Raw genomic sequence first — 228271 nt, 5'->3', positions numbered from 1 at the left:
GCGGCACCTGCTCGGTCTTGTAGGCGCGACAGGAGTAGCGTGACGCCAGAAGGGTTTCGAGCGTGTCGATGGGAGCAGTCATTGCAAACCTTACCGTCCCTTGGTCGGGACCTTGTTGAACGGCACGTCCTTGTCGACGCGGATGTCGCCCGGCAAACCGAGCACACGCTCGGCGATGATGTTGCGCAGGATCTCGTCGGTGCCGCCGGCGATACGCATGGACGGCGAGCCCAGAATGGTCGCCTGGAATTCGCCGGCTGCTTCCGCATCGGCTCCGACCAGCGCGCCGGAAGCGCCCTGCAGGTCGGCCGCGAACATCGCGATGTCCTGCATCATCATGCCCGAGACCAGCTTGCCGATGGAGTTTTCCGGACCCGGACGCTCGCCCTTCGACAGCGCCGAAATCGAGCGATAGCTGGTGTATTTCAGACCGGAATTCTTCACCGCCCAGCTTGCGAGTTTCGAGCGCACATTGGGATCGTCGATGGCGAGGCCGTCTTCCAGCATCAGGTTGCTGCAGAACTCGAACAATTCCGGGAACCCCGTGGCGACGCGGGAGCCGATCGACATGCGCTCGTTCATCAGCGTGGTCAGCGACACGTTCCAGCCGTCACCGACGGCGCCGAGCCGCTGTGCATCCGGAATCCGCACATCGGTGAAGAACACCTCGTTGAATTCCTGCATGCCATTGGCCTGCTTGATCGGCTTCACCTCGACGCCTTCGCTCTTCATGTCCAGGAAGAACATGGTGAGACCCTTGTGCTTGAGCACATTCGGGTCGGTGCGAGTGATCAGGATGCCATAATCCGAGTAGTGCGCGCCGGAGGTCCAGATCTTCTGGCCGTTGACGATCCAGTTGTCACCATCCTTCTCCGCGCGGGTGCGAAGGCCAGCGACGTCGGAGCCACCGGCGGGTTCGGAGAACAGCTGACACCAGACCTTCTCGCCGGAGGCCAGTGGCGGCAGATATTTGCGCTTCTGGTCTTCGGAGGCATAGGCCATCACAGTTGGGCCGCACATGCCCTGCCCGATGGCGAAGGGCCGCGCGAGCTTGTCATAGACGCCCTCTTCCTGCTGCCAGATCACGCGCTCGATCGGCGTCGACCCACGGCCGCCATATTCCTTCGGCCAGTGCAGACAGGCCCAGCCTGCATCGGCCTTCTTCTTCTGCCACGCCTTGGCGACATCGAGCATCGCGTCGCGCTTCTCAGAGGCGCGCTTCGCCGATGGCTTGGTCAGCTCGGCTTCCAGCTCTTTCGGCGCGTTGGCATCGATCCACTTGCGCGCGACGGCGCGGAATTCGGCTTCCTGCGGCGTGTCATCGAAATTCATGGCAGTCGTCCTTAATGAGAAAAGAAAGCGTAGGATGGGTAGAGCCCTTGCGAAACCCATCGATGGGCTTGCGCGGACATTGATGGGTTTCGCTGCGCTCTACCCATCCTACAGGCTGACTTATCGTCCCTTGGTCGGGATCTTGTTGAATGGCACGTCCTTGTCGACGCGGATGTCGCCCGGCAGGCCGAGCACACGTTCCGCGATGATGTTGCGCAGAATCTCGTCGGTGCCGCCCTCGACGCGCGTCGCAGGCGAGCGCAGCAGCATCGCCTGGAACTTGCCGGCGACCTCCGCATCCTCCGGCCCGTTCAGCACGCCGGCCGCGCCCTGCAGATCGAGCGCATAGGTCGCGACATCCTGCAGCATGGCGCCGGCAACGAGCTTACCGATAGAGTTTTCCGGACCCGGACGTTCACCGCGCGACAGCGCCGAGATCGAACGGAATGCCGTATAACGCAGTCCGCTGGCACGCACCGCCCAGTTGGCAAGCTTGGAGCGCACGGCGGGGTCGTCGATGGCCGGACCGTCATCCAGCATCAGGCTGCTGCAGAACTCGAACAATTCCGGGAAGCCGGTGGCGACATTGGCGCCGATCGCCATGCGTTCGTTCATCAGCGTGGTGAGCGAGACGTTCCAGCCGTCACCCACAGCGCCGAGGCGCTGCGCATCGGGTATCCGTACGTCGGTGAAATACACCTCGTTGAACTCGGCCTGACCGTTGGCCTGCTTGATCGGCTTCACCTCCACGCCCGGGCTCTTCATGTCCAGGAAGAACATGGTGAGACCCTTGTGCTTCGGCACAGTCGGGTCGGTGCGGGTGATCAGGATGCCGTAATCCGAGTAGTGCGCGCCGGAAGTCCAGATCTTCTGGCCGTTGATGACCCAGTCGTCACCGTCCTTCTCCGCACGGGTGCGGAGACCCGCGACGTCGGATCCGCCGGCGGGTTCAGAGAACAACTGGCACCAGATCTTCTCGCCGGACGCCAGCGGCGGCAGATACTGCCGCTTATGCTTTTCGGCGGCGTAGGCCATCATGGTCGGGCCGCACATGCCGTGACCGATGATAAACAGCGCGCCGAGCTTGCCGAACACGCCCTCTTCCTGCTGCCAGATCACCCGCTCGATGGGCGATGCGCCGCGGCCGCCATACTCCTTCGGCCAGTGCGGTACGGCCCAGCCGGCATCGGCCTTCTTCTTCTGCCAGGCTTTCGCGACTTCCAGAATATTCGCACTCTTGAGCTGAATGCGGCCGAGCGCGGCCTTTTTCAGCTCGTCTTCATATTGCTTCGGCGCATTGGCCGCGATCCAGGTTTTAGCCTCGGCGCGGAACGCGGCCTCCTGCGGGGTGTCATCGAAATTCATCTCGATTGATCCTTACGCCGCATTCTTCTGGCGCATGCGCTCGATCAACTGGTCTTCCCAATAAGACAGTGAGCCGAGCCCGACCGCGACGGCATTCGAGCGACGGTAATACAGATGGCAGTCGAACTCCCAGGTGAAGCCCATGCCGCCATGGACCTGGATGTTGTTCTTCGAACAATGCTGGAATGCCTGCGTGGCGCTGATGCGCGCAGCTGCGGCGGCTTCCGGCAGTTCGGACGCGTTGGTCGAAAGCGCCCATGCGCCGTAATAGCAATTCGAGCGTGCCAGCGTCGCCGAGACATACATGTCGGCGAGCATGTGCTTGACCGCCTGGAACGAACCGATCTGACGACCGAAGGCAATGCGGTCGAGCGCGTAGTCGCGACCCATTTCCAGCGCGCGGTCGGAACCGCCAACCTGTTCAAAGCCGATCAGCACGGCCGCACGGTCGAGCACCTGGGAGAGGATGCTCCAGCCTTCGTTCGCGGCGCCGAGCAGCTCGGCCTTGACGTTCTTGAAGGTAATCTCGGCCTGGTTGCGCGACGGATCGATGGAGGTCAGCGCCTTGGCCTCGACACCTTCGCTGGTGAGATCCACGAGATACAGTGCAATGTCGCTGTCGCGGCCGGTCGAACCGGTACGTGCGGCGACGATGGCGAAATCGGCGATGGCACCATCGGCCACCGGCTTCTTGGTGCCGTTCAGTACGCCGTTGGCCGCGGTGAGCTTGATCGCTTTTGGCGACGGATTACCAGAGCCTTCGAACAGGGCCAGCGTACCGATGGCATTGCCCTGCGCAATCGCCGGCAGCCACTTCTGCTTCTGCGCATCGGAGCCGGCCAGAAGCAGCGCTTCGGCGGCAAGATACACGGTGGACGAGAACGGCACCGGCGCCAGCGCGCGGCCCATTTCCTCGGCGATCACGCAGAGTTCGAGATGACCGGCACCCGAGCCGCCAAAGGCTTCCGGGATGGCGACGCCGAGGAAGCCCATGTCAGCCAAGCCCTTCCAGAGCTCGCGATCATAGGGCGCCTTGCCGTCGATCACGGCGCGCACAGCCTTCGGCGGGCACTTCTCGGTGAGAAAACGCCGGGCCTCATCGCGGAGCTGCTTCTGGTCGTCGGAGAAATCGAAGTTCATGGCGGTGTACTCTGTTCTGATCGATGAAAGTCTAGTTGAGGATGATGACGTCTTCGCCGGGGTGCTCGGCGTAAAGCTGGGCGACCAGTGCCGCGCGGCGTTCGAGGCCGGCGCGCTGGTTGATGTAGCCCTTGTCAGTGAGTTCGTTGCCGTCGATGGACGCCGGCTCGACCATGAACATCGCGCGCGCAATGCGCCTGCTGCTGGCGCCTTCGCACGACGCATTATGTGCCTGCAGCCCCTTCTTCAGACAGGCAAGAACCGCAGGATGTTTCACCACATCGGCAAATGTCGCCTCGGGCTCGCCGATCATGATGCGGCAGGCCGGCAGGTTGGGCCAGGCGAGCACGCCGATATAGGGGCGATCCTGTCCCGTGATCAGCGCGTCCTGCACCACCGGCGTCGCCGCAGCGATCACATCGGTGCGCAACGAGCCGACATGCACGAAGGTGCCGGTCGTCAGCTTGAAGTCCTCCACCACGCGGCCGGAGAAGATCAGGCCCTGCACGGGGTCATTGTCGTCGACGAAAATGCCAGCGTCGCCGATCTTGTAGAAGCCTTCCTCGTCGAAGGCCGCTTTGGTGAGGTCCGGCTGGCGATAGTAGCCCGGCATCACGTTGACGCCGCGCAAGCGCAATTCGTATTTCGAATCCACCGGCACCATCTTGAGTTCGACGCCGGGGAACGGCAGGCCGATCAGGCCGACGCGCTCGGTGTCCCAATAGGTGCCGGTCGAGGTCGGCGAGGTCTCGGTGCAGCCCCAGCCGGTGTAGAACACGATGCGCTCGCCCGTGGCGCGCACGGCCAGCGCCTGCATGCGGTCATAAAGATCGTCAGGGAGACGCGCGCCGCCATAGGCCATCAGATTCAGATTCTTGAAGAAGGAGCGCGCCAGCGCATCGTCCTTCTCCATTGCGCTGGCGATGGCGGCATAGCCTGCGGGGACATTGGCGTAATAGGTCGGCGAGATTTCGCGCAGATTGCGCAATGTCTCGTCGATCATGCCCGGCATTGGACGGCCATCGTCGATATAGAGCGTGCCGCCATCGATCAGCAGCGGGTTGAACAAAGCGTTGCCGCCCATGGTGTGATTCCACGGCATCCAGTCGAGATAGACCGGCGGCTGCGCGTTCGGATCGCGCGGGCGCGTCTGCATCATCATCGCGGCATTCGCCGTCATCATCCGCTGCGTGTTGATGACCGCCTTGGGCATGCCGGTGGAGCCCGAGGTGAACAGCAGCTTGCCGACCGTATCGGGCATGATCTGGGCGAGCGATGCGTCGACCGTGGGCGTAACCATGGTCGCGACCATGTCGGCATAGGCGGTGCTGGCGATCCCCGTCGGCGGGCGCGCCACATGGATGATCTTGATGTCGGTGAGATCGAGCGCATCCAGCGCCTTCTGGAAGGTCGGCCCGTCCTGCACCATGACCGCGACAGGCTTGATCAGGTCGAACAGATATTTGAGCTTGGCGTGATCCTGGCTCATCAGCGAATAGGCCGGCGACACCGGCGCTGCCGGATGCCGCGCCTGCATCGCCGCCATGGTCATTAGTGCATGCTCGATGGAATTGCCCGAAAGGATCGCAACCGGTCCATCGGCCGCGAGCTTCATGTCGAGTAGCGCCTGGGTCAGCGCATCGGCGGTCCGCTTCGCCTCGCCATAGCTGAGCCGACGCCATTGCCGGTCATCGCCGGCGCGCTGGGCCAGCCAGGTGTGATCGGGACGCTCTTTGGCCCACTTCGCCAGAGACGCCGGCAGATGCGTCTCATAGGGCATCAACGGTATCAGCGACTTCATGACGATGACGCCGTCCGGCCGGCGCTCGACATCGATGTCGCGCTCCATCCAGTGGATCTTGCGGAAGGCGGGCTTTGTCAGCACCGCGGCAGCCTGGGCGTTCATGTGGTTTCTCCCAAAACCGTTCTTGTCGAACCATGGTCTCGTTTGTCGGACCTTGTATTCGGTGCGTGAGATCACGCTTCAACGTGTGACGTAAACCGGCTTTCGTTTCTCGATGAATGCGCGAATGCCTTCCTCGAAATCTTCCGAGCGGCTGCACAGCACCTGATTGCGATCTTCCATGGCGATGACGGCCTCGATCGAGCCGGCATCGACGGACATGTTGATGCATTCCTTCGACAGCCGCAGCCCTACCGGCGACGCGGTCATCATCGCATCGACATAGGGCGCAGCGGCGGCTTCGAGTTGACCGTCGTCGACAACTTCCGACACCAACCCAACAGCCAGCGCGCGATCGGCATGGATGAAGCGGCCGGTGAGGATCAGTTCAGAGGCGACGGAGACACCGACGAGACGCGGCAGGAAATAGCTTGAGCCGATGTCGCAGCCGCCGAGGCCGAGCTTGATGAAGGCGCAGTTCATGCGCGCCGACTTGGCGGCGATGCGGATATCTGCGGCGAGCGCCAGCGCGAAACCGCCGCCGGCGGCAGCACCCTGCACCAGCGCGATGATCGGCTGCGGACAGCGGCGCATCAGCATCACGATATCCGCGATGCGGCGCTGGGAATCCAGCGACTCGGTGACGGTGCGCGGCGCATTCTGCCCGGAGCGCACGGCCATTGCGTGTTTGAGATCGAGCCCGGCGCAGAAATTGGCGCCGGCACCCTTGAGGACGACCACGCGTGTCTTGCGATTGCGCTGCAGGCTTTCGAAATAGTCGTTTAGTGCGTCGATCAGAGCAGGATCGAGCGCGTTGAGACTGTCCGGACGATTAAGCGTCACCCGGTCCACGCCATCGTCGTGTTCGATCAGCAGTGGATTAGACACACGCGCTCTCCCGTTTCACTCGTTGGCGCCTTGCCGACGCTCATTGCCGCGCCCTCTCCCCTTGCGGGAGAGGGCAGCGCAGGAGTTAGAAACAAACTCACGAGAGGGGTGCCACAACGAGCCCTCTCCCGCCTTCGCTTGCTCAGGCACCCTCTCCCGCGGCGCGCGGCTACGCCGCGCTGGGGGAGAGGGGAAGACAAGTACTACCGCGGCGCCATACGGATGGCGCCGTCGAGGCGAATGGTTTCGCCGTTCAGCATCGGGTTCTCGACGATGTGGACCGCGAGGTTGCCGTATTCAGAGGCGTCGCCGAGGCGGGCCGGATGCGGCACCTGCGCGCCCAGGCTAGCGCGGGCTTCCTCGTTGAGGCCCATCAGCAGCGGCGTCAGGAACAGGCCCGGCGCGATGGTATTGACGCGGATCTTGCTGGAGGCGAGATCGCGGGCAGCCGGCAGCGTGAGGCCGACAACGCCCCCCTTCGAGGCGGAGTAGGCGATCTGACCGATCTGGCCTTCATAGGCGGCGACGCTGGCTGTGTTGATGATGACGCCGCGCTCCTCGCCGATCGGTTCGGCGGTGGCAAGCTGCTCGGCGAACAGACGCAGGCAGTTGAAGGTACCGATCAGGTTCACCATGATGACATTGGTGAACTTCTCGAGCGGATAAACGCCCTGCTTGCCGACGATGCGCTGTGAACCGCCGATACCGGCGCAGTTCATCAGCACGCGCGCGGTACCATGCGCAGCCGCTGCCTTGGCGAGCGCCGCCTTGACGTCATTTTCGCTGGTGACGTCGCCGACGGTAGCGATGCCCTTCACTTCGGCAGCGACTTTCTCGGCATTCTCCGCCGCACGATCGAACACGGCGACCTTGGCGCCCTTGGCGGCCATCGCGCGTGCGGTCGCGGCACCGAGGCCCGAGCCACCGCCGGTGATGAATACGGCTACGTCTTTCAACTGCATCGATAATGCCTTTCCTTGGGCGTTTCTGATCGTTTCTTGAATTCTTGGGTCGCGACGAAGAAGAAAAAGAAGAAGTGGTCCTTGGGCGTTTTCTTGGTTGTTGTTCTTGGAACTGGTCCTTGGGCGTTTCTTATTTTTTGGTTCTTGAATTTAGTTCCTTGGGCGTTTCCCGACGTTTTTGAATTTTCTTGGCAGTTTTCCTTGGGCCGTTTCTTCTGAGTTCGTGATGTCAGGCCTTGGCGGCCTTCTTGTTTGTGAGGATTCCGCCGAGCAGCATCGCTTCCATATGGGCGACGTAGTCGCGGCAGACTTCATCGGTCACCGGGCCGACGCCAATGGCGCGCGACATGGCATGACGGCTGAAGAACAGGTTGTCGCAGGCGCCGATCAGGCTGGTGTAGAACAACACCGGATCGACCTTGCGAAATTCGCCGGATTCAAGTCCCTCGGCCAGCAGGCGGCGATGGAAGCCGAGTAGCGGCCCCACAAAGAACTTCGAGACTTCATCGGCCGCCTCGTTGCTGCTCTCATGCAGCAAGTAGTGGATCAGCCGGTTCATGTAGGGGAACTGATAATAGGCCTTGATGATGCCGGCGATGTGCAACCGCAGTTTTGCGGTGGCCGAGATCGGCTGCGCCAGCAGATATTCCAGATTGGTCATCTCGGTGGCGGCGTCGCGCGCAAGCAGCGCCAGCAGCAGGCCGTCCTTGTTGCCGAAATGATATTTCACCAGCGCCGCATTGACCCCGGACTGCTGCGCAATCTCGCTCAGCGACACCTCGATGGAGTTGCTGGCAATCATCAGCTCGCTCGCCGCGAGCAACAGCTTGTCGGCCGTCGGATTACGGGCAGCGGCGGTTTTCACAGAGGTGCTGGGGTTCAAAGTCGGTGCCATTCAGAGCGCAGATAATACGAACAATCGGCCGCACTCAAGAGTTAATTGACCGATTGACTAAACTCTCCGCGGACACTTAAATCCCGCGCATTCAACGCCACGAAAAACGCCGCCAAACAAGGCAAAAAAGGGAGATCACGCATGGCCGAGGCCTATATCGTCGCCGCTGCACGCACCGCTGGTGGCCGCAAGGGCGGGCGTTTAGCCGGCTGGCACCCGGCCGACCTCGCAGCCTCGGTTTTGAACACGCTGGTTGAACGCACCGGCGCAGATCCCGCCTCGGTTGAGGACGTCATCATGGGCTGCGTCGGCCAGGGCGGCGAGCAGGCGGTCAACGTCGCGCGCAACGCGGTGCTGGCCTCGAAGCTTCCGGAAAGCGTGCCGGGCACCTCCATCGACCGCCAGTGCGGTTCATCGCAGCAGGCGCTGCATTTCGCCGCCCAGGCCGTGATGGCCGGCTCCATGGATATCGTGATCGCCGCCGGCGTCGAGAGCATGACCCGCGTGCCAATGGGCTCGCCAAGCATTCTCGCGTCCAAGGCCGGCATGGGCCACTACAAGAGCCCCGGCATGGAAGCGCGCTATCCCAACATCCAGTTCAGCCAGTTCACCGGCGCCGAGATGGTCGCCGAGAAATACGGACTGTCGAAGGATGACCTCGACACATACGCCTTCGAGAGCCACCGGCGCGCCATCGCAGCAACCGAAGCCGGTCGGTTCAAGGACGAGATAATCCCGCTGCAGATCACCCGCGCCGATGGCACCACGGATACGCATCACATCGACGAAGGCATCCGTTTCGATGCGACGCTCGATGGCATCCGCGGCGTCAAGCTGATCGCCGAGAACGGCAAGCTCACCGCTGCCTCGGCCAGCCAGATCTGCGACGGCGCGTCGGGTGTGATGGTTGTCAACGAGAAGGGCCTCAAGCAACTCGGCATCAAGCCGCTGGCGCGCATCCACCATATGACCATGATGGGCGGCGATCCCGTGATCATGCTGGAAGCGCCCCTGCCCGCCACCAAGCGCGCGCTGGAGAAGGCCGGGATGAAGATCGACGACATCGACCTGTTCGAAGTCAACGAAGCCTTCGCCTCGATCCCGACCGCTTGGCTGAAAGCCACCGGCGCCGATCCGAAGCGCCTCAACGTCAATGGCGGCGCCATCGCGCTCGGCCATCCGCTCGGCGGCTCCGGCACCAAGCTGATGACCACGCTGGTGCACGCACTGCAGCAGAACAAGAAGCGCTATGGCCTGCAGACCATGTGCGAAGGCGGCGGCATGGCCAATGTGACGATCGTGGAGCGATTGTAATTTTCTTCCCCTCTCCCCTAGCGCTGCGTAGCAGCGCTAGGGGAGAGGGTGGATCGAACACGCGAAGCGGGTTCGAGACGGAGAGGGCCCGCGACTAGCCATACCCCTCTCCCGCCTTCGCTTCGCTCAGGCACCCTCTCCCACAAGGGGAGAGGGGACGTAAGAAAACTAAACCACACCACGAGCGGAAAAATCCGCCGGTCTTCGAGGAAACACCAAGGAACTCTCCATGACGCATCCGTCGATTCACGCGAAGACCAGTCCCGACAAGATTGCCTACCGCATGGCCGGCTCCGGCCAGGCGCTCACCTATCGCGAACTCGACGAACGCTCGAACCGCGGCGCGCAGTTGTTCCGCTCGCTGGGCTTGAAGGCGGGCGATCACATCGCGCTCTTGATGGAGAATCGCCTCGACTTCATGGAGATCTGCTGGGCTGCACAGCGCAGCGGGCTGTATTACACGGCGATCAGCCGCTACCTGACGCAAGACGAAATCGCCTATATCGTGAAAGACTGCGGCGCGCGCGTCGTCATCACCTCCGAGAAATGCGCCGATGTGGTTGCACCGCTGATCACCAACACGGCGGAGCCGATGTTCTATATCGTCGACGGTTCGCGCACCGGTTTCCGCGACTGGAATAGTGCCCTCGCCGCTCAGCCCGCTACGCCGATTGCCGACGAGGTTGCCGGCTACGACATGCTGTATTCGTCGGGCACGACGGGCCGCCCCAAGGGCATCAAGCGCGCCTCGGAGAACAATCCGATCGACGTGCCGAATCCGTTCCTGAAGCTGCTCTGCGCGAACATGTGCGGCATGACATCGGACTCGATCTATCTATCGCCGGCGCCGCTGTATCACGCAGCTCCGCTGCGCTTCAACATGATGGCGATCACGCTCGGCGGCACGTCGGTGATCATGGAGCATTTCGACGCCGAGGAATTCCTCAAGCTTGTCGAAAAGTACAAGATCACCCAGTCGCAGCTGGTGCCGACCATGTTCGTGCGCATGCTGAAGCTGCCGGATGAAGTCCGTTTGAAATACAATGTCTCTTCATTGAACGGCGCGATCCATGCCGCAGCCCCCTGCCCCGTCGACGTCAAGGCGCGCATGATCGACTGGTGGGGACCGATCCTGATCGAATATTACGCCGGCTCCGAAGGCAACGGCGTCACCGTCTCGAACTCGCAGCAGTGGCTGTCGCATCGCGGCACCGTCGGCAAGGCTGTGGTCGGTAGCGTCAAGATCGTCAATGAAGAAGACCAAGAAGCGCCGACCGGCGAAATCGGCACGGTGTATTTCGCCGACACGCCGCAGTTCAGCTATCACAACGATCCCGAGAAGACGAAGCGCGCCTATAACGCGCGCGGCTGGTCCACCCTCGGCGATGTCGGCTATCTCGATGACGAAGGCTTCCTATACCTCACCGACCGCAAGTCCTACATGATCATTTCCGGCGGTGTGAACATCTACCCGCAGGAGACCGAAGACATTCTCATCACCCATCCGGATATCGCCGATGTTGCGGTGTTCGGCGTGCCGAACGAGGAGATGGGCGAAGAGGTCAAGGCCGTGGTGCAGCCGCACGACATGAGCCGCGCCGGCAAGGCGCTGGAGGCCGAATTGATCTTGTACTGCCGCAAGCATCTGTCCCCGATCAAATGCCCCAAGAGCGTCGACTTCGAGGCCGAACTGCCACGCACGCCGACCGGCAAACTGGTGAAGCGCCATTTGCGGGACAAGTACTGGCCGAAGAGCGAAAAGGCGTCGGCCTAGACCTCGCCCTTGCGGCATCGCAGTCGCCGCGGTAATCCGCCGCGATGTCGCAAGTTCATCCATCATGACCGCCGGCCTGCTGGTCTCCGCAGCGCGATCCGGCGCGGGCAAGACCACGGTCACGCTCGGCCTGCTCGCCGCACTGGCGCGGCGCGGCATGGTACTGCGCGCGGCCAAGGCCGGGCCCGATTATATCGATCCTGCCTTTCATGCGATCGCCACCGGCGCGCCCTGCATCAATCTCGATAGCTGGACCATGCCGCCCTCGCTGCTGCAGGCGCTGATGGCTGGCGTCAGCGATGCCGCCGATCTGCTGGTGGTCGAAGGCGTCATGGGCCTGTTCGACGGCGTGCCCGGCGTCGCCGACCGCGACGGCAGCAGTGCCAGCATCGCCGCGCGGTTCAAGTTGCCGGTGCTGCTGGTGCTCGACGTGACCGCGCAATCGCAATCAGCAGCCGCTATGGTGCGCGGCTTTGCCAGTCATCGTCCTGACGTCCGCGTCGCCGGTGTGATCCTGAACCGCGTCGGCAGCGACCGACATCGCCGCCTCATCACGGATGCCATCGCGCCACTCGGCATCCCCGTCGTCGGCGCCATTCCGCGGGATGCCGCACTGGCGCTGCCAGAGCGTCATCTCGGCCTCATCCAGGCTGGCGAACACGGCGACCTTGCCACACGGATGGACGTACTCGCCGACATGGCGGAGAAGCACCTCGATCTCCATACCATCATCGCGCTGGCTGCGCCGATCGACGGACAGCTGGCCCGCAATGCCGCGCCGGCCTTACCGCCGCCGGGTCAGCGCATTGCATTGGCCGCTGATGCTGCCTTCACCTTCATCTATCCGCACCTGATTGACGGCTGGCGCAATGCCGGCGCGGAGGTCGTCCGCTTCTCACCGCTGGCCAATGAAGCTCCGCCGGATGATTGTGATGCATGCTGGCTGCCAGGCGGCTATCCCGAACTTCACGTGGCAACGCTTGCCTCGGCGCAAAAATTCCGCGACGGGCTGGTGCGCTTCGCACAGACACGTTCGGTCCATGGCGAGTGCGGCGGCTATATGGTGCTCGGTGAAGGCCTGGAGGATGCCGACGGCAACCGGCATGCGATGACGGGGCTGCTCAGCCACACGACGAGTTTCCACAAGCGGCACTTGCATCTCGGCTATCGCGAGGCGCGATTGCTATCCGACAGTCCGATCGGACCAAAGGGATCGCTCATCCGCGGCCATGAATTTCACTATGCGTCGCTGATTGATCCGGGCAGCGACGACCCGCTGGTCGATCTCCGCAACGCGCAGGCCGAACCCATGGCAGAGCGCGGCGGACGGCGCGGCCATGTCACCGGCACGTTTTTCCACGCGATTGCGCGGGTCGATGGCTAACGGGAACTAACGCCCCCAGCGATCCTGCCAGATCTTCTCGCCGATCAGGCAGTTGACGCGGGGCTCCTTCGTCGTGTTGGCGACAGGAATCGCGCGCGGCTCGGGCATCAATCCTGCGACTTCCAACACCAGTTTGGTGCGGATCGCTTCCTTGAACTTGTCGCGCTCCTTGATCGGCACCACGAAGGAACCCGCGCCGCCGATCACGCAGTCCTCGTAATAGAGATCAAGGTTTTCGATATCCATGGTCGAGTAGGACAGTTCCTTGGCCATGATCGGCAGGCCGTTGATGACGATACCTTTCGCGACTGCCTCGTCGCGCGCGACCGTCACCGGTCCTCCATTGTTGTTCGGCCCATCGCCCGAAATATCGATGACCCGGCGCAGACCATGCAGCGCATTTTCATCGAACAGCGGCATGGCGTAGTAGATCGCGCCCGAGATCGACGTCCGCGACGCCCGGCGGATCGGCGTCTTCATGATTTCGGATGCCACCGCGTCGGCGGATTCAGGACCATCGATGACACGCCAGGGAATGATCAGCTTCTGGTCTGACGATGCCGCCCATTCGAAATAAGTGACCGCAATCTTGCCTGTCGGGCCACTCTTGAGCGCGGTAAGGAATTCCTTGGAAACGATGGCTTGGGCATAGCCTTCGCGCTGGATCGCCAGCTCGTCCATATCCATCGAATAGGAAACGTCGACCGCCAGCACCAGTTCGACATCGACCACGGGGTCCTGCTTGCTCTGGACAAACTGCGCTTTCGGGCCTGTCGCAGCCATGCTCGCGACGTCGCCGCCGGCCATCGCTCCCGCGACGAGTACCGCTCCAATCGAGACACACCAGCGCATAGCGGCCCTCCCGTTGAGAATCGAATGGTGACATGCAAATGACGAGCCGCAAAGCAGGAACCTGCAGGCATGTTCACAATCCGGTCATGGCGGCTCTGCCGCTGCGGCAGAGTTAACGGGCGGCTGCCCCGGATTTGAACGGTTTGCACGTTCGCGCGACAAAGCTAACGCAGGATGTCGCCAACGCCACATCCACCATTGCCGACCGGAATGGCCGAGATGAGTGCCGCCTTGAACGCGCCGATGAACGGTGGCCGCCAGCCCGCAGCGCGGCACGCAATCGTGTTGGCCGTACTGCTCGCTTGCATCGGCGCAGCGATCGCTTTGTTCGTTTCAGCACCTGCCGAACAGCGCAAGACAGGGGCCGCCGAACAGGACGAACCTATTCAGCCGTTCGGCGCCAACGCAGCCAACGAATGCCGCCGTCTTTTGCGGAACGCCACCGAATACCTCCCCGAGCAACAAGAGAAGCTGCGTTACCGGATGCGCCAGACCGCCTGCAGCGAAGCATTCGCTGCAGCTCCGGACGATGTCCGCAACAAGGTGGCCTTCGCTCAATCGCTGCCGCATGAACGGCGCGCCGAGGCGGTCGCACTGTTGCGCGAGGCCGCAGCCCGGAACGATAGCGAGGCAAATTACGCAATCTATGAGTCGCATAATTCATGGGACTATCATCTTGATCGCCCGCAACTGATTGCGCGCGACGAGGCACAGCACGCGCTGATCAAGGCAGCCGAACTGGAGAACCCGTCAGCGGTAAACAGGCTCGCCATCCTCTATGGCCGTGGCGGCATCGTGAAGCGGGACGCCTCGGCCGAACGATACTGGACCGAGCGCGCGCTTCGGTTGCCGCTGCCGGAGAACGTCACCCGTGCGGACCAGCAGATCAGGCTTGCCCGGCTTCTCGCGCGATCCCCGCAGCCGGACGAGCAGACCCTCGGCCGGGATTTACTCGCACGTCTCGCCCAAGGCGGCTCGTTTGGCGCCAAGGCGGCGCTGGCTGAAGCCACGCGTCCCAACGATCCCGTGCGCGCCCGCAAACTATTTGAAGAGGCTGCGCGCGATCATCTGGGAGGCGATACCGAGCTGGCGCAGATGCTGCTCGATGGCGAAGGCGGCCCGGCCGATCCGAAGCGCGCATTATCGATCTTGCAAAGCCAGCGCCATCAAGCGAGCGCGAGTGGCCTGCTCGGCGAGCTTTATCTCGATGGAAAGCTGGTGCCACGCGACGTGTCAAAGGGGATCGACTTGCTGATCACTGCCGGGGTTTGGGACTACGACTCCCGGCTAAAGGCCCTGCGGTTGCTGGCCGGCCATCCGCAGGTTCAGATCTCTTCGCTCAACATCGTTCTGTATGAGGCAATTCAGGCTGCGGAACTTGGCGAGCCTGACGCACTTGCCGCATTGGTCGATCTCAAACTATCGCAGAACCCGCGGTTTCGCGACGTCCCCGGAGCCTGTAAACTGAAACCAATGGCCGTGCAGCGCGGCGATCAGGATGCCGTGCAACGCCTCAAGGATTGCGCGGCCGAGTGATCATCGTCGCGTCGCCGCCACAGAGCGCGATCGTCCGGATGAGTGTGCATGCCCGAGAGTGTCACCGCCCCGCAGACCAAGACTAAGACCAAGCCGAAGGTCGAGCGGCCGAAATTGTACAAGGTTATCCTCGTCAATGATGACTTCACGCCGCGGGAGTTCGTCGTGCGGGTGCTGAAGGCGGAATTTCGCATGTCCGAGGATCAAGCCGCCAAGGTAATGATGACGGCGCATCAACGCGGCGTCTGCGTCGTCGCCGTGTTCACCCGTGACGTCGCCGAGACCAAGGCGACCCGCGCGACAGATGCCGGCCGCGCCAAGGGCTATCCGCTTCTGTTCACGACCGAGCCGGAAGAATAGGACGTGGCGCTTCTGCTTTGGCCACCAAGACGATAAAAATTTAACGATCGGCTCAATCCGAGGTTGGGCGGCATGTGGCAAGCTCGCCAGATGTCGATTGCACTCCGCAAGCAATATGTATCCCGGCCGGAATTGTCGTTCGGGCCTTTGCGCTTCATCGAATGCCTGCCTTGGCTCGTGCTGGCAGCGGGAATGCGCGTGATCGCATTCAGCGGTGGCGTTATCGCCTTGCCGGCCATCTTCGTCGCCACGGTTGCCGTTCTTCTCGCTTTTCTGGTGACCGCACGGCGGTCGATCGAGCTTGCCGACGGCGAGACCCATCTCGGAGCGATGACGTTCGAGGATGAATTCCGACTATCGCTGCGCATTCTGGTGCGTATCGGCGCGCTGATGCTTGTAGCAAGCATGATCTCTGTATCGCTCGGGATCTCGCCGCTGGACCTGAACTTCATGGGCGGCATCGATGGCATGGCGTTCGATCAGCCGACGGCGGCCGGAAAGATCTGGAATGCCTCCATCGCCACGCTGATCTTGCTGATGATCGTCGGCGTCGAACGCCATGACAACAGGGTTCGTTTCTTCGCGGCTTGCCGTGAATTCGCCAGGCGAAGCGCGTGGCTCGGCGTGGGCCTTCTGGTCCTGACCGCCGCCTATTTCGGCCTCGGTTTTGTCCAGGGTCTCGTTCGCAACGCGATTGCGATCTACGGGCAGGCGCCAACGACGAACACCTTCATCCGAAACCTGATCTTCTTCGTCTTTATCTTCAGCTTCGCGATGCTGCGGCTTTGGGTGACCCTGATGATCCTGACCGCGGCCCTCAAGCAATCCCATCTGCGCGGCGACTGACCTCAGCCAGCGACCGCGGTTTCATCGCCCAATCCATAGACCTGCTCGGCCTTGGCGAAGCCAGCGATGGGAAATTCACCGAGATCGGCCCAGTCGGCGCGTGTCACATCAGCAAAAGCGGTCGACGCGACCACCGTCCGGTGCAGCCTGCCCGCGATCTTCTCCAGACGTGCGGCGAGGTTCACCGCCGGGCCGATACAGGTGAAATCGAGCCGGTTGCCGCCACCGATATTGCCGTAAAGTACCTTGCCGACATGCAGTGCCAGACCGAAGCGAAAGCGCTCTTCAGCACCTGCCGCATCCGACCAGCGCAGCGCTTCAACGGCAGCGCTAGCTTCACGCGCGGCCTCCAGCGCGTGGCCGCACACCGTGGAACGATCCGCATCGTCCTCGGCAATGGGAAACACGGCCAGCAGGCCATCGCCCATGAATTTGAGCACTTCGCCGCCATGCTTGAGGATCGCAGGCACCTGACAATCGAAGTAGTGGTTGAGAATCTCGACGACGCTTTCCGGCGGCAATCGGTCCGACAGCGCCGTAAATCCGCGCAGATCCGACAACCAGATCGCTGCGCGCATGGTCTCGGTGTGGCCGCGTCGGATCTGACCACCGAGAATACGTCCGCCAGCGCGATTGCCCACATAGGTATCGAGCAGTGTCACCGTCACTCGTCGTATGCCGATGACCTCGATCAACCGCGCCAATGTCGGCAGCACCGCTTTCAAGGCAGCAAGCTGCTCGTCCGTAAAACCGCCAGGCTGCTTCGTCGTCCAGCTTGATGCGTGGAGCATGTTGTCGACGAAGGTGAGCGGGATCGCGATATAGTCGGTAACGCCTTCGGCGCGCATGTCGTCGAAAAAAGGAAAGGGTGTGGTTGATGGCTCATGAAGTCGGCTGCGGACCTCGACACCTTCACGGAAGACCAGCGCAAGCGGACTGCTGAGGAATTCAGGCGCCTCCTGAATGTCGAAATCAACCGAGCTGAGGACCACCCCGGTCTCCGGACGCCAGATGAAATTTCGGCCGAAGATTTCCGGATGCAGGGTGCGGATGAAGATGCCCACGCGGTACAGCGGCAGCCCCGCAGCGACAAGCCGTTCGCAACATTCCGCCATCATGCGCGATGGCGTCGGCGCGGATCGCGCACCGTCACTGAGCCAGTCGATGATCTCTCTGAGCTTGTCGGGCAACACGGCTGGCACTTTCAAACTCGCGCGAACGCGGGCTTCGGTCAGTCACTTACTCTAGCCGACCTGTCCGCGATGCCGAATGAAATGATCGGCGAGCACACAAGCGGCCATGGCTTCCGCCACCGGCACGGCGCGGATGCCGACGCAGGGATCATGACGCCCCTTGGTCAGGATGTCCGTATCGGCGCCATTGCGATCGACGGTCTTGCGCGGCGACAGGATCGACGAAGTCGGCTTCACTGCAAAACGTGCCACGACCGGCTGGCCTGTGGAAATGCCGCCGAGGATGCCGCCAGCATGGTTTGAGAGAAATGACGGGCCGTGATTGGTCATGCGCATCTCGTCGGCATTGTCCTCGCCAGACAATTCCGCAGCACCGAAACCGTCGCCGATCTCGACACCCTTCACCGCATTGATGCTCATCAGCGCCGCTGCCAGATCGCCATCGAGCTTGGCGTAAATGGGCGCGCCCAAACCTGCGGGCACGCCGTCGGCGACCACCTCGATCACCGCGCCGATCGACGAGCCGGATTTCCGGATACCATCGAGATAGCTTTCGAAGAAGGCGGCCTTGTCCTTGTCCGGGCAGAAGAATGGATTGCGGGCGACCTCGTCCCAGTCCCAGTTGCCGCGGTCGATCTTGTGCGGTCCCATCTGCACCAGCGCAGCACGCACCGTCATTCCGGGCACGATCTTGCGCGCGATCGCGCCGGCCGCAACACGCGTCGCCGTCTCGCGGGCAGATGAACGGCCACCGCCGCGATAGTCGCGCAACCCGTATTTGGCCTCATAGGTGAAGTCGGCATGGCCCGGCCGAAACTTGTTCTTGATGTCCGAATAATCCTTCGAGCGCTGGTCGGTATTCTCGATCAAGAGCGCGATCGGCGTCCCCGTCGTGACCTGCACACCCGTTTCCGGATGCGCCATGACCCCGGACAGGATCTTGACCGCGTCAGCTTCCTGCCGCTGCGTGGTAAAGCGCGACTGGCCGGGACGGCGGCGATCGAGATCGGCCTGGATCTCGGCAACATCGAGCGGGATCAGCGGCGGACAGCCATCGACCACGCAGCCGATCGCCACCCCGTGGCTCTCGCCAAAGGTGGTGACGCGGAACATATGGCCGAAGGTGTTGTGGGACATGGGGCGCTCGCTGCTTGAGCAGATGTCGTAACGCGGGCCGTCCGAGGGGTCAAATCGCCCGGTCAGCCGCAATGCTTAACTAAACTTGTCCATCCTGTCGGCGTTGAACACGTAGACCGCGCCCTGCTGGATCGGCAGCTCACTGACCCCGTCCGGCGTCTCAAAGCCCAGCGCCACCATTAGCGCCCGCGCCGTACCGCCATGGGCAACGGCAACGGTATCGCCCGTCAGGCCCTCAACCCATTCGCGCATCCGGAGTTGCACCTCAGCGTAGCTCTCGCCGCCCGGCGCCGGCAGGCTCCATTTGTCGCGCAAGCGCGCCGCAAATATCTCGGGATGTGCGGCTTCCTGCTCGGCCAGCGTAAAGCCTTCCCAGTGGCCGAAGCCGATCTCACGCAGACGATCGTCGAGGCCGTAGTCGTCATGCGGCAGATCGAGCTTGCCGCGCACCAGTTCCATGGTGTTGCGCGCGCGGCCGAGCGGACTGGAGACGAATGCGACATCGCCGTTGGTGCGCCCGTCGCGCGCCAGCAGATCTTTAAGGACACCACCGGCATGCGCCGCCTGCTCACGACCGAGATCGTTGAGCGGAATGTCCTTCGAGCCCTGAAAGCGACCGGCGGCATTCCATTCGGTCTGACCGTGGCGAATATAATAGATCGTTGGTTTCGGCATGGACTAAGCGATCAGTCCTTGCCGCCCATCGAGATATCCGGCGCATCCGGCACCTTGGTGCCGAGCACGTGATAGCCAGCATCGACGTGATGCACTTCGCCGGTGACGCCAGAGGACAGGTCAGACAGGAAATACATCGAGCTCTGGCCAACTTCGTCGATCGAGACGTTCTTGCGCAGCGGCGCATTGACCTCGTTGTATTTCAGCAGATAGCGGGAGTCGGCAATCCCTGCGAAGGCCAGCGTCTTGATCGGGCCGGCGGAGATCGCATTGACGCGGATGCCCTTCTCGCCCAGGTCAGCCGCCAGATAGCGCACGCTGGCTTCGAGCGCGGCCTTGGCGACGCCCATCACGTTGTAGTTCGGCATCCACTTCTCGGCGCCGTAATAAGTCAGCGTGATGATCGAACCACCGTCGGTCATTAGTTTCTCGGCGCGCTGCGCAACCGCGGTCAGCGAATAGCAGGAGATGAGCATGCTCTTGCTGAAGTTCTCCGCCGTGGTGTCGACATAGCGGCCCTCGAGCTCGTTCTTGTCGGAAAACGCAATGGCATGGACGACGAAGTCGATCTTGCCCCACTTCGCCTTGAGCTCGTCGAACACCGCATCGATGGTCGCGGCATCCGTGACGTCGCAATGACCAAGCACGAGCGCGCCCAGTTCCGCCGCCAGCGGCTCCACGCGCTTCTTCAGTGCATCGCCCTGATAGGTCAGCGCGATCTCGGCGCCCTGCGCCTGGCACGCCTTGGCAATGCCCCAGGCGATGGAGCGGTTGTTGGCGACGCCGAGAATAACGCCGCGCTTGCCCTTCATCAGGCCTGAAACTTCACTCATATCACATCCTATTTGCTTGGCTGATAACTTGGCAGTCCATGCCGATCTAGCCTTGGGGGTACACCAGCACTTGCGTCCGGTACAGCCCAAAAGCCCGGTTATGTGGCTGTTTACCGTCCGGGCTTAACGCCGGAATAGACGGTCCGCCAAGGTGTTATGATAGATGCGGCGCAATTGCGGACCGCCCAAGATACCGTCAGGATTGCAACGGATGGCACGAGCCCCATGAGCGCCTTTCGCGATAGCGTTGAGAGCATGATTCCGGCGCTGCGCCGCTATGCGCGAGCGCTGGCGCGTGACACCGACATTGCCGACGACCTGGTGCAGGACACGCTGGTGCGCGCGCTGCGCTCGGAGAAGTTGTTCATCGGCGGTGACCTCAGAAGCTGGCTCTACACGATCCTGACCAACCTGAACCGCAACCGCCGCCGGTCGCTGGCACGCAAGCCCATCTTCACCGAGCTGTTCGACAACAATCCGGATGCCAGCGGGACCGAAGCCGAAGGGCGCGACATCTCGCGCGCCCTTGCCGCCCTCGTCGAAGAGCAGCGCTCGGTGCTGCTGCTCGTGATGCTCGAGGGCCTGAGCTACCGCGAAGTCGCCGACATCCAGGGCGTGCCGATCGGCACCGTGATGTCGCGCCTCGCCCGCGCCCGCGCCCATGTCAAAGCCTATCTCGACGGCGAGCGCCCGGCGCTGCGCGCGGTCAAATGATTTAAAGGGAAGATGATAATGACCGGACCGAACATTCCCGTGACCGAAGACGAATTGCACGCCTTCATCGACAATGAATTGCCGGCCGAGCGCCGCACCGATGTCGAGGCCTGGCTCGCGACACATCCTGACGATGCCGAGCGCGTCGCATCATGGCGCGCGATGGCCGAGTTGCTGCATGCCCGTTACGATGCGATCGCCGACGAGGCCGTGCCGAAGCGGCTGGAAATCGAGCGATTGGTTCAGCAGCCGCGGCGCTGGATCTATGGCGCAGTCGCCGCAACGCTTGTCGCCTTCGTTGCAGGTGGCAGCGCGGGCTGGGTCGCACGCGGCGCAGCGACCACGCCGTCGATATTCCGGAGTTTCACGGTGGACGCACTCGGTGCGCACCGGACCTATGTGGTCGAAGTCCGTCATCCGGTCGAAGTCGCAGCCAATGAACGTGCACACCTGCAGCAGTGGCTGTCGAAGCGCGTCGGCTACGAGATCAAGGCGCCCGAACTCGATGCGGCCGGATTGAAGCTGGTCGGCGGACGCTTGCTGCCCGGCCCCGAAGCGCCTGCGGCCTTCTTCATGTATGAGAGCCCGTCGGGCGAGCGCTACACGCTCTACACTTCGCGTGCGGCGAAAGCCGACGCCACCCAGATGCGCTATGCCGCGCAGGACAAGGACGGCGCCATGTTCTGGGCTGACAAGGGCGTCGGCTATGTCGTGTCAGGCCCCACCGACAAGGACCGGCTCAACCAGGTCGCGCGCCAGATCTACGATCAAACGGAGAAGGTGGGGGGATGAGACAGCGAGCTGATCGCTGCTCACTTCACCCCAGATCGCTGCGCGGATGATACGGGTGCCCGTCGCGCCACTTTTCCATCAGGGCTTCCAGCTCGGCATCGTTGCCATCCGGCAGCATGATCCTGGTGGTGAAGTAGAGATCGCCCGCGGCGCCGCCGGCCAGCGGCAGGCCCTTGCCCTTCAGGCGAAACACCCGTCCGCTCGAGGTGTTCTTCGGAATTGAAAGCTCCACGGCACCGGTGAGTGTCGGCGCGCGCACCTTGGCCCCCAGCACGGCTTCGTAGAGCGTGATGGGCAGATCGACGCGCAGGTCGTTGCCATCCACCTTGAAGTGGGCGTGGGGAGCGATAGTAACGGTGATCATCAGATCGCCGGGACGATGTCCTGGTGCGCTTTCGCCCTGCCCGCGGAGCCGGATCTGCTGGCCCGACGTGACGCCGGCCGGTATCTTGACGTTCAATTCCTTGCCGGATGGCAGACGTACGCGCTTCTCGGCGCCCTTCACGGATTCTTCCAGCGTCACCGTCATGGCGACGTTCAAATCCAGATCGGGCATCCCGCCGGCATAGCCGCCGGTATCGAACTCAAAGCCCTGCGCGCCCGGCCGCGCGCCGCGCGGGCTGGCGCCACCGAACATGCTGTTGAGGATATCCTCGAAACCGCCACCGGCGGCACCGCCGGGAAAGCCCTGCTGCGCACCGGGACCGCCGCGGAAAGCATGCTCGAAGCCGCGCTGCGACGCGCCGGCGCGGCCGCCGCCCGGAAATCCCTGGAAGCGTGCTTTACCCTCGGCATCGATCTCGCCGCGGTCGAACTGCTTGCGCTTGTCCTCGTCGCCGATGATCTCGTTGGCCGCATTCAATTCCGAAAACCGGTCGGCGGCTTTCGGATCGTCCTTGTTGCTGTCGGGATGATGCTTCTTGGCGAGCTTGCGATAGGCACTCTTGATCGCCGCAGCGCTGGCGCCCCGCTGCACCCCCAAGACCTCATAGGGGTCGCGCATCCGTCGTCTCTCCTTCAGGTAACTAAAAGGCGGGCAATCGGCCCGCATGTTGGGTTTGCGGGCCAGGGCCCGCCTGCTTCTTCATCTGGTGACTTCGTGTCATTTTTGCAACTCGGCCGCAAGCGGCCCGCCGGTGAAAACTAGCTCCGTTTCCACGGCTTCAGCGTATGCACGTCCCAGCTGCCGCGCTCACCCTTACAGGCCGCACCTTGCATCCAGCTTTCGCTGGTGCCGTTGACATAGCTGGCCAGAAAATCCCTGCAGGTGCGACCTTCCGCGACATAGGCACTGGACAGAGGCGTCACCGATCCGCGCGCGCCGGTCGACGGGTTTTCCCACGGCTGGCTGGAATCCTTGCTGCCCTTGGTGAGGACATCGGAGGCCGCAGTGCGCGTCAGGACCAGATCGGCTTCGGTGGGCTCGTAATTGGCGGCCTGGACCGATGCCGGCGAAATCGAGCCGGTGACATCGCCGCCCTCCATCCTGGCCAGCGCGGACTCGTTTCGGCCCATACTGCAACCACCGAGGGTGCTGCCGATAAGAATTGCTGTCAAAGCCGCACCGAGCGGGCAGATGGCCGATAGGCCAATGCGTTGCCGTATCCTATATAGGTCTTGCCTATGCAGGGGCAGCAGCGAGCTCTCTACAACAGGCCAACGCAAGCGGAACTCCGGACATGACCGACACGACCTCCCCCATCAAAGACTCAACTCCGTTAACGTCAGGTGATTTTACGGCCGCTGCGGAACCATTTGCGCTGTTTTCCGAGTGGTTTACCGAGGCGAAGGCGTCCGAACCCAACGATCCGAACGCGATGGCGCTGGCCACCGTCGATGCCGACGGCCTGCCGGACGTCCGCATGGTGCTGATGAAGGGCTATGACACCGACGGCTTCGTGTTCTACAGCCACATCGCCAGCCAGAAGGGCCAGGAGCTTGCCGCCAATCCCAAGGCCGCGCTGCTGTTTCACTGGAAGTCGCTGCGCCGGCAGGTCCGCATTCGCGGTCCGGTCACCCGCGTGACCGAAGCCGAGGCCGACGAGTATTTTGCGACCCGCCCCAAACAGGCGCAGATCGGCGCCTGGGCGAGCAAACAGTCGCAGCCGCTGGAAAGCCGCTTTGCGTTCGAACAGGCCATCGCCAAGGAAGGCGCCAAACACCTGATCGGCAGCGTGCCGCGTCCGCCAGGTTGGAGCGGATGGCGCATTACGCCACAGCGGTTCGAGTTCTGGCACGACCGCCCGTATCGCCTGCACGACCGCATCGAATTCCGCCGCGACACCGCGGCACCAGATACGTCCTGGACCAAGGTGAGACTGTATCCGTGAACGCCGACAACGAGACGAGAACCAGACCCGTGAGCCATCCAGGATCGAACGCGCCCAAGCGCACCATGCTGCTCACCGGCGCAAGCCGCGGCATCGGTCATGCCACCGTGATGCGCTTTTCAAGCGCCGGCTGGCGTGTGCTGACCTGTTCGCGGCATCCGTTTCCGGAAGTCTGCCCATGGGATGCCGGCCCCGAAGATCACATCCAGGTCGACCTCGCCGACCATGACGACACCGTCCGCGCCATCGACGACATCAAGGAACGGCTGAACGGCGGCGCGCTGCATGCGCTGGTGAACAATGCCGCCATCTCGCCGAAGGCCGAAGGCGGCGCGCGCATGGGCTCGATCGACACCGACGTTGCGACCTGGAGCCACGTCTTCAACGTCAACTTCTTCGCGCCGATCATGATGGCCCGCGGGCTGATCGAACAGTTGAAGGCGGCCAAAGGCTCGGTGGTGAACGTCACCTCGATCGCCGGCTCGCGCGTGCATCCGTTTGCCGGTGCGGCCTATGCCACATCGAAAGCGGCGCTGGCGTCGCTGACCCGCGAAATGGCGTCGGATTTCGGTCGCCTCGGCATCCGCGTCAACGCCATCGCGCCGGGCGAGATCGACACCTCGATCCTCTCGCCGGGCACGCAGACCATCGTCGATCAGCAGATCCCGCTGCATCGGCTCGGCACGCCCGACGAAGTCGCCAAGATCATCTATGTGCTGTGTACGGAAACGAGTTCATACGTGAACGGCGCCGAGATCCACATCAATGGCGGCCAGCACGTCTGATCAGCGGTAACGGGTGGGGAATAGTCATGCTGAGGACCGCGCCATTCTGGCGCTCCTCGAAAAGCGCGGGATTTTCTAGTCCGCGTAAAATTTCCGCGGCATCGGCGCAGCCGCGCTGATCCCCGCGCTGGAACAATCGTCTTCGGATTCGCCGTCCATCAACCCGGCACCACAATGCCGGCAGGTACGCGCAGACATCGCCTGCGCCCGACCGTTGGCCATGCGCGCCTGTTGATAGGACCTGAGATCGACGACGTTCCGTCCCGATGTTTCTGTTTTGTCAACCATTGCTGTCCTCATCGCTTCTGACAGCGTTATGACAGCAACCATTAGCGCAACCGTTCAGCGGAACGCTCGAATTTTACCGGATAAATTGTGGCGGGAATCGCGCGAAGCCTATGATCATTGGGCTTTTCGAACACGCATCATGAATGCGTTTTGATAGTTGGAAAAAGATTCAGACACCCGCGCCTTTATGATCCCGCGAGCGCATGCTCGGGGTTGTCTAAGCGGTGTCCCCTCCTGAAACATGAGGGGTGGCAGCGCGCCTGACGACGCGAAATGGTGGTAATTTTCGCGATCCGCTCCGCCGGAACGCCGGCAAGCTGCAACCGCGCAACGCCATCCGGCGCGCCACCGCGGCGATTTCTGTCCCCGGGACCGTTCTTCCGGGCAAAGGCGCAGAGCTCCGCACTCCGCTGATCCCGACGGTTTCCCGCCGTTCACCAATGCCACGTCCAGCCAGCATGAGTGGCAGACCCCCGTAGTGGGGTCGGACGGTGACCCAAGGCCTCCCGAGTGCGCGGGGTACGTCACCCCACACCCGCAGGCGCCGCATCCCTGTCCCACTTCAAGACGCCTCATGAAGCGCCCCTCGCGAACCGGATGAGCGGAGGATAATCCTTATAGGCATATTGTCAAGAGATGCAGGAAAAATGTTTGGGCGCTGCTATCCCTCATTTGTCATTCCGGGGCGCGCCCTTGCGCGAACCCGGAATCCATAACCACGATCGAACTTATGGATTCCGGGCCTGCACCCCACCGGCTTCGCCGGCGTGACGCATCCCGGAATGACAAATGAGAGGTTAGTGCCGCCCTACGTGCCCTACAGCCACTTCTTCCACTTGAAGAACATATAAGGCAGCACCGCGGCGAACAGCATCATGATCAGCGCCATGGGGTAACCGACATCCCATTGCAGTTCCGGCATCGCCTTGAAATTCATGCCATAGACCGAGGCGATCAATGTCGGCGGCATCAGCACGACGGCCATGACCGAGAACAGCTTGATGATGTTGTTCTGTTCGAGATTGACGACACCGAGCATCGCATCGAGCGTGAAGGTGATCTTGTTCGACAGATAGGAGGCGTGATCGGTCAGGGACACCACGTCGCGCTGCATGGTCTTGAGCTGCGCGCGCATGTCCTTCGACCACTTCACGCCTTCGGCTTCCGCCGTGATGAAGGTGACGACGCGGCCGATCGAGACGAGGCTTTCACGCACTTTCGAGGTCAGGTCGCCCTTGCGACCGATGGTGATGAGAATTTCGGAATAACGCTTGGCATGGCCGGTCCGCAGCGACTCATCCGGCTCGAAGATGTCGTGGCTGACCTGATCGACGTCGGCGCCGACGCGCTCGAGAATGTCGGCGCAGCGATCGATCACCGCGTCGAGCAGTTCAAGCAGGGTGGTTTCGCCATTGGCGCCGGCGGGCGCATTGCGGCCAAGCTTCAGTTCGACGGACGCGAACGGACGCGGTGTGTCGTAGCGCACCGTCACCAGCCGCTGCCGGGTGAGAATGAAGGTCACCGCCGTGATCCGCGGCGACTCCGTGTCGGAGCCGCACATCAAGCTGGCGGTCATGTAGCGGGCGCCGTTCTCGATATAGAGACGGCTGGAGATTTCGATCTCCTGCATGTCTTCGCGGGTCGGAATTTCCACCCCCGCCAGTTTCTCCACCGCCTTGTCTTCGGCCGGCGACGGCTTCACCATGTCGATCCACACCGCATTGTCCGGCAACGCTTCGAGATCGGTTGGCTCGGATTTTCTCAAGGCGTGGTCGGCAGGGGTGAAGACAGCGAGCATGGCAACTCCGGGACATTGAAAAGGCGGGACACTGCAATACGGACGATCCGGACAGAATCGGCAGGGGCGACCGACCATGACCGATGCGGATGCAGCCGTCATGACAGCCTTTGTGCGGCGCGCCAACCCCACCCGAACCCGGGAATTTTTCCCGCAAGATCGCGCGTTCCATGGTCTCGATCTGACAAAATTGTCACGCGCGCATCACGGCTTCGCGAGGCGTTGCGGTTCTGCACAGGATTTGGCCGGAGGGTCGAAAATTCTGCGGCAAATATGACACAGGTTGTGCGCTGCATGATGCGCAGCGCATCTAACCGCTGGAATTGCAGCGGATTTCAGCGATAGTAGCTTTAACGGAATCGTGGCGTTCGCAGGCTATTTTGGGTGCGTTTCCTTGCACCAGCCTGTTTCTTCGGACCTCACGCAATTGGAACAATGACATGTCGCCGCTCAAGATTAAGCTTGGTTTGATTGTCGCCGCCGGCCTGATGCTGTCGGGCTGCATGCAGACCGCCACGCAATTCCAGGCCGCTCCGGAAGCCAGCCTCAAGCCGAATGACAAGGCACAGCTCGCCAAGGCACGTTACGCCAAGGTTGCCGTCGCCGAGCCGTTCCGCCGCGCCATCGTCGACTTCCACCGCAAGGAAGCGCCGGGCTCGATCGTGGTCGATTCCGACAACCACTATCTCTATTTCGTCCAGGACGGCGGCAAGGCGATCCGCTACGGCGTGACCGTCGGCGAAGAAGCGCTGGCCTTCTCGGGCGTCGCGCGCGTCGGCAACATGGCCGAATGGCCGAAGTGGACCCCGACCAAGGACATTCACGCCCGCATCGAAGGCCTGCCGGCCCAGGTGCCCGGCGGCGTCGATAATCCGCTCGGTGCCCGCGCCCTCTATCTCTATCAGGGCAACAAGGACACGCTGTTCCGCATTCACGGCACCAATCAGCCGGAATATATCGGCGCCTCGATCTCGTCGGGCTGCATCCGCATGACCAACGAAGACGTCATCGACCTCTATAGCCGCGTCAAGCCCGGCGCTGTGGTCGTCGTGCTCGAGCCGAAGGCCGGCGACTCGCCGTATAATTCGAAGCTGGCCCTGCAGGGCGGCGGCGGAACGCCATACTGAGCTGAGGTTTTATGAGATTGGAAAAAGCGCCGGTTGATCCGGCGCTTTTTTTGTTGGGTGGATAGATTCTCTGTTGAGCGCAAATGTTTCGCGCCGCGGCTGACGGTCTCCCTCCCCCTTGCGGGGTCTGGCGGACGAAGTCGTCCGCTGTAGTCGGCCGAGCGAAGCGATGCGCAGCATCGACGAAGCGGAGGCCGGGGTGGGGGTGCCACAAGCGACGCTCTCACGTGGGGCACCCCCACCCGACCGGCCTTCGGCCGGCCCCCTCCCCGCAAGGGGGAGGGATAAACAAAATCACCGCAAAAAGCTGAACGGCGATGGCGGCGCGCGGCGCTTCTTCGGCTTGGGTTTTGGCTTCGGCTTGGGCTGTTCTTGTGGAGGCGCGGCTTCTGCTTCGGGCTCCGGTTCGGGCTCTGTCGCAGCCGGTCGAGCCGCCGCAGGCTCTGCAGGCTTTGCCGTCTCAGGCTTCGCCTCCCCTGGTTTGCCTTCCGCCACTTCGCGCGGCGGTGCTTCGTCCGGGCGCACGGCCGGCATCAGCGGCGCGATGCGCGGCCACTCGTCCCAGACGTCCCATTGGCAGATGCGGTAGTTGCCGCGCCGCTCGGCGATATCGAGATGGATATGATCCTCGTGATAGCCGTCGGAGCCCGGCCCCAGCACGGTGGTGAACCGCGTACAGACCGAATGCAGCACGGCCTCGCGCTGCTCGCGCGGCGTGTTGCGCTCGGTCAGTGCGATCGAGCGGCCATTGGCGAGTTTCAGCCCGCGCACATCCAGCGCATTGGCGCGGCCATGCTCTGACAGTTTCGCCCCGACGACACGGTTGCGACCACGGCAATCGAAGGAGTCGAAATTATCGAGCTCAAGAAGCTTGGTGCCGAGGCTGGTCGCGAGCGGTGCCATGTCGGCGCGGATCCATTCGGCCACCGCCGTTGCCATGGCGCAGCGCATAGTTCCCGCCGGCTTCAGCGGCACGCGCGTCTTGTCCGGCAGCACGACCGCTTCCAGCCGCACCATGTCGGGTCCGCCGCAGGCGCCCGGCCCCTTGATGTCGGGAATACTCGGCGCAACAGCGATGGCATCCGTGAGCGCCAAGCGGCAGGCTGAAGGCGGCGGCGGCTCCGGCGGACGCGCTTCCGCAGCAGGCTTCTCAGGCTCAGCGGGTTGCTCCGATCTCGCAGGCTCCTCACCGGGCTTTTGCGCCGGCTCGATCGCCGGCGCTTCTGCCGGGCGGGGCTTTGGCAGCGGCACACGCGATGTCGTCAGATAGGCCTGCGCCGGCGCGGCAACCAGCAGCAACGCCAGAACCACCCCAATTGTCCTTTGGTCGCAGCCGGATAGGCCAAAAGTCCATTTCCGGGCCGCTTTCCCCGCGCTAAACTTCATGCCAAGACCTAAAGCAAGAAGAGGGTCGAAGTTCCCCGGCAACGATCGGGGAGCCGGCGCGCCAATCACAAGACGGAGGAACGATCAAATGCGTGGCTTGATGCAAGACTGGCCTTTGCTGTGTCATCGGATCATCGATCATGCGGCCCAAGTCCACGGCGAGCGCGAGGTCGTGACCAGATCAGTCGAAGGTCCCATCCACCGCACTAATTACGCCGAAATTCGTACCCGTGCCCTGAAGGTCGCGCAGCGTCTCGACCGCGAGGGCATCAAGATGGGCGACCGCGTCGCCACCATCGCGTGGAACACGTGGCGGCACCTGGAAACGTGGTACGGCATCATGGGCATCGGCGCCATCTGCCACACCGTCAATCCACGTCTATTCCCGGATCAGATCGCGTGGATCATCAACCATGCGCAAGATCGCATCGTGATGACCGACCTCACCTTCGTCCCGATCCTCGAGAAACTCGCCGACCAGCTGCCATCAGTCGAGCGCTACATCATCTACACCGACAAGGCGCACATGCCGCAGACCACGCTGAAAAACGCCGTGGCCTATGAGGACTGGATCGCGGAGGTCGACGGCAACTTCAAATGGAAGGAGTTCGACGAGAACACCGCAGCGGCGATGTGCTACACATCGGGAACGACAGGCGATCCGAAGGGCGTGCTGTATTCGCACCGCTCCAACGTGATGCATGCGCTGATGGCCAATACCGGTGACTCGCTCGGTGCCAATGCCGCGGACACCATGCTGCCGGTAGTCCCGCTATTCCATGCCAATAGCTGGGGCATCGCGTTTTCCGCGCCGTCGATGGGCACCAAGCTCGTACTGCCGGGCGCCAAGATGGACGGCGCCTCGATCTACGAATTGCTCTCGACCGAGAAGGTGACGCATACCGCCGGCGTGCCGACGGTATGGCTGATGCTCCTCAACTACATGTCGCAGAACAATCTGAAACTGCCTGACCTGCGCATGGTGGTGTGCGGCGGCTCGGCGATGCCGCGCTCGATGATCAAGGCCTTCGTCGATATGGGCATCAGTGCACGTCATGCATGGGGCATGACCGAAATGAGCCCGATCGGCACGCTGGCTGCGTTGAAGCCGCCCTTCGACCAACTCGAAGGCGACGAGCGGCTGGATATCCTGCAGACCCAGGGCTATCCGCCATTCGGCGTCGAGATGAAAATCACCGACGACGCCGGCAAGAGCCTGCCCTGGGACGGCAAGACCTTCGGCCGTCTCAAGGTGCGCGGCCCGTCAGTGTCGCGCGCCTATTTCCGTGTCGAGGACGAGATCCTCGACGATGAAGGCTATTTCGACACCGGCGACGTCGCGACCATCGACGCCCATGGCTATATGCGGATCACCGACCGCTCCAAGGACGTCATCAAGTCCGGCGGCGAATGGATCTCGTCGATCGATCTGGAAAACCTTGCCGTCGGTCATCCGCAGGTGGCGGAAGCCGCGGTCATCGGCGTCTATCATCCGAAGTGGGACGAGCGCCCGCTGCTGATCGTGCAGCTCAAGCAGGACCAGACCGCAACGCGCGAAGACATCCTGAAATACATGGATGGCAAGATCGCCAAGTGGTGGATGCCGGACGACGTCGTGTTCGTCGATGCGATCCCGCACACGGCCACCGGCAAGATCCTGAAGACCGCGCTGCGCGATCAGTTCAAGACCTACAGCCTACCGACGGCGGCGGCTTAGCTGACAAGAGCGACAGCGTTCCTAACCTCTCCCCGCCCTTCGCGGGGAGAGGTCGACCGGCGAAGCCGGTCGGGTGAGGGGCATGGCACATGCGTGGCCACATTCGCATCACCAACAGATCGCGCGAATTACGCGCCAACTCCACCGACGCCGAAACGAAACTGTGGAATCGTCTGCGCAACAGGCAGATTGCCGGCTGCAAATTCATTCGCCAAGAGCCGATCGGGCGATATATCTGCGACTTCGTTTGTCGGGAGAAGATGATCGTTATCGAGGTCGATGGCGGGCAGCATCTGGAGTCGCAACGGGACGCCATGCGCGATCGATATCTGCGCGAGCAAGGTTATTGCGTGCTTCGCTTCTGGAACAACGATGTGCTGTCAAATATCGAAGGCGTGCTGTCGCTCATCGATGAGGAATTGCGCAAGACCTCGGATTGATCCGAACCGATAGACTGCGTGCGTTGAAGCAGCGTGCTTGGCCCCTCACCCGCGCGCCAGGTGCGCGCGACCTCTCCCCGCAAAGGGCGGGGAGAGGTTAAAGAGAGCCTCAGCCGTTCAGTGCGGCCTTGACCAGACCGCTGGCCTTGCCGAAGTCCATCTGGCCGGCATATTTGGCTTTCAGCGCAGCGATCACCTTGCCCATGTCTTTCATGCCGGCCGCACCCGTCGCTGCGATCTCGGCTGCGATGGCGGACTTGGTCTCGTCCTCCGACATCTGCTGCGGCAGATAGGCGGAGATGATCGCGATTTCCTCGCGCTCCTGGGCCGCGAGTTCGCCGCGGCCGCCCTTGTCATAGAGCTCGACGGATTCCTGGCGTTGCTTGATCATCTTCTGCAGTAGGCTCAACAGGTCGGCATCCGACAGCGGCGGCTTGCTCTGGCCGCGCGCTTCGATATCGGCATTCTTGATGGTCGAATTGACCATGCGAAGCGTCGAAAGCTTGCGCTCGTCCTTGGCCCGCATGGCGTCCTTGACGGCGTTGTTGATGTCATCGCGCAGCATCTGCGTCTCCTCTTGCGGCCGCCAATCGCAGCGCCGGAACTCGGTTGGCCCCGATCTAAGCGTTTTAAGGGGTATGCACAACTGCACCCGCCAATTCTCGGGGACGCCGCCCAGAGCTGTTGCCCGAACCTACTGCCCAAACCTATTGCCGATGGCTGGAGCTGAAATCCTCCACGCCTGCGGACAGCGGCCCGGGCGCATTGGCCCCAGCGACGTAGGGCAGAACCATCAACGCCGATATGGTGGCCGGAATACCGGCCTGGCCCCATAGCCGGGGCTGAACCTCGAAATCAAACCTGACGTGCCGCGGCTCGAGCATCGCGACCTTGCCCATCCACATCAGGCAATCGCTATCTGTCGCAAAGCACATCGAAGCCCACCCCTTCTGCAGCGTCGTCGCGCGCGGCATGCCCCAAGTGTACTGGAACTGGAACGGGCGGCTGTAGACGGGATGGTCAGGGCTGTAAAAGGCCGTCGCGAATGCCAGCCCGTCGTCGCCACTGATCCGCGGCATCGGCCGGCCTGTCATCTGGTGCCACCGGTCCGTCAGCTCTTGAGCGGCCAGCCGATAGTAAGTCCGCTCGTTAGGATTGATGCTATTGCGGTAAATCGCATGGATCGGAGCAGCCACAATGGTTGCGATGATGGCGATGCCGGCGACGAACACCACCATATTGACCACATACAGGCGTTCGAGCGTGAAGCGGGCGCCGCAAACGATCAAAACGGCAGGCAGGAACAAACCCTGGAGCGCCCATAGCGAAGGCATGTCGGTGCCAAGCGTGACGGTAGTCATAACGGGCAGCAGCACCGTGCCGATGAACACCCAGAACAGCAGCAACAACCCCGGACCCATGGCACGGAAATCGGCCGAAAAGTACTTCAGGCGCAGCTCGGCCGATAAAACCCAGACAATGGCCGGGAGCGCCAGCGTCGCCGCGAGACCGAGCAAAAACATGCTGGCTTCGATGAGTGACTGACCAAAGTCGATGCCGCCGTGAACCTGTATGGCATAGGCGAACGGCGCAGCACCGGTCATCACGAGCCAATGGATGTGCGGCCCAAGGGCAATGAGCCCGGCAAGTGTCGAGACCCACGGTGCCCAGGACCTGAAATAGACCGCCCGCTGCGGATGCACGATCGCTGCCAGCGCGAAGCTGGCGATCAGGAAGATCGAATAATATTTGCCGAGCATCGCCAGCGCGGACAGGACGCCGGCGGCGGCAGCCCAGCCGATAGCGCGCGTTTCAAAGGAGCGCAGGAAGCAATAGGTCGCCAGCGGCCAGACCGCGAGCAGCACCGTGTTCGCGTTGAAGCGCTGGGCATGGAACTGGTAGGCCGGAAGCAGCATCAGCAGCAGCAGCACGACGGCTCGCGAATCGCCGCGCACGAAGCGGCGTGCAATCAGATCGACAGCCCAGAGCGCCACCGCGGCATTGGTCATCGACAGCAACTGGAACGACCAGTCGGTCAGCGGGAAAATCAGCGTCCACAGCCGCGCGACCCAGCCCATCAAGGGCGGATGTTTGGGATTACCCCATGCGAATTCGCGCCCAAGCGTCCAGGTTTCCAGCGCATCCGCATGTAGATCGCCGCTCTGATAGGCGATCACCAGAAACAGCAGCCAGATTCCCGCGAAGCCGACGATCAGCACAGGAATCGTCCAGCCCTTCTCGATCCCATCGAGGAAGGTCAGAAAAGGCCTGCGCCATCGCGCAGGCGCGACGGCCGAGCGCGCGGCCATCTTGGCGAAATAGTCCAACTGCACTGAAATATCCGGAAATACGGGAAGTCGTAGCTTGCTACCGGCGAAAGTGAGTTCCGGCAAGCATCCGTAATTATAATTAGTTGATTTTACATCTCATTCTGCAAATTACGCGCTATCGGCGTGCAGGTTTCGCCGGACAACCGGAACACCACAATTCTGCCAGATAAGATGTTATTCCTTAATGAAGCTCTGTCCGGGCCCGTTGATCGGGCAAAGCGCCGATTGCTAACCCTGCCAGGCCATGGTTGACGTGTGAATCCGGCCTTTCCGGCTTTGACGGCGGCGGATGCGCGGACTATGTAGTCCCCTCATGACCCCCTCAGAAACATCTTCAGCCTGGCCGGACCACAAACCGACCGCGCTCCTCGTGCTCGCCGATGGCACCGTGCTGGAGGGCTTCGGCCTCGGCGCGGAAGGCCAGGCCGTGGGCGAAGTCTGCTTCAACACGGCGATGACCGGATATGAGGAAATCCTCACCGATCCATCCTATGCCGGGCAGCTGATCACCTTCACCTTCCCGCATATCGGCAATGTCGGCACCAACGACGAGGATATCGAGACGGTGAACATGGCGGCGACGCCAGGCGCCCGCGGCGTGATCCTGCGCTCGGCGATCACCGACCCGTCGAATTACCGCTCTTCCCGGCATCTCGACGCCTGGCTGAAGGCGCGCGGCATCATCGGCATTTCCGGCATCGACACCCGCGCCCTGACCGCGCTGATCCGTAACAAGGGCATGCCCAATGCGGTGCTTGTGCACGCGAAGGACGGCCAATTCGATCTGCACGGCCTGAAGGAAGAAGCGCGCGAATGGCCCGGCCTCGAAGGCATGGACCTGGTGCCGATGGTGACATCCGCCCAGCGCTTCACCTGGGACGAGACTCCCTGGGAATGGGAAAAGGGCTTCGGCCGCCAGACCAATCCTGAATTCAACGTTGTCGCCATCGATTACGGCATCAAGCGCAACATTCTACGCCTGCTGGCAGGCGAAGGCTGCAAGGTCACGGTCGTTCCGGCCACGACCTCGGCAGAAGAGATCATGGCGCTGAAGCCGGACGGCGTGTTCCTGTCGAATGGTCCCGGCGATCCCGCCGAGACCGGCAAATATGCCGTGCCCGTCATCAAGCAGGTGATCAATTCCGGCGTGCCCACATTTGGCATCTGCCTCGGTCACCAGATGCTCGGCCTTGCCGTGGGCGCCAAGACCAAGAAGATGCATCAGGGCCATCACGGTGCCAATCATCCGGTCAAGGACGAGACCACCGGCAAGGTGGAAATTACCTCGATGAACCACGGCTTTGCGGTGGATGAAGCGACATTGCCCAAGGGCGCAACGCAGACCCACATCTCGCTGTTCGACGGATCCAATTGCGGCATCCAGCTCGACGGCAAGCCGGTGTTCTCGGTGCAGTATCACCCGGAGGCTTCCCCCGGTCCGCGCGACTCGCATTATTTGTTCAAGCGGTTCGCGGATCTGATGCGGGCGAACAAGGCGTCGTAGCTCTCATTTCAGTTTGCGGAATCAAGACGCCATGGCCGGGATCATCCCGGCCATTTTCGTCCTGGACGCAGAGAAGATGACACACGGCGCCACCTTTTGTATGATGATCATCATCAAAATTGCCGGGAATGATCCATGACCGACGCACCCACACCCCGTTACGACGTCGTGCCCACCAGCCTGATGGCCTCGATGCCCGGGCTCGATTTCGTGCGCAAGATCTTCTCCGGCGAGTTGCCGCAACCGCCGATCATGGAGAATGTCGAGCCGTTCGACTCGACCGCAAAACCTGGCGTTGTCGTGTTTCACAGCGTCCCCGGCTTCCGGCACTACAATCCGATCGGCTCGGTACATGGCGGCTACGCGGCGATCCTGCTGGATTCGGCGATGGGCCTCGCCGTGCACACCATGTTGCCTGTCGGCACCGGCTACACCACTCTGGAATTCAAGATCAGCTTCATCCGCGGGATGAGCAAGGATTCTGGCGCCGTTCGCACCGAAGGCAAGACGCTGAATGTCGGCCGCCGCGCGGCAACAGCGGAAGCGCGCATCACGGATTCCAAGGGCCGACTCATCGCCCATGCCACCACGACGTGTCTGGTGTTCGAGATACCGAAGGAAACGACCTGACCTGGAGCCCGCGGGCACCCTTACAGACATTCGATACGTCACGGCCTGACAGCGGGAGTTTCGCTTGCCATGCCGCGCGCGCGCGACATCAGATAGAGTTCAAGCTCGACCATCTCAGGCGCGTCGGCGCTGTAAGGCTGCGCCCGCACGCCGATCATGCAATTGCGCAGGCGGCGCTTGAGAGAGCCAAGCCCCTGCCACTCCAGCCGATAGACGGGATAGCCCGTTGGATGGGCCTGCGTGATCGCGGAGCCGGCGAGACGTTTGTCCCAGTTGTCGTCGTGACAGTTCGTGCATGCCAGATTCAACTGCCCCTGACGCCGCATGAAGGCATCGCGGCCTTTGTCGATGAATGCCTGCAGACGTGAATCGGCACCCGTCTCGATCGGCATCCCCTGGGACTGCCGGCCGATCAATGCGGTCAGCGCCAGCAGATCGCGGCTTTCATCGGCGAGCGGCGGCAACTGCTGATGATCGACACGGCAGAGATTGACGCGCTGTTCGAGATCGACCGGGCGATTGAGCTTGTCGTCGAATACCGGGTACCGCACGGCGACGCCGCGCATGCTGCTGGCATCACCGTGGCAATCCGCGCAAGCACGGCCGGCAACGGGCTTCCGGATCCACAGCGCCTCGCCATCCAGCACCCCCAGCATGCCGGGATTGGCCGTGGCGTCGTTCTGCATGGCCTGGGTTTCGACGGACATGAAACTGGCACCGGAGCGTCGCTCGCCCGGCGCGATCTCCGCCGCCTCGATGAGCGACGTGAAGGCGACGGCTGCCAGCAACGACAGGCTGATATTTCGCAGTCGCCTCATGTGACCGTGATGCTGGCCGACGCGGTTTCCTGAAATCCGTTGTCGCCGATCCATTGGAATTCGAATTTTCCGCTCTCGGTGGCGACCGTAAAGAAGGAGATGAAGGGATTGGCCGAGAACGCGGGAAACAGATCGGCCCGGAACACTTCATCGCCATTATAACGGCAGGTGAAATTGGTGATGATGTTGCGCGGGATGGCCTCGCCGGTCACGGTATGGCGAAAGCCGGTCTCCATGATGTGGGACATCAGCGTCTTGACCTCGATGATATCGCCACGCCTGGCCGTGGCGGGAACGTTGATCAGCGCGGATGCCATCAGGTTGCCTCCTCGGTGCACGCCGCGAGCGTGACCACGACATCGGCGGTCGTCGACCAGAACGAGCCATCGGAGAGTTTCGCAATGGCCGTCAGTGTTTGCGTATCGGCAAGCCGGATGCGCGTCGATATCTGCGCACGGCCTGCGCGCGGAGAGATATAGAAATTGCCGACATTGGGCTGCGGATTCTTCTCGTTGAAAATGTGGATACTGACCACGTGATTCGCATCACTCATCGGACTCGTCACCGTGACCGTGAGCGGCACCGTGTTGCCGTTCTCGACCAGCGGCGGGACGTCGAGCTTTACCTTGCCGGGGCGCACCGCCGCGCCTTTGACGACATCGCGGATAGCCGCCTTCATAGCGTCCGGCGTCGCACGCGCCGGGCTGACATGCACGAGTGATACCGCGCCGAGCGCAGCGCCACCGGCCGTCGCCAGAAACTGGCGGCGAGTCGATCGATCGAGCTCAGCCATGGATTGCTTTCGTCATGATGGGTTCTGCAGCGTTGTCAGGTAAGCGACGACGTCCTCGATTTGTTGCGCCGACAGGATCGGCTTGCCAAGCCATGCATCCCCGACACGCTGTAACCCATCTGCACGATAATAGGACGGCATGATGGTCGCGGCATTGAGGCGTGAGGCATCCACCAGCCGCAACCGCAACTGGCCTTCCGACCACCGGCTGCCGGCGCCGGCAAGGCTTGGCGCAAGATCGCCCTGGAATCTCTGTTCGGTAAATGGACCGCTGTGACAGAGCAGGCACGTATAGGTCCGGTTGACGACGATCGCTCTGCCCGCCGACGCGTCGCCGACCGCGCCCGCCAGGGGCAGCGGAATCGCATTGCCAATCACCGCATAAGGGACAAGTTCACTCGCACGGACCGGAGCAGTCAGCAGCAGCGTCGCCACGCTCGCCGACAACAGTGTCGATGCGCGGCGGCGACTAACCAAAGACCTCTGCTCCGATCGTCTCGAACCAGGACCGTGCATAGATCGCTTCGCGGGCCCGGACATCACGTGGCGCATCCAGCGGACTCGTACCGCCCGCGCCTTCGATATCTGCAAACAGGCCGTTGCGGGGCTGGTAGACGCCCGCGATGGAAATGCCGTAGTCGGGCGCGACCAGACTGTAGCAAGTGTTGATCAGCTTCGGCGACGTCGGCGTCGCCCCCGCCAGCAACGCCACGATCGCGCCGGCACAGGTCTTCGCCTGCGCATTCGCCGAGAATGCGGATTTGGGCATGGCACCGGCAATGCAGGCATCGCCGATCACATGGATGTTCGGCACCTGTGTGGACTCGAGGCTGACGGGATTGATCGGACACCAGCCGGATTTATCGGTGACGCCGGCAATCTCCGCGATGCGTCCGGCGCGCTGCGGTGGAATGACATTGGCCACCTGAACGTGATGTGTCGCGAAATCGGTCACCAGCGTATTGGTCGCCGGATCGACCGACGTGACCTTGCCGCCCTGCGACAGCGCGACCCATTCGATCAATCCCGGATACAGCTCCTGCCATGCAGCCTGAAACAGCCGCTGTTTCGAGAACGCGTCTTTCGAGTCGAGAATGATCAGCTTCGACCGCGGCTTTCGGGTCTTGAGGTAGTGCGCGATCAGGCTCGCGCGCTCATAGGGGCCCGGAGGACACCTAAAGGGGTTGGCGGGAACGACGATGGCAACCACGCCGCCATCGTCCATCGCTTCCAACTGGCGTCGCAGCAGCAGCGTCTGCTCACCGGCCTTCCAGGCATGCGGCATGCGCGATGCTGCAGCTTCGTCATAGCCCGGCAGCGCATCGAAGCGCAGATCGATTCCGGGAGACAGAACCAGCCGGTCGTAGCGCAACGTCGATCCATCGGCGAGACCGATCGTGCGCGCCTGCGGGTCGATCGTCTGCACCATTTGCACGACGACTTTGATGCCGGCGGCAGCGGTTTTCTCGTAGGTGAATTGCTGGGCCTCGATGGCGCGGTCACCGGCAATGACCTCGTTGCTGAACGGGCACGCGACATATTGGCGATCGGCCGTCACCAGCGTGACATCCAGCGACGGATCGAGCTGCCGAAGCGCGCGGGCGCAACTGGCGCCACCGAAGCCGCCGCCGATCACGACGACCCGCGCAGGCGATTGCGCCAGGCTTGGCGATGCCAGCGCAAGGGATGCCGTCGCGGCAGCGGCAGTGCGAAGAAACTCCCGTCGTGAGGTATGATTTTTGTGGGTCATGCTATTTCTGCGTTGCCAGCCAGGCCGCAATCGACCCGATTTCGTCTTCGGAGAAGCCCTTGGCGATCCGCGTCATCACTGTGGCCGGCATCGACCCATTGCGAAAGGCCAGCAATGTGGAGCGCGTCGCATCGGCATCGCGCCCATAGATGTTCGGGATGGCCTGCGATGTCGCCGCATGGCAGCCGGAGCACGAGGCCGCTCCAGGCGGCGGCGCCGATGCCGCCCGGACCGGCGCCGCCGAGGTGACCATCAGCCCGATCGCAAGTGAGGTACGCAACGTCTTCATGAGTGAAATCCAGTGATGGGCAGCAAGCATGGCGACGCGTCAGTTACGCAAAGATGATGTCGTAATTCTTCAGCGGCACGGAACGGATGCGCTTGCCGGTCGCGGCAAAATAGGCATTCAACACGGCCGGCGCCGCCACGCAGATCGTCGGTTCGCCGACGCCGCCCCAGAAGCCGCCCGATGGCATCAGGATCGACTCGACCTTCGGCATCTCCTTCATGGTCATCGACTGATAGGTGTCGAAGTTTTCCTGCTCGATGCGACCACCCTTCACAGTGCATTCGCCATAGAACAGTGCCGAGAGACCATAGACGAACGAGCCGGCGATCTGTCGATCGATCTGCCAAGGATTCACCGCGTAACCGGGATCCGTAGCGGCAACGATGCGATGGATCTTGATCTTGTTGCCGCCCGTCACCGAAATCTCCGTAGCAGCCGCAACATAGCTGCCGAAGCCCATGTGCTGGCAGATGCCGCGGAACACGCCTTGCGGCGCCGGCGTCGTCCAGCCGATCCTCTCCGCAACCGCATTGAGCACCGCGAGATGCTTCGGATGCTTGGTCATCAGCTTGCGGCGAAATTCGAGCGGATCCTGACCGACCGAATGCGCGAGCTCGTCCATGAAGCTTTCGAGATAGATCGCATTCTGGTTGACGTTGACGCCGCGCCAGAAGCCCGGCGGCACATGCGGGTTGCGCATGGAATGGTCGATAAGCAAATTCGGAACAGTGTAACCGATCGCTGCCTCACCGCTGGCATTCAGACCCTGGAAAGTGACGGGATCCATCCCATTCTGCATTCCCTCGGGACGCACACTGGCCAGGATCGACTGGCCTGAGATCCGCATGTGCAAACCGATCAGATTGTTATCGGCATCAAAGGCGCCGACCAGCTTGCTTTGCGTAATGGGATGATAGCGGCCGTGCAGCATGTCCTCTTCGCGCGACCACATCAGCTTGATCGGCGTGCCGGGCATCTGCTTGGCGATGGCCACCGCCTGACGGACGTAATCGGTCATGCCGCGCCGGCCGAAGCCGCCGCCCGGCATGATCTTGTAGACCTCGCATTTGTCGCTCGGCAGGCCTGACGCTTCGACTGCGGCCGCAAACACGGCTTCGCCGTTCTGCGTCCCGGTCCAGACCTCGCACTTCTCCGCCGTATAGAGCACCGTCGCGTTCATCGGCTCCATGGTGGCGTGGTTCTGATAGGGATAGGCGTAGACCGCTTCCACCGTCTTCGCAGCACCCGCAAACGCTGCTTTGACATCGCCAGCCTTGTTGCCGACAAAAGCGGGCTGCGCAGCGTCCAGGCCTTCCTGCAGCCACTTGCCGATGGACTCGCTGGACACGCTGGCGTTCTTGCCATCGTCCCAGACGACTGGCATCGCCTCCAGCGCCGACTTGGCGTGCCACCACGTATCGGCGACCACAGCCACGGCACTCTCGCCGACGCGCACGACCTTCTTGACGCCTTTCATGCCAAGGATCTTGCTGTCGTCGAAGCTCTTCAGCGTGCCGCCGAACACCGGGCAATCCTTGATCGCGGCATTGAGCATTCCCGGCAGCTTGATATCGGCGCCGTAGACCATCTTGCCGTTGGTTTTCTCGACCGTATCGAGCCGCTTCAGCGGTTTGCCGGCGATGGTCCAGTCCTTGGGATCCTTCAGCTTGACGTCGGCCGGCGGCTGCAGCTTAGCAGCCGCTTCCGCGACCTTGCCGTAAGTGATGGTGCGCCCCGACGGGACGTGGGTGATAACGCCCTTGCTCGTGGCGCATTCCGACACGGGCGCGGCCCACTCATTGGCTGCCGCCTGGATCAGCATCAGGCGCGCAGCCGCGCCGCCTTTGCGGACGTAATCATGCGAAGTGCGAACGCCGCGGCTGCCGCCGGTGGAAAAGTCCCCCCAGACGCGCTTGCGTGCGACACTTTGCCCGGGCGTGGGATATTCCGTCGTCACCCTGGACCAGTCGCATTCGAGTTCTTCTGCGACCAATTGCGCCAGACCCGTGAGCGTTCCCTGCCCCATCTCGGACCGCGCGATACGCACGACAACGGTCTCATCCGGCCGGATCACCACCCAGGCATTGACCTCAGGCGTACCATCGGCCGCATAGACTGCGGTCGGCCCGCCAAAGGGAATACCGAGCGCGAGGCCACTGCCGATAGCAGCAGTTCCCAGGACAAACGAACGGCGATTGAGTTGCGGAGCATGACCCATGACCATCTTCCTCAAGCGCTTGCAGCGGCGTGAATCGCTTCACGGACCTGCTGGAACGTGCCGCAACGGCAGATATTGGTGATGGCGAGGTCGATATCCTCATCGGTCGGCTGCGGCACTGTCTCCAGCAGCGCTGCAACTGCCATGATCATGCCGCTCTGGCAGTAACCACATTGCGGCACATCATGATCGATCCAGGCCTGCTGCACCTTGTGCACGGCCCCCTCGGACGCAAGGCCCTCGATCGTCGTGATCTGCTTTCCGATCGCCTCACTGAGCGCCATGCTGCAGGAACGGACCTGCTGGCCATCGACATGAACGGTGCAGGCGCCGCATTGGGCGACGCCACATCCGTATTTTGTCCCTGTCAGCCCGGCATTTTCGCGGATCGCCCATAGCAACGGCGTGTCCGGTTCTGCATCGATCTCGTAGGTTCGTCCATTGATCGTGAGGCTTGCCATCGCATTTCCCCGGGTCGTGGCGCATATCGCCGTTGCAGCAACCCTCCCCTGAAACTGGAAGAATTCCAAATCAAATGTTTGGTGACTGCGGCGCCCGAAGATTCCAGCGATGTCCCTGCCTTGCGGACGTCACGGCAACGTCACGCGGGATTTGCTGTCTACACATGTTTCGCCGCGGATCGAACACAATCCGATCGCGCAAGGATTCGATCACCGCGAGATAGGCGGCCCTGGCATCGGCGAACCGATAGATTGCATGCGGCAAGATCGGAAACGGCTTGAGATCGTCACTGGCGAAGCCGGGCTGCGCCGTACGCAGGACAATCGCCGATTCGCTGTCGCGATTTACTTGGTGAGAGTTGCGCGGAACACGGGATGATAGCCGTGCGCCGCTCGACGCGCTGTGGCCGGGTTGGTAAGCCCTCTCTACAAGGAGACCTGAGTCGAGACATGACCGTTGCGATCGAGATGGGGCATACGACGTCAGGCGCCCCGGCGGCTCTGGACCTTGAGGAACTGCTGGCGACGCGTCTGCTCGTACAGGGCAATTCGGGTTCCGGAAAATCGCATCTGCTGCGCCGCCTGCTCGAACAGAGCGCCCCATGGGTGCAACAAACCATCATCGACCCTGAAGGCGATTTCGTCTCGCTGGCGGAGCGATTCGGTCATCTGGTGATCGATGCCGAGGCGCATACCGAACGCGGGTTGCAGGTCGCCGGCGAGCGCGCGCGCATGCACCGCGTCTCCACAGTGCTCAATCTCGAAGGGCTGGATGCCGAGAATCAAATGCGCCGCGCCGCCGCCTTTCTGGGCGGGCTGTTCGACGCGCCTCGCGACCATTGGTATCCGATGCTCGTGGTGGTGGACGAGGCACAGCTGTTCGCCCCGGCCGTTGCCGGCGAGGTGTCCGACGAAGCCCGCAAGCTATCGCTCGGCGCCATGACCAACCTGATGTGCCGCGGCCGCAAACGCGGCCTTGCCGGCGTCATCGCGACACAGCGACTGGCGAAGCTCGCCAAGAACGTCGCGGCCGAAGCGTCGAATTTCCTGATGGGTCGCACCTTCCTCGATATCGATATGGCACGCGCCGCCGATCTTCTCGGCATGGAGCGACGGCAGGCCGAATCCTTCCGCGACCTCGAGCGCGGCCAGTTCATGGCGTTGGGTCCCGCCCTCTCCCGTCGTCCGCTGGGCCTGCGCATCGGCGTCACCGAAACAAGTCCGCGCAATGCGACCCCACGCCTGATGCCGCTGCCGGAAGCGACACTCGACGACGTCCGCGCCACGATTCTCGCAGCGCCCCCGCCGGAGCCGGTGCGGCCGCAGCGCCGCGCACCGTCATCGCCGGATCTGCTTGGCCAGCTCATGGCGGCGAAGTCCGCAGCGCTGGAAATTCGGCCGGACGTGGCGGAGACGCCGATCAGCGCCGAGGAACTGGCGGAGCGGCGCATGCGCGTCGACCGCGTGTTGCAGGCCCTGATGGCGGAGCCCGATGCAGGCTTCCGGGTGGTCGGCGTGCTCTATCAGGAATTCGTGGTCCGCTGCCGCATCGAGGGTCTCGGTGCCGCCGTGCCGGACCTCGACGACTTCCGCCGCATGCTGACACGCGCCCGCGCCGGGCTCGACTCCGACATGACCAACGATGACGGCTGGCAAGACGTCTCGGTCCGCGCCTCGATTCTGCCGGAGGATATGCAGGGCGTTTTCATGATGATCGCCCGCGCCGCCAAGGAAGGCTGGCCCTGCCCGAGCAATGCCGCGATCGCCCGCGCCTACGGCTCGCATTCGCTGCGCCGTGCACAGCGCCTGCTGAACTATATCGAGGAGCAGGGCCTCATCGTGTGCCAGCTTGATGGCGCCGGTCGGCGCATCGTGACGCTGGTCGAACTGGCGTGGGCTACGGCGCCCGGCGATCCCAATGCCGAGGAAGCTGCGGCCGAGCAGGCCTGAGCCGTTTCAGTCCGCCGAGAAGCCAAACGGAACGTTCAGCGTCCTGAAATCATCGGGCAACAACTCGCGCCCGATCGGAAGCGCCGAACGCGCGGCGCAGCGCGGACGGTGACAGACACGGCATGCGACGCCGATCGGCGTGGGCGCATCGGCGCGCGGCGCCGCCGCGTCGCGCGTATAGATCAACTGGCCCGCATATTCGGCTGCGCAACCGATCGCGATGGCGCGCTCGACGCGTTGTGCGCCGTAACCACCACCGCCAGCCGTGACGGTGCGGGCGATCGAAAAGAAGCGCTGCCCATCCGGCAATTCCAGCCACTGCGTGACGATCTGGCGCGGCGTTTTGAAAACGTCATGCACTGACCACAGCGGGCACGCGCCGCCGTGCTTGGCAAATGGAAAGCCGGCGCCGTCGAGCAGCTTTGAGATGTTGCCAGCGGGGTCGACGCGGATGAGAAAGAACGGGACTTTCTCGGCGCCCGGCCGCTGCAAGGTCGTGATGCGATGCGCGGTCTGTTCGAAGCTGGCACCGAATTGGCGCGCCAGTGCTTCGAGATCGTAGCGACGGGTCTCGGCGGCGCGCGCGAAAGCCGCATAGGGCATGATGAGCGCCGCAGCGGCGTAACCCGCGAGCGCCCGGCGCGCCAGCAGTTCGGCACTCTTGGTGGTGAACTGGCCGTCTTCGAGCGCGGTGCCGATCTCGTTTTCCATTTCGAGATAGGCGAGTTGCTGCGCCAGCTGGAAATTGAGACTTGCGGTGTCGAGCGAGTCCTCAAGTAGTAATTGTTTCCGATGCAGATCCAATCGTCGCACCGAGCCGAGCATGACGTCCGGCGGCAGATAGCGCACTTGCAGCCTGTGTCGGGTCTTGAGACGCTCGACGAAACCGCTCGGGCCCGACGTCGCCTGCACGAGACGCTCGGCCGCGTCGTCGAGACCCGCGAAATTGTTGCGACGTGCGGCGAGAAAACGCCGGACCTCGGCGACGGGATCGTTGGCATCATAGCCCTCGCTCCCCGCTTGCAATGCACCGCCCGCGAGCGCCGGCGCGCGCCTGTCCGCCAGCGCGAGTTGCTCCTCGCGATAGGCCGTGTAGAGGCGCAGAAAAGCCTCGGCCATGCCGGGATAGCTCACCGCGAGATCGCTGATTTCGAGCGCCGGGATATCGATGTCCGAGAACATCGGCTCTTTCAGGATCGACTGCATCCGCGCCGTATTGTCGGCGCCGCCATCGCCGGCGAGATCGGCCAGATCGATGGTGTAGGTGCGCGCCAGGCGCAGCAGCATGTCCGCCGTCATCGGCCGCTGGTTGCGCTCCAGCAGCGCGACGTAAGGCGCGGAAATCTCGAGATCGGCCGCCATATCGGCCTGAGTCAGGCCCAAATCGCGCCGAAGCCGCCGGATTCGCGGTCCCATGAACACCGATCGACCTGCCGAGGCGGCCATTGCGCACTCCAATACTTTGTAATTATCTTACAGAATTACACGCGATATTTGTAAAGTATGACAAGTTATCTGCGTTCCGTCTAGCGGCTGACAATCCCGCGCTTACAACCAAGGACAGGTTTTTCGTCAGCCAAAGGGATCGAGACAATGAACTTCCAGCCACGCGGGATCAGCAACCAGACCATCCTCGGCACAGGCTCCTATCGGAGCGAAGTCGAGGCGGCGTCGGCGCTGCTCAAGACCAAGGACACCTGGAACGGCGTGACCGCCGAGGCCGTCGCACGCATGCGCCTGCAGAACCGCTTCAAGACCGGTCTCGACGTTGCACGCTACACGGCATCGCTGATGCGTGCCGACATGGCCGCCTATGATGCAGACACCACCAAGTACACCCAGTCGCTCGGCTGCTGGCACGGCTTTATCGCGCAGCAGAAGCTGATCTCGGTCAAGAAGCATTTCGGCACCACCGATCGCACCTACCTGTACCTCTCGGGCTGGATGATCGCGGCGCTGCGCTCGGAATTCGGCCCGCTGCCGGATCAGTCGATGCACGAGAAGACTTCGGTCCCGGCTCTGATCGAGGAGCTCTACACCTTCCTGCGTCAGGCTGACTCCCGCGAGCTCAACGACATCTTCCGCAGCCTCGACGCGGCCCGCAAGGCTGGCGACAAGGCGAAGGAAGAAGAACTGATCAACAAGATCGACAACTTCCAGACCCACGTCGTTCCCGTCATCGCCGATATCGATGCTGGCTTCGGCAATGCTGAAGCGACCTATCTGCTCGCCAAGAAGATGATCGAAGCCGGCGCCTGTGCGCTGCAGATCGAGAACCAGGTCTCGGACGAGAAGCAGTGCGGCCATCAGGACGGCAAGGTTACCGTGCCGCACGAAGTCTTCCTCGCGAAGATCCGCGCCTGTCGCCACGCCTTCCTCGAAATGGGCGTCGAAGACGGCATCATCGTCACCCGCACCGACTCGCTCGGCGCTGGCCTGACCCAGCAGATCGCCGTCAGCCACAAGCCGGGTGACATCGGCGACCAGTACAACAGCTTCCTTGATTGCGAGGAAATCGACGCCTCAAAGATCGGCAACGGCGACGTCGTCATTACGCGTAATGGCAAGCTGATGCGCCCGAAGCGTCTGGCCAGCAATCTCTACCAGTTCCGTGAAGGCACGGGTCAGGACCGCTGCGTGCTCGACTGCATCACCTCGCTGCAGAATGGCGCCGATCTGCTGTGGATCGAAACCGAGAAGCCGAACATCGAACAGATCGCCAAGATGGTTGATCGCGTTCGTGAGGTGATCCCGAATGCGAAGCTGGCCTACAACAACTCGCCGTCGTTCAACTGGACGCTGAACTTCCGTTGGCAGGTCTATGACGCGATGAAGGAAGCCGGCAAGGATGTCAGCAAGTACAACCGGGCCGAACTGATGAAGGTGGAGTACGACAGCACGCCGCTGGCGGTCGAAGCCGACGAGCTGATCCGGACATTCCAGGCTGATTCAGCCAAGCGTGCCGGCATCTTCCATCACCTGATCACGCTGCCGACCTATCACACGGCTGCGCTGTCCACCGACAACCTCGCCAAGGAGTATTTTGGCGAACAGGGCATGCTGGGCTACGTCAAGAACGTCCAGCGCGCGGAAATCCGTCAAGGCATCGCCTGCGCGAAGCATCAGAACATGGCTGGTTCGGACATCGGCGACGAGCACAAGGAATACTTCGCCGGTGAAGCAGCCCTGAAGGCGGGCGGCGCGCACAACACGATGAACCAGTTCGGCTAATCGTTACGGTTCAGCTCATCGTAAAACCAGCCCGGGGTCCCATCAGACCCCGGGCTGATGTCGTTGTCGGTGTACAAATGCCGAACGACTGCCTCACCGACAGGCAGGGCGCCGGCCTCCATTCCGGTTATCCCTGTCGGCGCAGGAAGCCGGTAATCGTGACCGTCTGCCAGATGCCGGCGGCAAAGAACGGATCGGCGTGATGAAATCTTTCGACCGCCGCGCGGTCGGCGGCCTCGACGAGAAACAGACTGCCAATCATGGTCTGGCCGTCATCGGCTGTCAGCGGACCAGACATGACGATCGTCACGTCATCGGCCGAGGTGTCGGACAAAAAGGCCTTGTGAGCCTCGTAGTGAGACAAGCGTTTGTCGAGCGCCCCGGCATGATCGACGGCATGGATGGCAAACAGCATGCGTAGCTCCTGAAAGACAGAAGACGGCCGCCGTTCCGCGGCGACCGTCCTGGTGGCACAGATGTTATTTAGTGCCGAGCTTCGCAGCCTCGTCCCAGCTCGGACAGGTGCGCGATTCCAGCGGCACGTCGTAGGGCTGAAAGTTCTCCTTGCCGATCACCGTTGGCTTGAGAACGATCTCAGTGATCACCGGCTCGTTGCGCAGCGAACGAATGGCGATCATCATGCCGAGACATCCCTGCATGAAGCCATTGTAGTCGCCGCTCGCCAGTAGCTTCCCGGACTTGATCGCGTCGATCGCCTCCTTGGTGCCATTGACCCCGATGACCTGGGCCTTGCGATTGGCACCGTCGAGCGCCTCGATCGCACCGATCGCCATCGCATCATTGGCAGCCAACACACCGTCGATCTGAGTATTCGACTGCATGAGATTCTCCATGACCTGAAGCGCCTGCAGCCGCTGATAGTTGCCCGGCTGCGACGCAAGCAGCTTGGCGCCCGGGTTTTCCTTCAGGGCGTCGTTGAAGCCGCGGACGCGGTCGATGCTCGTCAAGGATCCCTTGACGCCCTCAATGATCACAAAGTTGCCCTTGCCGCCCAGCGTCTTCAGCAGATAGCGCCCGGTCTCCAGACCCAGACTGTAGTCATCGGCGCCGACAAAGGCGACAAACTTGCCGCCGGCGGAACGATCGGTCACGTTGACCACCGGGATCTTTGCATCATTGATTTTCTCGACACCGGGGACCATCGCCTTGTAGTCGACCGGGATGAAGACGATCGCCGACGGCTTCTTCACCACCACGTCCTCAATCTGGCTGAGCTGCTCCGGGATGCTGTCCGGCTTGGTCGGGATATAATGCAGCGTCTTTGCCTTCATCGCCTTGGCGGCTGCGTCGGACCCGACTCGCACGGTCTGGAAGTACGGATTGGTCTGGTTTTTCGTAAACACCGCGATCGTCTCGCCATCAGCGAACGCGTGAGATGAGAGTGATGTCGTCAGAAGCAATGCAGCAAGCGCGCCATAGGCTTTCTTCATAGTCGTTCCCTCCGTTTTGTTTTTAAGATCGAACACTTACGCCGCACGGCGCCGTGTTTTCATATCCAGCCATACTGCCAGAATGACGATGACGCCGGTTACCAGTGGCTGCCAACTCGCGTTGACCGACAAAAGGTTCATACCATTGAGGACCAGGGTCAAAATGAGTGCACCGACGAACGTGCCAAACACCGTTCCGAGACCACCAAACAGCGAGGTGCCCCCGATCAGAACCGCCGCGATCGCCGGCAGTGTCAGGCTTTCTCCGATGTCGGCTTCGGCAGAGTTCAGTCGTGCAAGAAAGATGATCGAGGCGAGCCCGGCCATTGCGCCCGACACTGTGTAGACCAGCAGAAGCCGGCGAGCGACGGGAATGCCTGACAGCCGCGCGGCGACCGGGTTGGCGCCGATGGCGTAGATTTCCTGTCCCCACGTGGTGCGCTGCGCGAAAATGGTTCCGATCGCGAGGAAAACCAGCAGCAGATAGACCGGGATCGGAAGGCCGAGAAAATAGCCGCTGCCGATCTGACGAAAGCCAGCCGGGAAGCCGTGCATGGTCTCTCCGCCCATGTACCAGTAAGTGATGCCGTGCAGCACCCACAGCATCCCGTAGGTCGCAATGAAGGATGGGATTCGAAGCGCCGTCACCATCACGCCGTTGAGCATCCCGACCGCGCCACCGACGCCGATGCCTGTCAGTACCCCCAAGGTCGGTGAGCCCGTCTGATGAATCACCGTCCCGGCAATACAGGCGGAAATAGCGACATTGGCACCAATCGAAAGGTCGAGGCCACCTGTCAGCACCACCAGCGTCAGGCCCGACGCAATGAAGAACAGCAGACTCGCCTGACGCAGGACGTTGAGGATGTTGCCGAGACTGAAGAACGAGTTGGTCAGGATGGTCAGCGCCGCACAGATCAGAAACGCGGCGAGCAGGCGATAGAACACCTGGATCATCTCGTCGGAAAGCAACATTCGCCCGCCCGTGATCGGCTTTGAGATATCGGTCATGATCGGCTCCGCAATCCATCGACGAACAGTGCTGCAATCACCAGCAAGCCGACGCTTGCCACCTGAATGGAAGACGGCAGCGCCAGCAGATTCAATCCGTTGCGCAACACACCCACGGTGACCACCCCGAGCAAGGTGCCGAGCAGCCAACCATTGCCGCGTTCGAACGACGTGCCGCCGACGGCAACCGCTGCAATGGCATCGAACTCAAGACCGAGGCCAGCGGTTGGATGCCCGGAGTTCATGCGCGCGGTCATCAGGAGACCGGCCAGGCCGACCATGGCGCCGCCGAGCGCGTAGACGAGGATCAGCAAGCGTCGGGCCGAGATGCCGGCGAATTTCAGCGCCTCACGGTTGCCGCCGAGCGCAAAAATGTAAGTCCCGAAACGCGTGTGGTAGAGCAATCCATGGAAGGCAAGGTAGCTTCCCAGCGCCAGTACGATCGGAAGCGGAACGCCGGCAAGCGTTCCGGAATAGACGCCCCGAACGGCGGCCGGCATGCCGACGACGCTCTGGCCATCGCTGACGATCAGCGAGAGTCCCTGCGCCATGCCAAGTGTTCCCAGCGTGGCGACAAAGGGTGGAATACCGACAACGGCCACCAGCCAGCCGTTGACCGTCCCGAACAAGATTCCAACGGCCATTGCCGCAAGCAGACCGAGCAGCAGCGAGCCAGTGGCCAAAGCGACGATGGCGACGATCAGCGAGGTCAGCGTCAAGACCGCGCCCATCGACAGGTCGAGACCTTCAGTCATGATGATCAGCGTCATCGGCAGCGCCAGCATCAGCAGGATCGTCGATTGGACGAGCACGTTGGAAATATTCGGCACCGTCAGGAAGCCGGGCGTCATCAGGCTGAAGACAGCACATAGCAGCACCAGCATGACGGCAACGCCGGGAATCCGCTGAAGCGGATTGGTGTTCAATACCATCGCTTGTTCACGCATGATGCATCCCCAACTTCACGATGTTTTCCTCACTCAGTTCGTGGCGAGCCAGTTCACCTGCGATCCGTCCGTCGCACATGACATAGGCGCGATCACAGACGTGGCAGATTTCCGCCTGCTCCGACGAGATCATCAGCGCAGCGGCACCATCCGCGACCAGTCGGTCGATGAGCGCGAAGATCTCGGCTTTGGCTCCGACGTCGATGCCGCGTGTCGGTTCGTCGAAGATGAACAGCTTGGCGCCGGCGGCCAGCCATTTGCCGATGACGACCTTCTGCTGGTTGCCGCCGGACAGAAGACCGACGGCCTGCTTGTCCGATGGGGTCACGATCCTCAACTGCCGGATCAGATCATTGGCAACCTGCCTGGATTTCCCATGATCAAAGAAGCCACGCGGAAAAATCTTGCGTAGCGCGGAAACGACCAGGTTGTCTCCGACGGAGCGGATCAGAGCCAGACCTTCGGCCTTGCGGCTTTCCGGAATCAGCGCGAGCCCCAGTCTGGCTGCTTCGTCCGGACCGCCGGATTTCTCCCGGCCGTCGAACAGGATCTGTCCCGCGGTCGCCCTGTCGGCTCCGAAAATGGCCCGCACCACTTCGGTGCGCCCCGAGCCGACCAGCCCGCACAGCCCGACGATCTCGCCTTGCCGCACCACCAGATCGATGCCCGCAATGCCCGAGGCAGAGGAGAGACCCTTCACCTCAAGCATGACCTTGCCAGGGGCCTGGGCGAAGGTCCGTGGATAGCTCATATCGACACTGCGACCGACCATCATCCGGACCAGATCGTCCGATGACACGGCACCGGGTTTCACTTCATCGATACGACGCCCATCGCGCAGCACCGTGATGCGGTCACCGAGCGAGAACACCTCCGCCATGCGGTGCGAAATGTAGATGATGGCGACGCCGTCTGCCTTGAGCCGCGCGATCAGTGCGAACAGCAATTCCGTCTCGCGATCGGACAGCGCCGCCGTCGGCTCATCCATCACGAGAATTCGCGCGTTCTGGCTGATGGCCTTTGCAATCTCCACCATCTGCTGCTGGGCGACGCCCAGCTTCTCGATCCGGATCGCCGGATCGATGTCGAATCCAATCGAATCCAGCACACGCCTGGCATCGGCCAGAATTTTCTTGCGATCGATCGTGCCGGGAACACGTCCTGCTGGCTCGCGTCCGAGAAAGATGTTCTGCGCGATGTCGAGATAGGGGACGAGCGAGAATTCCTGGAAGATGACGGCGATGCCGAGCTTCTGCGCATCGGCCGGCGACGCGATCTCGACTGTCTCGCCGTTGTAGTGGAACGAGCCGTGATCGGCGCGATAGGCCCCGCACAGCACTTTCATCAGGCTCGATTTGCCTGCTCCGTTCTCGCCGAGCAGCATGTGCACCTCGCCTGGCCAGACCGAGAACGACACATCATCGAGTGCCTTCACTCCCGGGAATTCCTTGGAGATGCCGCGCAGTTCGAACAGCGGCGGCGCTGCTTGAACGATCGACACGGCAGCCTTGGACTGAGCGAGCTGCGTCATGCCAGCACCGGTGCATTGGGCAAGAAGATCTTGCCGGGGTTCATCATGCCTTTCGGATCGATCGACGCCTTAATGCCACGCATGATATCGACGGCGGCGCCGAGCTCGTCCCGGAGGAAGTCGATCTTGCCGGTACCGATGCCGTGTTCGCCGGTGCAGGTGCCCTCCATCGCGATCGCCCGCGCCACCAACCGCGCGTGCAGCGCCTTGGCGCGCGCGACTTCATCGGCATTGTCCTGATCGATCAGGATCAGCAGATGGAAATTCCCGTCGCCGACATGGCCCACCACAGGCGCGATCAGTCCGTTGGCATCGATGTCCCGGCGCGTTTCGGTCAGACATTCCGTCAGCCGTGAGATCGGCACGCAGACATCCGTAATCATGGCCTTGGCGCCCGGCTTCAGGCTGAGACCCGCATAAAGCGTGTTATCGCGGGCATGCCACAGCTTCGTCCGGTCTTCCGCCGCACGCGCCCATTGGAAGCCCAGGCCGTCATGTTCGGCGGCGATCGCCTCCGCCAGTTCGGCCTGCTCCGCGACACTCGCCTCGGTGCCGTGGAATTCAAAGAACAGCGTCGGCGCCTCGCGATAGCCAAGTTTGGAATAACCATTGATGCCGCGCATCATGACTTCATCCAGCAGTTCCATCCGCGCGACGGGAATGCCCGACTGGATCACTTCGATCGCGGCATCGATGGCTTGATCGAGCCGCCCGAAACTGCAGACCGCGGACGAGATCGCCTGCGGCCAGGGATGAAGTTTCAGCGTGATTTCGGTGATCACGCCGAGGGTACCCTCGGAGCCGACGAACAGCCGGGTGAGATCGTAGCCGGCTGACGATTTGCGGGCGCGCTGGCTGGTACGGATCACCCGCCCATCCGGCAGCACGACTTCGAGCGCAAGCACGTTGTCCTTCATGGTGCCGTAGCGGACGGCCATAGTCCCGGACGCGCGCGTCGAGGTCATGCCGCCGATCGACGCATCGGCGCCGGGATCGATCGGAAAGAACAATCCGGTGTCGCGCAGATGCGCGTTGAGCTGCTTGCGGGTGATGCCAGGCTGCACGACGACGTCGAGGTCCTTGTCATGCACCCGGAGCACGCGGTTCATCCGCGCAAAATCGATACAGACGCCGCCAGCCACCGATGCTGCATTGCCTTCGAGTGAAGTACCCGCGCCGAATGGAACGACCGGCATGCCTAGTTCGCCGCAGAGCTTCACGATCTCAGCGATTTCCTGCGTGGTCTCCGGAAACACCACGACATCCGGTGGACGACTGGCGTGATAGGCCTCGCTGCGGCCGTGATCATCGAGCACGCCGCGCGCGATCGTCGCGCGCGCCCCAATGATCTCGTTCAGACGGACCACGGCCGTCTCGGCGCTCACTGGCGCTCCCATAGCATCCTCCCCTTCCATATCAGCGCTCAGGCTCTGCGGCCCTTGATGCGCATTGTTAGCTAGACAGCATGCGCCTTGTTGGCGTCTGGCTTCAAACCGAAATCGTAATTCAAATGATAGTAAGGCGTGTTCTGCATGCGCCCGTCGGGAGCTTCGCCGGCATCTTTGCGGGCGAATTCGCGAATGAGCGTATCTTTGACGCCGAAGACGACGTCGGAGTCGAGATACTTGTCGCCCGCGACGAACACATGCGTCACCAGTTGCTCGAAGCCAGGCGCCGAGATCATGAAGTGAACATGGGCGGGCCGCCACGGATGACGCCCCTGAGCCGTGAGCATATCGCCGACCGGCCCGTCATGCGGGATCGGATAGGCCGCTGGCTTGATCGACCAGAACCGGAAACGGCCCTCGGCATCGGCATGAAACCGCGCACGCATCGCCAGATCGCCGATCTTGTCGAGCTGCTGAACATCGTAATACCCGTCGTCGTCGGAGTGCCAGACGTCGATTGTCGCATTTGCGATCGGCTTGCCATCCGGCGTCGAGACCGATCCCGTCACAATCATCGGATCGCCCTCCATGCCCCCAGAGATGTCTTCGCCAAGCTTCTTCTCCGGGGCCGCCTGGACGAAGAACGGCCCGAGCACGGTCGTGTCCGTCACACCTTTTTCGGCACCATGATTGATAGCATCGACCAACATCGACACTCCGAGCGTATCCGAAAGCAGGATGAACTCCTGGCGCTTATCGTCGCACATGTGACCGGTGCGCGTGAGGAATTCGATACCCTGCTCCCATTCCCTCTGGGTCGGCCGAACCTCCCGGACGAAGGCATGCAGATGGCGCACCAGCGCCTCGCTGATCTGCCTGATCCGCGGCTGGCCAGCATCCGTGATGCGATCGAGCACGGCGTCGGTGATGGTGTTCGCGTTGAAATTCCGCATGGCCTTCCCTCACCCAAGCTTCGGCTCGCCGAGACCCGACAGTCGCTCGACATGGCGCACGGTGGCGATGAAGTCGGATTCGCCATCTCCCTGTGCAACAAGCGATCCGTAGATTTCCCGCACCTGCGCTGCAAGTTGCAGTGGTACGCCGACGTGATGGCCGGCCCCGATGATGAGGTCGAGATCCTTGGCCATCTGCCGGCACGAGAAAGTGGACTCGAAGTTGCGCGTGGCCAGTGGCGGCGTCTTGTACTTGACCATCGGCGAGGCGACCGCGCTATCGTCCAGGACCTTGAGGATATCCGGCCAGGAGATTCCGCCCTTGCGCGCCAGCGCGAGGCTTTCGGCCATCATTCCGGCAGACACCGCGATCATCAGGTTAACCGCGAGCTTGGCAAATCGCGCCTCTTCAGCCACGCCGAGATAGGTTTGCGCGCGGGTGAACGTCGCCAGCAACGGCTGAACCGCATCGAACGCATCGCGGGGTCCCGACACGAAGCAGGTCAGCGCGCCGGTATGCGCGATCGCTGCATTGCCGGACACTGGCGCCCGCAGATAGGCCACGCCGCTCGCCTCCGCCGCAACACCAACTTCAGCCGATATTTCGGCGCTGACCGTGCTCGTCTCGATCAGAACCGCACCATGTGTCAGCTTGTTCAGCAGGCCGTCTGGTCCGAGCACCACGGAACGCAGCGCCGCATCGTCGGGCAGCGATGTGAAGATGATGGCGTGGTTTGCAGCGGCGTCTGCGGCCGAGTTGGCCGTCTGAAGCCCAAGCTGCTGTGCCAACACCATGCGCTGCTGGCCCGGGTCGTAACCGGTGACGCGGATACCGGCCTCCACCATACGGCCTGCAATCGGCAAGCCCATCTTGCCAACACCGATCCAGGCGACGGCCTGTGCTTGATCTCTCGACGGGGTTGTCATGCCGCTTTCTCCTGACGTTCGATCTCGGAGACGATGCGCATGCCTGATCGCTCGAGTTCATTCTTTTTGTGGTCGAGGTTCTCCGCCAGCAGGTATCCGCCTCGCTTGCGCCAGATGCCGTCGATCATGACCGCCTCGACATTGGCGATGCTGGACTGCATCAGGACCGTAGAAACCGGATCATGGACCGGCCAGAGGTTGAGGTCGGTGGCATTGATGACGACCAGATCCGCCTTCTTGCCCGGTGTGAGCGAACCGATGGTGTCTTCACGCCCGAGCATGCGAGCGCCCTCGATGGTGATCCAGCGCAAGGCCTCACGCGTCGTGATCGTCGTGGCAGCCGGGATGGCGCCCGTGGCCCGCCGGCTCTCGGCGTTGTCTAGCGCACGCTGCATCGACAGTGCGATGCGGCCAACGTTGAACATGTCGCCGGGCAGCACCGATTCCAGATCGACCCCGAGCGATGGCCGCGATCCCAGCTTCAACAGCCGCCCGGTGATCGGGTAGCCGTGGCCCTGATTCATTTCATTTTCCGGCGTGACTGAGAACGACACGCCCAGATCGACAAGCTGACGCAGCAAATCGTCTGGAAGATCGTTGCCGTGCACGATGTTGACGCCGGGACCGACCAGACCGGCTGCAATCAGCTTCGCCCAGCCACCCGGCGTCTTGGCCGGGCCTCCGCCCTGATGCATCGAGGCAATCAGATCGAACTCACGCGCCAGTTCGAAATCATGGATGGCAACATCCATGGTCGAATAATGCGGGCCGAGAATCGCGAGCCCGAGCGTGACGCGATCACTGCGGCTAGACAGTGCCCCTGCCAGAAAGCGCTCGACCTCATGGCGCGGATGCGGAACCTCGGAGAAGTGCGGCTGCCCCGGCGCCGCCTCCGGTTTCGGCGAGCCGTGAAAGAAGGCGGCACGGATGCCGCTCTCTTTCAGCGCCGCGACGGCGCTATCACTATGCGCAGGCGTTGGGTTGTTGTGACACCAGTCAACCAGCGTGGTGGTGCCGCAATTGATCTGGTTCAGCGCGCCCATCAGCGTGCCGATATGGATATCCTGGGGACGAAAGACCGTGGCCAGTCCCGCATGCATCCGGCGGAAATATTCAGGAAGCGTCCAGTTCGCGGAGAAGCCGCGCAAGGCGGTCTGCCACGTATGCATATGCGCGTTGACAAGGCCCGGAATGACGATGCGGCCACGACCATCGACGATCTCCGCATCACCGGCATCGAGGCCCGGCCGGATGTCGACGATGCGATCGCCATCAACCAGCAGGTCGGCTTGTGCGAGATCGCCGATCGTGTCGTCCATTGTCAGGATCGTGGCTGACTTGATGAGCGTGCGTGTCGCCGTCATCGCAACGCCTCCGCTACGACCGGAGGTTCGCCCGCCCAGGCCTGCGCGATCAGATCGCGGATGGCATCGCGTTCCAGCGGCCGCGGGTTCCAGTAGGCATTGCTGACGGCAAGGTCGGCGGCGCGTTCTATGCCGTCCTTCGGCATTCCCAGATCGCGCAGCGCGACTTTGGCGCCAAGTCCCTGCGTAAGATCGAACAGTCCCTGCGCGGCCTGTCCGGCGCCAAGCGCGCGCGCGACGCGAGCCGCCGCAACCGGCACGGCGGGAGTATTATAGGCCATCGCATGCGGCAGGATCACCGTGTGGGTTTCGGCATGTGGCAAATTGAACGTGCCGCCCAGCGTATGGCAGAGCTTGTGGTGCAGCCCCATGCCGACGGCGCCGAGACAGGCGCCGCACAACCAGGCAGCGCGCAGGGCATCATCGCGTGCCGCCGCGTTGTCCTCGCCAGCCGCAAGCTTCGGCAGCGCGCCGGCGAACAGGCGAATGCCCTCTTCCGCCATCAACGACACGACCGGATTGGCATCGCGCGCATAGAGCGCTTCGACAGCGTGAGCGATTGCATTGACGCCCGATGTCACGGCAAATGCAGGCGGCAATGTGCGTGTCAGGTCGACGTCGTAGATGACCGTTTCGGGGAGTATCTTCGGGCTCGATTGCGTGGTCTTCAGTCCCTCGCGGGTCTCACCCAGGATCGGCGTCATTTCGGACCCGGCATAGCTGGTCGGTACGACGATTTGCGGCAGGTCGGTCCGTAGCGCGATCGCCTTGCCTAGCCCGATGGTCGAACCACCGCCCACCGCGACGATGCCGTCGGCCTGTAGAGCCTTGACCTGCTGCATCGCAAGTTCGGTCACATCAACCGGCGTATGCATCACCGCACCGGCATAGACGCCCGCCGCTCTGTCACCGATCAGGGCGGCAATCTGCTCGCCGTGAGATTTCTGCTGGTCTGTCGTCAGAACGAGTGCGCGTTTAACGCCGAGTCGGTCGAGCTCGGCGGCCAGATCTGCCAGCCGTCCCGAGCCGAAGACGACCCGCATGGGCGCCGCCTGATAGACGAAGCTCTCCATCATTCCATCCCTGATCGTCGACGCCGTTAGGGCGCTTCTGCTGCACTGCACCAAGGCATGCAGCGGATTTTCGCTACCATCATTCCCGTGCACACGTTTGTCAAGAAACTCTGCACACGTTTGTCAATTTGTGCAAGATAAGGCATTCTCACGTGATCGTTAGCGGATACGACGACGCGCGCGAGCAGGCTGGATGGCGATGCCCAAAAAAATCAAGAACACCAAGAAGACGTCACCCGCGCTTCAGGAGCGGTCGTCGCGTAAGACAATCATTGATGTCGCGAAGTGTGCTGGCGTCCATTGGTCAACGGTGTCGCGCGGGCTCAATCCCGAGAAGCGCCACCTGATCTCCCCAGAAATGATCGAGCGCGTCGAAGCTTGCGCAAAGAAGCTGGGATATCGGGCCAACGCCATGGCATCGGCGCTTCGGACCCAGCGATCTCGCACCGTCGGCGTTATTATTTCGAACCTTGGTGACCCCGTCCATCCCCCCATAGTGCGGGCGATTGAGGACCGGTTCGCCGAGATTGGATACGTCACCATCGTCGGCAATACCGACAACCATCCGCTCAGGCAGGCCGCGCTGATCGATCGTTTCATCCAGCAAGGCGTCGAGGGGCTGATCGTCGCGACCTTCGAGCGAAACGATCCCGGCATCGCAGCCTGCGTCGAGGCGAATATTCCAGTCGTCGCGGTGTTTCGCGATCCTGAAAGCGAATTCATTCCGAGCGTCCGGGTCGACGACGCGAAGGCAATGGAACTGGCGGTTCATCATCTCGCCGAGTGTGGGCACAGGCAAATTGCTCATGTCGGCGGCCCGCAAAATGTGTCGACGGGTTACCACCGCTATCGCGGCTTCCGGCGCGCTTGCAAAGCCCTGGCTCAAGACGGAGTTGCGCCCACTGCCGTCTTCGGTGAGGCCTTTACGGTCGAGGAAGGCGAGTTCGCTTGCGAGCGTTTGCTGACGGAGAACCCCAATATTACGGCGATTGTGGCTGGCAACGACATGCTGGCCGTAGGCTGCCTTCGACACCTGAGAAACAGGGGCATTTCATGTCCCGGCAACATCTCGCTGGTCGGCATGAACGACATGCTGTTCATGGATGCGATAGCACCGGCGCTGACGACCATCAGTACACCGACTGCGGAACTGGGAACGCAGGCGTCTCACATCCTTATTGCGATGATCAAGGGAACGCCGGTTCAAAACGATCGGATCGTACTGAAGCCGGTTTTGCTTGCGCGCGATTCTGTCGCCGCGATCAAGCTGCCGACCAGGACACGTTCATCAGATCTTTCTGACACCGCCAAAAGAGAAGTCAGAATACGGCACCGACAAAGCTAAGCCGAACCTGACGCGCGCTGCGGCGGTGGCATGGAAAGGTGCCAACGACCAATCCGAATTTGCTGACAGCGGGGCGTTCAAAGCGATCCGTTACAGATCTGGCTTCTCGACCGAAATCAGAAGTTTCCGCAGCAGCCGCGTGAGCGTTTGACGTTCGTTGGCCGTCAGTACCTCGTCGACCGAACGGGACAGCTTGAAGTGCTGGGCAATCGCCTTGTCGACGGAATTTCGCCCCTTGGCCGTAAGCGTGATCCGCGCACCGCGGCCATCTTCAGGATCCTGGCGCCTGACGATGAAGCCGTCCTGCTCGGCACGCCGCAGCCGCGCGGTGAGCCCGCCCGACGACAGCAGGCACTCCGCATAGAGGTCAGTCGGTCGAACACCGATACTGCTATCGGCCTCGCGGCGGTAAATCGTCAGGAGCAGGTCGAACAATTCCCAATTGAAGCCCTGCTCCTCGAGTGCGGGCTCGATGGCGCTGCGCATATGCACGGACAGCCGGACAATCCGGCCGACGACGTCGAGGTGGCCGGCGTCGAGGTCGGGCCGCCGCCGGCCCCAGCCAGCAATGATCTTGTCAATCGAATCGGTGGTCATGATGATCAGCATATAGGCACGGGGCACCGAATATATGCAAATTCATCTATCTTTCTGCAAAGATATTTTATCTTGACTCAAAGATAGTTTGACCTCACGCTTCGTGACGGGTTGATCGGATGCCCCCCTCGCGAGAAGGTCACGAGGTTATCAACGCCCGCCATCGAGGAAATGATCATGACAGCCAAGCCGGCCTTTGCGACCTCGCCATCCAATCCGCACGTCAAGGAAATCCAGACGATGCCGGAACGGAAGCCGGACATGCCTTATGCGCCAGCGATCCGGGTCGAAGTGCCCTGCGGCATGCTTTTCATTTCCGGAGCAACACCCTCGCCGCTCTATCACAAACATCCCCATGTTCTGGAGGAGCACGATCATCCGAATTCGATCGAGGACCAGACCCACCGCGCCATGCAGACGATCCAGTCGATCCTGGATCACGAAGGGCTGACCTGGACCGACATCGTCAAGGTGACGAAGTACCTGACCGACATCCGGGACCAGGACGGTATGGTGAAGGTGATGAAGGAATATTTCGGCGACTGGACGCCGGCCAGCACCACCATCTGCATCAACCAGCTCTCGACCCAGGGCGCCCGTGTCGAGCTCGACATGATCGCCGCCATTCCCGTGCAAAAATAGACCGGATGTGACCTCCCGCCGGCCCCGGGTCATCGGGCCGAACGAGGCCGACAATGATGCACGGCACTGAAAATCAAAATGAGCAAGGGGACCGCCCGCTGCACGCCCCAAAGGGGTCTGCGCCGCGGGCGGCCGGAAGCGAAGCCGATGCGCCGCTGCTGCGTCTGGTCGGTATCGACAAATCCTTTCCCGGCGTGCATGCGCTCAAGAACGTATCGCTCGACGTCTATGCCGGTGAGGTCCATGTCATCCTCGGCCAGAATGGTGCGGGAAAGTCGACGCTGATCAAGACGCTGTACGGCGCCTATGCGGCCGATCGCGGCTATATCGAGATCGAGGGCCGGCGAGTCGCCGTCGCCCGCCCGGCCGATGCCAGCGCGCTTGGTATCGCCGTCATCTTCCAGGAATTCTCGCTGATCCCGTATCTGGACATCGCGCAGAACATCTTTCTCGGTCGCGAAGCCGCATTCAGTCGCTTCGGCCTCGTCGATTCCGCGGCCATGCATGCAGCCGCACGCACCATCCTCGACGATCTCGGCCTCGACTACGACACCCACGCATACGCCGCCGATCTCGGCGTAGCCCAGCAGCAGATGGTGGAGATCGCCAAGGCGCTTTCGCAGAACGCGCGGGTGCTCGTGATGGACGAGCCGACGGCGGCGATCTCCGAGCGTGAATCAGATCGCCTGTTTCAAACCATCGCGCGATTGACGGAAAAGCGCGTCGCCATCGTCTACATCTCCCACCGCATGAAGGAGGTGCAGATGCTCGGCGATCGCATCACCATCCTGCGCGACGGCACCGTCGTGACCAGCGTGCTGCGCGATCAGAAAAGCCAGGCCGAGATGGTCGGCGCGATGATCGGGCGACCATCGGGATCGCAACTCGCACGGACGCCGCGCCCGCCCGGCGAGCCCGTTCTGCTCGCCAGGGATGTGAACACGGCCAAACTGTCGGACATCTCCATCGAAATTCTCGCCGGCGAGGTGGTGGGGCTTGCCGGCCTCGTTGGGTCCGGCCGGACCGAAGTGGTTCGCGCCTTGTTCGGCGCGGATCCAATCGCGAGCGGCGAGATCGCTCTGTTCGGATCGCGCACGCCGGCCACACTGGACAGACGGGTGCGTGCGGGTATGGCCCTGCTCCCGGAAGATCGCAAACGGGAGGGATTGGCGCTGCCACTCGATGTCCGCGACAATGCGACGGTCGCCTCGTTGTGGCGCAGCTTCGCCTCCGGCTGGTTCTCACCGGCCAAAGCCGAGCGGGACACACGCGGGCTGATCGCACAGCTCGGCATTGCCGCCCATGGCACGCGCCAGAGCGTCCACACCCTCAGCGGCGGCAATCAGCAGAAGGTCGTGCTGGCCAAATGGCTGGCCGCGGGAGCCAAACTGTTTCTGCTGGACGAACCGACGCGCGGTGTCGATGTCGGCGCCAAGGCGGAGATCTATCGCCTGATCGATCAACTGGTCGATGGCGGGGCCGGTGTCGTCGTCATCAGCTCGGAACTGCCAGAGCTCGTTCAGCTCTGCGACCGCGCCTATGTCATGCGCGACCATCGCATCGTCGGGCATCTCGCCGGCGACCAGCTAACCGAGCGGGCCATCCTCGAACTGGCGGTGCATCGATGAGCGTGACGATCCAGCTGCAGCGCAGGTCCGGCATGGGCCAGTTCCTCAGCGCAATCCCCGGCGCCGGCCTCCTGCTGGTCCTGATGCTGGTGCTGTTCACGATCGTCAATCCGAGATTCGTGTCCCAGACCAACCTCATCAATGTTGGCTTGCAGACCTCGCTACTGCTGATGCTCGCCCTGCCGATGACGCTCATCATTATGACCGAGGGCCTCGACCTGTCGGCCGGAGCTCTGCTCGGGCTGAGCGGCGTCATCGTCGCCGAGGCGCTTCTTGCCGGATGGGGCGTGCTCGCCGCTTGTACGGCGACGCTGGCGGTGAGCATTGCCTTCGGGGCCCTCAACGGCATCCTAATCGCCTATCTGTCGCTCCCTGCCTTTGTTGTCACCCTCGGCACCATGGGGCTGATGCAGGGGATTGCGCTGGTGCTCACCAATGGAGATCCGGTCGGCGGTTTCACGCCTGCCATCGAAACCTTCTATCGCTCCCAGCTTTGGTTCATTCCGACGCCGATCGCGATCGCAGCCGCCCTTTATGCCGCGCTGTGGCTACTGCTCTATCGCACTCGGCTCGGCAACTACGTGATCGCCATCGGCGGCAACAAGGACGCGCTGCGTCTCGCCGGCATTCGCGCCAATCTCGTCCACCTCGCCGTCTATGTGCTCGGCAGCACGATCATCGGCCTTTCGGCGGTGTTGCTGATCGGACGCACCAATTCAGCGCATCCGACCGTCGGCATCGGCATGGAGTTCGAGGCGATCGCCGCAGTCGTGCTCGGCGGCACCTCCTTCGAAAAAGGACAGGGCTGGCTGTTCGGTGCCGTGCTCGGCGCGCTTGCCATCACCGTGCTGCGCAATGGACTCAACATTCTGTCCATCGACTCATCGCTGCAGGTCGTGTGCATCGGCATCCTGCTCATCCTCGCGTTGCTGATCGACCAGGCGCGCAAGCAATTCGTGAGGCGTACGGCATGACGATCCCGGCAACGCTCGATATCCGCCCATCGTCCCTGTCGCCCGACGCTGCGGCCCTGCTCGGCCGGTTCGTGCTGATCGTTCTGATCGCCGGCGCATTGACCGCGATCGATCCGGGATTCGCGTCGGTGAGCAATCTGCTGAACATGCTGCGGCAGGCGAGCCTGCTGTTTCTCGTCGCGTCCGGCCTCACACTCGTCATCATCGGCGGTGGGCTCGATCTGTCGGTGGGCGCCAATCTGACGCTGTCGGCCTGTCTCGCCGCAGCCGCGATCAAGACCACCGGCAATCCGTGGTACGGCGTTGCGGTCGCCATCGGCGCCGGCACACTGATCGGTTACGCTAACGGGTTGATGATCAACCGCCTGCTGTTGCCGCCTTTCCTTGCGACTTTCGGCATGCTGTGGGTGACGCAGGGCATCGCCTACTGGTTCATGGCCGGGCAGACGATCTACGGCATGCCGATGTCGTTTCGCTATTTCGGCACCGGCTTCTTCCTCGGCGTTCCGCTGCCGATCTGGATCACGCTTGTGGTCTGTCTCGCCTGCAGCATCCTCCTGCACCGCACGACCTTCGGCCGCGAGGCGTATTTCATGGGCGCCAACCAGACCGCCGCGCTGCTGTCCGGCGTCCCGGTCGAGCGTCGTCGGCTGCTGCTCTATGTACTCAGCGGCTTGACGGCGGGCATCGCGTCTCTCGTCTATCTCGCACGCCTCAATGCCGCCGAGCCCGGAATCGGCGAGCCGTTGCTGCTTCCTGCTATCGCCGCAGTTCTGGTCGGCGGCACATCCTTGTTCGGTGGCAACGGCAACATCGTCGGCACCGTGCTTGGCGCCATCCTGCTCACCATCATCGTCAACGGCCTCAATCTGCTGAATGTTGCAGCGACCTGGCATCCCTTCGTCAACGGCGCCGTCGTCCTGGTCGCCATCATTGCGGATCTCGTCATCGGCCGACGCCGATCTGGGAGCGGATAGACCCGGCATCACCAGTTCACCACAGTCTCGTCATTCACAACCAGAGGGGCCATCATGCGAACCACCAGATCTATCCGATGCGTTCTTGCCGCCGTCATTTGCGGCACCCTGTTCAATTCGGCGGTGCGCGCCGATGGCGAAGTGATTGCAGCCTTCACGAAGAACCAGGTGGACCCGCATTTCGAGGGTGTTCGCGCCGGCGTCGCGCAGATGGCGGAGAAAATGCGCGCGACGGTCAAATATTACACGCCGACCAAGCCGAACAATATCACCGAAGGCATGTCGCAGCTCGAAGACGTCGGCGTGACCAAGCCCAATCTGATGCTGTTCATGCCAATCGACGCCAAGGCGCAATTGCCAACGATCAAGCGCCTGATCGAGTCCGGCCTGCCGATCATCAACTACAACGACCGCGGCGGCGACGCCCCCTATCTCTCCTTTGTCGGTCAGGACGATTACAAGCTCGGCTATGACATCGCCAAGACCCTGTTCGACCATCTCGGCGGCAAGGGCAATGTGGTGATCCTCGAAGGCGTCAAGGGCTCGACCACGGGCGACGAGCGCAAGCGCGGCTTCGACGCTGCGGCCAAGGACTATCCGAATATCAAAGTACTGGCCTCGCAGCCCGCCAACTTCCAGCGCCTGCTCGGCATGCAGACGATGGAGAACCTGATCCAGCAGTTCAGCACCATCGACGGCGTGATCGCCGCTGCCGACGCGTCCGCGCTCGGCGCGATCGAGGCGCTCAATGCAGCCGGCCGCAAGAACGTCGCGGTAGTCTCGATCAATGGCGTGCCGGAGGCTGTCGAAGCCGTGAAGGCCGGCAGCCTGCTGGCAATCGCGGAGTTCGACGGCTTCAAGATCGGCTGCGTCGCCACCGCTGTCGGCCTGAATGCCATTCGCGGCCAGAGTGCGCCGAAGCAGATCACGATCCCCGGTGCGATCATCACCAAGGCCAATTATGCGCCCTGGCTCATCCCCTACAAGGACCGGACTTGCCCGACGCCTGACGCGTATATCGCGAAGTAGCGCTAACGGGCCTGCAGACGCGTCGCGTGCTGCAGGCCTGCCTTCCTACTTGGCCGCCCCGTCCGTCGACATCGCGATGAGCTTGCCATAACGCTCCGCATCGCTGCGCAATTCGGCCTCGAACGCTTCCGGCGTCGAGCTGGCGATGTCGGCGCCCTGCGCGGCGAACTGCTTGATCAGGGCCGGATCGCTGAGCGCCTCGGCGAGATCGCGCGCGATCTGGCTGACGATGGGCTTCGGCACCGCCGCGGCGGCGAGCATGCCGAACCAGCTATCGTAGGTGAATTCGGGGAGCCCTGCCTCGGCGAAGGTTGGTACATCAGGCAGTTGCGCCATGCGGCTCTTGCCGGTGACTGCCAGTGCGCGCAACTTTCCCGACTGGATCAGGTCGCCACCGACGCCGAAGAAAGTGAAGGCAACCGAGGTGTCGCCGCGCATGATGCTGATCTGGGATTCCGGCAGTCCGCGATGCGGAATCAGCACCATCTTGGTCTGCGTGAGATGCCTGAACAATTCGGCGGCGATACCGGTGGAACTACCGACGCCGGCAGAGCTGTAGCTCAGCGAATCCGGCTTGGCCTTTGCCGCAGCGATCAGTTCGGCCAGCGTCTTGAACGGCGCATCCGGCGGCACGATCAGGATGGACGGCGTCGATCCGACGCGGCTGATCGCAGCGAAATCCTTGATCGGATCGAAGTTGAGGTTCTTGTTGACCACGCCGATCACGCTGTGGCCGTTTGAGGTCAGCATGATCTGCGAGCCATCGGTCGGGCCTTTGGCGACACTGCTGACACCGGCGATGCCGGGCCTGTTCTCGACGATGACTTGCTGCTTCCACTTCGCAGCAAGCTTCTCGGCCACCGAACGGGCAAGGATGTCGGTGAGGCTGCCACCCGAAAACGGCACGATAATACGCACGAGCTGGTTCGGATAAGTCTGTGCAATGGCTCCGCTGCCCATCAGCGCCGCAGTCGCGGCGAGGCCAGAGCCGATCATGAAGTGTCGGCGATCCATCATTTTCTCCCTTAAAGAACCAAGTGCCGGGCTTTCAGCCTCTGGCGGTGTTGGGCAGCGGCATTGCAAGCAACACCACCGCCGGTCGTTTCGTCTCGTTGCGCAGCGCGCGCGTCTCGTTGGGCGCGATGCGGCAGGAATCCCAGATGCCGAGGGTGGCGATGCCATCCGGCGTCTCGAAGGTTACTTCGCCTTCGAGGACGACATAGAACTTCTCCTCCGGCGAGGCCGAGGGCGTAATGCCGCCGCCCGGCAGAATCTGGCTCATGCCGAGCCACATCACATCGCCTGGCCCGGCGTCGCGGCCCTGCAGGCGGAACATCCGCATGTCATTGTGGCCAGGGGCTTCGTAGCGCGGGGCATCGTTCAGGCGGACAACATGCATGGCTTCACCCGTTAGGCTGAAAAACAAGACGATCGCGCGAGGAGCCGAGCACGGCGAGATAGGCCTCTGCAGCGCGCTCCAACGGGTAGATCGCGTCCGGCTTAATCGGAAACGGCTTCAATGCGCCGCTGGCGAAACCCGGCACCAATTCACGCAGGATCTCGCCGGCTTCCGGCGATGACAGCGACAGCGAGTCGACACCGAAGAAGGTGTGCTTGCCGCGATAGAAGGCGAAGATATCGAACGGCACGGTGGCCTTGGTGGAGGCAATAAAGATCTGGCGGCCGAGATGCGCGAGCGATTTCGTGCCGGCGTCGTAATACGGTTCGCCGACGGTATTGTAGACGATGTCCGCACCCTTGCCGCCGGTAATTTCGCGCACCGTCGCAGCGACGTCATTGCGGCTGGAATCGATGATAGTCACCTCGCCATGGGCATGGCCGGCATAAAGCTCGTCCTTGCGGACGACGCCGATCACGCGGGCGCCCTGCCATGACGCGATCTGGGTCGCCGCCTGACCCACCTTGCCGTTCAGACCGAGGATCAACACCGTCTCGCCGGGTTTCGGCATGCCGCTGCGACGAAAGCCTTCCTGCGCGGTGACAAAGGGCACGCCGATGCCAGCCGCCTCCGCGAGGCTGATGTTTGCGGGCTTCTCGACCAGCGCAGACGCTTCCACCACCAGATGCGTGGCATGGGTGCCGTCGCGGCCGATCCCGAGTTGGCCGGACGAGCCGAACACTTCCTTGCCGATCAGGTCGGTCGGCCCATCGATCACGACTCCGGCGAAGTCACGGCCGGGCGTGCGGGGGAAGACCGCATGCGGCATCAGACCGAGCGTCGCCTTGGCGTCCGACGGATTGATCGCGGCGGCCCTTATCTCGACCAGCGCATCGCCTGACCTGGCGCAGGCGAGTGTGCGTTGCTCGATGCCGAGCGCCACATTCTCGATGCGATCAGCCTTGGCGGCGACCCGCAGGCATGTTGCGGTGACGCTGGAGGAAGTCTTGGCGGCTGCAGTCATTTCAGTCCTCGAATGCTGTGTTATGCGGCGCCCGGCAAATCGAACAGTGCGCGTGCTTCAGCAGGCGTCGCGATCTGCGCGCCGAGTTCTTCGATGATGCGGCGTGCCTTGTCCACCATCACTGCGTTCGACGGCGCCAGTACGCCGCGGCCGAGCATCACCGCATCTTCCAGACCGGTGCGGGCATGACCGCCGGCGAGCACCGATTGCGCCACCATGGGAAATGTGGAGCGGCCGATGCCAATGGCCGTGAAATGCGCATCCCGCGGCAGCAGACCGCGCGCATACAGCACCGTTTCCGGCGACGGCTGGAAGCCGTATTTCACCCCCATCACGAAGGAGGTGAGCGCCGGGCCGCTGAGCGTACCGTCGGCGAGGAGATCGTGCAGCAGCGCGATATCGCCGGAATCGAACAGTTCGATCTCGGGTTTCACGCCGGCCGCGCGGATGACCTTGGCCATGCGGCGCACATTGCCGGGCGTGTTGATCACCACCTGTCCGCCGGAATTCATGGTATTGAGATCGAGCGTGCAGATGTCGGGCTTCAGCGCCGTGATATGGGCGACGCGTTCTTCCGGGTTCATCAGCGTAGTACCGGCGGCGGCGACCTTGGGATCGTCCTGCGAAGGCACGAAGCGACCGCCGGGACCGGTGGTGATGTTCAGGATCAGGTTGCGATTGCGCGCGCGAATGCGTCCGACGACGTCCTGATAATATTTGAGCTTCATCGACGGCGCGCCGGTGCCGGGCTCGCGCACATGGATATGCGCGACTGCCGCGCCGGCTTCTGCGGCACCGAGGCAGGCGTCGGCGATTTCTTCCGGCGTGATTGGCAGATGCGGGGTCTGGTCCGGCCGCGTCAGATTGCCGGTGACGGCGCAAGTGATGACGATCTTGTCGAGCATCGGGCGCATCAATCTCTCCTTACAACGCTCGGCCGCCGTCAACGACGATCAGCGAGCCGGTGGAATAGGTCAGGTGGGTGGCGCAGGCGGCGATTGCGCGGCCGACATCCTCGGCCGTCGCAACACGCTTGAGCGGAATGGTCCCCGCGACCTTTTCAAGCGCGGCCGCATCACGGCCCGGCACAAAGTCAGTGGCCACCACGCCCGGCGATACCGCCATCACGCGTACTGTCGGCGCCAACGCCCGCGCGAGCGACTTGGTCATGGTGTCGATGCCGGCCTTGATCGCCGCGTAAGCCAGATTGGAGCCGACGCCATTCAGCCCCGCAATCGAGGAAACGTTGACGATAAGCCCGTCGCCGCTCGCCTTGAGCAGCGGTGCGAAAGCGCGGATGGCCGCGAACTGGCCGCGCCAGTTCACCTTGAACATGTCGTCGATGAACTCGTCGGTCAGCGCGTCGAGATCGCCGATCGGGATCGGCTTCGTGTAGCCGGCGGTGTTGACGAGAATATCGCAGCGGCCGAACGCTCGCTCCACCTCGCCGGCGAGCGCCGTCAGCGTTGCGCTATCTTCGATTACCGCGCGTCTGGCGAGATGGCCTTCGCCCGGAAGGCCGGCCAGCAACGCGTTGGCGGCTGCTTCGCCGGAGCGCCAGGTCACGACGACACGGGCACCTTCGGCTGCCAAAGCTTGCGCGGCTGCGGCGCCGATGCCGCCCGAACCGCCGATCACCACGGCTACCTTGTTCGCGAGAATATCCGACATCGAGAGCTCACTTGATGGGAGGATGCGGGAGCACAGCCTCGCCGGGCTCCATGACGAATGTGTAGTTGAGGCTGAACCATTCGCCAGCGACATCTGGCGCTGGCGGCGCGCCTTCGCCCTTGCGGAAATCGCCAATCAACGCGCGCGTCACGCCGAATACGACGTCGCTCTCCAGATGCTCGTCGTCATCGACAAAGATCTGCGTGATCAGCGTCTTGAAGCCTGGCTTGAAGGCAAGCACATGCAAATGCGCCGGCCGGAACGGATGCCGGCGCTGCGCAGCCAGCATCTCCCCGGTCGGACCATGGGTCGGCACCGGATAGCCAGCAGGCTTGACCGAGCGGAAGGCGAAGCGGCCATTCGCATCGGTCTCAAACACGCCGCGCAAATTCATGTCAGCCTGACCGGCGTCCTGGTTTTCGTACATTCCGGATGGCGAGGCCTGCCAGACATCAACGCTGACATCCGGGAGCGGCGCTCCCAGCGCGTCGGTGATGCGGCAATCGACGAACAGCGGTGCACCGGGCGTCGGCGAACGCAAGATCGAGGCACCATTCTCCACGCGCGGAGCGTTCGCCCGCCAGAACGGCCCTAGCAAAGCTGCGGCGGTCTCGCTCGCGCCATCCTGGCCGTTGTTCAACAGGCAGACCAATGTCGAGAGCCCGACTGCATCGCTGAACAACACGCCCTCGTTATGGGTGTCGTTTGTCGCCTGGCCGATGCGGTTCAGGAAATCGATAGCAAACTCGAATTCCGCCTCGGTCAGCCGAACCTCGCGGGCAAATTCGTGCAGATGACGAACGAAAGCGGCCATGACCGTGCGCAACCGCTCGTTCGGCGCACCGCTCATGGCGGCAAGCACAACGTCGGTCACATCCTCCTGACGCGTGATGATCATCGACACTCCCTCACATTGCGATTTTTTGGCTGTCCACGCTGCGCAATCGATTGCACATTTAGTGCAATCGATTGCGCAAGTCAACCGCACCAGCTAGTTTGGAGATCGTGGCAGGGATGACGACAATCAAAGATGTGGCGCGCGAGGTGGGAGTGCACCCCTCCACCGTGTCGCGCGCGCTCGACCCTGCCCGCCGCGGACGGATCGGCGAGCCGGTCGTGCGCCGGATTCTGGAAGCAGCGGAGCGGCTGGGTTACCGCCCGGACACGGTGGCCGCGAGTCTGCGCAGTGGCCGTTCGAACATGGTCGGCATCATCGTCCCGGACATCGCGAACCCCGTCTTCTCGCCGATCATCGGCGGCCTCGAAGACGTGCTATCGGCGCGCGGCTACGCGCTAATTGTCGCCGACCCGCAACCGCAACGGACGGGCACCGACGACATCGTTCAAAGGCTCGTGGCGCGCCGCGTGGATGGCCTCGTGCTGGCGAATGTCGCGCTCAAGGATAATTCGATCGAGCGTTGTCTGAGTTGGAAAGTCCCTGTCGTGCTTGTCAATCGCGCGGAGGCTGAGGCGCGTGTGCCTTCGGTGGTCTCGGACGATGTGGCCGGCATGCGGCTCGCGGTTGCGCATCTTCTCGAGCTTGGACATCGCCACATCCTCCACCTCGCCGGCCCGCAAATGCTATCGACCGGATCGCTTCGCCGCCGCGGTTTCTTGGAGGCAATGCACGAAGCCGGTTTCGCGCCGGCCGACAATGATATCGAAGAGGCTGAAGCCTTCACGCGCGAGGCAGGACACGCTGCCGCACTCAGACTGCTCGCACGACAGCCTGAGGCCACCGCCATCGTCGCAGCCAACGATCTCCTCGCGCTCGGCATCTATGAAGCGTTGCGCGAAACGGGCCGGCGATGTCCAGAAGATCTGTCAGTGATCGGTCACAACGACATGCCGCTGGTGGATCTGGTGGATCCGCCGCTGTCCACGATCCGCATCAGCCACCGCGAGATGGGTGAACAGACCGGCCAACTCCTGCTCGACCTGATCGAAGGCGTCCGCGGCGATGCGCCTTATGTCGTCACAGCGCCCCTGCTCGTCGTGCGCCGCTCGACACAGCCACCAAGGATCTCGCGATAAGCCAGCGTTGGATCTGATTAATTGAGCCAGCGTGATTCTGGTTTGCGCCCCTTCGCTTTGAACAAGGGCGGACTCACATACCGGCAAACGCCCCCGACGTTCCTTATCAATTCGGCCAAATCCAGAAGCGACTACGCCCAAACGATAACAAGCGAGTGATCAGACCGGAGCGAGTTGCATGACAGATCTGACGTCATATGGGATGCATTGAACATTCATGTGCAGTAATTCGGCGCTATTCCACATTCCATATAATGAAGCTGGGCGGTTCCCACGCTAGGGAACCCAAGATGCATGATGTTTCTCGCCGCGCTCAACTTATTCTGTTGAAAAACGATCTGCACATCATGCGAGGCCGGGCCCAACGCCTGGATCTAAGCGATGTAGCTTTGTTGATCTCGCAAGCTGTTCAGCTGCTCTCCGATCAGCCGGAAGTTTCTAAATCTGACCAGCCCCGCGCCTAACTGCATTGTTTGTCATCGGTGCGCTCGGTCGCCAGGACAAACATACCGACAGCCGCTGCGGTCACCAAAAACGGCATAATGATAAGGGCCATTGACGCCTCCTTGTCGAAGTTGATCTTCGAACATGGCACAGCATCTCTTATGCGGCTCTTCGCTTCCCTAAAGCGGATGGTGAACAGAATCATACGGAGAGATTTGGTTGAGAAATGCCAAATTCATGAACGATAAAGTATGCGATCCCCGCAACGTCCAGCGCGCCAAATGTCCGCTTTGCGCCAAAAGCGGTAACCCATCACGTCGACTTTGTGTCAGAAGCGGGCATTCACCAGCAGGGTTCCCCCAAAGCAGAGCAGGCGGACATCTCTTGCACTGTCCGCCTCCTCCAGGGATAGCTTAGACCTCCAGCTTGTCTCCACCCTTCAGATCAAGCATCTCGCGCGCTTCATCCGGGGTCGCGATCTCAAGACCCAAGCCTTCGACGATCTTGCGCGCGAGCGTGACCTGCTCGGCATTCGACGAGGCCATGCGACCTGGCGCCGCCCACAGCGAGTCTTCCAGACCGACGCGGATATTGCCACCCATGGCCGCGGCCATCGCCGCGATCGGTAGCTGATTGCGACCGGCGCCGAGCACCGACCAGACATACTTGTCGCCGAACAACCGATCCGCCGTGCGCTTCATGTGCAGCACATCTTCGGGATGTGCACCTGTACCGCCCTGCAAACCGAACACCGTCTGGATGAACAGCGGCGGCTTCACCAGCCCCTGTTCGAGGAAGTAGGCCAGATTATAGAGATGCGCCGTGTCGTAGCATTCGAACTCGAAGCGCGTACCCGTCTCCGCCAGCGTCTTCAGCACATACTCAATGTCCTGGAATGTATTGCGGAACACGATGTCCTTGTTCTGCAGGTGCTTCAATTCCCAATCATGTTCGAACTTCTTAAAGCGGTTCAGCATCCCGAAGAACCCGAAATTCATTGAGCCCATGTTGAGCGACGCCACTTCCGGCTTGTAGACCGCGGCAGGCCGTACGCGTTCATCCACCGTCATGGTGGGCGCACCGCCAGTGGTCAGATTGATCACCGCATTGGTGCGCTGCTTGATGATCTTCAGAAACGGCGCAAAGGCTTCGGGATTTTGATCGGGTTGCCCGGTCTTCGGGTTGCGCGCATGCAGATGCACGATGGCGGCGCCGGCTTCCGCCGCATCCACGGCAGCGTCGGCGATTTCCTGCGGCGTCACCGGCAATGCTTTGGACATCGAGGGCGTATGAATAGCGCCCGTCACGGCGCAGGTGATGATGACTTTGCGGCTCATGTCAGTCTCCGTCTTGCTGTTAAGAGATAGTGTAGTCAGGATTTTCCGCCCTGCGCGGCCTTGTGGGCCGCCAGCGCAGCGAGGCGTTCGTTTCGTTGCTGTGTGAGCCCCGCAATCCGGTCGGGCGACGGCTGATGCGGCCAGGCCGCTATCACCCGGTCGACATTCGGGCTTTGATAAACCTCGGGTCCTGCCGATGCAGCGGCCAGCTCTTTGTAGAAACCGGTGTAGCGCGCGCAGTAATCGGGGATGCCGCCGGGCGCATTGAGCTCGATGGTCTCCAGCGGGCCCAGAAACGACCAGCGTAGACCGAGACCGTCCTTCACAGTGTGATCGAGATCCTCAGCGGAGACATAGCCTTCGCCGACCAAACGGAACGCTTCCGCCAGCAGCGCGCCCTGCAGCCGATTGAGGATAAAACCGTTGATCTCGCGGTTGACGGTCACGGGGACCTGCCCAATCTCGCGATAGATCTCACGCGCGCGGTCGATAGTCTTCTGCGAGGTCCAGGATGCGCCGCATAGTTCGACCAGCGGCACCAGATGCGGCGGGTTGACGGGATGACCGACGAGGCAGCGCGCCCGCCCCGGAAGCGCTTCCGTGAAGCGAGAGGCGACGATTGCCGAGGTGGATGATGCGAGCAGTGCATCCGGAGGCGCAAGACGATCCAGCTCGGAAAAGATGGCGATCTTCTGATCGACGTTCTCCGGGCCATTCTCCTGTACGAAGGAAACGTTCTTCACCGCATCGGCCAGACTTTCCGCTATCGAGATGCGCGCGGCGGCGCCGTCGGGGTCATTGGCAAGTCCGTGGCGGGCGAGCGCATGCAGTTCATCGCGAATAAGCCCGGGCGCAGCATCCAGCGTCGGGCGATGCGTATCTGTCAGCCGCACGGTCCATCCAGCGCGCGCGAAAATCGCGGCCCAGGCGCGTCCGATCAAGCCAACGCCGACGATCGCTACATGTCGATTGTTCAGTGTCATTGATGTTCTCACAGCCACAGCACCTTGCGGCGCAGATCGAGATCGTCACGCAGGGCCTTCGACGGCCCCTGATGAATGACCTTGCCCCGTTCCAGCGCCACCGTCGAATCGGACAAAGCCAAAGCCAGATCGAGATTATGGTCGACGATGATGATGGCAATTTCCTTGCGAAGCCGGTCAAAGGTTTCAAACAACTGCTCCACGACCGCGGGCGCCAATCCTTCGAATGGCTCATCCAGCAACAAGACGCGGACGTCGCCCGACAATGCGCGCGCCACGGCTACCATCTGCTGCTCGCCGCCTGACAGATAATCGGCGGGACTGTCGAGACGCTCACGAATGCGGGGGAAATAGTCGTAGATGCGCTCGCGAGTCCAATGCACACCATTGCCAGTCTGTCGCTTGAGACCACCAAGTTCGAGATTCTGCTCGACGGTCATGCCTGCGAACAAGGCGCGTCCCTGTGGTACGTAACCGATGCCGAGCCGCGCAGCTTCCGCAGACGACAGGCCGATCAACTCGCTGCCTGCCAGTTGAATAGAGCCATTCGATGCCGGCGCGATCCCGATCAACGACTTGAGCAAGGTCGACTTACCCGCGCCATTGCGCCCGAGCAGTGCGATGATCTCGTTCTCGTGCAGGGTAAAATTGACGTCGTTGAGAATATGGCTCTTGCCATAGAACGTATCGACATTCTTCACCGTCAGCAGCGGCTTCGCCCCCGCCGCGGTCTCGCGGGGGCGCGCAGCCACAGCCGTCGTGCCCGACCCGATATAGACTTCCTGCACCTTCGGGCTGGACCGCGCCTCTTCGACAGAGCCATCCAGCAATACGCGTCCCTCATTCATGACGGTGACGTGGTCGGCCAGCTGGAACACCCGATCGATGTCATGCTCGACCAGCAGGACCGGTAAATCGGTCGAGATGCGCTTGATGATCGCACCGATACGTTCACGTTCGGCAGCAGCGAGGCCTGCAAGCGGTTCGTCAAGCAACAGGACGCGCGGCGCTGTAGCCAGCGCGACGCCCATATCGAGCAGGCGTTGGCCGCCGTAAGACAGCATGCCTGCCTCTGCCTTCTCGATTCCAGCGAGGCCGAGATAGCGGATCACCGCATCGGTCTCCGCGTTGATTGCGCTAATCGATAGCGCGTTGGTCACGGGATCGAAGCGCCGCGGATGCCGTGCTTGCACCGCGAGGCGGATATTTTCGCCAACACTGAGCGCGGGAAACAGGTTGGTAATCTGGAACGAACGCCCAATGCCGGCCCTTGCAATATCTTCCGGTGTATGGCCGGCGATAGGCATGCCCATCAGCGACACGCTTCCCTGATCCGGCTTGTACATACCCGACAGCAAATTGAACGCCGTGGTCTTGCCGGCACCGTTCGGGCCGATCAGCGCATGCAGCGTGCGATCGGCGATGGCGATATCGACGCCCTGCACGGCCTTGATGCCACCGAAACTTTTCACGATATGGCTGGCAGCGAGTACCGCTCCGTCGACTGACGACTTCGGTCGCAAAAACTCCGGCAGTGGTAGCACTTCGATGCGCCGCGCCGACATTGCCGCGTCTTCTTCCACTTTCTTGCGGAATGGCGCGATCAGCCGCTCGCCCATACCGATCAGACCGGTGGGCGAGAAGATGATGAAGCCGACGAAGACCAAGCCGAACCAGAACAACCAGTTCTCGGAGTAGATGCCGAGAAATTCACGAAACAGAATGAAGAACAGCGCGCCGAGCGCCGGCCCGAGGAAGCTACGCATGCCGCCGATCACGACCATGGCCAGAAGCTCGCCAGAGAACGCCACCGAAATGGGATCCGCCGACGTCATACGGTTCTTGTAGAGCAGCAGAATGCCGGCCAGCCCGGTGATGGTAGCCGACAGCACGAAGGCGGCGAGCTTGTAGCGATTGGTGGGATAACCGAGGAAGCGCGCGCGCTGTTCGTTCTCGCGGATCGCCACCAGCACAGAACCGACCGTGGAATTGTGGAAACGCCACAGCAGGATCAGCACGAGAAACGCGATCAGCGCCACGAACCAATAATAGGTCGCACCCGTATCGAGGTCGAAGCCAAGCAGTGCCGGCCGGGTGATGCCGCCAAGGCCGTTCTCGCCACCGGTGACGTCAGTCCAGCGGAACGAGACGCTGTAGAGCATGGCCGCGAGCGCCAGCGTCAGCAGCGAGAAATACACGCCGCGGCGGCGCAGGATCAGGTAGCCGAAGGCAGCCGCCGTGATGGCCACCACGACAAGCGCAAGCAGCGTCGGCCCGACGAATGAATTCGGCATCCAGTTACGCTGGATCAGCGCTGCAGCATAGGCCGCAAGGCCGAACCAGGCGCCATGACCGAACGAGACGAGACCGGTGTGCCCCACCAGGATATTCAGGGCAATGCAGGCCAGTGCAAAGACGACGATCTCCGTCGCCGACGTCACGGTCAATCCGAGCGCCAGCAAGATCGGCGGCAGGATGAGCAAGCCGACGCCCGCGATCAGCAATGGAACGGGAAGACGATTCAACATTGGCATCGCCTTACTCGAACCGCATGATGCGTTCGCCGAACAAGCCGCGCGGCCGGAACAGCAGCACCAGAAGCATCAACAAATAGATCGCCGCCGTGGACGCCGCCGAATAGCCGATGCCGACCATGACGCCCTTGACCAATCCGACCAGCAGCGCAGCGATTACCACGCCCCAGAACGAGCCGAGGCCACCGATCACGACCACCACGAAGGCGGGGGTGATGATCTCCTGCCCCATCGCCGGATGGATCGAATAGATCGGCGCCAGCAACACGCCCGCGAGTCCCGCCAGACCAATACCCAGGGCTGCGACGACCGACATATAGGGCTGCAGCGAGATACCGAGCGCTCCGACCATGTCCGGATTTTGCACGCCGGCCCGGACCACACGGCCGAATGAGGTCTTCTGCAGCAGCACCCAGAGCCCGACCACACAGGCCACGGCAATGCCGAGCAACACCACGCGATAGAACGAATAGATGAAGCTTCCGATCGCGACCTGACCGCGCAGCGCTGGCGGGATCGAATACGACAAAGGCGGCGCGCCGAAGATCATACGCAAGGCCTGCTCGGCGACCATCGCGAGCCCGAAAGTCAGTAGCAGCGAGAGAATGGGATCTGACCGATAGAAGCGCCGGAACAACGTCCGCTCGATGACAACGCCGAGCAACGCAACGACAACGGGGGCCACGACGAATGCACCACCGAAGCCGAGATAGGGCGAAATGACAAGGGTAAGATAGGCGCCAATCGCATAGAACGCGCCATGCGCGAGATTCACGATGCCGCCGAGCGAAAAGATCAGCGACAGGCCGAGCGCAATCAGAAGATAATAGACACCATCAAGCAGTCCGTTGAGGATCTGCTGGGTGAGCAACATGGCGGACATGATATGGGCTCCGCAGTCGCGCGCTGATGCGCATCTGACAGGGGTCGGAAGGACGAGACGAAAGTAACTTCGCGAGCAGAATGTCGGCGTCTCGCCCGAAGGCGAAACGCCGACATTGTTGCTAGCTCGGGAATTTGCAGACGTTCTCTTCCGCGGTGGACGCAATCACTTCGAGCGGTTCATCCGGCCCCGGGACGGCCGGGCTCGATGAGAAGATGTCCCACTGGTTCTTGATCTTGTCTGCAGGCAGCGCCGTCACCGCATACATTTCGTGCATCAGCTGATGATCCGATGCGCGGAAGTAGCCGGGACGTGTCTTCAGCAGATCGAACTTCGCGCCCTTCTCGAAATGCTCGATGATCTTCGGCGACTCGGCCGATTTCAGCTCGTTGATGCTCTGCGCCACGATCTTGGTGGCGATGTAGTCGCCCCAGGCCTGGTTCTCCGGCGGCTTGTTGTACTTCTTGGTGAAGGCCGCGACGAAGGCCTTGCTGCCGGGCGTGTCCAGCAGATGGTGCCAGACCACAGGCCAGGTGCCGACGAAATTGCCCTTCCCTGCAGCCCAGGCCAGAGCCGTGTCAAAGCCGAAACCGCCGACCGGGAAAGTCAGACCGAATTCGGCATATTGCTTGAGGAAGTTGGTGATCTGGTTGCCGGCAAGATTGATCACCACGAGATCAGGCTTGGCCTCGCGGATCTTGAGCAGATAGGCAGAAAAGTCCGTGGCGTCGGTGGGCACCAGGTCGTCGCCAGCGAAATTACCGCCATTGGCCTGCATGAAGCGCTTCGAGACGCTCAACAGGTCATGGCCGAAGGCATAGTCGGCCGTGAGCGAATACCACTTCTTGCCCTTCACGAGACCATCGCGCAGGAACGAGCGGCCGACCGTCTTTACATACATCGAGTTCTGCGACTCGACGTGGAACATATAGCGCTGGCAGTCCTTGCCGCGTAGCGCATCGGAATTTCCGCCGGTGTTGATGAACAGCGTCTTGTTGCGCGTGGCGACCTGCGCGATGGTCAGACACGATGCCGAAGAAATTTCGCCGATGATACAAGCGACCTTGTCGCGCTCGATCATGCGCTCCGCCTTGGTCGAGGCCGTCTGAGGATTGATCGAGTCCTCCTTGAGCAGTTCAACCTTCCGCCCCATCATGCCGCCAGCGGCATTGATCTCCTCAACAGCGAGATCGATGGCCATCACACCATATTCGCCGAGCGGGCCGAGAAAGCCGGTACGCGGCGTGAGGTGGCCGATGCGAATGACATCGGAGGTCTGCGCACTGAGGATCGATGGCGCAGAGAGGCCGGAAGCAAGTGCGAGACCGCCCGCGGTCTTCAGCAGACTGCGGCGCGTGAATTGATTGGTGTTCGACATCAGATTCGTCTCCCTGATACGGCCGCGCGGCGCGGCTGTTTCCCCTCCGGCAGGCGCCGCACTCTTCTGTTGAGAGGGCTTTGTCCGCTTGCCGTGATCTGTGATCACAGTTAGAGTTGCAAAAGACGGGGACTTTGTCGAGTCCCTCCCTGTAATTTCGCGACGATACCCGGAGACCGCGTTGAACCTGCCGACTGCGCTGACCCTTGTGGAGCCGCTCGACCGCCAGACGCTGGGCGAGCGCGCTTATGCGCAACTGGCGGATTTGCTCATCTCGGGCAGGCTCGCGCCTGGCGAAAAGCTGTCATTGCGTACGGCCGCCGAAGTGCTCGGCGTGTCGATCATGCCGGTGCGCGAAGCGGTGTCCCGCCTCGTCGCCGACAAGGCATTGGAAGTCGCGGCAAACCGTGCCGTGCGCGTGCCCGTGATGTCGGCCACGCAGTTTCGCGATCTGACGAAGGTACGTATCGCTATCGAGGGTCATGCCGCAGCAGAGGCAGCGCGACTACGTGGAGACCGCAATCTCGCTTCCATCGCGATCGCAGAAGCGGCCATGCGCGCGGAAAGCGAAATGAAGGCACCCGACCTGCCGCGCGCCGTCGAACTCAACAAGACGTTTCACTTTGCCGTCTACGAGGCCGCGCAGTCGCCGATCCTGGTCGAGATCATCCGTGCGCTCTGGCTCAAGGCTGGCCCCGTCATCAATCTCGATCTGCGCGGCAATCCCGATCGCCTCGCCAAGGGTGAAGCCATTCGGTTTCATGCGGACGTTCGCAAGGCGATCGAGATCGGTGATGCCGAAGCTGCCAAAGTCGGGATCGCTGCCGATATCACCAGCGCTGCCAATTTCATCCTGTCGCGCGGCGGCCTCTCCGCCTAGTCCTCACAAAGTCCCCGGAGCCACCATGGATCTCAACATCAAGGGTTTGCGCGTCATCGTTACCGCGGGCGCCAACGGAATTGGCCTCGCCATCGCCCGCGCCTTTGCCGGCGAAGGCGCACGCGTTCATGTCTGCGATGTGGACCAGGCTGCTCTTGCCGCACTCACAGCGAGTGATCCCACAATCACCCAGACCCATTGCGACGTTGCTGATCGTCCGTCAGTTCAAAGGCTGTTCGATGAGGCAACAGCCAAACTCGGCGGCCTCGATGTCCTCGTCAACAATGCCGGCGTCGCAGGCCCGACCGCCAAGGTCGAGGAGATGCATCCCGATGACTGGGATCGTTGCCTGAACATCTGCCTGACCGGCCAGTTCAACTGCACGCGCCTCGCCGTACCGCTGCTGCGCCAGAGCAGCAACGGCTCCATCGTCAACCTGTCCTCGGCGGCTGGCCGCGTAGGCTTCGCGATGCGCTCGCCCTATGCCGCAGCGAAATGGGGCGTCATCGGCTTCACGAAATCGCTCTCCATCGAGCTCGGCCCCGACAACATCCGCGTCAACGCGATCCTGCCCGGCCTCGTCGCCGGCGATCGCCAGCGCCGCGTGCTGGAAGCCAAGGCGCAGCAGCGCGGCATTTCCTTTGCGGAGATGGAGAAAACAGCGTTCTCCTATACGTCAATCAAGGACTATGTCACACCGGAACAGATCGCCGACCAGATCCTGTTCCTGGCCAGCCCACGCGGACGTACGATCTCGGGCCAGGCTATTTCGATCTGCGGCGACACCCAAATGCTAGGCTAGCGGTCGATGCTCAAGACTCGAGCAAGCCAACTGACGACACTGCGAAGCAGTCTCTAATTTCTAAGTTCGCAGTGGGTCAGGTACGGACACTGCGAACCCGATGCTTTATGTCGGCCGGAATGCGCTACGCGAAATAGGCAGAATGCGAGCTTTTCCGCTTCATAGGACGTACCACCGAAACAGCATTGTTGCGTACCCTTGTAGGCAGTCGGGCAAGCGCAACACACTGACGGCGCTTAAATTAATGAAGGGAAAGATCTCTTCAATAACATGGTGCCCAGGGGGGAATCATACGCGACCACCGACACGACGAACCCCTGTTTGTCCCACAGTATGATGGCGTGAGCGATGACGGTGACGGCCAGTGGATGAATTACTGCTCGCATTGACACCCTGGGTGTCCACTTTGCGCCACAAGCGGCCATACCTACGTTATTCCAAGCCGAGATAAGCCGCTTTTACTTTGGGATCTGACAGCAATTGCGATGCGGGTCCGGCAAGGACAATATGGCCGGTTTCAATCACATAACCGCGGTCAGCGATTTCAAGCGCTGCCATGGCATTCTGCTCAACAAGCAATACGGTCATGCCGAGGGCACGTAACGAAACAATGGCCGCTAATATCTGATCGACAAGCAGGGGTGACAGACCGAGTGAAGGTTCATCTAGCAGCAGCAGCTTCGGTTTGCCCATCAAAGCACGGCCGATGGCCAGCATCTGCTGCTGTCCGCCTGACAAACCCCCTGCTATTTGATTTCGCTTCTCGGCCAGAATTGGAAACATGCCGAAGATCCTGTCGCGATCTTCGGCGATGTCCTTGTCGCGCCGCAGATAGGCGCCGAGCCGCAGGTTATCCTCCACGGTGAGCGGGCCGAATATCTGCCGCCCCTCTGGCGACTGGAGAATGCCGCGCGCCACGCGGCGATGGGCAGGCAAGCCGTCGATGCGTTCACCAAGAAACGTCACCTGGCCGTCGCTGATCGGCTGAACTCCGGATAGCGCGTGCAGCAGCGTCGTCTTTCCTGCGCCGTTCGAACCGATCAGCGCAACGACTTCGCCGGTCTGCACGTCGAGACTGATGCCCTTAAGAACTTCGATACGTCCATAGCGGCTGCGCAGATTGGATATCTCAAGCACGGGCAGCCTCCCGTGCGCCATGTTTGCCGAGATAGGCTTCAAGCACGGCCGGGTTCGCGCGCACCTCGCCCGGACTGCCCTCGATGAGCGGCCGCCCCCGCTCCAGCGCCAGGATTCGATCAGAGATCTTCATCACCAGCTTCATGTCATGCTCGACCAGTACCACGGCGATGCCCTTCGCGGCCACCCGACAGATCAGCCGGTCGATCTCCTCGGTCTCCACTGAATTGCAGCCTGCCGCCGGCTCGTCGAGCAACAACACACGCGGCTCGGCAGCCAGCGCGCGTGCGATCTCAAGGCGCTTGCAGGCCCCATAGGATAGCGCGCCCGCCGGCGTATCGGCCTGGTCCCGCAAGCCAACCTCATCCAGGAAAGCAAGCGCGGCCTCGCGCGTCTCCTCGTTCTGGCGCGTCACCGATGGCAGCCGGAACAGATCCGCGAACAGATTACACTTTTCCTGCAGATGACGGCCGACCATGACGTTCTCCACTGCGGTCATGCGCTGGAATATCTGCAGGTTCTGAAATGTTCTGGACAGGCCCCGCGCCGCCAGCGCATCGGGTTCGAGGCGAGTGACATCCTGACCTGCCAGTTCGATACGGCCCTGACTGGCCTCGTAGATGCCGGAGATCACATTGAACAATGTGGTCTTGCCGGCACCATTCGGCCCGATGATGGAGAATATCTGACCAGCCTCTACGGAGAAGCCGACGCCGTCGATGGCTTTGAGGCCTCCGAATGAGATGCCGATGTCGCTGACTTTGAGAATGGTCATGCGCGCCGCCCCATCATGAATTTCGACAGCACGGGCACGATGCCCTCGCGCATGAAGATCATCGATACGATGATGATGAAACCCAACATCAGGTTCTCGTATTCCTGAAACACGGTGAGAATCTGCGGCAGCATGATCAGCACCGCCGCCCCGACGATACTGCCCAGCACCGAGCCGAGACCGCCGAGGACGACCATGGTCACGAGTTCGATGGAATGCAGGAAGCCGGCCTGATCCGGATTGACGAAGCCGTTCATCAGCGCGAGCGCAGAGCCCGCCAGTGAGGCGTAGACCGCTGCAATGACGAAGGCCTGCAGCTTGAAACGATTGACGTTGACGCCAGTCACCCTGGCAGCGATTTCGCTGTCATGTAGCGCGCGAAACGCGCGCCCGGTCGGCGTCTCATCGAGATTAAGCGCTATCCATGTACCGGCAAACAGCAGCCCGCCCGTGATCCAATACCAGGTATCCGAGCCGCTGGCGCGCCAGCCGAACAGCGTGAGTTTCATGACCGACATGCCATCCGGACCACCGGTCCAGCGGCTTTCTGTGGTGATAACCAGTGCCACCAGCACACCGAAGCCGAGCGTTGCGATCGCGAGATAGTGCCCCTTCAGGCGAAGGATCGGGCGCCCGACAAGGAAGGCCAGCAGCGCCGACAGCAGGCAGCCGAGCAGCAGCGCCGCCAGCGACGGCACGCCAAGATGCGTCGGGCCGATCGCGACCGCATAGGCGCCGATCCCGAAAAAACCGGCATGGCCGAGGCTGACCTGCCCGGCCTTGCCCATCAGGATGTTCAGGCCGATCGCCGCAAAGGCAGAGACCCAGACCAATGACGCGACCCGGAAATAGTAGCTCGACGGAAATGCCAGCGGCAGGGCGGCGATGACGATCGCCAGCACGAGCAGAATTCCATAGCGGTGACGGAGGGCTGCAAGCATCGCTTAGACCCTCTCGATGGTGCGGCGGCCAAACAGCCCCTGGGGCGCGGCGAACAGCACTGCGAGGATCACGATGAAGGCGAACGCATCCTTATAGGTCGAACTGATGTAACCGGCGCCGAACGCTTCGAGCAGCCCGAGCAGCAGCCCGCCGGCAACAGCACCGAGCGGATTGCCCATGCCGCCGAGCATGGCCGCAGCAAAGCCCTTCAGCGCCAGCAACGTGCCGACATCGTAGCTCGTCAGGGTAATCGGCGTGATCAGGATGCCGGCAACACCACCGATGGCGGCCGAGCCGCCGAAAGCCAGCGCCATGATGGTCGTGGTGTTGATGCCGACAAGCCGTGCGGCGAACCGGTTGGCCGATGTGGCGAGTACGGCCTTGCCGAGCAGGGTTCGTTCTAGAAAGACGTAGAGCAGCAGAACCATCACAGCCGTGCCGCCAATCACCCAGAAGCTCTGCGGCTGAACCGCGGCGCCCAGCATCTGCACCGGCGTATCACCGGAGAATGCTGGCAGCTTGTGAAACTGCTTGTCGAAAACGATCTGCGCCGCACCGCGCAGCAGGATCGACGCACCGATGGTGATGATGATCAGCGACACGGCCGACGCACCGCGGGCCGGCGCGATTGCGAGCCAGTACAGCGACAGGCCAAGGACGACCGACACGATGACCGCGACCAGCGCCGCAAGCGGCAGCGGCACACCGGCCGCATGAACGAACACCGTGACCATTCCGCCCAGCATGACGAATTCACCCTGGGCGAAATTCACCACGTCGGAGGCGTTGTAGACCAGGGTAAAGCCAAGTGCGACCAGGGCGTAGACGGCGCCGATCGTCAGGCCCGAGACCAGGAATTGAAAAAACTCGGGCATGCGTGCCAACAGCCTTTCATTGCCACTACAATCTGTTCTGCGTGGAGCGAGAGCGGTCGATCCCCGCGCACGACCATGCGTGTCGCGGAGATCGCCGGTTGTGACGTCAGGTACCGGGTGGCAACAGGGTCCAGTCGCCGCCCTTCACTTCCAGCATGCGGAATGCGGATAGATCGAGGCCGAGATGGTCAGTCGGAGACATGGTCACGATGCCACCGGTGCCGACAAAGCCTTTGGTCTTCTCGATTTCGTCGCGCACTTTCTTGGCGTCGGTGGAATTGGCGCGCTTCATCGCCTCGACCATGATGTACAGGCCGTCATATGCATGACCGCCAAAGGTCGAGACCGGTTGCTTGGCCGTCGCCTCGAAGGTCTGCTTGTAGTCGACCACGACCTTCTTCTGCGGGTCGCCGTCCGGCAGCTTGTCGCCGACCAGAAGCGCCGCGGCCGGAAGCCGTACGCCTTCCGCAGCTGGACCGGCGAGTTCGATGAAGCTCTTCGATGCCACGCCATGGCTCTGATACAGCGGGGTCGCCGACATGCCCAGCTGCGCATAGTTGCGCGTCACGATCGCGGGCCCTTGTCCGAAACCGGGATTGACCACGGCCTGCACCCCGGCAACGCCCTTGATCTTGGTGAGCTGCGCCGTCATGTCGCTGTCGCGCGGGCCATAGGTTTCCTCGGCGACGATCTGCACGCCATAGGTCGGGGCGACCTTGACACATTGGGCCCGCATCGAAGCGCCGAAGCCGTCGGTGCCGGAAATCATCGCGACCTTAGTAAAATTACGCTGCTTGAGATTTTCGAAGATCTTCTCGCACGCCATTTTGTCTGTGTGCGGCGTCTTGAAGATGAACTTGCGCACGGGATCGACCACTTCGATCGCACCCGCCAGCGAGATGAACGGGACCTGTGCCTCTTCAAACACGGGCACCATCGCCATGGTGGTGCCAGTGGTGGAGCCTCCGACCATCGCGACCACCTTGTCGTCCTCGATCAGACGGGTGGCGAATGTGCGCGCCTTGTTGGCGTCGCCGCCGTCATCATAGATGACGAGTTCGATCTTCTTGCCGGCTACGCCGCCAGCAGCATTGATCTTGTCGACATACATGCGCAGCGTTTTGTCTTCGGGCTCGCCGAGAAACGACGCAGGGCCTGTGACCGACAACACCGACCCGATCTTGACAGTCTGCTGTGCGAGCGCCGGACTGTAGACGGACAGTCCCGACAGCGGCAGCGCGATGACTGCGGCAATAGCAAGGCTCTTGAAATGCGAGTGGCACGTCATCTCGTTTCCTCCCTTGTGATAGCCGCCCATTTTTGAGCGTGCCCGGCGCTTTGCGTGCATCCTAGCGGCCAAACCGCGCGCGATGGCACCAAATCCCGGATCGACTTTTATAATTGACCGGACGGTTGGTCAATAGTAACGTCTGCTTCACAACGGCGCAGAGCCGAAAAATAACGACGAAGCAACAATAGGGAGGAAGCGGTGGATACGAGCCTCGTCACGACCGATATCCGCGAAGGCTATCGCGTTCTCACGCTCAACAGGCCGGACCGGTTTAACTCGTTCAGCGCTGCAATGCATGCCGAACTGATGGCGGCGCTGGTGACTGCGGAAACCGACACGTCTTGCCGGGCCCTGCTTTTGACCGGCGCGGGCCGCGGTTTCTGCGCCGGACAGGACCTTTCCGACGGCGTTTTCACGCCGGGTGAAACACCGGATCTCTCCGTTACTATTGCGACCTACTACAATCCGCTGGTTCGCAAATTGCGCAGCCTGCCGATGCCGGTGATCTGTGCCGTCAACGGCGTCGCGGCCGGCGCGGGCGCCAATGTGGCCTTCGCCTGCGACATCGTGATCGCCGCGCGCTCCGCGAAATTCATCCAGGCCTTCGCCAAGCTCGGCCTCGTCCCGGATGCTGGCGGCACGTGGATCCTGCCGAGACTGGTGGGCACCGCGCGGGCCCGGGCGCTCGCACTACTCGCCGAACCCGTTCCCGCGGACCAGGCGGAAGCCTGGGGCATGATCTGGAAATCGGTGGATGACGCCGACCTGATGACCGAGGCGCATCGTCTCGCCGCGCATTTTGCGACCCAGCCCACGACTGGACTTGCGCTGATGAAACAGGCGCTCGACGCCTCTGAGACCAACAGTCTCGACCAGCAACTTGACCTCGAATGCGATCTGCAGGGACAGGCCGGTCGCACGCCGGACTATCTCGAAGGCGTCACCGCCTTCATGGAAAAGCGCGCACCGCGCTTTGTCGGGAGGCAGTGATGGAGTCGCGTGAGGCTCGATCCGGCGCAGCCGCACAGACCATGGCTCAGGCCTGTGCCGCCGCGATGTGGCACGATGATCGCGCCAGCAAGGCACTGGGCATGTCGATCCAGCGAGTCGCGCCCGGCGAAGCTGTGCTCGCCATGACGGTGCGGCCGGACATGACCAATGGTCACGACATCTGCCATGGCGGCTTCATCTTCACCCTCGCCGACTCGGCCTTCGCCTTCGCTTGCAACAGCTACAATCAGCGCGCTGTCGCGCAACAATGCGCCGTGACATTCATCCGCGCTGTTGCTGCCGGCGAGACGCTCACCGCCCATGCCATCGAACGCTCGAAGGCCGGGCGTGGTGGCATCTACGATGTCACGGTGCGTGACAGCAAGAACGTCGTCGTTGCCGAATTCCGCGGCCACTCGCGCACCATTTCGGGCGAGTTGCTGCCGCCGAATTCCACCCTAGCTCAATAAAAAGCAGATTCGGGAGGTTTCCATGTTTCAAATGCCGTTGCGCAAGCTGGACCAGCTCAGACCCGAGCCGACCGAACTGGACCGCTATGAAGTCGCCGCCACCGCAGACCTGCGGACCTGGCAGCTGAAGCAACTCTCATGGTCACTGCGCCATGCCTATGACAACGTGCCGCATTACCGCAGCAAGTTCGACGCCGCCGGCATTCATCCAAACGATCTCACGAGTCTCGACGATCTGGCGAAATTTCCGTTCACCACCAAGGCCGACCTGCGCGACAACTATCCGTTCGGCATGTTTGCCGTACCCGAGCAGCAGGTCGCGCGCATCCATGCCTCGTCGGGCACCACCGGCAAGCCCACCGTCGTCGGATACACCAAGCGCGACATCGACACCTGGAGCGATGTGGTTGCTCGCTCGATCCGCGCCGCGGGCGGACGCGCCGGCATGAAACTGCACAACGCCTATGGCTACGGCCTGTTCACCGGCGGTCTCGGCGCGCATTACGGCGCGGAACGTCTCGGCTGCACGGTGATCCCGATCTCCGGCGGCATGACCGAACGGCAGGTGCAGCTCATCACCGATTTCAAGCCGGACATCATCATGGTCACGCCATCCTACATGCTGGCGATCCTGGATGAATTCCGGAAGCAGGGCCTGGATCCGCGCAAGTCGTCGCTGCGAATCGGCATCTTTGGTGCCGAGCCGTGGACCAATGCGATGCGCGAGGAGATCGAGGAAGCCTTCGATCTTCATGCCGTCGACATCTACGGCCTGTCGGAGGTGATGGGCCCGGGCGTCGCCAGCGAATGCGTGGAGACCAAGGACGGGTTGCATATCTGGGAGGATCATTTCTATCCGGAGGTGATCGATCCGCATACCGGGAAGGTGCTGCCAGACGGCGAGGAAGGCGAGCTGGTGTTCACATCGCTGACCAAGGAGGCAATGCCGATCATCCGTTACCGGACGCGCGACCTCACCCGCCTGCTGCCCGGCACGGCGCGCGCCATGCGACGCATGGAGAAGGTCACCGGCCGAACCGACGACATGATCATCCTCCGCGGCGTCAATGTGTTTCCCACCCAGATCGAGGAAAAGCTGCAGACCATCCCTGGATTGTCGATGCATTACCAGATCGTGTTGACGCGTAGCGGTCGCATGGACGAGATGGAGATTCACGTCGAGGCCCGTCCCGAATTCTCTGCGTCAGACCTCCGTCAGGCCGCCGCCAACCGGTTGGAGCAGGCGATCAAGGACACCATCGGCATCACATCGCGCGTCATCATCCGCGACCCCGACGGCATCGAGCGTTCGGCCGGCAAGGCCAGACGTATCCTTGACCGCCGGCCGCAGAGCTAGATCCCAAGGAATCCGATTCAGCATGGCCCGTCCCCGCGCCAATAATTACGACGACAAGCGCCGCGCGATCCTCGATCGCTCGGCGGAGCTGTTCTCCGAATACGGCTATGACCGTGCATCTATGAACAAGATTTCCGCCGCATGCGGGGTGTCGAAGGCAAATCTCTATCATTACTACAAGGACAAGGATGAGCTTCTGTTCGACGTCATCCGCGTCCATCTCGAAGACCTGCTGCAAGTCGTCGAGGCTGCCGACCAGCCCGATCTGGCGCCCGCCGCGCGGTTGCGCGAGCTGGTGGCGGCGCTGCTCGAGGCCTATCGCGACGCCGATGCACAGCACAGCGTCCAGATCAGCAGCATGCGGTTCCTATCCGACGAGCGCCAGTCCACGTTGAAAAACATGGAGCGCGAACTCGTGCGCATCTTCTCCAGCGCCGTCTCCGCGATCGCGCCGCAGCTGGCGGGTACGACGATGCTCAAGCCGGTGACCATGTCGCTGTTCGGAATGGTCAACTGGCACTACCTCTGGTTCAGGAGCCAGGGTCCGTTCACCCGCGCGGATTATGCCGACCTGGTCACGCGGCTGATCGTCGACGGCACCCGCGACCTGCTGGCACAGCCCGCACCAGTCCCCAAACGTGCCGCCGCGCGGCGGAAGTAACTCTACCTACCAATTCGGGCCACTCACAAAGAAGGGCGATCTCATGAAACTCGAAAGCTTCGTTTGCGGACAATGGGCGGCCCCCGGGCGCGACCTGATCGAGATCGCCAGCGCGGTGTCCGGCGACGTGGTCGCGCAAGCGACCAGTGGCGGGATCGATATGCGCAAGACGCTGGACTATGCCCGCGGCACTGGCGGCGCCCATCTGCGACGACTGACCTTCCACCAGCGCGCGGACATGCTGAAGAAACTCGGTCAGTATCTGACCGAGCGTAAGGAGCAGCTTTACAAGCTGTCGTTCCAGACCGGCGCGACCCGCATCGATAACACGATCGACGTCGACGGCGGCATCGGCACCCTGTTCGTCTATGCCGGCAAGGGTCGGCGTGAACTGCCCAATGCGAAATTTCTGCTCGATGGCGGCGTAGAATCGTTGTCGAAAACCGGGAGCTTCGGCGGCCAACATATCGTGACACCGCTGCATGGCGTCGCGGTGCATATCAATGCGTTCAATTTCCCCTGCTGGGGAATGCTGGAAAAACTCGCGCCCGCATTGCTGGCCGGCGTTCCGGTCGTGACCAAGCCCGCAACCATCACGTCCTATGTGGCGCATGCGCTGGCGCGCATGATTGCCGAGTCCGGTATTCTGCCCGACGGCGCCTTCCAGTTTGTCGTCGGCTCGACCGGCGACCTGTTCGATCACCTCACCTGTCAGGATGTGGTGTCCTTCACCGGCTCGGCCGAGACCTCGCAGAAGCTGCAGCGACATCCGGTCATTGCCCGGGAGGCGGTTCGTTTCGTGGCCGAACGGGATTCGCTCAACGCCGCTATCCTCGCACCCGATGCCGGGCCTGGCACGCCGGAATTCGACCTCTTCGTCAAGGAAGTGGCGAAGGAGATAACGGTGAAGGCGGGACAGAAATGCACCGCGATCCGCCGCGCCATGGCACCATCCGCCCAGGTCGATGCCGTCATCGCAGCCCTGCGCGAACGGCTCGCCAAAATCACCATCGGCAATCCAGAACTGGAAAGCGTGCGGATGGGCCCGCTGGTCGGACTGGACCAGCGGCGCGACGTGCTCGCCCATGTGGCGAAGTTGCGCAGCGAGGCCGAACTGGTGAGCGGCGATCCCGACCATTTTTCCGTCGAGGGTGCGGACGCCGCACGCGGCGCTTTCGTGCCGCCATTGCTGTTGCATTGCGCGAATCCCGCGGCCGCCGTCAACGTGCATGAGATCGAAGCGTTCGGCCCGGTCTGCACTGTCATGGGCTACGACGCGCTAGACGATGCGATCACGCTCGCCAATCGTGGCGGCGGTAGTCTGGTCGCGTCGGTCTATACGCATGATACGGAAATCGCATCCGAGCTCGTATTCGGGATCAGCAGTTTCCACGGACGTCTCGTGATGATCGATCGCGATTGCGCCAAGGAACAGACCGGCCATGGCTCACCGATGCCACAGATGGTCCATGGCGGTCCCGGTCGCGCCGGCGGCGGCGAAGAACTCGGCGGCATCCGCAGCCTGCAGCACTACATGCAGCGCACCGCTTTGCAGGGATCGCCTGCCATGCTCACGGGGATCACCGAAAGCTGGTCCAAGGGCGCAGCGATCGTCGAAAAGGAACGACATCCGTTCCGCTATCACTTCGAAGATCTCGATGTCGGGCAGACCTTCATGTCGAAGGAACGCACGATCACGCTCGAGGACATCGAGCACTTCGCCCACTTCACCGGCGATACATTCTACGCCCATATGGACGAGGAAGCGACCAAGGGACATCCGTTCTTTCCCGGCCGCGTCGCTCATGGCTATCTTCTGCTGTCCTTCGCCGCGGGGCTGTTCGTGGATCCAGATCCCGGCCCGGTGCTCGCCAATTACGGCCTCGACTCGCTGCGCTTCATCAAGCCGGTGCAACCCGGTGAGGCCATTAAGGTACGGTTGACCGCGAAGGATAAGTCGCCGCGCAACAAGCAATATGGCGAGGTTCGCTGGGACGTCGAAATCACCACCGCGACCAACGAAACGGCGGCGACCTATGAACTGCTCACGATGAACGCCGTGCGCCCCTGATTCTTGTATTGGGCAGCGCCCATTGGCTGCCCGCCACCACACCCGAAATTTATTCAGGAGACCACCATGATCCTCGTCACAGTGATGTATCCCGCCGGAGCCGAGACGAAATTCGAGCTCGATTATTATCTGAGCAAGCATATGCCGCTGGTGAGGGAACGCTGGACACCGCATGGGTTGACCAATACCCAGGTCGTGAAGGGCGTCAGCAAACCCGACGGCAGCGCACCGGACTTCCAGATGATGGCGCTGCTGACCTTCGGATCGCTCGACAATTTCAAGGCTGCCGGCAAGGCGCATGGCCGCGAGATCTTCGCCGACATCCCAAATTTCACCGATACTCAGGCTACGGTTCAGATCAGCGAGATTCTGGCCTGAGGCCTTCAGCGTCGATGATCGGTGGAGATGCAGCTCATGGCCAGCGCGGCGGCGATCGGTGATGCGGAGCTCGTGCGCGGCTTTTCGTTGAAGGCATTGCCCGACGCCTTTTACGATGACCCCTATCCGACCTACCGCGCCCTTCAGGCGCGCGATCCGCTTCACCGGATGGCAGATGGGTCGCTGTTCCTGACACGGCACAGCGATCTGGAGGCCATCTACAAGGACACGACCCGCTTCAGTTCCGACAAGAAGGTGGAGTTTGCGCCCAAATACGGCGTAGGTTCATTGCTGTTCGAACATCACACCACCAGTCTGGTGTTCAACGATCCGCCGCTGCATACGCGTGTGCGCCATCTGATTGCGGGCGCGCTCAGCCCCCGCGCGATCGCCGAGACCGAACCACGGCTGATCACTCTCGTCGATCGGCTGCTCGACGATATGACAGCCCGCGATCATGTCGATCTGATCGACGACTTCGCTTCAGCGATCCCGATCGAAGTCATCGGCAACCTGCTCGGTGTTCCGCATGCGGAACGCGGCCCGCTGCGCGGCTGGTCGCTCGCCATTCTCGGCGCGCTCGAACCTTCGCTATCGCTGGAGGTACAGGCCCGCGGCGAGACTGCGGTCGCCGAATTCCTCAACTATCTGCGCCGGCTTGTCGCGGACCGGCGAGTACGGCCGGGCGATGTCGAACACGACGTCCTGACACGTCTCATCGCCGGCGAAACCGCTGGCGGCGAACGGCTCAGTGAAAGTGAATTGCTGCAGAACTGCATTTTCATCCTGAATGCCGGCCATGAGACCACCACCAATCTGATCGGCAACGGCCTCGAACTGCTGTTGCGTTTTCCGGAACAGAAGCAGCGCCTGGTCGACGAGCCGGCGCTGATCCGCACGGCGATCGAGGAATTCCTGCGGTTCGAAAGCTCCAATCAGCTCGGCAATCGCGGCGTCGCGGTCGAGACCGAGATCGGAGGCATCGCACTTCCAAAGGGCACGCTGATCACGCTGTGCATCGGCGCCGCGAACCGCGACCCCGCGCAATTTGCTGCGCCCGATCAACTCGACATCAGCCGCTCGCCGAACCGTCATCTGGCTTTCGCTTCGGGCGCCCATGTCTGCGCGGGCCTCCATCTCGCCCGCATGGAAGGTCGCATCGCCATCGGACGATTCATGGCCCGCTTCCCGAATTTCGCAGCCGCCGGACCCGCAAAGCGCGCCCGGCGCGCGCGATTCCGCGGCTTCACGTCATTGCCCGTAACGCTTGGATGATTTCTTCACACCGAATACAGGATGCTCCGTGATGACGACCTTCGACGCCTCCGCGGCCACTCATCTGCTGCAGACCGTTTTTGCCCCATGGGTGCAGGACCTCGACCTCTCCATCGAAAGTATCGGCGGTGACGGCGCCGTCTTGCGCATGAAGTTTTCGGACAGGCTCTGCCGCGATAACGGCGTCGTTTGCGGACAGGCGCTGATGTCTCTGGCCGACACGGCCATGGTGTTCGCAATATCGGCGGCAGCGGGCGGCTATCTGCCGATGACCACCGTCGATCAGACCATCCACTTCCTCAAGCCGGCGATGCGTTCCGATCTGCTGGCGCAGGCGCGCGTGGTCCGGCTGGGCCGCACCATGGCATTCGGCAGCGTGTCGATCGAAACCGCCAGCGACGCCAAACCGGTCGCGCTGGCCCAGACCGCCTATGCGATCATGCGCGACAGCAAGTAATCAGACCTGGTCATAGTCCACGGTGATGCGCGCAGACACCGGATGCGCCTGACAGGTGAGCACGAAGCCCGCCTCCAGCTCCCACGGCTCCAGCGAGTAATTGACATCCATCTGCGTGTCGCCCTCGACGACTTTCGCGCGACAAGTGCTGCACATGCCGCCCCTGCAGGCATAGGGCAGATCCATGCCCGCGCGAAGCGCCGCATCGAGAATGGATTCCCCCTCGACGATCGGCACGTCCTTGCGCTTGCCGTCCACGATGAGTGCCGCGACCGCCTTGGGCGACGCCTCGGGGGCCACGACCGGCTTCGGTCGTGGCTTGCCACCCAGGCCTGAGACGAAACGCTCGACATGAACATGCTCGGCTGCGATGCCGAGTTCGGCACAGGTCGCCGCGATCTCCTCGCTCATGGCCACCGGTCCGCAGATGAACACATGATCGATCGCCTTCGCCGGCACCATCGCGCGCAGCAGGATGGAGACCTTGTCGTGGTCCAGCCGGCCATACAGGATCGGCAGGTCCTGTTCTTCCTGAGATAGGACGTGGAACACGGACAGACGGCCCATGAACCGGTCTTTCAATTCCTCCAGTGCTTGAAGAAACAGAATGCCGGAGGCTGTCCGGTTCCCGTAGAACAAAAAGAAACGGCTCTGTGGCTCACGCGCGAGAATGCCGCGAATGATCGACATGATCGGCGTGATACCGGATCCGGCGGCGAAGCCCACATGGATGCGCGCCTGCTCCGGCGCATGCGCGATGCCGAAACGACCGGTCGGTGTCATGACGTCGAGTTCGTCCCCCGATTTGAGCTGCTCGAGCGCCCAGTTCGAAAAGGCGCCGCCATCGACCTTTTTCACGGCGATGCGCAGTTCGCGATCATCAGGGCTGGAGCAGATCGAATAGGACCGGCGCACTTCCTCACCATCCATCATAGTCCGCAGCGTCAGATATTGGCCCGGCGCAAACGCGTAATCCTGTTCGAGATCTTCGGGAATGGCGAACGTCATCGACACCGCATCGGAGGTTTCCCGGCGCAGGTCATCGACCGCGAGACGATGGAATTTGGGGGCGTGGGACATCGGCGCTCGTCCTAGTGACACTTGAAATAATCGAACGGCTCACGACACGCCGTGCAGCGCCATAGCGCCTTGCAGGACGTCGAGCCAAATTCGGACAGGACTTCGGTTTCGGTAGACCCGCATTGCGGACAGGCAACCTGCTGTTTGCCGAACAACGCGCGGCGGCCACTGCCGGACTGCGGCGGCGCGACGCCGTAATCTTTCAGCTTGCGACGGCCATCATCGCTCATCCAGTCCGTCGTCCAGGCCGGCGAGAGCACCGTCCTGATCCTCGAATTCCGGATTCCCTCACGCGCCAATGCCAGTTCGATTTCCAGCGCGATTATGTTCATCGCCGGGCACCCCGAATAGGTCGGCGTAATCGCAACCTCGACCTGCCCATCCACGATGGAGACCTCGCGCAGCACTCCGAGATCCGCGATGGTCAGGACCGGAATTTCTGGATCGACCACTTCGGACGCCGCCGCCCATGCGCGCGCGCGCAACGCACTGTCATTGGTATCGGCGGCTACCACGTTGCGCCCGGGAACGAGCGCTGCAGCGACTGCAACTCGCTGAGAAGATGACCGAGATGCTCGCTATGGTTTCCCGATCGCCCGCCCTTCTGCATCCAGCTCTTGCTGGGGCTGGTCAGTGTCGCCGTCTGTAAGACTTCGGTCACGGTATTGGTCCAGCCTGCGCGCAGGCTCTCAGGATCGACCACAAGCCGATCGGCGATCAATTTGGCGTCGCTTTCATCGGTGTGAAACAACTCGCCGGTGAAGGACCAGAGATCGTCAACTGCGTCTTGCGCACGACTGTGGCTCTCGGGCGTGCCGTCACCGAGACGGATCACCCATTCGGACGAATGCCTGACATGATAGGCGCTCTCCTTCTCGGATTTCGCAGCGATCGCAGCCAGCGTGGCATCCCTGGAATCCATCATAGCGCGCCAATAGGCATCGGCGAAGGCCGAGTAAAAGAACTGCCGGACGATGGTGCGCGCGAAATCGCCATTCGGCTGCTCGACCAGCAGGAGATTGCGATACTGACGGACATCGCGCAGATAGGCGTAACGGTCCTCGTCATTGCCGTTGTCTTCGACCTTGGCCGTGTAGCTATACAGCTCACGCGCCAGGCCGATCAGGTCAAGGCCCATATTGGCGAGCGCCATATCCTCTTCCATCATCGGCGCATGGCCGCACCATTCCGAAAGCCGGTGTCCCAAGATCAGCGCGTCGTCGGCACGACGCAACGCATAGAGCACCAGGGGGCTCTCAGTTACCGAGATCGAAGCTGCAGCCATGGCCTGTGATCCTGCTGGCAAGAATTCTGTTGCTGTAAGAGCATGACGCGTGCACGAAAGAAGCAGCGCGTGCGCTGGCTCACATGTGGCCAACTTCGTCCGGCACATCGTAGAATGTCGGATGCCGATAGATCTTGGACAGTGCCGGCTCGAACATCATGTCCTTTTCGGCGGGATCCGAGGCGACGATACTGTCCGACGGGACGATCCAGATCGACAGCCCCTCGCCGCGGCGCGTGTAGATATCGCGCGCCGCCTGCATCGCCAGCGCAGCATCCGCAGCGTGCAGCGATCCGACATGCTTGTGTGCCAGCCCGTTGCGGCTGCGAATGAAGACTTCCCAAAGCTGGATATTCGGCGTGCTCATGATCAGCTCCTGTCCGTTCAAGCCGCAACAGCCGCGCGGCGTGCCCGCTGCTTCTCCGCATAGGCCGCGGCGGCCTCGCGGACCCATGCGCCATCGTCATGTGCCTTGCGGCGCGCGGCGAGACGATCGCGATTGCAGGGGCCATTGCCGGCCAGCACATCCTGGAATTCCTTCCAGTCGATGACGCCGTAATCCCAGTGGCCGGTCGTTGCGTTCCACTTCAGATCCGCATCCGGGATCTTGAGGCCGAGATAATCGGCCTGGGGAACGGTGGCGTCGACGAATTTCTGACGCAATTCGTCGTTGGAAAAGCGTTTGATCTTCCAGCGGGTTGACTGATCGCTGTGCTGGCTCTCGCCATCCGGCGGGCCGAACATCATCAGGCACTGCCACCACCAGCGATCCAGCGCACTCTGCGCCATCGCCTTCTGTTCAGATGTGCCGTGCGACAGCGTGACCATGATCTCGTAACCCTGGCGCTGATGGAACGACTCTTCCTTGCAGACGCGGATCATCGCACGCGCATAGGGACCGTAGGAACATCGGCACAGCGGAATCTGGTTCATGATGGCAGCACCATCCACCAGCCATCCGATCGCGCCGATATCGGCCCAGGTCAGCGTCGGATAATTGAAAATGGACGAATACTTCGCCTTGCCGCTGAGCATCTGATCGACAAGTTCTTCGCGCGAGGTGCCGAGCGTTTCCGCGGCCGCGTAGAGATAGAGACCGTGCCCACACTCGTCCTGCACCTTGGCCAGCAGTGCCGCCTTGCGACGCAGGGTCGGCGCACGCGTGATCCAGTTGCCTTCCGGCAGCATGCCTACAATTTCGGAATGCGCATGCTGGGAAATCTGCCGCGTCAACGTCTTGCGATAGGCGGCCGGCATCCAGTCATTGGGCTCGATGCGCTCCTCATTGGCGACGCGGGCCTCGAAACGAGTGGATTTGTCAGCGTCTTCCAGATTCCGATCGTCAGCCTGCGGCGCATTCAGGGCCTGCGTATACATGCCTCGTCCTCCCGTATGTTTCCGACAACATATAACGGAAAAATCGAATAGCAACATATTTTTGTAACATAACGGCTATTGGCCCGAGAACCTGCTGGCGAGTTCCATGCCCGGCGCTAGCAACGGTCCGCCAGCGCTTGCCCCGTGTTGGTCGAGCCACTGCTCGGAGGCCGGGAGCAAGGCCCGGTAGATCCGGCCGCACCGCGCGCGCGCCTCCGCGGCGGGCCAATCCGCCGGTAGCAGCGCCAGTGGCAGCAATGGGTCGCGCAGCAGGACACGGCGGTACTGATGAATCAGCAGGACGCGCGCCAGCATCGCATCTGCTGGCGGCAGTGCGTCCGCGCCGGCGATCCACGCCTCGAGTGGCGCGAAGGTCTTCAGAAAATCCCGATAAGAGTCGGCGATCCGCGGCAGCAGCCAGGACTCCCCAATCAGGCGTCGCCCCATTTCGTTATCGGCCGATACTTCCAGCCGGATCGCACCGGCCGCTGCCGATGGCACGGCGGTACCGGATGGCGCGACCCAGACGCCCGGCATCGGATTGCCGAACCCCGCCTCGGTCAATGCGGCGCGCGATACCTCGCGATCCCCGCCATTGGAGATCAGGAGCAATTCAAGAAGCCCCTGCCACTCGGAGGGCTCCGGGTTGTAGACATGCGCTACGGCTGACGCGAAGCGCTCCTGCCCATCTGGAGCCAGCGTGTAGAAACTCTTGCGGCCGACCTTCTCGCGATCGAGCCAGCCGTCGGCGGCGAGACGGGACATCGCGGTGCGCACCACGCCCCCGTCGATCTCGAGCATTTCCAGAAATGCCAGCAATGTGCCGAGCCACACCGATCCGCCACGCGGCAAAATCGCGTCGCCGTAGAAGGTGATGATCAGTGAGCCGGTGCGCGAGGGTTCACGCTTGAATCGGCTGATAATGCGAAAGAGTGGATGCTGCGACATGGGTCATCCGTAAAACATTCCGGCGCAATCACCAACTGCTCACCCCTGCATTTCGATCGATAGAACGAGATCCGCCGTGCGCCGGCGGCCCGGCGCAAAGATCAGGATCCGGCGAAGTGCTGAGTGCTCAGCGCAAAACACAGTGCGCCCGCGCCGACCATTCGAAGGGCTCGCGTCGTGGTCAGCGGTGGCGACCTGTCGATGATATCGCGTTGGTGGCGATGCATGGCAAACGCCAACGCAGCAAAACCTGCCAAGCACAGCACAAAACCGATAAGGTGATTCATGCTGCTCTCTCTCGGGGCACGACCGCGATCGAACCTCGTGGGCTGAGCGCGACGGCCCCGCCAGGTCCGTATCGCCAGGACAGCATGGAGCAGTGCAAGCGTTCAGCACATGAGACCCACACCGACGAGACCCAATCGCCCTGAATCAGGCTGTGCCATAGCGGTCGTTGCGTGGAGAATGCATCGAGGACTGGCAGCAGAAAGAGCAGCTCGGACGCCGCCCACAGCTGCTCGACCCAGGCCGATCTGGCTGGACGTACCGACGCGTGCAGGAGCGTGAAGGCCCAGACGCTAAAGAATAGATTGATCCCCAAGTCAGCCCGGCCTTCCACCGGATACGGCAGAAGGCGATTGCCCCACAGAAACGCGCGGTCATGGCAATCGACAGGCCGACAATGCTCGAAATACTCAGTCGCTCGACGAGTCGGAATAGCCGGCAATTGCAATATCCATGAGCGGCTTATGCCATTAGGCGAAAGTTAGCAGTCGTTGCTTCGCATCATGTTGCGGGCAGGATAAAACGGATAAAGTCCTGGTGCCCAAGGAGGGAATCACACGCAACCACCGACACGACGAACCGCTGCTTGTCCTCAATATGATGGCGTGAGGCTCGGCATTGGTGGATCAGCGTGTTCATATCCCTTGCACTTCAACAGGAAACAATGCCTTCTACGGCTCATCGAATTTCGCCGTTCCACCGCTGTCAGTTTCCGCCTTTGCGATGGGGACAACTCTCCGGAGCCAATCACGTGCACGGGGCTGAATGGATCCTGCATGCGATCGTTGTCGCTGCGGCGATCGCGGCGGCGGGATACTCATCGTCCGGAGCGCTGTCGCCATTGCCCCCGCCATAGCCGAGCACTTCGACGATGATGACCGAGGGACGGTCATTGTTCGTCTGGGCCGGCGCCGCCGCCTGCTGCGTCGCCGCAGTCGCGTTCGACGTCGAGAGTGCCGCACTGATGTTTGGTGCCTGCACGGTCGGGATACCCGACGACGTGCCCTGCACCTGGATGTTCGCAGCATTGAGAATTTGCAGCGCTGCCAGATTGACATTGCCAGAGACGCGGATGACCGCTTCGCCTGCATCGATGGTGCCGCGCGGTGCGATCGGAGCGGACAACCCCAATCTGTCGAACGTTGCTATCTCACAGAAAGCAAAAAATCAGAGATATTCAAAAACTTCTAGCACCGGCCGCCGTGCTTTGATCACGGATTTCTGTAGTCGATCTGTAGTTGGTAATCTCCCCCTAGAAATTTCAGACTTTTCTTTGTGGGAAATGCGTCACCTGCATAAGGCACCTCATGACCTTGCTTAGAGATCGACCTATTCTGACATGGCAAGCGCATCATTCACCTCAATTCCCCAGTACCGAATAGTGCTTAAGCTTGGCGTGAGCTAAGAGCGATCGCGCGGCGCCAAGAGTTCCAATCCTTTCTTTCAGCACACGTCTCTCATCACAATTATTCGTTGATTTGAGAGCAGTTCAGAGAACGCGGAGCTGCCGGCGAGAGTCGTTTCACCGACCGTTCCTCCGCTTTCTCTCGTCGCGTCGCTCACCACCGATGGAGTTCGTCACGTCATCGTTGGGCGATCCGTTGGTGTTGGTTCTCCCGCCAGCATTGCCGGCGACGATTCCGGTTGGAGCCGGCGAGCTCGGCGGCGCCTGGAAGAGGTTATCGAAGGAGGACTTCGGACTGCCGACAGGGGACGGCGACATCGTATTGGTCGTTGGCGCCGCCGGGTTGACCACGGCGATCTGACCGGGGCTCGGCGCGAGCGAGACGTTGAACGACTTGATTGTGAAAACTGCCCCGACATAGCTCAGCGCATAGTTGGGCGAAACGCCGAGCGAGCCTAGCCGAATGGCATAGTCGCCCACCACATCACCCAGCGCGCGCTCCAGCGAGCCGGAGAAGCGGTCGCCGTTGAATAGCGTGCCGCCGGTGAGACGATAGGTCAGCGCCGGATCAAGCTCTGCGAACATCTTGCTCTGGGGATCTGCGGTGACTGTCAGCGGCGCGGCCGTCACGATCCAGACGCCACTGTTGCGGGCCGAGATCGCATAGTTCGGATTGGTCAGCGTTCCGGCTACGTCGAGCAAATAGGGATTGCCCGCGACGCCGGTCCGGCCGGTGATGCCGAACGAATTGACGAGCCCGGTCAGAACCTCAATCCCCTGACCGTTCTGCAAACCGATGGCCGACAAGCCGGGATTGAGCGGCGAACTGCCATAGACCGATGTGCCGCCATTGGCCGTGACAACAATGGAGGCCGGCGTGACGGTCCAACTGCCCGGATTGAATGCGGAGACCTGATAGTTTGGATTGGCCAGCGTGCCGAGCGCACTGAGCGCATATGGCCCATGAGCCACGCCGCTGGTCGCAGTAATGCCGAACGAGTTGCGAAGGCCCGCCAGAACGTCGACGCCCTCGTTATTCTGCAAGCCGGTGGCCGACAGACCAGGATTGAGCGGCGAGCTGCCATAGACCGATGTGCCGCCATTGGCCGAGACCACTATAGACGCCGGTGTGACGGTCCAGCTGGCGTCGTTGCGCGCCGCCACGCGATAATTCGCATTGGTCAGTGCTCCCGCCACGCTGAGCGTATACGGACCGCCAGCCACGCCCGTCGTCGGCAGGATGCCGAACGAGTTGCTCAGGCCGGTCAGGACATCGACATTCTGGCCGTTCTTCAGGCCTTGCGCCGTAAAGCCGGGATTGGACGGCGACTGGCCGTAGACCGAGCTGCCACCATTCGCCGACACGATGATGTCCGCCGCAGCGACCAACAGCGAACCGCCGACATAGCTGATGGTGTAATTGCCGAGGCCATTGCCGAGTGCATTGCTGGCCGTGATCCCGTAAGGCGCGCCGGTCACATTCGCCAGTGCGTCTGCGCCGAGGCTCGCCAGTGTCACACCCGTCACACGGTCGGTGCCATAGAGCGTGCCGCCGACACTGTAACCGGTGCTGCCGAGGGCGAGCGTATCGCCATAGGTCTTGGACTGGTCGTTCGCCGTGATGGTCAGCGCTGCCTTGGTGACACTGCCAATATTGCGGCTGTTCGTGACGACCAGCGTGTAATTGCCGGCCGCGCTGCCGGCGAGGCCGCCGGAACCGAGATTGAAGGTGACGGTCTTGCCGCTTCCAGCATTGGCATTGTCATAGCTGCCCGAGGTCGGCAGGTTCGCCACCGATAGCAGCCCGGCATCGCCCGCAACCACATTGCTCAGCGTGAAATTGCTGGCGCCGAGCGCGGCGGTGTTGGTACCGTCATACTGCTTCTGGACAGTGCCAGTGAGCGACAGCGTGACGGTGCGCTTGGCTATACTGTAATCGGTCCCGACGAAGCTCACCCGATAATTCGAGGATGCGGCGAGCGAGCCCTGATTGATAGTATAGTTGCCGGCATTCTCGCCCGCGGCGCGGCCGATCGTGCCGGTGAGACTGTCGCCATTCACCAACGATCCACTGGTCACCTGCCAAGTGAGGGCAGAACCTGTGTCGCCATAGGTCTTGCCCTGACCGGCATCGGCGGCCACCGTGATCGCACGTTGCGTCACCGTCAATTGCCCGCTCGGCAGGTTGACAATGCGGTAGCGCGCCCCGTCGGTGCTGACGGGCTGAAGCTGGGTCGATGTGATCTGGACATATGGCGTCAGATGCAGCCAGGCCACGCCATCGCCAATCGTCACGCCCATCGGAACCAGCGAGAATGTGCCGGTGCCGGTGAGAACAATGGCGCCGTTTCCATTGACCGTCGCGGTCACACCATTCTGATAGGTGAACTGGTTGATCCGGTCCGCGATCTGCTGCGCGCTCGAGCTACGATCCCACAAGATGTCGGATCCGCCGTTGATGCGCATACCGAGATATTGCGGGCCACTGCCGCCCACGCCAGGTGCGCCGCTGCCGACAGCCTGAGGCGGCAATACGGTCAAGCCGGCCGATACAGCATAGGTGCCGACGCCGGACGACTGGTTGGCGGTCGAGCTCACGGTGACCGGCATCACATTCGGCGTATCATAGTTTCTGAGGCCGTAGATCATCGCCGCCAGCGTCGTATTGGCATCGCCATACATGCGCGTGGCATTCGATGTCTCGACGACGGCGACGTGATTGGCCCAGTAGAATTCCGGATAGCGCGCGACGCCGTCCGACTGGCCCGCGCTGTTCGACGGGATCCAGACGTTGCGATAATCCCAGCCGGTATAGACGGTGCGGAACGTGTTGAGATCCTGCATCTGCGCCGTGGTCAGGCCGGTGCCGACGAAGGTCTGGCCACGATTGGGATTGAGCCAGGACGGATTCGAGACGCTGGAATCGTAATACGTATTGGTGACCGTTCCCGTCCGCCCGTTGTCGCTTACATTGCGCCCGACGACCGAGCCGACAAAGTGCACCCCATAGTCCCAGGCTCGGTCGAGCCGCCCGGTCGTATAGGAATTAATGATGGTGCCCGTGCCGTCATTGGTCGCATTGGTACCGACGAGACCGCCGATCGTGCCATTGCCGCGCACGAGGCCCGTCGCATAGGAATTGACGATCCGCCCGGGTCCGCCGTTTTCGTTCACGTTGACGCCGGCGAGGCCGCCCCCTTGGCCGACAAAGGTGACGTAATCAGACTGCTGGCCAACAGCCTCGACCGCGACTGTGCTGTAGGACTCTTCGATCGTGCCGCGATTGTAGCCGACCAGGCCGCCGGCGGCCCAGTTCGAATAGACCCCGCTCGCGTCATCGCTGCGCGACGCCCATGAGCGGAAGATCGTGCCGTCGCTCACGCCAGCGATCGAGCCGGCAGATCCCCAGTCGGCTATGATCCTGCTATCGACGACGCCGAGATTCTTCACCACGCTGCCGGATGCCAGATAGGCAAACACGCCCGCATGATTGCCGTCGGTCATATTCACGAAGAGGTTTCTGATCGCGTGACCCTGGCCGTCCAATGTTCCGGTGAACGAAGATGGCGTTTTCACGTAGTCGGCGTACTGGGCCGACTGCGAATAACCTGTATCACCGAGCGTATAGATGGTCGTGTAGATCTCGAGCACCCCGTTGTTCCAGACCTGATACGAATCGGAAGGTCGATTCTCGCCAAATTGCAGGCGCGTGAAGACCTTCGTCGTGTATCCGGTGTAGCTGATCGGCGAGATCGGCGAGAAGGCGTTGTTATTCCACATCCCGCTGGACAGCTCTGCCGACGCGTTGATGTCGCGCGCGAGCTTGTAGCTGGCCGCACCGTTCATATTCACCAGTTGCAACTGGTGCAGGTTCTGGATGTTGGTCGAATATTCGGCCTTCAGGAACGGCCGCGTATAGCCATCCACCATGTACCAGTGATCGTGGAAATTCCCCATGCTCCATTGATTGCCGGGATTGGGATCGTTGAAGAAGTTATACGAACTCATCGCGTACGGATTATTGCCCGAATTCGTGTTCAGTGACGCGATGAACTGGACCTGCTCCGACGACCAGCCACCCGGCATGTCATTATATGACCAGCCGAAGGCGCGGCCGGTGCCGCTCACTGCCTGATCCCAATAGACGTGCCAGACGCGCGCCGACATGCCGGTCTGCGAATTGAAGCTCTCCATCGTATCGTAGTCGCGGAAGTCGTTCTTGCCGACGATGCCGCCGACGCCGGTGCCCGACAGAGCGCCCGCCGCATAGGAATCTTCGACCACCCCCCAGCCCGTGACGCTCCACTGGTTCTCGCCGACCAGACCGCCGGTCCAGCTCGTGCCGCTCACGCTGGCGAGCGAATAGGTCCAGCGGACCGTTGCATGCTCGCCGTTCACACCGACGATTCCGCCGACCGTGCCGCCAGTCACCGAGCCCGACGTCCAGGAATCCTGGATGGTCCCGTAATTGTAGCCGGCGATGCCGCCGGCCACATAGCCGCGGATGGCGCCGGTCGAATAGGAGCCGCCATTGATGGTGCCGTTGTTGCGGGCAACCAGACCGCCCGCGCCCAGCGAACTGGCGATATTGGTAACGCTCGCCGTCGAATAGACATTGGTGAGCGTGCCATTGTTTTGTGCGGCGATCGAACCGACATAGCTGCCATTGCCGCTGAACGAGCCGCCGATGATGCCGACATTCCGGATCGTGCCGCTATTCAGGTAGAACACGCCGACATCGCCGCCGCCGACCTGCCCTTCGCCGCGGCGCTGATACATGTTCAGGATTGCGTAGCCGCGGCCGTCCAAGGTGCCGGTGAAGGCCTGGTTCGAATTATTGACATTGGTGCCAATGGGATCGAAGCCACGGCAGATGCCGCTCAGGCAGGTCCAGGTCGAGGTCGCGCTGGCATCGATGTCGCGGCCGAGTGCGTAAGTGCCGCCAAGATTGGTTTCGATAGCCTTGAGCTGGTTGACGTCGTTGACCAGCATATAGGCCCTGACGGTCGCGCCGTAGCCGCTCTGCGTCACGCTGGAATAGTCGATCGTGTTGGCGTAGCTGCCAGTCGCCGCATAGGGATTGTACAGGATCTCCACGGCGGTGTTGGTATTCACCCGGGCATTGGCCGAGAAATTGACGAGGCCATTGTCGGAGCGGAGCGTCACCGACGAAAGCGGGCTCCCGAGGTCATAGATATGTCCGTTGATCTGGATGTTGCCGGCTGCTCGGAGACTGGCCGTGCCATACGACCCCAATCCGCCCGCCGTGATCGCCCCGCCCGAAACCACCGACAGGTTTCCGCCGCTCAGGTGTCCCGCGCCGGAAATGTCGCCCGAGGTGACGATGGATAGTGATCCCCTGGCGGAAATCCCGCTCAGGTTCGAGAGCGAGCCGCCGACGATCAGAGACACGTCGCGTCCGTCGACCCGGCCAACCGCCAGATTGCCGTTATTCGTGAAGGCCAGCGCGCCGGGATTGATGACGTTGTCGTCGCGATCCGGATCGACGCTCGAATAGTCGGTCCACATGTTGGCGACCCGGTTGCCAGTGCTGGTCAGCGCCACTGACGAGAAGTTCAGGGGCAAGATCAGATTGGTCACCAGGATCGGCGCTGTCTGTGTGATGTTGCCCGGCGCCGTGAGCCACAGTGTCCCGCCATTGCTGCCGGAGAGGGTGCCGTTGATCTGGATGTCGCGATAGGCGTTGAGATACAGCGTATTGGCTGACGTCCAGGAGATCGGCGCATTGATGATGATATCGCCGGCGCCCTGCGACTGGTTGCCCGGCCCGCTGGCTGAGGACGCCGTGGTGATCAGCGTGACATTGGCCGAGCCGAGATTGGCGCCGATGGTCGCCGCCGCTGCGGAATCTATGGTCAGCGTAACCGGATCGAGCAGCCAGTCACCGGTGCGGCCCTTCGGCGCTGACGCATCGACGCGGATGCCGGCGAAATCAAGCTGCTTGCCCGAGGTCTCAATGAGGCCGCCGTCGCCGCCATTGACACCGCCGCGCGCCGACAACGTACTGCGCACGCTGGTGAGACCGTCCGACCACAGCACGATCTTGCCGCCCTTGCCGCTGTCCAGCGCGTCGGCGCGGATCACCGTCGCCGAATCCGCCGTGACCTTGACGGCATGCTGGAAATCGCCGCGACCATAGGCATCGCCACCGATGCGAACGCCGCCGCCGCCGGCCGCGCCCGACGCGTCGATGCGCGCACCGGCCAGCGCGATCTCGGCGCCGCTGATGTCGATCTGGCCGCCTGTCTTTTTGGCAGCCACCTGATTGCGCGACTTGCCGGTCGCCGTGACACGGCCGGACACGTTGACGCGGCCACCCTCGCCGCCACCGAGCACGATGCGCCCGGCGCGGGTGCCGACCGAATTGGCGCGGATCGTGCCCGGGACGTTCACCGCATCGCGCAGGATGTTGTTCGCCGTGGCGGCGCTGAGGAACACCTGTCCGCCATCGGCACGGATCTTTCCGCTATTGGTCACCAGCGCCTTGCCGGTGCCATCGACGAGATTGCCAAGCTGGTTGGACGGTACAGCGACCGACAGGAAGCCGTCGCCGGACAGATCGAGCGTAATCATCTCGCCGGAGCCGAGACCGACCTTGCCGAGCCGCGCCGAAATGACGCCGTCATTGGCGACGCGGCCACCGAGCAACGCTGCGAAGCCGCCGTCGGACACGTTGATGCGGCCGGCATTGGTGACAACAGCCGAGGAGCCGTTACCGGTAAACTTGTATTTGCCCGATAGGAAGTCCTCGTTCCTGATGTCGAGCGTTGAGGCCGCGAAAGAGCCAGTATTGACGACACCCGTATTAGTGATCGCGATACCGTTCGGATTAACCAGCAGCACGGTGCCGGGCGCGTTGATCGTGCCGGCGATGCTGGAGGGCGTGGTACCCGTAACGCGGTTGAGGGTGGCAGCCGCCGCGCTCGGCTGGTTGAAGTTGACGGTGCCACCGGCACCGATCGAGAACGAATTCCAGTTGATGATGGCGCTGTTCGAGGATTGGTTGACGTTCAGCGTCCCGTTCGACGGCGCGGCGATACTCGCGGCGCCATGGGTCACGGTGCCTCCGCCCGGCAGCGTCTGCGCCAGTGCAATGCTGCCACTGAACACCACGCAGCCGAACACCAGCGGTGCGAAAGCCGCCCTCACGCTGCCGCGGATCGGCGTCACGTCATATGTCTGTGTCATGCCCAGCTCCTGTCACCTGCACGGGCGCCGTTGACCGGCGCTCCCGAGGTCGTCTTGTCTGCCCTGTTTAGAATTTGCCGCGCTCGATCCGCGCAATGTCGGGATCGTCGCGTTCAGCGATGTAGTTGATGATCAGCTTCGGCGGCCCCTTCGGGTCCGGCGACGTGGTCTGATTGCCTTCGCGCTGCATCTGGTATTTGACGCCATCGGCGATCAGCCGGACCGCCCCCTTCTTCTCATCCTCGCCGGCGAACAGCACAATCGTATTGTCGCCAACGGGAATGCCGGAGCGGAGCGTGTCCTTCTTCCAGACAAAGCCTGCGAGATAGCGCTCAAGACGCGTGCCGGCAGTGATCATCGCATTGGGATCGACCGGCGGCGTGGAGGCGACCTCGCCCCAGACGACATTGACCTGAATGAGCTTCTTCGACTTGTTGCCGAAGATGTAGGCGACCCGTGCAGCGCCCGGACCAGGATCGAGCGACGGCACAGCGACGGTCAGGACATTCGTGCCCTCGATGCTGTTCACGCTGCTCGCGATGTCGGTCCCCTTGACATTGAATGCCTTCGTCACGATGGCCCGCACCTCCGCCTCCGTCATGCCGAAACGGGCATCGCGGAATCCGGTGACTTCATATTTCGGTGCTTCCTGCTGCGCCCGGGCCGGCAAAACATCGACCACGCCCGCGACAATCGCGGCAACGAGGATCAACCGTGCCATCGCGCGCTTGAGCGCATGCGAAGCGGAATCACAACGAATGGAAGTGCCGAAACGATCTCTCACCTGCTCAACTCCTAAGCGATCAATTGCATCGGTTGAGCGCAGAACCGCCCCGGGCTGCGCAAACGCGGCCGATGCCCATGATACCAGCGTCTTATTAGGGGCTGGATGCAATCAGTTTCGAACACCGTGTGAACGCTCGTTCACATCGGCCATCAACGACCGTTATGGTTGATGCATGCCCAAACTATCCATGCATATATGCGCCGCGTCGCTGCAGCCTGACGATGCCAGTCGTCGGATTGCGCATGACCGACGGATGCATGCGCACTGCACGTGGGAAGTTCTGGGGCTGTCTTGATGTCTATTCGTTCGACAAAGAAATCCTTGGCGTTGATCGCAATCGCCTTGGGATCGCCGTGCAGCGGCGCGCTCGCTCAATCCCCCGCTCCCGCACCAAGCCTCGTACAACCACCCACGATTGCCACGCCGCCCGCATCGACGCGTATTACCTTGCCGCAAATCGCCGCCGGCTCAACCGTGCCGGACGCTGCCAAAAAGCTGACTTTCATCCTAACCGGGATCGACATCGAAGGCGAATTTGATGAGATCGCCATAGCGAGAAAAGAAGCCGCGGCGACGCTGCTGGGAAGGTCCGTTACGGTCGCAGATCTGTTCGGCCTTGCCGACAAGTTGCAGCAAGCCTATGTGCGCGCAGGCTACCCGCTCGTGCGCGTCGTCATCCTGCCCCAAGAACTTGATCGGCGCGCACGTGTAAAGCTGCGCGTCATTGACGGCTATGTCGAGAAATTCGATACCAGCACCCTGTCCGGAACATCGGCTGCTCGCGTTGCAGCCGTGCTGGCGCCGTTGCTCAACAAGCGACGCCTCACGCAGAGCGAACTCGAACGGCAATTGCTGATTGCGGGCGATACACCGGGTCTCGTTCTCAATGCCACTTTTGCTTCCGGCTCGGCCGTCGGCAGCTCTGTTCTGGTGCTTAGCGGCCGGTACAGGCCAGTCTCGGCGAGCCTCTATCTCGACAATGGCATGCCCAAATCCTTTGGCGAGTGGCAGGCGGCAACGTATTTCTCGCTCAACAATCTGACGGGATTTGGCGAACAGATCTCGATCTCCATCGCCGGACTGCCCGACAATGATTTCGTGACGCCCTATCCTACGCGCCGCTATCTCGGTGCAAACCTCGCCGTCCCACTCGGTATCGACGGCTGGCGGTTCGAACTCGGCGTCACCGATGGTCGCACGACCCCGCGGGTTGATGCGATATTCGCATCACAGGGTGTTTTCCGGCAAGGGCGCGCAAAACTCGCCTACGATATTGTCAAACGCCGCGACACCGAACTGAGCTTCAATGCGCGATTTGATCTCACAGAGGAACAGGTCAGCACGCTGATTACGACACCGGCCACGCCGCTATCGCTTGACCGTACGCGCGTGCCACGCGTCGGCCTCGACGGCATCCTGCGACTACGCGAAAGCGGAACCACCCTCAGCTACACGGCAACCTATTCTCACGGCATCAATGCGCTTGGGGCCCGCTCCATAGCCGATGCAACGCCGTTGCTCCCACTTTCGCGGCAAGGCGCAGACGCCGAATTCAGCAAGCTCGACGGTCGCATCGACGTCATGCAAACGCTTCCCGAGAATCTGTTTCTCTCGGCAGGACTCGCAGGCCAGACATCATTCGGTCGCCCGATGCTCACATCCGAGCAGTTTCCGATCATTGGCACCAACATGCTGTCCGGCTTCGCCGCCGGCACGCTCGCCGGCGATACAGGCTGGGTGGGACGCGGAGAGTTCGGCTGGAGCACCCAGCTCCCGTTCATCGCCGAACCGCATGCAATCGTACCTTACGTCTTTGCAGCTACTGGCGAGCGCCGCTATGAAATGCCGACCGTATTGGAAATCCCCGTCATTCGCGCGAACAACTATGGTGGCGGTATGCGCTTCCAGCTCGCGCCGCAGGCACCCGACGCCCCGTCGCTGTCCGGCTTCGTGGAGCTGAGCGAACGACGCGCCAGCGCTTCCAGCCTCGACGGCTGGATGGTGTTCGCCGGCGGCTCGATCCGCTACTAGACTCCAGAGATGGCAACAACGGACAGATCACTTGCTTTCGGTCAGATGCCATTCCATTGATACGGCAGGAGCACAAGATGTCGGCGCCGGTCCCTTCATTTAACCGAGATTCGCAGCGCCGCGACCGGCTCCTGATCGTCGAGGACGACCCCGTGACGCGGGCCATGCTGGCCGGTTACTTCACCGATCACAACTTTGACGTCGCCGAAGCGGCAAATTGCGCTGAGTGCCGTCAGAAGATCAGGAAGAACGGCGCCGAGCTCGTTTTCATCGACGTTCAGCTTCCGGACGGCGATGGGTTCGAACTCGCGAGAGAGATCCAGAGCGTAAGCCAGGCCGGCATCATATTCGTCACGCGCCGCGATACCGAAGTTGATCGGATCCTTGGCCTCGAGGTGGCTGGCGATCACTACGTCACGAAGCCGATTAACCTGCGCGACCTGCTCGCGCGCGCTCGCTCGGTCCTCAGGCGCCGCGCGATCGAGCGTGACGCCGCGACCGCCGGCACCACGATCGTCTTCGGACGCTGGATCATCGATCTCGTGCGACGCGAACTGTCCACGCTCGGCGGCGAGCTGGTGCATCTCACGCGCGCCGAATTTGATCTGCTCGCAGCGCTGGTCGGCGCCGACGGCAGGCCGCTCAGCCGGGAGTATCTGATCGAAGTCGTCAGCAATCGGCAGACCGATGTCGATATACGTACCGTCGACGCCCTCGTTGCCAGACTCCGACGCAAACTCGCCAGCGGCAGCAACCAGCCCCTGATCACGACCGTGACGGGCATAGGTTACAAACTCATGCTCGAATCAAAGCGCTAGGCCTGTTCGGACTCTCGCAACCGTTCATTGAGCGCAGCGATAGATTCACGGCAGGTTGCCTCCAGCTGGACGGCAACAGCTTCAAGCGCATCTGCCGGCAATCGCGCCGCATCAGCCTCGATCCCGTTGCATTGGAAGAACAGACGTTCGAGACCGAGCGCACTGGCCGCACTGCCGATCCGATGCGCCAGGCGTTGCATGTGATGCCGATCCCCCATGCTGGCCGCTTCCACCATGCTCCGCGTCAGCGGAAGGCAGGTGTCAAGGAAGATGGTGCGCAGACCACGCAACCGGGGCACCCCTAGCAGTTCTTCCTGATCGTTAAAGAAATCGTCATCGATGAGAGAACCAGCGGTTAGCTCGGACGCACCAACCGGGGCGCCTGGCAGATCGTCGACACCCGCCTGCAAGGCTGATTGCAGCGCCTGTAGCGTGATCGGCTTGCCTACGCGCGCGCGGATGCCATTGGCAGTGAGCCGTCCCTGTGTGCGATCCGACAAGTCGGCTGTCAGTGCGATAATCCGTGGCGATCGATCAAGCTGCAGTTTCCGAATGAGCCTGGCCGTGGCAATGCCGTCCATCTCCGGCATATGCACATCCATGAGTACGACGTCGAAGGCACCTGAGCGAACGAGCTCCAGAGCCATGGCCCCACTCGATGCTACGACTGGCTCGTGACCGAGACGAACAAGGAGGGCATGCCCCACGTCGCGATTGACCGGATCGTCATCGACGAGCAGCACGGACAGCTTCGTCGCCGGAGGTCTCGTCTCGACAACGGCCGGCACCAGTTGCGCCCGATCGAGGGGAATGGACAGAGTAAACGTGCTTCCCTTGCCGAGTTCGCTGCGGACCGAGAGATTGCCGGCCATCAGCCGCGCCAACCGGCGGGAAATGGCGAGGCCAAGCCCCGTCCCGCCGAACCGACGCTCGATATCGCTGTCAGCCTGCACGAAGTCTTCGAAGATGCGCTCCTGAATATCCGGCGCGATTCCGATACCCGTATCCGTAACCGACAGATGGAGCATGCCGGGAGCATCCAGTGTATCGAATGCGAGATCGACCTGGACGCTACCTCGCGCGGTGAATTTGACAGCGTTGCCGAGTAAATTGAGCACCAATCGATTCAGCTTGATCGGGTCGCCGGCGACATCCGCGGCCACATCGCCTCGCATCGACAGGCTCAACGTCAATCCCTTCGCCTCCGCCTCCTCCCTCAACAGATCCAGATCTGCTTCGATCAGTTGATCCAGGCGAAAACTGCGGAATTCGAGCTTGTCGGCGCCTGCTTCGAGGCGGGCATAGTCGAGAATCGATTCGATCAGTGCGAGCAGGGTATCGCCCGAGACCTTGGCGGCCGTGAGCAAGCGGATCTGACGCTCGTCCAGGCGGCTATTATCGAGCAATTGCAGCACGCCTATCACGCCGTTGAGTGGAGTCCGCAGTTCATGACTGACGACCGCGAGGAAGCGCGACTTGGTTTCATTGGCCAGTTCGGCCGCCTGTCGCGCGTGATGCGCTTCTGCCCGTTCCTCGATCGCTTGATCGCGCGCCTGCGCGAGCTCGGTCGTCCGCGCCACAACCCGTCCTTCAAGGGTCAGATATGACTCCCGCAGGCGCTCTGCCATCCGGTTGAACTGCTCACCCAAAGTCTGCAGTTCGTCGCCCGTCCGAATGACGAGTTTCTGATCGAGATCGCCGCTTCCGATGCGTTCTGCACCTTCCGTCAACGCACGGATCGGATCGGCCATACGACGGCTGAGCAACAGCGCCGCGATAAACGCACAGAACAGCGAGACAAGCAGCAGCAGCGCCGAATTGAGCATCGACGCGTAGAGCGACGCATAGGCTTCGTGAGTTGGCAGTTCAACGAACACCTTCCAGCCGACCGGCGCGATGGATGTGTGAACCGAAAGAACGCGTTTTCCCGCCAGATCGGTGACGACGGAATCCGCATCGCTGCCTGCGCTTCCCGCGAGCGCGGACGCAACCTGCGAAAGCCCCGACAGGTCGGTGTTCTTGAGCACGAGGCGGAGATCGGGATGGGCAATCAGACGCCCCCTCGTATCGACGACGAAGGCATTGCCCTCATTGCCGACCTTGATCTGCGAGACGAGATCCCACATGAAGCGCAGATTGACATCGGCGATGATCACGCCGCCATCCGCGCCGCTCACGGCAACCGTGATATACGGCTCGGTCTCGCGGAAGAAGAAGATCGGCCCGTAATAGATGCCGCGTGCCTTCGCATCGACGAATGCGGGAGACTGCGAAAGGTCCGTATTGCTGCGGACCATGTCACGCACATAGCGCGACACGCGCAATTGCTCGCGACCTTGCGGATCGAGTTGGGCGATTTCGGAGATCGCCGGCGTCAGGCGCAGCAGGCGAATGCCGGTGACGCGCATCTCTTCTGGCGGAAGCATCTGTAGCGAGAGCTGGGACAACCAGACGAGCTGCCGCTCGATCTCCTTGAGAAACTGATCGATCTTGTCCGCCGCGGCACCGGCCTGCTCGCGTTGCACGGCGATCAGCAGGCGTTGCTGCTCGCGATAGGAGAATATCGCGTCGATCACATTGTTGGCGATCAGCGCCGCCGAAACGACCACCAGAAAGGAGGCGAGATACTTGCGGAACAGACCGCCGCGCACCGGCGGTCGTGTATCGCGATCGGCGCCAATCGCGCTCATTCGATGATCTTGTCCGCGCGGGCCAGCAGCACCGGCGGCACCGCCAGATTCAGTGACTTCGCAGTCTTGAGATTGATGATCAGCTGATAGGTGCGCGGCGATCGCACCGGCAGCTCCGCGGGCTTGGCGCCGCGCAAGATCAGGTCGATGTATTCGACCATCGCCTCCACCAGCTCCGAGCGCTCCGACGCCGCCGATTCATACTTGAACCCGTAGGAGACCAGGCCACCTTCGGTCATGAAGAAGTGATAGGAATAGACCGCCGGGACCGCATTTGCCGCGACAGCGGATACGATCGCCTTGCGGTTGAGGACGGTGAACGCATCCGGCGTCACGACAAGCCCGCCGGCCGGTGCACCGCCGAGCCGGGCAATCTGCGCGGATATGTTGTCCGAATCCGAAATCGGAAGCGGGATGATGTCAACGCCGAAAGATGATGCCATCTCCCTCAACGGATCGAGATAGTAGTCGCCATTGCGGGGCGCGGAGAGCGGATTGAAGATCACACCGACGCGCTTGACGCGAGGTGCAAGCTCCAAAAGGATCTCCAGCCATTTGCTGCCCATAGATGGGTGGCTGGTCGTGAAGCCTGTGGCATTTCCCCCCGGGCGCACCAGGCTCTGCACAAATCCACTGCTAACCGGATCCGCGGCCGTCGAGAAGACGAGCGGAATGGTCTGGGTCTCGCTCAGAATGGCTTGGGCGTCGAGCACGCCACCCGTGATGATGAGATCCGGCGTCCGTGCCACGATCTGCTTGGCCATCGCCTTGCGTTGGACCGGATCGTTCAGACACGACAGCGCTTCATACTCGATCACACGCCCATCGACCCATCCAAGCTCGCCAAGTCGGGCCTTCATCGCTGCCAGGCGTGCAACGGTCATAGGCTCGTCATAGGCGGTGCTCAGTAGGAATGAGACGCGCCGCCGCTCGGGCGCCACCTGCGCGACGGCCAGGCGCGGCAGGGCCAAGATCGCAGCAAACGCAAGAACACTTCGTCGATCGAGCGCCATAGTCTTCCGCATGAGGAATTTCCCAGCACAACAGCGAGACGTTGTACCGCGGGGAGCGGACGTCCCACTACTCGCTTTTCTCAAATATCCGAAATGGACGACCTGAGCGAGAACGATCAAAGCGCTCACCGCCCGACGGGAGAGGGGCCTAGACGGTCAAACTCGGCAAGGCGCGCCGTGCGATTACGGGAATTATATTGCTCGCTGGCTTTGCCAGCACCATCGGCTGGCCCGGGAGCTTTGGTGCCCAGGGGCGGCTCCGCATTGCGAAGCTACAACATTGACAAGACACATGATTTTCTAGGTTGATCCGAGACGCTACCAACGTTGATACCAACAATTTGCGAATGTCGACTGAGTTTTGCCCGGACAACGAATGCCCTGCCGCCGGCGAGCGGATATGGTCGACCGACACCACGGGCAGACTACGGCACTGTTCCCGATATGGGTGGGGGCGCGTTGCTTTTCGATGAGACCGATCACTTGGGAGCGTACATCGCCAAAACCGCTTCGATATGGATAGCAGCGAACAAAACGTTAAAGGAGCCCGATCAGGTCACTTGGGACAGCTTCAGCAACCATGCCAGTTGAGGGAGAGCGGTCGCTCAGAATGAGAGTGTGAAGGAAAACATGCACCAAAATGTAGCTGCGCCACTCAAGTCACCCTCATCAAGTCGTCATGTTCGCTTGAAGAAGCGACAGAAGTGATTGTACTGCCACGAGTCGCCGACGTCCGACCGTTGTGGTCGCGAGATGTCCCGCTCCTATCAGTTCGTAAAGCTTCGTGCGTCCCAAACCGGCCGCCTCGCATGCTTCATCAATCGTACAGGTGAACCGCTGGGAGAATGCAATCGTCTGCGGTTCAGCGGATTTTGGAGGGCATGGAGTAGCCTGTGATTGCTCTCCTCCGTTCTTCTCTCGACGTCTGTATCTCACGAAGCCTCCTAATCGCAAAACGTTCGACGGCGAGAGTTGACCGCGCGACGAACAACGTCAATGCGAGCAACTGAGGGCCCTCGCGTACAACAGCGTACTTCGACGGACTTTTCGAGCACATCCGGACATCAACGGCGTTGAAGAGAATTTTCGCCGACCGCAGGCGCGCGCCTTTGCCAGCACTCTCGCCAATAAATATGCGCTATGGGATGCAGAATATCGCAACAGGCTTGGCAGAGGCCGATCCGGTGCGCTTGTGGCGAGATGTTTGACCCCGGCATCTACGAAGAGACCATGGCTCGCATCAGCCACATCACGGGTTGCGAGTGAACTAAGCAGCTGACTGATTACTGGTCACCCTAGAAGCGGAAGTTTTCCGAGCCCGCAAGAGGGCCAACAAAGTTATCGTGAAAGCGCCTTACGGCCCCTCGCTTCAGCACCCCATAACACTGTTGAGCTTGTCGAGAACAGGTCCAGCGGCAAGAGCCATATTTCGGTCTTGCAGTTTATTCCGGAATGGCCGCGCTAACGGCAGCCTTAGCAGTAGCAGTCCCCACCGAGCGCACCCCAGCCGCGTATATCTCGACTACCCTTTCGAAGCTCTCTTCATAGGAATAGACGTGCAAGAATGAGCCCAGGATCTGATGCACTGCAAAGCCGCGCACCAAGCTGCGAAGCATGTACAAGGCGTCTTCTGCGTGTTGTCCATGCACCCCACATTCGCTGAGAACAGATTTGATAAGATCGCAAAGTTCGTTGTGGGCCGACCGCCACTCAGCGGAATCATTTACAGGCGTTCTCGATGCGGCAGCCCACAAGGCGGGGCGCTCCAACGCATATTGTCGCATCGCTCGCGCAACTGACTTCAGGGCATCAAAGGACGTTTTGTCCTCGCACGCTATCTTCAACCTAGCGAGCAGCTCGCGATAGCCCTTAATGGCGAAAAATCTTCGCAATTCCGGAATCGAACATCGCTTATCGGGTGAGAAGTTTTCCACCTCTGAGGCGAGATCTCTGGCAAGCAGCTGATCCCAGGATGCCGACAATATTTCATCGACGTTGAAGCTACGTTCTTGGTTCACGACTCCATCCCCTCGTTCAGCAGGAAGCCGGTTGCGTCCGCAGATATGCGACCTCGATCACGTTGCCCCGCGTGCTGACTCTTCTACATTGCCTGAAAACCGGCCTTTGAGAGGACGTGAATACAAGAAAGAAAAGGTCGAGATCACCTGGAAGGCTTGCCTCAAGCTCGGCACCCGTATCCCAAACGCACAAGACCAGGCAGTTTGTCGACGACACGCCATCGGCCGACACACATCTTGCGCAAAGTGGGGTGGAGAAAATTATTCGCTTCGACTCGACCAGAATAAGGGGTGGAAACCCCAGCGTTTGCGGGGTCCTATTTTTCTTCTGCAGAACAATGGCTCGCGGAAGCGAACCGTTTGGCCCAACTGGCAGTGCTTTCGGTTGAGTGTTTTGACGATGATGCTCCGTAGATTGCATCTCCAGCCCCGTATCTAGCGGTTCAGCGAAAAGCTACTAAGTTTCGTCGGAGTGAACGTGTAACGACCCAGTTTCGAGTTGCGCTCATTTGTAGCTGATGCTCAGTACTTTGAATCGGCTGCCATGGACCAATTCATCGGCTGACCTACGGTTAAGGAACGGAAAATACGTGAAAACGGTATTCTCGACCTCTTCGGTTCACCCGCGCGATCGATTTGATTATTGGCATAGTCTCGCCTGCAAGGAGATCGTAGGTCATGACTCACTGCCGGAAAATCGGGCGACGTTTCAAGCTGAGATCAACGCTGCAAAGTTCGGCAACCTGGACCTCGTTGAATTCAGCAACTCCCCGATGGAAGTCTCTCACACCTTGGTCCACGTCGGGCGGACCAGCCCCGACACGGTGTTCCTGTGTTACCAGTTGTCGGGTAGCGTACTGATAGTCCAGAACGCGCGCGAGGTTAATCTGGACGCCGGTTCGCTGATGCTCCTTGAGCCGCGCTTGCCTTATGATGCAAGGTTTTCGCAAGACTCGAAAACCCTCCTCATCAAGGCTCCGCGTCGGGAGCTGCGCGCGCGGATCGGTGGAAACCGCGAGTTGATCGGGCGCCGCGTGACGCCGGAGCTAGTGGACGATGATCTAGCGCTTTCGGTCGCCGCGAAACTGCCATCGCTCGCTGGGAGGACAGCTTCTATAACCGCGGAAATGGTCAGCAATCACGTGCTCGACCTAATCGGATTATCCATTGCTAGAACAATTGGGAGCGCTACCGTCCGCTTGTCGAATCCAAAAGCATTATTGCTGGGACAGATTCGTTCGGTGGTGGAAGCGAGGCTCGCCGATCCCGACCTCGACGGACAGAAGGTCGCCGATATCGTTGGAATAAGCGTCCGATATGCCAATGCGCTTCTTGCGGATCAGGATTCCTCGCTTCGCCGTCTCATTCTGTCCCGACGGCTCTCGCGTTGCCGCGCGGCTTTGGCAGATCCTAACGAGATTCATCGAACCATAGCCGAAATCGCACGAGGATGGGGGTTTTCGGACATGACGCATTTTGGCCGCTGCTTTAAAGCGGCTTATGGGGTTTCAGCCCGCGAGTATCAGAAAGCGGGGAGCGCAATCCCGGCAGGTAGGCAATGACCGTGAGCACTTCGAGGGAAAATAGTGGCGGCCTACGACGCGCCGGACTTTGTAACGGCGCACACCGCCTTCAATTCTGCATGGAATGTGTTCCTGCCGCAGCGCACGGAAGAGTTCGACGCGTGCCGCCGGCGCAAGCAGTGGACCGCCACAAATAGCCGCTTCTCCGCCGCGAGAAGGCTGATCCGAAACATAGACGAAGAAACATTGGACGATGGCGGATTCAAAGTCATCCTCGCTATGTCCGGCGATGAAGCGATCGGACCACTGGACGGCTCCTGGAGAAGCAAACTGTTTTGAGCATCCGCTCGCATGCAACGCGAAACAAGAAAGCGGACGCATTCCTCGGGCTGAGTTCCTAAGGCGTCTTGTTCATCGCCTAAGTTAGTCTTCCGCGGCACGGCGCTTGCAAGGAAATTGCTGCGAAGAGAGCCCGGTGCTTCGATGATTGACGGTTCCCTTAGTGCAACCGAACTAGCTGCTCTGATCCGCGCCGAATGCGCCAGAACGCTTGCGCGTCCATGGCCGACAGACCTAGAGCTGCTCATTTTTAGTACGCCATCAGGTTGGAAGTGTGGGCTCACGCCTGCCCAAAATGGCGATGACGTTGAGTACCGGGACACCGCGCTGCAAATTGCCTCCCAACTACAAAAAGCGTTCAGGCTTAGGCCGTGAAGCCACGAGAGAGACAACCGAAGACTGCAGATGAACTCACCCAAATCATCAAGGAGCGCGCCGCGAGGTTCGGCAGCTGGCTGCCGAGTATCAAATTGCTGCTCTTTAAGGATAGGAGCACTAGTTGGGGTGCAATCATCAGCCCAGCGACGACCCCGCAAGAAGAAGCGTTTCGTACAACGGTACTTTGGATCATCGTACAGATGGAAGACGAATTTGATCTGAGATAGTTCGCGAAGCGACCATTTGGGGACATCTCAAATGACCAACGAAGATAGAGAGCAGTCCGCGCGTTATTTGGTCCGGCAACGCATACGAGGTTGGATGGTCTGGGATCGCGTGAAGCACGGTCCGGCGATCCTGTTCGGTCAGAGAACCATCAACCTGCCCAAAGACCGGGCGATCCGTGATCGAGATGTGCTGATACGTCTTGACGCGAACGGTATTGCAGACGCCAACAACCTCCGCCGGAAAAGTTCGTAGGCGTGCCCGCGTTGGGGCCTTTTCTTGAAACTCTCAACGACCGGCGCGCCGGCATCTGACCATCTCAAGGGCCATCTGTGCTGCTTGCTGAGACGTCTGCGAGTCGATCGCAGCCACCGAGGGATCAATGCGGCTGTGGATCGTCCGGACGCCGCAGCGCTCCCGTTAGGCCATTCGCCAGATCGGCTCTCCGTAGGGCCATGAGACAAGCCGGCGCACGCCTCCGCTATTGTTGCCGAGCCAGAGCAGCCAGTCCGCGACTATTTCGGCCTGGGCGATCTCACGAGCGGTCGGGATGAATCGAACTGTCGCTTCCGTGTAGCCATAGGCCAACGCAGCATCGTCGATCGCCCTGTTCCAGACCTGCCGCTGGTTCTGGAATCTCATCTCGGAGTCGCAAAGGGCATCCAGCACGATGATTGCGCGTTTGATCAGTATCAGGGCTGCATGAAATTTGGATACGGACGGTGCACTCATTTATATCACCTGCAAAACATATCAACTTGAGCAGAGCATGGGCCGGGCTAGGCTTGATTTCGCAACGACGCGATCAGGCCCAAACCGTCATGCTTAAGAAGCCAATTCCCGCCGACGAGCTGATCTGGCTCTTTCACGAGAAGCTTGCAAAAACGGCCGTACCCAGCGCCACGATTGCAATTGTCCCCGGTGGTAACAACTGGACGGCGCTGACTAACGCTGGGGAGCGCCGGCGTCACCCTGAACTCGCGGCCGCCGTGGCGCGCATCCAAAGGCAGCTTCGCTCCCGGTACAGCCTCAAGGGCCGCTAATTGAACTCCCGAAAGTGCGGGGCCTTGCGCGTAGGGCGGGGAAATGGCTTCGAACAAGTCCGATCACGATGATACTGACGTACAAGACGTCGCCTCACTGCCTCGACATCTTCACGCAATCTCGCCAAGATAGTTCTTTCAACTGTCAAACGCGGAGATTGCACATGCCTCTCTATGTTCTGGCTTTTATTTTCTTCTCACCTCTGTCGCCTTTGCCGAAGAAGCCGGAGTAAAGGCCCCTGAGTTCTGGCTGCGATGGGGTGGCATTGCGGCATTCGTGCTGGCCTGCGCGACCCTGATCTACAACCGGATCGACAAAACCAAGGACCGGAAGTCAGCTCGGAGCGCCAGCGACCCGACCTGCGAGCTCGACATGGTTCACGAGGCGGGCGATCGATGGAAGTACACCGCTAAGATAGCAAATCCGGGATCGACAGCTATCAAACTCGCGTCGTTCACCGCATCTCAGGGCTTTTTGATCGATGGTACTCGTGCCCGTGCAGTGCTGGGCATCGCCGGCAACGACTGGACGATCGCCCCGGACTCCGTGATGGTTATGAGCGAGCGAATAACGCAACAAGACCGACCCGAAAAGGAAGTCCCTGACGGTACAGGTTCCGCGTGTCGTTACGGGACTGAAGACTTCCACGTCACCTCGTCCTCATATTCTGCAGGAGCTCAGTGGACGTGCCACACTGTCAGGCGCGTCCGACAGCACCTGAGGGAATCTTCGCCGGCATCCTGCCTCGATAGACCGATGTCAGCGAGCAAATGGTCATTGAGGTCGAGCAGTTCCGGACGCGAGCTCAATCGCTCAGGACACCGAGAAAATGCCGTCAACCGTCCAAAGGGGCCCAGCCATGGCCGCTTTAGGCGTCGGCGGTACGTCGCTATGAGTTTGGCGTAATTTGTCGATGCAGAAGTCGCGCTGACACAAGACATGTTCCAACTCCGAACTGGAGCGAAACAACGCTTGGCCTCAAAGGCTCATCGGGCGGTTGTCGATGGCCCGAGGAGAAAATTCTAGCACTCTGGATAAGGTTTCTCAAGCTGCGCATTAATGGGGACAGTTGCGGCTTATTCTGCAAACCGGTTAAGGCGGCCATGCGGACGCAGTCGTCGAAACGGGTGAAGCCGTCCCCTATGGAGCCATTGTCCTTGGCAGAAGGAAGTGGCACTCGTTACGCATCACGGGTCCTACGCAAAAATGCGGAGGACCCGTGGAAGCATGAACGTGAATGGACGTATGCCGCGCGTATCGAAGAGTTTGCGCTCCGCACGACTTCGATTTGAGACTAAGCACCGAGGTTTTACATCGGATTAGTTCGTAGATACCCCCTCCATCATTGATCCAAATTAGGAGCAGACTGATGGAACGCGACAAGACGACGGACGTACTATCCAAAAAGAACACCTCAGGCGCCGGACCGGACCCTGTCTGACCCAAGATAGCCCACTGCTCTATGCCGAATTATCCTGAGTTCAAGCAAGCAGCATTTTCGTCGATACTGAAGGCCGGTCGGACGCAACGTTATGTTGACTGATGAAACAATGGACCAATTAGTGCCCATTGTAAGCCGGCCAAACAGGGCGCGAACCTTGTCGAGCTCTCGGGTCAATCCAGAGTGGCCCCGGACCTCGACGGGAATTTTAATCTGTTTCAGGATGCCGGAATTGCCGTCGTGCGCCGAGTGATCCGGCCATCTCGCCGGCGCGTAAAATCTTCAGCATCGACTTTTAGAGGACAATACATTGAAAACCTTTGGCATCGCCTATGTCGCGACCGGTCTGGTATTTCTCGCAATCGACGCAATCTGGCTGATGTTTGCCGCGCAGCGGCTGTATCGACCGCTGATGGGCGAGATGCTGCTTGATAGCTTCCGGCTGGTTCCGGCGATGCTCTTCTATCTGATTTACGTTGCCGGCATTGTGGTGTTCGCCATTGCACCGGCGATTGCCAGCGAGCGTTTGACAACGGCCACGTTCTACGGTGCTTTCCTCGGGTTCGTTGCGTATGCGACCTACGATCTAACCAACCAAGCGACGTTGCGGAACTGGCCGGTCGCGGTGACGATCGCAGATCTATGCTGGGGAACGTTTCTGACGGCGTCTGCCGCAACCATCGGATTTTTGATCACGCGCGCCTTCACAACCTCATCCTGACGAGCTTAAGGACGCCGGCTTAACAGCTCCGATGCCACAAGTCCGACGAACACAGTGTGGATGCCAGCGCTCATGACATTCAATCTGAGGAAGGCACGGTATTCTGCGATCGAGTAGGGGTGTACGGGGGCGCCATACGTGCCACCGAGTCCAAGGCAAGCCATCATCGCCAGCCCAACCAGCATGAAGGCGATCAGCCTTTCCGATGGTCGAAAAGAGGTCGCGGCAATCAGCGCACAAGGGATGAGAAAAATCTCCACGTCCGATGCCTGCCCGAACACTTTTGCGCTGAAAACCGTATTGGCGATGCCAGCAAGTGGGAGAACCGCACGGCCTGCCGTCTACGATCGCCTAGCCAGTACGGGCACCGCTAGGAAAAATGGCGTCGACAGAAACGTGAAGAAGGTCGGCCGAATGTGTTCGCTGACGGCCAAATAGACGTAGCGCGGATAGAAGGGCTGGTTGGAAGCGACGTCAAGCGCGATCAAGTTGCAGGTCGCGACCATCGATCATCGTGAGCGGCATAAGCGGCAACTCGCCGCCAGATATTTCTGACTAAAATCACGAACGACACGCGCTATGCCGGGCGCAGGAGGTAGTGGCTCACACCCCATTCTTCGCCGCCGGCATGCCCGAAGAGCCCTGCCGTCGCCAGATAGAAGAGCCGCCAGCGTTGATGCCAAAGCGCCGCGTCCGGACCATAGACCTTACTCAAAATGCGCTCAATGTGCTGGCGGTTTGCATCGAAACATGCCAGCCAGTCGACCGCCGTCTTCTGATAATGAAGGCCGTTCCAGCGCCAGTCTTGTTCAACGACAAAGCAGTCCGAAAAATGCCGGATCAGGCCATGGCTCGGCATGATTCCGCCGGTGAAGAAATGCTGCCCGATCCAATCGGCCTCGTTGTTATGATCGAAGCGATAGGGACTGCGCCTGTGGCTGAAGACGTGAACGAAAACGCGCCCCTGCTGGGGTACAAGCCATGTCTTGAGGCGCGCAAGTAATCTCCGCCAGTTGGACATGTGCTCGAACATTTCGACCGACACGACCCGATCGTATGTGGTGTCCGGTTCAAAAGCGTTCATGTCGGCAGTGACGACGTGGATATTTCCCAAACCGCGGGCCACGGCCTCCGCCTCGATGTGAAGCCGTTGCGGGGTCGAATTCGAAACCGCGGTGATATTGGTGCGAGGGAACCGCTCAGCCATGAACAGCGTCAGCGAGCCCCAGCCGCAGCCGAGTTCCAGGATCGACTGTCCGTCGGCGATACCAGCGTGCGCAACCGTTTCCTCAAGCGCCAAGCGCTCGGCATCGGCCAGCGTTTCGTGACCCGTCGAATAGAGGCAACAGGAATATTTGCGACGTGGGCCGAGCGAAAGGGCAAAGAATTCGGGCGGCAATTCGTAGTGCTGTGCGTTGGCGGCGTTCGCATGTTCTGCGATCGGGTACTCTGCCATGGCGCGCGCGAAATCGCCTTCCTCGCGATCGCTAGCAGCGGCAAGTTTACTTCTTGTGCGTCCGATCAGAAACTCGATGCCCATTCGCATCATTGGGTCGGGAAGCGGACGGCGCTCCGCGACGCGTATTGCCGAGGAAATCAGGCTCATGAATGGTCTTCTTTGTTGCCGGCGGCGCCAGCGCCGCTCTGCGGACCGGGCCAGAATGCGTTGACGCGGTGCTGGTATTCTCGGAAGGCCTTGCCGCGCGAGCGCAGCATGTGCCCTTCGAGAGGCGGAATGCCGGAGGCGTGGACGAGGAGCCAATACATCAGCAATGGCCCGGCGAAGGCCAGCCACCCCTGCGGATAGGCGCCTGTGAGATCGACCGCGATCACGGCATAAGCCAGCCATCCCAACCATTCAAAAAAATAGTTTGGGTGGCGTGACCTACTCCAAAGCCCGACGTCGCAAACTTTCCCCTGGTTTCCGGGGTCTAGGCGAAAGGTGGAAAGCTGGCGATCCGCGATCGTTTCCCCGACAACGGCCGTAATCAGGATGGCAATTCCGAACCAGTCTAAGACCCTCAGGCCAGGCGCCGGATTTTGCGCCGCGATCATTATAGAGAGGACGAGTACCAGCGCAGCCAATGCCTGGATTTGCAGGAACCAGAACAGGTGCGATCTGAAGGCACTCCCCCAATGCTCGCGCAAGTGCCGGTAGCGAGGATCATCGCCGCCCCGCGCGGTGCGCGCCACGATGTGGATGCCGAGACGCAGTGCCCACAAGACCGCCAGCACTGCCACGAGTATCTGACGCGATGAAATTTCCCCCCCGGCGAAAGGAAGAAGAGCGGCCGCAGCGCCGAACACGCCAGTGGCAAACGACCATATCGCATCGATCCACCCTGACTGGCCGGTTCGAAGCGCGACCAACCATGCTCCCGCCATGGTCAGCGAAAGGAAAATCGCAAGCGCAACGACTGCGATAACCAGTGTCATGCGATACTGTCCCGTGCCGTCCAATCTGGCACAATTTTCGCGACGGCTTTCTCGCAAGGCCAATTACACGACCTCATGAAACATCTTCATAGGCCAACCGAGGCTAGCCAAAGGAATCTAATGGCTGTGCCGCCGCCATCGTTCAAAATCCCACGATCGGACGTAGGAGACGCCCCAGAAATCCATGAAGGCGCGTATCTCCTTCCAAAGCAGCGAGACAGACGCAATCCGACTTCTCGCCGACAAGGGGCCGGTGATTGACTTCATCATCTGCTTCGTCGAGATCGCCGGGAAAATACTGACTGCGCTCGTCCGACAGAGATCCAGATAGAATCTGCATAAACTCCATGCCGGTGTGTCCATGGGCAGGCAGATGAAGCCCCGCTTTACCCTTAATCATCATGACTTTGGCATCTGGACTTCCGGCAATTTGGACCTTGCTCCATCTGAAGCCGGGGCCAAGCCATCGCCAGGGACCAATTTCGCAGTGGCGCATCGCATGAGGGAGCTCGATGCCCAGGTCCGGCTGTTTCCTCGGCCTGGGTTCTTTCACTAACGTGGATGGAATGCTTTCCAGCCGCTCCATGGTCCGTCCGAACAAATCCTCAGCAAGCGGAGCCAAGCGCATCTCGTCGAGGATCGCCCCGCCCATAGCCTCGAACCGGGTTAAGCGCTCGCGGCAAACGGCACATCCTTCGAGGTGGACGCGGATGACTAGCGCCGGGCCGGCACCCAACGCTCCGGCCGCAAGACGCAGAAGCGTTTCATCGCTGGGGTGATGATTGATCGTCATATATCGCGGTCCAATAGGGTTCGCAGCCGGTTCAATGCGAGCCGGACGCGGGATTTTACGGTGCCGAGCGGGATGCCCAGCTCACGAGCGATCTCCGCATGCGGCGCTTCGGAGAAGAAAGAGAGTTTCACGATGGTTGCCTGTTCATTTGACAGGGTCGCCAGCGCTTTCCGGACCTCTTCTTCCCGCTCTGCCATGATCACGATGTCTTCGCCCGACGGTGGCGTGTCCGGCTCGTCACTCAGATCCAAGAGATGATCGGCCGTCCGGGAACGCGAGCGGCGCAGCCTGTCGATCCTCTGGTTACGAGCAATCGTAAACACCCATGTCGACGCGCCCGCCCGGCTGGGATCGAAATAGGACGCCTTTCTCCATACCGCGATCATGACTTCCTGTGTCACCTCCTCGGCAACCGCCTCCGCGAGACCGGTCCGCATAAGGAAGCCTTTCACACGCGGAGCGAAGTAGGCGAAGAGCTGCGCGAACGCTTTGCGATCCTGCGCCTGTGCAACGGCATCTATCAGGCGGATCAGCTCTACAGGAGAGGGCAGCACCTCTTTTTGAATGCCCTCGTTCAAAACAATGAGCCTCGCCGCCGGACCGACATCCCGCGTGCGCCTGATGTCGAGATGTAATCTTGCAGCATCCATTTGCCCTTCATACGCGCCCTCCCCCCAATTGGATCACGCCTCAAGTGATCCAATGCGCGCTGGGTTCCGTAAATATTGGCAGCTTGGCGCATGGAGGGAAGTCTTTTGACGAGAAAGATTGCTGGGAGTGATAGAATGAACAGCTTTAACGCCGCGGCACATAGCGGAAGCCTCGACATAGCCGTTGTTGGGAGTGGTATTTCCGGCCTGTCCGCAGCGTGGCTGCTTTCAAAACGGCATCGGGTTGTTCTGTACGAAGCCGATAGCCGCCTGGGTGGGCATAGCCACACGGTCGATGTGGCGGGTGCCGCGATCGATACGGGCTTTATTGTCTTCAACGAATCCACCTATCCAAACCTGACATCACTCTTTGAGCATATCGGCGTCGCCACGAAGCGATCCGACATGTCTTTTGCCGTCTCGCTCGACGATGGCAGGCTTGAATACTCCGGAACCGGCCTTCTGGGCCTGTTCGCGCAGGGTCGAAACGCCATCAGCCCACGATTCTGGCGGATGCTGCGCGACCTCGTGCGCTTCTATCGCGAGGCGCCACGCAATGTGGCGGCCTTGGGCTTGATTACGCTCGATGAGTATCTCGACGCCGCCGGCTACGGAGAGGGATTCCGCAACGATCATCTCTATCCGATGGCGGCCGCCATCTGGTCCACGCCTGCTGCAAAGATCGGCGCCTATCCAGCGGCTTCATTCATAAAATTTTGCGACACCCACGGCCTCCTGAAACTGTCTAGCCGCCCTATCTGGCGCACCGTGTGCGGCGGCAGCCGCTCCTATGTGCGAGTGCTGACTGACGCCATAACCGAAATAGTGTCTGACTATCCGATCCGTGCAATCGTTCGCACCCCTAACGGTCCCGAGGTCGTCGGATATGACAGTGTTCGACGCCGTTTCGATCAGGTGGTAATTGCCACTCACGCGGATCAGGCGCTCCAAATGCTTGTTGATCCGAGCAGCGAGGAACGGCGACTGCTTGGCGCGTTCGACTATATCGACAACGATGCAGTCCTTCATTCGGACCCTCGCTTGATGCCGCGCCGCCGCCGGGTTTGGTCGAGCTGGAACTACATGGCGAGGGACGACGATGATGGTCGCAAGCTCGCAGTGACCTATTGGATGAACCGTCTTCAGGAAATCGAAAGTGAGCGGCCGCTTTTCGTCACGCTCAATCCCCACCGGGAGATCGCACCAAACTCTGTTCTCAGGGAAATGCGCTACAGCCATCCCCGTTTTGATGTAAAGGCGATGCGAGCGCAGAGAGAGCTTTGGTCGTTGCAGGGCAAGCGCAATACATGGTTTTGCGGCGCCTATTTCGGCGCCGGCTTCCACGAGGATGGATTACAGGCCGGCCTTGCCGTCGCTGAAGCCCTCGGGGGCCTGCAGCGACCCTGGACGGTCGCTGATGAATCCGGCCGCATCCATATTCATGAGACCGTGCCTGCCACACCTGAAACGGAGGCTGCCTGATGTCGGGCTTTCATTCGGCCCTCTACTCCGGCTCAGTGATGCATCACCGATTGCGGCCAAGAGAGCATCGGCTGCGCTACAGCATTTTCTACATGCTTCTCGATCTTGATGAAGTCGATATGCTGGCAGGCAGGCTGCACCTCTTCTCGCACAACCGCTTCAACCTCTTCAGCTTCCATGATCGGGATCACGGCGAGGGAGAGACCACGTCGCCGCGGGCCGGGATCGAGCGGCATTTGCAAGAGGCCGGCATCGAAGCCGGCGGCCCGCTCCGGCTTCTCACCATGCCGCGCATCCTGGGATACGCCTTCAATCCGCTGAGCATCTATTTCTGCTACAGGCGAGACAACTCGATTTCGGCGATCTTATACGAGGTCAGCAATACGTTCGGTGAGCGTCACAATTATCTCATTCCCGTTGCCCGCGACACGAAAGTGCCAATCCGCCAGAAAAGCCAGAAGTCCTTCTACGTTTCCCCCTTCATGAGCACCGACATGGTCTATTCGTTCTCTGTCGTCCCTCCGGGAAAGAATTTGACGGTTTCGGTCATCGGTCACGATGCACAAGGGCCGCTGCTCATCGCCAAGCTCGCTGCAACCCGCCAGAATCTGACCGACGTAGCTCTAGCGCACGCCTTCTGCGTTTACCCCCTGCTGACCCTGAAAGTGATCGCAGGCATCCACTGGGAAGCATTGCTGATCTGGCTCAAGGGCATTCGCCGGCATCACCGCCCTTCTCCACCCGATCAACCGATAACACTCGGCCGCGATCTCGAAGCCGCAGCCCGTTTAACGAAGGACACGACAAATGTCCTCCGATAGCAAAATCGAAGGAGTGCGGCACCTCATCCGACGAAAGGAAGGTGGCGGGAGTTGACGATGCTGCGCTGGGAGATGCCGTCGGGCGATGCCTTCGGCGAATTACTCCGGAAAGGGCCGGACAAGGCACGACCAATATTCGGCGGCTAGAAAGCAAACACTGGGCGCGATGGCTCGCCACATTCCGGTCGGCGATGGCATTATCGAGATGCACGAGTGTTGAGCGATCGGGAACTTTCTGACCTCCCACACGCTTGGGTTTGTCGTAGCGAGGTGCCATGAGCGACAATCTTGCAAATGACGGGACTATTTTCATTGGAGACGCGGAAGCCGGCACGGTTTTCTACTGCTCACCTTGGTGGAAGAACCAAGACCGGTGATCGCTGAAGGCTGCATTAGCGCGTCGGAGTGAGTTCATGCAGCGGATTGCAGTCTCGGAGCAGGTCAAGCTACAACTTGATGATGGACCGACGTTCGCGATGGTACAGACGGCGGCGCAAGCGGCTCTCGATAGGTAAGACTCTTTAAGCTTTAAGTTCGTCCTCCGGCATCGGAACTAATCCGCCACAGGACGTTCGAATCCTCGGTTCGTTGCGTAGCGCCCGCTTGATTATTCGTAGACCGCATTATGACAACTTCGCGGTTTTTGGCACAAAGTGACGACCCGCGACGGGCGCACATTCGTCTGACCGCTGCGGAGCGCGTCTGAGAGGGTTCGGCTCACCGTTTCCTGGCACCGATCGCACGTTGTAGGACGACGCGATTCGCGAGATGGACATCGCGTATCGCGCATCGTGCAAGCAACTTCTATGCCGAGACGCCGTTGTCGAGCAAGCTTTTCTCGCCCTTTGGCGTAAGCTGATAAAGGTCGCCATCCTTCTGGACATAACCGTCCAGCACCAACTCTTCAGCCTTAGCTGTATCGTCAAAAGCAAAGGCGTTATCTATTTCCCGCAAAATCATCAGTTGATCGTCCGTAAGCATGGAAACCTCCGTTTCCATGGAAACCACGGAACGCGCAGCTTGTTCCTATTTGCGATGTCATGCTGAAGACCTTGTGGCTTCCGCCTCTAACGCACGCTGTCGTTTGCGAGCCTCTCGCGTTGTAGGCAATGAGATCCCCAACCGGCTCGCCTGACGTCTGACGGCCTGGACATTACGTTTCATGGCCGCAGCAATTTTGATCGGTGATGCCCCCGCTTCAGCCATGGCTTTAAGTTTTTCACTTTCGTTGGCCGACCAAGGCCGAACTAGCGGCATCATCGCTCATACTCCACCAACCGAAGCGGCGTCTTTTGCCTATAGCGCTCGTAGGCTGTAATCGCCTGGTTCGACAGCAGCAGAGGACGGACGATCCCCTGCCCGATCTCCAGTGTTTGATGCCTAAAGGAACGCATTTCTGACTTTCTTGTTCCGGCGGGGCCAGTAAGGCGGCCGCCGCGATAGGTCGCCGCGCCTCCTCGCGGTACTGATGCCGGCCTTCTGAAGGGTCGAGGTGTTTTTGTCGCCGCTTGATTTGGAATGAACTTTGGGTTGAGTGGCGGGTTAAGAAACATGCCCAAACGCACACGGACATCGGCCCCTATGGGCCTTCAACCTTCCCAGTTGGAATCCTGCTCGCAGATGATGCCGGCAATGCCGATTGCCGGAAATTCCAAGACCGGCCCATTTCGTCCTATCAAGAAATCGGCGAGCGACAAGGAGCGTGCTCACTCTGCGAAAGCGACGCTCCGTAAATCATTGCAGAAGCAGCGAGCCATGCAGCGCGGCTAGCTGTTGCGCTGAAGATCGTTCTGCCGAAGGAACGAGAGGCCATGCACCGTAAGGCGGTGATGATCGGTCTCCCCCTCACTGTGCAGTTGGTCAAGATGCTGGGAAAGCTGGGCGCGCACGCCCGGTGCTTCCGAATGTCCTGAGAGGGCGCCATAAATATCGATGGCGCGGTTGACGGCCGGGATGTTCATGGCGAGCTTTCTGATGGCCACAGCCACCCGTTCACCGCCGCCATGTGCGACAGTTGTCGGAGTCAAGTCCCGCGACTTCCGATCGTTCCGAAGTTTCTCAGTTCTCACTCGGAGCCAGGTGATCTCACCGGATGATGGATCGAGTTCGCATTCAGCCAGTCCTCATTGTCTGCAGCTGAGATCCAGTAGTGTGCCATCTGTAAAAGCCGGAGAGCTTCAGCTTGGTCCGTGGCTTCTTTTGCCTGTCTCGCTGCATCGGATGCCATCAACCGAAACGACGTACCTTGGCGCATTTTCGCTCTCCATGTCAGCGAAAACATAAGCCACTGTTGCGCTAAAGGTTTCTTCGACGGGTGGGAGGACTTCGTAGTCCGGCTCCAGTGACGGAGCCGGACATATAGGCTTAGAGATCTTGCTCTGCTTCGACGTTGACGACAGATTTGGCCAGCGCGGTCAACGCAACGTCGGTGGCCTTCTCTTCCTTCAACGTGGCATCGAGAAGCGAGGCAGCTTCAGGCATCCCAAGCTCCTTCGCCCGGCCGCCACGTGCCGTAGCGGGAGATCTCATAGTGCTCCACCGCCTGTGCCGCGGCAGCAAGACCGGCATCGAGAGCAGGCATGCCCCTATATTCGGTCATGATCTCTGCGCCTTCCTTGGTAATGCGCCCAATGGCTTCACACTTCTTGGCGGTCGGCTTCTTGCCGAAAATCTTAAACACGCCTTGCCGCTTGATCTGACCGGCGGTCTCTTTCTGGTGCTCAGGAAGGCGGCCTCGAGTTCTTTCGATTGTGCGGCCTTGGCCACAATCTTCTTCTCGGCGAAATAGACATCCTTGAGGGTGTCATGGAAAAAGTCGGCAAGAAGCTTGGCGTTTTGGCCATGGGAAATTTCCTCCAGTAGCCCTGGTGAGCTGGGGCGGCTTATCACGCCAGCCCAACATACCGCTTGAACTGAGGAGCTGCGCTGCGCTCTTCTTTCCAAAACGCGATGGCCGTATTCACCCAGCGCTAGCGTTAAGCTGCCCTTTATTGCCTCAACGAAAAAGGCCCCCGTGAGGGAGCCTTTTGATTTGAAGAGCAACGCGTTCAGCGGTGGCCGTGGTGGATTCCACGATGCATGTGACCATGACCGCGCTTCACGATAACAACTTTGTTGGCACGATGCCCGCGATGGTAGCCGCCGTGATGGCCGCCGCCGTGCCGCACCACGACGGTCTGAGCATCAGCCTGTGAAGTAGCGGCAGGAACAGCGATGCCGATGGTAGCGAGGGCAGCGAGAGCCAAAAGAACTTTGCGCATTATCTTCTCCTTTGAATGAGCGGAGATTGAATGCGCGACGGTACGGCCCGTTCCGTCGTCTCAGGATAAATTTCCTGAACGATTGTTCAGGAAAATGCCGTCAAGCCTGCTCTTGCTTTCGCCGTAGCGCCTCTACTGCCGCCATCCCCGCACACACCATGCCGCCGAACGTGCGCTCCCCCGCATTCACGCGCTTCAGTATTTTCTTGGCGACGAAACAGCGGTTCTTGTGGCTGTCCAACTCGCGCGGCAAGACCTCGCAGGCTTTGGTAAGGGCTATCTCCATCTCGAGAATTGTTCGCTTGTCGACTGTCTGTGCGACCAATCGCGGTGCGCCGGCGAGTGGCCGTCCGGCAATTCCATCTTCCATCAACATGACGACCTCCCTTGTTTTCCCCTATATCGCGCGTTCGGTGTTTTGGTTCCTTCAATGGGGCCTGCGGTGCTTGCGGCACCTACCGACCTTGGCAGCCCATTGATTACGCGCCACGCTGCAGCGCACCATCAATTCATTCTGGACCCTGCGATCTACCGTCGCTACGCTTTGCACAAGTTCGCCTCAAGATGCGAGCGCCGACGATAGAAATTACAGGGAGAGACCATTGAACGTTCTTCAGAAGACGAATCGGAAAACCCCAGATGAAGCCACGATTATTGCGTGGGGGCTTTTTTTCTTCATCTTGGTATCGGCCATCACCCTGATTGGTCTCTACGTTGGTTTTCGGCATTAGATAGTGAAAGCTCGCCGGATCGTCTGCGCGAGCTTTTAATTTCAACCTCTGCCGGCAACGGCTCAACTAGATGAAATACTGGAGAGACGATTTCGAGCTCGACTGGACGCTCCGCGATATCGGTGGCGGCCGGCTGAAGCTGTCCCCGATCACGGAAGAACAACTCGGCGAACTCCTGGAGATGGGCCTCGTCGAAATCGTGGACGACCAGGTCAAACTGACGGAGGCCGGAAATCGGAAGATCCAGTGAAGCCTTTCTACCGAAGGACGATTTTCCGGTATTCTAATTTGGCTCACACAGAACAAGGGAGGCTGCGATGAACAGGCTTGCTGCAGTTATTCTCTGTGGAGTCTTGCTAATGGGCGCATCGACTATGGCGCGAGCTGATCAGCCTGGACCGGATTGGATGCCAATGGAGCAAGTAAAGGCGAAGGTCCTGCAGTCCGGCTACTCGCAGGTTACCAAGCTCGAGGCTGATGATGGCCGATGGGAAGGTAACGGCATCAAGAATGGTCAAAAGATGGACTTTCACGCAGATCCGAAGACTGGCGTGATCGTCTCTGAGAAGCTTGACTAGCCTTTGCGGTCTGCGGTGAAGGGGAGCTACTTCCTCACCTTCCTTTTTTTCTTTTCAGCTTTCAGAGCCTCGGCTTGCGCGCGGAATGCTTCAGCCAGGTCGTGCATCCGCTCAGCATGCTCGGTGTCTTCCGAGCGATGAGCAACGGCCTCGGCTTTCTCAGCTTGCTTCTTGAACGACTTCGTTGATTTCATAGGAAAGTTATGCCGCAACCCGGGAAGTAGTTCCACCTGCTGCGCGGCGCTATCGTACGCCCTCCGGACGACGTAGGCTTTCGGGATGAAACAGTCCGACACTTACCGCGCGAATGCACACAACTGCGCCGAGATGGCTGCTGCAGCCGACAACGAGCCGGCCAGGAATCGGTTCAAGCGCATGGAAGCGGCATGGCTCGCATTGGCCGAAGAAGCGGACTGGCTCGATGGCGAGGCTTCGCCGAAACCTGATCTGTCGCGCAAGCAGAGCATGCCCGATCCAGAAAAGAACTGAAACTTTCGTGCGCCCGTGTCGTATCCGGATTGATCATACCGCGAGGAGCACGTTTTTGACTTATGACGATCAGATCGAAACAGCGATAGCAGATCAGGACATCGACAGATTGATAAAATTTGCTTACGGGGACACATGCAGGTGCACTACCGTCAAAGGCGAACCGATGTGCGTCTGCAAGATGTTAGCGACGGCACTTCGCTCCAAAGTTGTTCCACGTTCACTTTTCAAGAACAGGATTGAGCGAGTTGCCTCAAACGGCTGATGGATTTGCGGTCGGAGTTAACGCAGGATGACAGCGACCGAATCTTGACCCCAGAAGCCTCGCTTCGGTCGGCCCGGCGATAGAGCGACCTACCCGCCGGGCCTTTAAGCGACAATGTTCCCTAACGTTGCTGTTCGAGCAACCAGACAACACCCTCCAGTATCGACAAGCCGGTCAGGCCCGACGCGCACTGCCTAGCTTCCAAGGATGTCACTCTTCGATCGCAAGCTTCTGCTGCCTCAACTTGCGCGATGAGCCTCGGTCGAGGACGCCACCGATCACATGCAGAAGTCCGCCCCTGGAAGGCACCAGGCGCGATTACATTGCCAGCAACGTGGAGACGACGCGACGGTGGCAAGGATCCGTGTGGCAAAACGGCGAAGGTGCACCGCAAAAACATCGAGATCCGCTCTCGGTAATTCGTGTCAAATGATACGACGTCACCTCCCGGCTTGTGGTTCCATCCCGAGGAACCATTGGAGGAACCGACATGAATGAGCGTCAGCTGATAACCCGCGCATGGCAAGATGCGGACTTGGAGAAGCTCAAACAGTTGCATGCAGAGGGGGCTACGCTTCTACGAGCATGTGCGGCTATGAAGCGACCAATGGCTTCCGTCAAAAAGCGAGCTCGTGAACTTGGCCTGCATTTCGCAAGTGTTCGAGAAGTTCGGCGCGAGATCAGCGCTCGCGAGCAAACCCAATGACAGTTATTGGGTCTACAGCGCCGAAATGCCCGAAGTGCAATCGCAAGATGACGTCATTTGAAAAGGGAGATTCGGAGTTCAGATGCTCAAAGTGCGAGGTCGATCCGATGGAGCGCAGCAAGGGTTGGCTTTCGAGCGAGTTGAAGCCACCGTCAAGATGACTAGGATGCTGAGCGCAGCCGAACAGGTTCAGCCCGTAGGAGGCTACAATCGACCCTCTAGTCGTCCTTATAAAAAAACTGAAAGAGCACTCACACCTGAGCCAAGAGGACCTTTTGGAGATCCGCCGGCTGCCGTGCTCTGTCCGCGAATTGGATAGTCATGAGGACTTCATTCGGCAGGGCGATCGACCCAAGGTGTCCGCCATCGTCGTCGAAGGGATGCTCGCTCGGTATCATCTCCTGCCGAATGGCGCGCGCCAGTATTTGTCCTTTCATCTCGCTGGCGACATGCCGGATTCACAGTGTCTTTTCATCGAGGTGATGGATCATGCCGTCTGCGCGATCGGCAAGGCCGTCGTCGCCTCGGTCCCGCATCGGGACTTGATGAAGTTATTCGATAGCAGGCCAAAGGTTGGCGCTGCAATCTGGCGTGAAACCCTGATTGACGCCGCCATCTTCCGTGAGGCAATCACGAACAACAGCGCGCGATCTGCTCCTGCCCGCATGGCTCATCTCTTCTGCGAACTCTTCTACCGATCGCGGGCTTCCGGCTTGACGCGTGACGATACGTGTACGCTGCCGATAGGTCTTAACCAGCTGGGAGAGGCGCTTGGGCTGTCGCTAGCTACCGTAAACCGCGCTTTGGCCAACCTTCGAGACACCGATCTTGCCGACTTCAAGAGCGGGTCTCTCACCATCAGAAATTGGGCGGGTCTGGCGGACTGCGGCGAGTTCAATCCTCGCTACCTGCATCTGCGACGCGAGCCGTTCTGACCTCGCGAATGTCCACGAACAGCGCAATGGCGGCACCTATGCCAGTCTCAAGACCGCTGTCGAGTTTGTCGAGAGGCTGCACAACGCGATCACGGTTCTTAGCATCTCGGCGGTGGTCGCGGTCTGACCGACACTAGCCTCTGACCAAATCCCGGTAACGCCTTCCCGACATTGGCCGAGATTATGCGTAGGCAGGGAAAGGCCCGGCTTTCGCCGGGCCCCGGTCTGCTGAATTCAGTGTTCGGACTTACAAGTTTGAGCCGCCCCAATTGAAGTGATAGTTGATGCCACCCTTCACAGGGTGGGTGGTGGCACCAAACTCCAGACCGCCGGAAGCAAATGCAGTCAGTTAGCGTTCGCTGCCGTAGTCGGCACAGATGTACTCACCCTTGAGCGACCAGTTGGGGGCGAACATGTATTCCACGCCAGCGCCGACGGTCCAGCCCGACAGCACTTTGCTCTCGCTGAAGCTGCCGCCTAGGGCGGCGATCGAAAAGCGAATATCGGCCCATGCGTAGCCGCCCTTGGCGTAGAACGCGCTGCGCCTGATGTCACACCGACGCGACCGGCGACACCGCCGAATGAACGAATCTTATCCTCAAGCGTGACCGGAAATGCCGAACAAGCCGGTCTAGCTGTGTCGTGATACCGCGGACGTTGACGCGATCCGAACAGCCGTAACCACCCATGACACCGAGATAGAAGCCCGACCAGTGGTAGCCTACCGGAATCGGAGCGAGCGGGGCTTTAGTGTAGGGACGAGCTGCTAGATCGGCGGCAGCTGCGCCCAAGGTTAAAACGACCGCGGCCATCGCGGCTGATTACCAACTCTGACGTCCATACCAGTCGTCGACTTCCTTCGTGGTCTGGTCCTTGGCCTAGCCATAACGCTCTTGAAGACCACCCTCGAGTTGCTCCCGTTTGCCGTTGATGACGTCGAGGTCATCGTCAGTGAGCTTGCCCCACTGCTCCTTGACCTTGCCCTTCATCTGCTTCCAATTCCTTCGACCCTGTTCCAATCCATTTTGGGGTGAACGCCGTGAGGGGGTGCGAAAAAATTTAGCTTCACCCCTTGACCGAACGCGGCGAAAATCTACATCGACAATCGCCTTTAAACGAAAGGAGTGAGGAGGCCCTACATGACAAGCAGTGCCATGTCGATGAATGAAATCCACGCAAATTCTCTGCTCGCTAGCACCTTCACGCACCCACGGGAGGTTCTTGCGAATCCCTTCTTAGACGCCCTGCAAAAGAGATGCATCCTAGCTGCTTGGGCATCAGATGCATTTACTGTCGAAGGGAAGCCGTGGCTGCGCCAGATTCCAGGCTCCCATGAGACTGTAAGGATCGGTGATATTCTCGCAGCTCTCCGATCCCTTGATGAGGATGACGGTCCCCCACCGAAGACGTCGCGAATGCCGTTGCCGGAGGCACCGATTCGTGTCCGAGCTGTGGGCCAGACCGCAGGAGAGGATCGACGCCGCCGTCTCGTGGACATCCATCCATAAGGCGCGAAACCATTTTCGCAAAGAAGCCGCCCGAGCATATTGCTCGGACGGCTCAATCGTCGACCCATCGAAAAGATCGATGCAAGTCCGCCGCAATCGTCAATGAGTGTCGGTCCTTTTCCACTTTTCAAGGTCCGGCTTTTCTCGGTCCTGATCAAACTGTTCCTTTTCCGGCACGCCTCTCCAGGGCTTGTCGGTTTGTTTCGTTGGAGCCCAATCTGACTCCGTGTGGGGATCATCTTTGGGAGTTTCTTTGCTCATGGTCCCTCCGAAATGTTACTTGCCGGCGCCGATGTTGCCGCCCTTGACGTTGCCCAGCGAGTTGTCCCCCTGCCCCGAATTGCCATTGTTGCCCTTCAGCGCGGCGTTCCCACCTGTATAAGTGTGGCCGGATCCGGTCGTCATGCCCTGTCCCGTGTTGACGCTCTGGCTGGGATGGCGCGCGCGGGATTTCTCGGCGGAAGCACTGGTCATCGCGGCAGCCGCGAGGAGAAGCGCCGCAGCGCCGATCATCGTAATCTTTTGCATGGAGTACAACCTGTCTGTTCGTGAAGCTCTTGCTTTTCGAACGTGGGGTCACCGGACTCGTTCCGTGCTTATCTCAAAGTGCCGAGGCACATCACGAAAGCGAAGTCGGTAAGGCCCTTGGATGATGGCTAAATGCGAAGTATGCGCGCATAATGAGAGCATGAAGGTTTATGTTGAGAACATTGCACCGCCCGGTCCGCTACCCGCTTCTACGGAGGCCCCGGACCTGCAATCTGTACACCGCGCCACCCCGCCCCTTCCGCCAGAGAAGCTGGTGCACGCCAGGATCACCAGCGCAAATAAAGTCAGGCTTTGATGGGCGCTATCGCCTTCGCTCGCCAAATCGCCAAACGCAGTTCAGCTTCATCTGCCTGTACAACCGTTTGGGCGTCACGAAACAGATGAGATATTTTCCATCCCTCGATGTTTCCATGCCTGCTTGTCGAAAACTGTCGCAGCTCGGTGGCAACGCCGGTGAGCCGAATCTTTCGCTCTATATCGATTTGATATGGGCGTTCATTGATCGCCGCTCCAATGTCGGCTTTCAATAAGTGTCTAAGCGCCCAAAGGTTGCATGTCAGGCTATATTTCTACTCAAGCTAGTGCCGCGGCGAACGTCTAACCTCGCAGCGAGCAGGAGATAGGGGTCAAACTTTGATTTGACTACTGCCGACGTGGGCAATCTACATAAGAGCCAGCGGCTGGACCGTATCCTCGCCATGTACGATTGCTGCTTTTTGCTTTTGAAGATGCAAAACCAGATCGCAGATGCGCCCTTTCGTTAAAGCGTCTACGTCCCTGGCGAAACCAAGATATCGAGTAATCTGATCTTCCAGGCTGATACACTTGGCACACATAATGCGCTCCCATTGCGGGCGGGAGCTGTGCTCTCATCACTGATTAAAGCCAAAATCCGAGCAGTGATGGAGGTCAAGTAACGCGACCGGCTCTGGTTCCCGCACTCCGGGCAACGTGCGTGCGATCACCTACACCGCGTGACGACTTGCTTGATCGTTCTGAGCCCCGGCGCTCTGTAGCTCAGGCCATGCGCGAGAGAAAAGAGCCAGGATCGAGTGGCCCCTCTTTGCCTTTTTCCTTAAGCCAAGCTTCTTGAGTGAGCGCGGTATTCGCTTTCAGAAGCTCGATTATCGGTGCCTTAGTGATCCGCGCGTTGAGCGTGCCGACGGGATCCTGCTCGTCGTTCATCACTGCGCCGAAAGACTGCAACACCGCCTTGATCCGGCCTGCACGATCTTCGGCAAGATCAGGACCGACCATTTTGTCCCCGGCGAAATCGACCTTGTCGGCAAGAAACCTGTATTCGTCGGCGATCTCGACGGCACCGCTGTTGTAGATTCTCGCGATAACCTTGCCGTTGACTTTTATTTCGGTGTGAATGTTTTTGGTCTGATTGTCGGCCAAGCCATCCCCGCTTGGTGGACCCAATTCTGCGCCCGACGCGAACGCCTCGGCTGGACTGATCACCGGATGATCTGCCAGCCATATGGCTTTCATCTCCTCGGCCGTTGGCTTTTTTTGCGGCTCAATTGTCTCGATCGTGCGAAGCTCGGCATCCGAGATTTGCGACGGCGGCGCGGGCATGCCGAACTGAGGTGACGATACCAATCCAAACTGGGAAGCGCCGATCATGTGCCCTTCGATCCTTGTTCGATTCGCGTCGTCCGATATCATCGCCAGAGCTTAAAGAAAAACTTAACCGGCGCTGAAGACATCAGCTTGAATGGCGACTCCCGCCTTTTAACCCTGAGCCTCGGGGGCGTTTCATTCTCCGTTGGCGATGGCGTTTCTGATCATTCGGTTTACGGCAAGGCTCTTAACTCCAAAAACCGTTCTGCAATCAGCGACGAAAGAACCCCTGATCGATGCAGTTCGAGAACCTTTCGGCAGCGTGCTTCATAATCTCTGAGGTCGTATTCCCTGTGCTGTGGGAACGCTTATGGACCGCCCCTCAGATGAGAGAACACTTTATGAGCCTGCTCGGGAAAGTCCTGTGCACTTTGTGCCAAGAGAGAGAGATTTTCTCGACCGCTGAGAAGGTGTTGTCCAATCGCAACGCGCCATCCTGTTCCGCTCGCGGGAACCCAGACGGTTCTTCGTCAGGCGGGATCAGTGTGTTTTGATTGGTTCGCCGGAGGGGGTTTTAAGAACCAATCTATTTTGACAGGTTCCGGCAGCCGCCGCGCGAAAATGCCGGCGGTTTTTTTTATTGTGAACAAGATTCTAAACAAGCTGCAGGTGGCCTTACTTCTTTGGATTGAAGTGCCCGTCCAAGGTTTTGATGCTTCCAGGCGAAGGTTGCTTCTTCGCGAACCCTTTGGGGGTGATCGCCGCCCTACCATTCTGGAGCGTCGGCAGATTTGGCCTGATGCTCTCGGGACAGCTGCGCCCTCTTGTACTAATCGGCCCGCAAGATCCCCTCGTCGGTTGCGCGCGCAACCTTCGTTAGCCGCTGCACTTCGCACAGAGTCTTCTCGTCATTTGCAACTGTCATGATTTACCTTGTCTCCCGGCGTTCGCGGGGACCTCGTGCCAATGCACTCTATGATATTAAGTTCCGTCTCCGACGCCTGATCCGTGGGAATAAATACATCGACATCAAACGGTAGGGCGAGTACGAGTCAGGCATCACCTCCAAATCAACAGGCACTCGGTGACTGAGGGCCCTGCAATGCTCCCGCCGCAACGAGGAGCATTTATGGTGATTTCATCTGGCGAAACGAACGTACTGGTCGTCGAAGACGAGATGGTTCTGCGTATGCGCGCCGTCGATATTGTCGAAGACGCAGGATTTACTGCAGTCGAAGCAACCAATGCTGATCAGGCCATCAGCGTGCTCGAAGCACGATCCGACATCTCGCTTCTGTTTTCAGACATCCAGATGCCAGGGAGCATCGACGGACTGAAGCTCGCACACGCGGTTCATGAGAGATGGCCCGACATCAAGATCATCCTTGTTTCTGGTCAGATCAATCCGTCGGCTGAAGAGAAGCCTGAGAATAGCCGGTTCTTTGGTAAGCCCATTGACAGTGAACAGATGATCGCTGAACTGCAGGACATGATCGGCAAAGGCGCGCTCGAAGTTGTCTCTGGACAGGCAGCTTCGATTGCTAATCCGACATCGGGCACACATTCTGCCGCCGAGGAAACCCTGACGGCCGAAAACGACAGCTTGCGACTGTTGTTGGAACAGGCCGGAATAGACGCCGAGTTACTGCTCGCCCAAGCGGGGATAGACGCGAAGGAGCGCGAAGCTGCCGATAAGCTGCAACAACTTGTCCTTGGGGAATTGCATCATCGGATCAAAAACACGCTCGCGACGGTCAGCGCTATCGCGTCGCAAAGCCTGCGAACCGCTACAAGTATCCAGCATGCGCAGCAAGCGATTGAGGGGCGGCTTCTCGCTCTCGGTCGAGCGCATGACCTGCTGATGCAGGTGAGTTGGGCCGGCGCCGAGCTTGGAATGACCCTCCGCAAGGCCATAGAGCCTTTTGACACGAAGATTGCTGGCCGCTTCGTTCTATCAGGGCCGGAACTTGATATCGCTTCGGCTGCGGTGATCGCACTGGCGATGACAATCAACGAACTTTGCACAAATGCCACGAAATTCGGAGCTTTGTCAGACCCCGCGGGCCGCGTGAAGATAGAATGGACGGTCGACGGTCCATCACAGCGTCTTTCCCTAAAATGGATAGAGACCGGCGGCCCCCATGTCTATTCGCCTACACGCCGAAGCTTCGGCACGCGCATGATGGAGTCGCTAGGGCAGCAGTTGAACGGCTCTGTCCATCTGGCTTACCCGCCATCGGGCTTCACTTACACTCTGGATGTGCCCGTTGCTTCGATAAATAAATAGGGCTTGGAGGTCCTGGTCGGACTCTACTTCGCTGCCGGTGCCGGGCGGTTGCGAGAGAACAGGTCTCGCCTCGCGTATTAACTTCCATGATCCCACCAGCTTCGCCTTGATGGCGATCGACACCCTCACCGAAGCGGACATGAGCGTGATCGACACGCTCGATGCCATCGAGACCGTCCAAGCCGAGGCCGTGTCGGAGCTGGTCCTCGAGGCACCGGCCGTTGATGGCGAAACCTTCGAGCTTGTGATGGCGAATGTCGATGACGACATGGTCGAGAAAGCCGTCCTCGCCGTCGCAAAGACGATCGAGCCGGGCGTGACGGCCAGTCGCCAGGAACGACTCACTTCAATGTGCTTGACCGCCGTTCAATTGCGGAGTTGGGTTGTGTCGTGGTTGACCCGGTTTGATATACCTAGGTCTGATGATCAGACATCACCCGTCGCACCGTCTAATCACATTATGGCTGCGCGGAGCAACGCAGCGGCAAATTCAGAGCGGCCGGACAGTCTGTTTTCCCTCCGCGCGCTACTTATCTGTGAAGAACGTCAAGAGTACTTTGCCCTTTTCGCCGATCAGGCAGAGGAAAGTCCGGCGCGTATCTTGTTTGCCCTTCTCCAGATAAGCGTCGCCGATGACGATGGTCCTAATGGGCGTGTCTTCAACTTTCGTGTTCGCCTTCGCTACGGTCATCCCGTCCACATCAAAAGTGACATCTTTTACCGCGGGATTTCGTTCACGAAGAGCGATCAAGCCGGTTGTCCGACATGCTTCCAACTCCGGATTTGCGCCCTGAGCGAACGACGGATGGATCGACATCCCGAGTGCCAACGCCGCTACGGCAGTCAAACAAAGGGCTCTAAGTTCGCACATGAACAGTTCTCCGGTTTAATGCTGCTGAATGTACCGCGAGCTCGGGTCCGGGCGCGGTGATGCAGAACAAGACGAGTGTGTTCGGATAGTTCCATTTCAACGCGAAATCTGCATTGCAGCGCCCTGGGGCGAGATCAAACACCCAGCGGTGGAACAACCCGGACATGGCGCACTTAGACTAGCCAACCGAGGAATGAATATGTTGAGATTTATCACGCTTGTAGCTGCGGCGTCCTCTTTCCTTGCTTTTCCGGTGCTCGCGCAGCAAGGAGGCACCGATCAGGAAAAGGCCGCGTGCGCGCCCGATGTTAAAAAATTCTGCGCGCGGGTCATTGACCAAGGTGACTTAGTGATCCTGAGCTGCCTGCAGCAAAACCGCGCCAACATCTCAAAAGCATGCAATCAAGTGCTCGTCGATCACGGACAGTAGGATTCGTAGAGGCTGACTTGATCGTGACTTTAGCGAAAAACAGCATCATCAACTCCGGCACTGAAATCGGTCCTGTATTTAGGGGCTTCCTGTATATCCTGGATGATCTCAGCGTCCCCAAACTTAACTCAGTTTGGGGTTCCCGGTGGGTTGAAACGCGATAGCACCAACGCGCTTGGAATTGTGGCTAAGACCGCGCGCAGTCGTGCCTGCGGAGTGACACTCGACCACTTGACGCGGAACTGGTTCATGCGGACCCGGGATGTAGGTTGGCGATGCCTTAGAACGTTTACTCCAATAGGCATCATAGACCGGTCGCACGCCTCCCTGGAACAGTCGACGCGCACTGTGCCGCCAATAACAACGTCGGCTTCAGTTTCCTGAAGCTCCATCCCGGCGTCACAGCCGACGACGCTTTGGAGATGCCGAGCCAACTTCTCTCTACGATTGAGCAGAGCCTGCAGGCCTTGCGGCCACCAAGTTGCACCGGATGTCAACGAAGAGTGCAATGGCCGGAGCCTCAAACGCGTCGGAAGGCTATAGCGCGCGCAACCGATCTCGGACGGGTCCTTATCGCACCGCCATCATTCCCACTGCACTCAGCCATCAAGAATTTTTTGCTGACCCACGCCGGGCCGTCGCTCCTGAGCATCGCAGAGAAATGATCGGATCAAACCAGCCTGTCCGGTATGAAGCACTGATCACGTACCGGGCTTTGGATGCCGTGGGCGCTGTCATTCAAGAGCAGGCGAGTTGCACCTTTAACTCGCTAAGCGGGGGCGACGCGCCAAACAAGACAGGCTGGGTCTTGATTGACGGCGAGTACAATCTGGACTGGGTCAAGCGGCAGAATCCCAATTCCAGAGAGAGGTTCTTTCGCATACTCAAAAATTCGTAGCGTAGAGTCGGCTGGATGCCGCGTTCCTGAACAAACAAGGATTGAGCATGACGCTGACCATCAAGACGAAGTACGGCGCCCAATGGACCGAGCCGGTGAAGGTCTATTTCGGCTCACACTAACGCCGTGACGCCCTCCCCGCCATCGGGTAAAATGGCGGGATGCATCAAACTCGCATGAAATGCCGCCGATGTTGAAGCAGAATACGTTAGTCGCTCTCGGTATCTGCTGTATTGGCTTTATGCTGTGGTTTGGCCTGTCTCAACTGACGAGTTTGTTCTCAACGGGCGAGTTGTTCGGTCGATCTCACGGTACAGATGGGCCGAGCCAATTCAATATGATCACTTACGAAAGCGATCCGCTTAATTTCTTGGCTGCTCTCGGCACGGCCGCGGTACTGACGGTGTTCGGACTATACTTGTTCGTCAAGCTGCTGCTGCGCATCGGGCTGTGGTGGGGACGCTAGTGGAGAGTTCCTTCCTCCTGACCAATCCCCCGTGAAGCCCTCACCGCCGTCCATTAGTATGGCGGGATGCAGGACCATGTTTTCTCTTCTAGGGCGTGTACTCATAAATCGCGCGCTTAAGGGTCGTCGTGATATGCCACACTGGTCAAGTTTCACGAGATCGAAGAGCAAGGAAAGCATGCGGCCCGCGCGGACAAAATTGATGGAGCCGCCGGCAAAGATGGAGCCGGGGCAGGTAATCTGAAATGGCTAAATGACCAAAAAACTTGCTCTTCTTGTCATATTGGTCGGATTGAGCTTGTGGTTTCTGTGGGGCCTAAATAGACCGTACCACTTCGCGGAAAATGCCTTCGCGATAAGCGATCTGAGGACGTCTGAATCCAACGCGGCTTTGGTCTCTTTGACGTGTCCGAGAGAAGCAATAAGAGACCGCGAGACTTGCGGTTGCATCCGAACCGCGATCTACGCCAACACCAGTATGTTCGAAGGATATCTCTTCACTTACGCTAATAGCTGGATTTCAGGCTACGGCGTTTGGCAGGGCGGCAGAAGCGCAGGACTGACAGTCCCTGAGATCAGAAAAATGTCCGACCGAGTGTTTCGGTTGGTCCCGGAGCTAAGTCGTCAGTGCGAAATCGAACGCGCGGCCCAATTGAACAGCCCGCAATCTATAAAATAGAAATGTCCGCTGTGGGTCATTCGCGTCGTTTTTAACATGTTTGCGGCATGTCCGATACACAAGAAAAATGCCCCTCACACGATCACTGTTCGTAGCATCTCGACGGGCGTCACGGGCTGGCCGACTCCAGCCTCTGACTAATCCCGCGAGATCGGTCCCATGGCGAGACGCCCGATTAACAAGACCTGGACGCCTGAAGACATCGCGCGACTGATCAGCCTCGCTGAGAGCAGCGCAACGGTTCTGCGCGCCGTTGCCGCCCTTGGACGGCCGGCGATGCGATCGAAGTATCCTGCTTTCGGTGGCCTAGCTCTTGGCTCACAACAGCAATAGAGGCAAGCCTAGCACCAACAGGAAAATGACGAGGACGCCAAGTCCTAGATTATCGTCGCCCCTTTGCGTCTCTTGAGGCTGTCGGTTCAAGCGTCGACATTTGTCAGCCTGACAATAAGCCAGCCACTTTACGACGAGCCATCCAACGCCCGTCTGCTGGCGCCTGAGATAGATTTGATTTCCACCCATTACCATCGTCACCATCGTCATGGCCCCTCTAGGAGGCCGCTCGAAGCGTGCGAGCTTCAAGAGCTTCCATGTATTGAGCAATGGCTCTGTTTGAGAGTAGCAGGCGGCTCCGTATCCCCTGCCGGATCATGGTTTCAACCGAGTGGAGTAGAGTGTGCGAGCAGAACTCGGCGTCCTCGATCTCGCCTGCCCGTTCCAGATAATCCCATGCAATCTGAATCGCCTCTTCCATGAGGACAGCGAGGTGAACCAGTTGGGCAGGATTGTTTCTCATGCCTATCAAACGGCACGAATTGGATTCGTTCCGCGCAAACCGGGAACACACGATTAAACCCGAGGTCATGAACATATAAAAGAAAGGACAGGCCATGAGCGTCGAGAAAACAAACCCGGCAAGCGAAGACGACCGCGATAAGCAGGACTGGGGTAACCAATCACAGAGCAACGAGCCCTGGAAGCAGAACGCTCAGAACACCACCGACCCGAGCCTGCCGGATACACCAAAGCCGGACTTGGAGAAGTGGAAAGACACCAACACCCACTGACCAACAAATAGCCCGCCGCACCGGAGGACTCCAATGCGACGGGCCTTTTCGAAGCCGCGTTGGGGCGCGGCCTCACTGATTGAATGTAAAGTTACCTGAAACGTTCCGGGGTCCGACCAGCGACCTTCCATACCGCTAGTGCCGTTCGGAGAGCCGATCGTAGTTTTCTTTCACGATTGTTCTGAGGTCAGCGCAGACGGCTGATTGGGATGACCCGGCCGCAAGATCAAGGAACGCCCGACCGAAGGCTTTCGTCTTTTCGCGGACCATTAGATCAGCTTCATCCCATGCGGCCGTCCCCCCAAGCATAAAAACTTGCATACGTAGTGCGACGACCCGGCTCGCTTCGAAGCCGAGAAGGGAAGCTTCGGTCATTGCGACGAGAGTAGATGCAAACATGATGGCTCCAATGGCGATAGCTCCGGCTCTAAACGGACGGGACCGCATTGGAACACCGGCTATCGAGCATCGTTCCCCGGCAGGTGCGTAAGCTGCCCCGCGGCTGCAACGTCGCGCGCCGCATTCAGCGCTGTAACGGCGATTTCTCGAAGCCGATCCCGCGGAAAGTTCAGCCGAAGCATGGCTCGGAAGCCGAGTTCGTAGTTTCCGAGAATTTCCTGCTCGAGCACAAGCGCGACGGCTTCTATCTGCGCCTGGGAGGGTGGCGGATCTGGAACGATATCGGCTGACAACTTTCTGATGGAGCCGCCCGCGGCGAGGACGGCCTCGGACATCAAGACACCTATTTGGACGTTCAGCGCGCCTAGTTTCAGCAAGCCGTCGACAATTTCGCGAGCGGGATCGTAACTCATCTGCCTACCAACGGCGCCGCCGTGCAATCGCTGCCCCGAAAAGAAAAGCAACCAAGAGGGCGCCCAATGGCGCGTCCCGTGTGACCTTTGCCAGAATGTCCAACGGTCTGCCGGGCTTGCGGCCCTCGTCGATCGCTGAGCTGACCCGGTCGGCGGCGTCTTTGACGCCATCGATGACGACATCTTTCAAATCCTCGGCCGGCTCGGCAGCCGGTAGTGGCGTTTCGTGTGTCATTTTGTGATCTCCTCGCTGCAGCAGCACAAGCTCGCGATCGGGCATATCGTTCCAACCAAGTCGGCACGACACTCGGTTAGTGGGACAAGGTGTGAAGCCCTGGGAGTGACGCCGGCCAAATGGCGGCATGGGAACGTTATGATCTGCAAGCCGTTCGTTCATCCATGGCGGCAAGGTGCGGCCACAAGGATGTGTCATGCCAGCCGATCGAGAAACAGCCGTCGCCCCTCACGAAACTCCACAGACCGATCACACGCCTGTCCCAGCCAAAATGCTGACAATCGGTCTAGTCGTTTGGCTGCTCGGGGGTGGGCTAGCGGTGCTAGGCGCCTACGCCTTTCTACTTCGAGGTTGATCAAGCCTTCCCTGGACCGAGAGCTGGAGCCGTGCCCGTGTGATTCCTCGTTGTCCTGCTGCCCCCGTGACGCCCTCCTCGCCATCGGCTCAAATGTCCGGCATGAAAGCTGACAGTCGGCCAGCAGTATTTTGTCTCGTGTGTTTCGCTATCTTGATAGCGGGCGTCATGGTCGAGAAGTTCTGGGATTGTCGTCTCACGAAAGGCCTGACGGAATCGGAGTGCTTGTTCACGCCTGCTCCGTATACCGTGCCCTAGAGACCGCTCGCTGAGGCGGCCTTACTTTCCGCGCTCGATGTCACGGGCCTGTTGTTCCAGTTCGTCAGTAAGTTCAAGAATACGTCTGGCCGTTTCGGGATCAGTGGTCATACGCGCCATAGCTCGATACTTATCGACCTTGTCACGAAGCTCCCTGACTGTGCGCCTTGTATGCATCTCATCCTCCGCGCCCATAGCGTGACGCGGGAAGAAGAAATTGGTTCTTTAGAACACCTCCAAATCCGCCTCTGCCGAAGTGGGCCAATGGGGATCGACACAGACCCATACCCGCCGTTTAGGGGGCGCGAGATTCAACCTCCACGGACTCGACTTTTGTTCTTGATATGTTCTAATTGCAGACATGAGTGACAGACCCGCAAGCTGGCGCATGCCGACGCCCAAACAGATGGAAAAGTTGGCTTCCAAGCTAGACCGGCAACCCGAACCTGCCAGCCCCATGCCCGGCCCTGCGGACGACCTGCCGGAAGCATATTGGGACTCGATCGTCCGGGATCCTCGCGGTCAGATCTGCACCGGCGTTCCCATCCAGCAACGGCGCCTATCGGAAATTCCGCGCCATGTTCTGCGTGTCGCCTGCCGACGGTGCGACCGCATCGTGGAAATTCAGACCGTGGATGCTGTGCGTCTCTACGGAGCCCATGCCATCTGGAAAGACGTCGGCAAGAAGTTGCTCGACAACGGCTGCCAAGAACGCACAGGACGCCTTGAGGAAGACGGGTGCTGGCCGTCATTTGAGACGACATAGTATTTTTGATTCTTCTTTTTGACCGTCGCGCCTGGATGCCCATATGGCTCCGAAATATCATCCCACGCCCCTCTCCGGCGGCCACCGGAAAGCTCTGAGCAAAGAGCTCGGGAAAGCGCGCGGAATGACTGCCATCCTTGCCACCCAGTCCGACGAGATGAGGTCGAAGGGCGACGCCCTGATCAGGCAGGCTGATCGGCTTCTCTGCGAAAGCTGGAACGAGCGCATGTGGGCGGACGGTGAGCCGATAGATCCTTCCCCAACGATTGATCAGGCCATCAACGGCAGCTTCCCCTGGCTGGAGATTGAATGCTCGCGGTGCAAGACGCCAAACAACATCGACCTCGCTGCGCTACGCTGTCCGCCAACCACCTTCGTGCATGATCTCGCCAGCAAGCTAAGATGCGAGAAATGCAGAAAGGCCGGGAAGCGGCCGTCCGCGACGCTGCAACAGTTAGGCGAGCGACCGCGGCAATTGCGAACGGACACTTGATAATGTGCAATCTCTATTCGATGACGAAGAACCAGGACGCCATCCGCCGGCTCTTCAATTTCGACATCGACAGCACCGGGAACTTGCCTGCAATGCCAGGCATCTTCCCTGACTATGCGGCACCTATCGTGCGCAACGCCCGCGGCGGACGGGAATTGACGCTGGCGCGTTGGGGGATGCCGTCGTCCCCGAAGGCACTGCTCGAAGCCACTCAGAAACGCGCTGCCAAACTGGCAGCGAAGGGCAAGCAGTTCGACTTCAAGGAATTACTCCGGATGGAGCCGGACGGCGGTACGACCAACATCCGGAACGCGAAGAGCGCCCACTGGAAGCGCTGGTACGGGACCGAGCACCGCTGCATCGTTCCGTTCACTTCGTTTAGCGAGTTCAACAAGGATGCCGGTGGCGACATTTGGTTCGCACTCGACGAGAGCCGCCCCCTCACCTGCTTCGCCGGCCTGTGGACAAACTGGACTTCCGTCCGGAAGGTGAAGGAAGGCGAGACGACCAACGACCTATTCGCGTTCCTCACCACCGACGCCAACACCGAGGTATTCGCAATCCATCCGAAAGCGATGCCTGCCATCCTCACCAAGCAGGAGGAGATCGACGTCTGGATGAATGCCCCGTGGGACGAGGCCAAGTATTTGCAGCGCAAGCTTCCAGACGGATCGCTTAAGATCGTCGCCCGAGGTCAGAAAGAGGATGGTGCCGATGCGCAGTGAATGGATTGCCGCCCTCGCCATTATGCTGCCCGCCGCCGCGCCGGCGCAAGACATCACGCAGCGCCCCGTCCGAACCGAGCGTATCTCGGGCGTTCCGGTGGGCGTGGGCCTTTACGAGGTCGCTCCCGACGGGACCGTCCTGATCGACTGGCGCGCCGTCGAGGCAGCGGCCGAGGGCTCCGCCGATCGCGCATCCACTCCGGTCGCGAAGGCGATGCTGGCGATCAGAGACAGCAAATGGAAACCGATGGCCCGGTGACGGACGACGTCGCGCCGGAAATCCGACAGCGTAAGATCATCCATATCGACATGGACGCCTTCTACGCATCAGTCGAACAGCGGGATAATCCAGAGCTTCGCGGCAAACCTGTCGCCGTCGGCGGCTCACGGGAGCGTGGCGTCGTGGCAGCAGCGAGCTACGAAGCCCGCAAATTTGGCGTCCGCTCGGCGATGCCGTCCGTTACGGCCAAGCGTCAGTGCCCAGATCTGATCTTCGTGAAACCGCGCTTCGAGGCCTACAAGACTATCAGCCAGCAGATCCGCGAGATCTTCGCCGAGCACACGCCGATCGTCGAACCGCTATCCCTGGACGAGGCTTATCTGGACGTCACCGAAAACCTTCAGGGTATTCGACTAGCGCGCGACATTGCGCTAGCGATCCGCGCTAAAATCAAGGACGAGACCGGGCTTAACGCCTCCGCCGGCATCTCCTACAACAAGTTCCTGGCCAAACTCGCCTCCGACCATCGCAAGCCAAACGGTCAGTATGTCATCTCTCCGGAGATGGGCCCGGCCTTCGTGGAGACGCTGCCCGTCAGCAAGTTCCACGGCATCGGCCCGGCGACTGCGGCCAAATTCAGTGGATTGGGTATCCAGACAGGCCTCGACATCCGGAACCAGTCGCTGACATTCCTGGAAGCGCACTTCGGCAAAGCCGGGACCTATTACTACTGGATATCACGCGGCATAGACGAGCGTCCTGTCCGCGCCAACCGCATCCGGAAATCCATCGGCGCCGAGAACACTTTCTTCGACGACCTCACCGAGTTCAACGCCATGGTCGCTGCGCTGCAGCCACTGGTCGACAAAGTGTGGCAGCACTGCGCGAACACCGGAAACCGCGGGCGAACCGTCACGCTGAAGGTGAAGTTCGCTGACTTTGAAATCATGTCACGAAGCCAATCAATGCCGACAGCCGTATCAAACCGTGGAGAACTCGAACGGGTCGCAATATCACTTCTCGAGCGCTCAATGCCACTGCCGAAAGCAGTGCGGCTGCTCGGTGTGTCGCTATCGACACTTCGGACGAAGGGGGACGACGCGCAATCCCAGTTCCAATTACCAATCTAGCAGCGCTAGGCCGATTCAGTCCGTCGGTCAGTGATCGCCTTGCGCAGCGTGCGCGACAAAAGCTCAACCGAATACGGCTTCTGGATGAGTTCAAAGCCTGTATGGGCGTTTTCGGCTAGAACGTGGCTGTAGCCACTTGTCAGAACGACCGGCAATCCAGGGTATTGGTCGCGGATAATCGTGGCCATCTCCACCCCGTTCATGCCGGGCATGATGACGTCCGAAAACACAAGGTCGAATGCGAATTCGTCCTTGGCTAGAACGTCCAGTGCCGCGGAAGCTGACGTCACCCAGTCGGTTGCATATCCGAGATCCTGCAGAAGCTCTGTCGAGAATCCCCCGACGTCCGTATTGTCCTCGACAACAAGAACGCGGTGCCCCCGCCCGCTTGTCGCCGCGCTTGCTAATGGCGGCGCGCTGCTTTCGACTTCGGCGCCAGTTTCGGCCCGCGGCAGATAAATTGTGAACGTCGCGCCCGCTCCAAGCGTGCTTTTGACGCCGATCTCGCCGCCCGTCTGTTTGGCGAACCCGAAGGCCTGACTCAAGCCGAGGCCCGTTCCTTTTCCCACGTCCTTGGTCGTGAAAAATGGCTCAAAAATCGCATCCAGGTACTCGCTAGCTATGCCGACGCCAGAGTCAGTTACGGAGACCGAGATGAAGTCGCCCTCCTTCAGAGGATGAGAACGCATCCCCGGGATCGAGTCGACTGCCGCGACACCAATGACGAGGCGCCCTTCGCCGTTCATGGCGTCGCGTGCATTAACAGCGAGATTGACCAACGCGGTTTCGAACTGCGTTATATCGGCCATGGCGAACTGGTCGGCAGTCTCAACTTCCAGATCAATCTGAATCCGGCCGCCGACCAGTGGTCGGATCAGATTCGCCACGCTCGCGACCTGCGTACAAACATTGAAGACGCGCGGAGCAAGCGGCTGTCGGCGAGCGAATGCAAGCAACTGTCCGGTCAGCTTGGCCGCACGGTCAACTGTATCGGAAATCGCGTCGATATACCGCCCTCGTCTCTCATCTGGAAGATCGCGCCGACGAAGAAAATCTGTGGCTGACCTGATAATCGTCAAGAGATTATTGAAGTCGTGCGCCACGCCTCCGGTGAGTTGTCCGACCGCCTCCATCTTCTGAGCCTGGCGCAGAGCGTCCTCGTTCCGGCGACGCTCGGTCACATCGACGGCCTCTGCCAAGACGGCTGTAATCCCACCTCCACTGCCAAATACCGGGCGCATGGCGAGGTCGAGATGCCGCTCCGTCCCGGATAGGTTCAATTGAACTTCGGCGCGCCACGCATCGCCGCTCAGTGCGGTTTTAAACGCGCTGAGAACTCGTTCGGGCATACGGGGCGTCGCAGTAAACCAGGGCGTATCCCAGAACGGCATCCCAAGGACTGTCTTCGCTTCGACCGCGATGGCGGCAAGTGCGACCGCGTTGGCGAAAACGAGCGTACCATCGAGCGCGAGCAATCCCTGATACTGGTTGGTCGTCTCCAAAATGGCTCGTAAATGAGCCTCGTGGGTATGAAGTTGCGCGGTTCGCTCTTCAACCCGCCGTTCAAGCACCTCATTCAACCCACGTAGTTCGATCTCTGCTTCTTTTGCAATCGTGATGTCGTGGGCAACCCCAATAAAGCCGATATGCTTACCCGCCGGGTCCCATCGGGGTTGCGATTCGGATCTGACCCAACGCCACGCGCCATCCGCACGTCGATATCTGCTTTCCAGCACGAACGGCTTTAGGGATGCCTCACCTGCAATGCTCTCGCGCACGACGCGCGCCATATCGTCCGGGTGAAGGATGGTCCTCCAATCGAAAGCCAACGCTTCTTCATATTCAAGGCCAAGAAATTCCAGGTAGGCTTTGTTTGCGAAGGACCGCGTCCGATCAAGACGTGTCACCCACATCGGGACTGGCGCACTGTCGGCGATCAATCGGAACCGCTCTTCACTCTCGCGTAGCGCCTCTCTGGCGATCGCACGTTCCGTGATATCGATATGAGCGCCGATCATCCGCAGCGGTCGGCCTTCTGGATCACGCTCGATACGCGCCTCCGCCACGATCCAGCGAATTTCCCCGTCGCTGGGCCGAATGATGCGATACTCCGAAGAATAACGTTCCGCATTGCTTTTCAGAAGGTCCAGAAATTGCCGCTCAGCGCGCTCCCGGTCGTCGGGATGAAGCCTGGCGACCCAGTCTTCATGTGTCTCGTTTGCAGCTTCAGGGGGTAACCCGTGTATGGCGAGATATTCAGGTGATCGTCGGTTCTGAAATCCATCGCGCAGGTCGACGATCACACCGCCGACTTTCGCGATCCGTTGCACCTCCGCGAGTTCGCTTTCCCGATCGCGCAGGGCCTGTTCGGACGCTGTCAGTTCGTTCGCCACGGCTTCCTCGCATCATGCGGCGGTCGGCCGCTCTCACACTGCTTAGCAAGGCGCAGGGGGAAAGTCCGCTAAAACGGCGTGCCCTAGGAGATCGCAACTCAATAACATGACGCAGAGTTCCAGCTTCTCGCCTATCTGGCATTTATGCTAAACATTATCTTATGAAGAAAACGACAGTAGCAAAGCAAAAATTAAAAGGCCGACCTGCGACCGGCCAAACGCCAATGCTCGGCTTTCGCGCCGCAGACGAACTACGCGGCAGGATTGTTCATTGGGCCGAGTTTCAGCCGGACGCTCCGAGACTCTCAGAAGCTGTGCGCCGCCTTGTCGAACTGGGCCTTACCGTTAAACCGTCTCGCAGAAAGAACGTCGCTCATAGAGCCCGTGCCAGTGAGATGGCCGCCGGCGCAATCGACACGCTGACGGACAAGGGCGCCAGTGCGGACGATCAGGCCAGTCGGAAGCGGCGCCTGCTCAAAGGGCCCGAGGAATTCCGCGACGTCCGGGTTGATCGGAAAGCCAAAAAGTAAGGAGTAGCACTACTTCAGCACTATCCACGCTGGAGCATGGTCGCTTGCATCCAGCTTGCCGCGCACCTTTCGGTCGACACCGGCCTGCGCAAGCCGCGGGCTCAGCTCAGGACTGAGAAGCAGATGGTCAATGCGAAGGCCAGCGTCACGCTCGTAGCGGTTCCGCCAATACGACCAGAACGTATACATCGGCTCATCCGGATGCTGCTCGCGCAGCGCATCGATCCACCCCTTCTTGAGGAGCTTGCCGAACGCCGCCCTGCTTTCCGGCTGCACGAGCGCATCATTGTCCCACGACTTGGTCGAGTAGATGTCGAAGGGCGTTGGCACGATGTTGAAGTCGCCGGCGATAACAGCAGGAGCACCGGACTTGAGCAGTTTGCCGGCGTGGGCGTTCAGACGCTTCAGCCAGGCGAGCTTGTAATCGAACTTCGGTCCCGGCTGCGGATTGCCGTTGGGTGCGTAGACGCAGCCAACGAGAACGCCATCGACGGCAGCCTCGATGTATCGGCTCTGGTCGTCGCTCTCGTCACCAGGCAACCGCCTGCGCGTTACCACGATCTTGGATTCTCTAGCGAGGATTGCGACGCCATTCCAAGTCTTCTGCCCAACCCACTCGGCAAAATAGCCCGCCTTACGCAGCGCATTTTCCGGGAATTCGGACTTGGCGGCCTTCAACTCCTGAAGACAGGCCACATCCGGTTTCGACGACTTCAACCATGCCAGCAGATTGGGCAATCGCTTGTTGATATCGTTCACGTTGAAGGTAGCGATCTTCACGCGCTCTCCTGATCCGAGGCTTACGGACATTTAGCTCAGTCATGCAGCGGCCCGGGTTCCAAAGCCGACAAGTGAAGCTCCATCGGCGTATGCCACCCTTGGGCCTGTACGAGATGAACTCAGGACGGTCGTGGAGCGTTCAAAATCTTGTCAATCGTGATGGGAAAATCACGCACCCGCACACCAGTTGCGTGAAAGATCGCATTAGCGACGGCAGACGCGGTTCCCACGATGCCGATCTCGCCCAGGCCCTTGACGCCAAGAGGGCTGACCTTGTCGTCCTTTTCATCGACGAAGATCACTTCAATATCCTCGATGTCGGCATGGGCCGGAACGTGATATTCGCCGAGATTGGCATTCATAATCTTGCCGAGGCGATGATCCGTCATGGCTTCCTCGTGAAGCGCCATGCCGATTCCCATCACCACACCGCCTAGGATCTGGCTGCGGGCCGTCTTGGGATTGAGGATCTTGCCCGCCGCCGCCGCGCACACGACGCGCGTCACGCGAACGACACCCAGATCTTCATCCACGCGCACTTCCACGAACACGGCGGAATTCGTGTAGCTGATGTATTTCAGCATCTGCCGCAGGTTCGGGCTGACTTTGCCCTGCTCGGTGATTTCCGTGAGCTCGGCGGCGTGCATGACTTCGAAAACGGAAAGCCCGCGCGCCGGATCATCCGTCCGGAAGATGCGTCGATCCCGAACCTCGACGTCTTCGAAACTTGCATCCGCAATAGGCGAATTGGCCATCTTCCTGGCTTGCTTGAACAGAGAATGCTTGACCGCCTCACATGCGGCCTGAACTGCCGAGCCGTTTGACGCTGCGGTCCACGAACCTCCTTCGACCGGCGACATCGGCAGAGTCGAATCGCCGATCCTGGCCTGAACGTCTCCGAGTGGTAATCCGAACGCTTCGGCGCCGATCTGCGTCAGGATTGTCCAGGTCCCAGTGCCAATATCGGACGCCGCCGTTGCCACCTCCAGCGTCCCGTCCACCCTGAGAGTCGCAGTAGCCTGGGCCTTTTGCAGGAAGGCGTCCCACATTCCCGTTGAGACGCCCCATCCAATCAGCTCGCGACCCTCCCTCATGGCACGCGGCTTGGGGCTTCGCTTCTCCCATCCAAATGCCGCAGCGCCCTTGCTGTAGCATTCCAGAAGCGCCTTGGATGTGAACTGCTTGTTGGTGTTTTCATCCTTCGAGGCGAAATTGATCCGCCGGATTTCGAGCGGACCGATACCGAGTTCGTATGAAAGTTCATCGAGCGCGCATTCGAGCGCTGTCACGCCGATTGCTGCGCCGGGTGCGCGCATGTCACACGGCGTGGCCGTATCGAGCTTGGCAAGCTGATAGGTCAGCTTGACGTTGTCGCAGTGATACATCATGCCCGACCAATTGACGACAGCCTCCTGATAATCCTCGTAATGGGAGGTCGAGGCAACGGCATCATGCATAATCGACTGCAGCCTCCCATCGCGATCGGCGGCGAGCGAGACGGTGTGGAAACTGTCCGGCCGGTAGCCGATATGAAACATCTGCGCGCGCGTCAGCGACACCCGGACCGAGCGTTCGAGTTCGAGACTGGCCATGACGGCGAAGAACAATTGGTGCTGCGGTCGCAAGCCGGCACCGAAGGCGCCGCCTACATAATGATTGACCAGGCGGACATCCTTGCTCCGCAGGCCGAACACTGAGGTGACATAGCCCTGCGCATTCTGCGAGCCCTGCGTCTTGTCATAGATCGTCAGCTTGCCGTCGCCCTCGAACACGCAGGTGGTGGCGAACATCTCCATCGGATTGTGGTGCTCGGCATTGACCCGGTAATCGCGGCTGATCTTGACGGGTGCATCTTGAAACGCCTGCTCAGCGTCGCCGCGCGGGTCCGGCGGCGGCGGAATACCGCTACGCTTCTTCGGAGGCACATAGGCCTCTGCCCGCTTCGCCTCAAGCTCGGTACAGTGCGCATCGACATCATAGGCAATGCGAACCAGGGAGCCCGCATCGCGGGCGGCCTCGAACGTTTCGGCGACAATCAACGCGACCGGCTGACCGTCAAACAGGATACGGTCCGAATGCAGCGGCCGGAACGGATGGCCAGGAGGCGCGACTTGGTCCCGCCAGCTACGATCAAGCCATGCCGCCTTGCTGCGATTTTCGTGCGTGAAGATTTCGACGACGCCTGGAAACTGCCTTGCTGCATCCAAGTGCATCGCCGCGATCCGTCCAGCGGCGATCGTACTGCCAACGATGTAGCCATAGAGCAGATCGTCAGCAGGATACTCCGCCGCGTAGTGCGCTTGGCCGGTCACCTTCAGCCTACCGTCGACCCGGTTTGTCGGACGTCCGATATGCGTGATTTCACCAACTGACATGCGATGTTCCCGTTAACTTTCTAGTGGAGCGATTTGTCGGCCTGGTCCTGCGGCGTGCCCGCAGCCGCCTGCTCCAGGGCACGAACGATAGCGCGGCGAGCAAGCTCGATCTTGAAGTCGTTGTCACCCTGCCCCTTCGCATCACGAAGAATGAAATCAGCGACCTGCGTAAAGCTCTGGTTCCCGACTCGCTCGCCTTTCAGCGACCTTTCGGCGTCGAAATCCCGCCATGGCTTATGCGCGACCCCGCCGAGCGCGATCCGGGCGTCCTGAATGACGCCCTCATCCACGCGCAGCGCGGCGGCGACGGAGATCAGCGCGAAGGCATAGGACAGCCGGTCCCGGATCTTGAGATAGGTGTGATGGGCACCGAAGTCGGGCTCTGGGATAATGATCGATGTAATGAGCTCGCCCACCTTGAGCGTATTGTCGCGTTCGGGCTCTCCGCCGGGGAGGCGGTGGAAACCAGACATTGGAATCGATCGCTTGCCCTCCGGCCCCTCGACTTCGACGGATGCATCGAGTGCAGCCATCGCGACGCACATGTCCGACGGATGGACCGCAATGCAGCTATCGCTCGCGCCGAGAATGGCGTGAATGCGATTGACGCCGCCAATGGCGGAGCAGCCACTTCCTGGCTGTCGCTTGTTGCAGGCTGTGGACGGATCATAAAAATAATAGCAGCGGGTTCGCTGCATCAGGTTTCCCCCGGCTGTAGCTGCGTTTCGCAATTGCGGCGATGCGCCGGCAAGAATGGCGCTTGACAGTATGGGCCACTTTTCCCGAACGTCTCGATGCCACGCCAGATCGGTATTGGTAACCAGAGCGCCGATGCGCAGTGCTCCGCCGGAAGTGATTTCGATCGATTTGAGCGGAAGCCGGTTGATGTCGACCAGCCGCGACGGCTGCGCCACATCGTATTTCATGAGGTCGACGAGATTGGTGCCACCCGCCAGCGCGCGCGCTGCAGGTTCATTCAGCGCCGCGATGGCATCGGCCACTGTGGCCGGGCGGATATATTCGAACCGGTTCATTCGGCGGCCTCCTTCGCCGCGATGGGCGGCATCAGCACGTCCTCGACCGCGTCGGCGATATTGGTATAGGCGCCGCAGCGACACAGATTGCCGCTCATATGCTCGCGTATCTCGGCCCGACTACGGGTGTGACCTTCCGCCAGCAGGCCCGCCGCTGAGCAAATTTGGCCAGGCGTACAGTAGCCGCATTGAAACGCGTCGCGCTCGATGAAGGCGACCTGCAGCGGATGCAGTTCGCCGTTCTGAGCCAGACCTTCGATAGTGGTGATCTCGGCGCCATCGCGCGATACCGCGAGTGCTAGGCACGAATTGACGCGTTTGCCATCGACGAGCACGGTACACGCGCCGCATTGTCCCTGATCGCATCCCTTCTTAGTCCCGGTGAGCGAGAGGCGCTCGCGCAACAGGTCTAGCAGCGTCACCCACGGCTCTACTTTGAGCTCGTGCAACGTTCCGTTGATCGTCAGGGAAATTGGGATCTGTGGGTGAGGTGGGATCTGGTTCACGGGGGGCGCCTCGCTATGCGTTCGCCATCAGAACCATTCTAATCGTAGGATGTTCCGTTTTCTTCCGCCCTCAGGATCGGCTTGCCCGCACCGGTCGGCGAGGCCAACCTTCCCGCTTCTGGCGTCTCAGGCGCGCCGTGGGAAGGCCGCCAGGATGCTGTCGGAACCGCCTCTGGCAAATGGGTGAAGGAGAAGCGAGTGTTGTTCCAGCGTTGCGTGATGTCCGTCGCCAGGAACAACAAACGAGCAAGTTAATTCATCCAGCTCGGGGCATGACAACGAACGAGGACAATATGAAGAAGACGTTGATAGCAGTAACGGCAACGGCACTGATGATTGCTCCTGCTGCATTCGCACAGAGCGGTGCAAATCCGAGCGCGCCTCAGGTCAATTCCGCAGGCAACGGCGTTACACAGCCCGGCACCACCAGTACAGGGACGGCAGTCGATCGCCCGACATCGAGCACTCCACACGCGGCGCCGCACGCTGCAGGATCGCAGACCGGCAACAATGCGAGCTCCCTTAGTGGATCGAACGCGGCGACTGGAACTACCGGGTCTAACAGCTCTGCCGAAGGTCGCACTTCGGGCGGCGGCGGCGGTGCTGGTGGTGGTGCCGGCGGCGGCAACTAGCGCGTGATGCCAGCCAGAGGGAGACCCCGATGATCGGGGTCTCCTCTTTATGGGTCTTGGTCGCCCGCGCCGGTGGCGCGCGCCAAACACTTCGCCCGTCCGGCCCTAGCCCTGACTGCATTCAAACCTGCAACCATCTTTCAAGGATCTCGGCACAATCTGCCAGTTCGATCTGTAGGTCGAAGCGCTGGGCGTACAAGCCAAGTAAGGCATCGTGAGTTTCGTCAGCTGAGCTGCACATCGCGTCTTGGGCAACGATGATTCGATAGCCCAGATCAACGGCACTCAAGATGGTTGAGAGAACGCAGACGTCAGTCTCCGCGCCGCTCACAATCAAGGTATTGACGTTACCGTCTTGCAGAATATCGTGAAGTCTTCCATTCGAGAACGCAGAATACGCAGACTTGTCGCAGACAATCGCCGGTGGGACATGTCGCTGCAAAGGGGGCATAAGCTCGAGGAGTTGCGGGTCCAGACGTTCGCGCGTGACCACCCGCCATTTTTGGAAGTAGCTCTGCCACATCCCATTTGCATGCTCGGGCGACGCCGGGGGAATAAAGCGCGTAAAGACAGTCCGTGCCGGGTCATGCTCGACGAGGCTTTCCACCGCCGGGATGACACGTTCGAGCCAAGGTGTCGGCCAAGGCCCTTCGGGACCGAACAGCCTCTGCATGTCCAGACACAAGTGCACTGCCCGACTGGTGTCTATTCTTGATCGGAGCTCGCCCATCTCAGGTCCACGTCCTGCGAAGTCTCTTGTAAGTCCACCAGCAAGAACCTGCTGTTGCCGCCCATACCAGAGATGCCAGCGCCAAGCTGCTCCAGGGAGCCGCGGCATTTAGGAGGAAAACTGTGAGAGCGAACGTAACGAGGCCCATGCTTCCCAGAGCCGCTCCGGCGGCGTCGAGCGCAGCGGCGTCTTCACCACGTCTCTTGCCATGCAGGCCAATTTCCCTTTTGCGGCGCCTTTCGTGCGCCTCGACCAGCGTGGCACTGGCGCAGAGCATGGCTGGAAATGCCAGAAACAGACCGCCGACGCCCGGCCCACAACGTGTGCCGATCAGACCCGTTATTGCAGTCGATGCTCCGCCCAGTAGGAACTGGACGATGTATTCGTACCAGTGACCATCGCTCAACGACGAGAATGAGACTCGAACAAGCATTCACCCCACCATCGCATAGAGGTCAAACGCGACTACCAGCCACAGGGGCAACCCGAGCAGAGTAACAGATAGAACTGACAACCCCGTGCGTTTGAGTAGATGGCACGTCACGAAGCAGAACACGAGAAGAGCGGTCGCGCCGGCCATCATCCAAGCAGCCAGCGTAGAGACGTAGTCCGGTCCGTGCCTGGAGATAGCGAGCGCGAGCGAAACCAGGGCCACCGATGGCGCGGCGCCGAAGAGCCCCGCGAAGGACTTAGGCCGTAGCACGTCTCCGAGCAGCGCGAATATCGAAACGACTGCCCCTCCAACGAAAAATCGGACGGCGTAATCCGTCATGGCGTCGTCGTCTCCTTGCCGTAGCCGGTCCAGCGTCTCAATAGCCGATCGATCAGATATCCGGTGGCGAAGCCCGCGACCACATCGCTCGTCCAATGCGCGAGAACATAGATCCTCGTCAGCGAGATACCGACCGCAGCCGTCCAGGTCAGCTCGCGATACGGCCGATCGAATGAGGATGCTGCGCTTGCGAGAGCCCCCATATGCATCGCGTGCCCCGAGGGGAACGCATCATTCGGGCGGCCTGAGATCGGTACTCCGTGTAGATGGCCAACAATGGTGAGCCTGTCCGGGCGACGTTGATTGAAAACATGCTTCAGTGCATGTGGCACAACGGCCGTTGCCACCGAGGCCGCCCGAAAATGCGTACCGACCGTTCGCTTCCAGGGAGAGCCGCTACGCGACAGGAGCCAGAAGGCCGCTGCAGCAACAACGAGAACATGCTCGTCCGCGCCCCACGTCAGAGCTTCGGCCACTTGTTCACTTGCGGCATGTGCGTGCCGAACGGCAGTTGCTGCGGCCTCGCGATCAAGGAGAGTGGGTGGTACCATTATTGGCCGCATGGCATCTCCATATGACACCTAGATAACAGGCACTCTAAACCCTGATCACGCAGCCAGGTTCCGCTCCCTATGCAGACCCCTCCCCGCCAATGTCTCGTATTTTACAGCCGAGCACGGTCGCTGTCAGCGCACAGCCGATGCTGTTTGCCAGAACAATGATCCAGTCGCCCTTGAACAGACCGTAGGCGCCCCAGAGACCGAGGCCCGATGTCAGCGCTACGAGCATCCTGAGCGACAGATCTTTGGTTGAGCCCCGGGGCAATGCTTTCCGGACCTGTGGGATGTACGAAAGCGAAGTCAGGACAGCGGCGAGCCCACCCACCCAAGGCAAAATATTGGACACCGATGAAACCCCGCTGCTTGAAAGATTTTGCCCCGTCCCGCGAGCCGTCAAACGGCCTCGAACGGACACTTCTTTGACACGGGCGCGAAATGCCCGATCCGCTTAGATGAACGGCTTACCGCCTGTAACGGCGATCGTGGCTCCGGAAATATAGCTTGAGAGTGGATCTGCGAGCATCACGTAGGCGGTTGCAAGCTCTGCGGGCTGCCCGGGACGTTGCATCGGCGTCTGCTTGCCGAAATTTCTAACGGCTTCGTCTGGCATGGTGGATGGAATGAGCGGCGTCCAAATCGGTCCCGGTGCCACCGCGTTTGCGCGGATGCCCTTATCGGCCAACATCTGCGCCAGGCCGCCGGTGAAATTCTGAATGGCCCCCTTCGTCGTTGCATAGGCCAGCAAGGTTGGGTTCGGCATATCCGAATTGACCGACGCGGTATTGATGATCGCACTTCCGGGCTTCATGTGAGGCACGGCGGCCCTTGTCAGGTAGAACATTGCATAGATATTTGTCCTGAACGTCAAATCCCACTCGTCGTCGGAAATGTCGCCGATGTCCTTGAAGATCGCTTGATGCGCCGCGTTGTTAACGAGGATGTCGATCCCGCCCAATTCCCTTACCGCCTTATCGATAATCACGTCGCAATGGCGCCGATGCTGGATGTCACCTGGGACCATTATGGCCTTGCGGCCTTCCCGCTCGATTAAAGCGCTAGCTTCGAGGGCATCCTCGGTCTCATCGAGATAAGAAAGCAAGATGTCGGCACCTTCGCGTGCGTACGCCAACGCGACAGCGCGGCCGATCCCACTGTCGCCACCCGTAATCACTGCTTTCATGCCCTGCAATCGACCTGACCCCTTGTAACTGCTTTCGCCATGATCGGGATAAGGCCGCATGGCCTCCGTTCGGCCCGGCAACGGTTGTTTCTGGGAAGGAAACGGAGGCGCGGGATAAGAATGGCGCATGAACCAACTCCTAGATAAGTACCAAACGCGAAAACGCGTGACTTGATGCAGCGTTCCGCCGGTGGCGACATCGCCCTGCGCCAACGACGAAGAGGCGCTTGGGCAGCGCTTTTTCCTACTCTGGCATCGGTTTCGGGTCTTCGTCGCCAGGCGCATCGCTTTCAAGCTCGCTTTTGGCCTGGTGCCAGAAGTCATCGGCCTTACCTTCCGGGCGACCTTCCCTTTCCCAAAGTTTGTGAGCGTACTCTCGGATCTGTTCTTCAGAGTATCGGGGCATCGGCCTCTCCTCAAAAACGGATAACTGCGGCGGCGAATCGCTTTGGAACATTCATGCAGGCGATCGCATCGATCGCTATAATTGCTTGTGCGCTTAAGACGCCACTATGTGACCAGTTCCCGTCCAAGAATATTTCGATTAGGATTATCGCTCCCGAATGAACCGTTCTCTCGTTCGCGCAGCAAAGGGTTGTCACGAAAAAAGGGGACTCGCATGGCTTTTCGCGAATCCGTCAGCCGGCTTTTTGGCCGCCCCCTCACACCGGAAACCGCCGAGCGTACCAAGCAGCTTAACGCCTCGATGGACGAGTTCGTCCGGCTACTGCATACCAACGGCTATGACAGCAGAAGCTCCGCCACGTTTGGAGCGATGGCAGGGCCATCGGAACGGCTGCCATGCGAACAGGACGCTCAAACCTCAAAAGAGGAAGGAATGTAAGTCGGTCCTACGTAACAGACGACAGCCTGATCGGCGTCTCGAAGCGGGTACGCCGCCACCATCTAACCGTCGGCTAGGTTTTGAAGAACAGGAAATATACGACGGCAAAGGCGGCCACAACTAGGCCGAGGCTCCAAACTAAAACGTTGCGAACCGACGGCCCTGGCTCGGCCCCGCGTGCTTTGCGCGCTGACTTTACTTGGGCGCCATCATCATCTCGTCCCAATTCATATCCTTTCACGAAGCTTGAGCCCCCGTCAATTTGTTGCGCCGCCAAGCGCTGTCTTGTTTCCGGCTTCGCTGCTCGGGGCGCTGACATGGACTTCGTGTCCCTGGCGGATCGCAAGAGACGCTGCAGCGACGGCTGCTTCGAAAGCAGACTCCTTGGTCAGGAATTTCCCCTCCACGTCTCCATCGTGCAGAACGCCCCAGCCATCGTTAGATTCGATGACGGCATAAGTTGCTAAACCCATAGTGTCCTCCGGAATGACTGTCGGTCACAAGCCACTGCTAAATTCATGTTTCCCAAAAGCGTCTCGCTCGACGATCTCAAATGGCAACCGGCCTAATCATCGCCGCCGTGCCAGTGCCCGGCCAATGAGAAATGCTGCCAACAACATGCCGAGCGGAGCTTCACGCGTAAGCTTGCTTAATATGTCGAGCGGCTTGCCGGGCTTTTTGCCTTCCTCAATTGCTTCTCCGATTGTTGATGCGGCGGTTTTGACACCATCCGCCACAGTAGCTTTCAGATCAGACAATTGGTCGGTTACAGATGGCGTGTCTTGATCGGTCATGGCGCATCCTCGTCCGGTCGTTGCACAAGCACTTACTAAGAGAGTTGTTCCCGGTTGGCGATCATTTCTGCGCATTGAAACCCTGGTGCGGCGGTCCGCGCGAGCCGGCGTCACGCAGAATAAGCGCCCCGCCGAGTAGCAACAGCAGGAATACAGCGCCGACAAGGTACGGCCCATGGAGCATCGCGTTACTTCTTCTCGCGACGCCCCCCCCTAAGCTCTTGGTCGTTTTCTTGCGAAATTCTTCTTCGCTGCAGCGCCGCCTGCCGCCGGAAAACATGCTACGGTGAGCGATCACCGCCCGACCAAGGACAACTATCGGTGCTGAGATTTGCTTGCTCCCGTCTTTAAAAGGAGCAGAACGATGCCTGACTATCGCGCCCATATCGTAGGCAAGAACGGTCATTTCGAAAGCTTCGAAGTCTTCCAGGCGGATTCCGACGAAAGCCATGAAGGTTGCCGAGAAACTCGTCGATGGTCACGACGTCGAACTCTGCAACTTGCTCGCAAGGTTGCAGTGCTCAAGCACAAATCCAAGTCCGGTATCGAAACCAAACGTCTCTTCCGCCGTAAATGGGACGCCGGGATGGAGATGTGGCGTGCCGGACGATTGCGACAAGAACGAGCTCTATCGGCGGCTAGCGCAAGCGCGTCGGCTGATTGCCGGGCCGCTTGACCCACTGACCTTGCAGCGATTAGAGGCCCTAGCCGTAGAGCTTGAAAAACAACTCGCGGTTGTCGAACTGAACGACACCGATGCGCCGGGGGCCTGATCTCGATCTCAACCTGACCCCTCCGCTTGGACGAACTCGCCATCGATGCCAACCACCAACGAACGTCACGTCGATAAGCGGCTACGCTCTTTTCTAGCTTTCCCATCCCGGTCTGAGTGCCTCAGTAGACACCGTCTAAGGGAAAGATTCGTGGCGTGTATTGTAAAAGCCAAAGCGGGGAATAGTGGTGTGCGGGGCATTATGGGCACGCCGCGCGCGACGCTTGCCAAATTCGAGGAATGTAGTGCCTAATGAAGGGACTGAGCACTGTCGTGGCCGTTTTGCGCGGTCTGTTGATTGCGACTGCTTTTGCTCTCTCTGCTTCTTTTCTAGCGAGCTGGCTCCTGCCGACGATGCCTTCGATGGCGTGGCTAATTTTATTTAAATGCAGAGTGTTGAGAACGCAGTTTGAATTGGAACGCATCTGCGAAATGAACGTAGTAAGGGCGCCATGTCCCTTCTGTCAGATCCAACGTTGCAGATCGTCTTGCTTGCGGCCGTTTTCGTTGTCCTTGAGGGCCGCGACGCCGTCTCGCGGCAGCTTTGGAACGTGTTTTTGAACACCTAATTGTTTTCGCGTTCATCAGTGTGGAAGTTTGCCATGGTCACAAAGGACGGAACTACAATTCCCGGGATAGACGGCGAGCAGATGGCCAAGCTTGAAATTGCACGTCGGATTTTGGAGCAGGCACGGCTATCCTAGCAAAGGCGGCGAAGAACGAGACCTCGCTCGCTCCCTGCATTCACGGCCTGCCCGGTTGCGCCCATCTTGCGGCCAGCGGTCGGCAACGGGACGCCAGCGGATCGCGTTGATTGGCGGGACTTGGGGATCTTGGTGACGTTTGAGCCGCCGCGGCAGTAGTAATAATGCGCGTCCTCGGATTCATAGAGCGTGACGTGGCCGCCACCGGTGCGGCTGCGCGCACTGCTCTTGCCGGCGGCATTACGAAGCTGGCGGTCGAGCGAGTTTAACTGTTTGGTTTCTTGATCAGCGCTCAGCGCCGGCCTTGCAGGCCGTCTGCATATGCGGGCCGTCCTTATTCTCGAACGCTAGCATTTCTCTTTTCAATCAATCTGTCTTTCGCTTGGAACCGATGGCAGACGGGTCTGCTCGATCGAGGGACCATGTCGGAGGTACGTCTTGGGAACAACTCTAACAATTTTCGCTTAGTCATACCGTGAAGGCGCCGGACTCTTGAACTATCTTTCGCGGTCTCAACAATAGGTCGCCTAGCTCTCCGCCACTTGAGCCTTGGCCATCTAACAGACCTTTTCCGGCGTGCTTGCGCCTGGGCGATGACTATCGCTTGGGTCTCATTAGAGGCAGCGTCTTTGCCCGCGATTCACCAGCAGGGGCCGTTAAGCGGCCGCGGAGCGTTTCATGAAGACTGCACTAGGAAGTGATCCGAGACTTAACGGCGACGGTCTCGTCGATCGTTTCAAAGATCAGTTGCTGATCGTTATGTTGAAGCGGCTTGGCGGCGGTCCATTACGGATTCCAATCGAGGAAATGGACCGGACTGGAATGGACCTAGCGCGTTTCGCCTTGTCGGCGACGACTTCGTCGTAAGTTTATTCAAACCGCATTAGGATGGCCGCGGCCCGCTGGAGCCTACGGCCCTTCGCATGTGCGGTTGGTCCTTCGAACGATCGACTAGATATTGCTTAAAAAGAAAGGCCGCATCGCCCATGACGACGTGGCCTTTGCCCTACCTGCTGATTGTAGGACAGTGCCCTACCGGTCTCCGAAATACGCCTGAGCCTGCTTCAGAGCTTCGGACGGGTCGTCGAATTTCTCGCCGGCGAAACTTTTCATAGGGCTCCAATGCGGTCCGTGAGCGATGATCCGGAACCATCCGTCCTCGTTCCTCCGGACGCGTCCGATGATCTCCTGGCGCTCAGTCCAGACGAGCAGCCACGTCTCGGAGTTCTCGTTGTGCGGCTGCAGTTCGATGATCGCCATATAGTTTATCCCAAAGAGTCCTAAGACAACGCAAGGAATGAGACTCGTTCCAGCGGACCGGAACTATCGGTGCGCTGCGGACTTCACCGCATGCATGCAAAACTTTCGTGAGGACACCGCCATTCTCGCTCCTTCCCAACATCACAAACTGCTGGAGAATGCGCAGGCCTTCGCCGCGAAGCTCTCAAAACGCGCCTTCGATACCGATAGCACCGCCCAGATTTCACAAGACGTCTGGACGGACTTCCGCTTCAGCGGGTTGGCCATGAGCCCACTGCCTCACGAGTTCGGCGGCAACGGTCTCTGGGAGCCGCGGTTCGGCACCGAGCTCTGCACTATCCTGCGTTTGATCGGCGCTGCTGACCTCTCGCTCGCGCGTCTCTACGAGGGCCACATCAACGCAGTGGGGCTCGTCTGCCGTTACGGGACAAAAGCGCAGATCGAAAGTCTCGCGGGAAGCGTACGCGACGGTGCGCTGTCCGCAGTATGGGGCGCCGACGATGCGCAGGGCCTGAAGATCATCCCGGAGCGGGATGGCAACGTCCTCAAAGGCCGCAAGATCCTGGCGTCGGGCGCCGGGTTCGTGACGCGTCCCCTGGTTACCGCATCAGCGCCGGAGGGGCAGCAGATGTGCCTGCTCGATCTCAAGATCGGATATGCGCACGACACGTCCCGCTGGCAGCCGCAAGGCATGCGCGCGACGGCGACCGGGACGGTCGACTTCACGGGGCGACACATCACGGATCGTGAGCGGATCGGCGCTCCCGGCGACTTCATGCGACAGCCGCACTTCTCGGGCGGTGCATGGCGCTTCTGCGCCGTCCATACCGGCGCAACGGAACGGCTAGTCGACCTGTTTCGAGACCACCTCATTTCCTCAGCAAGGGGCGAAGACGCGTATCAGCTCGAACGTCTGGCGTCTTGTGTCGCCGACGCGACGACGGCGCGCTTTTGGGTGGAGGACGCCGCGCGGCGTTTGGCAGTCGAGGATGATCCAGAGAGCATCGTGGCTTTCGCCAACCTCACCCGGATGGTTGTCGAACGATCCGCCCTGACTGTCATGGAGACCGTCCAGAGGGGCATCGGGCTTCGGGCGTTCGTGCGTCCTCACGACGTTGAGCGCATCTGCCGCGACCTGGCAACGTATCTGCGGCAACCGGTGCCGGACCGCGCCATGAGCGACGGAGCTCTGGTCTTTCTGAGTTCGAAGCGGTCGGCGGGAGACTTTTAGTGAAGGTGTCGGAATTTTTAGAAGCGACGAAAGTGCTTCCTCTCATCTCGCGCGAGGCGCTGACGGACGGTGCGCCCTTTATAATTCTGTCGCCGCACCCGGACGACGAGACGTTAGGCCTCGGCGGTCTGATCGCTCAGGCCTGCCAGGTAGGCCAGAAGGTTCACGTAGTCGTCTTGACCGATGGCGCAGGCTCGCACCCCCAGTCTGTCGAGTACCCTCCGGGGCGACTGGTGGATCTCCGGAAGGCAGAGGTCAGGGCGGCAGGCGAGATTCTGGGCCTCGATCCGGCGTTCGTGCGCTATCTCGACCTCCCCGACACACAAGCCCCCCTAGAGGGACCCCAGTTCGATATGGCCGTCCGCGCCTTGTGCGACCTCATCCAGGAGACCGGTTCAAAGACCGTCTTCGTGACGTGGGAGCAGGATCCGCATTGCGATCATCAGGCGGCCGCTGCCATCGCCAAGGCGGCCGGAGCCGCCAACCCGGCCGTCCGGCTATTCGCGTACCCGATCTGGGGATGGCACCTCGATCCGGACAATGAGGTCCCGGGCACTCCGCGGGGCCACCGGCTCGACATCGCCCCAGAACGTGCTGTCAAGCACCGCGCTATCGCGGCCCACGCTTCTCAGATGTCCGACCTCATCGAAGACGATCCAACGGGCTTCCGGTTCACGGCAGGGACGTTGGCGCCGTTCCTTGGTCCGTATGAATACATTTACGAGGTCCCGCGATGACAAGACACTCGGACAGCCTGCCGGCGTCCTATTTCGAGGACCGGTACCGGCAGGATATCGACCCATGGGGTTTCCGGACGAGTTCCTACGAGCACGAGAAATATGACCGCACTCTGTCGGCTCTTACGCGCGCCCATTATGAGCGTGTCCTCGAGGTCGGCTGCTCGATCGGTATCCTGACGGCGAGGCTCGCGCAGCGAAGCGGGCAACTGTTGGCGATCGACGCGTCCCGCAGCGCGCTCGACGCTGCGCGAAAGGACGCGCCGCCGAACGTCGCCTTCGAGGAATGTGTGCTGCCGACCGAATTCCCGGACGGCGCCTTCGACCTCATCGTGCTGTCAGAAGTGCTGTACTACTTCAGCCGGGCCGATCTCCTTTCCGTGGCCGAAAACTGCTGCAGGGTCCTCGCTCCCGACGGAGAGATCGTCCTCTGCCACTGGCTGGGCGAGACCGACTATCCGCTGAGGGGAACGGAGGCCAGCGACGCTTTCGCCTACGCCGTCGTCAAGCGAGTTCCGGCTCGCCGGATCCTTCGCGATGAAGTCTATCGCCTGGAGCGGCTGTCTGCGTGATTGCGGCGGCCCTCAGGCTTGCGACGATCATTCTGGCGATCGCGATCTGCCGAGGCAGCTCCGAGGGGCGTAGCGTCTGGTGAACCGTGAGAACAGGACTTCTGCCCGATACGGCTTCCCATGCCTCACGAAGCGTCGCCTCCTCGGCGCGGAGGTGACGAACGAAGTCGGAGGGAATACACAACCGGGCGGACATCGGACCGTCTTCGCGCGCACTCTGCCACGCCCGACGGAAAAGCGATCGGTACATGGCGCGACGGGCGATCTGCAAGGCGGGCTCAAGATCGTCGTCGCAAGGAGCATTCAAATCGGCGAGCCGGCGTCGCATGGTGTCGGCCGCTCCGCCAGGCGCCCGCCCCAAGATCCGACAGGACGTCTGGACGACGACGTCGAGCGAGTGACGAACCTTGAATCCCGCCTCGTCCAACGCAGCCGTAAGGGCGGCGTCTTCGCCGAGAGCGCGTGCAGGAAGTCCTCCGATGGCCCGATAAGCCGCCACGGTTATGGCCAGGCTCGCGCCCGAAGAGACACGATGGTTCGGCCACGGATCATGGGCTCGCGGATCACAGCGCGCGATGATTTCCGCGGCAAGGCTGAGGTAAGTATCTTCGAGCCTACCGCGGGACAGGAAATCCCGTCCCAGCGAAACGATCTCGAGCGGTTCTGCATCGATGTAGCCTGCCACGCACTCCACACCGTTCGCCAACTCATGGAGGTTAGACGAAAACCACGCGAGGCCGACGCAGCTATCGGCATCCGTGCTTATAATTACACCGCCCGGGCCGAGCGTATCGAGGCGGTCGGCCGCAAGGTCCATTGCACGCTTCCGCGCCCAGCCGGCGTTGGCCATCTCCGATGGCAATTCCTCCTCTATGACCACCACCCTCTGCGGGACCGATTCGGCGAAACGTCTGGCGACTGCCGAGGTACCGTCAGTGCAATTGTTGGCAAACACCAGGATCTCGAACGCGTCCGCGGCAAGGGGCGCGCCGAAACGGTCGCGCTGGACGGCCAGCGCAGCGATGCACCGCTCGATCCGGTCGGCTTCGTTGCAGGCCGGAATGGTGACGATCGCGAAAGGCTCAATGTTCGTATTCATAAGGCGGAGCGTCCTGGCGTAGGTGCGCCTGCTAATCGCCAGGTTCGATGCATGTTCCCTCAGCTGGGCCGCAGCGGCTACTCTATCAAGAGACTGGCGCGAAGGCCTGTCCATGTTCCAGGTCGTATCGCTCTCCAGGTTTTAGAGCGAAGCTTCTTCATCTGCCTTCCGCTGATGTCGGCGTACTCGCTGATGGCCGCAGGCTTGGTCCCGCGATCCAGGCGCAGGCACCCTTACGCCGGATGCGCATCCGTATCACTGTCGATGTCACTGCGCCGGAGCAGATAATCTAGACCGCCGACGCGGTACCAGCGATAGGCATATGCTTCCAGCATCAGGTGATGCTTGCCCTGGGCATCCGCGCGGCTATGGTCTTCCGCCAGAAGATTGATCAGGTGGTCGCCCTGCTTGCCATCGAGGCCGAGTGCGAATGACACTTCGCGTGGCTGTTCGTCGAGATTATGCACGAACAGCACGGAGTTGTTGCGCCAGTCGTAGCGGATCGCCAGCACGGCAGGGTTGCGCGTGGCGATGATGGTGAAGTCGCCCCAGCCAATTTCGGGGACCTCCTTGCGCATCCGGATCATGCGCTCGGTCCAGTTCAACATCGAATTGGGATCGCGGCGCTGCTTGGCGACATTGACGTGATTGTAGCCGTAGGGGCCCTTGTCGATCACAGGATTCTTTAACTTCTCGCTCTTGGTGAAGCCGGCACGGGGTTCGGTCGACCATTGCATCGGCGTCCGCGCGCAGTTGCGTTCAGGCAGCGTGAGATCATCACCCATGGCGATCTCGTCGCCATAGCGCAGCACGGGCGTACCCGGCAGCGTGTACATCAGACTGTAAGCAAGCTCGAGCCTGCGTCGGTCGCCGCCGAGCATTGGCGCCAGCCGACGTCGGATGCCGCGATCGTAAAGCTGCATGTCCTTGTCCGGGCCGAATTTCGCGAACACTGTCTGGCGTTGCTCCTCGGTCAGTCGGCCGAGATCGAGCTCGTCATGATTGCGCAGGAACAGGCCCCATTGCGCCGTCGCCGGGCGTGGCTTGGTCACCTTCATCGCCGCAGCCAGTGGGCGCACGTCGCCGGAGGCCAGCGCATAGAAAAGGTTCTGGTTGACGTGAAAGTTGAACATCATCTGCATGCGGTCGCCGTCGTTGCCGAAATATTCCATGTCGGTTTCCGGCAGCACATTGGCTTCGGCGAGAATGATGGCGTCGCCCTTGCGCCATTGCAGGAATTCGCGGAAGGCGCGCAGCATGTCGTATTGTTCGGTGGGCTTGTTGACCTTCGGTCCCTTGGTGGCGATCACGAAGGGCACCGCATCCATGCGGAAGCCGGAGACGCCAAGCTGCAGCCAGAACCCCATGATCTTCAGGATCTCGGCCTGCACATAGGGATTGGATGTGTTGAGGTCCGGCTGGAAGTCATAAAACCGGTGGAAGAACCAGGACTTCGAGGTCGTGTCATGCGTCCAGGTCGATTTCTGCACGCCGGGAAACACCATACCCTTGTTGGCATTGGGCGGCTTCTTGTCCGACCACACATACCAGTCGCGATAGCGCGAATCCCTGGCGCTACGCGCGTCCTTGAACCAGGCGTGCTGGTCCGAGGTGTGATTGACCACAAGGTCGATGATGACGCGGATGCCGCGCTGGTGGCAGCCATGGGTGAATTCGACGAAGTCTCCTAGCGTGCCGTAGCGCGGATCGACGCCGTAGTAGTCGGAGATGTCGTAGCCGTCGTCCTTGCCGGGCGAGGGCTGGAAGGGCATCAGCCAGATCGCGGTGATGCCGAGGCCGTGAATGTAATCGAGCCGCCGCGTCAGGCCCTTGAAGTCGCCGCAACCGTCGCCATCAGCATCCATGAAACTGCCTACGGAGAGGCAGTAGAAGACGGCGTTCTTGTACCAGAGGTCGTCGATCATGTGGCCCCTTAGTCCGTGGTTGTGTCGCGACCGGGTCGCGTCAATCAGCCGGGACTCACTCGGAATCGTTGGAGCTTGCCGACGGCGCACACGTCCAAATCCCACCGTCGTTTTCAGTCCTGAACCATGAGAGCTCGACGCGAAGAAAAGATCCATCGACTACATGAGCCGCAATTACTTTGGCCGTGCGGATGAAGTCGATTAAACTGCTGGTGCTATCAATGGTTCCCGTCAACACAGCGATCCTTCTACTAACGGGGACGCAGAACGCGGCACCCATCAGCCCGTGACGCCCTCCCCCCATCGGGTAAAATAGGGATATGCAGGACCATATTTTCGATCTTCTAACGTTGGGCATCTTACTCTTCGGCATAGCGCTGATCCTTCAGACACACCAGGAGCCCAATGACGGCTCGTTCTGATGCGCGAGGGCGATACCCACCGGCCATCGTCTAAAGAGGTAGGAGCCGCGTTTTGATTTGGCGCGATCCGCAGACGTCATATCGAGTCATAATGAAAGAGGCCGCCAACTGAGGCGGCCGCTCAAATACTACCTACTGCCCAATAAAGCAGTAGGAGGACCAAAACCACGGATGCAGTAATCAGCCCGGCTATGCCTAACGCGAGAAGGACTCGGTAGAGCCTGTCTTCCATTGTGTTGCAATGCCAATTCGCGCCTATTGTTCCGCTTGCCCATCCCGACGCTCATCGAAATCGTCGCCGCCCGGACGGCGGCACGCCACGAAGGCGCTGTGATGCCCACCCGAACTCTCCCGCCATCGCTCTCCCGCCCTGCTCGAGACATGGACATCCGGTACGGCGACGTAGACGTCGGCGCCATCGCTCAGCAAGACTGGAATGCGAACCCGAAAGTCTGGCATCTGAAAATGGACCTGCGGCTTCTATGGGACCACATCGAGCCTAGGCGTCGCCACCCGCAGTCGGTTCTCCAGCGCATGCCTGAAATACCTGAGCGTGACGATGCGAATCGCCGCTCTTGAGAGTTTGCAGAAGAGCGAAGAGCTATGGCCAGTTGAGGAGTGTAAACGAAGCCACGGTCGTTGAGCGAACGGCTTCGATCACGACGTGAAAAGCTTCGACTTAACAGTGGGTCCGTCCGCGAGACATTTGCCCTACCCGTCTTGCCGCCAGACAGCGAGCGCGCGCTATTTCGCGGATTTTCCAGCTGATGACCGCATTGAATTTCACAATGCGAACGTTGCCAACAGCCGGCTAAGTTACGCGGGAGACCCGTCCTTTATTTTGGCTTTGAAATGCTGCAAGACGAACAGACGGACGGCCGAGGTTAAGTTCACCTGAGGCCCATTGCAGTCAACCAGTCTGACAAGGGCTGCTGGGCTCGTCCCTCGTTCACTGGCAATTTCCTTTAAAGCGCTCCAAAACTCAGGCTCAAGGCTGACGCTCGACTTCGATCCGTCGGCTTTAACGAGTCCCTGCTTTCGCCTTTTCGGCTGAGGCACGCTATTTCACCGTTTTGGTTTGCTGATCGACAGGTGCCTTACCTTCGTTTCTGATGACCGAGACCGCGCCTCCAATGAGACCCAGCAACAAGATGAAGCCGAGCGCGTAGCCGTAAATCGGTCGGATGGATCGTCGCGGACTCTTCAACATAGAGGCTACTTTCAAGGGTCCCCCGGTGTTCGAGGCGCCGCGGCGAGGCAACCAGAAAATCGAACTCCTGACGAAGACACACTCATGCGAGGCTTTCTGAGAAATGCGAGAACCAGAAATTGTTCCCATCTAAAAGTGAAGTCGTTCGGGAACAGGTTTTGTTAGTTTGCATTTCTCGGTTGGGGCGCCACGAGAGGAAACGACATGCGAAAGCTTCTTATTGCAAGTGCAGCACTGACACTTATTGCAGCGCCGGCGTTCGCCCAGACGACGCCGAGCTCGCCCACTGCACCAACAACGTCGGATCGGACGACGGGCGCAGTTGGCTCGGAACGTGGCAACAACGCCAGCTCTCTCAGCGGTTCGAACGCAGCTGCAGGAAAAGTCGGTGGCGCCAACTCAATGAACAACGTTGATCAAGGTCGCACTAGCGGCGGCGGCGCGGGCGGTGGCGCAGGCGGCGGTGCCGGGGGTGGCGCGGGCGGCGGGAACTAACTGTTCAGTTGGACGGATGTACTCTGCTGGACAGCCGGGGGCCTCGGAGCAAGTGCCGGGGCCCTTCGCCTGAGCACGCCTATTGGCCATACTTCAATAACACTTGCCGACCTGCTTTCGAAATGCGCGGCCTATTCTGCTGAAGGCAGGAAAGCACTACCATATCCCCGCCCTGAATCGCTTGTGCGCAATAGCGCTTCACGCTGGCACGGCACGCAGCCTGCTCCTCCGGCGTTCCGCTGCTTTGCGCAAGGGCTGTGCCGGAGAATACGATTGCCGCGGCTATTAAAAGGATCGAACGTGTCATCAGTAACTCCTATCTGCCCTTGATAACAGCTCTCCGCTTTGCTCTGTTCCTCCACGGCTCGCCAATTGGAACACCATCTGGCTGGCCACTTGGTCGGATCGCCCCGCACCATCGAGCGCGATGGGGTTGGAACACCATTCGCGCGTGCGAGCTGGGCGCGCCCAACACCTGCTCGTGGGAAGAACATGAACGTATTGCATCAATGAGCGTCTTCGCTCTCTTACTTTCTAAGGCGCGCGCCTGACAGAAAAGCGGCTGGACCGGTACGATCCGGCGAGCCTGTCGATCGGCCAGCCCGGAACGAATCATTCGGCGCGCTCTTAAAATCCCGGTCCGTGCGTGTGTCAGCGATGAACGCGGAGGCGAGAATGTTCCTGATGGGCCTTGGCGCGCTGCTAGTCCTAGGCGGCGTCTTGTACATGGCACGCGCCGCTATTTGGCGGGATCGCTTAGCGGCCCAGATTCCTCCCGGCCAGTTCGCGACACTCTGGAGCCACCGCGGCGGGGCTTGAGATTCTTGGGGCTCGGAACGAACTGGCCGGGCATTCTCCTAATGATAATTGGTGCGGTTCTGTTGGTGTCGGGGGCCAGTTTCTAGGCCGCAAATGTTCGCCCGGCTTGGCTCGATGCAAACCTTTTCCGACGGACGAACCCATCTATCACTACGGCAAGAAGGAGCCGGCGTGGCACGACCGAACAAAGCTAGCGAGGGACCAATGAGTGAACGAGATGATATCGATCATCTAATACGTTCTATGACCGCGGCGAGAAATCTTTTGAGAGACTACATCGGGCCGGGCTCGCGAAGTGCCGTTGATACAGTCGATCGGCTGGACGTGCTCGACGATCGGGACTTCGTTGGCACGCTGGATCGACTCAATCGGCGCAAAGTGATCCGATTGATCGAATGACGAAAAAGCCACCCGGGCATGACAACGGACGGCATTGTGATGCGGCTGCTGGCTCCCCGTCCGGTGCCGCCGCATTCTTGGATAGGCTGATCGAGCTTGGTTAGGGCATCGCTAATGCGCTCGTTCGTGCTGTCGATCCGACCATCGGAGCAATCCCCAAATTCCAAAGTGCTAAGAGGACGGCGATCACCAAACACCACCAACATACTGGTATACCGTCCACGGCGGGGTTTCAGACCACTTCCCTGAATAAACCATTCAGGACGCATTCATTAGACTACTTCTAAATCGCTTGTTAGACGCATACGTTTGGCAAGTAGGTGAGAAAATGTCCTTTGACCCAATGGCCGCGGTAGTTGATTGGCTGGATGCTTATCGCTCAGGCGACCTTGAAAGTATTCTCGGCCTTTATGCCGACGCCGCTACGATCGAATGTGGTTGCGGCGGCGCGACGACGATAAATGGTCGCGAGGCTTTACGTGCATATTGGGAGCAGCGCCTAAGAGATTCTCCGGCCGCGGACTTGGATAATCTCGAACCGGCCCGTGATGGCGTTGCCGTTACTTACGTTTGCCACGGCTCAAATATCCGCGCTGGCTTTGAATTTGATGCTGCTGGCCAGATCACCTTCCAAAAATGCGGCCCGCCAAATTAGGGCCACTTGACCGCGCAAACCGGCTAAGGGTCATCAGGCTGGTCGAATAAAAAGCCCAGTCACCATCGCCGGCGCCGAGCAAGAGCGGCCGCAGGCTAATCGCGGGTACCTACCCGACTTCATCATCTGGCGGTTTTTTTTCGCTGCGCCAATCGGTGTTCGCCGTGTCGTCGTAGCCGCTTCTATTACTGTAGAACATCAAGGCCATCAGGCCGCATCCAATAACGAGTGAGAAAACCGTCCCGAGCGCCAAGGCGATCCAACCATGGATCGACATCTCAGCGTCCTCAGCTGACGTCCATGCCATCATCGACCAGACAATTGCGAAGAGCAGCATGGCGAACAGAACGATTAAAACGATGGCCTGACCAAAGTTAATCGTCCGGGATGGATTTTGCTCGCGCATTGCAACCTCCCTGTCGGCACCGTGCCGGTCCGGCTATTAGACACTCCATCGCAACGGATTACAAAAAGCCCGGCCTCCGTTCGACAGCCTGGCAAGTTCCGGAGGCAAACACGACCGGGTCACCCGCTCGTGGGGCTACCGGACGGTGACGCGCGCGATACCGCCCATGCCGATTGCATTGGCTGCTGCTTGAGACAGATCGATGCAACCGCCCTTGATACACGGGCCGCGATCCGTGATCCGAACTTTTACCGACCGATCATTGGCTTTATCACCGTGACGTGGCTGCCGAAGCGCGTGGTGCGGTGTGCGGCCGCCAGGGCGTAATTTGAACCGTTCGCCCGAGGCCGTCCTGCGGCCGTGATAGCCATCTCCTACGCCGTATGTCTAGCGATGCAGGTTTCCTCCTTGGTCACGGTGACGTTGAGGGATACAACGCCTTCGAGGAAGTTCTGAGCAGCAGCAGGCCTGACGGAGAGCACGCACAGCCATGCTGCCGCTAAAAGGTGGGTCGTTGAGTTTCCATTTGTGTTGATGCTAGATTTTCCCGGCCCGGAGCGATCCCAGGAAACACACGCGACGGTCGGCCCGCCGCTCAAGGATTCGGCTGTGCGCCGGGCCATTTCATTAGCTGCTATTTGATGGAACGAAATCTATTATTGCCGCTTTTTCCTGCGGTCGGCAGTTGTGTGGTGCTGTCGGCCGGGCTCGGCGGCTTCCCCACCCCCAAAACCCAACGCCGCCGAGCCTCCTATGATTGTATTCAGCTGATGTGCCCTGTGCCGCCGGTGACAGGCGATGGCGAAATCCGCTCCGCAAGCCGCGAGAAGCAGCTAACGAATTTCGTCGATAAGGTTGAGTAGTTAGGTTAAGGAGCGGCTTGTGTTGTGCACATGAACGATGGGCTTAGCGTCAAAAGTGTCGCGTGACGTTGCCGGACTTGTCGTTCGTACCGGCAACATTTCAATTGCGTGGCACGGGGTCGCTCAATTGCAATATGAGCGGCCCCACTAAGCTGGGCGGATGTTGACCGGAACGTTGTCGATCAGATCTGATTATTTGAGGAGCCGATCGTATTCCTCCAAGGTCACACACTCCGGTTTCCGTCGGCCCAGGAAGGATCCCAAGTATTCTGTTTTTCCGGCGGCTGGCAGATGATCCCTTACGCTGTCGCCGGGCTCGGCGGCTCGCCATGTCCCTCAACCTCAGGCGGCCGGGCCTTCCATTATATTATTGGGGGCTGATGAAGCTCCGCCGGAACGAATCCATTTGATCCCAATTTTCACGAGTCGACAGCTTTTAAAGAAGCTGTTGGCCGGGCTCAGCGGCGTTCCCTGCCACCCAACTCAACCGTCGCGGAGCGTCTCCAGTTTCAATCGCAGGGCTCGGGATCATTCCGCACCGAGTTCAGTGAGGCGGCCGGCGGCAGCCGGAATGAGCGCAGACTTGGACCTGAGGACTTAGCCGGGGATCTCCCAGTTGGCGAAGGCCAAGTCGGCGTCAAACCTTCGGCGACGCGCGAAGGTAGGACCGGTAAAACTCCACGCTAGCCCGCTGAGCGCTTGACATCCCTTGGCGGGCCATTGGCCGCTCGGGATCGATATGCCGCGATAGCCCGATTGGACAACAGAAGGCGGCTCGTGATGCCCTCTCGCATCAGTCTGGCTACGTGAAATGTGAGGAACTGGTTAGCCTCACGAACATCTTCCAATTCTCCCGAGCGCCGCAGAAAATCGAAAGCGATATCGACGGACTCATCAAGAAGCGCAGCGAGCGAGACAGCAGTCAGGGTCGCCTCCCGTTCACGGTCGCGGTAGAGTTGCCAACTTTTTCGACAACGCTTTGCAACTCCTCCTTCTGAACCTTGAGGTGCTTGGTCCAGTATCGAACTCTTGCTGCGACCTTGCGGAGTTTTTTTTTAAGATCGTCCATAACAGCCTCGATTAGCGTGTTAAACGGCGGACAGCGGCATCAAGTTCCCGCCAAGACCGCTACAGACACATCTGGCGCCAGTCGCGCAGGTTAGCGCTCTGTAAAGCGTTACGATCACATAAAGGAGCCGCGCCAACCCAAAGGCCCGCGCGGCGAGTTCGTCTATGCAAGAGTTTGCGTGCATGCAAGGACGTGGGATCAAGAGCTCTAATTGAGCGTTGTTCCAAGCGACTGGTGGTGGGAAAGGTATGCAATTGCGACCCCGCTGCGGAGCGGCTGAAGGTCGTCTAATTCCGAAGCCGGGGAGTCGTTGAGACGCCGTTCTCGGTAGGCCCGCAATGCGTCCCGTCTACAAATAATTTTGGTCCCGCTAAAACACCATACGGTTCCCGTCACGTTGCGAGCGTCGCGGGTGCGCCGCGAGCATGTGTCTGCCTTGACGTACTCCCCAATTACAATAGTTGCTTGATTGCCGGAACAGTCCGGCGAATTTTGCGGGAATACAAGGAGGGAGCCGGTTAGCAGACTTGAGCTCGCAGGGACGGCGTCGAGCAGAACGATGCCGCAGCTCGCATTAAGATCAGCAGGCGCCGTGCAATTGCGCCAGGCCCTCGCTCTCCGGCTCTGCCACGCGGCCATTAATGCCTACGCGACCGAGAAGAAACCCCTTGTCATTAGAATTTGCCACTTATTCCCGACTTCTATCGGAACTACCGTGTGTCTTCCTCGTTCACGATGACTACAAAAAATGGAGGAATTGATCATGAAGGCGCGTTTCTTATTTAGCACGGCGGTCGGCTTGGTGTTCGCCACCGCAGCAATTGCTCAGTCGCCAAGCGCGACAGCAACCTCCCCTAGCACACAACAAACGCAGTCCCCGAGCACCTCTTCGCCTACGACTCAGAAGGCACCCGATACGACCAACGATCGGTCCACGTCCACCTCACCAAGCACATCCACCAGCTCTTCGCAGGCGCAGACGACTGCTCCATCGTCGGCGGCCGGGTCTTCGACATCGCAGCCCCCGCAAGCGCAGACCAACACGCCGCCCGCAACGGCCGGCGGCCAGATGCAGGCTCCGACCAGCGGCGGTGCTAACGCTGCAGCGCAGCCAACGACAACGAGTAATACGGCGCAGTCTCCTTCTAACAACGCGGCGCAAGCTCCCTCGACGAACAACAATGCGCAGTCGCAATCGACCAGCGTCAATGCTTCCGTCAATATCAATGACCAGCAGCGCACGCGTGTTACCCAGTCGATTTCTCGGCTCAACGTGCAGCCTCTTAACAACGTTAATTTTTCCCTGACCGTGGGCACCTCTGTCCCCCGCGACACCCGTCTGCAGACGCTTCCCTCTGAGGTCGTCGAAGTCGTACCGCAATATCGAGGCTACAGCTTCTTTGTGGTGCGCGACGAAATCGTCATCGTCGAACCTTCGACCTTGCAAATCGTAACTGTGCTGCCGCGCTCCGGTGGATCAACGGCCGCCGCGCCTGCACCGGCCCGCTCCAAGGTCTCGTTTACCGACAAGGACCGGGACGTTGTGCGCAAGCACGTCAAGACGAGGACAACCGAGCGCCAAACGACCGGCAGTACGGCCAAGACGGTTATCCGCCGCGGCGAGCGTCTACCGGAAACGGTCGAGATTGAAGAATTTCCCGACGTCGTTTACCGAGAAGCTCCTTCACTGCGCGACTACCGCTACATCCACCGCGAAAATCGCACCTATCTGGTCGACCCCGGAGAGCGCGTGGTGATCGACGAAATTGACTGACACGACTTCACAAAGTGAATCGAGGCGGCCAATGGGCCGCCTCTTTTTCGCAATGTCATTACAAAGGCCGCAACCTCGGGTGCGATGGCTGTCATATGGGGGCTCGCGCACTTTTCCGTATTATATTTTGGCAGGTCCTACTCAGACTTCGTGGCGTGTGCCTTATCGGGCAGTGCAGCCAATTGCTGAAGCGCGACCCGACTGTTCAGCGCCGCAAAAGTCTCGCGCATACTGAAAAAACTGACGGCTTCGTCAAAATCCTCAGCTTCTACAATTTTTGCTCGCGCGATGGCGAGGTCGGAATCGATCTGGCCACGGCTGCGTGGCTCATCAACCAGCGATCTCAAATGGGCCGCGCACAGATCCATGTCCTTACGCAATTCGTGCAGCGAGCTTGCGCCGTAGATCGGTGCCGCCAAGGCCAACTCTTTTGCGCGAATCAGTACTTTCGGCGGTAGATTCTGTTCGGGAGTTGCAAATAAGCGGGCGTGCTGGCCTGGCTGCAGCGCGCGCGACGACACGATGGCCAGCGGCATCGACAGCCACAAACCTACGATTACCGGCGTCATCCACAGGAATAGCGGTAGCGACACCGCATAAGCGCTAATCGCCATCAGTACACCGAACACGGTCGGTACCGCGTACTTTCTGACCACTTCGCGGATCGGGACAACGCCGTCGTCGCGGCGCTGAACCTGCCAGCCGGCATCCCGACCAAGCAGAATCTCGCCGACCGCCGACGATTGGAAGATCATCATCACTGGCGCGATCAGGCCGGACAGCAAAGTCTCGACGATGATGCCGGACAAAGCAAGAAAGCCGCCGCCGAACCGCGCTCGATTTTCGGCCTGGGTGAGCAGCAAAACGTAGGCAAGCAGTTTTGGTACGATCAGAAGACCCATCGTGCCGGCGAAGACCCAGGCCGCGCGAACCGGATCTTGGGCTGGCCACTGCGGAAACAGCGAAAACCCCTTTGCGAAATATTCCGGACGCACAAACTGGGCCTGCAGCGAGATGAGAATCCCGAGCACCAGAAACATAAGCCACAGCGGCGCAGTTAAATAAGAACCGATGCCGGTCAGGAGATGCAACCGCGAGACCCAATGAAGCCGTGGCGCTCCCAGCACAGCCAGGTGCTGCAGATTGCCCTGACACCATCGGCGGTCGCGCGCTGCAAAATCGAGGAGCGATGGCGGGCACTCCTCGAAACTGCCGCCCAGTTTCGGTGCCATGTGGATCGCCCATCCGGCGCGCCGCATGAAAGCTGCTTCAATGAAGTCATGGCTGAGAATATGGCCGCCGAACGGCTTGCGCCCGGGAAGTTCGGGCAGGCTGGCATGTTCTGCAAAGGCGCGCACGCGGATGATAGCGTTGTGTCCCCAGTAATTGCCTTCCGAGCCGTGCCACCAAGCGATTCCGGAGGCGATTACCGGGCCGTAAAGCCTGCCAGCGAATTGCTGCATCCGTGCGAACAGCGACCGCGCATTGACAACGATAGGCAGCGTTTGGATCAGACCGACGCCGGGATGCTGCTCCATGCCGGCGACCAGGCGCACGATCGTGTCACCAGTCATGAGGCTGTCGGCGTCCAGGATGATCATGTGATCATACCCAGCGCCGAACCGCTTGACCCAATCCTCAATATTTCCCGATTTGCGCGCGGTGTTGCGCATCCTGTGGCGATAAAAGATGCGATCGCTGGCAGTCTCGCGGCGCAGTTTCAAAATGGCTTTTTCCTCGGCCACCCAGATTGCAGGGTCAGTGCTGTCACTCAGCACGTACCAGTCGAACTGCGCGGCGTAACCGGTCTCCGATATAGATTCCCACATCGCCCGCAACCGCGCCGTGATCTGATGGGAATCTTCGTTATAGGTCGGTAACAGCATCGCGTTGCGGCTTGAGATCATCGCAAGTGGCGTAAGCGGTTCTATAGCGAGCGGATCCCGTGCGCGCATCAACAGTAGGGCGAAGCCGGCCAGCGCCGACATAAACGAGAACGCGACCCAGGCGAACAGCAGCACGAAGAGCGCCAGGACCATGCCTTCGAGGATGGTCACGCCGCCGACCTTCAGCACCTCGAACATCTCGTAACCGCCGGCCGCGGTCAGGGCCACGGTGCCGAGGAGGATGTAAGCGCGCCGCAGAACAGTCGGCATGGGCCTGAACTGCGCGCGTCGTTGGGAGGAAGCTGGCCCTGCGAGCCCATCCGATATCATCGTCAGCGGCATCTCTGGCGGTAGAAACCCCTCGCCCGCGCCGGCCGGCAACGCAGCCGCAGGCACGGCAACCAACGGCATTGGGTTCTTCACATTCACGGTGTCCATCGATAGACCCAAACTTCGGAGATCGCCTGATCGTCCTGCATCAAAGAAGCGCGCAATTCGACCGGCGCCTTACTCTTGACCGGCATTTCGAAACTCAGGCGCCAGCCGCCGTTTTGCGGATTCCGCTGTGTTACGATATTGCGGATTTCAACCTTTTCGGCCGTGACAACACCTTTGATCTTGGTGGGATCGATGGATTTGAGCTTGTCGCCAATCAGATCGAGCACAAATAGCTTGGTATCGTCCCCGCGCGCACCGATGCCGCTGCGTGAAAAGATCGCCAGCGCCGACGGCTTCGGTTGATCGGGCCCCCAATGCAGGCGGTAGGTAAACGCGAGTTCGCCCTTTGCTGGAAGCGGGTTTTTCGGACGCCAAAAGGTACCGATATTGTCGTGAATCTCTTCCTTGGTCGGAATTTCCAGCAGTTGCACCGATCCCTCGCCCCAATCGCCAATCGGCTCCACCCAGAGACTGGGGCGCCGTTCGAAACTTGATTCGAGATCCTGGTAGTCGGAGAAGTCTTTCTGCCGTTGCATCAGTCCAAAGCCGCGCGGATTTCGGTCTCCGAAAGAGCTGATCTGCAGATCGCGCGGGTTATGCAGGGGTCGCCAGAGCTGCTCGCCTCGCCCGTTGAAAATTGCCAGACCGTCCGAATCGTGCACGGCAGGGCGGAAATCGTCCACTTCCTTGCGGTCGTTCGGGCCGAAGAAGAACATGCTCGTGATCGCCGCGAGGCCAGTGTTCTTTATTTCCACCCGCGGATAAATGACCATTTCTACATCGAAAATGGTCGTATCGCCTGGCCGGATGGTGAACCGATAGGCGGCCGCGGCACTTTCACTGTCGAGCAACGCATGGACTACAATCGAGTTGGCGTTGGACGCCGGCTTCTCGATCCAGAAGGACTTGAACTGTGGGAACTCCTCGCCGGCCGCCTCGCCGGTGTTGATGGACAGGCCCCGCGCGGACAAGCCGTATACTTGGCCTTTGGCCACCGCGCGGAAATAGCTGGCGCCGAGAAAAACGCAAACCTCGTCATAGTAATCGGGCTTGTTGATCGGGGCATGCAGTCGGAAGCCGCCGAAGCCTAAGTCAGCCCCGGCCGGCGGGGGCGGCGTAGCGCCAAAGGAGAAATTCTCAGGTTGATAAGGGACTTGGGTCGCCTGGCCATTGGCCACTTCATAGATATCGACGCGATTGGTGTAGAACGAGCCTCGATGAAAGAACTGCACCTCGAAGGGCAGCTTCTCGCCGCGCCACAAAGCCTTCTCCGGATTAAAGCGCAGCGCGCGGTATCGGTCGTAGTCCAGATCCTTGAGGGAGTCTGGCAGCTTGTTGTCTGGCGCCTTGAACGCCTTGGCGGCGGCTTCCCGCGCCATTTGCCGCACCACGGCGGCGTCGAACGGCACAGGCCCGGGAGCGGCGCGGGCGCTGCGCGGGATAATCGTCATCAATGGCAAAGCGGCCGAAGCGCCGAGAAGTTGTCTGCGGTTCAAGGTGTCTCCAAACGCCAGAGTGATATGCAATAACACGCGCTGCACCATCGAGTTCCGCGAGCTGGAACATTCAGCGCTCTGCGCTTGCCTTGATTGCCGGTGTTTCCCGACTCTACCTCACTAAACGCTGGCGTTTCCCAACCCGCGGTTGGCCGGTGTCAAATGCCAGTCGACGGCGCACGAACTGACCATAGAACGAGTAAAAATAGCGCTGTCCGGTTACCGATAGACGTTCAATCACTCGGTTCACGCCGTGCGAGGCCGCTAAGTCACCATTCAATGCGGCAGCCAAGATGCCCCCTGCCGGATGACTCACAAAAACCCTCAAGATCAGCTTTCAACGACGGACGCAGCGCTTCGACGATGCTGCATTGATCCGCATTAGTGCTGCCAATTTATCCCGCCGGTTGTTCATAATTCCCCGTCGCGTAGCCCGGTGTCTCGCATCGGCCGCCTGACACGCCACACCACTCCGCCCTGACTGCTGAGCTTGACCTCCGGTGAAAAAAATGGCCCGCCGAAGCGGGCCATCGTTGTTATCGGGAACGACCGTACAATTCTCGCTCCTTGCGCACCTGCCCCGCATCGTAGGGCGGGCTTGCCGGGTCATACCCGCTCCAACCCGACTTCTCCCAGGCCACACGGCGATCATTGAGATTGACTGACGATGGGCTCATCAGCGCCTCGAGGCGCGCGCGATCGGCCTCGTTGACCTTTGCCGAGACCAACGTGCCGCCGCGGCGAACGCCTTCCGCGTAAAGCGGTGCATCTTCCTTGGAGACGCCAGCCTCGGTCAGAGCACCAACAATGCCGCCGGTTGCTGCTCCGGCGGCAGCGCCGACTGCCGTGGCGGCAAGCCATCCTGCCGCGACAACTGGTCCAAGGCCAGGAATTGCAAGCAGCCCTAGTCCGGCTAGAAGGCCCGCAGCGCCGCCGATCCCTGCACCGATTCCGGCACCGGTGCCGGCTGCTTCGGCGCGATCATCGACGCCATCACCGTCGCGGTCCTTCTTGCCGTCGAACCAGCCCTCGGAGTTGTTGGCCACGATACTGATGTCCCCATGAGGAACGCCGGCGGCCTCAAGGCTTCCGACAGCTTTCTGCGCTTCCGTATACGAATCGTACAAACGCGAAATGGTCACGGTCATGAGATTACCTTCCGATTACTTTGCTGCGTTGACGTTGCCCTGGAAATCGACGCTGATCGCACTGGTCGAGCCCCCCTTGGTCGCTTTGCCGCGCCATACGCCGTTGTCGTCTTTTTTCAGTTCGGTGACGTTCGTGTACCCAGCCTTTTCGATGGCACTCTTGGCCTGCCCCTCGGTGAAGGAGTTGCGTCCGGCGACCGGCGCATTGGAGTTCTTCTGCTCGCTGTTGACGGCATTGTTGCCCGGACGATCTTTTGCCGCCGGGCTCTGGGCATGGGCTACTCCCGAGATCAGGAGAGCGGCGACACAGATAGTCGAAACGCGTTTCATAGGTCCCTCATAGGTTGGTGTTTGGGATCCTCCAACAAGCTGTTAGCTGACGCGTTCCATTGATTGCCGAAAAAAGCCTGGACCTACGATAGCGGCGCGACATCCCTTGCTTATGCCATTCTTTCCCGTAACGGCGGATCATATGGCCGGCTTGCGTGCCTTTGCTTGACTCACCGCCAAACCATGATCGGGAACTTTCGGCAATTGCGCGGATTGATTGACGCGTTTGCGTCTCGCAAATTTTGCAATTGGAGGATACACCATGAAAACACTTTATCTCGCCGGAACCCTAGCTGCTTTCGCTTGTACCTCGGCCTTCGCTCAAACGACGACGGTTTCCAGCGACTACTACGTGGTGCGCGATGCCACCACCAAGAAGTGCACAATCGTTGATAAGAAGCCAACGACCACGACAACGACGATTGTCGACAACGGAACGTTCAAGACCAGAACGGAAGCCGAAACCGGCATGAAGACCATGAAGGTCTGCACAGAGAACTGACGCGCGTCAGCACCCGTCACTTCGATCGGTGACGGGTGCTTGTGCCGACCGGTCACGGTATCGCGGTTCCGATTAGCGAGAGTCGACGCGACTAATCGCAAGGATGCGCAACCGCGTGTCCAGCGCTCCACGACGTCTCGCGCTTGCAGCACATGTCGGCGCGGCTTGAACCTTAGCGAACGGCAGTGCCCAGCCGCTTTCGCGCGTAGCGGAAAGCGGGACACGCATGACTCGATCACTCAATGGGTCCCGTTGCCGAAGTGCTAATCGAGTGGGCAACACGCCTCTGTTGTGATTAACAATTTCAGGAGCACATCGATCGATTAAGGGAACCTCCGTCCGCGTGACACATCCCTCGCAGCGAGCGCCAACGCTAAGCGTCGTTCTAAGTCAAGCCTGCGATCTTCTATTGGCGGCTTGAAAATATTATCGCGAGCGACCACGCCTCGATGCTCGTCGGCTTGGATTGCATCGATGTTGCAATCTTCGAACGTGCAGTACGTGAAAGCGACGCTGGTGGTCCCCTCATCGAGCAGTATCTGGCATTTGACGAACTCACAGCAGTCGTATCTCAGGAAAACGGGACGCCCGCGGAAATCCAGTACCCTTCCCTGAAATCTCGTTTGGTAGATAACGTGCTCGTCCGCACCATTGTCTGTGTTCATTTCGCGCCTAGGATTTCTGTTCATAGTTCGGTTATGCATTAGTCGGCTATCGGTCCCACTATTTTCTAATGTCAGAATTCCACCAGCTCATAGCGGTCAATCCCGGCATGGAGCGTCAGCCGCCTCGGCGATGTCGACAAACAATTCCTCCGACGCCGGATGCGCGTCCAAATCCCCGCGCTCTATATGCAGCTGTCTTCCTCCTCGGCCGCAATCGAGATACCAGGATTTCCCGCTCGTCCATTTCTGCCAGGGCTCACAATAGTCAGCACCACGTTTTCTGAATCACATCCAATAGTTATGATAGGTCATATAAGTCAATGTATTGACGAGTACCAACGTGGCGCGCGGTCCCCGATCATTCGGTTAGAAACCGTTTCCCCGCCTTCCACACGGTCGATGAGAAATGTCGGGATAAAGCGGCAATTCGACGGAACGACCTTAAGTGTTGGCAGTTTTCACTCCGCCAACACACCAGGAGGACGATCATGAAATTCATTTCCACGGCTGCCATTGCAATCGCTTCGCTGGCCTACTTCTCGCCAGCCCTCGCTCAGAATGGAGCGGCGGGCGGAGCCGTCGGCGGCGCAATCGTGGGTGGCGCCGTCGGCGGCCCTGTCGGTGCCGCCGTTGGCGCTGCCGCCGGCGCCACGGCAGGCGGCATTTCCGAGGCCAACCGTCCCCGCTTCCACAGCTACGTCACCGAGCGCCGTCACCCGTCGTACCGGTATGACCGCGAGCTACGCGTCGGTGCCGTATTGCCCGACAGCGGCGTCACCTATTATGAAGTTCCGCGAGAGTACGGTTCCACTGCCTATCGCTACACGGTGGTCAACGATCGGACCGTACTGGTCGACCCGGGCACCCATCGTATCGTCGAAGTGATCGACTAAGCGCGCTTTTCGAGGCGGGCCGCAAGGGCCGCCTCGACCAGTTCGATGCGTCTTTGTGGGAGGATCATCTTGCCCATATTTCAATATTTCGTGTGGGTCGGCGCCGTACTGCTGGGAGTTCTATTTGCCATCGGCGAAAGCGACAGCTCTCCGACAAGAAGCTCCTCCGCAAAGGGGTGGAGGCCCACCGATTCACTGCGCAGCATGGCGCATCATCGTCAGCCGGAAGACCCGCCACGTGCCCGGGACGCGGCGTTTCGCATCGTCAAATAATAGATCGGAGGCCCCAAGCCCTGTCTATTCAACGTGCCGTTCCTAAAGACTTAAGCAGGTCGTTGCTTTGTTCAGGAGTTGCTAGAGGTGGATGACTTCCAGCTAATGACGATCATAGCCGAGGCTATTAGCACTTGTTCTATCGAGAACCGCAACGGAGAAAAATTGCCGATAACGAGCGAGCAAGCGACCTGCGTTGCAAAGGTGGTGATCACGGCTCTCTCGCTGGCCGGTTTTGAGATCACGCCGATGGCAAAGACGGCCGGTCCAACCTAATCCGGCGCTGCCAGCGGTAGGCTGCACCGGATTGTTGTCCATCCGTCGGCACGGATGTAGTCAAACTTTCCTTCTAAGGCGCGGAGGCGCTCCTGCATCCCCGTCAGGCCCCGTCCGAATTTCGGCTCTAGGGGCGCCCTCGCACCATTATCGGCAACCTCGACCAGAATAGCTTCGTTCGTCACCTCGGTCTTCACGCTCATCTTAGACGCACCGGCATGTTTCAGGACGTTGGTGATGCCTTCCTGCAGCAAACGGTATACGGTCTGAGCGACCACACTGTCCGCCGTGACGATCCGGGGATCGATCTCGAATGTCACGGCCATTTCAGGCACCTGCGCGTGTACGTCACGCAAAAGCTTTTGAATGCTAGCATCCAGACCCAGCTCTTCGATGAGCATTGGTCGCAGCCGCTCAAGAATGCGGCGGTTGGCGATTTGCAAAGCCTCGACCGCCTGCAGCACACGCTCCTCTCCCATGGACCGGTTGGTGCCGCTGCCGCGGTCGTCGATCATAGCAGTAACGTTAGCCCGGATAGCAAACAGAAGCGGACCAAGTTCATCGTGCAACTCACGCGAGATGTCACGTCGCTCCTCATCTTGGATGGAGATCATCCTTCGTAATAGACTTCGGTTCTCTGAACTGAGGCGACCGAGAGTCAAAGCAAGCTCGTTCACGGACAAGCTGCTTTCCCGAACTTCAGGGGGGCCGGAACAATCGACTTTCTTCGAGAAGTCACCAGTGCGGAGCCGTGCCAGCCCCTCAGCGAGATCGCGTAAGGGCTGCAGCGCTGCGCCAATCGTCACAAACGACAAGAGGCCGGCAAGCAATGCCATGCCGACGAGTGACCCGAGAAGCGAGAGAAAGCCGATCCATTTCTCGTAGATCTGCGCAGAGAGATCTGGTTCGAAAATAAGATCGCCGACCCGGCGACCTTGGACCAGGACGGGAATATGCTGCGCAAGGTCAGGCACGAACAGCGCTTTCACGAACCATTCCGGGACCCTACCGGACGTCTTGCCCTGCTCCGGTGCATGCACCTCGCCATCACGGCGAAACCGGATCGCGTCCGCAGGTGTCGAACCGAGCTGATCGACGAACGCCGCAAGGATTGCGTCGGGTCTTGTGGAGGCCGCGAGAGCGGCGTTCAAACCCGCCGCGACGGTGATTGCCGACCGCGCCGATGGCTCGTTTTCCTCCAAAATTTGATCCGAGGAGAAAATCCATAGCAAAGCGAGGCCGGCGATCAGGGCGCTCAGAAACATGCCGCCGAGCAGCACGCAAATGCGTGCACGCAGCGACAAAGTCGTCCACATTGGAATCATTAAATTGGTCAACCCGGCACCATTCCTCTGGTCAAAGCGTTGAAATCCAATATGCATAGCATAATTGCGAGATTGTCCCGCCGATGGCACAGACTGTGAAGCTCCTGATTGTCGATGACCACCCCGTCGTGGTGTCGGGCTGCCGTTCGCTGTTTGCGTCGGACCCTACAATATCCATCGATGAGGCGGTCGATGAGAAATCGGGGCACCGCGCCTATCTATCTAAACGGCCCGACGTGACGATCATCGACGTCAATCTGCCGGATCTTTCCGGCTTCGAGTTGATGCGTCGTATCCGCAAGGATGATCCCGACGCGCGGATTATCATGTTCAGCATGAATGACGATCCCGCCTTTGTGGTCCGAGCCGTCGAGCTCGGTGCCCAAGGTTATGTTTCTAAGGGCGACGATCCGCGTCTGCTCATCAAGGCAGTACGCAAAGTGGCTGCGGGTGAGAACTTCATTTCTCCGCATCTCGCAAAGACAGTAACGTTCTCAGGCGCTGCTATCCGGGCAAATCCGGCCACCAGCATGTCTGCCCGGGAACTGGAAATTCTTCGGCTCCTCGGCCGGGGCGACAAGATCGTTGAGGTCGCCGACGCGCTCGGCATCTCCTACAAGACGGTAGCAAATACCACGTCCCTACTGAAGCAGAAGCTGGGCGCACGGAACCACTCCGATCTTATCCGTATAGCCGTCGAGATGGGCTTAAATTAGAGTTCTTCACGATCAAGTCTTGGCCACTTCTTTCGGCACAGCTCCCATCAGCCGCAGGCTTAAAGCCTAAGGACGTGGATCGACAAGTGGCTAGCGTTCCTATGACATGGGAGAAAGTGCTGCCACAGTCTTAGGGAGGCGCGACGCCTGTCGCCGGATCCGCGCGAAATTCACTGCGGAAACGCTGCTGCATTGCGTGCGTGGGCGCGGGCAACAACAGCGCCAGGCCCGGAACGAGTGGCGGACGCTTAATCGCGCCCGCCGGACTTATCACCAATGATGACGATGACCGCGGCCGCGGCTCCAGCCGTAATGATGCCCGCGCCCGCGGGACCAGCCGTAATGATGTCCGCGTCCACCACGATGCATGTGGCCATGACCATGACCGTGGCCGCCCTTTATCTCGATCGCATCGCCCGAAGTTGTCATCGGCGCTAGCGGCATAGCGGCCACGGCCGCTCCACTTCCCACCGTAAGCAAAAAGGCCGCGACCCCGGCGATCATCATCCGTTTCATATTGCTCTCCTTTGACCGCACCATGCGGCCGTTGACACAAGTTCCCGGTTTGTGATGGGTTCCTGAGCTCGGCATTTCGAAGACAAATGCTCATATGAGCGGCATATTTTGGAATTTGGCGCCACTCGTATTGCTTCTTTTACCCGGAATCGTCATCCAAGAACGGAACCAGGAAACTGCTTTCGCTGTTGTTGGATAGGACCGAATGAGCGGTCTCGACAGTGGAGGTCATAAAATGAATAGGAGATTGATGGGATCGGCTGCCGCCATTGCCTTGATTGCCACGACTGCTTTCGCTCTGGCGCAGGGCGGCGCGAGCGGATCAAAGGGCGGCGATGCACCTGCCGCATCAGCACCGCGGGCCGGCGAGGCTCCTTCGACCAACATGCCCGCTGCAAAGGGGACGGCAAGTGAAGGCAAGCCGATGACCGATTCCAAGTCTGCACCTGATGCCAAGGCCGCCTCCGACCAGAAGGCCGCGCCTGCCAAACCAGCAACGACCGCCCAGGATAAGCCTGCCGTCGTTCCGTCGGATAAAGCCGGGACCTCTGCGCAAGAGCGCACCGACACTAAGGGCGCGAAGGCCGCGAGGGACACCAAGTCGACAAGCGATACCAAGGCTGCCACTGACGCGAAGACCGGCGACGGCAAGGCCGGCTCCGCGTCTACGACGGGCAATGCCGCGACGTCTGCAACCGTTGCCCTTCCTGCTGAAAAGCGCACGCAGATCACTAGTGCGATCCGGCAAGAAAAGGTCGAGGAAGTTCGCAACGTAAACTTCAACATCTCAGTAGGCGTGACGGTACCGTCTACGGTGCGCGTGCACCCGCTTCCAACGCGAGTGATCGAAATCTATCCAGAATGGCGCGGATACGACTTCATTCTGGTCAATGGTCGTTACGTTATCCTTCGACCGCAGACGCATGAGATCGTCTACATCATCGAAGGTTAGGCCCGGCGCCGCCTTGTGGCGCTAGACACTCGTTCCTCGTTCACTCTACTGCCCCGGGTCCACATCCGCGGGCAGTTTTTTTGGCCTTGTGCGGATCAATGCAGCGACAGCGGAACGATTGCCACTTTATCCCGTTGGCGTCTCGGTTGAACAAGGGAGCTTGAAGATGAAGTTATCAACTTACGCATTTGCCGCTGCCATCGTGGCGACCATAATTACCCCGACCTTTGCAAGTGCGCAGGACGTGCGCGTTCGCATCGGCGAGGATCACGGAATGTCCCGGGACTATGAGCGCGGCTACCGCGGCCCTCGCGCGGAATATCGCCGCGATCATGGATGGCACCGCGGCTGGCGCAATCGCGAGCGGGTGGTAGTGATTAAGCAGCGCCGTCATCGTTGGGATTGATCCTAGGAAGTGGCCCGCATGGGCCACCTCCTCCTTTCTGACAAGGTTATCCGCATGACTTTTCTAAAGACATTCGATCGACGTGCAGCTGGCTTAATCATCTTCGCTGGTTTCATCACGTTAGCATTTGCGACCCAGGGCTCCGCGGTGCCTAATGCCCCCGCAGGAGCTTCTGACGCGCTAATCACATCAGGCAGAGCGCCCATGGACCAAGACGCCGCGCGGGTTTCGCTAACTGCTGCCGATAGCGTGTGCGAAAAGCAAAACTGGCCATACTACTCCGAAGAATGCCTGCGCGGCGAAGGCGGCGGATCCGCTCCGCGTCAAGTTCACCTACAACCGGCTGCTGTCGAGCCGGCGAAGCCGACACCTATCCTCGCCTCTACAAACACCGCCGAGCGCAAGCCAACTGAGTTCCGCCAAGTCACCGAAACGCCCCGCCGGCGTAAGATGCGCCAGACGCCCCACTATGCAAGCCGGCGCATTTCAAGGCCACAAGTGATGCAACCTGAGGATTCCGAGCAACTACCCTTGACCTGGTGAGCTTACTACAGCGTTTGCGCGTAATGATTTTTGGGCTATTGAGCGTCACGTCATCCATGGGTGCCAAGAAATGTGGCGCCTGGCGTGACCAAGCGCTCGACCAATAAATTACATCGCCTTGAATTTGCACGGCATGTTGTGGAAGGTCGCATCGGCAAATGGATTCAATAGTATCAAACAACGAACGTCGCAGCGGATTTTCCCGCTTTTTTGGAGACCTTGCTAACAAGACTTCTCAACTCGCGGGTCGAGCCACGACGTTCATCGTCGCAGCCGCCGTCGTGATCATCTGGGCCGTGACCGGTCCTCTGTTCGGTTACTCGGACACGTGGCAGCTTGTCATCAACACTGGGACGACGATTGTTACGTTCTTGATGGTCTTTCTCATCCAAAACTCACAGAACCGAGACAGCGCCGCCATCCAGGTGAAGCTAGACAAACTCATCCGAACAAGTGCCGCTCATAACTCATTCGTCGGCATCGAGCATCTGACCGACGAGGAATTAGAGGATATCCGGACCAAGTGCGAGGCACGCGCTGCTGCCGAGAAGGTCGGTGAAAGGACTGTGCAACGCATGGGCGAAAAAGCTCGCGAAGCCGCGGACGCCGCCGGGTCTTGATGGACGGATGATGCGGGTTCCGTCCTGACTTCGCAATCCCCTCATCGTAACTTTCGTCGTCGCCATGTCCATACGCCGGCTCAGGACTAGACGACGCTCGGCATTCTGCCGACCCGTTCACGGGCCGGGGCGTCAAGTTCGCCGCAACCTACAACGAAGCAAGTTGGTCAATCCGCATCGGCTAGCCTCCGAACACGAACCGCAGGACTGTCACGATGGTCGCGGAAATGAGGAATGAAATCGCGAGCAGTGTCCAATTCGGCCTTGTGCTTCCCTGAGCCAATCCAGCGAGCATTTTCATGCCCGTCAACATTCGTCTTGGGGAAGCCGGCGCAGGTGCGCTATGCCGAAGCTGGTGAGTTCTTCGGTATCGCTTTCTCGCGCTTCACGCCTCCTGTGCAGATGGCGCTCCAGCAGGCAGCGGCGGCTGTCCTGTATATCGACGTCGGGATGCGCCGCCCTGTACACCGTCCAGGCTGTCTCTGCCGCCCTTCTCACTTCGTCAGCCATTCTCGCTCCGGCGATTGCTTACAGTCGGTGCCAACTCAGCATGACGGCGAAAGTTGCCAGTTATTCCCGAAACGTCGGCCTTAGCGGAGAAGCGCGCGGTATGTCGACGTAAACTGACGTTCAATAGCCCGGCCGCAGCCTCAGCGATTGTCTCGCTGCGGGTAACACCGGCGTCGCTCCAACCTTCAAAGCGACGTTGATATACGGCATACTACGTCCGGCAGTGAAGATCGACGGCCTCAAGACATTCCTGACCAAGACGGTCGCCTGATCATGGACGTCGTCGGATCACCGAATGTTCGACGACCGCCGACCGCAGCTGGCCTATTCGCCGTTTGCACGCGAGGTCGTTTTTACCGCCCGGCGGCCATCCCGACGGGCGCCTTCGGCCACAATCATCTTTTCCCGGTTGGGGAATACGTTCGAGGCCGAGAAGAGACAAGCGAGCGATGAGGATGCGCCGCAGCCCCTGGCGGCAGGTAGAGCCACCGTCACTTAAGGCCGCGAGCCTCAACGCGTCGGGAACAATAAGCAATATTCGAGAGTTTGAAAACGCAGGGCAAAAAAGTCGATTCATGCAGCAGACGAGCGAGCGATTGCTTTTGAATACAGCGGTGAGGACTGCAGGCTCTGACGGTAACAAAACGAGGAGAAGAACGATGAATGGTTTGATTTATCTGGTGGGATTAATCGTCGTCATCTTGGCCGTGTTGTCATTCTTCGGGCTGCGCTGAGATGATTAAATCGATTGAACCTGCCGCAGCTTCCATTGAAGTCCCCTCAAGGTATTTGAGCTGGACGCCCGTAATCCTCGGTGCCCTCATAGCGACCGCGCTTTCGTCAATTCTGCTGGCCTTTGGCGTAACGATCGGACTTGGCGTTTCATCCACGGCTCCGACTTGGCGGGACGCCTCCGCTGCGCTTTGGATATTGTCGGGACTTTATCTCATTCTCCAAGCCGCGCTGAGTTTCGGAGTGGGAGGCTATATTGCCGGGCGGACAAATGTCGGTCTCGCTGCTTTGGATACCGCCGAAATTGAACAGCGCGATGGTCTACATGGACTCGCTGCGTGGGCGCTTGCCGTTGTTCTTGGCGTAGCGCTTGCGGCCTTCATTGGAAGCGCGACACTAACGCGGCCGAACAGTAACGGATCGTCGGCACGCACCAGCGCTGCGGAGCCTTTGCTAAGCTACGAGATCGACCGCCTGTTCAGGCCCTTGCGTCGCGCCGCAAACGTAGACCTTCTGCAGGAACGTGCGGAGGCGGGAAGAATTCTCTTGACCTCGTCGAGCCACTCGGGAATGAGCAGCGAGGATCGATCTTATCTTGCTCAACTCGTTGCCGCGAACACCGGTCTCGCCGGCGCAGAGGCGGAAAAACGCGTCGATGCCGCGATTGCAACCTCTCAAGCGTCGATAGCCAAATCTCGACGGAGTTCAGTGATCCTGGCCTTCTCCGTCGCGGCGGCCATATTGCTGGGCGCTGTGATCGCGGTGGCCGCCGCCAGCGTCGGCGGCAGCCACCGCGACGGCGCAGCGATGCCGCATTGGATGGGTGCTCGCGGATCTGGAGCTGCCTATCGACGTGAGGTCGCGTGAGTTAGGTGGAACGTAGTAGATCGAATTGAATGCGCCGATCTTCTCGCTAACCTTGGCTGCCGCAAGTCCTGTACTGAACAGCGGCTAAGGCGGACGACGGGGGCTTTAGATTTCGCTTGGATTTATTAGGCCAAGCCGTTCGATGGCGCGCATGACGCCTGTGGGCGAGCCTGAAGCAAGCCGTCTACGCGAGCCACATGCGGGCTGGAGGTCACTCACAGCAAGGCACTCAACCTTACAATGGCCGTGCGCCAAGAGCGGCCGTTTCGCCGGTCGGGTGTTGTAAGACGACGAGTTGCCTTTCGTTGCCGCGCGGATTCGCCACTGCTGACGGGCGCGATCTAGTGAACCCTCTAGTCGAGTAATTCTTGCTGAGACGCGGCTAGACCCATTATTTCGTTGCCTGCGCGCGAGCTTCGCGGCGCTGAAGGTTTACATCAATGCCGGGGATCGGCTTGAGAAACTAATAAATTCCGCGCAGAACGCCTTGACTTAAAGCTGATTTCTGCCGTGTGGGCCCCTCCCGCGGGCCACGATCTTTGGACCATTACTTATGTTGTGACGGCAAAGGCACCTCATTGGTTTATTAGTTGCTAGCGTAGTTCATATGGAAATCTTTCATTTTGCGGAGCTCTTCAAGAAGGAGGACAAAGTTACTGCGGCACTGGCCGGAAGATCCACTCGCGCCACACGGTCAGTAGTGCTGCCATAATGACAGGCCCTAGGAATAAGCCGAACAGGCCAAACGCAGCAATACCTCCGAAGATACCAACAAATGCTAGAAGAAAGGGAAGTCGCGCCGAACCACCGACCAGGGTCGGCCATACGAAGTGATCGCCAGCAAGCATAACAATCGCCCCCCATAGAAACACCCCGGCGGCCGCTAACCCACTGCCTTCGCCGGAGACCAGAACTAATGCCGCCGCGGTGAAAGCCAACCAGGCTCCGAACGGTAACATCGCGAATGCTATCGTTATTATAGTAAACATCACGGGGGTCGGTACACCGGCGACTAAGAAGCCGACACCAATAAGCAGTCCTTCGCCCACAGCGACGAGAATTGTACCGTTGACCGTGCCGCGCGTCGCTTCGACCATTTTCTCGACGAGTCCCTCTCCTGGATTGCCGATAAGGCGGTCGCACGTCTCGAGGAAACGGCTCGTGACGGCGCGACCATTGCGGAGGAGGAAAAACAAGGTCAGGAGAGAGAACAGCAACAGAAAAAGACGATGAAGCAGCTGTGAGCCGAATGTTTTAAACAACTCCGACGCATTATCCGCGTTAACAGTTTGAAGCCATGCCGCTGCAGCTTTTGGATTCGAAAGGTTGGCGCGCCACCAAGTTTGCAGAGTTTCCGCAACGAGCGGTAGACGCGCGACCCAATCCGGCACCTCAACACCGCTCTCGCTGGCTTGCTTTAGCCACCTCACAAGAACGTCGCCTTGCTGCGCGATTTGGTAGATGGCAAGTGAAAGTGGGGTGAACAGCACCAAAGCCACGATTGCGGTGAAGATGAACGCTGCCAGACTTGAAGGACCTGACGAAAAGCGCCCCGCAAACTTAAGGTACAGCGGCCACAGGGCAATTGCGAGAATGGTGGCCCATATCAGGGCCGGCAGAAAAGCGGAGGCGGTCCATGCCCCGAGGCCGAAAAGGGCCAGGGCAAGCACGACCCGGGAGTTCCTACGCGCGTCAGCTCCTAAAGGTAGGGGCTTTCGCTCTGCTTTGGGTGACGCTTGTTCGATGTGCACCATCCGTCGCTTGCGCAACGCTTCCGTTCCGGCCTTTTCTACCATCCATCACGCCCCGTTTGTCGGGGAAGAACAAAAAAGACTGTCGTTAAGTTCCAATCGGGAAAATGTTGCAATGCCATGAACGAGCACCGCATTTCGATTGTGAGGGTCGGGCGTTCGAATCGCTCCGAAAACTAAAGTCTAGGTGAACGATCCCTGCGGCTACTTATACCAATTTCGTGGACGTCCTGCATTTGCAGGCCTACGCATTGAAATACCAAGCAGGTGAGCTTTGCACACGGTGGCCGTTCGCGTCCGTCTCAACTCTCTGGAAATATCGCCAGGAGATCTGCTAGCCAGATCTCGTAACTTTGCAAGATCATCATCGGTCCACACCCGATATTCGTGCGGCATTTCCATCCTCCATATCGACGCTACCTTCTCGGCAATAAAAGATTATGCGCCGCAACATGGCGGTTCAATCATGTTTTCGGTCTTGCTTGCTAAGGGCCAGACTCACGTCTGCCAAAGGTGGAGAGCGTATCGAACTGCGCAAAAGACCACTTTCGAGATTGTGGATCGATTGGTAGCGCTGTGCCGAGTGCGTCGATGGCTCTGACGGCGCCCCAACGAGAAGCGATCGCAACGGCTGCACGCCTGAGAGCGATATCTCGAAGGTGCGAAGAGTTTGCGAAATTCGGCGGGTATCGATCAGTGTCCGATCAGCTAAATGCTCTGGCGGTGAAATACCAAGAACGAGCGCGGAGGGTCGAGGAACGCGCCGGAGTATACTTAAATGGAGGCATTCCTGACGACAGGCCGTCGTTCAGTTTGCGGAGAAGGCGCCGCTGTTGTCCTGAATGACTGCCGACTGACCTGCGATCGGCCACCGTCTGTCCAACAACTCTCGCACCTCTTCCCGGACCACTTCCGTACCGGAGTAGTAACCAAGGCAGAGGCCCGCATATCCGCCGATCAGAAAACAAGCGAAGCAAGCCATTAATGTTATCCACATCGCAGGGCCTCCATGCTTCTTAGCTCTTCGCCGCATGTACACGAGCTTCGACATCGAAACGGTATTCTCCCCGCCCGCCACCGGCGACGTCAATGATAACTGGATTCTGTCTCAAGTCGCCTAGTTTCTCGCCGGCTGAGAATCGCACCGTAAACATGACCGGGTCATCCCGGTCGCCCTCTCGGGCCTCGTGGGCTACTGAACGGTTACGCGCGCGATCCCGCCCATGCCGATTGCGTTGGCTGCTGCTCGAGACAGGTCGATGCAGCCCCTTGATGAACGGGCCGCGATCCGTGATGCGGACCCGCACCGATCTGCCGTTGTTCTTGTTCGTGACCGTGACGTGGCTACCGAAGCGCCGGCTCTTGTGCGCGGCCATCGGGCGTAGGTGTTGAACCGTTCGCCCGAAGCCGTCCTACGGCCGTGGTAGCCATCCCCAACGCCGTACTGGCTCGCGATGCACGTTTCTTCCTTGGTCAACTTGACGCCAATCGAGACAACGCCTTCGAGAAACTTCTGGGCAAACGCCGGTGAATTAAAATGCGCACAGCAAAACGCACGCGGAGAACAGGCGGATCATTGAGGTTCCTTGGGTTGTGATGCTAGAGGTCGATGGTCGGCGTGACCCTAGAAGCCACGCTTAGGCTAGGCCCGGCGCTCATGGATTCGGTTGAGCGTCGGGCCATCTCGCTGCCGGGCTTGGTTGGAACTAAATCTGTTTTTGCCAATTTTTCCCGCGGTCGGCAGTTTCTGTGTGTCTGCCTTCCGGGCTCGGCGGCGTACCCTTGCACCCAACTCGACCGCCGCCGGGCCTCTCTAAATTTCCATCACCGGGCTCGGGATCATTCCGCACCGAGTTCAGTGAGGCGGCCCGGCGGTCGATCCCATCCGCCGTCGGGCCGATCTTCCCCGAGGAACGAATTAGGTTTGCGTTGATTTTTTACGAAGCCGGCAGCTTTCCTCAGCGGCTGTTGGTTAGGCTCGGCGCCTGAGTCCAAACGGGCGCTGGGCCGCCTCTTTAAGCGTGCGCGCTCGGACGAATTCGCTCCAAAAACCTGTCAAGGCGAACGTGATGCCTTTCCCAATAGCGGCGCACGATCTCGGGGCCATCTCCTCGATGATGAAGGATTTGTTCTTCGAGGACGGCGCTTCATTCTTGGCGGTGATGGCGCATAAGGCCTGATGTTAGATTTGCGCTCCGGTTCGACCTCGCGTTTGCCTTTTCCACGAAGAGACCCGACCGGCGCCCTAAACATCTGGACTTACAGCGCGCCGCTTCCCTAAGCTATCTTATCCCAATTGGTTTGGAATCCGATGGAACAACATCCTTCGAGGATGGGGCTAGGCATTGCGTTAGGGGTGTGCCTTGGAGCTGTCCTCGGCATTGCCATCAGGAACGTGACCGCTGGCATCATTATCGGCATCGCCGTAGGGGCCGTGATTGCTGGTTACGCAGATCATCGATCCCGGTAATAAGCGCACGCCCGGCTGCTCCCCATCTCTCCAAGGAACATGGCGTGCTGGTTGTCGTTTTCCCCTTATGTCCGACGAAGACAAACCCGTCACCGAGATCGCCGCTCCACCCGTTTTGGTTCCCGAAACCAATCGATTGTGGCGGTTAACGCCTGCATTGAATCTGCTTGAGAAGAGCAGACAGATTGCCATCGTCCCCGCCGAGACCGAGGATGTGGCCCGCGCCATTGCGACGAGAGCAGATCCCATGGGACGGGATTGGCGTGATCGCCTCTCGTTCGCAGCGGATAGCATCGAGACGACCGAGCGGCACGTCATCGGCGACGTAATATTTCGATCGATCCCGCAGCAGCCTCCTCCAAAGCCGAAACGAACCAAGAAGGCCTAACCATGCCCAAGAGAAAGACTGAGAATGAACTAGAGATGTGGGCCGCAGATCTACTGATGGAAGCGCACGCGATCACTCCATGCCCCGACCACGGTTATAAGCGCTTGCGACACAGCCATCACGCTGTGGACTACGCTCTGTCACTGGCAGTACACCGAACATTCTCGGGCAAAAACAAAAAGAAGCGGATCGCGGCGGTCGAGAGCGTGCTCGATGGGCTGAGCGATGAGTGTCCCGCATGCTGACACCCACCTTGCCAGATCTCATCGACTTTCCAAATGTCGTACTGCGCTCGGGTAAGCTCAAAGCATGACAAAGAAACCAGCGGCTTCCCTGCATGACAAACCACTCAACATGCCCGCCGAGGATGACCTCGAGGCGCTGCTGGCCCTCGATGTGGGCGTGATGTCGATACACGATTCCCCGCTCCTTGGTACTCTGACGTTAGTCACCCGAGATGGGCACTACGATTTTCTGATCAACGAACAGATCGCCAACGAACTGATCCAAGAAGCACGAGCTCTTCTCCGAGGCGATAGCCCGTCTCTGGTCGAACGTAACGAATAGTCAGATTGCCATTAGTCAGTAGAGCTTGTCGCCCACATTCCGAAGAAACGGACTTCGAGTGCACCCAGGTGCGGATCGCCGACACTCGCAATAACGATACATGATCGCTGCAGCGCGAAAATCGAGGACGATAGACAGAAGAACGAGAGTACGGGTTAGAATAATGCTGCGCAACGACATCACTAGCATCGCCCGTTAAATGCGAAACCCGCCTCGCTCCCGGTGCTGCAGGCGGACAGCTTCAATACCGAAGTCTGGATATCGGAGGTGTCCCGCCTCGATCCGTGCCCATGATCAGGCCTGTCACGCCGGCATGCTGCCATCAAGGCTTGCCGATCAGCTGGATGCTCAACGTCGCTCTTCCTACGCATGGAACCAGACGGTAGCGGGTGCCGCACGCTTTAATTTGTTCCCGCCTGCAGCTGACAACTTCGGCGCGATCGTCCCCGTGTGTGCCTTTTGAGAGACGGTAGTGGGGCGGATTAGTTCATACGATCTCGCTACAGATTCAAAATGGAGCGACACATGAAAAAGTACTTACTCGCAACGGCCGCGCTACTTTTCGCTGCAACATCGGCCTCGGCTGCCGACATGGCGGCACGTCCCTACACCAAGGCGCCCGCAATGGCGCCCGCGATAATCTACAATTGGACCGGCTTCTATATCGGCGGTCACGTCGGCGGCGCCTTCCGCGGCAATTCGAACAACGTTCTCGGCGGCGGTGACGACGGTCGCTTCATGGGCGGCGGTCAGATCGGTTGGGACACACAGTTCGCGCCTAACTGGGTGTTTGGTCTGGAAGCGAACTACAGCTTCATTGACACCAGCAGCAGCTTTGCAAACCGCGGTCTCGGTTCGGTTACCGGCCGTCTCGGTTACACATGGGGCCCGTCCCTTCTTTACGTAAAGGGCGGTTACGCCTGGGCCGACTCGCGCTTTACCAACGGCTTCACCGGCAATGGTGGACGGGATGGCTACACAGTTGGCGGCGGTCTCGAATATCTGTTCAGCCAGAATTGGTCGGGCAAGGTCGAATATCAGTACTACGATTTCGGGACGACCAGTTTCGTCACTCCGACGTTTGCTATCGGCGGCTTCCGAAACGACGAGCACACGATCAAAGCGGGCCTGAACTACCGCTTCAATCTGGGCAACTTCGGCACCGGCACCTTCTAAAGACTGCTGACGTCAGTGAGAGGCCGGCAAATGAATGCCGGCCTTTCTATTTGCCAGACTATTGGCGAGACAATCAGAAACAATTGCGGCCGCCGCGGACGTCTCCGGGGCGGGCACATTTCTTCACTCAAGGTGAGCGTTGTCAGTGAATATACCCTCAGCCAGCGCACCTCGTTGATCGCCCTATCCAGACCTGCCCCTGGTTCTGACACCTCATCTCGGAGTCGCCGAGCGCATCGAGCACGATGATTGCACGTTTGATGACCACCTTAAGGGCGACGTGAAACATGGCGACAGAGTGATCATTCATTGCTGAACCTTCGCGACCGGGAACGATCCGCCACAGCGGCTTTTTTCTGGAAAACTCGCCGGAGCCAATCGATGAAAGTGATACTTTCTAAAAAGGAGCTACAGCGCGAAGTCCTCGCGGAGATGAGAAAACGCCCAGGTTGCGAGACGCTGGAGGCAGTCGACTTCCAATACAGTGACCTTCGAGCCGATACGAATTGGACTCTGTATGCCTTCACAGAAGGTCGAATTGATCCAGGTGCTTTGCGTGGCGCGCTGGAAATGACGGTAAACAAACTGTGCCATCAATATGAATTGCGCGCCCCGGAGTGATCCCTTACAGGATGTCAGACTCCCACCACGTCCTGAAGTCTGACCTCCATGCTTAAAAAGAAAGCGACCGCCAACGAGCTGATCTGGCTCTTTCACGAGGAGCTGGCAGGCTCCAACTTTCCCAATGCGGGGATTGCGATTATTCCAATCGGTAACGGCAATTGGTCCGCGTTGACGAATGCCACCGAACGCCGGCACTATCCCGATCTAACAAAGGCTGTGGTGCGAATAGAGAAGCAACTCCGCGCTCGCTACCTCCTGAAAGAAATTTGATCTGCCTTCACGGCCGGGAACTAAGCCGGCAATTGCCTGTTCTATGGTCCCATCGACCAAGGCTGCATCTTGAAACGACCAACCAGTTTGACCTTCCTACGCTGCCAAATGCCCAAGCCGCCGAGCGCTCTCGAATGAGCGACGACCAAAGCCTCATTAAAGCCCGTTACTGCAGATCGATCCTGAAGGTCGCCGCGATCAGCACCGAGCAGGAAGCCCGCATTCTGCTGAACGGCCTGGCCACCGAGCAGGTTACTACGAACACCTCTCCCGCGATGGCCGAAGCTGAACGAGCAGCTTTGACTGCGATCCGCGATCTGGCTGGATATCAGCACGGCCGAAGCGTCCCCCAAAGCTCCAGCGAGTGGATGCGTGCCGCGCGAGCAATCCAATTGTGGCTGAACGTTCACGATCAATAGGCATCGTGCGCTCGTAATGCGGAGAAATGGACGTGTCCGATAGCAAACAGCAAAAGACATCTCGTGAGCTGTGGCTTCTGTATCGGAACGGCCTATTTTCGAAGCTCGTCTCAAAACTTCATTAAAGGCACGCGCCGCTAAGCATCCGGCAACAGACCGTTATCCTACGGTACGCAGTACGCAGGTGCGTACCAGGTGCTGCATACCTCGCTGCCAATAAAGTAGCGGATGTCGTTGAGGTTTCCGCCTATTCGTTTGTGACACGCAGTATGCATTTTCCCCAGACAGGAAAGAATCTGCGCGTGAGGAAAGCGCCGGTCCTTGGCGATCGCGCCTAAAATGTTTTCAGACTTCCCCCTACGATTAGACAAAGCTGGTTTAACTCCCCGAAAAACCAGCGGCCGGTCTTGAGGCAGCGCTCATTTCCGGCGCGGCATTTTCGCGATTCAGGCGATCGCGCATTTCCTTTCCGGCCTTGAAGAACGGAAGGCTCTTTTGGTGCACGGTAACATGTTTTCCAGTACGTGGGTTGCGGCCTGCACGAGCGGGGCGATGCCTTACCGAGAATGCGCCGAAACCGCGAAGCTCAGCCCGATCACCGCGTGCCAGCGCAGCGACGATCTCATCGAGAATCGCGTTCACGATGTTCTCAAGGTCCCGCTGGTAGAGGCGCGGGTTTTGCTTAGCGATGCGTTGAACAAGTTCGGATTTGACCATCGTGACGTCGGAAATTTAGCGGGAGGCCGCATTTCCTCGATCTGACTTGCGCTGTCAAGACGTAAGAAATCGGGGCATCGTCGAAAAACCTGACGCGGCGAGACCTATTGATCTGCACTCACCAATCTCGCAGCGGGACCAAATCATCCACTTCTGCTTACATAATCCAAGTGCGTATATCCCAATCGATTTGCTGTCTGTTCCTGATATTGAGGCCTCCGTGCACCTTCGATCTGGCTGATGGGCATTAGCCGAGGAGCGTCAATTGATCGCGCTGATCGAGGGAATACGTCGGCAGCCAGAGCTCCTGTATCTGTTGTTTTCATTCAGCTTAAGGCGCCGCAGCTTTGTACTTAGAGGCCGTCAAGCAACGCCCTGACCTTTTCTGCAAGATCGTTGATTGTATAAGGCTTTGAGATCAGATGCGTACCCGCGTCCAGAACGCCATTATGGACTATGGCGTTTCGCGTATAGCCCGTGGTGAACAAAATCTTGGCGTCGGGCAACAGCGGCTGGAGGACTTTTGCGAGCTCACTGCCTGTCATTTCGGGCATCACAACGTCCGTGAAAACCAAATCAGGCCGTGAGCCGTTCTCAATGAGGTGAATAGCTTCTCGCGCGCTTGCAGCTTGTATGACCGAATAGCCAAGTTCTCGAAGCGTCTCGACAGAAATCGCTCGCACGCGTTCTTCGTCCTCAACCACCAGGACCAGCTCTTGATGCTGCCCCACGTCTGCGCGCACCGCCCCAGTCGGAGCATCGGTCGTAACCTCGCCGTAGAAACGCGGCAGGTAGATTTTCACGGTCGTACCAACATCAAGCTCCGAATAAATCTTTACATGACCGCCCGACTGACGCACGAAGCCGTATACTTGACTAAGGCCAAGGCCCGTGCCTTTTCCGACCTCTTTGGTCGTGTAAAACGGATCAAAAACTTTGTTCAGCACATCGCCGCTGATACCGGCGCCGGTGTCGGTCACTGCGATGAGAACGAACTGACCCGGTTCAATTGAGTACTGTCGGGCATACGCCGAATCCACGGACGCGTTCATCGTTTCGATCGTCAGTTTCCCTCCTTGAGGCATGGCATCACGTGCATTGACTGCGAGGTTGAGTATCGCGCTCTCAAGTTGAGCCGGATCGGCTTGGACATTCCACACACCCGCTGCGAGCACCGTCTCGACTCCGATTATCTCACCCAGCGACCGATCGAGGAGCTCGCTCATACCCGCAATCATACGATTCACGGCGATAACTTCCGGCGCTAAGGGCTGCTGACGGGAAAAGGCCAGTAGACGCTGAGTTAAAGTGGCCGCCCGGTTCGCGCCGTCCAGGGCTCCATCGATGAAGCGGGTGATGTCAAAGTCACCCTTTGCCAGCTTCCGGCGGGCTAAATTCAAGCCGCCAATGATCACGGCGAGCATGTTGTTAAAGTCGTGAGCTATCCCTCCAGTCAATTGGCCAACCGCCTCCATCTTTTGGGCCTGCCGCAGCTGCTCCTCCGCCTTCGAACGCTCGGCAATCTCTGCAGCCACGCGCTGCTCCAGACTGATATTGAGTGCCTGCAGTTCCGCTTCGGCCCGTTTTCGCTCGGCGAGCTCCCTTTCGGCGGCTGCAAACAGTCTCGCATTGTCGATGGCTGTCGCCGCATGCCCCGCAATCCCCAAAAGCGCCGTTTCATGTTCTTCCTGGAACTTGCCGGTTTCTTTATGGCCAAAGAACAGTCCCCCCAAAACGTCGCCGGTGCGCGAGATGACCGGTACCGCAAGATACGAGCGCACCGGAAGGTGGCCTTCGGGCATTCCCTTGCGGGGAACGTTCTTGCCATATCGCGGGTCGGCGAGGATGTCTTCCGATCGGACCACCGCCGTGCCAAGGAACGTCGGCTCAAACACGGCTGTATTTCGCGGCATCGGAAAATTCGCGAATGCCGATCTGGGCACGCCTGAGAGCGCGTAGAGCATGTAGCTCCCGCCCTCAGGCGAGAGAACATTGTAGAAGAATGCCCCAAATTCCGCGCCGCAGAGCTCAAGGCCAGCATCCGTAACGGTCTGGACAATGGTCTCCAGATTACGCTCCCTGGCGACGGTTGCCCCCGTGTCATTCAAGATTCTGAGATGCCGATCGGTTTTCTTACGCGCCGTGATGTCAATGACAGTGCCAACAAAGCGCACTGCGTTGTGATTGACGAATATTGCGTCCCCCGTCGCAGCGAGCCAACGTTCGATTCCGTCCTCGATCCCAATCGTCCGATACTCGATGCGATACGTCTCGGGGGAGGAAGGGTCCAGCGCTTTGGTCACCGCGCGATGAACACGATCGCGATCGTCAGGATGGAGCCCCGCAAGAAACGATTCTTCATATGAAATCTCGGCTTGGGAGGACAGGCCAAACAGGGCTTTACATCTCGCGTCCCAGCGAAGGACGTTATGTATCGGGTCAAAGTCCCACGTTCCGATACCGGCTGCGTTGTTAGCAAGGCCGAGGCGTTCTGCGGCTTCGCGCGCCACCTCTTCAGAACGGACCCGCTCAATGTGAGCCCACGACCTTTCGGTAACTTCCCCGAGAAGGGCCAGCTCGCCAGCGGCCCAGCGATGAGCGGTCTGATGATGTATTGCCATCAATGCCGTTAAGCAGCCTTCTTTGACGAAGGGCATGCAGATGGTGGATCCGATCCCAATATCCTGGAAGGTTTGGGCTTCTTCCGGATCCAATTCTTGAGCATTGTCATTGATGATCAACGGCCGGCCATTACCGAGCTCTTGAACGGCCTTTTTGCCGAAGTCAGCAAGGCTGTAGTGACCCAAGATGTGTTTCGCGCCAGGTGCTGCCCAATCCCCGCGAATAGTGAAGCCGTCCTGATCTTCATCCATGTCAGCATAGGCGCAGTTAGACACGTTGAGGTGCTGGCCTAGCATCCGGGTCGTGATTGATAGAATTTCGTCGGCCCTCCTGCACTTCGCGGTCTCTTTGCCGAGTTCATCCAGAAAGGCAAGACGGGCTTCACTCGCCCGTATAGTTGCCTCTGCTCTACGACGTTCTACCGCAGTCCGGGTCCGGTCAGCGACCTCCCGTACGAGGTCAAGTTCGGCGTCTGACCATTCTCGAGCTTCAGCATTGTTGAGATAGAGCAACGCCACTACGCCGTTTGACTCAAGGATAGGCATGTTCACCAAGGCGCGTGCTGAAATAAGCTCGAGGGCCCTCGCTTGATCTCCTACTCGACCATCTTTCTGAGCGTCAGCAAACACGACGGTCATGCCGCGCTTCAGATCCTCAATGTAGCTGCCGTAGTCGCGGAAATGCAGAACGCCAGCAAGGCTTGTTATGCCCGGCGCATTCCAGTCACGGCTTATCGTGATCGTTTCAGCGGAAGGGTCAATTGTTCCATATCCGGCGCGGCTGACACCGAAAGCCCGCCCTAAGGTTTCCGCAGCGGCGTACGCAAGGTCATCAGGGTCTGATATCTGGCGTATATGATCGCCTAATGTGGAAAGCACCTCGTTACGCAGCTCCGAAGCCATCATTCCCGTCATACCAAGTCCTCAGCTGTCGGCAGCTGTACAAGGTCGCCACAACTCGAAGTGCTTCGAACGGGACTGAGAAAAAGGCTCACGTGACCCCATAAATTCAATAAAATTCGGAATTTGGTCAATTCGTTGCCGGCCGTCAGGTTCCAATTTTCCGTTTGGCCAGGTTAGCTGACCGCCGCGATTGCGAATTATTCAGCTGATAGGCTTTGCGACCGTCAGAGAGTCGAGGAGTCCGTTCACCCCGGACAAGGAATGCGTTCGTACCGCCTGGGGCATCGGATGGCATTGCTGTCGAAGAAGGAAAGCCAGTGATGAAACGCCCGTCGGCGCGAGAAGCCCGCCGCATCTGGCGGGCTCGCGATCAGTCGTCTCGACCGCAATCGGCTAATCGCCCCTTACTCGGGCGTGCCCTGGCGGAAGCCAAAAAAAATTGCGCCCCCCCTTGAAACTTTCCGCCAGTTTTTTTTATTTTAGTGCTGCTGGACGCCAGAGGTTGGGTCCAGTGTGAGGCGGACGCCGGGGGTGTCCGGCGCCTGCTCATACCCATCTTGCTCATTGGAGGATTTGGCTATGAAGACTTACGACTTTGCTCCGCTTTGGCGCTCAAGCATTGGCTTCGACCGCCTGTTCGACCTCGTGGATGCCGCACAACGCGCCAACGAGGACCATTTTCCCCCATACAATATCGAGCGTGTCGGGGACGACCGATACCTCATTTCGCTGGCTCTGGCGGGTTTCTCGCCGGACGAGATCAGCTTGACGGCAGAGCAGAACGTTCTGACGGTCGAGGGCCGCAAGGGCGAACAGAAGCGTGACTTCCTGTTCCAGGGCATTTCTGGTCGCGCGTTCAAGCGGCAGTTCAACCTTGCCGACCACGTCCAGGTGACCAGCGCGACTTTCGAGAACGGCCTGCTGCAGATCAACCTGATCCGCGAAATTCCCGAGGCTATGAAGCCGCGTAAGATCGAAATCAACGGCGCTTCCCGTTCTAACGTCGAGCAACTTGAAGCCAGGGCGGCCTAACGCCTTTATCGATCGCTTTGTGCAATCGTTCCGCGATGGCTTCGGCCGTCGCGGACCTGCGTGACATTTGGCATCGCGCTGATCACTCGCGAAATCGTCAGGAGGCAGGGATGACTCACTTCGCACTTCCAGCCTTGGCCGCTGGAGAAGGCCTTACGAATTATCTCACCGCTATCAAGCAGTTTCCACTCCTCAAGCCTGAAGAAGAGCTCGCCTACGCCAGGCGCTTACGCGAAGACGGCGACAGGGACGCTGCCTATCATCTTGTGACAAGCCATCTCCGTCTGGTCGCCAAGTTGGCGATGCGCTATCGCGGCTATGGGCTGCCTATCGCCGACGTCATTTCGGAAGGTAACATCGGCCTGATGCAAGCCGTGAAGCGATTTGATCCGTCTAAAGGTTTCAAGCTTGCGACCTACGCCAGCTGGTGGATCAAGGCAACGATCCAAGATTACATCCTGCGGTCATGGTCGATCGTCCAGATTAGCGCTACGTCCACCCAAAAGCGGCTGTTCTTCAACTTGCGCCGCTTGAAGAGCAAGATCGCAGCTCTTGAAGAGGCCGATATGCAGCCCGACCACGTCGCAACGATCGCGCGTCGCTTGAATGTATCCGAGCGCGAGGTCATTGCGATGAACCGCCGGTTCCTCGGAGACATGTCGCTCAATGCGACTTCACGAGAGGACGACGAAGAGGGAGCTGAGTGGCTGGAGCGCCTTCCTGATCCTGACTCCAATTTTGAAGAAGATGTCGCGGAACGTAGCGAGCTTAACTGGCGGCGGCAGGTGCTGACGCGAGCACTCGCCCAATTGACCGCCCGCGAGCGGCGCATCATCGAAGCACGATGGCTGTCGGACACTCCTCTAACACTTGATGAGCTGGCGGCAGAGTTGAGCGTGTCACGGGAGCGGGTACGACAGGTAGAAGTTAGAGCGCTCGAAAAGGCCCGAGCGTATGCAGCATCGCTCTCGAGTGTTGACGCGTAGTGAACGCCAATGAGCGCGGGCTCGCCAAACTCCACAGGTTTATGCCATTAAACCAAACAAACGAGAGGGAGTTAGGGGGCACTGAGGTGCCCACAAGGCCTTAAGTAACGGCTGCTAGCGGATCTTCCGGAGCCTGCCTCAGTCAGTTTGGCCTGGTCCTTCAAGACCTCGACCAGCCCTATCCACCGGCTCGCCGAGTTGACTTTCAGTAATCGGCGACAGCTTCAGCCAGTTGGCGTAGATGTCGCGGAGCGTCCATCCGAGATCGAAATCGTCCTGCCAGTTCTGCACTTATTTTCTTTAAAAATGGACCCGCCGCGGACTTCGCGACCAGCGTGAAGAACCAAATCGGCGGCCTGCCTTCGCTCTTCAGCCCGTTTCAAAAATCCAAGCTGTGGCGGATTGGTGACAGCCTTGGGAAACACGCGGAAATAATATTGGAATCGCGAAAAACTTATAGGGGATTCCAATGAACAAGTATGTGTTGGCCACGGCCGCTTTGGCCTTAAGCGCTGCATCGGCCTCGGCCGCCGATTTGGCGGCCCGCCCGTATACGAAGGCTCCGCCGGCTCCTGTCGCAGTCGGTTACAACTGGTCAGGCTTCTATGCCGGCGTCATGGGCGGCTATAGCTGGTCGGATCGCATCCGTGTTGACGGTTTCACCGCTGCGTCGAGCGACATCAATGGAGGCTTTGGCGGGGGGACCATCGGCTACAATTGGCAGACGCCGGGCAGCAACTTCGTTTGGGGCCTTGAGGTCGACGCGGCAGGCGGCGACGTCAAGTACCGCGAAACGGGGCTGTTCGGCATCGTCCCGGTTACCGCGGAAGATAAGATCCGTGCCTTCGGCAGCGTCACGGGTCGCCTTGGTGTGACCTCGGGGGCGGCTCTTTTTTACGTGAAGGGCGGCTACGCCTGGGCTGATAACCGCCTTTCATTCACCACTCCTGGCGTGACGCTCTTCTCAGAGAGCAAAGTTCACTCAGGCTGGACCGTCGGTGGCGGCGTCGAGTACATGTTCGCTCCGAACTGGTCGCTAAAGGGCGAGTACATGTACGCCGACTATAGCAGCGAGCGTTACGGCACAGTGCTAACCGGTTTCACGGACCTTGGGGTGACGACGCATACTGTTAAGGGCGGCATCAACTACCACTTCAACTGGGGCGGGACCAGCTTCTAAGCCCATGTATGAAGACCGGGGCCCGGCGAAAGCCGGGCCTTTCTCGTCCTAAGGTAACCTCTGCCAATGGTTGGGAGGCGTTACAAGATTGGTCACGACGCCGGAGTCGGCCATACCGTAACGCCAGTCGAGATGCTACGAACAGTGATGGTGTGAGGGGCGTTACTTTTATGTAGCCTCTCTGCGATATCGATAGCGACATTGAGATCAGCATAAGTGCCGCCAGTGCGCTGGCTATTCACGAGAACCTCATAGTCGCCTGGTTCACCACGCATGCTTTCCCGCCTCCGGTAATAAGCGCGTATATTTTCGGGTCCGGCATCAGTTGAGTGATACGATCCGACCATTGAGAGCTGCGGCGAACAATATCCACGCCAGATACGGTAGCAGCAATGCCGCGGCGAAATAATTGACTTTAATTGCGGTGGCAATCGTCACCGCAATTGCAACGACCAAAAGCAGGATCACGATCAGTCCAGCCAGCAAATTGTGATTGCCAAAGAAAATAGGTGACCAAACTGCATTTAGCAAAAGTTGGATAGCGAATGCAGCGAGTGCCAGCGTACGCAGCGAGGACGGCGGCGCCTCCCAAATCAGCCACACCGAAATTGCCATCAAAAAATAAAGGATAGGCCAAACGATCGGAAATGCCGCGCGCGGCGGGGTCCACGACGGTTTCGCCAGGGTCGCATACCAAGTGGGAATCTCGGGAACGGTGACCTTTGCTCCCAATGCAGCTACGCTGAAACAGATGGCAAGGGCGCACATCAGTGACGCGGTGGAAGAAAAAGTAAGGTTCAAGTGGGTACTCCATTGGCGTTTATCGCGACAAACTTAGCGCGCTTTTTCTCTGTCGGCCAAGAGCGAGATGCCCGAGAAAGACCTCAACGATCGTTTCCTCGATACCTCAAGGACCTCTATTGCGCGGAGAGCAGATCTACAAAGCGCTGCCCAAAATGGCCATGGCGCCGACCACCCCCTTATCAACGTGATTTCTTTGCCGTGGACCACAGCTGCGCCATTGGGCCAGTGGCTCCATAAATCGGGTCCTTGCTCGGCTTGATAACCTTGGCAATTCGTTTGATTGCTTCCGGCCGGGCGCGGCTATCGGTGCATTCGTCGTACGTCCCTTGCTCGGGATAGGCTCCCACTACTTGAAATCCTCGACTTGCCTTGATGAGACGATGTCCGGTTCCAGCGGGCAGCACCGCGACGTCCCCTGGATAGAGCGTCAACACGCGCCCCTTTGGACCCCCAAATTCGAGGGCGGCACGGCCTCGCGCCACCCCAAGAACTTCGTGAACCTGCGAATGGTAATGCACAAAATCGTAGACGGTGTCCCGCCAGGACCGGCCCCAATTATTTTCGGCGAAGATCACATCCATGATTGTTGCTGCTTTAAAACGCCTTGTCGAAACATTGATAGCTCCCCGGTAGAGCAGCACAGGGAAGCGAGGATTATTGGGAATGAGACCGTCGTCCGAAAACATCATCGAAAGGGGTTTTCGCGTTAGGACAAAGCCGGACAGCGCTTCCCTGTCTGGACGATCTTCGACCAGCCTTCTACCGATGTTTTTGATTTGGTCCTTGAGCGGCATTGATCTCTCCCGAAGCGAAGCGCCGCGATCTCAAAATATCAATGGCCCCTTATCGTGCGCTCCAAGATCGCATTGTTGCGATGCTAGCCGAAGGCCGCTTGCTTTCTTTGTATCCTTGCGCCGTCGTTTATGCATGACCGAACTCTTTCTTCAGTTCTGCTTTTGCCTCTTCTAATCGTGACAGGTGCGTGGTCCTCCCGGCACGATTGATGTGAAATGTGAGCGTCGATAGCGCCGACCGGTGGGGATTTGCTTTTCGGGAACCGCCATGTCCTGCGGAACGTTTTGAACGATGCGATTTTCGTCGGATCTGTCAGCTTGAAAACGCCTTGTCTAAGATCCGACGCGTCGCTTGTCTTCGTAACATGCCGCGACCATCTCTTTTTGACCGATCGTGCCGTTGTCCCGCGAGCTCGTTTTGGGTTGATTTCGCTTTGGACAACCTCCTCGCCCCGCTGCTGTGATTTTCTTCCAATATTGAGCCATGGCAACTGCCGCTTCGCTAGCTTTATACCGTCTTTCCGATCGCCTCAGCGTAGGTTGTGTGTGGGAGCGCACGGAAGCACTGCCGATCAACGCCCGGAAGAATGCGGCGTTCCTAGAAAGATACATCACTTGGTACGCCTGAACCAAAACGTGCGCGCGCAGGCCCGGTTTCTAACGGCCTGGCGATGCATCCTCCGGGCCGATGGTCCTCTCCACTTCACGGGCCGTGCGGAAATCGTCCATGCGATCGGTGTTCGGGCCGAGTGCGGCTTCCTTGCTGAGCCAATGATACACGCGACCCACGGCCCGCTGCAGGACTTTCGGTCTGCCCGGACGCATGTTGCGCGCTCTGCAGATCGCACGTTCGGCATAAGCTTTAAAGTAATCGACTGCGTCAGACATCGGTGCTCCCCTCAGAACCTACGGCGGGACAAGCGAGCCGGCAATTGGGCGGTCGAACCAAAGCCAAGACGCCGTCGTAGATGTCAAAGAGACAACGGAGAACCCTTCGAAAGGGTTCAGCCGGCTCATGGCTGTCCGAGGTTAATTCTTCAGGCGCTCCGCCCACTGTGAGATCATGAGTGCAATTTCGGACACCACTTCCTGGTTGGTCCGTCCGCTGCGGACCGGGATATGAAAGCCGTGATCGGCACCATCGATCAGGCGAGAGGTCGCCCTCGATCTCAAGCCTTTGCAGACTTGGCGTAGGAGCGCGGGCTCCGCCAGCTTGTCACGTGTTCCCTGGATGAAGAGCATGGGGATCCGAATGCCCGCGAGATGTTCGGCCCTTATGATCGAAGGTTTGCCGGCGAGATGCAGGGGGAAACCGACAAATGCCAGCGCGCGTACGCCTTCGATCGGATCTTCTGCCTGCGCCTGCGAGGTCATGCGCCCGCCGAATGACCTGCCGCCCGCTATAATTAGCATCCCGCGGCATCGACGGCGGGCCTCCGCCGCGGCCAATCGTATGGCCGCATGGGCGACCGCCGGACTGTCGGGGCGCTTGCTGCCCTTCTCCATGAACGGGAACTGGAAGCGCAAGGTCGCGATGCCATGGCCATAAAGCTTCGCAGCAACATCTTCCATGAACGGATGCGTCATGCCAGCGCCTGCCCCATGGGCAAAGACGAAACAGGCTCGCGCGTTCCGCGGCTTCATTAGGAGGGCTGATAGCGCGAGCGCGTCCTTTCTCTTCAGCGTCAGGGGCGTTACGGGCGGCAGCCGGGTGTTCATTTCACTGCCGACCGCTCGCCGAAACGCTCCTCCAAGCCGAAGACCGAGCGACCGCCGAGCGCGGAGGATGCCTGTAATTCACCATCCACGAAATGCTCGAAGCACGGACCGCTTGCCGTTTGTTCGAGGCGGCGAGCCTGGTCGTCGAGCCGTTTCAGAGTCTGCATCTCCTCGTCTCTGCCGAGCTTGGCGTTCTGGACGGCTGTTTTCAGCACGCGGATGGTCTCGTCGTAGACCTTGATCGGCACCGGGTACGGGTGACGATCCTTGCCTCCATGGGCGAGTGAAAAACGCGCCGGGTCGCGGAAGCGGTACGGCGCGCCATGGACGACCTCGGCCACCATCGCAAGCGAGCGGACCGTCCGTGCGCCGACGCCCGGCGTTAGCAGTAGCTCGGGAAAGTCGAGCGGCCCGCGCTCGGCAGCCGCGGCGAGCGTGCCATGAAGGCGCCGGGTGAACACATCACTCGAGCGGACGTCGTGATGCGCCGGCATGACGAGATGCGGCAGGAGGGGCTGGGCAGGCCCGCCACCAGTCAGTGCTGCGAACTCGTCGACGATGCCGTCGGGGCCCAAAGCCGTCAGCAGGTCCAGTTGCGCCGTCCGGGAAGGTGCGGCGCGCGCATCCGTCAGATTGACGACGTTCCCTTGAAACGGACCATCGATGGCGCTGTGCGGTTCGTCGACGAAACTCGTCAGGTTCTCGGAATGCCAATGGTAGCGGCGGGCCTGTTTCTTGTCGCCGTTCATACCTTGCTGGACCACCGTCCATTTGCCCTCGTCGGTGACGAAGAAGCCGTGCAGGTAGAGATCGAAGCCGTCCTGGATGGCTGCGCTATCGACCTTGGCGACGAGACGGCTCGCGCGTGTCAGGGCCGCGCCATCGAATCCGATGCGGTCGCCGAGCGCATGAAGTTCGTCAGGCGTTTTCCGCGAATGCTGGCCCCGACCTCCGCAGACGTGGATACCGAGTTCGTGCTGCAGCGGCCCCAGGCCGCGCTTCAGAGCACCGATGACGCTGGTCGTGATCCCCGACGAATGCCAGTCCATTCCCATCACCGCGCCGAAGGACTGGAACCAGAACGGATGGGACAACCGCCGCAAAAACTCGTCGCGACCGTAATGGTGGACGATCGCCTGGGTGACGACGGCACCGAGCGCTGACATGCGCGAGGCCAGCCATGGCGGAACCCGTCCACCATGCAAAGGAAGATCGGCGCTGCCGGTCCGTTTCGCCATTCGCCTCGATATCCGATTCTTTGCCGTTAGGGGCTACGCTCGACCATCGTCCGGAAGGTGATGGAGTAGCGTTTCGCCTCGACGGCCGGAATGCTGTGTTCCCATACCGACCGCGCCTCGCCGGACATCATGTAGATCGAACGGGACTTCGCTTCGAGGGTGAAACGCTCGAACTTGGTCGAAGCGGGCCTGCGAAATCGGAACTTGCACATCGCGCCCAGCGACAGGCCGAAGATCCGATCGAAGTGCGGCTTGTCCCTGTGCCAACCGATCCCGACTCCGACGTCGTATTCGGTGCAGAGAACTTGCTGTATGCGCGTACTGGGTCCACCGAAAGTCTCGACGCGATGTGAGACATCGGCGAGCCATTCAGGAATCAGCTCGGCTTCAACGAGGCGGCGTGCCGTATAGTCGTAGCTGAACCCGAAGGAGGCTACGCGACGCTTGCCCTCATACTGGCCGAACTGAAACGGCTGGAGGGGCAAGGCGGCCACCTGGGCTATAAGGTCGAGCGCTTCCGCTTCCGAAACGAAGTCGTCGACATACCGGAGGCCTTCGGGACCTGTCGTGTTTTCCGTAAACAAGCTGAACTGGTTGGACAGTGGATTTTACCAAGGCTGTGGATCTACGATCCTAGTTATGGAGCCGAAGTAAGAAGTCAAAGGTCGGGCGGAACCGGCACATCATGACCGGCCGAACAGAAACGGCGCGTACGCGATCGCAAGGAGGATCAGCGCCAGCGGAAACGCGGCGGCGATGCAAATTTTATCGGTGTTGCGAAGCTGCATGCCTACGAAACCGAACGATCGGAGTTCCGTTCCAATGCCGGCCTTAGTCGCCGCCCTTCTTCACCCGATGTAAACTGGCAGCTAGCTTCTCGCGTTGCTGCTCCCAGCGCCGTCGCTCCGCTTCCGCGCGCTTGTCGATTTCGTCTCGTTCCCCTTGTATCGCGGCTTCCCTCGCGTCGTGCTCCTGTTCAGCGGCATTAAAGGCTCCTTGGGCGTTTGCAACCTGCGCTGCTTTCCGCTCTCGCTCCTTGGTCCTGGCTCGCTCTTCCTTGCGCTGGTCGGCCTCGCGTTTTCGCTGCTGTTTGCCGAAGGCGGCCGCGGCCCGACGTGCTTCCACGTTGTCAACTTTGGCCGCTTTGACCCGAGGCGCGGCCCGCTTCCGCGGCGCTGACACTTTCTTGGGGGCCGCAAGGTCTTTCGGAAGTTCACTCGTCTCCTCGAACGCGCCATTGGTGCCGACCGCTCTCCGCAAAACGATGCCGGGATGCGCGATTGTTGCAGAGACGATTGCAGGGTCGTCAGTCTCCTTGGCGAAGCCCTGGTGAAACAGGTTGCTGTCGGCGCCCCAGATATCGAGCGCGGCCTTCATGGACGGCGCCGCGACGGCCAAGTCGAAAAAGCCGATCGATGTCTGGTAGGTCTTGAGCTTCCGGGTCATCACTCGCAGGCCGGACAGGTGTCGGCCAAGCCATCGAGCACTTTCTCGATGGCTTTCACCCGTTGCTCCTTGTTCTTGCCGGAGAACTTTCGATGTTCGGCGATCGATCTTGCGTAATCCACGGCATGGTGGCTGTGACGAAGCCGCATATAGCCGTGATTTGGACATGGCGCGATGGCGTGGGCCTCAAGGAGGATATCCGTCGCCCACATGGATAGGGTCTCGGCGTCGTTCGTGTTCTTCGACATAGTCATGTCTCTCTAGGGAATTTTTTCCCGAGAATGGGATTTGGCGTTGACCGGAAATCAGACATGCCGTTCCGGCGTTTTGACATGCGAGAATGTGGTCATCGTCGAACATACCTTGAAAACAGCTAGGCTATTCTCGAGTTCCTTCTCGGTCTTAAAGGAATTCGCCATGCCTTGCGTCAAAGCTTCCGCCACAATACTGACGGTCGCCGGATCTTTTTCGCTTTCGGCGGGGTGTTCCGAAGCCTCGCATCGGCGGAGCCAGACCGCGAGTAAGCGATTGCAAGACGCTATCCACCGCGGCCAAGGGTAGGTCTTTGCTACAAAACGGGCTTTACAGCATCGCATTCAATGCCCCGGTAAGCGCGGAGGAGCCGGCGTCGTCGTGCTGTTTGACGGCGTTTTGCTTGGTGGCGATTCTTCTCTGCTGTACAAGGGCGCTTACGAGCAGCGAGACGGGAAGTTCTAAGCGACTATCCGGACATCCGGTTGGAGGTCCGTCTCAAGTTCAGGGCGCCCGTCTGAGGGCACCATTTACGTCTGGTTTTGGCTGCACGCCAACAGGAAATCCAGAGCCGACATTGCATCCAGATATCGCAATTTCACACGGCCGTTCACCCCAACCGCTTCGTCGACTAACGTCTGATCAGGCACCCGCTTGAAGCCCATTGCCCAGTTCGGAAACAGCCGGTCCCCATATCCAATGCCGCGCTGGAGCAAGCTGATATCTCGATGCCGCGGATCGACGCTGATACGGCCGTAAACTTCGATCACATTCTCCGGCTCTCCCTCAAGCGCTTGAAGAAAGTCGCCGTCCGAATAGACAAGCATGCCTGTTATATGCGCCGCATCATTCCGCGCCCTTGCCTTCTGCAATAGCTCGGAAAGATCCCCGGATGAAAATGGCTGATTTGCAGTGCTAAGATACAAAATACGAAACACGAACGACCTCCACCTCCGTCAACGCCGGCTTCCGGAGAGAGTTCAATGGTGCCTAAACGGCAACGTCCGCCGCCGACCGGCGCCGCCCCCTGAGCTCACCCGAGCAAGTGTCATCAAGGTTGCCGAAGGCCCTCCCCGACTTGTCAATGATTTACGGTACCGACCCGGTGACGTTGCGAAAAGCCATGGCTGGCGCCGATCAAAAGGCAGCTTTGCGCCCGAAGCGGAGGTCCATCCCAGATCAGCTTTGCCCCAAAGCAGCCATGGAGGCCAGCTTTAGCCATTTCCCACTTGTGTGAACGCGCCTAAGATGGTGAGGGATAGCTGTGTTCCGCTGATTTGGAACAGGTACCAACAGCATCAGGGGAGTGGCCGTGACGGGCTCGGTGTCTGACGAACCTTTCCCGTTCGGCGGTGGTGAAAATGGCGCTCTTATTCGTGCGCTCGATTGGTCCAACACCGGTTTGGGGCCAATCCCCGAGTGGCCAGAAAGCTTGAAGACCACGGTTAGCGTACTGCTGCGCTCCCCAGTTCCCATTGTGCTCCTGTGGGGACCGGACGGCATCATGATTTACAATGACGCCTATTCTATTTTTGCCGGAGGACGTCATCCCCTCCTGTTCGGCTCAAAGGTGCGGGAAGGTTGGCCCGAGGTGGCCGACTTCAACGACAACGTGATGAAGGTCGGCTTGAGCGGGGGCACGCTCTCGTACCGCAACCAAGAACTGACCCTTCATCGTTCGGGCGTTCCTGAGCAGGTCTGGATGAACCTCGATTACAGCCCAGTGTTGGGCGAGGATGGTCGTCCGGAAGGCGTTCTCGCCATTGTCGTGGAAACTACTCAGCAGGTGTTGGCAGAGCGAGCGTTAGGCATCGCGGAGGAGCGACTACGACAAGCTCTGAACGCTTCTGGGATGGTAGGTACGTTCAGTTGGCATGTACAGTCCGACACCTTCTATTCCGACGCGCGATTTGCTGAGATGTTCTCGGTCGATCCCGCCAAAGGAGACAAAGGTGCTCCGTTGTCGGAGTATCTAGCTGGTGTTCATCCCGAGGATGTTCGGCGGATCGCCGATGCCGTGAACCACACTGTCCTCACCCGGGAAAAGTATGTTCAAGAATATCGGCTTCTTCAGAAAGACGGGAGTATCCGCTGGGTCGAGATGCGCGGTGAATGCCTCTACAGCGAGAATGGTAAGCCGGACCGCTTCGTTGGTGTGGTGATCGACGTGACCAATCAGAAGAATGCACAAGAGCGTCAACAATTGCTCGCTCGCGAAGCGGATCACCGAGTAAAGAACATTTTCGCCAATTTCCACTCAATGATTAGTCTGAGTGCACGGAGTGCCGGAAGCCCAAAGGAGATGGCTCAAGCTCTTCGTGGCCGATTGGACGCGCTGTTGCGAGCCAAGGATCTTGTCCGTCCAGGTATCATGGGTACTGAGCACGAGAGCGAGCAGACAACGATGGACGCGCTGGTGCGCACCGTGTTGCAGCCTTATGAAGATGGCTCGCCTGACCGCATCGTCATAAGCGGACCCAATGTGCCAGTGGGAGCAAAGGCCGTGACGGGCCTTGCTTTAGTGTTGCACGAGACGGCGACGAATGCGGTCAAGTACGGGGCCCTGTCTCGGCCGGATGGTTCGATCCATGTCACATGGAACGCGAGCGGTGACTACTTCAGTCTGGACTGGGACGAAACCGGCGGTCCTGAAATTCATGTAAAACCGCAGACGCGTGGCTTTGGTAGCACTCTCATCGACCGCAGTGTGACCGGAGAACTGGGAGGGCGGATCGAGCATGACTGGCTGAGAAACGGTCTTAGGCTAAAGCTGAGCATTCCTCTGCAACGCCTTTTAGTTTGAACGTGCATAGCCCATCGCCACCTGATCGAAGGTCCGCTTCGCACCCAGAAGCTGCCACAGCGGGTTATCGGTGTCGCCGATCCTCGATAGCACCCTTGTCTCGCAGATCGGCCCTTATCTTGCGTACGCTTGGCAGCTGAATACCCAAATCGCACGCCTTCATTTTGACTGACGTAATGGCCGGCGGAGCGCTGCTGCGGCACGTAGAGCAGACGCTCCGCTGTCGACCAGTGCTTTCAGCTTGGCAACGTCGTCCGTGTCCCATGGCTTCGCAAGGAGGTGCCTGCTCACGGCTATTTCTCCATCGGTCGAAGCTCGCCCTCCAACCAGCCTGCGGCTTGGATGGCGGGATCTGGCTCAACGGCGGTATTGATGAAGCTGCACTTTGGGCATTCGTAGGAATGCACAACGAAGCCCTTTTCCGGGAGGGAGCATCTGATCCAGTGAGTGGCGGCTCCGCAATTTTGACAAGGTGGAGTTCGGGTGCGCGGCATGGCAGCACGTCATGAGTTACAAAAGTCCACGCTCGATAATATTCTTCAAAACACTTGCTATCAAGGAGAAGTGGAGCCGTTCAGACTGAACTAATGCGCTCAATCCTGTTTTCGAACAGTGAGCGCGTAACAACCTTGGAGCGAAGTGCGTTCGCCAACATCTTGCAGACGCACATCGGTTCACCTTTAACGGTCGTGCACCTGCAAGTGTCTCCGTATGCAAATCTTATCAGTCTATCGATGTCGCGATCTGCGATAGCTGCTTCAATCTGGCTGTCATAGGTCAGGAAAATCTCGGCTGAAGAGGATAGTGATGAAGCGCAATTAAGAAGGGTTTTGACCGCCAACGTTGAGAAGTTGTGCCACCGCCGTCAGTAGCTGTGCCGGTGCAAAAGGCTTTGTCAGGAGGACACTGTTCGGCACGCCTTGGGAAGCCCATTCCGCGGCGCTATCCCCGGTCATATATACGACAGCCAGTTCAGGATCGATCGCTCGTGCGTGCCTAGCTACATCCCACCCCGATAGTGTGCCGGGACTCAACTTTATGTCGGTCACCAGTGCGCGGTATTTGGGTGCGGAACTATCGAGTAGTCTAACCGCCTCATCCCCGGACTTGGCAACGATGACTTTGAATCCGCCATCGCCCAACGTCTCTTCAACTATATTTCGGATCAGCTCTTCGTCTTCTACGAGCAGGATTACTGGAAGGTCTTCCACTGATGCGCCCCTGTTGACAGCCGGAAGCGACGGTCGCGCTACAATTGATGGGGCAGCGAAAAGTTCCGATAAACCTTTGATGCTGAGAAGTAGCTCTAGGAAAAGGGCGAGGCGTTCGGTGACGACGGGACAGCATTATCGCGGGCGATCGAAGCTCTAGTGCCTTCAAAGGCGTTAGACAGAATGAACTCAATTCACTCGTCGGTATGTCTGCAGCGATAGCCCTTTTCAGGTCGGCGGCTGACTTGTCGGTGGGCGCGGATCAAGTTCTCCGAGGTAGCGCGTTATCGATCAGCAGCGGGCTGACAAGTTTTACGATCGACGCTAAAGCCAACTGAGGCGCAAGTTGATCGGATCTCTAACCGATTAAGGCTTCCAGAAATTTGGCAGTGCGGCTTTCCGTATTGCGCGCAACCTGTTGGGGTTCGCCGGCGGTCACGACGGACCCGCCCTCAATGCCTGCGCCAGGGCCCATATCGATCACCCAATCACTTTCGGCGACCACTGCCATGTCGTGTTCGACGACGACCACGGTGTTGCCGGCATCCACCAGGCCTTGAAGCTGCGCCATTAGCTTTTCGACGTCTGAGGGATGCAATCCAGTGGTCGGCTCATCCAGTACATAAAGTGCCGCCCCCCGCTGAGCCCGTTGCAACTCGGTGGCGAGCTTGATCCGTTGGGCTTCGCCGCCACTGAGTTCCGTCGCGGACTGACCGAGTCTAATGTAACCGAGGCCGACCTCTCGAATGACGCCCAGCGAACGTCGTAGTAGCGCATCTTTCTCGAAAAAGGCGAAGGCATCGTCCACCGTCATGTTCAACACGTCAGCAATGGATTTGTCCCGGATCCTGATTTCCAATGTTTTCGCGTTGTAGCGCGCCCCGTGACAGGTCGGACATGGTGCGTAGACTGACGGGAGGAAAAGCAATTCGACGGTGACGAAGCCCTCACCTTGACAGGTTTCGCAACGTCCTTTGGCGACATTGAATGAAAAGCGGCCGGCATCATAATGCCGTGCCTTGGCCTGCTTCGTGGCCGCGAACAGCTTTCTGACGTGATCGAAAAGCCCCGTATAGGTGGCGAGATTCGACCGCGGGGTGCGTCCGATCGGCTTTTGATCGACGACTACGAGACGTTTTACGTGCTCCATGCCCGCGACGATGTTGCCGCCTAACGTTTGAACGGCGGTTTCCAGAAGGTCCCCTTCGTCTGGAGCGCCCCGGTCCTCTTCGCCGCTCTTGTGCCCCAATATTTCTCCAACCTTCTCGACTAGAAACTGAGTGATCAAGCTGGACTTGCCCGACCCCGAGATGCCGGTCACCGCGGTAAACACACCGACAGGAATGTCGACGTCGAGGTCCTTGAGATTGTTGCGGGTGACACCGCGAAGTTGAAGCTGACCTCGCGGGAGACGGCGCCTTCGATCGAAGGGCGTTGCGCTCCCGAATAGGTGGCGCCTTGTTTGAGACGCTTCGACGTCGGCAAGTCCTTTAGGGATACCGCTGTAAAGCACCTCGCCCCCGTGAACGCCCGCCGCGGGGCCGACATCGACTATCCAGTCCGCGTGGCGGACTACATCCAGTTCATGTTCGACGACGAAAAGCGAATTGCCCGCTGCCTTAAGCCGGTCCAGCGCTCGCAGGAGAGCTTCGGTGTCGGCTGGATGAAGTCCAGCGGAGGGCTCATCCAGAACATACACTACGCCAAACAAGTTCGACCTAACTTGTGTCGCCAACCGGAGCCGCTGCAATTCGCCAGGAGACAATGTCGGGGTGCTGCGCTCGAGCGCGAGATATCCCAAGCCGAGATCGAGCAGAATCGCCAATCTCCCGTTTAGATCTTCCAGAATGCGCTGGACCACGAGAGCTTTTTCCGGATGGTCTTTGGGCATTTGAGATTTGCCTTGGAGATACGGTGCGATCAACTCGCGAACGTCCTTCAAAGGAAGCTCAGACAGTTCTGCAATATCCAAACCTGTGAATCTGACCGAGAGGGCTTCGGGCTTAAGCCGTTTTCCCCGACATACCGGGCAACGGCCGCTCAGCATGAACTGCGAAACCCGCCGCTTCATCATCGCGCTCTGCGTTGTTGCGAACGTCTGCAAGACGTATTTGCGTGCGCCGATGAAGGTGCCCTGATAACTCGGCTCTTCCTTGCGTCTGAGGGCACGCCTCACCTCGGCTGGCGTGTAACCGGCATATACCGGGACGGTGGGCTGTTCCTCGGTAAAGAGTATCCAGTCGCGGGTTTTCTTTGGCAGTTTGCGCCAGGGCGTATCTACGTCATGACCGAGAGTTACCAGGATGTCCCTCAGATTTTGCCCCTGCCAGGCGCTCGGCCAAGCCGCCACGGCTCGCTCTCTTATGGTGAGCTTGTCATCTGGAACCATCGAGGCCTCGGTAATATCGTGGATCCGACCGATTCCGTGACAGTGAGGACAAGCGCCTTCGGGAGTGTTGGGCGAAAATGACTCGGCATAGAGCAGTGGTTGTCCACGCGGGTAGTCGCCGGCGCGCGAATATAGCATGCGCAGCAGGTTCGACAACGTCGTCACGCTGCCGACCGACGAGCGTGTCGTCGGAGATCCGCGTTGCTGCTGTAAAGCCACGGCCGGTGGTAGACCTTCGATTTCGTCCACCTCCGGAATGGACATCTGATTAAACAATCTTCTCGCGTAAGGGGACACCGACTCAAGATAACGCCGCTGCGCTTCGGCATAGAGCGTGCCGAAGGCCAGCGAGGATTTGCCCGATCCCGACACCCCTGTAAAAACGACAAGTGCATTGCGGGGGATGTCGACGTCGATATTCTTCAGATTGTGCTCGCGAGCTCCGCGAACCCGCACGAAGCCCTCATCGAAGGGCGAGCCGGCATTGTACGAACCCCGTCTTCCTGCGTACATCTTGCCCTTCCGTGGAACTTTGGCCGCGATTTCAACCACAGATGAAACTTTGGCGGAGGAGTGCGGTTCCCCCCAACGGATATCCTTAGCGTTGCAGAAGCCTCAACAACATAGGAGGTCGAGATGGTCGACACGTCGCAAATCATAGAGCATATGGACGTCATCTCGTCGGACAAAAAGGTCGTCGGCAAGGTCGATCACCTGGATGGCGTGCATGCGATAAAGCTTACCAAACAGAGCTCGCCAGACGGGCAGCACCATCACTTCATTCCCGTCGATTGGATCGACCACGTCGATCAGCATGTCCACCTCAGGAAATCGGGAGTGGAAGTGACGGCGCACTGGAAGCACGGGCGGAGCTAGCCTGCTAGTTGGAATTCCACTTGTGACCTCTGGCCGGGGTATGGGATTGTTGCGTAGCCTTTCGCATGGCATTGGTGACTCGGTGGCCCATCTCTCGCAGCTTCGCAAGCTAGAGCTTGGAGGCCGGATTTCCCATGGGATCCAGCGCTGGTTATTGGATAATAGCCAGTTCGCCACCAGCCGCGTTGGCCGGCGCCAGATATCCGCCGTTTCGAATGCATGGAAACATCGTACCGCACCACAGCCTTGCCGGCGTAGCTGCGCGTGACATCCGAGAACTCGCCTTCAAAGGTGCCAACGACCGCCCATTCGTTCGTCCATTTCATCTCTGCGGATGCGGTCGTCAACGCAACATCGCGCGCCTGTGCCGCGCCGTTCACGACGAAGCTCGCACGGGGCAGCATCTGGAACGTCGCCGAAGCGAAACGGTCGGTGTTGAAATCATGCGCCCATGCGACTCGGCTGCGCAGGGTCAAGATCGCGTCCATCACGGCAAACGACTTGTCGGTGCGGAAGCCGAGTTCACTGCGGGTGCTTGGTCACCGTCTTGCCAGCATAGGCCATGCGAAGGCATTGGCACCGCCGCCGGTCTCTGCACAATGGGTGCGCGGGCGAGAGATGAGTGCCTGGGGAGAAGGAAGCCTTAGACCTCTGTCAACGAGCGAGAGCCAATCTGTTGAAAACTCTTCTTAATGGTCCCACGGTGAGTGCAGTATGACACTGCAGACATCTACTCGATGAAACGTTTGGTCCTTGACAACGCCTCCGCTTATCTCCGTTCCTAACCAGTCGGAATGGAACGACGTGGAGATGCTCGTCCATCGCAAGGTGACCAGTGAAGACTATGCGCTTTCGGTGATGGATGCGTTCGACGGCCTTTATGCTGAAGGCGTCGCATCGACCAAGTTCTTCGGTCTCCACATCCATCCGCGGATATCAGCCCAGCCGACGCGGTTTCGCCATCTAAGTGAGATTGTTGAGCATATCGCCGGCCACACTGAAATTTGGCACGCGACCACGGGAGAAATGGTCTCCACAGTCAAGTGAGATTAGACTACTCCAATGTGGGGACGATCATTCTGTTACAAGCGCAATCAACCTGCTGTTCAGAATGCCATTTTTGCAGCCGTATAAGGTGCTTTCGCGGATTGGGCGTAGTTCGTCACCGCCCCTATCCGGAGGTTCGGAATCCAGTGTTGAGCAATCCGCTTTGCGCCAGAAGCGGACGGTTGCGGAGCGGCCAACAAACCTTGTTCAGCGCGTTTGGCCAACGGCACGGAACACACGTTGGCTTGTGGAAGTTAGGATCCAATCACACCTTTGAGTCCGGTATAAAGAGACCCAGCCACGCCGGCACCTGCGCCGAGCAGCGGTCCCGCGGTCTGCGCAAACTCCTGAATCAATCTTGCACGACGTCTCATCTGCTCTCCGCCAACATGCTCTCCGAGCAGGCGGGCAGCCCTAAAGGCAATGGCATTGGGTTTGCCACCCTGCGCCAATGTGTTCGGCAAAATTCGAAAAATAACCATCCCGAGGACATTGCCGGACAGGAATGCCAAACTGATGCTGGCTACATATTCTCCGACCTCACGCCACTCGACGACCGATGCCGGGACAATCGGCACGCTGTCGTTGATTCCGGTAACGACCAGCATGCACCCTACGCTCAGGATGGCCGTGACCAATCCCACCAGCCAAGCGCCGAGTGGCCCAAGCTTATTGAAGGGCATCGAAGCAATTCCGAACAGCAACGGGATCACGATCGATGCAAGACGCAGATATAGCGGTGCAACATTGAGGACGATGGTGATTACAATGTGGGCGGCTACAAGTAACACGGCTGGCAGCAGTACATAGACCGCAAAGTGAATTACGTAGTAGCGGAGCGGACTGGTCAGCCGCGCCAGCGCAACCTCGGCCCGATCCAGCGCGTGCGTTAGATTGTCGATTTCACTGACAAGGTCCTGGACCTCGAGCAGGATCGGACGGACGAAACGCAGGTCACGCGAGCAGTTCTTGCACGCGATGGCTTCATCCCTGATTGTCTCTGTGCAGAACGGGCATTCCATAAGACGCCTCAGCCCTTCCGCTTCGCACGGATGGACGCGATCTCGGTTCTGATCCGGGAAAGTTTAGCCACTGCTGCATCGCGCTTGGCAATCAGGTCCTTGCGTTCCCTCGCCAGTGCTTCGGGAACGGCGATGTCTCTGGAACACCAGCCACAGACCAGTACGGGATCGCTGTTCTCTCGAAAACAGTACGGACAAATGATTGCCATCGCGTCAGCGCGCGACCTTGAGGACGAAACTCGTGCTGCCGGGGCGCCCATCAGAATCCTTGAGATCCACGCGCAGCATGTGCTCGCCGGGAGGTAGAGACGCATCCGGCATATCGATGCCAGCCGGTTGAACGAACACCTTCAACCGTTCCGTCAAGTCCACATTCGGCGTACGAAGATAAATGACCTTTACGGAGGTAACATCGATCGTCGCTCCACCAAATGACAGGAACTTGAGCTGAAAGTGAGTCGGCGATTGGATGTTATCACTGCCGGAAAGGAGCTCGATCTTCGGGCCACGCGTGACACCGCGCCGATCGACGACTACTGCACCTTTCGGCGGCGGCAAGGAGGCCTCCTCTTGTGTGATTAATACCCCCGCGGCCCGCGACGGCACGGATTGACACAGCACGATCAGGCAGGCGAACGTAAAGCAAATTCCTATACGACGTCGCATCATCCCCCCCCCAACGCGATCTATAAACTTATCTGGTGCCCCCATCCCCTATAATGGAGTAGGGCGCCCAGAATAACGGATGTGCGTAAGCAAACTCTGTCTTCCCATCGGCATTCAGATAGCCGGGTCCGTCAGCCAAAGCCATCATGGCCTGACGCTGAGCTTCGCCGCGTGCCAGCTTTGGATCGTCGGCCTGCCGCTTAAACAGATCTGTCATCAACTCTCGCGCGGACTGTGAATGCACCGACCAGTTGGTGACCAGAAGAGCGCGGGTGCCCGCGTAAAAGAACGCCCGGCCAAGGCCCGAGGCGGCTTCTGCGCCGGCGCCGGCGCCCGCACCAGTGTTGCAGGCCGACAGAATGACCCAGTCCGCGTCGAGTTTGAGACCGAGTATCTCCTCCATCGTCAATAGGCCGTCGCCCTCTTCACCTGTCACAGTCGGCGAGGACAATGCAAGCGCCGGCTGGGTCAGCCCATTCAATTCGCCAGGCACGAGGCCATGCGTTGCAAACGCGATAATCTTGAAGCCGGACAGATTTATCGACTTAACGGCTTTCTCCGTCGCTCCCTTGCCTAGGTTCAAGACTTTCGACGGGTCGGCCCGCAGCGCCAAGGCGATCGAGCGCAATTCGTCGGCCGTATCCGGAAGCCGCGGCAACAAGCCAAGCTCCGCGCTATCCACGCCGTCAAGCTTCGGACTGTTGCGCCGCTTCAGCGGCACACCGCGCATGGTATTGGCGTCGGCGGCATCGGCGAGTCGTATTTTTGCATCGATCTGCTCGGCCTCGGCCTGCTGCTCGGTGTTGAAATACGGATCTCCGAACGCGATTATCTCGCTACGATCGGACTTGCCGGGCGGTAGCTGCCGCAAAGTGCGCAATGCGGCTGCGGACGGAACCATGGCGACCGCATGGGTGCGCGCCAGCCAGGGCACATCCCTGTAGCTCGCAAACAGAACCTCCTCATTCTTCTTGATCACCGACGGCTGCGTCGGCAGTAGTGAGAGTGGCAGCAGACCCAGCGCGCCGTTGGTGACGACGATCAGTTTCCTGGCCGGCTTCCAGCCGGCTTCTACGGGCTTGAGGAGCGACGAATACAGGTCATATCCCAATGCCACATCGAAAGCGGGAATATCCGAGATCATAGCCGCCTGCGGCTCGAGCGCTTCGCGCAACTGAGCTACCTTGGTCTGGACATCCGCGGCATTGGACCCAATTGATGCAAAGGCGACCGCACCCGTCTTCGGGACCGCCCAGACGAAGCTTGCGTCCTGGCCGAAATAAAACGATAGCATCGCCTCGTCGGACGCTAGTGTATCGCGAATCTCGTCCACGGATGGCGCTCTTGGCGCGACCAGATCTGCATAAGCCGGAAAAAGCCGATTGATCTCTTGTCGCGCCTTGGTCCGCTCGCTGCGCAGATTGGCGATCGACGCATTCAGCGTCTGCACGCCCTTCTCATCTCGCTCAGCCGATGACAAGGACAACACGTTGTTCAGCGTACCGATTTGCGCATTGATCTGTTTCGACAGATCCTGCTCCTTGCGCACCAGCTCGGCCAG

At 59.9% G+C, this 228271-nt stretch carries 227 protein-coding genes and 5 pseudogenes (2 of these 232 only partly in view); 92 read left to right on the top strand and 140 right to left on the bottom strand.

Annotated features, from left to right (window positions below):
* From LPB73_RS03870 to LPB73_RS03835, 8 genes are all read right to left on the bottom strand, one after another.
* Positions 1–82: the beginning of a nitroreductase gene (locus LPB73_RS03870; RefSeq protein WP_231079684.1), read on the bottom strand. The gene continues 596 nt to the left of window position 1, outside the view; 82 of the gene's 678 nt are visible here — the first part of the coding sequence; its start codon is at positions 80–82; the stop codon falls past the left edge of the window.
* Positions 83–90: 8 nt separating this feature from the next.
* On the bottom strand, positions 91–1332 hold the full coding sequence (locus tag LPB73_RS03865) for an acyl-CoA dehydrogenase (RefSeq protein ID WP_231079683.1): 1242 nt from the start codon (positions 1330–1332) through the stop codon (positions 91–93).
* Positions 1333–1452: 120 nt separating this feature from the next.
* On the bottom strand, positions 1453–2697 hold the full coding sequence (locus tag LPB73_RS03860) for an acyl-CoA dehydrogenase (protein WP_231079682.1): 1245 nt from the start codon (positions 2695–2697) through the stop codon (positions 1453–1455).
* A gap of 12 nt (positions 2698–2709) precedes the next feature.
* Positions 2710–3837: an acyl-CoA dehydrogenase family protein gene (locus tag LPB73_RS03855; RefSeq protein WP_231079681.1), complete on the bottom strand. Its 1128-nt coding sequence runs from the start codon at positions 3835–3837 to the stop codon at positions 2710–2712.
* A gap of 31 nt (positions 3838–3868) precedes the next feature.
* Positions 3869–5743: an AMP-binding protein gene (locus LPB73_RS03850; RefSeq protein ID WP_092145060.1), complete on the bottom strand. Its 1875-nt coding sequence runs from the start codon at positions 5741–5743 to the stop codon at positions 3869–3871.
* Between the two features lie 78 nt (positions 5744–5821).
* Positions 5822–6628: an enoyl-CoA hydratase/isomerase family protein gene (locus LPB73_RS03845; protein WP_093756858.1), complete on the bottom strand. Its 807-nt coding sequence runs from the start codon at positions 6626–6628 to the stop codon at positions 5822–5824.
* Between the two features lie 203 nt (positions 6629–6831).
* Positions 6832–7590, bottom strand: a complete 759-nt coding sequence (locus tag LPB73_RS03840) for an SDR family NAD(P)-dependent oxidoreductase (RefSeq protein ID WP_231079680.1) — start codon at positions 7588–7590, stop codon at positions 6832–6834.
* Positions 7591–7819: 229 nt separating this feature from the next.
* Complete coding sequence (locus tag LPB73_RS03835; RefSeq protein WP_093756860.1) at positions 7820–8485, bottom strand: TetR family transcriptional regulator; 666 nt, start codon at positions 8483–8485, stop codon at positions 7820–7822.
* A 141-nt stretch (positions 8486–8626) separates the two neighbouring features.
* Here LPB73_RS03835 and LPB73_RS03830 point away from each other — a divergent pair, with 141 nt between their 5' ends.
* From LPB73_RS03830 to LPB73_RS03820, 3 genes are all read left to right on the top strand, one after another.
* Positions 8627–9799 carry an acetyl-CoA C-acetyltransferase gene (locus tag LPB73_RS03830; RefSeq protein ID WP_184511545.1) on the top strand — a complete coding sequence of 391 codons (1173 nt, stop codon included), beginning with the start codon at positions 8627–8629 and terminating at the stop codon, positions 9797–9799.
* 229 nt (positions 9800–10028) lie between these two features.
* Positions 10029–11573, top strand: coding sequence for an acyl-CoA synthetase (locus LPB73_RS03825; protein WP_231079679.1), 1545 nt, complete (start codon positions 10029–10031; stop codon positions 11571–11573).
* 64 nt (positions 11574–11637) lie between these two features.
* Positions 11638–12957, top strand: coding sequence for a cobyrinate a,c-diamide synthase (locus LPB73_RS03820; protein ID WP_231079678.1), 1320 nt, complete (start codon positions 11638–11640; stop codon positions 12955–12957).
* Positions 12958–12963: 6 nt separating this feature from the next.
* Here the strand turns inward: LPB73_RS03820 and LPB73_RS03815 are convergent, their stop codons facing one another.
* The gene (locus LPB73_RS03815; RefSeq protein ID WP_175368257.1) at positions 12964–13809 is read right to left on the bottom strand and encodes a DUF1194 domain-containing protein; all 846 of its coding nucleotides are present in this window, start codon (positions 13807–13809) and stop codon (positions 12964–12966) included.
* A gap of 219 nt (positions 13810–14028) precedes the next feature.
* On the opposite strand from LPB73_RS03815, the gene LPB73_RS03810 reads away from it, so the two are divergent.
* The 3 genes from LPB73_RS03810 to LPB73_RS03800 all read left to right on the top strand — a co-directional run bounded on the left by LPB73_RS03810 (position 14029) and on the right by LPB73_RS03800 (position 16551).
* The gene (locus LPB73_RS03810) at positions 14029–15345 is read left to right on the top strand and encodes a tetratricopeptide repeat protein (protein WP_231079677.1); all 1317 of its coding nucleotides are present in this window, start codon (positions 14029–14031) and stop codon (positions 15343–15345) included.
* Positions 15346–15393: 48 nt separating this feature from the next.
* Complete coding sequence (clpS, locus tag LPB73_RS03805) at positions 15394–15705, top strand: ATP-dependent Clp protease adapter ClpS (protein WP_120291842.1); 312 nt, start codon at positions 15394–15396, stop codon at positions 15703–15705.
* A gap of 90 nt (positions 15706–15795) precedes the next feature.
* Positions 15796–16551, top strand: a complete 756-nt coding sequence (locus LPB73_RS03800; protein ID WP_175368255.1) for a hypothetical protein — start codon at positions 15796–15798, stop codon at positions 16549–16551.
* Positions 16552–16553: 2 nt separating this feature from the next.
* Here LPB73_RS03800 and LPB73_RS03795 read toward each other — a convergent pair whose 3' ends face one another.
* The 4 genes from LPB73_RS03795 to fabI all read right to left on the bottom strand — a co-directional run bounded on the left by LPB73_RS03795 (position 16554) and on the right by fabI (position 20389).
* On the bottom strand, positions 16554–17744 hold the full coding sequence (locus LPB73_RS03795; protein WP_093757334.1) for an adenylate/guanylate cyclase domain-containing protein: 1191 nt from the start codon (positions 17742–17744) through the stop codon (positions 16554–16556).
* Positions 17745–17795: 51 nt separating this feature from the next.
* On the bottom strand, positions 17796–18881 hold the full coding sequence (aroC, locus tag LPB73_RS03790; protein WP_231079676.1) for a chorismate synthase: 1086 nt from the start codon (positions 18879–18881) through the stop codon (positions 17796–17798).
* 75 nt (positions 18882–18956) lie between these two features.
* Complete coding sequence (locus LPB73_RS03785) at positions 18957–19556, bottom strand: histidine phosphatase family protein (RefSeq protein ID WP_231079675.1); 600 nt, start codon at positions 19554–19556, stop codon at positions 18957–18959.
* Between the two features lie 11 nt (positions 19557–19567).
* On the bottom strand, positions 19568–20389 hold the full coding sequence (gene fabI, locus LPB73_RS03780) for an enoyl-ACP reductase FabI (RefSeq protein WP_093756866.1): 822 nt from the start codon (positions 20387–20389) through the stop codon (positions 19568–19570).
* Positions 20390–20614: 225 nt separating this feature from the next.
* Between fabI and LPB73_RS03775 the strand changes: the two genes are divergently transcribed.
* Together LPB73_RS03775 and LPB73_RS03770 are read left to right on the top strand one after the other, a co-directional pair.
* Positions 20615–21103, top strand: coding sequence for a sigma-70 family RNA polymerase sigma factor (locus LPB73_RS03775; protein WP_231079674.1), 489 nt, complete (start codon positions 20615–20617; stop codon positions 21101–21103).
* Positions 21104–21121: 18 nt separating this feature from the next.
* Positions 21122–21895 carry an anti-sigma factor family protein gene (locus tag LPB73_RS03770; protein ID WP_231079673.1) on the top strand — a complete coding sequence of 258 codons (774 nt, stop codon included), beginning with the start codon at positions 21122–21124 and terminating at the stop codon, positions 21893–21895.
* Between the two features lie 25 nt (positions 21896–21920).
* On the opposite strand, the gene LPB73_RS03765 is transcribed toward LPB73_RS03770, so the two are convergent.
* Together LPB73_RS03765 and LPB73_RS03760 are read right to left on the bottom strand one after the other, a co-directional pair.
* Positions 21921–22898 (bottom strand): DnaJ C-terminal domain-containing protein, encoded by a 978-nt coding sequence (locus LPB73_RS03765; protein ID WP_231079672.1) that lies wholly within the window; start codon positions 22896–22898, stop codon positions 21921–21923.
* A 140-nt stretch (positions 22899–23038) separates the two neighbouring features.
* Positions 23039–23452, bottom strand: coding sequence for an RT0821/Lpp0805 family surface protein (locus LPB73_RS03760; RefSeq protein WP_231079671.1), 414 nt, complete (start codon positions 23450–23452; stop codon positions 23039–23041).
* 122 nt (positions 23453–23574) lie between these two features.
* Here LPB73_RS03760 and pdxH point away from each other — a divergent pair, with 122 nt between their 5' ends.
* Entirely contained in the window at positions 23575–24225 is a 651-nt protein-coding gene (gene pdxH / locus LPB73_RS03755; RefSeq protein WP_231079670.1) for a pyridoxamine 5'-phosphate oxidase, read from the top strand.
* A gap of 65 nt (positions 24226–24290) precedes the next feature.
* Entirely contained in the window at positions 24291–25010 is a 720-nt protein-coding gene (locus tag LPB73_RS03750; protein WP_089265492.1) for an SDR family NAD(P)-dependent oxidoreductase, read from the top strand.
* Between the two features lie 1105 nt (positions 25011–26115).
* Here the strand turns inward: LPB73_RS03750 and LPB73_RS03745 are convergent.
* Positions 26116–27096, bottom strand: a complete 981-nt coding sequence (locus LPB73_RS03745; protein WP_231079669.1) for a magnesium transporter CorA family protein — start codon at positions 27094–27096, stop codon at positions 26116–26118.
* Positions 27097–27172: 76 nt separating this feature from the next.
* On the opposite strand from LPB73_RS03745, the gene LPB73_RS03740 reads away from it, so the two are divergent.
* Together LPB73_RS03740 and LPB73_RS03735 are read left to right on the top strand one after the other, a co-directional pair.
* Positions 27173–27373, top strand: a complete 201-nt coding sequence (locus tag LPB73_RS03740; RefSeq protein ID WP_231079668.1) for a hypothetical protein — start codon at positions 27173–27175, stop codon at positions 27371–27373.
* A gap of 163 nt (positions 27374–27536) precedes the next feature.
* Positions 27537–28223, top strand: a complete 687-nt coding sequence (locus tag LPB73_RS03735) for a L,D-transpeptidase (protein ID WP_068734945.1) — start codon at positions 27537–27539, stop codon at positions 28221–28223.
* A 294-nt stretch (positions 28224–28517) separates the two neighbouring features.
* On the opposite strand, the gene LPB73_RS03730 is transcribed toward LPB73_RS03735, so the two are convergent.
* Positions 28518–29609 carry an extensin family protein gene (locus tag LPB73_RS03730; RefSeq protein WP_414716857.1) on the bottom strand — a complete coding sequence of 364 codons (1092 nt, stop codon included), beginning with the start codon at positions 29607–29609 and terminating at the stop codon, positions 28518–28520.
* A gap of 88 nt (positions 29610–29697) precedes the next feature.
* On the opposite strand from LPB73_RS03730, the gene LPB73_RS03725 reads away from it, so the two are divergent.
* Complete coding sequence (locus LPB73_RS03725) at positions 29698–31326, top strand: fatty-acid--CoA ligase (RefSeq protein ID WP_231079667.1); 1629 nt, start codon at positions 29698–29700, stop codon at positions 31324–31326.
* A gap of 89 nt (positions 31327–31415) precedes the next feature.
* Complete coding sequence (locus LPB73_RS03720; RefSeq protein WP_120293285.1) at positions 31416–31766, top strand: endonuclease domain-containing protein; 351 nt, start codon at positions 31416–31418, stop codon at positions 31764–31766.
* 109 nt (positions 31767–31875) lie between these two features.
* On the opposite strand, the gene LPB73_RS03715 is transcribed toward LPB73_RS03720, so the two are convergent.
* The gene (locus LPB73_RS03715; RefSeq protein WP_231079666.1) at positions 31876–32331 is read right to left on the bottom strand and encodes a GatB/YqeY domain-containing protein; all 456 of its coding nucleotides are present in this window, start codon (positions 32329–32331) and stop codon (positions 31876–31878) included.
* A 142-nt stretch (positions 32332–32473) separates the two neighbouring features.
* Positions 32474–34099 carry a glycosyltransferase family 39 protein gene (locus LPB73_RS03710; RefSeq protein WP_349768801.1) on the bottom strand — a complete coding sequence of 542 codons (1626 nt, stop codon included), beginning with the start codon at positions 34097–34099 and terminating at the stop codon, positions 32474–32476.
* Positions 34100–34409: 310 nt separating this feature from the next.
* On the opposite strand from LPB73_RS03710, the gene carA reads away from it, so the two are divergent.
* The gene (gene carA / locus LPB73_RS03705) at positions 34410–35600 is read left to right on the top strand and encodes a glutamine-hydrolyzing carbamoyl-phosphate synthase small subunit (protein WP_231079665.1); all 1191 of its coding nucleotides are present in this window, start codon (positions 34410–34412) and stop codon (positions 35598–35600) included.
* A 135-nt stretch (positions 35601–35735) separates the two neighbouring features.
* Positions 35736–36230 (top strand): PaaI family thioesterase, encoded by a 495-nt coding sequence (locus tag LPB73_RS03700; RefSeq protein WP_231079664.1) that lies wholly within the window; start codon positions 35736–35738, stop codon positions 36228–36230.
* Positions 36231–36268: 38 nt separating this feature from the next.
* Here LPB73_RS03700 and soxA read toward each other — a convergent pair whose 3' ends face one another.
* Genes soxA through LPB73_RS03660 form a run of 8 tightly spaced genes read right to left on the bottom strand, consistent with a single transcriptional unit; the run spans position 36269 to position 42559 of the window.
* Positions 36269–37048, bottom strand: coding sequence for a sulfur oxidation c-type cytochrome SoxA (soxA, locus tag LPB73_RS03695; RefSeq protein WP_231079663.1), 780 nt, complete (start codon positions 37046–37048; stop codon positions 36269–36271).
* Positions 37045–37365: a thiosulfate oxidation carrier complex protein SoxZ gene (soxZ, locus tag LPB73_RS03690; RefSeq protein ID WP_231079662.1), complete on the bottom strand. Its 321-nt coding sequence runs from the start codon at positions 37363–37365 to the stop codon at positions 37045–37047. The genes soxA and soxZ overlap by 4 nt, the downstream gene beginning before the upstream one ends.
* The gene (locus tag LPB73_RS03685; RefSeq protein WP_231079661.1) at positions 37365–37841 is read right to left on the bottom strand and encodes a SoxY-related AACIE arm protein; all 477 of its coding nucleotides are present in this window, start codon (positions 37839–37841) and stop codon (positions 37365–37367) included. Before LPB73_RS03685 ends, soxZ begins: the two co-directional genes overlap by 1 nt.
* Before the next feature lie 12 nt (positions 37842–37853).
* Entirely contained in the window at positions 37854–38318 is a 465-nt protein-coding gene (gene soxX, locus LPB73_RS03680) for a sulfur oxidation c-type cytochrome SoxX (RefSeq protein ID WP_414716856.1), read from the bottom strand.
* Positions 38311–39591, bottom strand: a complete 1281-nt coding sequence (locus LPB73_RS03675; RefSeq protein WP_231079660.1) for an NAD(P)/FAD-dependent oxidoreductase — start codon at positions 39589–39591, stop codon at positions 38311–38313. The genes soxX and LPB73_RS03675 overlap by 8 nt, the downstream gene beginning before the upstream one ends.
* Position 39592: 1 nt before the next feature.
* Entirely contained in the window at positions 39593–39880 is a 288-nt protein-coding gene (locus LPB73_RS03670) for a c-type cytochrome (protein ID WP_231079659.1), read from the bottom strand.
* Between the two features lie 43 nt (positions 39881–39923).
* Positions 39924–42098 carry a xanthine dehydrogenase family protein molybdopterin-binding subunit gene (locus LPB73_RS03665; RefSeq protein ID WP_231079658.1) on the bottom strand — a complete coding sequence of 725 codons (2175 nt, stop codon included), beginning with the start codon at positions 42096–42098 and terminating at the stop codon, positions 39924–39926.
* An 11-nt stretch (positions 42099–42109) separates the two neighbouring features.
* Positions 42110–42559 (bottom strand): (2Fe-2S)-binding protein, encoded by a 450-nt coding sequence (locus LPB73_RS03660; protein ID WP_093756882.1) that lies wholly within the window; start codon positions 42557–42559, stop codon positions 42110–42112.
* Positions 42560–43009: 450 nt separating this feature from the next.
* Here LPB73_RS03660 and LPB73_RS03655 point away from each other — a divergent pair, with 450 nt between their 5' ends.
* Positions 43010–44509 carry an ATP-binding protein gene (locus LPB73_RS03655; RefSeq protein WP_231079657.1) on the top strand — a complete coding sequence of 500 codons (1500 nt, stop codon included), beginning with the start codon at positions 43010–43012 and terminating at the stop codon, positions 44507–44509.
* Positions 44510–44515: 6 nt separating this feature from the next.
* Here LPB73_RS03655 and LPB73_RS03650 read toward each other — a convergent pair whose 3' ends face one another.
* The gene (locus tag LPB73_RS03650; RefSeq protein ID WP_231079656.1) at positions 44516–45955 is read right to left on the bottom strand and encodes a helix-turn-helix domain-containing protein; all 1440 of its coding nucleotides are present in this window, start codon (positions 45953–45955) and stop codon (positions 44516–44518) included.
* A gap of 147 nt (positions 45956–46102) precedes the next feature.
* Between LPB73_RS03650 and LPB73_RS03645 the strand changes: the two genes are divergently transcribed.
* The gene (locus tag LPB73_RS03645; RefSeq protein ID WP_120293265.1) at positions 46103–47740 is read left to right on the top strand and encodes an isocitrate lyase; all 1638 of its coding nucleotides are present in this window, start codon (positions 46103–46105) and stop codon (positions 47738–47740) included.
* A gap of 127 nt (positions 47741–47867) precedes the next feature.
* Here LPB73_RS03645 and LPB73_RS03640 read toward each other — a convergent pair whose 3' ends face one another.
* The 10 genes from LPB73_RS03640 to LPB73_RS03595 all read right to left on the bottom strand — a co-directional run bounded on the left by LPB73_RS03640 (position 47868) and on the right by LPB73_RS03595 (position 58388).
* Positions 47868–48155 (bottom strand): YciI family protein, encoded by a 288-nt coding sequence (locus LPB73_RS03640; RefSeq protein ID WP_231079655.1) that lies wholly within the window; start codon positions 48153–48155, stop codon positions 47868–47870.
* A 64-nt stretch (positions 48156–48219) separates the two neighbouring features.
* Complete coding sequence (locus LPB73_RS03635) at positions 48220–49191, bottom strand: sugar ABC transporter substrate-binding protein (RefSeq protein WP_231079654.1); 972 nt, start codon at positions 49189–49191, stop codon at positions 48220–48222.
* A 36-nt stretch (positions 49192–49227) separates the two neighbouring features.
* Positions 49228–50202, bottom strand: coding sequence for an ABC transporter permease (locus LPB73_RS03630; protein WP_089265507.1), 975 nt, complete (start codon positions 50200–50202; stop codon positions 49228–49230).
* Positions 50199–51149 carry an ABC transporter permease gene (locus LPB73_RS03625; protein WP_231079653.1) on the bottom strand — a complete coding sequence of 317 codons (951 nt, stop codon included), beginning with the start codon at positions 51147–51149 and terminating at the stop codon, positions 50199–50201. Before LPB73_RS03625 ends, LPB73_RS03630 begins: the two co-directional genes overlap by 4 nt.
* Positions 51142–52680: a sugar ABC transporter ATP-binding protein gene (locus LPB73_RS03620; RefSeq protein ID WP_231079652.1), complete on the bottom strand. Its 1539-nt coding sequence runs from the start codon at positions 52678–52680 to the stop codon at positions 51142–51144. The genes LPB73_RS03625 and LPB73_RS03620 overlap by 8 nt, the downstream gene beginning before the upstream one ends.
* Positions 52677–54077 carry an FAD-linked oxidase C-terminal domain-containing protein gene (locus tag LPB73_RS03615; protein ID WP_231079651.1) on the bottom strand — a complete coding sequence of 467 codons (1401 nt, stop codon included), beginning with the start codon at positions 54075–54077 and terminating at the stop codon, positions 52677–52679. Before LPB73_RS03615 ends, LPB73_RS03620 begins: the two co-directional genes overlap by 4 nt.
* A gap of 59 nt (positions 54078–54136) precedes the next feature.
* On the bottom strand, positions 54137–55021 hold the full coding sequence (locus LPB73_RS03610) for an intradiol ring-cleavage dioxygenase (RefSeq protein WP_231079650.1): 885 nt from the start codon (positions 55019–55021) through the stop codon (positions 54137–54139).
* Between the two features lie 9 nt (positions 55022–55030).
* Positions 55031–55948, bottom strand: coding sequence for an NAD(P)-dependent oxidoreductase (locus tag LPB73_RS03605; protein WP_231079649.1), 918 nt, complete (start codon positions 55946–55948; stop codon positions 55031–55033).
* Complete coding sequence (locus LPB73_RS03600; RefSeq protein ID WP_231079648.1) at positions 55945–57312, bottom strand: amidohydrolase family protein; 1368 nt, start codon at positions 57310–57312, stop codon at positions 55945–55947. The genes LPB73_RS03605 and LPB73_RS03600 overlap by 4 nt, the downstream gene beginning before the upstream one ends.
* On the bottom strand, positions 57309–58388 hold the full coding sequence (locus LPB73_RS03595; RefSeq protein WP_231079647.1) for a maleylacetate reductase: 1080 nt from the start codon (positions 58386–58388) through the stop codon (positions 57309–57311). Before LPB73_RS03595 ends, LPB73_RS03600 begins: the two co-directional genes overlap by 4 nt.
* A 190-nt stretch (positions 58389–58578) precedes the next feature.
* Here LPB73_RS03595 and LPB73_RS03590 point away from each other — a divergent pair, with 190 nt between their 5' ends.
* Positions 58579–59730 carry a LacI family DNA-binding transcriptional regulator gene (locus tag LPB73_RS03590; protein WP_231079646.1) on the top strand — a complete coding sequence of 384 codons (1152 nt, stop codon included), beginning with the start codon at positions 58579–58581 and terminating at the stop codon, positions 59728–59730.
* Between the two features lie 90 nt (positions 59731–59820).
* On the opposite strand, the gene LPB73_RS03585 is transcribed toward LPB73_RS03590, so the two are convergent.
* Positions 59821–60339, bottom strand: coding sequence for a MarR family winged helix-turn-helix transcriptional regulator (locus LPB73_RS03585; protein WP_231079645.1), 519 nt, complete (start codon positions 60337–60339; stop codon positions 59821–59823).
* A 165-nt stretch (positions 60340–60504) separates the two neighbouring features.
* Between LPB73_RS03585 and LPB73_RS03580 the strand changes: the two genes are divergently transcribed.
* From LPB73_RS03580 to LPB73_RS03560, 5 genes are read left to right on the top strand one after another with little or no spacing between them, the layout of a single operon-like run.
* Complete coding sequence (locus LPB73_RS03580; protein ID WP_158596893.1) at positions 60505–60969, top strand: RidA family protein; 465 nt, start codon at positions 60505–60507, stop codon at positions 60967–60969.
* Positions 60970–61025: 56 nt separating this feature from the next.
* Positions 61026–62597, top strand: a complete 1572-nt coding sequence (locus LPB73_RS03575) for a sugar ABC transporter ATP-binding protein (protein WP_231081059.1) — start codon at positions 61026–61028, stop codon at positions 62595–62597.
* Positions 62594–63571, top strand: a complete 978-nt coding sequence (locus LPB73_RS03570) for an ABC transporter permease (RefSeq protein WP_231079644.1) — start codon at positions 62594–62596, stop codon at positions 63569–63571. Before LPB73_RS03575 ends, LPB73_RS03570 begins: the two co-directional genes overlap by 4 nt.
* Positions 63568–64548: an ABC transporter permease gene (locus tag LPB73_RS03565; protein ID WP_231079643.1), complete on the top strand. Its 981-nt coding sequence runs from the start codon at positions 63568–63570 to the stop codon at positions 64546–64548. The genes LPB73_RS03570 and LPB73_RS03565 overlap by 4 nt, the downstream gene beginning before the upstream one ends.
* 54 nt (positions 64549–64602) lie before the next feature.
* The gene (locus tag LPB73_RS03560) at positions 64603–65577 is read left to right on the top strand and encodes a sugar ABC transporter substrate-binding protein (RefSeq protein WP_093756899.1); all 975 of its coding nucleotides are present in this window, start codon (positions 64603–64605) and stop codon (positions 65575–65577) included.
* Positions 65578–65622: 45 nt separating this feature from the next.
* Here the strand turns inward: LPB73_RS03560 and LPB73_RS03555 are convergent, their stop codons facing one another.
* From LPB73_RS03555 to LPB73_RS03530, 6 genes are read right to left on the bottom strand one after another with little or no spacing between them, the layout of a single operon-like run.
* Positions 65623–66591 (bottom strand): Bug family tripartite tricarboxylate transporter substrate binding protein, encoded by a 969-nt coding sequence (locus LPB73_RS03555; protein WP_158596892.1) that lies wholly within the window; start codon positions 66589–66591, stop codon positions 65623–65625.
* Between the two features lie 34 nt (positions 66592–66625).
* Positions 66626–66976 carry a cupin domain-containing protein gene (locus LPB73_RS03550; RefSeq protein ID WP_089265520.1) on the bottom strand — a complete coding sequence of 117 codons (351 nt, stop codon included), beginning with the start codon at positions 66974–66976 and terminating at the stop codon, positions 66626–66628.
* Positions 66977–66980: 4 nt separating this feature from the next.
* A complete protein-coding gene (locus LPB73_RS03545) occupies positions 66981–68000 on the bottom strand; it encodes a quinone oxidoreductase family protein (protein ID WP_231079642.1) in 1020 nt (339 codons plus the stop codon).
* A 20-nt stretch (positions 68001–68020) separates the two neighbouring features.
* Positions 68021–68905, bottom strand: coding sequence for a 3-keto-5-aminohexanoate cleavage protein (locus tag LPB73_RS03540; RefSeq protein WP_231081058.1), 885 nt, complete (start codon positions 68903–68905; stop codon positions 68021–68023).
* Positions 68906–68924: 19 nt separating this feature from the next.
* Positions 68925–69671 (bottom strand): SDR family NAD(P)-dependent oxidoreductase, encoded by a 747-nt coding sequence (locus LPB73_RS03535; RefSeq protein WP_231079641.1) that lies wholly within the window; start codon positions 69669–69671, stop codon positions 68925–68927.
* Between the two features lie 7 nt (positions 69672–69678).
* Entirely contained in the window at positions 69679–70569 is an 891-nt protein-coding gene (locus LPB73_RS03530; RefSeq protein ID WP_231079640.1) for a dioxygenase, read from the bottom strand.
* Between the two features lie 71 nt (positions 70570–70640).
* On the opposite strand from LPB73_RS03530, the gene LPB73_RS03525 reads away from it, so the two are divergent.
* Positions 70641–71705, top strand: coding sequence for a LacI family DNA-binding transcriptional regulator (locus LPB73_RS03525; RefSeq protein ID WP_256461253.1), 1065 nt, complete (start codon positions 70641–70643; stop codon positions 71703–71705).
* Between the two features lie 290 nt (positions 71706–71995).
* Positions 71996–72169, top strand: a complete 174-nt coding sequence (locus LPB73_RS03520) for a hypothetical protein (protein ID WP_158596890.1) — start codon at positions 71996–71998, stop codon at positions 72167–72169.
* A 393-nt stretch (positions 72170–72562) separates the two neighbouring features.
* Here LPB73_RS03520 and LPB73_RS03515 read toward each other — a convergent pair whose 3' ends face one another.
* The 5 genes from LPB73_RS03515 to LPB73_RS03495 form a co-directional block, all read right to left on the bottom strand.
* Positions 72563–73486: a 3-keto-5-aminohexanoate cleavage protein gene (locus tag LPB73_RS03515; protein WP_231079639.1), complete on the bottom strand. Its 924-nt coding sequence runs from the start codon at positions 73484–73486 to the stop codon at positions 72563–72565.
* 35 nt (positions 73487–73521) lie between these two features.
* Positions 73522–74469 carry a 3-hydroxyacyl-CoA dehydrogenase gene (locus LPB73_RS03510; protein ID WP_231079638.1) on the bottom strand — a complete coding sequence of 316 codons (948 nt, stop codon included), beginning with the start codon at positions 74467–74469 and terminating at the stop codon, positions 73522–73524.
* 8 nt (positions 74470–74477) lie between these two features.
* Positions 74478–76997, bottom strand: coding sequence for a branched-chain amino acid ABC transporter ATP-binding protein/permease (locus tag LPB73_RS03505; RefSeq protein WP_231079637.1), 2520 nt, complete (start codon positions 76995–76997; stop codon positions 74478–74480).
* 10 nt (positions 76998–77007) lie between these two features.
* A complete protein-coding gene (locus LPB73_RS03500; protein ID WP_068734877.1) occupies positions 77008–77886 on the bottom strand; it encodes a branched-chain amino acid ABC transporter permease in 879 nt (292 codons plus the stop codon).
* Between the two features lie 121 nt (positions 77887–78007).
* Positions 78008–79264: an ABC transporter substrate-binding protein gene (locus tag LPB73_RS03495; RefSeq protein WP_231079636.1), complete on the bottom strand. Its 1257-nt coding sequence runs from the start codon at positions 79262–79264 to the stop codon at positions 78008–78010.
* 181 nt (positions 79265–79445) lie between these two features.
* Here LPB73_RS03495 and LPB73_RS03490 point away from each other — a divergent pair, with 181 nt between their 5' ends.
* Together LPB73_RS03490 and LPB73_RS03485 are read left to right on the top strand one after the other, a co-directional pair.
* The gene (locus LPB73_RS03490; protein ID WP_231079635.1) at positions 79446–80144 is read left to right on the top strand and encodes a GntR family transcriptional regulator; all 699 of its coding nucleotides are present in this window, start codon (positions 79446–79448) and stop codon (positions 80142–80144) included.
* A gap of 25 nt (positions 80145–80169) precedes the next feature.
* On the top strand, positions 80170–80946 hold the full coding sequence (locus tag LPB73_RS03485; RefSeq protein WP_184511583.1) for an SDR family oxidoreductase: 777 nt from the start codon (positions 80170–80172) through the stop codon (positions 80944–80946).
* A 432-nt stretch (positions 80947–81378) separates the two neighbouring features.
* On the opposite strand, the gene LPB73_RS03480 is transcribed toward LPB73_RS03485, so the two are convergent.
* The 5 genes from LPB73_RS03480 to LPB73_RS03460 all read right to left on the bottom strand — a co-directional run bounded on the left by LPB73_RS03480 (position 81379) and on the right by LPB73_RS03460 (position 85963).
* Positions 81379–82083 carry an ABC transporter ATP-binding protein gene (locus LPB73_RS03480; RefSeq protein ID WP_231079634.1) on the bottom strand — a complete coding sequence of 235 codons (705 nt, stop codon included), beginning with the start codon at positions 82081–82083 and terminating at the stop codon, positions 81379–81381.
* A complete protein-coding gene (locus tag LPB73_RS03475) occupies positions 82076–82858 on the bottom strand; it encodes an ABC transporter ATP-binding protein (protein WP_231079633.1) in 783 nt (260 codons plus the stop codon). Before LPB73_RS03475 ends, LPB73_RS03480 begins: the two co-directional genes overlap by 8 nt.
* Entirely contained in the window at positions 82855–83799 is a 945-nt protein-coding gene (locus tag LPB73_RS03470) for a branched-chain amino acid ABC transporter permease (protein ID WP_231079632.1), read from the bottom strand. The genes LPB73_RS03475 and LPB73_RS03470 overlap by 4 nt, the downstream gene beginning before the upstream one ends.
* Positions 83800–83802: 3 nt before the next feature.
* Positions 83803–84675: a branched-chain amino acid ABC transporter permease gene (locus tag LPB73_RS03465; RefSeq protein WP_068734804.1), complete on the bottom strand. Its 873-nt coding sequence runs from the start codon at positions 84673–84675 to the stop codon at positions 83803–83805.
* A 106-nt stretch (positions 84676–84781) separates the two neighbouring features.
* Entirely contained in the window at positions 84782–85963 is a 1182-nt protein-coding gene (locus LPB73_RS03460; RefSeq protein WP_231079631.1) for an ABC transporter substrate-binding protein, read from the bottom strand.
* 201 nt (positions 85964–86164) lie between these two features.
* Between LPB73_RS03460 and paaG the strand changes: the two genes are divergently transcribed.
* The 8 genes from paaG (at position 86165) to LPB73_RS03420 (ending at position 93625) form a co-directional block, all read left to right on the top strand.
* Positions 86165–86956: a 2-(1,2-epoxy-1,2-dihydrophenyl)acetyl-CoA isomerase PaaG gene (gene paaG, locus LPB73_RS03455; protein WP_231079630.1), complete on the top strand. Its 792-nt coding sequence runs from the start codon at positions 86165–86167 to the stop codon at positions 86954–86956.
* Complete coding sequence (gene paaI, locus LPB73_RS03450; RefSeq protein ID WP_231079629.1) at positions 86956–87426, top strand: hydroxyphenylacetyl-CoA thioesterase PaaI; 471 nt, start codon at positions 86956–86958, stop codon at positions 87424–87426. The genes paaG and paaI overlap by 1 nt, the downstream gene beginning before the upstream one ends.
* Positions 87427–87448: 22 nt before the next feature.
* Positions 87449–88783, top strand: coding sequence for a phenylacetate--CoA ligase PaaK (gene paaK / locus LPB73_RS03445; RefSeq protein WP_231079628.1), 1335 nt, complete (start codon positions 87449–87451; stop codon positions 88781–88783).
* A 22-nt stretch (positions 88784–88805) separates the two neighbouring features.
* Complete coding sequence (locus LPB73_RS03440; RefSeq protein ID WP_231079627.1) at positions 88806–89444, top strand: TetR/AcrR family transcriptional regulator; 639 nt, start codon at positions 88806–88808, stop codon at positions 89442–89444.
* A 43-nt stretch (positions 89445–89487) separates the two neighbouring features.
* Entirely contained in the window at positions 89488–91515 is a 2028-nt protein-coding gene (gene paaZ, locus LPB73_RS03435; protein WP_231079626.1) for a phenylacetic acid degradation bifunctional protein PaaZ, read from the top strand.
* Between the two features lie 66 nt (positions 91516–91581).
* The gene (locus LPB73_RS03430) at positions 91582–91893 is read left to right on the top strand and encodes an EthD family reductase (protein WP_231079625.1); all 312 of its coding nucleotides are present in this window, start codon (positions 91582–91584) and stop codon (positions 91891–91893) included.
* 36 nt (positions 91894–91929) lie between these two features.
* A complete protein-coding gene (locus LPB73_RS03425) occupies positions 91930–93168 on the top strand; it encodes a cytochrome P450 (RefSeq protein ID WP_231079624.1) in 1239 nt (412 codons plus the stop codon).
* Positions 93169–93199: 31 nt separating this feature from the next.
* A complete protein-coding gene (locus tag LPB73_RS03420) occupies positions 93200–93625 on the top strand; it encodes a PaaI family thioesterase (RefSeq protein WP_231079623.1) in 426 nt (141 codons plus the stop codon).
* Here the strand turns inward: LPB73_RS03420 and paaE are convergent, their stop codons facing one another.
* From paaE to LPB73_RS03370, 10 genes are all read right to left on the bottom strand, one after another.
* Positions 93626–94705 carry a 1,2-phenylacetyl-CoA epoxidase subunit PaaE gene (gene paaE, locus LPB73_RS03415; protein WP_231079622.1) on the bottom strand — a complete coding sequence of 360 codons (1080 nt, stop codon included), beginning with the start codon at positions 94703–94705 and terminating at the stop codon, positions 93626–93628. It abuts the gene before it with no gap.
* An 11-nt stretch (positions 94706–94716) separates the two neighbouring features.
* Positions 94717–95220 (bottom strand): 1,2-phenylacetyl-CoA epoxidase subunit PaaD, encoded by a 504-nt coding sequence (paaD, locus tag LPB73_RS03410; RefSeq protein ID WP_231079621.1) that lies wholly within the window; start codon positions 95218–95220, stop codon positions 94717–94719.
* Entirely contained in the window at positions 95214–95990 is a 777-nt protein-coding gene (paaC, locus tag LPB73_RS03405; protein ID WP_231079620.1) for a 1,2-phenylacetyl-CoA epoxidase subunit PaaC, read from the bottom strand. Before paaC ends, paaD begins: the two co-directional genes overlap by 7 nt.
* A gap of 79 nt (positions 95991–96069) precedes the next feature.
* Positions 96070–96357, bottom strand: a complete 288-nt coding sequence (gene paaB / locus LPB73_RS03400; protein ID WP_231079619.1) for a 1,2-phenylacetyl-CoA epoxidase subunit PaaB — start codon at positions 96355–96357, stop codon at positions 96070–96072.
* A gap of 17 nt (positions 96358–96374) precedes the next feature.
* Positions 96375–97367, bottom strand: coding sequence for a 1,2-phenylacetyl-CoA epoxidase subunit PaaA (gene paaA, locus LPB73_RS03395; protein ID WP_231079618.1), 993 nt, complete (start codon positions 97365–97367; stop codon positions 96375–96377).
* Positions 97368–97442: 75 nt separating this feature from the next.
* Positions 97443–98315, bottom strand: a complete 873-nt coding sequence (gene paaX, locus LPB73_RS03390; RefSeq protein WP_231079617.1) for a phenylacetic acid degradation operon negative regulatory protein PaaX — start codon at positions 98313–98315, stop codon at positions 97443–97445.
* Positions 98316–98416: 101 nt separating this feature from the next.
* Complete coding sequence (locus tag LPB73_RS03385) at positions 98417–98602, bottom strand: DUF3325 family protein (RefSeq protein WP_231079616.1); 186 nt, start codon at positions 98600–98602, stop codon at positions 98417–98419.
* Positions 98603–99347: 745 nt separating this feature from the next.
* Entirely contained in the window at positions 99348–99725 is a 378-nt protein-coding gene (locus LPB73_RS03380) for a filamentous hemagglutinin family protein (protein WP_231079615.1), read from the bottom strand.
* A gap of 397 nt (positions 99726–100122) precedes the next feature.
* Entirely contained in the window at positions 100123–107214 is a 7092-nt protein-coding gene (locus LPB73_RS03375; RefSeq protein WP_231079614.1) for an MBG domain-containing protein, read from the bottom strand.
* Positions 107215–107281: 67 nt separating this feature from the next.
* Positions 107282–107935 carry a hypothetical protein gene (locus LPB73_RS03370; protein WP_120293213.1) on the bottom strand — a complete coding sequence of 218 codons (654 nt, stop codon included), beginning with the start codon at positions 107933–107935 and terminating at the stop codon, positions 107282–107284.
* 387 nt (positions 107936–108322) lie between these two features.
* Here LPB73_RS03370 and LPB73_RS03365 point away from each other — a divergent pair, with 387 nt between their 5' ends.
* Both LPB73_RS03365 and LPB73_RS03360 read left to right on the top strand, forming a co-directional pair.
* Complete coding sequence (locus LPB73_RS03365; RefSeq protein ID WP_231079613.1) at positions 108323–110032, top strand: ShlB/FhaC/HecB family hemolysin secretion/activation protein; 1710 nt, start codon at positions 108323–108325, stop codon at positions 110030–110032.
* A 77-nt stretch (positions 110033–110109) separates the two neighbouring features.
* Positions 110110–110850, top strand: coding sequence for a response regulator transcription factor (locus LPB73_RS03360; protein ID WP_093756926.1), 741 nt, complete (start codon positions 110110–110112; stop codon positions 110848–110850).
* Here LPB73_RS03360 and LPB73_RS03355 read toward each other — a convergent pair.
* The 4 genes from LPB73_RS03355 to LPB73_RS03345 all read right to left on the bottom strand — a co-directional run bounded on the left by LPB73_RS03355 (position 110847) and on the right by LPB73_RS03345 (position 116571).
* Entirely contained in the window at positions 110847–113540 is a 2694-nt protein-coding gene (locus LPB73_RS03355) for a hybrid sensor histidine kinase/response regulator (RefSeq protein WP_231079612.1), read from the bottom strand. The two genes, LPB73_RS03360 and LPB73_RS03355, sit on opposite strands and share 4 nt — an antisense overlap.
* Positions 113537–114565, bottom strand: a complete 1029-nt coding sequence (locus LPB73_RS03350; RefSeq protein WP_231079611.1) for an ABC transporter substrate-binding protein — start codon at positions 114563–114565, stop codon at positions 113537–113539. The genes LPB73_RS03355 and LPB73_RS03350 overlap by 4 nt, the downstream gene beginning before the upstream one ends.
* 657 nt (positions 114566–115222) lie before the next feature.
* Positions 115223–115489, bottom strand: coding sequence for a helix-turn-helix domain-containing protein (locus LPB73_RS29245; protein ID WP_414716855.1), 267 nt, complete (start codon positions 115487–115489; stop codon positions 115223–115225).
* A gap of 506 nt (positions 115490–115995) precedes the next feature.
* A complete protein-coding gene (locus tag LPB73_RS03345; protein WP_231079610.1) occupies positions 115996–116571 on the bottom strand; it encodes a TetR-like C-terminal domain-containing protein in 576 nt (191 codons plus the stop codon).
* A gap of 590 nt (positions 116572–117161) precedes the next feature.
* On the opposite strand from LPB73_RS03345, the gene LPB73_RS03340 reads away from it, so the two are divergent.
* From LPB73_RS03340 to LPB73_RS03330, 3 genes are all read left to right on the top strand, one after another.
* Positions 117162–118133 carry a helix-turn-helix domain-containing protein gene (locus LPB73_RS03340; RefSeq protein ID WP_231079609.1) on the top strand — a complete coding sequence of 324 codons (972 nt, stop codon included), beginning with the start codon at positions 117162–117164 and terminating at the stop codon, positions 118131–118133.
* Positions 118134–118157: 24 nt separating this feature from the next.
* Positions 118158–118433 (top strand): hypothetical protein, encoded by a 276-nt coding sequence (locus LPB73_RS03335; protein WP_231079608.1) that lies wholly within the window; start codon positions 118158–118160, stop codon positions 118431–118433.
* Between the two features lie 636 nt (positions 118434–119069).
* Positions 119070–119291, top strand: a complete 222-nt coding sequence (locus LPB73_RS03330; RefSeq protein WP_231079607.1) for a hypothetical protein — start codon at positions 119070–119072, stop codon at positions 119289–119291.
* A 165-nt stretch (positions 119292–119456) separates the two neighbouring features.
* Here LPB73_RS03330 and LPB73_RS03325 read toward each other — a convergent pair whose 3' ends face one another.
* On the bottom strand, positions 119457–119768 hold the full coding sequence (locus tag LPB73_RS03325; protein ID WP_231079606.1) for a DUF6362 family protein: 312 nt from the start codon (positions 119766–119768) through the stop codon (positions 119457–119459).
* 89 nt (positions 119769–119857) lie between these two features.
* On the opposite strand from LPB73_RS03325, the gene LPB73_RS03320 reads away from it, so the two are divergent.
* Positions 119858–120079, top strand: coding sequence for a hypothetical protein (locus tag LPB73_RS03320; protein WP_231079605.1), 222 nt, complete (start codon positions 119858–119860; stop codon positions 120077–120079).
* 678 nt (positions 120080–120757) lie between these two features.
* On the opposite strand, the gene LPB73_RS29240 is transcribed toward LPB73_RS03320, so the two are convergent.
* Positions 120758–121021: a DUF1127 domain-containing protein gene (locus LPB73_RS29240; protein ID WP_414716854.1), complete on the bottom strand. Its 264-nt coding sequence runs from the start codon at positions 121019–121021 to the stop codon at positions 120758–120760.
* Positions 121022–121831: 810 nt separating this feature from the next.
* On the opposite strand from LPB73_RS29240, the gene LPB73_RS03315 reads away from it, so the two are divergent.
* The gene (locus tag LPB73_RS03315) at positions 121832–122242 is read left to right on the top strand and encodes a DUF2177 family protein (protein WP_231079604.1); all 411 of its coding nucleotides are present in this window, start codon (positions 121832–121834) and stop codon (positions 122240–122242) included.
* A 183-nt stretch (positions 122243–122425) separates the two neighbouring features.
* The gene (locus tag LPB73_RS03310; RefSeq protein WP_231079603.1) at positions 122426–122680 is read left to right on the top strand and encodes a hypothetical protein; all 255 of its coding nucleotides are present in this window, start codon (positions 122426–122428) and stop codon (positions 122678–122680) included.
* 139 nt (positions 122681–122819) lie between these two features.
* Here the strand turns inward: LPB73_RS03310 and LPB73_RS03305 are convergent, their stop codons facing one another.
* The 4 genes from LPB73_RS03305 to LPB73_RS03290 all read right to left on the bottom strand — a co-directional run bounded on the left by LPB73_RS03305 (position 122820) and on the right by LPB73_RS03290 (position 126121).
* Positions 122820–123848 (bottom strand): SAM-dependent methyltransferase, encoded by a 1029-nt coding sequence (locus LPB73_RS03305; RefSeq protein WP_231079602.1) that lies wholly within the window; start codon positions 123846–123848, stop codon positions 122820–122822.
* Positions 123845–124678, bottom strand: a complete 834-nt coding sequence (locus tag LPB73_RS03300; protein WP_231079601.1) for a DUF1295 domain-containing protein — start codon at positions 124676–124678, stop codon at positions 123845–123847. Before LPB73_RS03300 ends, LPB73_RS03305 begins: the two co-directional genes overlap by 4 nt.
* 142 nt (positions 124679–124820) lie before the next feature.
* Positions 124821–125471 carry a ChrR family anti-sigma-E factor gene (locus LPB73_RS03295; protein ID WP_231079600.1) on the bottom strand — a complete coding sequence of 217 codons (651 nt, stop codon included), beginning with the start codon at positions 125469–125471 and terminating at the stop codon, positions 124821–124823.
* On the bottom strand, positions 125468–126121 hold the full coding sequence (locus LPB73_RS03290) for a sigma-70 family RNA polymerase sigma factor (RefSeq protein WP_349768800.1): 654 nt from the start codon (positions 126119–126121) through the stop codon (positions 125468–125470). Before LPB73_RS03290 ends, LPB73_RS03295 begins: the two co-directional genes overlap by 4 nt.
* Before the next feature lie 135 nt (positions 126122–126256).
* On the opposite strand from LPB73_RS03290, the gene LPB73_RS03285 reads away from it, so the two are divergent.
* Both LPB73_RS03285 and LPB73_RS03280 read left to right on the top strand, forming a co-directional pair.
* Complete coding sequence (locus tag LPB73_RS03285; protein WP_231079599.1) at positions 126257–127603, top strand: NAD(P)/FAD-dependent oxidoreductase; 1347 nt, start codon at positions 126257–126259, stop codon at positions 127601–127603.
* Positions 127603–128424 carry a DUF1365 domain-containing protein gene (locus LPB73_RS03280; protein WP_231079598.1) on the top strand — a complete coding sequence of 274 codons (822 nt, stop codon included), beginning with the start codon at positions 127603–127605 and terminating at the stop codon, positions 128422–128424. The genes LPB73_RS03285 and LPB73_RS03280 overlap by 1 nt, the downstream gene beginning before the upstream one ends.
* Before the next feature lie 804 nt (positions 128425–129228).
* Here the strand turns inward: LPB73_RS03280 and LPB73_RS03275 are convergent.
* From LPB73_RS03275 to LPB73_RS03255, 5 genes and pseudogenes are all read right to left on the bottom strand, one after another.
* Entirely contained in the window at positions 129229–129405 is a 177-nt protein-coding gene (locus LPB73_RS03275; protein ID WP_231079597.1) for a hypothetical protein, read from the bottom strand.
* Between the two features lie 785 nt (positions 129406–130190).
* Entirely contained in the window at positions 130191–130385 is a 195-nt protein-coding gene (locus LPB73_RS03270) for a hypothetical protein (protein ID WP_231079596.1), read from the bottom strand.
* Between the two features lie 403 nt (positions 130386–130788).
* A pseudogene (locus LPB73_RS03265) lies at positions 130789–131274 on the bottom strand (ferritin-like domain-containing protein).
* A gap of 197 nt (positions 131275–131471) precedes the next feature.
* Entirely contained in the window at positions 131472–131684 is a 213-nt protein-coding gene (locus tag LPB73_RS03260; RefSeq protein WP_231079595.1) for a hypothetical protein, read from the bottom strand.
* Positions 131685–131784: 100 nt separating this feature from the next.
* Complete coding sequence (locus tag LPB73_RS03255) at positions 131785–132060, bottom strand: hypothetical protein (RefSeq protein WP_231079594.1); 276 nt, start codon at positions 132058–132060, stop codon at positions 131785–131787.
* Between the two features lie 425 nt (positions 132061–132485).
* On the opposite strand from LPB73_RS03255, the gene LPB73_RS03250 reads away from it, so the two are divergent.
* Together LPB73_RS03250 and LPB73_RS03245 are read left to right on the top strand one after the other, a co-directional pair.
* A complete protein-coding gene (locus tag LPB73_RS03250; RefSeq protein ID WP_231079593.1) occupies positions 132486–132665 on the top strand; it encodes a hypothetical protein in 180 nt (59 codons plus the stop codon).
* A 67-nt stretch (positions 132666–132732) separates the two neighbouring features.
* Complete coding sequence (locus LPB73_RS03245) at positions 132733–132993, top strand: PepSY domain-containing protein (protein WP_175365840.1); 261 nt, start codon at positions 132733–132735, stop codon at positions 132991–132993.
* A 26-nt stretch (positions 132994–133019) separates the two neighbouring features.
* Here the strand turns inward: LPB73_RS03245 and LPB73_RS03240 are convergent, their stop codons facing one another.
* Positions 133020–133187, bottom strand: a complete 168-nt coding sequence (locus tag LPB73_RS03240; RefSeq protein WP_170849796.1) for a hypothetical protein — start codon at positions 133185–133187, stop codon at positions 133020–133022.
* Between the two features lie 85 nt (positions 133188–133272).
* Here LPB73_RS03240 and LPB73_RS03235 point away from each other — a divergent pair, with 85 nt between their 5' ends.
* Complete coding sequence (locus LPB73_RS03235; RefSeq protein WP_231079592.1) at positions 133273–133482, top strand: hypothetical protein; 210 nt, start codon at positions 133273–133275, stop codon at positions 133480–133482.
* 1180 nt (positions 133483–134662) lie between these two features.
* Entirely contained in the window at positions 134663–135388 is a 726-nt protein-coding gene (locus LPB73_RS03230) for a Crp/Fnr family transcriptional regulator (RefSeq protein ID WP_231081055.1), read from the top strand.
* A 349-nt stretch (positions 135389–135737) separates the two neighbouring features.
* Here the strand turns inward: LPB73_RS03230 and LPB73_RS03225 are convergent, their stop codons facing one another.
* The 6 genes and pseudogenes from LPB73_RS03225 to LPB73_RS03195 all read right to left on the bottom strand — a co-directional run bounded on the left by LPB73_RS03225 (position 135738) and on the right by LPB73_RS03195 (position 139074).
* A complete protein-coding gene (locus LPB73_RS03225) occupies positions 135738–135878 on the bottom strand; it encodes an outer membrane protein (protein ID WP_231081054.1) in 141 nt (46 codons plus the stop codon).
* A 391-nt stretch (positions 135879–136269) separates the two neighbouring features.
* Positions 136270–136412: pseudogene (locus LPB73_RS03215) on the bottom strand (CsbD family protein); the annotation flags it as partial.
* 583 nt (positions 136413–136995) lie between these two features.
* The gene (locus tag LPB73_RS03210; RefSeq protein ID WP_170849797.1) at positions 136996–137157 is read right to left on the bottom strand and encodes a hypothetical protein; all 162 of its coding nucleotides are present in this window, start codon (positions 137155–137157) and stop codon (positions 136996–136998) included.
* Positions 137158–137172: 15 nt separating this feature from the next.
* Positions 137173–137424, bottom strand: a complete 252-nt coding sequence (locus LPB73_RS03205) for a hypothetical protein (protein ID WP_231079591.1) — start codon at positions 137422–137424, stop codon at positions 137173–137175.
* 305 nt (positions 137425–137729) lie between these two features.
* Positions 137730–137972 carry a hypothetical protein gene (locus tag LPB73_RS03200; protein ID WP_231079590.1) on the bottom strand — a complete coding sequence of 81 codons (243 nt, stop codon included), beginning with the start codon at positions 137970–137972 and terminating at the stop codon, positions 137730–137732.
* Positions 137973–138462: 490 nt separating this feature from the next.
* Positions 138463–139074 carry a hypothetical protein gene (locus tag LPB73_RS03195; RefSeq protein ID WP_231079589.1) on the bottom strand — a complete coding sequence of 204 codons (612 nt, stop codon included), beginning with the start codon at positions 139072–139074 and terminating at the stop codon, positions 138463–138465.
* Positions 139075–140140: 1066 nt separating this feature from the next.
* Here LPB73_RS03195 and LPB73_RS03190 point away from each other — a divergent pair.
* The 6 genes from LPB73_RS03190 (at position 140141) to LPB73_RS03165 (ending at position 145709) form a co-directional block, all read left to right on the top strand.
* Positions 140141–141298 carry a sensor histidine kinase gene (locus LPB73_RS03190; protein ID WP_231079588.1) on the top strand — a complete coding sequence of 386 codons (1158 nt, stop codon included), beginning with the start codon at positions 140141–140143 and terminating at the stop codon, positions 141296–141298.
* A 109-nt stretch (positions 141299–141407) separates the two neighbouring features.
* Positions 141408–142229 (top strand): hypothetical protein, encoded by an 822-nt coding sequence (locus LPB73_RS03185; RefSeq protein WP_231079587.1) that lies wholly within the window; start codon positions 141408–141410, stop codon positions 142227–142229.
* A gap of 139 nt (positions 142230–142368) precedes the next feature.
* Positions 142369–142599, top strand: a complete 231-nt coding sequence (locus LPB73_RS03180) for a hypothetical protein (RefSeq protein ID WP_093761175.1) — start codon at positions 142369–142371, stop codon at positions 142597–142599.
* 508 nt (positions 142600–143107) lie between these two features.
* Positions 143108–143497: a hypothetical protein gene (locus tag LPB73_RS03175; protein ID WP_231079586.1), complete on the top strand. Its 390-nt coding sequence runs from the start codon at positions 143108–143110 to the stop codon at positions 143495–143497.
* Positions 143498–143687: 190 nt separating this feature from the next.
* Complete coding sequence (locus LPB73_RS03170) at positions 143688–143963, top strand: hypothetical protein (protein WP_231079585.1); 276 nt, start codon at positions 143688–143690, stop codon at positions 143961–143963.
* A gap of 1569 nt (positions 143964–145532) precedes the next feature.
* Positions 145533–145709: a hypothetical protein gene (locus LPB73_RS03165; RefSeq protein WP_170849799.1), complete on the top strand. Its 177-nt coding sequence runs from the start codon at positions 145533–145535 to the stop codon at positions 145707–145709.
* A gap of 135 nt (positions 145710–145844) precedes the next feature.
* On the opposite strand, the gene LPB73_RS03160 is transcribed toward LPB73_RS03165, so the two are convergent.
* The 3 genes from LPB73_RS03160 to LPB73_RS03150 are packed head-to-tail and all read right to left on the bottom strand — an operon-like array spanning position 145845 to position 146756.
* On the bottom strand, positions 145845–146108 hold the full coding sequence (locus LPB73_RS03160) for a hypothetical protein (protein ID WP_093760786.1): 264 nt from the start codon (positions 146106–146108) through the stop codon (positions 145845–145847).
* A 59-nt stretch (positions 146109–146167) separates the two neighbouring features.
* The gene (locus tag LPB73_RS03155; protein WP_231079584.1) at positions 146168–146521 is read right to left on the bottom strand and encodes a hypothetical protein; all 354 of its coding nucleotides are present in this window, start codon (positions 146519–146521) and stop codon (positions 146168–146170) included.
* Positions 146522–146525: 4 nt separating this feature from the next.
* On the bottom strand, positions 146526–146756 hold the full coding sequence (locus LPB73_RS03150; RefSeq protein ID WP_093760790.1) for a hypothetical protein: 231 nt from the start codon (positions 146754–146756) through the stop codon (positions 146526–146528).
* A 1001-nt stretch (positions 146757–147757) separates the two neighbouring features.
* On the opposite strand from LPB73_RS03150, the gene LPB73_RS03145 reads away from it, so the two are divergent.
* From LPB73_RS03145 to dinB, 5 genes are read left to right on the top strand one after another with little or no spacing between them, the layout of a single operon-like run.
* Positions 147758–148135 (top strand): hypothetical protein, encoded by a 378-nt coding sequence (locus LPB73_RS03145; protein WP_414716853.1) that lies wholly within the window; start codon positions 147758–147760, stop codon positions 148133–148135.
* A gap of 43 nt (positions 148136–148178) precedes the next feature.
* On the top strand, positions 148179–148628 hold the full coding sequence (locus LPB73_RS03140) for a hypothetical protein (RefSeq protein ID WP_231079582.1): 450 nt from the start codon (positions 148179–148181) through the stop codon (positions 148626–148628).
* A 2-nt stretch (positions 148629–148630) separates the two neighbouring features.
* Positions 148631–149353, top strand: a complete 723-nt coding sequence (locus LPB73_RS03135; protein ID WP_231081053.1) for an SOS response-associated peptidase — start codon at positions 148631–148633, stop codon at positions 149351–149353.
* Positions 149343–149612, top strand: a complete 270-nt coding sequence (locus LPB73_RS03130; protein ID WP_139285941.1) for a hypothetical protein — start codon at positions 149343–149345, stop codon at positions 149610–149612. Before LPB73_RS03135 ends, LPB73_RS03130 begins: the two co-directional genes overlap by 11 nt.
* Positions 149591–150703 (top strand): DNA polymerase IV, encoded by a 1113-nt coding sequence (gene dinB, locus LPB73_RS03125; protein ID WP_231079581.1) that lies wholly within the window; start codon positions 149591–149593, stop codon positions 150701–150703. The genes LPB73_RS03130 and dinB overlap by 22 nt, the downstream gene beginning before the upstream one ends.
* A gap of 5 nt (positions 150704–150708) precedes the next feature.
* Here the strand turns inward: dinB and LPB73_RS03120 are convergent, their stop codons facing one another.
* Positions 150709–153096: a PAS domain S-box protein gene (locus LPB73_RS03120; protein WP_231079580.1), complete on the bottom strand. Its 2388-nt coding sequence runs from the start codon at positions 153094–153096 to the stop codon at positions 150709–150711.
* A 161-nt stretch (positions 153097–153257) separates the two neighbouring features.
* On the opposite strand from LPB73_RS03120, the gene LPB73_RS03115 reads away from it, so the two are divergent.
* Positions 153258–153626 (top strand): hypothetical protein, encoded by a 369-nt coding sequence (locus LPB73_RS03115; RefSeq protein ID WP_231079579.1) that lies wholly within the window; start codon positions 153258–153260, stop codon positions 153624–153626.
* Between the two features lie 9 nt (positions 153627–153635).
* Here LPB73_RS03115 and xth read toward each other — a convergent pair whose 3' ends face one another.
* The 4 genes from xth to LPB73_RS03095 all read right to left on the bottom strand — a co-directional run bounded on the left by xth (position 153636) and on the right by LPB73_RS03095 (position 158321).
* A complete protein-coding gene (gene xth / locus LPB73_RS03110) occupies positions 153636–154406 on the bottom strand; it encodes an exodeoxyribonuclease III (RefSeq protein WP_231079578.1) in 771 nt (256 codons plus the stop codon).
* A gap of 119 nt (positions 154407–154525) precedes the next feature.
* Complete coding sequence (locus tag LPB73_RS03105) at positions 154526–156781, bottom strand: xanthine dehydrogenase family protein molybdopterin-binding subunit (protein WP_231079577.1); 2256 nt, start codon at positions 156779–156781, stop codon at positions 154526–154528.
* A 20-nt stretch (positions 156782–156801) separates the two neighbouring features.
* The gene (locus LPB73_RS03100) at positions 156802–157815 is read right to left on the bottom strand and encodes an FAD binding domain-containing protein (RefSeq protein ID WP_231079576.1); all 1014 of its coding nucleotides are present in this window, start codon (positions 157813–157815) and stop codon (positions 156802–156804) included.
* Positions 157812–158321 carry a (2Fe-2S)-binding protein gene (locus LPB73_RS03095; RefSeq protein WP_231079575.1) on the bottom strand — a complete coding sequence of 170 codons (510 nt, stop codon included), beginning with the start codon at positions 158319–158321 and terminating at the stop codon, positions 157812–157814. Before LPB73_RS03095 ends, LPB73_RS03100 begins: the two co-directional genes overlap by 4 nt.
* 293 nt (positions 158322–158614) lie before the next feature.
* Between LPB73_RS03095 and LPB73_RS03090 the strand changes: the two genes are divergently transcribed.
* Entirely contained in the window at positions 158615–158953 is a 339-nt protein-coding gene (locus LPB73_RS03090; RefSeq protein ID WP_231079574.1) for a hypothetical protein, read from the top strand.
* Positions 158954–159074: 121 nt separating this feature from the next.
* Here LPB73_RS03090 and LPB73_RS03085 read toward each other — a convergent pair whose 3' ends face one another.
* The 6 genes from LPB73_RS03085 to LPB73_RS03060 all read right to left on the bottom strand — a co-directional run bounded on the left by LPB73_RS03085 (position 159075) and on the right by LPB73_RS03060 (position 162601).
* On the bottom strand, positions 159075–159683 hold the full coding sequence (locus LPB73_RS03085) for a cysteine hydrolase family protein (RefSeq protein ID WP_231079573.1): 609 nt from the start codon (positions 159681–159683) through the stop codon (positions 159075–159077).
* A 433-nt stretch (positions 159684–160116) separates the two neighbouring features.
* On the bottom strand, positions 160117–160455 hold the full coding sequence (locus LPB73_RS03080; protein WP_231079572.1) for a DUF3147 family protein: 339 nt from the start codon (positions 160453–160455) through the stop codon (positions 160117–160119).
* Entirely contained in the window at positions 160452–161006 is a 555-nt protein-coding gene (locus tag LPB73_RS03075; protein ID WP_231081052.1) for a phosphatase PAP2 family protein, read from the bottom strand. The genes LPB73_RS03080 and LPB73_RS03075 overlap by 4 nt, the downstream gene beginning before the upstream one ends.
* 79 nt (positions 161007–161085) lie before the next feature.
* On the bottom strand, positions 161086–161340 hold the full coding sequence (locus tag LPB73_RS03070; protein WP_231081051.1) for a SemiSWEET family sugar transporter: 255 nt from the start codon (positions 161338–161340) through the stop codon (positions 161086–161088).
* A gap of 123 nt (positions 161341–161463) precedes the next feature.
* The gene (locus LPB73_RS03065; RefSeq protein WP_231079571.1) at positions 161464–162324 is read right to left on the bottom strand and encodes an SDR family oxidoreductase; all 861 of its coding nucleotides are present in this window, start codon (positions 162322–162324) and stop codon (positions 161464–161466) included.
* A gap of 115 nt (positions 162325–162439) precedes the next feature.
* On the bottom strand, positions 162440–162601 hold the full coding sequence (locus tag LPB73_RS03060; RefSeq protein ID WP_081422126.1) for a DUF2934 domain-containing protein: 162 nt from the start codon (positions 162599–162601) through the stop codon (positions 162440–162442).
* Positions 162602–162814: 213 nt separating this feature from the next.
* Between LPB73_RS03060 and LPB73_RS03055 the strand changes: the two genes are divergently transcribed.
* Entirely contained in the window at positions 162815–163039 is a 225-nt protein-coding gene (locus LPB73_RS03055) for a hypothetical protein (protein WP_231079570.1), read from the top strand.
* A gap of 257 nt (positions 163040–163296) precedes the next feature.
* Here the strand turns inward: LPB73_RS03055 and LPB73_RS03050 are convergent, their stop codons facing one another.
* The 3 genes from LPB73_RS03050 to LPB73_RS03040 all read right to left on the bottom strand — a co-directional run bounded on the left by LPB73_RS03050 (position 163297) and on the right by LPB73_RS03040 (position 164284).
* A complete protein-coding gene (locus LPB73_RS03050; protein ID WP_089261416.1) occupies positions 163297–163512 on the bottom strand; it encodes a hypothetical protein in 216 nt (71 codons plus the stop codon).
* A 96-nt stretch (positions 163513–163608) separates the two neighbouring features.
* Positions 163609–163833: a hypothetical protein gene (locus LPB73_RS03045; protein WP_092148305.1), complete on the bottom strand. Its 225-nt coding sequence runs from the start codon at positions 163831–163833 to the stop codon at positions 163609–163611.
* A gap of 61 nt (positions 163834–163894) precedes the next feature.
* A complete protein-coding gene (locus LPB73_RS03040) occupies positions 163895–164284 on the bottom strand; it encodes a hypothetical protein (protein ID WP_231079569.1) in 390 nt (129 codons plus the stop codon).
* Here LPB73_RS03040 and LPB73_RS03035 point away from each other — a divergent pair.
* The gene (locus tag LPB73_RS03035; RefSeq protein WP_231079568.1) at positions 164283–164606 is read left to right on the top strand and encodes a hypothetical protein; all 324 of its coding nucleotides are present in this window, start codon (positions 164283–164285) and stop codon (positions 164604–164606) included. The two genes, LPB73_RS03040 and LPB73_RS03035, sit on opposite strands and share 2 nt — an antisense overlap.
* 1381 nt (positions 164607–165987) lie before the next feature.
* The gene (locus tag LPB73_RS03030) at positions 165988–166176 is read left to right on the top strand and encodes a hypothetical protein (protein WP_231079567.1); all 189 of its coding nucleotides are present in this window, start codon (positions 165988–165990) and stop codon (positions 166174–166176) included.
* A gap of 165 nt (positions 166177–166341) precedes the next feature.
* On the opposite strand, the gene LPB73_RS03025 is transcribed toward LPB73_RS03030, so the two are convergent.
* Complete coding sequence (locus LPB73_RS03025) at positions 166342–166569, bottom strand: hypothetical protein (RefSeq protein WP_231079566.1); 228 nt, start codon at positions 166567–166569, stop codon at positions 166342–166344.
* Between the two features lie 94 nt (positions 166570–166663).
* On the opposite strand from LPB73_RS03025, the gene LPB73_RS03020 reads away from it, so the two are divergent.
* The 3 genes from LPB73_RS03020 to LPB73_RS03010 are packed head-to-tail and all read left to right on the top strand — an operon-like array spanning position 166664 to position 169109.
* Complete coding sequence (locus LPB73_RS03020; RefSeq protein WP_231079565.1) at positions 166664–167800, top strand: acyl-CoA dehydrogenase family protein; 1137 nt, start codon at positions 166664–166666, stop codon at positions 167798–167800.
* On the top strand, positions 167800–168537 hold the full coding sequence (locus tag LPB73_RS03015; protein ID WP_231079564.1) for a PIG-L deacetylase family protein: 738 nt from the start codon (positions 167800–167802) through the stop codon (positions 168535–168537). The genes LPB73_RS03020 and LPB73_RS03015 overlap by 1 nt, the downstream gene beginning before the upstream one ends.
* A complete protein-coding gene (locus LPB73_RS03010; RefSeq protein ID WP_231079563.1) occupies positions 168534–169109 on the top strand; it encodes a class I SAM-dependent methyltransferase in 576 nt (191 codons plus the stop codon). The genes LPB73_RS03015 and LPB73_RS03010 overlap by 4 nt, the downstream gene beginning before the upstream one ends.
* Here LPB73_RS03010 and LPB73_RS03005 read toward each other — a convergent pair.
* The 4 genes from LPB73_RS03005 to LPB73_RS02990 form a co-directional block, all read right to left on the bottom strand.
* Positions 169042–170208 carry a glycosyltransferase gene (locus tag LPB73_RS03005; protein WP_231079562.1) on the bottom strand — a complete coding sequence of 389 codons (1167 nt, stop codon included), beginning with the start codon at positions 170206–170208 and terminating at the stop codon, positions 169042–169044. The genes LPB73_RS03010 and LPB73_RS03005 overlap by 68 nt on opposite strands.
* 233 nt (positions 170209–170441) lie before the next feature.
* Positions 170442–172133, bottom strand: a complete 1692-nt coding sequence (locus tag LPB73_RS03000; protein WP_231079561.1) for an alpha-amylase family protein — start codon at positions 172131–172133, stop codon at positions 170442–170444.
* Positions 172134–173371: 1238 nt separating this feature from the next.
* Complete coding sequence (locus LPB73_RS02995; RefSeq protein ID WP_231079560.1) at positions 173372–173614, bottom strand: ribbon-helix-helix domain-containing protein; 243 nt, start codon at positions 173612–173614, stop codon at positions 173372–173374.
* 725 nt (positions 173615–174339) lie between these two features.
* Positions 174340–174567, bottom strand: coding sequence for a cysteine rich repeat-containing protein (locus LPB73_RS02990; RefSeq protein ID WP_231079559.1), 228 nt, complete (start codon positions 174565–174567; stop codon positions 174340–174342).
* 1239 nt (positions 174568–175806) lie between these two features.
* Between LPB73_RS02990 and LPB73_RS02985 the strand changes: the two genes are divergently transcribed.
* Positions 175807–176133 carry a nuclear transport factor 2 family protein gene (locus tag LPB73_RS02985; RefSeq protein WP_231079558.1) on the top strand — a complete coding sequence of 109 codons (327 nt, stop codon included), beginning with the start codon at positions 175807–175809 and terminating at the stop codon, positions 176131–176133.
* Between the two features lie 109 nt (positions 176134–176242).
* Here the strand turns inward: LPB73_RS02985 and LPB73_RS02980 are convergent, their stop codons facing one another.
* From LPB73_RS02980 to LPB73_RS02975, 3 genes and pseudogenes are all read right to left on the bottom strand, one after another.
* Entirely contained in the window at positions 176243–176539 is a 297-nt protein-coding gene (locus LPB73_RS02980; protein ID WP_120286796.1) for a hypothetical protein, read from the bottom strand.
* Positions 176540–176674: 135 nt separating this feature from the next.
* A pseudogene (locus tag LPB73_RS29235) lies at positions 176675–176893 on the bottom strand (RlpA-like double-psi beta-barrel domain-containing protein); the annotation flags it as partial.
* Between the two features lie 1431 nt (positions 176894–178324).
* Positions 178325–178471: a DUF3606 domain-containing protein gene (locus LPB73_RS02975; protein ID WP_231079557.1), complete on the bottom strand. Its 147-nt coding sequence runs from the start codon at positions 178469–178471 to the stop codon at positions 178325–178327.
* Between the two features lie 763 nt (positions 178472–179234).
* On the opposite strand from LPB73_RS02975, the gene LPB73_RS02970 reads away from it, so the two are divergent.
* Entirely contained in the window at positions 179235–180245 is a 1011-nt protein-coding gene (locus LPB73_RS02970; RefSeq protein ID WP_231079556.1) for a DUF1236 domain-containing protein, read from the top strand.
* 137 nt (positions 180246–180382) lie between these two features.
* Here the strand turns inward: LPB73_RS02970 and mdoH are convergent, their stop codons facing one another.
* The 4 genes from mdoH to LPB73_RS02950 form a co-directional block, all read right to left on the bottom strand.
* Positions 180383–182542 carry a glucans biosynthesis glucosyltransferase MdoH gene (gene mdoH / locus LPB73_RS02965; RefSeq protein ID WP_414716897.1) on the bottom strand — a complete coding sequence of 720 codons (2160 nt, stop codon included), beginning with the start codon at positions 182540–182542 and terminating at the stop codon, positions 180383–180385.
* Between the two features lie 14 nt (positions 182543–182556).
* On the bottom strand, positions 182557–184020 hold the full coding sequence (locus LPB73_RS02960) for a glucan biosynthesis protein G (RefSeq protein ID WP_231081050.1): 1464 nt from the start codon (positions 184018–184020) through the stop codon (positions 182557–182559).
* Positions 184021–184601: 581 nt separating this feature from the next.
* Positions 184602–185213, bottom strand: a complete 612-nt coding sequence (locus LPB73_RS02955) for a hypothetical protein (RefSeq protein WP_068738739.1) — start codon at positions 185211–185213, stop codon at positions 184602–184604.
* A 15-nt stretch (positions 185214–185228) separates the two neighbouring features.
* Positions 185229–185543 carry a hypothetical protein gene (locus tag LPB73_RS02950; protein WP_068738741.1) on the bottom strand — a complete coding sequence of 105 codons (315 nt, stop codon included), beginning with the start codon at positions 185541–185543 and terminating at the stop codon, positions 185229–185231.
* Positions 185544–185805: 262 nt separating this feature from the next.
* Here LPB73_RS02950 and LPB73_RS02945 point away from each other — a divergent pair, with 262 nt between their 5' ends.
* From LPB73_RS02945 to LPB73_RS02935, 3 genes are all read left to right on the top strand, one after another.
* On the top strand, positions 185806–186045 hold the full coding sequence (locus LPB73_RS02945) for a hypothetical protein (protein ID WP_068738743.1): 240 nt from the start codon (positions 185806–185808) through the stop codon (positions 186043–186045).
* Between the two features lie 1153 nt (positions 186046–187198).
* Positions 187199–187603, top strand: coding sequence for a DUF1236 domain-containing protein (locus LPB73_RS02940; protein WP_068738747.1), 405 nt, complete (start codon positions 187199–187201; stop codon positions 187601–187603).
* A 360-nt stretch (positions 187604–187963) separates the two neighbouring features.
* Positions 187964–188152 (top strand): hypothetical protein, encoded by a 189-nt coding sequence (locus tag LPB73_RS02935; RefSeq protein WP_231079554.1) that lies wholly within the window; start codon positions 187964–187966, stop codon positions 188150–188152.
* Here the strand turns inward: LPB73_RS02935 and LPB73_RS02930 are convergent.
* Positions 188149–189489 (bottom strand): ATP-binding protein, encoded by a 1341-nt coding sequence (locus tag LPB73_RS02930; RefSeq protein WP_231079553.1) that lies wholly within the window; start codon positions 189487–189489, stop codon positions 188149–188151. The genes LPB73_RS02935 and LPB73_RS02930 overlap by 4 nt on opposite strands.
* A gap of 71 nt (positions 189490–189560) precedes the next feature.
* On the opposite strand from LPB73_RS02930, the gene LPB73_RS02925 reads away from it, so the two are divergent.
* Positions 189561–190193, top strand: coding sequence for a response regulator transcription factor (locus LPB73_RS02925; RefSeq protein WP_231079552.1), 633 nt, complete (start codon positions 189561–189563; stop codon positions 190191–190193).
* 270 nt (positions 190194–190463) lie between these two features.
* Here the strand turns inward: LPB73_RS02925 and LPB73_RS02920 are convergent, their stop codons facing one another.
* Complete coding sequence (locus tag LPB73_RS02920; protein WP_231079551.1) at positions 190464–190709, bottom strand: hypothetical protein; 246 nt, start codon at positions 190707–190709, stop codon at positions 190464–190466.
* 205 nt (positions 190710–190914) lie between these two features.
* On the opposite strand from LPB73_RS02920, the gene LPB73_RS02915 reads away from it, so the two are divergent.
* The 3 genes from LPB73_RS02915 to LPB73_RS02905 all read left to right on the top strand — a co-directional run bounded on the left by LPB73_RS02915 (position 190915) and on the right by LPB73_RS02905 (position 193230).
* Positions 190915–191661 (top strand): DUF1236 domain-containing protein, encoded by a 747-nt coding sequence (locus tag LPB73_RS02915; protein WP_231079550.1) that lies wholly within the window; start codon positions 190915–190917, stop codon positions 191659–191661.
* Positions 191662–191827: 166 nt separating this feature from the next.
* Positions 191828–192067, top strand: a complete 240-nt coding sequence (locus LPB73_RS02910) for a hypothetical protein (RefSeq protein WP_231079549.1) — start codon at positions 191828–191830, stop codon at positions 192065–192067.
* Positions 192068–192768: 701 nt separating this feature from the next.
* Positions 192769–193230, top strand: coding sequence for a low affinity iron permease family protein (locus LPB73_RS02905; RefSeq protein ID WP_231079548.1), 462 nt, complete (start codon positions 192769–192771; stop codon positions 193228–193230).
* A gap of 306 nt (positions 193231–193536) precedes the next feature.
* On the opposite strand, the gene LPB73_RS02900 is transcribed toward LPB73_RS02905, so the two are convergent.
* Entirely contained in the window at positions 193537–193740 is a 204-nt protein-coding gene (locus LPB73_RS02900) for a hypothetical protein (RefSeq protein ID WP_231079547.1), read from the bottom strand.
* A gap of 455 nt (positions 193741–194195) precedes the next feature.
* Between LPB73_RS02900 and LPB73_RS02895 the strand changes: the two genes are divergently transcribed.
* Both LPB73_RS02895 and LPB73_RS02890 read left to right on the top strand, forming a co-directional pair.
* Positions 194196–194474 (top strand): hypothetical protein, encoded by a 279-nt coding sequence (locus tag LPB73_RS02895; protein ID WP_231079546.1) that lies wholly within the window; start codon positions 194196–194198, stop codon positions 194472–194474.
* A 1-nt stretch (position 194475) separates the two neighbouring features.
* Positions 194476–195339 (top strand): hypothetical protein, encoded by an 864-nt coding sequence (locus LPB73_RS02890; RefSeq protein ID WP_231079545.1) that lies wholly within the window; start codon positions 194476–194478, stop codon positions 195337–195339.
* Between the two features lie 653 nt (positions 195340–195992).
* Here LPB73_RS02890 and LPB73_RS02885 read toward each other — a convergent pair.
* Both LPB73_RS02885 and LPB73_RS02880 read right to left on the bottom strand, forming a co-directional pair.
* Complete coding sequence (locus tag LPB73_RS02885; protein ID WP_231079544.1) at positions 195993–197009, bottom strand: AI-2E family transporter; 1017 nt, start codon at positions 197007–197009, stop codon at positions 195993–195995.
* Positions 197010–198282: 1273 nt separating this feature from the next.
* Positions 198283–198504, bottom strand: a pseudogene (locus LPB73_RS02880) (septal ring lytic transglycosylase RlpA family protein); the annotation flags it as partial.
* A 1024-nt stretch (positions 198505–199528) separates the two neighbouring features.
* On the opposite strand from LPB73_RS02880, the gene LPB73_RS02875 reads away from it, so the two are divergent.
* From LPB73_RS02875 to LPB73_RS02850, 6 genes are all read left to right on the top strand, one after another.
* Positions 199529–199948 (top strand): hypothetical protein, encoded by a 420-nt coding sequence (locus tag LPB73_RS02875; protein ID WP_231079543.1) that lies wholly within the window; start codon positions 199529–199531, stop codon positions 199946–199948.
* Positions 199949–200257: 309 nt separating this feature from the next.
* Positions 200258–200515, top strand: coding sequence for a hypothetical protein (locus LPB73_RS02870; RefSeq protein WP_231079542.1), 258 nt, complete (start codon positions 200258–200260; stop codon positions 200513–200515).
* Positions 200516–201040: 525 nt separating this feature from the next.
* Complete coding sequence (locus LPB73_RS02865; RefSeq protein ID WP_231079541.1) at positions 201041–201691, top strand: outer membrane protein; 651 nt, start codon at positions 201041–201043, stop codon at positions 201689–201691.
* 381 nt (positions 201692–202072) lie between these two features.
* Complete coding sequence (locus LPB73_RS02860) at positions 202073–202312, top strand: hypothetical protein (RefSeq protein ID WP_231079540.1); 240 nt, start codon at positions 202073–202075, stop codon at positions 202310–202312.
* A 48-nt stretch (positions 202313–202360) separates the two neighbouring features.
* Positions 202361–202585, top strand: a complete 225-nt coding sequence (locus tag LPB73_RS02855; protein ID WP_231079539.1) for a hypothetical protein — start codon at positions 202361–202363, stop codon at positions 202583–202585.
* A gap of 134 nt (positions 202586–202719) precedes the next feature.
* A complete protein-coding gene (locus LPB73_RS02850) occupies positions 202720–203004 on the top strand; it encodes a hypothetical protein (RefSeq protein ID WP_231079538.1) in 285 nt (94 codons plus the stop codon).
* 378 nt (positions 203005–203382) lie between these two features.
* Here LPB73_RS02850 and LPB73_RS02845 read toward each other — a convergent pair whose 3' ends face one another.
* Entirely contained in the window at positions 203383–203721 is a 339-nt protein-coding gene (locus LPB73_RS02845) for an integration host factor subunit beta (RefSeq protein ID WP_093760814.1), read from the bottom strand.
* 353 nt (positions 203722–204074) lie between these two features.
* Positions 204075–207257 (bottom strand): GAF domain-containing hybrid sensor histidine kinase/response regulator, encoded by a 3183-nt coding sequence (locus LPB73_RS02840; protein WP_231079537.1) that lies wholly within the window; start codon positions 207255–207257, stop codon positions 204075–204077.
* Positions 207258–207824: 567 nt separating this feature from the next.
* Here LPB73_RS02840 and LPB73_RS02835 point away from each other — a divergent pair.
* From LPB73_RS02835 to LPB73_RS02825, 3 genes are all read left to right on the top strand, one after another.
* Entirely contained in the window at positions 207825–208277 is a 453-nt protein-coding gene (locus LPB73_RS02835; RefSeq protein WP_093760818.1) for an Hsp20 family protein, read from the top strand.
* A gap of 110 nt (positions 208278–208387) precedes the next feature.
* Positions 208388–209263 (top strand): RNA polymerase sigma factor RpoH, encoded by an 876-nt coding sequence (rpoH, locus tag LPB73_RS02830; protein WP_093761179.1) that lies wholly within the window; start codon positions 208388–208390, stop codon positions 209261–209263.
* Positions 209264–209732: 469 nt separating this feature from the next.
* Positions 209733–210443: an outer membrane protein gene (locus LPB73_RS02825; RefSeq protein WP_093760820.1), complete on the top strand. Its 711-nt coding sequence runs from the start codon at positions 209733–209735 to the stop codon at positions 210441–210443.
* Between the two features lie 321 nt (positions 210444–210764).
* On the opposite strand, the gene LPB73_RS02820 is transcribed toward LPB73_RS02825, so the two are convergent.
* The 11 genes and pseudogenes from LPB73_RS02820 to LPB73_RS02775 form a co-directional block, all read right to left on the bottom strand.
* On the bottom strand, positions 210765–211244 hold the full coding sequence (locus tag LPB73_RS02820; RefSeq protein ID WP_231079536.1) for a TspO/MBR family protein: 480 nt from the start codon (positions 211242–211244) through the stop codon (positions 210765–210767).
* A 182-nt stretch (positions 211245–211426) separates the two neighbouring features.
* The gene (locus tag LPB73_RS02815) at positions 211427–212041 is read right to left on the bottom strand and encodes a cupin (protein ID WP_093760824.1); all 615 of its coding nucleotides are present in this window, start codon (positions 212039–212041) and stop codon (positions 211427–211429) included.
* A 127-nt stretch (positions 212042–212168) separates the two neighbouring features.
* Positions 212169–212351, bottom strand: a complete 183-nt coding sequence (locus tag LPB73_RS29190) for a DUF3175 domain-containing protein (protein WP_349768810.1) — start codon at positions 212349–212351, stop codon at positions 212169–212171.
* A gap of 22 nt (positions 212352–212373) precedes the next feature.
* A pseudogene (locus tag LPB73_RS29185) lies at positions 212374–212532 on the bottom strand (hypothetical protein); the annotation flags it as partial.
* Positions 212533–212698: 166 nt separating this feature from the next.
* Entirely contained in the window at positions 212699–212929 is a 231-nt protein-coding gene (locus tag LPB73_RS02805) for a hypothetical protein (RefSeq protein ID WP_093760826.1), read from the bottom strand.
* A gap of 141 nt (positions 212930–213070) precedes the next feature.
* Positions 213071–213760, bottom strand: a complete 690-nt coding sequence (locus LPB73_RS02800; protein WP_093760828.1) for an alpha/beta family hydrolase — start codon at positions 213758–213760, stop codon at positions 213071–213073.
* Complete coding sequence (locus LPB73_RS02795) at positions 213757–214998, bottom strand: DUF763 domain-containing protein (protein WP_231079535.1); 1242 nt, start codon at positions 214996–214998, stop codon at positions 213757–213759. The genes LPB73_RS02800 and LPB73_RS02795 overlap by 4 nt, the downstream gene beginning before the upstream one ends.
* A gap of 26 nt (positions 214999–215024) precedes the next feature.
* Positions 215025–215582 (bottom strand): alpha-ketoglutarate-dependent dioxygenase AlkB, encoded by a 558-nt coding sequence (locus LPB73_RS02790; RefSeq protein ID WP_231079534.1) that lies wholly within the window; start codon positions 215580–215582, stop codon positions 215025–215027.
* A gap of 247 nt (positions 215583–215829) precedes the next feature.
* Positions 215830–216444, bottom strand: a complete 615-nt coding sequence (locus tag LPB73_RS02785) for a cell envelope biogenesis protein TolA (RefSeq protein WP_231079533.1) — start codon at positions 216442–216444, stop codon at positions 215830–215832.
* Entirely contained in the window at positions 216444–216692 is a 249-nt protein-coding gene (locus LPB73_RS02780) for a hypothetical protein (RefSeq protein WP_093760836.1), read from the bottom strand. The genes LPB73_RS02785 and LPB73_RS02780 overlap by 1 nt, the downstream gene beginning before the upstream one ends.
* A 534-nt stretch (positions 216693–217226) precedes the next feature.
* Positions 217227–217634: a BLUF domain-containing protein gene (locus tag LPB73_RS02775; protein ID WP_231079532.1), complete on the bottom strand. Its 408-nt coding sequence runs from the start codon at positions 217632–217634 to the stop codon at positions 217227–217229.
* Between the two features lie 386 nt (positions 217635–218020).
* Between LPB73_RS02775 and LPB73_RS02770 the strand changes: the two genes are divergently transcribed.
* Complete coding sequence (locus LPB73_RS02770) at positions 218021–219499, top strand: PAS domain-containing protein (RefSeq protein WP_231079531.1); 1479 nt, start codon at positions 218021–218023, stop codon at positions 219497–219499.
* Between the two features lie 818 nt (positions 219500–220317).
* Here LPB73_RS02770 and LPB73_RS02765 read toward each other — a convergent pair.
* Together LPB73_RS02765 and uvrA are read right to left on the bottom strand one after the other, a co-directional pair.
* The gene (locus LPB73_RS02765; protein WP_093760842.1) at positions 220318–220710 is read right to left on the bottom strand and encodes a response regulator; all 393 of its coding nucleotides are present in this window, start codon (positions 220708–220710) and stop codon (positions 220318–220320) included.
* A 358-nt stretch (positions 220711–221068) separates the two neighbouring features.
* Entirely contained in the window at positions 221069–223612 is a 2544-nt protein-coding gene (uvrA, locus tag LPB73_RS02760; protein WP_231079530.1) for an excinuclease ABC subunit UvrA, read from the bottom strand.
* Between the two features lie 123 nt (positions 223613–223735).
* Here uvrA and LPB73_RS02755 point away from each other — a divergent pair, with 123 nt between their 5' ends.
* The gene (locus tag LPB73_RS02755; protein WP_231079529.1) at positions 223736–223975 is read left to right on the top strand and encodes a DUF2171 domain-containing protein; all 240 of its coding nucleotides are present in this window, start codon (positions 223736–223738) and stop codon (positions 223973–223975) included.
* Here the strand turns inward: LPB73_RS02755 and LPB73_RS29180 are convergent.
* Positions 223972–224463, bottom strand: a complete 492-nt coding sequence (locus tag LPB73_RS29180; RefSeq protein WP_414716896.1) for a hypothetical protein — start codon at positions 224461–224463, stop codon at positions 223972–223974. The genes LPB73_RS02755 and LPB73_RS29180 overlap by 4 nt on opposite strands.
* Before the next feature lie 316 nt (positions 224464–224779).
* Here LPB73_RS29180 and LPB73_RS02745 point away from each other — a divergent pair, with 316 nt between their 5' ends.
* A complete protein-coding gene (locus LPB73_RS02745; protein ID WP_231079528.1) occupies positions 224780–225022 on the top strand; it encodes a hypothetical protein in 243 nt (80 codons plus the stop codon).
* Between the two features lie 254 nt (positions 225023–225276).
* Here the strand turns inward: LPB73_RS02745 and LPB73_RS02740 are convergent, their stop codons facing one another.
* The 3 genes from LPB73_RS02740 to LPB73_RS02730 all read right to left on the bottom strand — a co-directional run.
* Positions 225277–226044 (bottom strand): hypothetical protein, encoded by a 768-nt coding sequence (locus LPB73_RS02740; RefSeq protein ID WP_231079527.1) that lies wholly within the window; start codon positions 226042–226044, stop codon positions 225277–225279.
* 213 nt (positions 226045–226257) lie between these two features.
* Entirely contained in the window at positions 226258–226710 is a 453-nt protein-coding gene (locus LPB73_RS02735; protein WP_184511667.1) for a hypothetical protein, read from the bottom strand.
* Positions 226711–226738: 28 nt separating this feature from the next.
* Positions 226739–228271, bottom strand: partial view of a CHAT domain-containing tetratricopeptide repeat protein gene (locus tag LPB73_RS02730; RefSeq protein ID WP_231079526.1) — the 3' end only. Its footprint extends 1632 nt past the window's final position; the window shows 1533 of its 3165 coding nt (coding positions 1633–3165); its start codon lies beyond the right edge, outside the window — the gene reads right to left on this strand; the stop codon is at positions 226739–226741.

It is taken from the genome of Tardiphaga sp. 37S4 (genome assembly GCF_021044645.1).
Taxonomy (GTDB): Bacteria; Pseudomonadota; Alphaproteobacteria; order Rhizobiales; family Xanthobacteraceae; genus Tardiphaga; species Tardiphaga robiniae.
Note: the sequence above shows the minus strand (reverse complement) of the source record. Positions and strands in the feature narration are given on the sequence as shown.

Coding starts and splice junctions, on each gene's coding strand:
- LPB73_RS03865 (WP_231079683.1), bottom strand. CDS start 1,332: ATGAATTTCGATGACACGCCGCAGGAAGCCGAATTCCGCGCCGTCGCG.
- LPB73_RS03860 (WP_231079682.1), bottom strand. CDS start 2,697: ATGAATTTCGATGACACCCCGCAGGAGGCCGCGTTCCGCGCCGAGGCT.
- LPB73_RS03855 (WP_231079681.1), bottom strand. CDS start 3,837: ATGAACTTCGATTTCTCCGACGACCAGAAGCAGCTCCGCGATGAGGCC.
- LPB73_RS03850 (WP_092145060.1), bottom strand. CDS start 5,743: ATGAACGCCCAGGCTGCCGCGGTGCTGACAAAGCCCGCCTTCCGCAAG.
- LPB73_RS03840 (WP_231079680.1), bottom strand. CDS start 7,590: ATGCAGTTGAAAGACGTAGCCGTATTCATCACCGGCGGTGGCTCGGGC.
- LPB73_RS03835 (WP_093756860.1), bottom strand. CDS start 8,485: ATGGCACCGACTTTGAACCCCAGCACCTCTGTGAAAACCGCCGCTGCC.
- LPB73_RS03830 (WP_184511545.1), top strand. CDS start 8,627: ATGGCCGAGGCCTATATCGTCGCCGCTGCACGCACCGCTGGTGGCCGC.
- LPB73_RS03825 (WP_231079679.1), top strand. CDS start 10,029: ATGACGCATCCGTCGATTCACGCGAAGACCAGTCCCGACAAGATTGCC.
- LPB73_RS03820 (WP_231079678.1), top strand. CDS start 11,638: ATGACCGCCGGCCTGCTGGTCTCCGCAGCGCGATCCGGCGCGGGCAAG.
- LPB73_RS03815 (WP_175368257.1), bottom strand. CDS start 13,809: ATGCGCTGGTGTGTCTCGATTGGAGCGGTACTCGTCGCGGGAGCGATG.
- LPB73_RS03810 (WP_231079677.1), top strand. CDS start 14,029: ATGAGTGCCGCCTTGAACGCGCCGATGAACGGTGGCCGCCAGCCCGCA.
- clpS (WP_120291842.1), top strand. CDS start 15,394: ATGCCCGAGAGTGTCACCGCCCCGCAGACCAAGACTAAGACCAAGCCG.
- LPB73_RS03800 (WP_175368255.1), top strand. CDS start 15,796: ATGTCGATTGCACTCCGCAAGCAATATGTATCCCGGCCGGAATTGTCG.
- aroC (WP_231079676.1), bottom strand. CDS start 18,881: ATGTCCCACAACACCTTCGGCCATATGTTCCGCGTCACCACCTTTGGC.
- LPB73_RS03785 (WP_231079675.1), bottom strand. CDS start 19,556: ATGCCGAAACCAACGATCTATTATATTCGCCACGGTCAGACCGAATGG.
- fabI (WP_093756866.1), bottom strand. CDS start 20,389: ATGAGTGAAGTTTCAGGCCTGATGAAGGGCAAGCGCGGCGTTATTCTC.
- LPB73_RS03775 (WP_231079674.1), top strand. CDS start 20,615: ATGAGCGCCTTTCGCGATAGCGTTGAGAGCATGATTCCGGCGCTGCGC.
- LPB73_RS03770 (WP_231079673.1), top strand. CDS start 21,122: ATGACCGGACCGAACATTCCCGTGACCGAAGACGAATTGCACGCCTTC.
- LPB73_RS03765 (WP_231079672.1), bottom strand. CDS start 22,898: ATGCGCGACCCCTATGAGGTCTTGGGGGTGCAGCGGGGCGCCAGCGCT.
- pdxH (WP_231079670.1), top strand. CDS start 23,575: ATGACCGACACGACCTCCCCCATCAAAGACTCAACTCCGTTAACGTCA.
- LPB73_RS03750 (WP_089265492.1), top strand. CDS start 24,291: ATGCTGCTCACCGGCGCAAGCCGCGGCATCGGTCATGCCACCGTGATG.
- LPB73_RS03745 (WP_231079669.1), bottom strand. CDS start 27,096: ATGCTCGCTGTCTTCACCCCTGCCGACCACGCCTTGAGAAAATCCGAG.
- LPB73_RS03740 (WP_231079668.1), top strand. CDS start 27,173: ATGACCGATGCGGATGCAGCCGTCATGACAGCCTTTGTGCGGCGCGCC.
- LPB73_RS03735 (WP_068734945.1), top strand. CDS start 27,537: ATGTCGCCGCTCAAGATTAAGCTTGGTTTGATTGTCGCCGCCGGCCTG.
- LPB73_RS03730 (WP_414716857.1), bottom strand. CDS start 29,609: ATGAAGTTTAGCGCGGGGAAAGCGGCCCGGAAATGGACTTTTGGCCTA.
- LPB73_RS03725 (WP_231079667.1), top strand. CDS start 29,698: ATGCGTGGCTTGATGCAAGACTGGCCTTTGCTGTGTCATCGGATCATC.
- LPB73_RS03720 (WP_120293285.1), top strand. CDS start 31,416: ATGCGTGGCCACATTCGCATCACCAACAGATCGCGCGAATTACGCGCC.
- LPB73_RS03715 (WP_231079666.1), bottom strand. CDS start 32,331: ATGCTGCGCGATGACATCAACAACGCCGTCAAGGACGCCATGCGGGCC.
- carA (WP_231079665.1), top strand. CDS start 34,410: ATGACCCCCTCAGAAACATCTTCAGCCTGGCCGGACCACAAACCGACC.
- LPB73_RS03700 (WP_231079664.1), top strand. CDS start 35,736: ATGACCGACGCACCCACACCCCGTTACGACGTCGTGCCCACCAGCCTG.
- soxA (WP_231079663.1), bottom strand. CDS start 37,048: ATGAGGCGACTGCGAAATATCAGCCTGTCGTTGCTGGCAGCCGTCGCC.
- soxZ (WP_231079662.1), bottom strand. CDS start 37,365: ATGGCATCCGCGCTGATCAACGTTCCCGCCACGGCCAGGCGTGGCGAT.
- LPB73_RS03685 (WP_231079661.1), bottom strand. CDS start 37,841: ATGGCTGAGCTCGATCGATCGACTCGCCGCCAGTTTCTGGCGACGGCC.
- LPB73_RS03675 (WP_231079660.1), bottom strand. CDS start 39,591: ATGACCCACAAAAATCATACCTCACGACGGGAGTTTCTTCGCACTGCC.
- LPB73_RS03670 (WP_231079659.1), bottom strand. CDS start 39,880: ATGAAGACGTTGCGTACCTCACTTGCGATCGGGCTGATGGTCACCTCG.
- LPB73_RS03665 (WP_231079658.1), bottom strand. CDS start 42,098: ATGGGTCATGCTCCGCAACTCAATCGCCGTTCGTTTGTCCTGGGAACT.
- LPB73_RS03660 (WP_093756882.1), bottom strand. CDS start 42,559: ATGGCAAGCCTCACGATCAATGGACGAACCTACGAGATCGATGCAGAA.
- LPB73_RS03655 (WP_231079657.1), top strand. CDS start 43,010: ATGACCGTTGCGATCGAGATGGGGCATACGACGTCAGGCGCCCCGGCG.
- LPB73_RS03650 (WP_231079656.1), bottom strand. CDS start 45,955: ATGGCCGCCTCGGCAGGTCGATCGGTGTTCATGGGACCGCGAATCCGG.
- LPB73_RS03645 (WP_120293265.1), top strand. CDS start 46,103: ATGAACTTCCAGCCACGCGGGATCAGCAACCAGACCATCCTCGGCACA.
- LPB73_RS03640 (WP_231079655.1), bottom strand. CDS start 48,155: ATGCTGTTTGCCATCCATGCCGTCGATCATGCCGGGGCGCTCGACAAA.
- LPB73_RS03635 (WP_231079654.1), bottom strand. CDS start 49,191: ATGAAGAAAGCCTATGGCGCGCTTGCTGCATTGCTTCTGACGACATCA.
- LPB73_RS03630 (WP_089265507.1), bottom strand. CDS start 50,202: ATGACCGATATCTCAAAGCCGATCACGGGCGGGCGAATGTTGCTTTCC.
- LPB73_RS03625 (WP_231079653.1), bottom strand. CDS start 51,149: ATGCGTGAACAAGCGATGGTATTGAACACCAATCCGCTTCAGCGGATT.
- LPB73_RS03620 (WP_231079652.1), bottom strand. CDS start 52,680: ATGACGCAGCTCGCTCAGTCCAAGGCTGCCGTGTCGATCGTTCAAGCA.
- LPB73_RS03615 (WP_231079651.1), bottom strand. CDS start 54,077: ATGGGAGCGCCAGTGAGCGCCGAGACGGCCGTGGTCCGTCTGAACGAG.
- LPB73_RS03610 (WP_231079650.1), bottom strand. CDS start 55,021: ATGCGGAATTTCAACGCGAACACCATCACCGACGCCGTGCTCGATCGC.
- LPB73_RS03605 (WP_231079649.1), bottom strand. CDS start 55,948: ATGACAACCCCGTCGAGAGATCAAGCACAGGCCGTCGCCTGGATCGGT.
- LPB73_RS03600 (WP_231079648.1), bottom strand. CDS start 57,312: ATGACGGCGACACGCACGCTCATCAAGTCAGCCACGATCCTGACAATG.
- LPB73_RS03595 (WP_231079647.1), bottom strand. CDS start 58,388: ATGATGGAGAGCTTCGTCTATCAGGCGGCGCCCATGCGGGTCGTCTTC.
- LPB73_RS03590 (WP_231079646.1), top strand. CDS start 58,579: ATGGCGATGCCCAAAAAAATCAAGAACACCAAGAAGACGTCACCCGCG.
- LPB73_RS03585 (WP_231079645.1), bottom strand. CDS start 60,339: ATGCTGATCATCATGACCACCGATTCGATTGACAAGATCATTGCTGGC.
- LPB73_RS03580 (WP_158596893.1), top strand. CDS start 60,505: ATGACAGCCAAGCCGGCCTTTGCGACCTCGCCATCCAATCCGCACGTC.
- LPB73_RS03575 (WP_231081059.1), top strand. CDS start 61,026: ATGCACGGCACTGAAAATCAAAATGAGCAAGGGGACCGCCCGCTGCAC.
- LPB73_RS03570 (WP_231079644.1), top strand. CDS start 62,594: ATGAGCGTGACGATCCAGCTGCAGCGCAGGTCCGGCATGGGCCAGTTC.
- LPB73_RS03565 (WP_231079643.1), top strand. CDS start 63,568: ATGACGATCCCGGCAACGCTCGATATCCGCCCATCGTCCCTGTCGCCC.
- LPB73_RS03560 (WP_093756899.1), top strand. CDS start 64,603: ATGCGAACCACCAGATCTATCCGATGCGTTCTTGCCGCCGTCATTTGC.
- LPB73_RS03555 (WP_158596892.1), bottom strand. CDS start 66,591: ATGGATCGCCGACACTTCATGATCGGCTCTGGCCTCGCCGCGACTGCG.
- LPB73_RS03550 (WP_089265520.1), bottom strand. CDS start 66,976: ATGCATGTTGTCCGCCTGAACGATGCCCCGCGCTACGAAGCCCCTGGC.
- LPB73_RS03545 (WP_231079642.1), bottom strand. CDS start 68,000: ATGACTGCAGCCGCCAAGACTTCCTCCAGCGTCACCGCAACATGCCTG.
- LPB73_RS03540 (WP_231081058.1), bottom strand. CDS start 68,905: ATGCTCGACAAGATCGTCATCACTTGCGCCGTCACCGGCAATCTGACG.
- LPB73_RS03535 (WP_231079641.1), bottom strand. CDS start 69,671: ATGTCGGATATTCTCGCGAACAAGGTAGCCGTGGTGATCGGCGGTTCG.
- LPB73_RS03530 (WP_231079640.1), bottom strand. CDS start 70,569: ATGATCATCACGCGTCAGGAGGATGTGACCGACGTTGTGCTTGCCGCC.
- LPB73_RS03520 (WP_158596890.1), top strand. CDS start 71,996: ATGCATGATGTTTCTCGCCGCGCTCAACTTATTCTGTTGAAAAACGAT.
- LPB73_RS03515 (WP_231079639.1), bottom strand. CDS start 73,486: ATGAGCCGCAAAGTCATCATCACCTGCGCCGTGACGGGCGCTATTCAT.
- LPB73_RS03510 (WP_231079638.1), bottom strand. CDS start 74,469: ATGACACTGAACAATCGACATGTAGCGATCGTCGGCGTTGGCTTGATC.
- LPB73_RS03505 (WP_231079637.1), bottom strand. CDS start 76,997: ATGTTGAATCGTCTTCCCGTTCCATTGCTGATCGCGGGCGTCGGCTTG.
- LPB73_RS03500 (WP_068734877.1), bottom strand. CDS start 77,886: ATGTCCGCCATGTTGCTCACCCAGCAGATCCTCAACGGACTGCTTGAT.
- LPB73_RS03495 (WP_231079636.1), bottom strand. CDS start 79,264: ATGTCGAACACCAATCAATTCACGCGCCGCAGTCTGCTGAAGACCGCG.
- LPB73_RS03485 (WP_184511583.1), top strand. CDS start 80,170: ATGGATCTCAACATCAAGGGTTTGCGCGTCATCGTTACCGCGGGCGCC.
- LPB73_RS03475 (WP_231079633.1), bottom strand. CDS start 82,858: ATGACCATTCTCAAAGTCAGCGACATCGGCATCTCATTCGGAGGCCTC.
- LPB73_RS03470 (WP_231079632.1), bottom strand. CDS start 83,799: ATGCTTGCAGCCCTCCGTCACCGCTATGGAATTCTGCTCGTGCTGGCG.
- LPB73_RS03465 (WP_068734804.1), bottom strand. CDS start 84,675: ATGCCCGAGTTTTTTCAATTCCTGGTCTCGGGCCTGACGATCGGCGCC.
- LPB73_RS03460 (WP_231079631.1), bottom strand. CDS start 85,963: ATGACGTGCCACTCGCATTTCAAGAGCCTTGCTATTGCCGCAGTCATC.
- paaI (WP_231079629.1), top strand. CDS start 86,956: ATGGAGTCGCGTGAGGCTCGATCCGGCGCAGCCGCACAGACCATGGCT.
- paaK (WP_231079628.1), top strand. CDS start 87,449: ATGTTTCAAATGCCGTTGCGCAAGCTGGACCAGCTCAGACCCGAGCCG.
- LPB73_RS03440 (WP_231079627.1), top strand. CDS start 88,806: ATGGCCCGTCCCCGCGCCAATAATTACGACGACAAGCGCCGCGCGATC.
- paaZ (WP_231079626.1), top strand. CDS start 89,488: ATGAAACTCGAAAGCTTCGTTTGCGGACAATGGGCGGCCCCCGGGCGC.
- LPB73_RS03430 (WP_231079625.1), top strand. CDS start 91,582: ATGATCCTCGTCACAGTGATGTATCCCGCCGGAGCCGAGACGAAATTC.
- LPB73_RS03425 (WP_231079624.1), top strand. CDS start 91,930: ATGGCCAGCGCGGCGGCGATCGGTGATGCGGAGCTCGTGCGCGGCTTT.
- LPB73_RS03420 (WP_231079623.1), top strand. CDS start 93,200: ATGACGACCTTCGACGCCTCCGCGGCCACTCATCTGCTGCAGACCGTT.
- paaE (WP_231079622.1), bottom strand. CDS start 94,705: ATGTCCCACGCCCCCAAATTCCATCGTCTCGCGGTCGATGACCTGCGC.
- paaC (WP_231079620.1), bottom strand. CDS start 95,990: ATGGCTGCAGCTTCGATCTCGGTAACTGAGAGCCCCCTGGTGCTCTAT.
- paaB (WP_231079619.1), bottom strand. CDS start 96,357: ATGAGCACGCCGAATATCCAGCTTTGGGAAGTCTTCATTCGCAGCCGC.
- paaA (WP_231079618.1), bottom strand. CDS start 97,367: ATGTATACGCAGGCCCTGAATGCGCCGCAGGCTGACGATCGGAATCTG.
- paaX (WP_231079617.1), bottom strand. CDS start 98,315: ATGTCGCAGCATCCACTCTTTCGCATTATCAGCCGATTCAAGCGTGAA.
- LPB73_RS03385 (WP_231079616.1), bottom strand. CDS start 98,602: ATGAATCACCTTATCGGTTTTGTGCTGTGCTTGGCAGGTTTTGCTGCG.
- LPB73_RS03375 (WP_231079614.1), bottom strand. CDS start 107,214: ATGACACAGACATATGACGTGACGCCGATCCGCGGCAGCGTGAGGGCG.
- LPB73_RS03370 (WP_120293213.1), bottom strand. CDS start 107,935: ATGGCACGGTTGATCCTCGTTGCCGCGATTGTCGCGGGCGTGGTCGAT.
- LPB73_RS03360 (WP_093756926.1), top strand. CDS start 110,110: ATGTCGGCGCCGGTCCCTTCATTTAACCGAGATTCGCAGCGCCGCGAC.
- LPB73_RS03355 (WP_231079612.1), bottom strand. CDS start 113,540: ATGAGCGCGATTGGCGCCGATCGCGATACACGACCGCCGGTGCGCGGC.
- LPB73_RS03350 (WP_231079611.1), bottom strand. CDS start 114,565: ATGCGGAAGACTATGGCGCTCGATCGACGAAGTGTTCTTGCGTTTGCT.
- LPB73_RS03330 (WP_231079607.1), top strand. CDS start 119,070: ATGACCAACGAAGATAGAGAGCAGTCCGCGCGTTATTTGGTCCGGCAA.
- LPB73_RS03325 (WP_231079606.1), bottom strand. CDS start 119,768: ATGAGTGCACCGTCCGTATCCAAATTTCATGCAGCCCTGATACTGATC.
- LPB73_RS03320 (WP_231079605.1), top strand. CDS start 119,858: ATGCTTAAGAAGCCAATTCCCGCCGACGAGCTGATCTGGCTCTTTCAC.
- LPB73_RS29240 (WP_414716854.1), bottom strand. CDS start 121,021: ATGTCTTGTGTCAGCGCGACTTCTGCATCGACAAATTACGCCAAACTC.
- LPB73_RS03310 (WP_231079603.1), top strand. CDS start 122,426: ATGAAGGCGATCAGCCTTTCCGATGGTCGAAAAGAGGTCGCGGCAATC.
- LPB73_RS03305 (WP_231079602.1), bottom strand. CDS start 123,848: ATGAGCCTGATTTCCTCGGCAATACGCGTCGCGGAGCGCCGTCCGCTT.
- LPB73_RS03300 (WP_231079601.1), bottom strand. CDS start 124,678: ATGACACTGGTTATCGCAGTCGTTGCGCTTGCGATTTTCCTTTCGCTG.
- LPB73_RS03295 (WP_231079600.1), bottom strand. CDS start 125,471: ATGACGATCAATCATCACCCCAGCGATGAAACGCTTCTGCGTCTTGCG.
- LPB73_RS03290 (WP_349768800.1), bottom strand. CDS start 126,121: ATGGATGCTGCAAGATTACATCTCGACATCAGGCGCACGCGGGATGTC.
- LPB73_RS03285 (WP_231079599.1), top strand. CDS start 126,257: ATGAACAGCTTTAACGCCGCGGCACATAGCGGAAGCCTCGACATAGCC.
- LPB73_RS03280 (WP_231079598.1), top strand. CDS start 127,603: ATGTCGGGCTTTCATTCGGCCCTCTACTCCGGCTCAGTGATGCATCAC.
- LPB73_RS03275 (WP_231079597.1), bottom strand. CDS start 129,405: ATGCTTACGGACGATCAACTGATGATTTTGCGGGAAATAGATAACGCC.
- LPB73_RS03270 (WP_231079596.1), bottom strand. CDS start 130,385: ATGAACATCCCGGCCGTCAACCGCGCCATCGATATTTATGGCGCCCTC.
- LPB73_RS03260 (WP_231079595.1), bottom strand. CDS start 131,684: ATGCGCAAAGTTCTTTTGGCTCTCGCTGCCCTCGCTACCATCGGCATC.
- LPB73_RS03255 (WP_231079594.1), bottom strand. CDS start 132,060: ATGTTGATGGAAGATGGAATTGCCGGACGGCCACTCGCCGGCGCACCG.
- LPB73_RS03250 (WP_231079593.1), top strand. CDS start 132,486: ATGAAATACTGGAGAGACGATTTCGAGCTCGACTGGACGCTCCGCGAT.
- LPB73_RS03245 (WP_175365840.1), top strand. CDS start 132,733: ATGAACAGGCTTGCTGCAGTTATTCTCTGTGGAGTCTTGCTAATGGGC.
- LPB73_RS03240 (WP_170849796.1), bottom strand. CDS start 133,187: ATGAAATCAACGAAGTCGTTCAAGAAGCAAGCTGAGAAAGCCGAGGCC.
- LPB73_RS03235 (WP_231079592.1), top strand. CDS start 133,273: ATGAAACAGTCCGACACTTACCGCGCGAATGCACACAACTGCGCCGAG.
- LPB73_RS03210 (WP_170849797.1), bottom strand. CDS start 137,157: ATGAGCAAAGAAACTCCCAAAGATGATCCCCACACGGAGTCAGATTGG.
- LPB73_RS03205 (WP_231079591.1), bottom strand. CDS start 137,424: ATGCAAAAGATTACGATGATCGGCGCTGCGGCGCTTCTCCTCGCGGCT.
- LPB73_RS03195 (WP_231079589.1), bottom strand. CDS start 139,074: ATGATCGGCGCTTCCCAGTTTGGATTGGTATCGTCACCTCAGTTCGGC.
- LPB73_RS03190 (WP_231079588.1), top strand. CDS start 140,141: ATGGTGATTTCATCTGGCGAAACGAACGTACTGGTCGTCGAAGACGAG.
- LPB73_RS03185 (WP_231079587.1), top strand. CDS start 141,408: ATGGCGATCGACACCCTCACCGAAGCGGACATGAGCGTGATCGACACG.
- LPB73_RS03180 (WP_093761175.1), top strand. CDS start 142,369: ATGTTGAGATTTATCACGCTTGTAGCTGCGGCGTCCTCTTTCCTTGCT.
- LPB73_RS03175 (WP_231079586.1), top strand. CDS start 143,108: ATGGCCGGAGCCTCAAACGCGTCGGAAGGCTATAGCGCGCGCAACCGA.
- LPB73_RS03170 (WP_231079585.1), top strand. CDS start 143,688: ATGTTGAAGCAGAATACGTTAGTCGCTCTCGGTATCTGCTGTATTGGC.
- LPB73_RS03165 (WP_170849799.1), top strand. CDS start 145,533: ATGAGCGTCGAGAAAACAAACCCGGCAAGCGAAGACGACCGCGATAAG.
- LPB73_RS03160 (WP_093760786.1), bottom strand. CDS start 146,108: ATGTTTGCATCTACTCTCGTCGCAATGACCGAAGCTTCCCTTCTCGGC.
- LPB73_RS03155 (WP_231079584.1), bottom strand. CDS start 146,521: ATGAGTTACGATCCCGCTCGCGAAATTGTCGACGGCTTGCTGAAACTA.
- LPB73_RS03150 (WP_093760790.1), bottom strand. CDS start 146,756: ATGACACACGAAACGCCACTACCGGCTGCCGAGCCGGCCGAGGATTTG.
- LPB73_RS03145 (WP_414716853.1), top strand. CDS start 147,758: ATGCCGACGCCCAAACAGATGGAAAAGTTGGCTTCCAAGCTAGACCGG.
- LPB73_RS03140 (WP_231079582.1), top strand. CDS start 148,179: ATGGCTCCGAAATATCATCCCACGCCCCTCTCCGGCGGCCACCGGAAA.
- LPB73_RS03135 (WP_231081053.1), top strand. CDS start 148,631: ATGTGCAATCTCTATTCGATGACGAAGAACCAGGACGCCATCCGCCGG.
- LPB73_RS03130 (WP_139285941.1), top strand. CDS start 149,343: ATGCGCAGTGAATGGATTGCCGCCCTCGCCATTATGCTGCCCGCCGCC.
- dinB (WP_231079581.1), top strand. CDS start 149,591: ATGGAAACCGATGGCCCGGTGACGGACGACGTCGCGCCGGAAATCCGA.
- LPB73_RS03115 (WP_231079579.1), top strand. CDS start 153,258: ATGAAGAAAACGACAGTAGCAAAGCAAAAATTAAAAGGCCGACCTGCG.
- LPB73_RS03105 (WP_231079577.1), bottom strand. CDS start 156,781: ATGTCAGTTGGTGAAATCACGCATATCGGACGTCCGACAAACCGGGTC.
- LPB73_RS03100 (WP_231079576.1), bottom strand. CDS start 157,815: ATGAACCGGTTCGAATATATCCGCCCGGCCACAGTGGCCGATGCCATC.
- LPB73_RS03090 (WP_231079574.1), top strand. CDS start 158,615: ATGAAGAAGACGTTGATAGCAGTAACGGCAACGGCACTGATGATTGCT.
- LPB73_RS03085 (WP_231079573.1), bottom strand. CDS start 159,683: ATGGGCGAGCTCCGATCAAGAATAGACACCAGTCGGGCAGTGCACTTG.
- LPB73_RS03080 (WP_231079572.1), bottom strand. CDS start 160,455: ATGACGGATTACGCCGTCCGATTTTTCGTTGGAGGGGCAGTCGTTTCG.
- LPB73_RS03075 (WP_231081052.1), bottom strand. CDS start 161,006: ATGGTACCACCCACTCTCCTTGATCGCGAGGCCGCAGCAACTGCCGTT.
- LPB73_RS03065 (WP_231079571.1), bottom strand. CDS start 162,324: ATGCGCCATTCTTATCCCGCGCCTCCGTTTCCTTCCCAGAAACAACCG.
- LPB73_RS03060 (WP_081422126.1), bottom strand. CDS start 162,601: ATGCCCCGATACTCTGAAGAACAGATCCGAGAGTACGCTCACAAACTT.
- LPB73_RS03055 (WP_231079570.1), top strand. CDS start 162,815: ATGGCTTTTCGCGAATCCGTCAGCCGGCTTTTTGGCCGCCCCCTCACA.
- LPB73_RS03050 (WP_089261416.1), bottom strand. CDS start 163,512: ATGGGTTTAGCAACTTATGCCGTCATCGAATCTAACGATGGCTGGGGC.
- LPB73_RS03045 (WP_092148305.1), bottom strand. CDS start 163,833: ATGACCGATCAAGACACGCCATCTGTAACCGACCAATTGTCTGATCTG.
- LPB73_RS03035 (WP_231079568.1), top strand. CDS start 164,283: ATGAAGGTTGCCGAGAAACTCGTCGATGGTCACGACGTCGAACTCTGC.
- LPB73_RS03040 (WP_231079569.1), bottom strand. CDS start 164,284: ATGGCTTTCGTCGGAATCCGCCTGGAAGACTTCGAAGCTTTCGAAATG.
- LPB73_RS03030 (WP_231079567.1), top strand. CDS start 165,988: ATGAAGACTGCACTAGGAAGTGATCCGAGACTTAACGGCGACGGTCTC.
- LPB73_RS03025 (WP_231079566.1), bottom strand. CDS start 166,569: ATGGCGATCATCGAACTGCAGCCGCACAACGAGAACTCCGAGACGTGG.
- LPB73_RS03020 (WP_231079565.1), top strand. CDS start 166,664: ATGCAAAACTTTCGTGAGGACACCGCCATTCTCGCTCCTTCCCAACAT.
- LPB73_RS03010 (WP_231079563.1), top strand. CDS start 168,534: ATGACAAGACACTCGGACAGCCTGCCGGCGTCCTATTTCGAGGACCGG.
- LPB73_RS03005 (WP_231079562.1), bottom strand. CDS start 170,208: ATGAATACGAACATTGAGCCTTTCGCGATCGTCACCATTCCGGCCTGC.
- LPB73_RS03000 (WP_231079561.1), bottom strand. CDS start 172,133: ATGATCGACGACCTCTGGTACAAGAACGCCGTCTTCTACTGCCTCTCC.
- LPB73_RS02990 (WP_231079559.1), bottom strand. CDS start 174,567: ATGACACGTTCGATCCTTTTAATAGCCGCGGCAATCGTATTCTCCGGC.
- LPB73_RS02985 (WP_231079558.1), top strand. CDS start 175,807: ATGTCCTTTGACCCAATGGCCGCGGTAGTTGATTGGCTGGATGCTTAT.
- LPB73_RS02980 (WP_120286796.1), bottom strand. CDS start 176,539: ATGCGCGAGCAAAATCCATCCCGGACGATTAACTTTGGTCAGGCCATC.
- LPB73_RS02975 (WP_231079557.1), bottom strand. CDS start 178,471: ATGGACGATCTTAAAAAAAAACTCCGCAAGGTCGCAGCAAGAGTTCGA.
- LPB73_RS02970 (WP_231079556.1), top strand. CDS start 179,235: ATGAAGGCGCGTTTCTTATTTAGCACGGCGGTCGGCTTGGTGTTCGCC.
- mdoH (WP_414716897.1), bottom strand. CDS start 182,542: ATGCCGTTGGTTGCCGTGCCTGCGGCTGCGTTGCCGGCCGGCGCGGGC.
- LPB73_RS02960 (WP_231081050.1), bottom strand. CDS start 184,020: ATGACGATTATCCCGCGCAGCGCCCGCGCCGCTCCCGGGCCTGTGCCG.
- LPB73_RS02955 (WP_068738739.1), bottom strand. CDS start 185,213: ATGACCGTGACCATTTCGCGTTTGTACGATTCGTATACGGAAGCGCAG.
- LPB73_RS02950 (WP_068738741.1), bottom strand. CDS start 185,543: ATGAAACGCGTTTCGACTATCTGTGTCGCCGCTCTCCTGATCTCGGGA.
- LPB73_RS02945 (WP_068738743.1), top strand. CDS start 185,806: ATGAAAACACTTTATCTCGCCGGAACCCTAGCTGCTTTCGCTTGTACC.
- LPB73_RS02940 (WP_068738747.1), top strand. CDS start 187,199: ATGAAATTCATTTCCACGGCTGCCATTGCAATCGCTTCGCTGGCCTAC.
- LPB73_RS02925 (WP_231079552.1), top strand. CDS start 189,561: ATGGCACAGACTGTGAAGCTCCTGATTGTCGATGACCACCCCGTCGTG.
- LPB73_RS02920 (WP_231079551.1), bottom strand. CDS start 190,709: ATGAAACGGATGATGATCGCCGGGGTCGCGGCCTTTTTGCTTACGGTG.
- LPB73_RS02915 (WP_231079550.1), top strand. CDS start 190,915: ATGAGCGGTCTCGACAGTGGAGGTCATAAAATGAATAGGAGATTGATG.
- LPB73_RS02910 (WP_231079549.1), top strand. CDS start 191,828: ATGAAGTTATCAACTTACGCATTTGCCGCTGCCATCGTGGCGACCATA.
- LPB73_RS02905 (WP_231079548.1), top strand. CDS start 192,769: ATGGATTCAATAGTATCAAACAACGAACGTCGCAGCGGATTTTCCCGC.
- LPB73_RS02900 (WP_231079547.1), bottom strand. CDS start 193,740: ATGGCTGACGAAGTGAGAAGGGCGGCAGAGACAGCCTGGACGGTGTAC.
- LPB73_RS02895 (WP_231079546.1), top strand. CDS start 194,196: ATGCGCCGCAGCCCCTGGCGGCAGGTAGAGCCACCGTCACTTAAGGCC.
- LPB73_RS02890 (WP_231079545.1), top strand. CDS start 194,476: ATGATTAAATCGATTGAACCTGCCGCAGCTTCCATTGAAGTCCCCTCA.
- LPB73_RS02870 (WP_231079542.1), top strand. CDS start 200,258: ATGACAAAGAAACCAGCGGCTTCCCTGCATGACAAACCACTCAACATG.
- LPB73_RS02865 (WP_231079541.1), top strand. CDS start 201,041: ATGAAAAAGTACTTACTCGCAACGGCCGCGCTACTTTTCGCTGCAACA.
- LPB73_RS02860 (WP_231079540.1), top strand. CDS start 202,073: ATGAAAGTGATACTTTCTAAAAAGGAGCTACAGCGCGAAGTCCTCGCG.
- LPB73_RS02855 (WP_231079539.1), top strand. CDS start 202,361: ATGCTTAAAAAGAAAGCGACCGCCAACGAGCTGATCTGGCTCTTTCAC.
- LPB73_RS02850 (WP_231079538.1), top strand. CDS start 202,720: ATGAGCGACGACCAAAGCCTCATTAAAGCCCGTTACTGCAGATCGATC.
- LPB73_RS02845 (WP_093760814.1), bottom strand. CDS start 203,721: ATGGTCAAATCCGAACTTGTTCAACGCATCGCTAAGCAAAACCCGCGC.
- LPB73_RS02840 (WP_231079537.1), bottom strand. CDS start 207,257: ATGACGGGAATGATGGCTTCGGAGCTGCGTAACGAGGTGCTTTCCACA.
- LPB73_RS02835 (WP_093760818.1), top strand. CDS start 207,825: ATGAAGACTTACGACTTTGCTCCGCTTTGGCGCTCAAGCATTGGCTTC.
- rpoH (WP_093761179.1), top strand. CDS start 208,388: ATGACTCACTTCGCACTTCCAGCCTTGGCCGCTGGAGAAGGCCTTACG.
- LPB73_RS02825 (WP_093760820.1), top strand. CDS start 209,733: ATGAACAAGTATGTGTTGGCCACGGCCGCTTTGGCCTTAAGCGCTGCA.
- LPB73_RS02815 (WP_093760824.1), bottom strand. CDS start 212,041: ATGCCGCTCAAGGACCAAATCAAAAACATCGGTAGAAGGCTGGTCGAA.
- LPB73_RS02805 (WP_093760826.1), bottom strand. CDS start 212,929: ATGTCTGACGCAGTCGATTACTTTAAAGCTTATGCCGAACGTGCGATC.
- LPB73_RS02800 (WP_093760828.1), bottom strand. CDS start 213,760: ATGAACACCCGGCTGCCGCCCGTAACGCCCCTGACGCTGAAGAGAAAG.
- LPB73_RS02795 (WP_231079535.1), bottom strand. CDS start 214,998: ATGGCGAAACGGACCGGCAGCGCCGATCTTCCTTTGCATGGTGGACGG.
- LPB73_RS02785 (WP_231079533.1), bottom strand. CDS start 216,444: ATGACCCGGAAGCTCAAGACCTACCAGACATCGATCGGCTTTTTCGAC.
- LPB73_RS02780 (WP_093760836.1), bottom strand. CDS start 216,692: ATGTCGAAGAACACGAACGACGCCGAGACCCTATCCATGTGGGCGACG.
- uvrA (WP_231079530.1), bottom strand. CDS start 223,612: ATGTACGCAGGAAGACGGGGTTCGTACAATGCCGGCTCGCCCTTCGAT.
- LPB73_RS02755 (WP_231079529.1), top strand. CDS start 223,736: ATGGTCGACACGTCGCAAATCATAGAGCATATGGACGTCATCTCGTCG.
- LPB73_RS29180 (WP_414716896.1), bottom strand. CDS start 224,463: ATGGACGCGATCTTGACCCTGCGCAGCCGAGTCGCATGGGCGCATGAT.
- LPB73_RS02740 (WP_231079527.1), bottom strand. CDS start 226,044: ATGGAATGCCCGTTCTGCACAGAGACAATCAGGGATGAAGCCATCGCG.
- LPB73_RS02735 (WP_184511667.1), bottom strand. CDS start 226,710: ATGCGACGTCGTATAGGAATTTGCTTTACGTTCGCCTGCCTGATCGTG.